Origin of the sequence: Pseudomonas sp. S04 (genome assembly GCF_009834545.1) — a bacterium.
Classification (GTDB): Bacteria; Pseudomonadota; Gammaproteobacteria; order Pseudomonadales; family Pseudomonadaceae; genus Aquipseudomonas.
Genome location: NZ_CP019427.1, coordinates 5,515,001 through 5,745,686 on the forward strand (window position 1 = coordinate 5,515,001; position 230,686 = coordinate 5,745,686).

Here is a 230,686-nt window from a genome sequence, read left to right on the forward strand (position 1 = left end):
ATGTCATTCATCTTTTCCAATTCATCTTTTCCAAAGTCAAATTACCTATGACCACAGAACCGTCTAAAGCGCCGCCGCTTTATCCGAAGACCCACCTGCTCGCTGCGAGCGGCATTGCCGCCTTGCTCAGCCTGGCGCTCCTGGTGTTTCCATCCAGTGACGTCGAAGCCAAAAAGACCACTCTGAGCCTTGAGCTGGAAAGCCCCCTAGAACAACTGACACAAGATCAAGACGCTGCCGACGCCGCTCAAGCCACAATTGAACCCGTAGAACCGCCCTTCGCCCAGATCGAAAACAGCACCGAAGACACCCCGCAAACCGCTGAAGCGGCCCCTGCACCGGTGGTCGAAGAGAAAAAGGCACCAAGCCACCGCGAAGTAATTGTCGCCAAGGGCGACACGCTGTCCACGCTGTTCGAGAAGGTTGGACTGCCCTCCACTTCCGTCAACGAGATCCTGGCCAGCGACAAGCAAGCCAAGCTCTTCACCCAACTCAAGCGCGGCCAGAAACTCGAGTTCGAACTGGGTCCAGACGGCCAGTTGACGACGCTGCACAGCAAGATCAGCGACCTCGATAGCATCAGCCTGACCAGGAATGCCAAAGGCTATGCGTTCAATCGCACTACGGCCAAGCCGACCGTACGTACCGCTTATGTCCACGGCGTGATCAACAGCTCGCTGTCCCAGTCGGCAGCGCGTGCTGGCCTGTCCCACAGCCTGACCATGGACATGGCCAGTGTGTTTGGCTACGACGTCGACTTTGCCCAGGACATTCGCCAGGGTGACGAGTTCGACGTGATCTACGAACAGAAAGTGGTCAACGGCAAGGCTGTCGGCAATGGCCCGATCTTGTCCGCCCGCTTCACCAACCGCGGCAAGACCTACACCGCCGTGCGCTACACCAACAAACAAGGCAACAGCAGCTACTACACCGCCGATGGCAACAGCATGCGCAAGGCGTTCATCCGTACACCGGTGGACTTCGCCCGTATTAGCTCGCGTTTCTCCATGGGCCGCAAGCATCCAATTCTGAACAAAATTCGCGCCCACAAAGGCGTCGACTACGCCGCACCGCGCGGTACGCCGATCAAGGCTGCCGGCGACGGCAAGGTCCTGCTGGCGGGCCGCCGCGGTGGCTACGGCAACACCGTGATCATTCAGCATGGCAATTCCTACCGCACCCTGTACGGCCACATGCAAGGCTTTGCCAAAGGCGTGAAGACCGGCGGCAGCGTCAAGCAGGGCCAGGTGATCGGCTACATCGGCACCACCGGCCTGTCGACCGGGCCGCACCTGCACTATGAGTTCCAGGTCAACGGCGTTCACGTCGACCCTCTGGGCCAGAAGCTGCCGATGGCCGACCCGATCGCCAAGGCCGAACGTGCGCGCTTCCTGCAGCAGAGCCAGCCACTGATGGCGCGCATGGAGCAAGAAAAATCCACCCTGCTCGCTTCGAGCAAACGCTAAGCCATGGCGCTCTACATCGGCCTGATGTCCGGGACCAGCCTGGATGGCCTGGACATTGCGCTGATCGAGTACGAGGGGGCGATCAAGCTGATCGCCACCCACTACATTCCCATGCCTGACTCCCTGCGCACCGAGCTGCTTGGCTTGTGCGCCAGCGGGCCGGACGAGATCGCCCGATCAGCGCTTGCCCAGCACAACTGGGTCACCCTGGCGGCCGAAGGCATCAACGCCCTGCTAGCCACGCAACAGCTCCAAGCCGCCGACATCCGTGCGATCGGCAGCCACGGCCAGACCATTCGCCACGAACCCGCACGCGGGTTCACCGTGCAAATCGGCAACCCGGCCCTGCTAACCGAGCTGACTGGAATCAGCGTCGTCAGCGATTTCCGCAGCCGTGATGTCGCAGCCGGCGGCCAAGGTGCACCGTTGGTACCGGCCTTCCATGAAGCCCTGTTCGGCCAGCATCACGGTAATCGTGCCGTGTTGAACGTGGGCGGCTTCAGCAATCTGAGCCTGATTGAGACAGGCAAGCCGGTCTCGGGATTCGACTGTGGCCCCGGCAACGTCCTGCTGGATGCCTGGATTCATCAGCAACGCGGGGAAACCTTTGACCGCGACGGCGCTTGGGCGGCCAGTGGCCGTGTCGAGCCGGCCTTGCTGAACGCCTTGCTCAGCGACCCCTTCTTCCTGACCAAGGGTCCGAAAAGCACCGGCCGGGAAGTGTTCAACCTGCCCTGGCTGACCCAGCACCTGGCCCGCCTGCCGGGATTCGCCGCCCAAGACGTACAGGCCACGCTGCTTGAGCTGACTGCCCTGACCATTGTTGAATCACTGCAAGCCGCGCAACTCGACACCCAGACCCTGCTGGTGTGCGGTGGCGGTGCCCACAACGCAACACTGATGGCCCGCCTTGCCAGCCTGCTACCCAACGCAGGTGTCGACAGCACCGCAGCGTACGGCGTCGATCCGGACTGGGTCGAAGCCATGGCTTTTGCCTGGCTGGCCCATTGCTGCCTCGAAGGCATCCCGGCCAATCGCCCGAGCGTCACTGGCGCCCGCGGCCTGCGAGTCCTTGGCGCCATCTACCCCGCCTGAACCCCAGACAGCAAAACGCCGCAAAAGCCTTGGGCCCTGCGGCGTTGAGTAAAGCGGATACTACGTATAGCGATCAGATCGAGAACGAGGAGCCACAACCGCAGGTGGTTGTCGCATTCGGGTTCTTGATCACAAACCGTGAACCTTCCAGACCTTCCTGATAATCCACCTCGGCACCGGCCAGGTACTGGTAGCTCATCGGGTCGACCACCAGGCTGACGCCTTCGCGCTCGACGATGGTGTCGTCATCGGCCACTTCTTCATCGAAGGTAAAGCCGTATTGAAACCCCGAACAACCGCCGCCCGTAACAAATACGCGCAGCTTCAAGCGATCATTACCCTCTTCATCGACCAGGCTCTTCACCTTGTGCGCGGCACCGTGGGTGAATTGCAAAGCCGTGGGGGTGAAGGATTCGACGCTCATGCTGACTATCTCCCGGCGTTACGCCGCCATAATGCGTGATGACGGGCATTATCCGCTTCTCCCAGAAAATCGGTCAACTATTGTTATGGTATAGCAATCAACCTAGCCGTTTCCCAGACAGCAAAAAGGCCCGTTTGACGGGCCTTTTTGTTCGACGCTGCGACGCTTAAGGCAGCATGCCCGCGTGGGACAACCCCAGGCGTTCGTCCAGGCCAAACAGGATGTTGAGGTTCTGTACCGCCTGGCCCGAGGCGCCTTTGACCAAGTTGTCGATCACCGACAACACCACCACCAGGTCGCCATCCTGCGGGCGGTGCACCGCGATCCGGCAAACATTGGCACCGCGTACGCTGCGAGTTTCCGGGTGGCTGCCAGCCGGCATGACATCGACGAACGGTTCGTTGGCATAGCGCTTCTCGAACAATGCCTGCAGGTCCACGGAGCGATCGACCACTGTGGCGTACAGCGTGGAGTGAATGCCGCGAATCATCGGGGTCAGGTGCGGCACGAAGGTCAGGCCAACGTCCTGGCCAGCGGCGCGGCGCAGGCCCTGGCGAATTTCTGGCAGGTGCCGGTGGCCTTTGACTGCGTAGGCCTTCATGCTTTCCGACGTTTCCGAGTACAGCGAACCGACAGCGGCGCCGCGACCCGCACCACTGACCCCGGACTTGCAGTCGGCGATCAGGCGCGAAGTGTCGGCCAGACCCGCTTCCAGCAATGGCAGGAAGCCCAGTTGAGTGGCCGTTGGGTAGCAACCCGGCACAGCGATCAGGCGAGCCTGCTTGATCTGCTCGCGATTAACTTCCGGCAGGCCATAAACCGCCTCCTCCAGCAGTTCCGGTGCGCCGTGCGGCTGGTTGTACCACTTGGCCCACTCATCCGCGTCCTGCAGACGGAAGTCGGCAGACAGGTCAATGACCTTGGTCCCGGCCGCGAGCAGCTCGCCAGCCAAGGCGTGGGCTACGCCATGAGGGGTGGCGAAGAACACCACATCGCAGGCACCCAGGGTCTTGATGTCCGGAACGCTGAACGCCAGGCCATCATAGTGGCCACGCAGGTTCGGGTACATGTCTGCCACGGCCAGACCGGCCTCGGATCGGGAAGTGATTACCACCACTTCTGCTTGCGGATGCTGCGCCAACAGACGCAGCAATTCGACACCGGTGTAACCCGTGCCGCCGACGATACCGACCTTGACCATAAACCTGCCCTCAACGAACCCACTGGAAAGCCGTCGATAATAGGGGCCGCGCGCGCCTGCGACAACCGTCAAGGTGACGTGCGGGCGCTCAAGCCTCTACTATTCGGGCTACCGTGAATCTGGGAATAACTAAAAATGCTTTATCTGTGGCTAAAAGCTTTTCATATCATCAGCGTCGTGTGCTGGTTTGCCGGCCTGTTTTACCTGCCGCGCCTGTTCGTCTACCACGCTCAAAGCGAAGACAGCATCAGCAAGGAGCGCTTCAGTCTCATGGAGCGCAAGCTGTACCGGGGAATCATGGGGCCGGCAATGATCGCCACGTTGATCTTTGGCGGCTGGCTGATCAGCCTCAACCCCAGCGCCTACTTCACCCAGGGCGGCTGGATGCACGCGAAGCTGACCCTGGTGGTGCTGCTGATTGGCTACCACCACATGTGCGGCGCCCAGGTGAAGCGTTTTGCGCGTGGCGAAAACACCCGCAGCCATGTCTTTTATCGCTGGTTCAACGAAGTGCCGGTTCTGATATTGCTGGCTATTGTAATTTTGGTCGTCGTACGGCCGTTCTAATCCTACTGAACGCTTTCCATCGGGGTACTTCCAATGTCGCTGCCCGCTTTGCTTGAACAACACCTGCGCCTGCCCGTCGTAGCGGCGCCGATGTTCCTGATCTCCAATCCACAGCTGGTGCTGGCGTGCTGCCGCAATGGCGTGGTCGGCAGCTTTCCGGCCCTGAACCAGCGCGAAAGCAGCGGCTTCAAGGCTTGGCTGGAGGAAATCGAAGCGGGGCTGGCGCTGCTGCAGAACCCCGCGCCCTATGCCGTGAACCTGATTGTGCACAACAGCAATCCACGGCTGCAGGCCGACCTCGCGATCTGCATCGAGCATAAAGTGCCGATCGTGATCACCAGCCTGGGTGCAGTGAAAGAAGTGGTGGATGCGGTGCACAGCTACGGCGGCCTGGTGTTCCACGACGTGACAACCCGTCGGCACGCCGAGAAAGCCGCCGAAGCCGGGGTCGATGGTTTGATCGCGGTTGCCGCCGGTGCCGGTGGTCACGCCGGCACGTGGAGCCCCTTCTCGCTGATTGCCGAGATCCGGCAGTTCTTCGACAAGACCCTGTTACTGGCCGGCTGCCTGAACCACGGCCATGAAATTCTCGCCGCGCAATTGCTCGGCGCGGACCTGGCCTACTTCGGCACACGGTTTATCGGCACCACTGAAAGCCATGCACCTGAGGCTTACAAAGAGATGCTGCTGACTTCCAGAGCAGCCGACATCGTTCATACGCCAGCGGTCTCGGGCGTACCGGCAAGTTTCATGCGCCAAAGCCTGCTCAACGCCGGTTTTGATCTCGACGCGCTGCAAGGCAAAGGCGAAATCAACTTCGGCGCCAAGCTCAAGCCCATCAGCGATGAAGCCAAAGCGTGGAAAACCGTGTGGTCAGCCGGTCAGGGCGTCGGTGAAATCGACGACCTGCCCAGCGTTGACGAACTGGTCGCGCGGCTGGATACCGAGTACCGCAAAGCGCAGGAACTGGCAGTTCAACTGCCCAAACGCTGGCCACGTTAAGCCACCTACCTTGGGTCAGCCGGGTACGGCTGGCCCCGGTAACGCGCACACCCCGATCAATCGCGACAAGGAAGTACTGGCATGAGCGAAAACCGTTTCAAGATTGTCTTCGACGGCGCCCTGCTGCCAGGGGTCGAGATCACCACGGCGAAACTCAATCTCGCCGAACTGTTCAAATGTGACGTCAGCGCCATCGAGCGGCTATTTCGTGGCGAACCCGTCGCCCTCAAGCACAACCTTTCCCAGGCCGATGCGCAGACCTATCTCACAGCCCTGGCAAAGACCGGCGTTGATGCGCGGATCGAGGTCGAGCCTTCGATCGAGCTCAACCTGAGCGAAGTCAAACCCATCACGGCCCCACTGCCGGAGGCCAACACCTCTCCCTACGCTCCGCCCCACGCGCCAGTGGGTGAGGTCAACACCACGTTTTCCGAACTCAAGGTCTTCAGTGTCCAGGGCCGTATCGGTCGCTTGCGGTATCTGGCCTGGTCGCTGGCTGCGCTGCTGATCATGGGCGGGGCCGCCGGCACATTGGGATTGGGCCTGTTGGCGGGCGATAACATGGTATTGGCGGCAATTGTTTGTGTCGTCGGCCTGCTTGCCTACTTCTATGTGAATATCACCATCAGCGTGCAGCGCCTGCATGACCTGGGATGGTCTGGCTGGCTGTGGTTCCTGAACCTGGTGCCCATTGTCGGCGGCCTCTTTCCCATCGCGCTAGCGGTCATCCCGGGCAACCCCGGCGCCAACCGCTACGGCGCACCGCAACCGCCCAACAGCACGGCGGTGAAAGTATTGGCCGGGCTTTGGCTGGTGGTGATTGCCGTGGTGTTTGTCGGCGCATTGGCGGGTGGCCTCAGCGCCGTCACTGAAGAATACGAAAGCACCATGAGCAGCAGCTATGAGATCGACGAGTCGGCTGAAAACGTTGAGGCAGACGATGCGGCGCAACCTGCCCAGCCCCCTGTAGACTATGGACAAGAATAAACGCGCTGGCGACCTGTGAGCTCTCTGTCCACAGGCCTCGAGCCGTTGCGATGGAGAACTGCATGACCCGTTACGCTCTGATCACTGGCGCTTCCAGCGGCATCGGCCTGGCTATGGCCGAAGCCCTGGCGCGCCGCGGCCGCAGCCTGATTCTGGTGGCTCGCCAACGTGATCAGCTGGAAAGCATCGCCATCGAATTGACCCAGCGCTTTGGCGTCGAGGTGCTGTTTCGCGCCTGCGACCTGGGTGAACCACTGCGCTTGTCCGGCTTTCTGCTGGAGCTCGAAGAAGGCGAACGGCAGATCGACCTGCTGGTCAATTGCGCCGGCATCGGCACCTGCGGGCCATTCCTGGCCCAGGACTGGATGACTGAGCAAGACCTGATTGAAGTCAACATCCTCGCCCTCACACGCCTGTGCCATGCCATTGGCAACAGCATGGCCCTGCAGGGTGGCGGACAGATTCTCAACGTGGCGTCCGTGGCGGCCTTCAATCCAGGCCCGTGGATGAGCACCTACTACGCCAGCAAGGCCTACGTGCTGCACTTTTCCGAAGGCCTGCGGGTGGAGCTGAAAAAGTGTGCGGTCAAGGTTTCGGTGCTGTGCCCCGGCCCAACCCGGACCGCCTTCTTTCGCACCGCCCAGTTGGACGACAGCAAACTGAACGCCAGCAAGCTGCTGATGAGCCCCGAGGAAGTGGCGTTGTACACCGTACGGGCACTGGATAAGAACCGCGCAATCATCATCCCGGGACGGCGCAATCGCTGGTTCGCCTTCCTGCCGCGCCTGGGCTCGCGCTGGTTGACCCGGACCATCGTCGGCATGGTCAACAAGGCCTATTGCCCGCGCTGAGCACCCACGCAATAAAAGGTCGGGCGCCGGAGTGGCCCCTTCAGTACACTCAGTGCGGCCCATCAACATGGAGAAACAGCTGTGGATACTCTGTTCACCAAGATCATCAACAGAGAAATACCTGCCAAGATTATTTACGAGGATGACCAGGTCCTGGCCTTCCACGACATCGCCCCGCAGGCCCCCGTGCACTTCCTGGTCATCCCGAAGAAGCCGGTGCGCACCCTCAACGACCTCACCGAGGACGACAAGGCGCTGGCCGGGCATATTCTGTTCACCGCCCAACGCTTGGCGCTGGAACTGGGCTGCGAAGAAGGCTTTCGCGTGGTGATGAACTGCAATGAACTGGGTGGGCAGACCGTCTACCACATTCATATGCACGTCCTGGGTCAACGCCAGATGCACTGGCCACCGGGCTGATCCCACCCTGTTGCTCCGGGTTGTGTCGCCGATCGTCATGACCCAGGGCAAACCTTCCCCCGCCGATTGCGGTAAACTGGCCGCCGAGATTCTTCCCGGAGGTCAGCATGACTACCCAACGTCACTACTCGCCCATTGACCGTCTTCTGTTGCAAGCCGATACCGCGATGCGCACCTTGCTGCCCTTCAGTGGCCAGCCTTATCGCCCGTCGCCGGCCATCCTGCAGCCAGAGAGCAAAATGAGCGACGAGGACACCCGGCACGTCGCCGGCCTGATGCGCATCAACCATACCGGTGAAGTCTGTGCCCAGGCGCTGTATCAAGGCCAGGCCCTGACCGCCAAGCTGCCGCAGGTGCGGGCGGCGATGGAGCATGCGGCCGAGGAAGAGATCGATCACCTGGTCTGGTGCGAGCAACGCATCCGCCAACTGGGCAGCCATACCAGCATCCTCAACCCATTGTTCTACGGCATGTCGTTCGGCATCGGTGCAGTGGCCGGGCTGATCAGCGACAAAGTCAGCCTGGGCTTCGTGGCAGCGACCGAAGATCAGGTCTGCAAGCACCTGAACGAACACCTGGAGCAACTGCCGGCCGAGGACGAAAAGTCGCGAGCCATTCTTGAGCAGATGCGCATCGACGAAGAACAGCACGCCGAAAGTGCGCTGGATGCCGGTGGTTTTCGCTTCCCGGCGCCGGTGAAGTTCGGCATGAGCCTGTTGGCCAAGGTGATGACCAAAAGCACCTACCGCATTTGACGCACCTCGACACCGAGACGAAAAAAGGGCGCTGATATCAGCGCCCTTTTTTGTGCTCGCAGCCACCGCATCAAAAAGGACTGGCCCTCTTCGCGATAACGAACCCGACTCAACCCAGCTCGATGATTTCGTAGTCGTGGGTAATGGCCACGCCTGCGGCCCCCAGCATGATCGATGCCGAGCAGTACTTCTCTGCCGACAACTCGATGGCGCGCTTGACCTGGGCTTCCTTGAGCGCTCGGCCCTTGACTACAAAATGCATGTGAATCTTGGTGAACACCTTGGGATCTTCAGTCGCACGCTCGGCTTCAAGGAAGGCTTCGCAGCTTTCCACCGCCTGGCGCGACTTCTTGAGGATGCTGACTACGTCGAAATTGCTGCAACCGCCCACACCGAGCAGGAGCATTTCCATCGGCCGAACCCCCAGGTTGCGACCACCGGCCTCGGGCGGACCGTCCATGACCACGACGTGACCACTGCCGGATTCACCGAGGAACATGGCTTCGCCAGCCCATTGGATGCGTGCCTTCATCGCCAAGTCTCCACTGTAAAAAAAGGGTCGCCAGCTTAGCACAGGGCTTGGGATAGACAGCGTGCCACTGCAGTGCAAGCCGGCGGCCGCGCGCATTGATAATTTCTCTAATGACACCAGAATGTGTCTGTTAAGCTGGCGCCAATTCACTGGCGCAACACCCGTCCTAGAGCACACGCTCTGCAGCGCCTCATAAAAACAACCACGTCACACCGTGCAGTCTTTTCGGGATTCAACCATGGTTGCTATTGCCCCAACCCCCAAGATCAAGAACCTCGACAAGCTACTGATGCATTGCCAGCGCCGTCGCTACCAGGCCAAGAGCAATATCATTTGTGCAGGTGACCGTTCCGACACACTGTTTTTCATTATCAAGGGTTCAGTCACCATCCTGATCGAGGATGACGACGGCCGGGAAATGATCATCGCCTACCTCAACAACGGGGACTTTTTTGGCGAGCTGGGTTTGTTTGAACAAGCAGGCCAGGAGCAGGAACGCAGTGCCTGGGTACGCGCCAAGGTCGAGTGCGAAGTGGCCGAGATCAGCTACAGCAAATTCCGCGAACTGTCCCAGCACGACCCGGACATCCTCTACGTGCTCAGCGGGCAGATTGCCCAGCGCCTGCGTAACACCACACGCAAGGTCGGCGACCTGGCGTTCTTCGACGTCACCGGTCGGGTTGCGCGCTGCTTACTGGAGCTGTGCAAACAACCCGACGCCATGACCCACCCCGACGGCATGCAGATCAAAGTCACCCGTCAGGAAATCGGCCGGATCGTCGGCTGCTCGCGGGAAATGGTCGGGCGCGTGCTCAAGGACCTGGAAGAGCGCAACCTGGTGAACGTCAAGGGCAAGACTATGGTGGTGTTCGGCACCCGCTAAGGCGCCAGCACCTGGGCCAGCATCTGCCGATACAGCGTGTCCAGGCGCTCAATCGCCTGGGGCGCGGCGAATCGTTCGTGCAGGGCGATATGGCTTGCCGCACGCACCCGCTGCTCAAGGCCGCACACCTGGTTAAAACGGTTGACCGCCTGCACCATCGATTCGCGTTCATCGTCCAGCAGCAATGCGCCATGCACCAGTCCTACTGGCCGCTGCCCACCTTTGCTCTGGCGCCAGCGTTGCGCGGTGCCAACCATCTTGCGACCGTCGAGATTGACGTTGAAGCGTCCATCACAGAACGCGCCCTCCACTTCCCCCAAAGACGCCTCACCCCCCAGCTCTGTCAGCAACATGCAAATCGGATCGCACAGGCGCCGATAGGCGGTTTCGATACGTCCGTGATCACCTTCGCTGCGTGGCGGCGCGTAGACCAGCGCAATGTTGATGGTGGCCGCCGACTGCGGCACCGGCTCGCCCCCGGTTTCGCGCAGTAACACCGGCCAGCCATTCTCCGCCGACGCTACACAGGCAGCGTCGAACCCCGGCAAACGACTCAAGCGCCGGGGCATGACCAGCGCACGATCGCTCGGTTGCCAGAACAACAGAGCGAAATCCTGGTCACCAGCACACACCGTCGCCAGCAAATCCTGCTCAGCTTGCAGGCCCGCTTCGACGGTCAAGGCAATGGGTTGGGTCATGGCAGGCAAATCCTTGGCTGTGGATACAAAAAAGCCGGCATCGCCGGCTTCTTGATTAAATCAGGTTCAGTCGAGTGTAGAACCGCTGACCGGTACACCGCGCTCCGGGAAGAACAGGCGTTGCAGTTCCGCCCCCGGGCTCTCGGCGCGCATGAAGGCTTCGCCCACCAGGAACGAATAGACCTCACTGATTTCCATCAGCTCGACATCCGCACGGTTGAGAATGCCACTTTCAGTGATCACCAGGCGATCGCGAGGGATGCGCGGCAATAGATCGAGGGTGGTTTCCAGATTCACTTCAAACGTATGCAGGTTGCGGTTGTTAACCCCGACCAGCGGCGTGTCGAGGGTTTTTAATGCCCGCTCCAGCTCGTCACCGTCGTGAACTTCCACCAGTACGTCGAGGCCAACGCCTTTGGCAACGGCAGCCAGCTCAGCCATCTTGACGTCGTCCAGCGCGGAGACAATCAGCAACACACAATCGGCGCCCAGTGCACGGGCTTCAACGATCTGGTACGGATCGATCATGAAGTCCTTGCGAATCACCGGCAGGTTGCAGGCCGCACGAGCCTGCTGCAGATAGCTGTCCGCACCCTGGAAGAAGTCGACATCGGTCAGCACCGAAAGACAGGTTGCCCCGCCCTTCTCGTAGCTGACTGCGATTTCGGCGGGGACGAAGTGCTCGCGGATCACCCCTTTGCTCGGCGACGCTTTCTTGATTTCGGCGATGACCGCCGGTTGCTTGAGCTTGGCCTGGGTGATCAACGCCTGGGCGAAGCCACGAGGTGCGTTCGCCACTTTTGCCATGGCTTCCAGTTCGGCCAGTGTCACGCGAGCGCTACGCTCGGCCACCTCCTCAACTTTGCGGGCGAGAATCTTCTCGAGCACCGTCGGTACACTCATGCCTCATTCTCCACTTTGAATACTGCAGTAAATGCACCCAACTCTTCGAGCTTTTCTCGCGCAAGGCCGGTGTGCAGCGCGTCATGAGCCAGGGCAACCCCCTCTTTCAGACTGCTCGCATGATCAGCGGCGTACAGCGCAGCACCAGCGTTGAGCACAATCATTTCGGCCGCTTTCTGGCCGTTCTCGGTTTTACGGCGACCCAGTGCATCGCGAATCAGTTCCAGCGAAGCGGCCGGGCTGTCCACAGCCAGACCGTGCAAGCTCTGGCTCTTCATGCCCAGGTCCTCAGGTTCGACCCAATACTCAGTGACCTGGTCATTCTTCAATTCGGCGACAAACGTCGGCGCCGCCAGACTGAACTCATCCAGGCCATCCTTGGAATGCACCACCAGCACGTGTTTGCTGCCCAGACGTTGCAATACTTCGGCCAAAGGCCGGCACAAAGCCTGACTGAACACCCCCACCACCTGATGCTTCACACCGGCCGGATTCGTAAGCGGGCCAAGCATGTTGAACAGTGTGCGCAAACCCAGGTCACGCCGTGGACCTGCCGCGTATTTCATCGCACGATGGTGGGATTGGGCAAACATAAAACCAATACCAACGTTGTCGATGCAGCGCGCCACTTGCACCGGCGTCAGGTTCAGGTAGATCCCGGCCGCTTCCAGCAAGTCGGCACTGCCGCTCTTGCCCGAGACGGCGCGGTTACCGTGCTTGGCCACGGTGCAGCCAGCAGCTGCCACCACAAAAGAAGAGGCGGTCGAGACGTTGAAGATATTCGCACCGTCGCCGCCAGTGCCCACCACATCCACCACGCCATCGAGGGTTTTCAGCTCGACCCGGTCAGCCAGTTCGCGCATCACCGAGACGGCGCCGACGATTTCGTCGATGCTCTCGCTCTTCATGCGCATGGCCATCATGAACGCACCAATCTGCGAATCCGTGCATTGCCCGGTCATGATTTCGCGCATCACATCGCTCATTTCCTCAGTGCTCAGGTCGAGGTGGCCGACGATACGGCTCAGGGCAGTCTTGATATCCATGGAAAGTCCTTAGCGCGTGCCGCCGGTTTGTTTGAGGAAGTTGGCGAACAGTTCGTGGCCCTGCTCGGTGAGGATCGACTCAGGGTGAAATTGCACACCCTCGATGTTCAGCGTCTTGTGGCGCAGGCCCATGATCTCATCGACCGAACCGTCGTCGAGCTGGGTCCAGGCGGTCAGTTCCAGGCAATCGGGCAGGGTTTCGCGCTGCACAATCAGGGAATGATAACGAGTGACGGTCAGCGGGTGGTTCAGACCTGCAAACACGCCCTTGTCCTCGTGGAATACCGGACTAGTCTTACCGTGCATGACTTGACGGGCACGTACCACATCGCCACCAAACGCCTGGCCGATCGACTGGTGCCCCAGGCAGACGCCGAGGATCGGCAGCTTGCCGGCGAAATACTTGATGGCTTCGATCGACACACCGGCTTCGGTCGGCGTGCATGGGCCGGGAGACACGACAATGCGCTCGGGGTTGAGTGCTTCGATCTGGGCGATGGTCAGCTCATCGTTGCGCACGACCTTGACCTCTGAGCCCAGCTCGCCGAGGTACTGCACAACGTTGTAGGTAAAGGAGTCGTAGTTATCAATCATCAGCAACATGGGTTCAAACCTCTTGAATTCACTGACTTTTAAAACAGCCTTCGAATGATTGACCCGCACAGTGGCGTCGCTCGGTCAGATGCTGGAAGTGGAGCCAGCAAAAGCGGCAGTTCATACGGGTATAGAAGGCAAACGGGTACAGGTCCGGCCGAGCCGGCAGAGAAAGTTCAGGCGCGCCAACGCCAACGGGCGTGTGCCTTGACGACTTGATCCAAGAGTTTGCTGACGATCAACACGGGGAAGGTCTCATTCATACATTCCAGCACAGTAACTTAGCTGGGCAGAGGGTGCAATATGGCGTAACGCTAGCGGGGGATACGGCCTTTAGCCATAGCTAAAGCGCAAAAGTTTTTGGTACTGTCGTTTTGTTCAACACAACAATAAATAAACGGACTTGATCATGATCAGACAGACGCTGTTTGTACCGCTGGCAGGAGGCCTTCTCGCGATGGCTTGCGCCCAAGCGATCGCTGCACCGACGCCCTACTCGAACTTCGTGGTCTTTGGCGACAGCCTCAACGATGCCGGCCAGTTCGCTGACCCGGACGGCCCGGCAGGCGCCACGCAGCGCTACACCAACCGGGTGGGGCCAACCTACCGGGACGGCAGCGGGGAAGTCCGTTCTGCCAACTCGACACAATTGCTGGGGGGCAAACTGGGGTTCTCGGATGATCAGACCGCCGCCTCGACCTCGGCGGTCCGCGCCGAGCAGGGCCTGGTCGATGGCAGCAACTGGGCGGTTGGCGGTTATCGCACCGACCAGATTCTCGACTCCATCACCACCACCTCAGCCACCGGCGAGCGCTCACGCCCAGGCTATCTGCCGAGTAATGGCTTGCGCGCCGATCCCAACGCCCTCTATTACCTCTCCGGGGGCGGCAATGATTTTCTCCAGGGCCGGATTCTCAACCCTGCCCAGGCCGACGCGGCAGCCGGCCGGTTGGTCGACAGCGTGCAAACCCTGCAGCAGGCAGGTGCCAAATACATCATGGTCTGGCTGCTCCCGGATATCGGCCTGACGCCGGCAATCAACGGCAGCCCACTACAAGGTTTCGTTTCCCAACTCAGTACACAGTTCAACACCGAGTTGGTGCGCCAACTACAGACCGTTGACGCCGAAATCATCCCGCTGAACATTCCGGTATTGCTCAACGAAGCCTTCGCCAACCCGGCGCAATTCGGTCTGGCCACCGACCAGAACCTCACCGCCACCTGCTTCAGCGGCAATGGCTGCACGGAAAACGCCCGGTACGGCATCAACAGTGCGACCCCCGACCCAAGCAAGCTGATCTACAACGACTCGGTCCACCCCACCGAAGCCGGCCAGCGCCTGATCGCCGACTACGCCTACTCCTTGCTGGCCGCGCCCTGGGAAGCCTCACTGTTGCCAGAAATGGCCCACGGCACCCTGCGTGCGCACCAGGATGAACTGCGCAACCAATGGCAAGCCGACTGGGAAAATTGGCAGGGCGTCGGCCAATGGCGAGCCATTGTCGCTGGCGGTGGCCAGCACCTGGACTTCGACGGCCAGAACAGTGCCGCCAGCGCAGATGGCACTGGCTACAACTTGAACATCGGTGGCAGCTACCGCCTCAACGATGCCTGGCGTGTCGGCGTCGCAGCCGGGTTCTATCGTCAAAGCCTGGAAGCCGGTCACAACGATTCGGACTACAAACTCAACACTTACATGGGCACCGCCTTTGCGCAGTACCAGGAAAATCGTTGGTGGGCGGACGGTGCGCTGACAGCCGGGCACCTGGACTACGACAGCCTCAAGCGCAAGTTCGACCTGGGCGTCAACGAACGCGGCGAAAAAGGCGATACCAGCGGCACCGTGCTGGCAGCCAGCGGCCGGATCGGCTACGACATCGCGCAACAGGCGAGCAGCCCGTGGCACCTGTCACCGTTCCTCAGCGCGGACTTCGCCAAGGTCAAAGTCGACGGTTACTCCGAGGACGACAACACCGCCACTGCGCTGACCTACGACGACCAGACCCGCAACTCGCGCCGCCTGGGTATCGGTTTGCAGGGCAAGTACCTGTTCACCCCGCAGACCCAGGTGTATGGCGAATACGCCCACGAGCGCGAGTATGAAGACGATACCCAAGACGTGACCATGAACCTCAACACCCTGCCCGGCAACCAGTACACCCTGGCCGGCTACACCCCGCAATCCCACACCAACCGCCTGAACCTGGGCGTCAGCCACAAGCTGACGGCCGACCTGGCGTTGCGGGCCGGCTACAACATCCGCAAGGACGATGACTTCACCCAGCAAGGGTTGAATGTCGGCGTGGTACTGGACTTCTAAAACCCGCAGCCAAAAAAACGCTGCCTCCTCACGGGGGCAGCGTTTTTTTGTGCCGCGCTACACCCTCAATCCCGGGGTGTCTGCTCGGCCAGTGCCACGGCACGGAACATCGCGCGGCGCTTGTTCAGGGTTTCTTCCCATTCCAGCGCCGGCACCGAGTCGGCAACGATGCCGCCGCCGGCCTGTACGTGCAATTCGCCGTTCTTGATCACTGCCGTGCGGATCGCAATCGCCGTGTCCATATTGCCATTCCAGGCGAAGTAACCCACCGCCCCACCGTACACACCGCGCTTGACCGGCTCCAGTTCGTCGATGATTTCCATCGCGCGAATCTTCGGCGCGCCCGACAAGGTGCCCGCAGGCAGAATCGCCCGCAGCGCATCCATTGCAGTCAGGCCGGCTTTCAACTGGCCCGTGACGTTGGAAACGATGTGCATCACGTTGGAATAACGCTCGATGACCATTTTCTCGGTCAGCTTCACCGAACCGATCTCCGAAACCCGTCCGGTGTCGTTGCGGCCCAGGTCAATCAGCATCAGGTGCTCGGCGATTTCCTTGTCATCCGACAGCAGGTCCTCTTCCAGCGCCAGGTCGGCTTCTTCGTTCGCGCCACGAGGACGCGTACCGGCAATCGGGCGTACGGTGATCAGGTTGTCTTCAACCCGCACCAGGACTTCTGGCGAACTGCCAACCACATGGAAGTCGCCGAAGTTGAAGAAGTACATGTACGGCGTCGGGTTGAAGCAACGCAGGGCGCGGTACAAATCAATGGGCGCCGCCTTGAAGTCGATGGACATCCGTTGCGACGGCACCACCTGCATGCAGTCACCGGCCAGGATGTACTCCTTGATGGTGTCGACGGCACGCTCGTAATCGGCTTGGGTGAAACTGGAACGGAATACCGGGTCCGCCGCCTGCTGCTGGCTGAAATCCAGGCCACGGCGCGGGGTAATCGGCTGGCGCAGTTGCTCCAGCAATTGCTCGAGGCGCGCCTGCCCTTGTTCAAACGCGTTTTCCTGCGCCGGATCGGCCAGCACGATGGCGTGCATCTTGCCCGCCAGGTTGTCGAACACCACCACCGCATCGGAGACCATCAGCAAGATGTCCGGCACGCCCAGCGGATCAGGGTTCGGGCACTTGCCCAGACGCTTTTCCACGTAGCGCACGCAGTCATAGCCGAAGTACCCCACCAGGCCGCCATTGAAGCGCGGCAGGCCGGCAATGGTCGGCACGTTGTAGCGCGCCTTGAAGGTCTCGACGAAGGCCAGCGGGTCTTCGACATCGTGGCTTTCGACCTCGACCCCGTCGACGGTCACACTCACATGCAGGTCATGCACCCGCAGTACCGTGCGGCACGGCAAGCCAATGATCGAATAGCGCCCCCACTTCTCCCCGCCCTGCACCGACTCCAACAGGTAGGAGTTGGGTTGATCGGCCAGTTTCAGGTAGATCGACAACGGCGTGTCGAAGTCGGCAAGGGTTTCGCAGGCAAGCGGAATGCGGTTGTAGCCGGCAGCGGCCAAACGCAGGAATTCTTCGCGGATCATGAGGTGCCTCGTGGCATGAGGGTCTAACGGTCAGGTGTGCAAACGCGCCGGCTAGCCGGCCAGGATCACGTCAGGCGCGCCAACGCCAGCGGGCCAGGGCCTTGATGACTTTCATCCAGAGTTTGCGGGTAACCACCACGATGGCATTTCCAGGAGGGGATTGGACAGCGTCGGGCAACGTTATCCCAGCGGCAGAATCCAGGCAACCGGGAATTAGCTTGCGCAGATCGTCGATCACCAGCGCCGGCGACTCTTCGGCAATCGGCCGGCCATGGTTATAGCCGTAGCTCAGGGCCACACACTTGACGCCCGCCGCCTTGGCCGCCAAGACGTCACTGCGCGAGTCGCCAACGAACAACGACTGCGACGCCGGTACGTTGGCCATTTTCATCACGAAAAACAGCGCCGCCGGGTCAGGTTTTTTCTGCGGCAGGGTATCGCCGCCGATGATCCACTTGAAGTAGCGGCCGATCTTCATCTGGTCCAGCAAGGGCGCGACGAAGCGCTCCGGCTTGTTGGTGATCAGCGCCATCTCGACACCCTGCTTGTGCAACCACTTGAGGGTGTCGCGCACGCCAGGGTAAACCACCGTCAATTCATGGCCGTCTGCATAGGCGTCCATGAAAATCTCCAGCGCATGTTCGGCCTCGACGTCGTCGACCCGACTGTGATCGATATCACCGGCCAGGGCCCGGCGGACCAGCACCGGCGCCCCGTTGCCGACCCACTCGCGCACGGCGCCCAGGCCGGCCGGTGCGCGCCCCAGCTTGAGCAGCATGTGATCCACGGCCACAGCCAGGTCCGGTACCGAATCGATCAGGGTGCCATCCAGATCGAACATCACCAGCCGCGGCAATTGCCCTGGGAACAGCTGCTCAAAACCACTCATGGACGAGCCAGCGCCAGTTCGGCACGCATCTTCTCGATCACTTCCTGGTAGTTCGGCGCGTTGAAGATCGCGGAGCCGGCCACGAAGGTGTCAGCGCCGGCCGCGGCGATTTCGCGGATGTTGTTGACGTTCACCCCGCCGTCGATTTCCAGGCGGATATCACGGCCCGAGGCGTCGATCAGCGCGCGCGCTTCACGCAGTTTGTCGAGGGTTGCCGGAATGAACTTCTGGCCACCAAAACCCGGGTTGACGCTCATCAGCAGGATCATGTCGACCTTGTCCATCACGTACTTGAGTACGTCCAGCGGAGTCGCCGGGTTGAACACCAGGCCGGCCTTGCAACCGCCTTCGCGGATCATCTGCAAGGAGCGATCGACGTGAATCGTGGCGTCCGGGTGGAAAGTGATGTAGGTGGCGCCGGCCTCGATGAAGTCACCGATGATGCGGTCGACCGGAGATACCATCAGGTGTGCGTCGATCGGCGCGGTAACGCCGTACTTGCGCAGTGCCGAGCAGACCATCGGGCCGATGGTCAGGTTGGGCACGTAGTGATTGTCCATGACATCGAAGTGGACGATGTCGGCACCCGCGGCCAGAACGTTGTCCACTTCTTCACCCAGGCGGGCGAAGTCGGCGGAGAGAATCGACGGAGCAATAGCGAAGGGCTGCATGACGCACCTTTTTTGAGCAGGATCACGATGGCGCGCATTGTATACCTCATGCTTTGACGCGCGCACCGTGGCTGTAACGATCAGTAAGCCGCTCGATAGATCTTCTCGATATCAAGGGCCGTCAACTGGCGCGGATTATTGCGCATCAAACGCTCGATTCCCGCGGCCTCCAGCGCCATGGCCGGGATCGCCTCCTGGGGCACGCCGAAACTGCGCAAGCCCTGGGGAATTTCCACTGCGGCACACAGTCGCGCCATCGCCGCGACCGCCTGGTCCGCCGCTTCATCGGCACTCAGGTGCGTGATATTGAGGCCAAAGGCCTGGGCAATGTCCTGCATGCGCTCCACGCACGCCATCTTGTTCCAGGCCATCACATGGGGCAGCAACAGCGCGTTGCTCACGCCATGGGCAATGTTGAAGCGCCCGCCCAGCGGATAGGCCAGGGCATGCACCGCGCCGACCCCGGCGTTGCCGAACGCCATGCCGGCCATCAGGCTGGCAGTGGCCATGTCCTCACGGGCCTGCAGGTTCGCGGGATTGGCATAGGCCTTGGGCAGCGCCTTGGCGATCAGCTTGATGGCACCGATGGCCAGGGCATCGGTAATCGGCGAAGCATTCACCGACAGGTAGGCCTCGACCGCATGCACCAGGGCATCCACCCCACTGGCGGCGGTGACACTGCGCGGACAGGTCAGGGTCATTTGCGGGCTGACCAGCGCCACGTCAGGCAACAGGTAGTCGCTGACGATGCCTTTCTTCAGTTGGGCCTGCTTGTCGGAGAGGATCGCCACGTTGGTGACTTCCGAGCCCGTGCCGGCGGTGGTCGGGATCGCGATCAGCGGCGGGCCCTTGCGCGGCACTTGGTCGACGCCGAACAAATCCTCGAGCGCGCCGTGATAACCGGCATAGGCCGCGACGCTTTTGGCGATATCGATGGCACTGCCGCCGCCCAGGCCGATCAGGCCGTCATGCCCGCCCTCGCGGTAGACACGCATGCAGTCCTCGACGATGGCGATTTCCGGGTCGGGCAACACCCGGTCGAAAATCTCGTAGGTGCGCCCACCCAGTTGCGCCAGCGCCAGCTCCACGGTGCCGGACTTGACCAGCGCCGCATCGGTGACAATCAGCGGGTGGTCGACATCCAGGCGGGTCAGTTCAGCGGCCAGTTGCTCGATGGCACCGGTGCCGGTGAGCAGCTTATGAGCGATTTTGAAAGAACAAAGACTCATGTGCGCAGCCTCTTATAGATAGGGGAGCTGGGCACAATAGTAGCTGTCGATTGGGTTTTGTCTGTTATTCAGCCCGTGAATGGCTTCAAGCCCACTGAACACCCCAGTGGGAGCGAGTCTGCTCCCACTGGGGTTGATGTCAGGTTTCAGACCTGTGCAGTACGCAATTTCTCACTGCGCCCACGCAACCACTCCAGGGTCAGCAGCAGGATCACCGAGAAGGCAATCAGCAGCGTTGCGGCGGCGGCGATGGTCGGGCTGAGGTTTTCGCGGATACCGCTGAACATCTGCCGCGGCAAGGTCGCTTGCTCGGGGCCGGCGAGGAACAGGGTCACCACTACTTCATCGAACGAGGTGGCAAACGCAAACAGCGCACCGGAAATCACCCCGGGGGCGATCAACGGCAATGTCACCCGGCGGAACGCCGTCAGGGGCGAGGCTCCGAGGCTGGCCGCGGCGCGCACCAGGTTGTGGTTGAAGCCTTGCAGGGTCGCCGACACCGTGATGATCACGAACGGCACACCCAGTACCGCGTGCACCACAATCAGCGAGAAGAAGCTGTTACCCAGCCCCAGCGGAGCGAAGAACAGGTAACTGGCCACCCCGATGATCACCACGGGCACCACCATCGGCGAAATCACCAGGGCCATCACCAGCGCCTTGCCCGGAAAATCGCCGCGGGTCAGGCCAATGGCCGCCAGCGTCCCGAAGATCATCGCCAGTACGGTCGCGGCCGGGGCCACGATGATGCTGTTCTTCAGGGCGCGCATCCACTCGGCCGAGGCAAAGAAATCCTGGTACCAATGCAGCGAAAATCCTTGCAGCGGGTAGACCAGGAAGCTGCCGGAGTTGAACGACAGCGGGATGATCACCAGCACCGGCAAGATCAGGAACAACAGAATCAAGCCGCAGAGAATCCGCAAGCTGTAGAACCACACCCGTTCAACGGGGGACATATAAGGACTCAGCATTTCGATTCTCCCCTTAGCTCAGGCGCAGGCGGCTGGCGCCCACCAGCCAGCTGTAAATCAGATAAAGCACGATGGTCGCCAACAGCAGCAGCCCGCCGAGCGCCGTCGCCATGCCCCAGTTGATGCTGGTGTTGGTGTAGAAGGCGACGAAGTAGCTGACCATCTGATCGTTCGGGCTACCCAGCAGTGCCGGTGTGATGTAGTAACCAATCGCCAGGATGAACACCAACAGGCACCCGGCGCCGACACCGGCATAGGTCTGCGGGAAGTACACCCGCCAGAAGCTGGCGAACGGATGGCAGCCCAGGGAAATCGCCGCCCGCATGTAGGTCGGCGAGATGCCTTTCATCACGCTGTAGATCGGCAGGATCATGAACGGCAGCAGAATGTGCACCATCGAGATGTACACCCCGGTGCGGTTGAACACCAACTCCAGGGGTTTATCGATAATGCCCATGGCCATCATTGCGCTGTTGATCAGCCCGCCCGACTGCAGCAACACGATCCACGCGGCCACCCGCACCAGGATCGAGGTCCAGAACGGTAGCAACACCAGGATCATCAGCAGGTTGCTTTGCCGGGCCGGCAAGTTGGCCAGCAGGTAGGCCAGGGGATAGGCCAGCGCCAGACAGATGGCCGTGATCACCAGGCCCATCCAGAAGGTGCGGGCAAAGATGTCGAGGTAGATCGCCTGGTCGGGCGTGGCCGGGGCGACTTCGCCGAGGTCGTCGATGCGGTGATCAACCGCCGCCAACAGATAGTAAGGCGTCAGGCTGCTGGTATTGCGGCGCACGGCCTGCCAATAGGCCGGGTCGCCCCAACGCTCATCCAGCGCTTCGAGCGCGTCTTTATAAGACGCCGGCTCGCTCTTGAACGGCAGCGCGCGGGCGGTCTTGGTCAGCAGGCTGCGGTAGCCGGCCAACTCCATGTTCAGGCGCTTGGACAGGTCGCCCAAAGTTTGATTCTTGCGGGCTTCGGCCAGGTCTTCACTGGCGGCCTTGTACACCGGGTCCGCTGGCAGGCCTCGGCCATCCCAGGCAGCGATCGCTGCTACGGTGCGCGGCATGCCGCCGACCACTTCCGGGTTACCGACGCTTTTATAGAGCAGCGCCACAATCGGCACCAGAAACACCAGCAACAGAAACAGCACCAACGGCGCAATCAGGGCTTGGGCCTTCCAGCGGTTGACCCGCTCGGCACGCGCCAGGCGCTGCTTCAAGGTGCGATGGGTGCCCTCGTTCAGGGGAACGGCGATGGCCATGGCGAACTCCGAAAATCTTTGATCGTTACAGAGGCAGACAAACAACCTGTTGGAGGGAGCTTGCTCGCTCCAACAGGGATTACGCTGTCAAACCTCTAACTGACTGGCATTGGGCAAGCCCTCTGCCACAGGGTCGCGCTTACTTCGCTGCCCAGGAGTTGAAGCGCTGCTCCAGTTGCTCGCCGTTGTCCGCCCAGAAGCTGACGTCGATCTGCACCTGGTTGGCGATGTTTTCCGGGGTGGTCGGCATGTCTTTCAGAATTTCCGGGTTCAACAGGGGTACCGCCTGGGTATTGGCCGGGCCGTAGGCAATGTTTTCCGAATAGGTTTTCTGCTGTTGTGGCATGACCGAGAACGCGATGAATTTCTTCGCCGCTTCAGCGCGGGTCTTGTCCAGGCCTTTAGGAATGGCCCAGGCGTCGAAGTCGTAGATACCGCCGTTCCACACCACCTTCAGGTTGCTTTCCTTTTGCACGGCAGCGATCCGGCCGTTGTACGCCGAGCTCATGACCACATCACCGGACGCCAGGTACTGCGGCGGCTGGGCGCCAGCTTCCCACCACTGGATGCTCGGCTTGAGTTCGTCGAGCTTCTTGAAGGCACGGTCCTGGCCATCTTTACCGGCCAGCACTTTGTAGACATCTTTCGGCGCCACGCCGTCGGCCATCAAGGCAAATTCCAGGGTGTACTTGGCGCCTTTACGCAGGCCACGTTTACCCGGGAAGTTCTTGGTGTCCCAGAAGTCGGCCCAACTGGTCGGCGCGGTTTTCAGCTTGTCGGCGTTGTAGGCCAGCACGGTCGACCAGACGAAAAAACCAACGCCGCACGGCTGGATCGCACCCTTGACGTAATTTTCGGTGTTGCCGAACAGTGCAGGGTCGAGTTGCTCGAACATGTCCTCGTCGCAACCGCGGGACAGCTCTGGCGACTCTACTTCCACCAGGTCCCAGGACACGCTCTTGGTGTCGACCATGGCCTTGACCTTGGCCATTTCACCGTTGTATTCACCGGCGACGATCTTGCCGTTGCCCGCTGCTTCCCAAGGCGCATAGAAGGCCTTGACCTGTGCGGCCTTGTTCGCGCCGCCAAACGACACCACGGTCAGGTCCGAGCCCGCGGCCATCGCGTGTGCCGCACCCATCATGCCCAGAGCCAGGGCGGTGAATTTCAGGGATTTCAACATTTATTGTTCTCTCCACGTGCAGGGTTGGTGAAGCAAGGGGGCGATCAATTCGCCTCTAGAAGGGGATCGAGAGCACGGACGTGTTCGACCTGCCAGCCAAGCGGCACCACGTCTCCGACGGCCAGCGCCGGATCCAGCTCGGCGATCGGCTGTTTCACGAAGAAATCGGTCTTGCCGCAGACTTCCAGGCGCACACGGACGTGGTCGCCCAGATAGATGAATTCCGCCACCCGCCCAGAGAAGCGGTTGACACACGCCTCACTGGAGCCGTTGAGGCTGACCCGCTCCGGACGAATGGACAGAGTCACTGGCTCGCCGGTCTTGCCGACATTCACCGCCAGTGCCTCGACCTTTTCCCCGCGCCCAAGCTCGACAATGCAGCGCTCGCCGGTCTGACTGTGGAGACGGCCATTGAGGCGGTTGTTTTCGCCAATGAAGTTGGCCACGAAGGTATTTTTCGGTTCTTCGTACAGGGTGCGAGGTGGGGCGATCTGCTGGATTTCGCCTTGATGGAACACCGCCACCCGGTCGGACATGGTCAGGGCTTCGCCCTGGTCGTGGGTCACATAGACCACGGTCACACCCAGGCGCTGGTGCAGGTGCTTGATCTCCATCTGCATGTGTTCACGCAGCTGTTTATCGAGAGCGCCGAGCGGCTCGTCCATCAGCACCAGTTGCGGCTCGAACACCAGCGCCCGGGCCAGGGCCACCCGCTGCTGCTGTCCACCAGAAAGCTGGGCCGGGTAACGCTGGGCGAAGGCATCGAGCTGAACCATGCTCAGGACACGCTTGACCCGGTCACTGACGTCACTCTTGTTCAGACCACGCACGGTCAGCGGGAACGCCAGGTTCTCGGCCACCGTCATGTGCGGGAACAGGGCGTAGTTCTGGAACACCATGCCGATGTCACGCTTGTGCGGCGGCACGTTGTTGATCGAACGCCCGGCCAGCAGGATCTCGCCGGCGGTCGGGGTTTCGAAACCGGCGAGCATCATCAGGCTGGTGGTCTTGCCGGAGCCGGAAGGCCCGAGCAAGGTGAGAAACTCGCCTTTGCGAATATCCAGGTTGAGGTCTTTGACGATCAGGTTCTCGCCGTCGTAGCTCTTCTGCACGCCACGAAAGCTGACCAGTACATCATTGGTCCCCGCGCTTGAATCGACCTCGCTCATACCCACACCTTTATTGTTGATGACTGCCGTGGATTAAGCCTAGTGGCTACGCACAGCCACGCAAATCGGGGCGCAGGAGAGAATCGCCTCAGCCAGATGGAAGGTTGGGGGTAGGGATTGCCCTACAAGGATGGCGCGTTTGGACAGGTCGACAGCGAGTTTTCCGCTACAAGCCACAAGAACAGGCAAAAGCGGTTTGGCGGGATGTCGTAAATGGATATGCCGACACGGTGCTCTGTAGGAGCGAGGCTTGCCCACGAAGGCGGTGTGTCAGTCACATTGATGTTGAATGTGCTGACATCTTCGCGGGCAAGCCTCGCTCAGGGGATCGCGTATTGTTCAGAGCAGCTTGTGCTCCATGGCGTACTTCACCAACTCCGCCAGTGAGGTGATGTTGAGTTTCTGCATCAGCCGCGCCTTGTGGGTGCTGATGGTCTTACTGCTCAACGCCAGTTGCTGGGCGATGTCATTGACGTTGGCGCCCTGCGCGAGGCGCTCGAACACCGAGAACTCGCGCTCCGAGAGTAGCGAATGCAGGGGCCGTGAATCAGTCAGGCCGACTTCGAAGACCATTCGATCCGCCAGCTCCGGATCGATATAGCGCCCGCCAGCCGCCACCTTGCGAATCGCCGTCAGCAGCAGGGCCGGGTCGCTGTCCTTGGTGGCATAACCGGCGGCCCCGACCTTCAAGGCACGGGCGGCCATCTGCGCCTCGTCGTGCATCGACAGCACCAGAATCGCCGGTGGATTGTTCAGGGCGCGAATCCGCGGGATCGCCTCCAGGCCATTCACCCCGGGCATGGAAATGTCCAGCAACACCACCTCACAGGGCACGTGGCGCAAGGTTTCGAGCAACTGTTCGCCATTGCTCGCTTCCCCCACCACCAACAGATCCTTGGCCAGGCCGATCAATTGCTTGATGCCTTCACGCACGATGGTGTGGTCTTCGGCTACCAGTACACGGATCACAGGCTTCTCCAGAAAAATCAGTTGCACGCTTCATGCAAGGGCACACGGACCTCAAGGCTGGTGCCCTCGCCCGGCACGCTGTCGAGCTGCAGTGTGCCACCCATGATCAACACTCGCTCGCGCATGCCCACTACCCCAAAGGAAGTCGGCCTACCGGCTTGAGCGACAAAACCTACACCATCGTCGCTGACGGTCAGGCACAACTGCTCGTCTTCCAGCACCAGTGTCAATTCGACAGTATGCGCCTGGGCGTGGCGCATGACATTGGTCAGTGCCTCCTGGAGGATCCGGAACAAGCCAATCGCCTTGGCGTCACTCAGCACCGGCAGGTTGTCGGGCACCTGCACCAGGCAGGGAATCTGGGTGCGCGCCTCAAAACGCCGGGCCTGCCACTCGATGGCCGAGGCGATGCCGGCGTCCAGAATCGGCGGACGCAGCGCCGTGGCCACGTCCCGCACCAGTTGGAACAGTTGGGCGATCAGGCGCTTCATGCTGTTGAGCCGATCACTCAGGCCCGGGTCCAGTTCGGCGTAGGCCAATTCGCACATCGAGGTTTCCAGCTTGAGTACCGTCAGCATCTGTCCCAACTCATCGTGGACTTCCCGGGCTATCCGCGCCTTTTCCTCTTCGCGCACACTCTCCAGATGCGCCGACAGCTCACGCAGTTGCTCGCGGGAGCTGGCCAGTTCCAGTTCGATGCGCTTGCTCTCGCTGATGTCCCAGACAATCCCGTCCCAGACAAAGGCGCCATCGTCGAGGCGCCGAGTGATGGCCTTGATCTCGGCCCAGCGTTGCTGCCCCTGGCGGGTGAGGATGCGGCCTTGCCACGACCAGTCACTGTCGGTGTCCAGCGCGTGATCCTGGGTGCGGTGGTAACTGACTCTGTCCTGCGGATGTACCACGCTGCGCAGGCCCATGTCGCGATGGCTCAAGGTGGCGGGCGAGTAGCCCACCAGGCTCTCACTGCCTTCGCTGATGTAGGCAAAGTCGATTTGCCCGGTCACCGGCGCCCGCTCAAGACGAAATACCAGTCCGGGTACGTTGGCGGCAATCCCCTGCAACCGTGCCTCGCTTTCGCGCAAGGCCGCCAAGGCCCGCCGGCGCTCAGTGACGTCATTGAGGTAGACCACCAGGTATTCGCTGTCGCGAAAGCGCAGGAAGCTCAAGGTCACGTCAGCCGGCAAAATGCTGCCATCGGCGCGCAGGCAATTGGTTTCGAAGCTTTGCGGCCCCTCCTCGCTGGCCCGCGCGCGTTTCCACAGGTTCAACCAACGGTCCATGTGCAAGTTGGGTTCGAAGTCGATCAGCGGTCGGTCGATCACCCCGCCCGAGACATACCCGAGCATGTCCTCGGCCGCCCGGTTGGCGTAGCGCACGTGGCTGTCCCAATTGACCCAGAGGATCCCGACGGTGCTTTGATCGATGGAGAACTGTGTCAGGCGCAACGCTTCTTCGCTGGCCGCGCGCAGGGCAATGTCCTCGCGGGCGGCGAGCAAGCGCTGCTCGAGCAGGTGTTGCTGGCGCCGTTGCCAGATCACGATAGCCATGGCGCTCAGCAGCAATACCCCCAGCAACAGGCAGAGGTTCTGCCAGAACCCCGGGGACTCCGACAAACGTGGGTACTTGGGTTGCAACCAGCGTGCGTGCAATTGCTCCAGGTCCTTGGCCGGAATCGCGTGCAAGGCGCTTTCGACGATGCCGGCCAACTCCGGCCAATCGCGACGGGTAGCCACCCGCAGCAACTGCGGCAGGCCGATATCCCCCACTACGGCCAACCCGGCAAACTCGGACTCGGCGGACAGCCGGCTGAGTTGGGCCTCATCGATGACCGCGTAACGCGCTTGCTGGGAGAGCAACAGTTGCAGGGCCTGGCGTTCCTGGGGCACGCCCTGCAAATTGAGGTTGGGGTAGTTGCTGCGCAGGTAATCGGCGATCGCACTGGGCATCCGCACCGCGACCCGTGACTGATCGTCGAGCTTCTCAAGATCCACCGCGCCGGCGCCCTTCTGTTGACCCACCACCAATTGCGGCACGCGCATATAGGGGTCAGTGAATTGCCACAAGCGCAGGGCGGCCGGGGTTTGGGTCAGGCCTGGGGCCAGGTCGACCTCCCCCTCACGCACTGCCTGCTCCAACTGCGCGACATCGGGAAAGTTGCGCCAGGTCAGCTCGACCTTCAGGGCGCTGGCCAGCCACTGCATCAATTCGATATTGGCCCCGGACAGGCGCTGTAGCCGCCGGTCGTACTGCGCGTAAGGCGCCTGCAGCACCACACCGACCCGCAGCTCAGAGTGACGGGTCAGCCATTGCCGTTGCTCGCTGCTCAGTTGCGCCACGCGCGCAGGCGGCGCGGCAGCCGCCCAGGCCATCAAGGGAAGCCAGAAACAGCCGATAAGCAACAGGCAGCAAAGACGTTTCATGCGAACTCTCACACACTGACAAATACTGACCAACCCATTAGGCTGCCGGGAATACTTCTGGCCTGGAATATCCGATGCCCCCTGTCTACCGCCTGGCACTGCCAGTATTGTGCCTGTCGTTGATCTTGCCTGGCGCCTTTTCCGCCCAGGCTGCCGAGCCAACGGAACCTGCTGCCAGCGCACCCTCCGAGCAACGCCAGCCCCTGCCTGAGCGTAGCCAGGAAGAAGCTTTTGCCCTGCAACGCAGCCTGCCCCCTGGCGAACAGCAACAGTTGTCGGCAGGCAGCGAGACCTTCCTGGCCCTGTGGCAGCCGGCCAACACCAGCGAGCCCCAAGGTACGGTGATTATCATCCCGGGTACGGGCGAAACAGCTGACTGGCCTCAAGCCGTCGCGCCGTTGCGGCAAAAATTGCCCGACGCCGACTGGAGCAGCCTGAGTCTTACCCTGCCGGACCTGCAAAGCAATGCCCCCCAACCGCGCATCCTCGAAAGTGCAACGGCACCGGTCAGCACCGAACCCCCGAGTAAAGACGCCAACACCGCGGCCCCTATCGAGCAAGTGGCCGGTGGCGAAGGTGAGGTGCCTGATCAGCCGGTGGCGCAGACCCACGATGAGCAACTCAAGGCCGATACCCAGCGAATCTTCTTGCGCATCGACGCCGCCCTGGCGTTTGCAGAGCAACAGAACGCCCGCAGTATCGTCCTGCTCGGCCACGGCACCGGAGCTTACTGGGCCGCCCGTTACCTGAGCGAAAAACAGCCTGCCCAAGTCGCGAAGCTGGTGATGGTCGCCGCCCAGGTACCCGCCTCCAGCACACCCGGGCTGGCGGAACTGACCAGCGGATTGAAATTGCCAACCCTGGATCTGTACTACAACGACAAACCGCTGCTGCAACGCGCAGCCCAGGAGCGCCTGCAGGCCAGCAAACGGCTGAAGGATTCGAGTTTCCGGCAGATTTCCCTGAACGCCCTGCCCGGCAACAACGCCGCCCAACAGGAACAATTGGTACGCCGGGTGCGAGGCTGGTTGACCCCGCAGGACAACGCCGCGCAGTTGCCCTAGACAGGGCGCTACTGCGCTCGATGCTCCCTAGCGAAAATCGCGGCGCTGACGAATCAACGCATAGGCGCTGTGCAACTCCCGGGTCTTCTCCGTCGCTTCGCGCACCTGGGACGGCGAAGCCCCGCTGCCAGCGATCTTGTCCGGGTGATGCCGACTGAGCAGGCGTCGGTAGGCCCGCTTGATCTGCTCCGGCTCGCTGCTCAGCGTCACCCCCAGCAGGCGCATGGCGTGTTGGTAAGCCTCGCCACTGTTGGCCAAGGGTCGCTTGTGCAGTTCGTAATCCTGGGCCAGGGCCTGCACCTGCTCCGGCGTCCAGTCCAGCCATTTGCCCCATTGGGCCAGCAGCTCGCGCTCGGCACGGCCCGCACGCCCGTCTGCCCAGACCATCCGCCAGCACGCCCGCAACACCCCTTCGGCAGCATGGGGCTGTGCGCGCAAACGGCGCAGGTAGCCACGCAACCGATCGTGCCCGCTCTTGCCACGGTTGAACGCCGCAATCGCGCGTTTCTGGGCAAATTCGTTCATCTCCAGTGCGCGCATTTCCTGACGCGCCTGGTAGATATGGCCGTTGCCCACCCGGCCGTCGCTCTTGGCCAGGCGCCCGAGCAGCACGAACAGCAATTCATCGTTGCGCAACATCGCGCGCCCGCCCAGGCGCTCGCGCAGATGCCCCAGGCTTTGCAGTTGCAAGCGCCGATCCAGCGCCTGCCCCAACAATGCGCCAAGCATGGCCCCCGGAATGCTGGCGATGGCAAAACCCGCCCCGGCTCCGATCAGAGTCCCTGGCCACAACATCTCAGCGGCTCGCTTGCAGCAAGTGTTCGACTTCGGCCAGACGCTCGTGGGTGCCGACATCCACCCAATGACCTGACAACCGCTCGCCACTCACCTGCCCCTGGGCCATGGCGTTGCGCAATAGCGGCGCCAATTTGAACGCACCGTCGCTGCAACCGGTGAACAGCTTGGGGTCGAGCACGGCGATGCCGCTGTAGGTCAGGGTCGGCGCATCGGCCTGGCCGTCGAAGACCTGTCCTTCAACCAGGGCAAAATCCCCTCCTGGGTGGTGGGCCGGGTTATCGGCCAGCACCAGGTGGGCCAAGCCGGCCAGTGGCCGGCGCAAGACACTGAAGTCGTAATCGGTCCAGATGTCGCCATTGACCACCACAAAGGCGCCCTCGCCCAGCATCTCCAGGGCACGGAAGATCCCGCCCCCGGTTTCCAGTGGCTCGCCTTCCGGCGAGTACTGAATGCTCAGGCCATAACGCGAACCGTCTCCCAGGTAGTCTTCGATCTGCTGCCCCAACCAGGCGTGGTTGATCACCACCTCGGTGAAACCCGCCGCCGCCAGGGCCTTGAGGTGGTACTCGATCAGCGGTACGCCGCCGACCTGCACCAGTGGCTTGGGCGTGGTCAGCGTCAAGGGGCGCATGCGCTCGCCCTTGCCGGCCGCCAGAATCATCGCCTTCATACACAAGCTCCGGGCGCCGGGCGCAGACTGGCCAGCAGCTCAGCCAACTCCGCCAGTTCTGGCCGACGGGCCAATACGGCTTCTATATAAGCAAAGAACCGCGGCACGTCCGTCAGGTAGCGCGGCTTGCCGTCGCGATGGCAGATACGGGCGAAGATCCCGATCACCTTCAGATGCCGCTGCACACCCATCAGGTCGCTGGCTCGCAGGAACTCCTGGAAGTCCGCCTGGACTGCAATCCCGAGTTCACCGGCCTGTTGCCAGTAACGCTCCAGCCAGCCGAGCACGCGGGTCTCGGGCCAACTGAGGAAGGCGTCCTTGAACAGGCAGGTCACGTCGTAGGTCACCGGGCCGTACACCGCGTCCTGGAAATCCAGCACGCCTGGATTCGGCTCGCTGATCATCAGGTTGCGCGGCATATAGTCACGATGCACCAGCACTTTCGGCTGGGCCAGGGCGCTGTCGATCAGCAGGTCGCTGGCACGCTGCCAGAGGGCTTGTTGGTGCGAGTCGAACTCGATCCCCAGTTCGCGCTTCACGTACCACTCGGGGAACAGCTCCAGCTCGCGACGCAACAGGGCCACATCATAACTGGGCAACGGCGCCACCATCGGCAACTGCTGGAAAGCCAGCAACGCCTGCAGGGCGTCATCGAACAAGCGATCGGCGTTTTCGTCGTTGATCACGTCCAGATAGGTCTGGTTACCCAGGTCATTGAGCAAAAGAAATCCGCGCTCGAGGTCCTCTGCGTAGATTTTCGGCACGTTAATCCCGGATTTCGCCAGCAAAAAGGCGATATCCACGAACGGTTTGCAGTTTTCCTGGGGCGGTGGTGCATCCATGACGACAAAACTCCTGCCATCACCTTCCCAGCGGAAGTAACGGCGGAAACTCGCGTCGCTGCTGGCCGCAGTCAACGTGGCCTGGGGCACAGCCCCCCAGCCTTGTGCGGCAAACAGGATGGCCAATTGCTCATCGAGCCAAACTTTCAGGTGTAGCAAGCGTACATCTTGATCAGGCATTGCAAGGGTCTCCGACGGCGCTAGCCGTCAAGCGGGTCATGCTTTATTATCCAGCATCTTTTTCAGACCATCGAGAGGCGTGCGGCCCACACCGCGGGCAGATGGCACGCAGGAAGCCCGGACTAATAAGATGGCATTGAAATCCCCCGCGTTTCGTAAAAAATTTCCGTTGTTGGTTACCGGCAGTCTGCTGGCCCTGCAACCTCTAGCCACTTCCTTCGTGGTCGCCGCGGAACAGTATGACTGCTCAGTCTCTGCTTCGGGTGCCTGGGATTGCGCGCCGAAAACCAACGCGGCTCAACTGCCTCCGCGCCCTGTGCATGATGCCAGTGCGGTCAGCTCGGGCAACGAATCGGCAGCAGACACCAGCGTTGCCGGCGAAAGCGCCGACAAACCGGCGTTGGTTACCGAAGCCAAGGGCCGCGGCCTGAAGTCGCGCAGCGCCGACTACAGTCACCTCGACTGGGTCCCGCGTGAACAGCTTACCGCTGCCCAACTGGCCGAAACCGGTCCGTACTGCTCCGGTGCCTATGTCGAACCGACTCGTCCTGGCATGAATGACAAGACGAGCAAAAGCGACGCGCCGACCTTTATCGGTGCCAAGGCTTCCCGCTACCAGCAGGAACAGCAGATTGCCACCCTCGCCGGTGACGTGGTCATGCGCCAGGGCAGCATGCAGGTCGAGGCCGACGAGGCCAGCCTGTACCAGGCCGAGAACCGTGGCGAGCTCAACGGCAACGTCCGGGTGCGCGACAACGGCGCGCTGATCGTCGGCGACCACGCCGACGTGCAACTGGACACTGGCGAAGCCAAGGTCGACAACGCCGAATACGTGTTGCACAAGTCCCGTGTGCGCGGTAACGCGCTGTACGCCAAGCGTGCAGAAAACGCGATCATCCGCCTCAAGGACGGTACCTACACCACCTGTGAGCCGAACAGCAACGCCTGGCAGCTCAAGGGCAACAACATCACGCTGAACCCGGCGACCGGCTTCGGTACCGCGACCAACGTGACGCTGCGGGTCAAGGACATTCCAGTCCTGTACACGCCGTACATCTATTTCCCGATCGATGACCGCCGCCAGTCCGGCTTCCTGCCGCCGACCATCGGCAGCGGCAGCGATACCGGGATGCTGTTGGTCACGCCGTACTACTTCAACCTGGCACCGAACTACGATGCCACGTTGTACCCGCGCTACATGAGCAAGCGCGGCATGATGGTGGAAGGCGAGTTCCGTTACCTGACCGAATCCAGCGAAGGCCAGTTCGGTGGGGCGTACCTGGACGACCAGGAAGACGAGCGCAAGCTGCAGTCCGACTACGAAAAAACCCGCTACATGTACAACTGGCAGCACAAAGGCGGCCTCGATTCGCGGGTCTTCACCGAAGTCGACTACACCAAGATCAGCGATCCCTACTACTTCCAGGATCTGCAGACCGACCAGTTGGGCGTTAAAAGCGTTTCCGATTTCGTCAATCAGCAAGGTGCTGTCAGCTACCGTGGCGACACCTTCACTGCACGTCTGAACGCGCAGGCCTATGAGTTGGCGTCGGTATCGAACATCACACCGTACGACCGCATGCCACAGATCACCTTCAACGGTTTTCTGCCACAACAACCGGGCGGGCTGAACTTTGCCTACCAGACCGAGCTCGTACGCTTTGACCGCGATCTGCAAACAGGGACCTTCTTCGATGAAAACGGCAACCCTGACGACCGCCTCGACACTAACGTCCAGGGTCTGGCGCGAGCTACCGGCAACCGGATGAACCTGGCGCCAAGCGTCAGTCTCCCGCTCGACTGGACCTATGGCTTCGTGAAGCCATCGCTCAAGTACCAATACACTCAGTACGATCTGGACCTGGACGGCACCGGCAAGAGCCAGATTGCTGCACAGGACGCGGAAGGCGATCGCCTCAACGGCACTTATGACCGCAATCAAAACCGCGCCGTGCCGATTGCCAGCATCGACAGCGGCCTGTACTTCGACCGCAATACCCAATGGTTCGGCAAGAACTACCGCCAGACCCTGGAACCGCGCCTGTACTATCTCTATGTTCCCGAGAAAGACCAGTCCGACATTCCAGTGTTCGACACCAGCGAATCCGTGTTCAGCTACTCCTCGCTGTTCCGCGACAACCGTTTCACCGGCTCCGACCGTGTCGGCGACGAAAACAAACTGTCGCTGGGTGTAACCAACCGCTGGATCGAAGAAAACGGCTTCGAGCGTCAACGCATCAGCGTCGGCCAGGCCTTGTACTTCAAGGACCGCGAAGTCCAGTTGCCGGGTATCGATGCCAAGACCCGCGAGGATGCCCACTCCAACGTGTCGCCGTATGCCCTGGAATACGAATACCGCTGGAACCGCGATTGGCGCACCACGGCCGACTACAACTGGGACCCGGACAGCCACAGCCCTCGCTCGGGCAGCGCGATGTTCCACTACCAGCCTGAAGACAACCCGAACAAGGTTATCAACGCCGGTTATCGCTATCGCAACGACCAGGTCCGCTACGACCAGAACACTGGTAAATGGACTGTGGGCGGCGGCGACTACGGCACCCCGGGCCAGCCTGGCTACGTCAAGGATTACTACAAGATCCAACAGCACGACTTCTCGGTCATCTGGCCTGTCGTGCCGCAATGGAATGCCATCAGCCGCTGGCAGTACGACTACAACCGCAACCGTACGCTGGAAGCCTTCGGTGGTTTCGAATACGACAACTGCTGCTGGAAACTGCGCCTGATCAACCGTTACTGGGTGTCCTATGACGAATTCAGTCAGGAAGCCCCGCAAAACGAAAAAGGCGACCACGGCATCTTCCTCCAAATCGTTCTGAAAGGTCTCGGTGGCGTAGTTGGCACCAAAGTAGAGAGCTTCCTCGACAAAGGCATCCAAGGTTATCGTGAACGTGAAGACCAAGCTTTCTGATTGTCTGCGCCCGCTGATGCTGGGCGCGCTGTTCCTGAGTACCGCGGCCAGCGCCGCGGTACAGTCCATCGACAAAGTGGTGGCCATCGTCGACAACGACGTGGTCATGCAGAGCCAACTGGACCAGCGGGTTCACGAAGTCCAGCAAACCATCGCCAAGCGTGGCTCGGCCGTTCCACCGGCCGGCGTGCTGGAGCAACAGGTGCTTGAGCGCCTGATCGTCGAAAACCTGCAACTGCAGATCGGCGAGCGTTCCGGCATCCGCATCACCGATGAAGAGCTGAACCAGGCGATCGGCACCATTGCCCAGCGCAACAACATGACTGTGGATCAATTCCGCGCCGCCCTGTCCCGCGATGGCCTGTCTTATGAAGACGCTCGTGAGCAAGTGCGCCGTGAAATGATCATCAGCCGTGTGCGTCAGCGTCGGGTCGCCGAGCGCATCCAGGTCACCGAGCAGGAAGTGAAGAATTTCCTCGCCTCTGACCTGGGCAAGATGCAGCTGTCGGAAGAACTGCACCTGGCCAACATCCTGATTCCGACCCCGGAAAGCGCCAACTCCGAAGCGATTCAGGCTGCGTACCGCCAGGCGATGGAGGTTTACCAGCAACTCAAGCAGGGCGCCGACTTCACCCAACTGGCGATTGCCAAATCCGGCAGCGACAACGCCCTGGAAGGCGGCGACATGGGCTGGCGCAAGGCCGCTCAACTGCCACCGCCGTTCGACCGTGAACTGAGTGCCATGTCCGTCGGTGACATCACCCAACCAGCACGTACCCCTGGCGGTTTCATCATCCTCAAGCTGCTGGAAAAACGCGGCGGTGGTAATCAGACCCGTGACGAAGTCCACGTTCGTCACATCCTGATCAAGCCGAGCGAAATCCGCAGCGAAGAAGAAACCAAGCGCCTGGCGCAGAAACTCTACGAGCGCATCGAAGCGGGTGAAGACTTCGCCGAACTGGCAAAGACCTACTCCGAAGACCCAGGTTCTGCCCTCAACGGCGGCGACCTGAACTGGATCGATCCGAACGCACTGGTACCGGAATTCCGTACCGTGATGAACAACACCCCGCAAGGTCAGTTGTCCAAACCGTTCAAGAGCCCGTATGGCTGGCACGTCCTGGAAGTCCTTGGCCGTCGCGCCACCGACAGCACCAGCCAGGCGCGCGATCAACAAGCGATGACTGTGTTGCGTAACCGCAAGTACGACGAAGAGCTGCAAACCTGGTTGCGTCAGATCCGTGACGAAGCCTACGTTGAAATCAAGCTCCCTGGCGTCGACCAGGCACCGAAGTGAAACCCAGACGTTTCGCTCTGACACCCGGCGAACCAGCCGGCATAGGTCCCGACCTGTGCCTGCTGCTCGCCTCGCACGCCCAGCCACACCCCCTGATAGCCATCACCAGCCGCGACCTGCTCCTCGAGCGGGCCGCGCAGCTGGGCGTGGTCGTTGATCTGCTGAGCGTCAGCCCCGGGCACTGGCCGGACGTTCCCGCGCCCGCCAACAGCCTGTACGTCTGGGATACACCACTCAACGCCCCGGTCGTTGCAGGTCAACTGGACCCGGCCAATGCCGCCTTTGTCCTGCAAACCCTGACCCGCGCGGGCCAAGGCTGCCTGGATGGCGACTTTGCCGGAATGATCACCGCCCCGGTGCACAAAGGCGTGATCAACGAATCCGGAATTGCCTTTTCCGGGCATACCGAATTCCTGGCCGACCTGACCCATACCAGCCAAGTGGTGATGATGCTTGCCACCCGTGGCTTGCGCGTCGCCCTGGTGACCACTCACCTGCCGTTGCGCGAGATTGCCGACGCAATTACCCCGCAGCGCCTGGAGCGGGTCACGCGGATCCTGCACGCCGACCTGCAACACAAATTCGGCATCGCCCAGCCACGCATCCTCGTCTGTGGACTCAACCCCCACGCTGGCGAAGGCGGCCACCTGGGCCATGAAGAAATCGATATCATCGAACCCACCCTTGAGCGTCTGCGCGGCGAAGGCATGGACCTGCGTGGTCCCCTGCCCGCCGACACTCTGTTTACCCCCAAATATCTGGAGCACTGCGACGCAGTGCTGGCGATGTACCACGACCAGGGCCTGCCGGTGTTGAAGTACAAAGGCTTCGGCGCGGCAGTCAACGTAACCCTGGGCTTGCCGATCATCCGCACTTCAGTCGACCACGGCACCGCCCTGGACTTGGCTGGCAGCGGAAAAATCGACACCGGCAGCCTGCAAGTTGCCCTGGAAACCGCCTACCAGATGGCCGAGACCCGTTTATGACCGAGCATTACCAACACCGGGCGCGCAAGCGCTTCGGCCAGAACTTCCTGCACGACGCCGGCGTAATCGACCGTATCCTGCGCTCCATCCACGCCAAGGCCGACGACCGCCTGCTGGAAATCGGCCCGGGCCAGGGTGCCCTGACCGAAGGCCTGCTCAACAGCGGCGCGCAGCTTGATGTCGTGGAGCTGGACAAGGACCTGATCCCGATCCTCAACCAGCAGTTCGCCGGCAAGAGCAACTTCAACCTGCACCAGGGCGATGCACTGAAGTTCGATTTCAACAGCCTGAATGCCGCGCCCAACAGCCTGCGCGTGGTCGGCAACCTGCCGTACAACATCTCCACGCCGTTGATTTTCCACCTGCTGAACAACGCCGGGATCATTCGCGACATGCACTTCATGCTGCAAAAGGAAGTGGTCGAGCGCCTGGCGGCGGGTCCTGGTGGTGGCGATTGGGGCCGTCTGTCGATCATGGTCCAGTACCACTGCCGGGTCGAACACCTGTTCAATGTCGGCCCTGGCGCGTTCAACCCGCCACCCAAAGTCGACTCGGCTATCGTGCGCCTGGTGCCCCACGCGGTACTGCCGCACCCGGCCAAGGACCACCGCCTGCTGGAGCGGGTCGTTCGCGAAGCCTTCAACCAGCGTCGCAAGACCCTGCGCAACACCCTCAAGGCCTTGCTCAGCAACGCTGAAATCGAAGCCGCCGGCGTCGATGGCAGCCTGCGCCCGGAACAGCTCGACCTGGCAGCCTTCGTGCGCCTGGCCGATCAGCTGGCAATCCAGCCCGCGCCGGCCGCTGAATAACTCAGAACCCCTGTAGGAGCCAGCTTGCTGGCGATGGCGTCGGCAAAGTCGACAGATCCACTCGCTGGCAACCCAGCTCCTACAAGGCAGACCACATCGTTCTCCTGTCCTCGGCCACAGCATCTCTGGCCTACTGCCTGCCAGTTGGCCTAGACTGATCACCTCTCGCGTTAGGTAATCTGCGCTTTTGCTTTTAAGGCCTTCTTGCATGTCCGATCCTCGTTATCAGGTCGACGTCAGCGTCGTCACTCGCTTTCTGGCAGAACAGTCGCAACCCGAGCAGAACCGTTTCGCCTTCGCCTACACCATCACCGTGCACAACAACGGCTCGCTACCCGCCAAGTTGCTCTCGCGGCACTGGGTGATTACCGATGGTGACGGCCATGTCGAAGAGGTTCGTGGTGCGGGCGTGGTTGGCCTGCAACCGTTGATCGCCGCCGGCCAGAGCCACACCTACAGCAGCGGCACCGTAATGACCACCCGCGTCGGCAACATGCAGGGCAGTTACCAGATGCTCGCCGAAGACGGTACACACTTCGACGCCATCATCGCGCCCTTCCGCCTGGCGGTGCCCGGAGCCCTGCACTGATGGCGACGTATGCCGTCGGCGATCTGCAGGGCTGCCTCGAGCCGCTGCAGTGCCTGCTCAAGCAGGTCGCCTTCGATCCGCAGAGCGACCGTCTGTGGCTGGTGGGCGACCTGGTCAACCGTGGCCCGCAGTCGCTGGAAACCTTGCGCTTCCTCTATAGCATCCGCCAGTCGCTGGTCTGTGTGCTGGGTAATCATGACCTGCACCTGCTGGCCGCCGGGAACAAGATCGAGCGCCTGAAGAAAGCCGACACCCTGCGCGAAATTCTCGAAGCGCCCGACGCCAAGGAACTGCTTGAGTGGCTGCGCCAGCAAAAGCTCCTGCACTACGACGAAATCCGCGACATGGTGCTGGTGCATGCCGGCATCCCGCCGCAGTGGTCCTTGCGCAAGGCCCTCAAGTGCGCCGCCGAAGTCGAGGCCGCCCTGCGCGATGACAACCTGTTCGCACCCTACCTGGACGGCATGTATGGCAACGAGCCAGCCAAGTGGGACAGCGACCTCAAAGGCGTGACCCGCCTGCGGGTGATCACCAACTACTTCACCCGCATGCGCTTTTGCACCAGCGAGGGCAAGCTTGACCTCAAGGGCAAGGAAGGCGCCGACACCGCGCCACCCGGCTACGCGCCCTGGTTCAAGCACAAGGATCGCAAGACTCGCGGCCTGAAGATCATTTTTGGCCACTGGGCCGCACTCGAAGGCCGGTGCGACGAGCCCGGCGTCATCGCCCTCGACACTGGCTGTGTCTGGGGCGGCGCCATGACCCTGCTGAACATCGACACCGGCGTACGCCTGAGTTGCCAGTGCGACGAGCACGGCCATGTTGCGTCGCCTGTCGCCCCACCTACCCCCGAACCATTGTCGGCCAGCGTCAAGCGCTAGGCTGCGCTGTCAGTCTGGCCACAGGAGCCCGCCATGAGCGAATTCAAACGTATCCCCCCCGAACAAGCCCAAGCCCTGCGCGAACAAGGCGCCGTGCTGGTCGACATCCGCGACCCCGCGACCTACGCAGCGCTGCACATCAGCGGCTCCACGCATCTGGACAACCACTCCATCTCGGACTTCATCCGCGCCGCCGACCTCGACGCGCCAACGGTAGTGGTCTGCTACCACGGCAACTCCAGCCAGGGCGCTGCCGCCTACCTGGTCAGCCAGGGGTTTTCCGACGTCTACAGCATGGACGGTGGCTTCGAGCTGTGGCGTACGACGTATCCTTCGGAAACCGCGAAAAGTAGCGGCGAATAATTTTTTTCAGCGCTCCAGCCCACGTCCCGCGTGGGCTGACGAACGGTCGTACACAACAAATTGCGCATTGCTCCTTTACCTCGCGGATTACCAACTATCCTTAGCCTCAGGCCATCCAAAACAGGGGAGAGCCGGTACACCGGCGAGCGGGTCATCGGGAGTAGCTTTCAGGGTTGATAGCTTTGAAGGTGTTCTGGGGGGGTAAAAAGCAGCTGAAATTGCGGCTGCTGACCAGCATCGACTGAATGATCCGGCGTCGGCTCCACGTATCGAGCGAGGTGACGTCATGAGTATCTTTAGCCACTTCCAACAACGCTTCGAGTCAACACGCCAGGAAGAACTCTCGCTGCAGGAGTACCTGGAACTCTGCAAACAGGACCGTAGCGCCTACGTTTCCGCCGCCGAGCGTCTGCTGCTGGCAATCGGTGAACCCGAATTGCTGGACACTTCGACCAACTCGAGGCTGTCGCGCATTTTTTCCAACAAGGTGATCCGACGCTATCCGGCCTTCGAGGACTTCCACGGGATGGAAGAATGCATCGACCAGATCGTCTCCTACTTCCGCCACGCCGCACAGGGCCTGGAAGAGAAGAAACAGATCCTCTACCTGCTCGGCCCCGTCGGCGGCGGCAAGTCGTCCCTGGCCGAAAAGCTCAAACAACTGATCGAGAAAGTGCCCTTCTATGCCATCAAGGGCTCTCCAGTATTCGAGTCACCACTGGGGCTGTTCAACGCCACCGAAGACGGCGCGATCCTGGAAGAAGACTTTGGCATTCCCCGGCGCTACCTGAACACCATCATGTCGCCTTGGGCGACCAAACGGCTGGCCGAATTCGGCGGCGACATCAGCCAGTTCCGCGTGGTCAAGCTCTACCCTTCGATCCTCAACCAGATCGCGGTCGCCAAGACCGAGCCGGGCGATGAGAACAACCAGGACATCTCGGCACTGGTGGGCAAGGTCGATATCCGCAAGCTCGAAGAATTCCCGCAAAACGACGCCGACGCCTACAGCTACTCGGGCGCCCTGTGCCGGGCCAACCAAGGCCTGATGGAATTCGTCGAGATGTTCAAGGCGCCGATCAAGGTCTTGCACCCACTGCTGACCGCCACCCAGGAAGGCAACTACAACAGTACCGAAGGCCTGGGCGCGATTCCGTTCACCGGGATCCTGCTGGCGCACTCCAACGAATCGGAGTGGCACACCTTCCGCAACAACAAGAACAACGAAGCCTTCATCGACCGGATCTACATCGTCAAGGTGCCTTACTGCCTGCGGGTCAGCGATGAAGTGAAGATCTACGACAAGTTGCTGTTCAACAGCTCCCTGGCCAAGGCTCACTGCGCCCCCGACACCCTGAAGATGCTTGCCCAGTTCACCGTGCTCTCGCGCCTCAAGGAGCCGGAAAACTCGAACATCTACTCGAAAATGCGGGTCTACGACGGTGAAAACCTCAAGGATACCGATCCGAAGGCCAAATCGATCCAGGAATACCGCGACACCGCCGGTGTCGACGAAGGCATGAACGGTCTTTCGACCCGGTTCGCCTTCAAGATCCTGTCGAAAGTCTTCAACTTCGACCCGCACGAAATCGCCGCCAACCCGGTGCACCTGCTTTACGTGCTGGAACAGCAGATCGAGCAGGAGCAGTTCCAGGCAGAAACCCGTGAACGGTACCTGCGCTTCCTCAAGGAATACCTGGCACCGCGCTACATCGAGTTCATCGGCAAGGAAATCCAGACCGCGTACCTGGAGTCCTACAGCGAGTACGGGCAAAACATCTTCGACCGCTACGTGCTGTACGCGGACTTCTGGATTCAGGATCAGGAATACCGCGACCCGGAAACCGGCGAGATCCTCAACCGCGTAGCCCTGAACGAAGAACTGGAGAAAATCGAAAAACCGGCGGGCATCAGCAATCCGAAGGATTTCCGCAACGAAATCGTCAACTTCGTCCTGCGTGCCCGGGCCAACAACAACGGCAAGAACCCGACCTGGCTCAGCTACGAGAAACTGCGGGTGGTCATCGAGAAAAAAATGTTCTCGAACACCGAGGACCTGCTGCCGGTCATCAGCTTCAACGCCAAGGCCAGCAAAGAGGACCAACAAAAGCACAACGACTTCGTCACACGGATGGTCGAGCGCGGCTATACCGACAAACAGGTACGACTGCTCTCCGAGTGGTACCTGCGGGTCAGAAAATCACAGTAAGGCAGCGGCAAGCGGCAAGCTACAAGCCTCAAGCACACCGAACGGGCGCTTGAGGCTGTTGGTGGCTTGCGTTTGCTTTGAAAGCTTCGAGCTTGAAGCTTGTAACTTGTAGCTGCCCGGAGGGCTCCCTATGAGCTATGTGATCGACCGACGTCTCAATGGCAAGAACAAGAGCACGGTAAACCGTCAGCGGTTTCTGCGGCGTTACCGTGATCACATCAAAAAGGCCGTCGAAGAGGCGGTCAGTCGGCGTTCCATCACCGATATGGAACACGGCGAACAGATCAGCATTCCCGGTCGCGATATCGACGAACCGGTGCTTCATCACGGTCGTGGTGGCAAACAGACCGTGGTGCATCCGGGCAACAAGGAATTCACCAGCGGTGAGCATATTGCCCGTCCGCCCGGAGGAGGTGGCGGTAAAGGCCCGGGCAAGGCCGGCAACTCCGGCGAAGGCATGGATGAGTTCGTCTTCCAGATTACCCAGGAAGAATTCCTCGAATTCATGTTCGAAGACCTGGAACTGCCCAACCTGGTCAAGCGCAACCTGACCGGTACCGACACCTTCAAGACCGTGCGAGCCGGCATCAGCAACGAAGGCAACCCATCGCGGATCAACATCATCCGCACCCTGCGCTCAGCCCATGCCAGGCGTATCGCCCTGTCCGGCAGCAGCCGCGCCAAACTGCGCGACGCCAAGGACGAACTGGCACGACTGAAACTGGAAGAACCAGACAACTTCGGCGATATCCAGGAAATCGAAGCAGAAATCGAGCGTCTTAGCGCACGTATTCACCGCGTACCGTTCCTGGACACCTTCGACCTCAAGTACAACCTGCTGATCAAGCAACCCAACCCCAGCTCCAAGGCGGTGATGTTTTGCCTGATGGACGTTTCCGGCTCCATGACCCAGGCGACCAAGGACATCGCCAAGCGCTTCTTCATCCTGTTGTACCTGTTCCTCAAGCGTAACTACGACAAGATCGACGTAGTCTTCATCCGCCACCACACCAGTGCCCGGGAAGTGGACGAAGAGGAGTTTTTCTACTCCCGCGAAACCGGCGGCACCATCGTCTCCAGCGCCTTGAAACTGATGCAGGAGATCATGGCCGAGCGTTATCCAAGCAACGACTGGAACATCTACGCCGCCCAAGCCTCCGACGGCGACAACTGGAACGATGACTCGCCGATCTGCCGCGACATCCTGATCAACCAGATCATGCCGTTCGTGCAGTACTACACTTATGTGGAGATTACCCCGCGCGAACACCAGGCCCTGTGGTACGAATACGAGCGTATTGCCGAAGCCTTTTCCGACAATTTTGCCCAGCAGCAACTGGTTTCGGCCGGGGATATCTATCCGGTCTTCCGTGAACTCTTCCAGCGCAGGTTAGTGACATGACCGCCAAAGAGCAGAAGCGCCAACCCATCTCCACCGGCTCCGAATGGACATTCGAGCTGATCCAGGCCTACGACCGCGAAATCAGCCGTATTGCGGCCCGTTATGCGCTGGATACCTATCCCAACCAGATCGAGGTGATCACCGCCGAGCAAATGATGGATGCCTACGCCTCCGTGGGCATGCCCCTTGGCTACCACCACTGGTCCTATGGCAAACACTTCCTCAGCACCGAAAAATCCTACAGCCGTGGCCAGATGGGGCTGGCCTACGAAATCGTGATCAACTCGGACCCCTGCATCGCCTACCTGATGGAAGAAAACACCATCTGCATGCAGGCATTGGTGGTGGCCCATGCCTGCTACGGCCACAACAGCTTTTTCAAGGGCAACTACCTGTTCCGCACCTGGACCGATGCCAGCTCGATCATCGATTACCTGGTGTTTGCCAAGCAGTACATCATGCAATGCGAGGAGCGCCATGGCATCGACGCCGTCGAGGACCTGCTGGACTCCTGCCACGCCTTGATGAACTACGGCGTCGACCGCTACAAACGCCCATACCCGATCTCGGCGGAGGAAGAACGGCGCCGCCAGAAAGACCGTGAAGAACACCTGCAAAAGCAGATCAACGACCTGTGGCGCACCATTCCCAAGGGTGCCGACAAGTACAACGAGAAAGACAACGCGCGTTTTCCCGCCGAACCCCAGGAGAACATCCTGTATTTCATCGAGAAACACGCGCCGCTGCTGGAGCCCTGGCAGCGGGAAATCGTGCGCATCGTGCGCAAGATCGCCCAGTACTTCTACCCGCAACGCCAGACCCAGGTGATGAACGAAGGTTGGGCGACGTTCTGGCACTACACCTTGATGAACGACCTGTATGACGAAGGCCTGGTCACCGACGGTTTCATGATGGAGTTCCTCACCTCGCACACCAGCGTGGTCTACCAGCCGGGGTTCGACAGCCCGTACTACAGCGGGATCAACCCCTACACCCTGGGTTTTGCCATGTACCGCGATATCCGGCGCATGTGCGAAGAGCCCACCGAGGAAGATTACCGCTGGTTCCCGGACGTCGCCGGGACCGACTGGCTGTCGAGCATCAAGTTCGCCATGAGCAGCTTCAAGGACGAGAGTTTCATCCTGCAGTACCTGTCGCCCAAGGTGATCCGTGACCTGAAGCTGTTCAGCATCCTCGATGACGACCAGAAGGACGACCTGCTGGTGCCCGCCATCCATGACGAGGACGGTTACCGGACTATCCGGGAAACCCTGGCGGCCCAGTACAACCTGGGCAATCGTGAACCCAACGTGCAGATCTACAGCATCGACCGCCGTGGCGACCGCTCGCTGACCCTGCGCCATCAACAACACGATCGCAAACCCCTGGGAGAGTCGACCGAGGAAGTACTCAAGCACCTGCACCGTTTGTGGGGCTTCGATATTCACCTGGAAACCCTGCAAGGCGACCAGGTCATGAAAACCCATCACGTCCCGCCCAGATCGGAGCACAGCGAGGGCGACTACGGCCGGCTCGACCTGGCCGTCATTCATCTTTGAAACCAACCTGGCCTCCGTTGGCTCGATGCAAGGGTTATCCTGTCGAGCTAACGGAGGTTTTTTATGCAGATTTATAAAGTCGGCGGCGCAGTGCGAGATCGCCTGCTCGGCAAACCTGTTACCGATATCGACTGGGTCGTGGTCGGTGCCAGCACCGAAGAGATGCTCGCCAAGGGCTTTCGCCCGGTCGGTGCTGACTTCCCGGTGTTCCTGCACCCCAGGACGGGGGAGGAATATGCCCTTGCCCGCACCGAACGCAAGAGCGGGCGCGGGTATGGCGGGTTCACCTTTCACGCCAGCCCCGAAGTGACCCTGGAAGAAGACCTGATTCGCCGGGATCTGACGATCAACGCCATGGCCGAAGACGATCACGGCCAATTGACCGACCCCTACCAGGGTCAACGCGACCTCCAGGCCCGCGTACTGCGCCACGTTTCCCCCGCGTTCGCCGAAGATCCCCTACGGGTCCTGCGGGTTGCCCGCTTCGCCGCCCGGTATGCCGCGCTCGGTTTCACCGTAGCCCCAGAGACCCTGGAGCTGATGCGCCAACTCAGTGAATCCGGCGAATTGCAGGCACTGACTGCCGAGCGCAGCTGGAAGGAAATCTCCCGCGCCCTGATGGAAGAGCAGCCCCAGGTGTTCATTCAGGTGCTACGCGACTGTGGCGCACTGAAGGTTTTGTTGCCGGAGATTGAAGCGCTGTTCGGCGTGCCCCAACCCGAAGTCCATCACCCGGAAATCGACAGCGGCGTGCATACCTTGAGCGTCCTGCACCAGGCCGCCCTACACAAACAGCCGCTGACCGTGCGCTGGGCCTGCTTGCTGCACGATCTGGGGAAAGGCCTGACCCCACAAGACGAGTGGCCCCGGCACATTGCCCATGAACACAAGGGCCTGAAGTTGATCAAGGCGGTCAATAACCGCTTCAAGGCTCCGCGCGACTGCCAGGAACTGGCATTGCTGGTGGGCGAGTACCACACCCACGGCCACCGCGCACTGGAGCTAAAGCCCTCGACCTTACTCGAACTGCTGCAAAGCTTTGACGTTTATCGGCGTCCGCAGCGCTTCGAAGAATTCATCGTCGCCTGCGAGATGGACGCTCGTGGGCGCAAGGGCCTGGAGCAAAGAAGTTATCCACAAGCGGATTACTTGCGTGGCGCAGCGACCGCCGCTCGCAACGTGGCGGTTCAGCCGTTGCTGGAACAGGGATTCAAGGGCCCGGAACTGGGCGAAGCGCTCAAACGCGAACGGCTCAAGGCACTGAAAGCCTACAAAGAGGCGGCATCTGCCTGAAAAGCATCGTGGGCAAGCGGAGCAGCGCCCGGCCCGCTCCCACATGGACGGTGTTCATCCTGGATGTGGGAGCTGGGGTCAGAGCAGATTCAAAGGCGTCAGCGGCTCTCCACGCCACTCGAATGCCACCGGCGCCAACACCTGATCAATCTGCGCCTCAGCCCACAGCGTCGCGAAGCTTTTTCCCGCGCCCGGATGCACCCGGTCCGGGGCAATCAGCGACAACGGCCACAACACAAAGGCATTTTTCAGAATTTCGGCACGCGGAAGAGTCAAACCGTCAAAGTTGCCCACCAGATCGCCGTACAACAACACGTCGATATCCAGCGGCAAACCCTTGCGATCCGGCGCGTAACGGCCGTTATCGGCCTCGATGAACTTCAAGCGGCGATCCAGTTCGATCAACGGCAGGTCGGTAAACGCCGACACCACAAAGTTGAAAAACGGCCCGCTCTTGATTCCCACCGGCTGGCTTTCGAATACCGCCGAGCAGCGCATATCCACCAAAAACCCACTCAGCGCTTCCAGCCCCGCCAACAAATGGGTTTCACGCTCGACATTACTGCCCAGCCCAAGAAATACCTGAGTTAGCGACATCCGCGCTCGATCTCCACGCCCACGCCAGTAGCCGCCGGAACTGCCCCTGGCTTGGTCAGTTTGAGACGCATCCAGGTGATCTTGAATTCGCTCATCAACACTTCGGCCAGGCGCTCGGCAAAAGTCTCCACCAACTGGAACTGGGCTTGCTCGGCAAACGCCTGGATACGCGTCGAAACACTGGCGTAATCGAGCGCCAGGGTCAGGTCATCGCCGGCTGCTGCCGGACGATTGTCCCAGGCAAAGCTCAGATCAAGACGCAGGCACTGACGGATGCCGCGCTCCCAGTCGTAGGCACCGATTACCGTGTCGACTTCCAGGCCCTCGATAAACACTCTGTCCAAGCACTTTTCTCCGCAGCACGACAAGGGCGCAATGCGCCGTTAGAATCAGGGCGTCCTCGCCCGGAATAGTTAGCATGTTTTGGTCACTGGCGATTTTCGCCTACCTGCTTGGCTCGCTGTCCTTCGCCATTTTGCTCAGCCGCCTGACCGGTAACCCCGATCCGCGAATGAGTGGCTCGGGTAATGCCGGCGCCACCAACATGTTACGCCTGGCGGGAAAAAAACTCGCGGTCCTGACGTTGCTGGGCGACCTGTGCAAAGGCCTGCTGCCGGTTCTGCTGGCGGCCATCGCCGGGCTGTCGATCCAACAACAGGCCTGGGTCGGTATCTGCGCCGTCATCGGCCACCTGTTCCCGCTGTACTTTCGCTTTCGCGGCGGCAAAGGCGTGGCGACCGCCGCCGGCATGCTGCTGGGGCTCTACCCGCCTGCTGCACTCCTGGCCATTGGCGGCTGGCTGCTGACCTTCTACCTGACCCGCACCAGCTCGCTGGCGGCGTTGATCGCCACACCCCTGACCTTGCCATTGCTGGCCTGGCAGGAGCCGGCAGCGCTACTGCCCATGAGCGTCCTGACGATCCTGATCGTCTGGCGCCATCGCGGCAATCTACGCGACCTGTTTGCCGGGCGCGAACGGCATTTTTAACCCCGCCCCCCGAGCCACCTTCACCAGACCCGGTTTACAGCGCCGACAACTGCTCCATTGGCCAACGTGCCTGCACGCTGATCGCCAGGCTTTCATGCTGCCCAGCCTGCAGACGCTGGCAGCCGGCAAAAGCGATCATCGCGCCGTTATCGGTGCAGAACTCCGGGCGGGCGTAGTAAACGTCGCCCTTCATGTCACCGAGCATTTTCTCCAGGGAAACCCGCAAAGCCTTGTTCGCGCTCACGCCGCCAGCGATCACCAGACGCTTGAGACCCGCCTGTTTCAAGGCGCGCTTGCACTTGACGGTCAAAGTCTCCACCACCGCCTGCTGGAAGGCCAGTGCGATGTCGCTACGAGTCTGCTCGCTGTCGTCTCCAGCGCTGACGCACTGCTGCCAGGTGTTCAGCGCAAAGGTTTTCAGGCCACTGAAGCTGAACGCCAGGCCCGGTCGGTCGCACATCGGCCGCGGGAAGGTGAATCGTCCCAGGACACCGTGCTCTGCCAGACGAGCGATTTCCGGACCGCCGGGGTAATTGAGTCCCATCATCTTCGCCGTCTTGTCGAATGCTTCACCCGCGGCATCGTCGAGGGTCTCGCCCAACAGCTCGTATTGACCGATTGCATCGACCCGCACCAGCTGCGTATGCCCACCGGAGACCAACAAAGCGACGAACGGAAATTCGGGCGGTTGCGGCTCGAGCATCGGCGCCAGCAAATGCCCTTCCATGTGGTGCACGCCGAGGGCCGGAATACCCCAGGCAAACGCCAGCGCCTGGGCGCAGGAAGCCCCCACCAGCAAGGCGCCCACCAGGCCGGGACCCGCGGTGTAGGCGATCGCGTCGATCTCGGTCGGCACGCAGTCCGCCTCAGCCAAGACCTGACGGATCAAGGGCAGCATGCGTTTGACGTGATCCCGTGAAGCCAGCTCTGGCACCACGCCACCATAGGCACGGTGCAGGTCGATCTGACTGAACAGTGCGTCGGCCAGCAGACCTTTTTCACTGTCGTAAAGTGCGACGCCGGTTTCGTCGCAGGAGGTTTCTAATCCCAGTACTAGCATGGGTTTGCGCCTTGTTTAGGCTAAATTCGAAGGCGCGCATAATAGTCCCCATGGGATGCCCCGACCAGCGGTTTTCGATCAGAGGCTTTGCATTCCGAGCGATGAGGGGTTAACATCCGCAACCCTTAAAAACCGACGTCTTCAAGTGCTCTTTTGCCGCGAGGATGTTGACCCCGGTAATGAATGAAGGTAGCTCTGGATGCCAGCCGTCAAAGTAAAAGAGAACGAACCCTTCGACGTAGCTCTGCGTCGTTTCAAGCGCTCCTGCGAAAAAGCCGGTGTACTGGCTGAAGTTCGTAGCCGCGAATTTTACGAGAAGCCAACTTCTGAGCGTAAGCGCAAAGCAGCAGCCGCTGTTAAGCGTCACGCCAAGAAAGTTCAGCGCGAACAGCGCCGCGCCGTTCGTCTGTACTAATACACAGACGATCGTAGCAAGCTTCTGCCAAGCCCGGCCCTCAGCCGGGCTTATGGCATTTGCGGATATCGCTTGATGCTTCACTGTCAAAGCCGCAGACGCGACCGCGACAAACTGCTTTACACGTCAGACCTGGCTCTTTTGCCAGCAGTGCACGTCTCTTCTGACGAGCCTTCCAAGGCTACTGACGAGCACACCCTACTGATTCCTCTCAACGACGATCAGCCCAAGGCGCCTTCTTGCGTGCCTGCTTTTGAGCTATCCGAGGCCTGTCACCGGGCACTGCGGGACTCAGCGCAATACTTTCGAACAGTCGAACCCTGATTGGGACTAACCTCAGTGGATTTTCGGCGGATACACTCCCCTACCGCGAATACGCAGACGATACCTGGTCGAGCCGCACACCTGCCGCGCCTCAAAATCATGACCGGTATCCACTCGCCTCTCGCGTGGGCCAGATACTCACATGCAGTGATGACGAGAACGCCATGGCCGGGCTGATTCCCCAGAGCTTTATTGACGACCTTCTGAACCGCACCGACATCGTCGATGTGGTCAGCTCGCGGCTGCAAATGAAAAAAGCCGGCAAGAACTACACCGCCTGCTGCCCGTTCCACAAAGAAAAGACCCCCTCCTTCAGCGTCAGCCCGGACAAACAGTTCTATTACTGCTTTGGCTGCGGCGCCGGAGGCAATGCCCTCGGCTTCCTCATGGACCACGACAACCTGGACTTCCCCCAGGCCGTCGAGGACTTGGCCAAAGCCGCCGGCATGGAAATTCCCCGCGAAGAAAGTGGCCGCCCGCACAAACCCCGGCAACCCACCGACTCGCCGCTGTACCCGCTCCTGAGCGCCGCTGCCGACTTTTACCGCCAGGCCCTGAAAAGCCATCCGGCGCGCAAAGCCGCAATCGACTACCTGAAGGGCCGCGGCCTGACCGGTGAGATCGCCCGGGATTTCGGCCTGGGTTTTGCGCCTCCTGGCTGGGACAACCTGTTCAAGCACTTGAGCAGCGACACCCTGCAACAGAAAGCCATGATCGATGCCGGCCTGCTGATCGAGAACGCCGAAAGCGGCAAGCGCTACGACCGCTTTCGCGATCGCGTGATGTTCCCGATCCGCGACAGCCGTGGACGCATCATCGCCTTTGGCGGCCGGGTCCTGGGCGACGACAAGCCGAAATACCTGAACTCACCGGAAACCCCGGTCTTTCATAAAGGCCAGGAACTCTACGGCCTGTATGAAGCGCGCAAGAACAACCGCAACCTCGACGAGATCATCGTCGTCGAGGGCTACATGGACGTCATCGCCCTGGCCCAGCAAGGCCTGCGCAATGCCGTCGCCACCCTCGGCACCGCCACCAGCGAAGAACACCTCAAGCGCCTGTTTCGGGTGGTGCCCAGCGTATTGTTCTGCTTCGATGGCGACCAGGCCGGGCGCAATGCCGCCTGGCGCGCCCTGGAGTCGACGCTGTCGAGCCTGCAGGACGGACGACGCGCACGCTTTCTGTTCCTGCCGGAAGGCGAAGACCCGGACACCCTGGTCCGCTCCGAAGGCACCGACGCCTTTCGTGCCCGCATCAACCAGCACGCACAACCCCTGGCCGACTATTTCTTCCAGCAGTTGATCGAAGAGTCCGATCCGCGCTCGCTTGAGGGCAAGGCCCACATGGCCACCCTCGCCGCGCCGCTGATCGACAAGGTGCCCGGGGCAAATCTGCGCACCCTGATGCGCCAGCGCCTGAGCGAAATCACCGGCCTCAACAGCGAAGCGGTCAGCCAACTGGTGCAAAGCGCACCACAAGAAGCGCCGCCAGCCTACGATCCAGGCATCGATTACGACGCCATGCCGGATTATTCCGACTACCATCAACCGCAGGAAGCCTACGCGCCCCAGCAGGAATGGACGCCGAAAAAGTCTGGCGGCGGCAAGAAATGGGAAGACAAACCCTGGGACAAAAAAGGCAAGCGAGGCGGCGATCGCGATCAGCCACGTGCCCCGCGCGTCCCGGCCGCCGTCGAACCACCAACACTGGCCGCTTTACGCACGCTACTGCACCACCCGCAACTGGCGGAAAAAGTCGAGGACGCCGGGCACTTCGCGGCCGAGGACCACTCCAACACGCAATTGCTGGTGGCACTGCTCGAAGCGGTACAGAAGAATCCCAAGCTAAACTCATTTCAGTTGATTGCGCGCTGGCACGGGACCGAACAAGGTCGCCTGCTCAAGGCATTGGCCGAAAAGGAATGGTTGATTGATGGCGACAACCTTGAACAACAGTTTTTCGACACCATAACTAGCTTGTCAGCCCGCCAACGCGAGCGAAACCTGGAACAACTGCTCAGGAAAGCACGTCAAAGTGAGCTGAGTAGCGATGAGAAAAACCAACTGCGCGACCTTCTAAGTCGCAATGTTTCCGCATCAAGCCCGACCTCAACTGGCGCGTGAGGTCATAGCTCAGGTATAATCCTCGGCTTGTTTTTTGCCCGCCAAGACCTTCAGTGGATAGGGTGTTATGTCCGGAAAAGCGCAACAGCAGTCTCGTATCAAAGAGTTGATCACACTCGGTCGTGAGCAGGGCTACCTGACTTACGCGGAGGTCAACGACCACCTGCCGGAGGATATTTCAGATCCGGAACAGGTGGAAGACATCATCCGCATGATCAACGACATGGGGATCAACGTATTCGAGGTTGCGCCAGATAAGGATTCCCTTATGCTGGCCGACGCCGATACCGACGAAGCCGCGGCCGAAGAGGCAGCAGCAGCGTTGGCAGCGGTTGAGACCGACATTGGTCGCACTACCGACCCAGTGCGCATGTACATGCGTGAAATGGGTACCGTAGAGCTCCTCACTCGTGAAGGCGAAATTGAAATCGCCAAGCGTATTGAAGAGGGCATCCGTGAAGTGATGGGCGCGATTGCGCACTTCCCTGGCACGGTTGATCACATTCTCTCCGAATACACTCGCGTCACCACCGAAGGTGGTCGCCTGTCTGACGTCCTGAGCGGTTATATCGACCCGGACGACGGCATTGCGCCGCCTGCTGCAGAAGTGCCGCCGCCTGTCGACCCGAAAGCAGCGCCTGCTGCCGACGATGCCGAAGAAGACGACGCTGAAGCCAGTGACGACGAAGAAGAAGCCGAAAGCGGTCCGGATCCGGTCATCGCAGCCCAGCGTTTTGGCGCTGTCGCCGACCAGATGGAAATTACCCGCAAGGCCCTGAAAAAGCACGGACGTGACCACAAGCAAGCAATTGCCGAAATGGTCGCGTTGGCCGAACTGTTCATGCCGATCAAGCTGGTGCCCAAGCAATTCGAAGGCCTGGTCGAGCGTGTGCGCAGTGCCCTGGATCGTCTGCGTCAGCAAGAGCGCGCGATCATGCAACTCTGTGTACGTGATGCACGTATGCCGCGTGCCGACTTCCTGCGCCAGTTCCCGGGCAACGAAGTAGACGAAAGCTGGACCGAAGCACTGGCCAAAGGCAAAAGCAAATACGCTGAAGCCATCGGTCGCCTGCAACCGGACATCATTCGTTGCCAGCAGAAGCTGACCGCACTGCAAACCGAAACCGGTTTGACGATCGCCGAGATCAAGGACATCAACCGTCGCATGTCGATCGGTGAGGCCAAGGCCCGCCGCGCGAAGAAAGAGATGGTCGAAGCGAACTTGCGTCTGGTGATCTCCATCGCCAAGAAGTACACCAACCGTGGCCTGCAATTCCTTGACTTGATCCAGGAAGGCAACATCGGCTTGATGAAAGCGGTGGACAAGTTCGAATACCGTCGTGGCTACAAATTCTCGACTTATGCCACCTGGTGGATCCGTCAGGCGATCACTCGCTCGATCGCCGACCAGGCCCGCACCATCCGTATTCCGGTGCACATGATCGAGACGATCAACAAGCTCAACCGTATTTCCCGGCAGATGCTGCAGGAAATGGGTCGCGAACCGACCCCGGAAGAGCTGGGCGAACGCATGGAAATGCCTGAGGACAAGATCCGCAAGGTATTGAAGATCGCTAAAGAGCCGATCTCCATGGAAACCCCGATCGGTGATGACGAAGACTCCCACCTGGGTGACTTCATCGAAGACTCGACCATGCAGTCGCCAATCGATGTCGCTACCGTTGAGAGCCTTAAAGAAGCGACTCGCGAAGTACTCTCCGGCCTCACTGCCCGTGAAGCCAAGGTCCTGCGCATGCGTTTCGGCATCGACATGAATACCGACCACACCCTCGAGGAAGTTGGTAAGCAGTTCGACGTTACCCGTGAACGGATTCGTCAGATCGAAGCCAAGGCGCTGCGCAAGCTGCGCCACCCGACGAGAAGCGAGCATCTGCGCTCCTTCCTCGACGAGTGATCACAAAACCCCCGGCCCTGCCGGGGGTTTTGCTTTATGCAGATTAAATCCTCGCGACATCGCTCCCGCCGCCCAGCCCGTCTACACTCGAAACATTCCCCCCCAAGCCATAACGAGACCGTTATGCCCAGACTCCCGGCCGTGCTGCTACTGTCGCTGATGACCTGGACCGCAACGGCTGGCGCGCTGACTCTTAATGACGAAGAACGTGGCTGGCTGGCGGCTCATCCAGAGTTACGCCTGGGCGTCGACGCGTCGTGGCCGCCATTCGAGTTTCGTGACGAGCAAGGCCGCTACCAGGGCCTGGCGGCGGACTACATCAACGTCGTGCGCGATCGTCTGGCCGTCAAGGTTACGCCCGTGGAGCCGGTCAGTTGGACCGAGGTGCTGGACCAGGTCAAAAAGGGCAAGCTCGACCTGCTGCCCGGCATCATGTCCACCCCCGAGCGCCAGAACTACCTGGCCTTCACCCGACCCTACCTGGATTTCCCCATTGTTATCCTGGCCCATGTGGGAGGCGCTCAGCCCCATAACCTTGAGGACCTCTACGGCCTGAAAATCGCCGTGGTGGAAAACTACGCTCCGCACGAACTGCTGCGCACCCAGCACCCCGATCTCAACCTGGTGCCCTTGCCCAATGTCAGCTCGGCGCTGCAGGCCCTGGCTACCGATGAGGTCGACGCCGTTGTCGGCGACCTCGCGTCCAGTGTCTGGAGCCTGCGCCAACTCAAGCTCGATGGGCTCTACGTCAGCGGCGAAACCCCCTATCGCTACCAACTGGCGATGGCTGTGCCACGGGATAACAAACTGCTGGTAAGCATCCTCGACAAAGTGCTGGCCGACATGAGCCCCGGGGAAATCAGCGCCATCCAGGAGCACTGGGTAGGCAACGTCCTCGATCACCGGGGCTTCTGGTCCGACCTGTTGATCTATGGCCTGCCCGGTGTGGGCTTGCTGATCGCGATTCTCGCCGTGGTGATCCGCATCAATCGCCGCCTGAGCTCGGAAATTTCCCGGCGGGTCGCCCTGGAACAGGAACTGCGCAGCAGCGAATACCATTACCGCGGCCTGGTGGAGAGTTTGTCCGCCATCGCCTGGGAAGCACGCATCAGTGACTTCACCTACAGCTACGTGTCGCCCCACGCCGAAGATCTACTCGGTTACCCCCTGTCCCACTGGTTGATTCCCGGCTTCTGGCGCAACATCATTCACCCCGCCGACCTGACACGGGCCCAGAGCTTCTGCGATCACGAAGTGCTGGCCGGGCGCGATCACAGCCTCGACTACCGAGTGATCACGGCCGACGGACGTTGCCTGTGGGTACGCGACATCGTCAGTCTGATCGAACACGGCCACGAGCCGATCATGCGTGGCCTGATGATCGACATCAGCGAAGCCAAGCGCACCGAAGAAGCCCTGCGCCTCTCCGAGCAGAAGTTTGCCTCGGTGTTCCAGCAGTGCCCGGACATCCTGGTGATTGCGCGCCTGTCCGACGGTTGCCTGCTGGAAGTCAACGAGGCCTTCGAGGAGCAGATCGGCCTGAGCGCCGAACAAGTGGTGGGACAAACTGCCACCGATCTGAACATCTGGGGCATTGCCGGCGTCGGCCCGGGACTGTTGCAGCGTTTGCAGGCCGGCAGCATTCGCAACCTGGAGATGCCCTTTCGCCGCAGCAATGGCCAAGTGTTCACCGGCCTGATCTCCGCCGAGCCCTTCGAGCTCGACACCACACCAGCGCTGGTGGTGGTGGTCCGGGACATCAGCCAGCTCAAGGAAACCCAACAGCAACTGCAGACCTCCGAAGAGAAGTTCGCCAAGGCCTTCCATGCCTCACCTGATGGCCTGCTGCTCTCACGGGTCAGCGACGGTCTGCTGATCGAGGTCAACGAAGGGTTCAGCCGCATCACCGGTTTCAATAGCGCCATGTCCCTGGATCGCTCGACCCTCGACCTGGGGATCTGGGTCAACCTCAATGAGCGGCGCAAAATGCTCGACCTGCTCAAACGCGACGGCTTCGTGCGCGACTTCACCTGCCACATCCGGCGCAACGACGGGCAGATCCGTCTCTGCGAAATGTCCAGCCGACCGCTACCGATCGGCGAAGAAGAATGCATGCTGACCATCGCCCGGGACATTACCGAGCGGCACCTGATGCAGGAAAAACTGCAACAGGCTGCCACCGTGTTCGAGAGCACCGCCGAGGGCGTGTTGATCACCGACACCCAGCAGCACATCAGCGCCGTCAACCGTGCCTTCAGCGAGATTACCGGCTACAGCGAGACCGAAGCCCTGGGCCACACACCCCGGCTCCTGGCCTCGGGCCTGCACGACAGCGCCTTCTACGCGGCCATGTGGCATCAGTTGACCGCCGAGGGCCATTGGCAGGGCGAGATCTCCAACCGGCGCAAAAATGGCGAGCTGTACCCCAGCTGGCTGACCATCAGCGCGGTGCGCAACAAGGACCGCTTCATCACCCACTTCGTCGCGGTGTTTGCCGATATTTCGAGCCTCAAGCACGCCCAGGCCAAGCTCGACTATCAGGCCCACCACGACCCGCTGACCGGCCTGCCGAACCGCACGCTGTTCGAAAACCGCCTGCTGACAGCCCTCAACGGCCAACGTGAACAGGGTGGCCTGGGGGCCGTACTGTTTCTCGACCTCGACCGCTTCAAACACATCAACGACAGCCTCGGGCATCCGGTCGGCGACCTCCTGCTCAAGGGCATCGCCGTGCGGCTCAAGGAGCAACTGCGGGACATCGACACCGTGGCCCGCCTGGGCGGCGACGAGTTCATCATCCTGCTGCCGGGCCTGCAGCAAGCCAGCGATGCCGACAACATCGCCAACAAGCTGCTGAACTGCTTTGGCGCGCCGTTCCAGGCCGGTGAACATGAGTTCTTCATCAGCGCCAGCATCGGCACCAGCCTCTACCCCAAGGACGGTAGCGACGTCGCCACCCTGGTCAAGAACGCCGATGCGGCCATGTATCGCTCCAAGGCCAAAGGCCGCAACCGGGTCGAAAGCTATACCCGCGACCTCACCGCCCAGGCCAGCGAGCGCATAGCCCTGGAACATGAACTGCGCCGCGCCATCGAACGCAACGAATTGTCCCTGTACTACCAACCGAAAATCAGCCTCAACCATCCACGCCTGGTCGGCGCCGAAGCGCTGATCCGCTGGCACCACCCGACCTTCGGCGATGTACCGCCCGAGCACTTCATTTCCCTGGCCGAAGAAAACGGCATGATCCTGCAGATCGGCGACTGGGTACTGGAACAGGCCTGCCTGCAGATGCACGAATGGAGCAAGCGCTACGAGGGGTTCGGCTCACTCTCGGTCAATCTCGCCGGCGCCCAACTGCGCCAGCCCAACCTCTTGGGGCGCATCGAACAACTGCTCAGGGACAACCGCCTCAAACCCGGCCTGCTGCAACTGGAGATCACCGAAAACTTCATCATGAGCCAGGCCGAAGAAGCCCTGGAAGTCCTGCACCAACTCAAACGCCTGGGAGTGCAACTGGCCATCGACGACTTCGGCACCGGCTACTCCTCCCTCAGCTACCTCAAGCGCCTGCCGCTGGACTACCTGAAAATCGACCAGTCCTTCGTCCGCGGCCTGCCCGACGACCCCCACGACGTGGCCATCGTCCGCGCAATCATCGCCCTTGGCCGCAGCATGCAATTCACCATCATCGCCGAAGGCGTGGAAACCCAGGCCCAACAGCAATTCCTCGCCGGCGAAGGCTGTGAACAGATCCAGGGCTACATCGTCAGCCTGCCCCTGCCCGCCGACGAATTCGCCGCCACCTTCCTTCGTATCGCAGTTTCGGACTTTTCGGATAGCACAGCCGAGAAACCATCGCTATAATCCGCGGCCTACTGAGGGCCTATAGCTCAGTTGGTTAGAGCAGAGGACTCATAATCCTTTGGTCCACGGTTCAAGTCCGTGTGGGCCCACCAAACAAGAAAGCCGCGCATTGCGCGGCTTTCGCCTTTCCGGTCGGTTGAAACTGCACATTTTTCACAAGCCAGGAAGTCCACAAAACGTCCACATCAGTACAGTTACTGCAGCAACCGGTGGGTGTGCTTACGGGATATCCACCCTTACAGGCCATCCTCCCCGATGACCGAGACGTGCAGCCAGTCGCGGTTTGAGCCATCCAAAAACTTCCAGCAGCGCCCTATCTTAGAGTGTCATCTGCACCTGTGTAGCCTTCATGGATGGGTCAACTCTAAGTTGAACCCCTGTGCCTTTGACCATCCTGTAATTGCGCAGGATTCCTAGTGGAGCATCGCGCTCGCACATGAAGTTCCTGACTGCCTTCCCCACCTGTGAGGCGCTCGTCACCAGAGCCCGCCACTCGGTGCAATGCTGTTCAGTTAAGGAGTGCGATGCTTTTGTAGGAGCGAGCGCCCGCTTGCGGCTTGCTCGCGAAAAACGTCAACGATAACGCGTGTGTTCAGTATAAACGCGGCGTCTTTGAGTTCTTCGCGAGCAAGCTCGCTCCTACAAGTGTGACGCTCCCTTAACTGAACAGCATTGCGCCACTCGGTGGGCTTTTCGCTTACAGATGTGCGGTGCTCGCTAGCTCAACCGCTCAACCGCTTTACGATAAACCTGCTCACGCTCGCGCTTATCAACGGCCACCACAAACACCATGACCTCTTGGTCGATCACTTGATAAACCAGCCGATAGCCGCTGCTACGCAACTTGATCTTGTAGCAGTCGGGCAACGCATGCAGACGGTTGGCTTCAATACGCGGATTGACCAGGATCGTAGCCAGTTTCTTCTTGAGTTGCTGGCGAACGGTATCCCCCAGTTTGTGCCACTCCTTTAACGCCCGCGCATCGAACTCAAGGCTATAGGTCATCTAGTGAAACCTTAACCCGCTGGGGAGCAGCCAGTCGCTCGCGCACCGTAGCGATCAAGGCTTCATCGTCCTCGGTCATCAGGACGGGCTTGAAGGGTAGCTGACCGCGCTCTGCCACGTACTGCAAGGCTTGGCGCATCAACTCAGACGGGGTGACGCCGAGTTTTTCCAGCTCGTGGTAAGCACGCGCCTTGAGGTCGTCGTCGATACGGACATTGATGGATGCCATGGGATGGCCCTCACTGTAATGACATTAGTCTTTACGTTGAGGCAAAAAAGTCTTTTTGGCAAGCCTGCAAGCGACTGTCCTTCACACAATCCACACGTTAACTGTGACGCCTCACAACTTTGCGCACCAAGCCCAACACAGGCTCACAACACCTCTGCGCCAGGAAAAAACACGCCCAAAGAAAAAAGATCGAAGGAACGCACTTTTCCCCCTCCCGCCGGCGGGCTTTGCGTTGAAATTTTGCGAAAAGATTTGGGTGATGAAAACACCCCTCGCGGCCAGACCGGCTACGAGGTTTGGCAGGTTGGGTGCGCTAATTACAACATGGGGTCGACATTGGCCACCTTAGCCAAGCGATTACGCAACTGTTCCAGGACGTAACCTTCCGGCAGGTTCATCTGGAAGATCGGGTGAAGTCCACGGTGGCGGTATTCATCCAGGCGCACAGGCATTAGCAAACTGATCGCCGTCTGCGCCTTGGCATCTTCGTGATAGCGAAACAAATAGTCCCCACCACTGCCCAGGATCTTCCCGCTACTACCTTCAGGTGTCGTAACTCGCAGTACATTGCTCATCAGTCGAACACTCCCTGGATTTCATCAAGCGTCGGCATGGCGGCCGGAACTATAGCGAACTCACCATCCAGAGCCCCCAGGACTCGCGCATAAGCGACCATGCCCACCGACAGATCACCCTTTTCGATGGCGATAACCTTCTGTCGAGTGATGCCCGCCAGGGCCGCGAGGCGGGCTTGGGTCAGCCCGCGATTCAGGCGGCGTTGGCGGAGCTGCTCATACCCTCAATATTCCCCGCCCTTCGTTCCCTGCAACAGCTTTCCCAGCTATTTGCGACCGCCTGCCCATTCGTGCGTTTAGGGGTTGGTCACATCACTCAGCATTTGCTAGATTCGAGCCTTGCCTGCCTGGCGAGCCTGAGAGTTGTGGGCGTCATTCCGTGCTTGAATCAGCCGCGACTGATCCCGTTTCCGGGCGTATAAAAAAACATCAATACAGTCAATGGCATACCTAGCGGACATCGGACATGGAAGTAGTTCAGGCACATCCAGCAGTAGACTCCAGGTTGAGTCATGTGCGTGATTTCGAAGAGTGTCGCCACACCGAGAGCGGCGCTGTGTTTATTATCGCCTCGGGCAGTTCGGCCAAGGACTTCCCGATCGAAGAATTCGCTCACATCCCGATGATCACCATGAATGGTGCGATCTCGCTGTTCAGCAAGACGGCCATCCGGCCGCACTTCTACGTTTGCACCGATATGAGCTTTCCGCTCCAGCAGCCTGAGTTTTTTGCCCATGCGATGAAAATCAGCCAACGGGTTGCCTTGTGGGCAGAGTATGCGCGCCGCACAAACGTGCACCCTGCCGGGAAACTGTTCACGCTCAAACGTGCCCCGAAACAAACCTGGCTCGACTATTTTTTCCGGCGCAACAAGAACCTGGTGCAAAGCCGTGCGCCCATCGGGCAACGGGCCAAGAGTATTGGCTTCAGCAAGAACCTCAGTGATGGTTTTTTTGATGCCCGCACGGTGGCCTATCTGGCATTGCAACTGGCCCACCACCTGGGCTTCAGCAAAGTGTTCCTGGTGGGGGTCGATCTGAATCAGTCCACCGGGCGTTTTTATGAAACCACAGGCTCAGTGCTTTCCCCTTGCGGCCTCGACAAGCATTTCCACACGCGGATTCTTCCCTCGTTGAAGTTGATGTCGAACAAAGTCATGGGGGAAAACTTCGCCGTGTATAACCTGTCCAGCAGCTCGCGGATTCCCGACAGTGTGATTCCGAGAATCGATCTCCCGGCCCTCAGAACCCTTCTCAAATGAGACCTTAAAGGGCGCAGTTGTCCCCCCAGCGCCGCCATGGATGTGCTGTAACATGCACGCCCACTGACCTGTGCTGTTGGAGAAGCCGTTTTGCCTGACACTCGCCCCCTCGCGCTCGATGAAATCGACCGCCAATTGATCGCCGCCTTGCAGCTCAACGCCCGCGAAAGCGTGGCCATGCTCGCCCGGCAACTGGGCATTGCGCGCACCACGGTGACGTCGCGCCTGACGCGCCTGGAAAAGGCCAAGGTGATCACCGGCTACGGCGTGCGCCTCGGCCAGCGAGTGGTCGACGGGGGCTTGCAGGCCTATGTCGGCATCACCGTGCAGCCGCGCTCCGGCAAGGAAGTACTGCGCCGCCTGAGCAGCATGGCCCAGGTCCAGCAACTCTGTGCGGTCAGCGGTGAGTTCGATTACGTCGCCTGGCTGCGCACCGAGTCGCCGGAGCAACTGGACCAGTTGCTCGACCAGATCGGCAGCGTCGATGGCGTCGAGAAAACCACCACCTCGATCATCCTCAGCAGCAAGATCGACCGCGGCCAGCCAGTCTGACCAGAATATTCGTCATATCGAAGCATCACCATGCAAAACGACGACACTTTGCGTCTTATTAACGTGCACTACGCTCCCTAGAATGGCGACAGTCTTTTCCTATACTCAGCACCACGTGCGAGTCGCCAGCAAGGTCAGCCATGAACAACAACAATCGCCATCCTGCAGACGGTAAAAAACCGGTCACCATCTTCGGTCCTGACTTCCCTTTCGCCTTTGATGACTGGATCGAACACCCGGCCGGCCTGGGCAGCATCCCGGCGCACAACCACGGCGCGGAAGTGGCGATTGTCGGTGCCGGCATTGCCGGGCTGGTGGCGGCGTATGAGCTGATGAAGCTGGGCTTGAAACCGGTCGTCTACGAAGCCTCGAAAATGGGTGGGCGCCTGCGCTCCCAAGCCTTCGAAGGTGCCGAGGGGATCATTGCCGAACTGGGCGGCATGCGCTTCCCGGTGTCGTCCACCGCCTTCTATCACTACGTCGACAAGCTGGGGCTTGAGACCAAGCCCTTCCCCAACCCGCTGACGCCGGCCTCCGGCAGCACGGTCATCGACCTGGAAGGCCAGACCCACTACGCGCAAAAACTCGCCGACCTGCCCGCGCTATTCCAGGAAGTCGCCGACGCCTGGGCTGACGCCCTGGAGGACGGCTCGCGCTTTGGCGAGATCCAGCAAGCGATCCGCGACCGCGACGTACCGCGCCTCAAGGAGCTGTGGAACACCCTGGTGCCGCTGTGGGATGACCGCACCTTCTACGATTTCGTCGCCACCTCCAAAGCCTTCGCCAAGCTGTCGTTCCACCACCGCGAAGTGTTTGGCCAGGTCGGTTTCGGCACGGGCGGCTGGGACTCGGATTTCCCCAACTCGATGCTGGAAATCTTCCGCGTGGTGATGACCAACTGCGACGATCACCAGCACCTGGTGGTCGGCGGCGTCGAACAAGTACCGCTGGGTATCTGGCGTCATGTGCCGGAACGTTGTGCGCACTGGCCAGCGGGCACCAGCCTCAGCTCGCTGCACAACGGCGCGCCACGCACCGGGGTCAAGCGCATCGCCCGCGCTGCCGATGGGCGCTTCAGCGTCACCGACAACTGGGGTGATACCCGCGAGTACGCGGCGGTGCTGACCACCTGCCAAAGCTGGTTGCTGACCACCCAGATCGAGTGCGAAGAATCGCTATTCTCGCAAAAGATGTGGATGGCCCTGGACCGCACCCGCTACATGCAGTCGTCGAAGACCTTCGTCATGGTCGACCGGCCGTTCTGGAAAGACAAAGACCCGGAAACCGGCCGCGACCTGATGAGCATGACCCTCACCGATCGCCTGACCCGTGGCACCTACCTCTTCGACAACGGCGATGACAAGCCTGGGGTGATTTGCCTGTCGTACTCCTGGATGAGCGACGCGCTGAAAATGCTCCCGCAGCCGATCGAAAAACGGGTGAAACTGGCCCTCGATGCGCTGAAGAAGATCTACCCAAAAGTCGACATCGCCGCGCGCATCATCGGCGATCCGATTACTGTGTCCTGGGAAGCCGACCCGCACTTCCTCGGCGCGTTCAAAGGCGCCCTGCCCGGCCATTACCGCTACAACCAGCGGATGTACGCGCACTTCATGCAGCAGGAAATGCCGGCCGAGCAGCGCGGGATTTTTATCGCCGGCGATGACGTATCCTGGACCCCGGCCTGGGTCGAAGGCGCGGTGCAGACCTCGCTCAATGCGGTCTGGGGCATCATGAATCACTTCGGCGGCAGCACCCATGCCGAGAACCCGGGCCCGGGTGATGTGTTCAATGAAATCGGGCCAATCGCCCTGCCCGAGTAAGAGGAGTCCGAAATGCGCGTAGCCCTGTACCAATGCCCACCGCTGCCGCTGGACGTTGCCGCCAATCTGCATCGCCTGCAGCAGCTCGCGACAGAAGCCAAGGGCGCCGACCTGCTGGTGGTTCCGGAAATGTTCCTGACCGGCTACAACATCGGCGTCGACGCGGTCAACGTCCTGGCCCAGGTGTACAACGGTGAAGCCGCGCAACAGATCGCCCAGATCGCCAGAACCTCGGGGGTCGCCATCCTGTATGGCTACCCCGAGCGTGCCGAGGACGGGCAGATCTACAACGCCGTGCAGTTGATCGACGCGCAGGGCGAGCGCCTGTGCAACTACCGCAAGACCCACCTGTTCGGCGACCTCGACCACTCGATGTTCAGCGCCGGCGAGGACGACTTTCCCCTGGTCGAGCTCAACGGTTGGAAGCTCGGTTTTTTGATCTGTTACGACCTGGAGTTCCCGGAGAACGCCCGGCGCCTGGCCTTGGCCGGAGCCGAGCTGATCCTGGTGCCGACGGCCAACATGATCCCCTTCGACTTCATCGCGGACGTCACCGTGCGCGCTCGTGCCTACGAGAACCAGTGCTACGTGGCCTACGCCAACTACTGCGGCAGTGAAGAGCAGATCCACTACTGCGGGCAAAGCAGCATCGCCGCACCGGATGGCAGCCGTATCGCCCAGGCTGGCCTCGATGAAGCGCTGATCGTCGGCACCCTGGATCGCCAATTGATGCTCGACTCGCGCGCCGCCAATCGCTATTTCCTCGATCGTCGGCCAGCACTCTACGACGCGCTGAACAAGCGCTGACCCAAGGTTTTCGCTAGCATGAGCACTTACCCAGTAGCGGAAGTGCTCATGCCTGCGCCGATCCACCCCCTTGTCCACCACGAAACCCTGGCCAACGGCCTGCGGCTTGCGCTGCGTCATGCGCCCGGTTTGAAACGTTGTGCCGCCGTGTTACGGGTGGCCGCCGGCAGCCACGACGCGCCCCTGGCCTGGCCTGGCCTGGCGCATTTCCTTGAGCACTTGCTGTTCCTTGGCACCGAACGATTTCCTGCCAGCGATGGGCTGATGGCCTACGTGCAACGTCAGGGCGGCCAGTTGAATGCGCAAACCGGCGAGCGCCGCACAGACTTTTTCTTCGAACTGCCGCCCGAGGCTTTTGCGGCGGGACTCGAGCGCCTGGGCGATATGCTCGCCCACCCGCGACTGCATCCGGACGAGCAACTGCGTGAACGGGAAGTGCTGCAAGCCGAGTACCTCGCCTGGTCCCAGGATGCCGCAGCCCAGCAACACCAGGCCCTGTTCGACGGCCTCGCGGCGGATCACCCCTTGCGCGGTTTCCACGCCGGCAATCGTGACAGCCTGGCGGTGCAGCACCCTGAGTTCCAACAAGCGCTCAAGGACTACTATCAGCGGTTTTACCAGACCGGGCAGATGACCTTGAGCCTGGTGGGCCCGCAGCCTATGGATCAATTGCAGCGCCTGGCGCAGCAACTGGTCAGCCCGTTGCGGGTCGGCGTCCGGCAACCGCAAAGTCCGCCGCACCCTTTGATGTCCGAGGCGGTCAGCAGTTATCAACAGGCCAGCGAACAGCAACTCAACCTGCTGTTCGCCTGCGAAGGGTTGCCCGAGTCATCCGCCGAAGCCCTGGACTATCTCTGCACCTGGCTCAATTGCGCCAAGCCCGGCGGCCTGCTCGCCGAGTTGCGCCAGCGCCAGTGGGTCGACAGCCTCAAGGCAACAGCGCTGTACCACTTTGCCGGGCAAGCGCTGCTGCATGTGCAGTTCCAGCTCAGTGCCACCGCTACCGCGCAGCCTGCCTCAATCCGCAGCCTGTTCAACGACTGGCTGAGCTTCTTCGGCCAGCAGTACACCGCGCCAAAACTCGGCGAAGAATATGCCCTGCTGCAGCAACGCAGGCGCCAGTCGAGCAACGCCTTGAGCCTCGCTCGCCTCGACATCGAGCCCGTGCAACCGCTGCTGCCTGAGTCCGCGGTCGGTGCCCTCGCGACGATCTTGCAACAGCTCGATCCGGCACCTGTGGATAACCCGGCCATCACCTGGCAACTGCCACCGCCCAATCCGTTCCTGCGCAGCGCCGAAGAGCCGCCAGCCGCCGGCCTGATTCGCGGCCAAACCAGTGCGCACCGGGGCTTGCGCACCTTCGCCCAGGACCGCACCCGCGGTCGTCGCGAGCGTTCGGCCTTGCAGTTCAACCTGGCGCTGCCAGACACCAGCGGTGAAGGGGCTGTGTGCCTGCGCTGGCGCCTGGCCTCAACTCCGTCGGCCAACCTGCAGCCGGTGCTGGCCCGCAGCCTGCAAGGCCTGATCGACGACGCCGGCCAAGCAGGCGTCGAATTGTCGTTCAGCGAAACTGGCGACCAATGGCTGCTGAAGTTGCTGGGTCGACATGAGCCGATGCCGGCAATTCTCGAACAGGCGCTGTTGTGCCTGACCCAGCCCGCCGCCGAACACTGGCACGCCACACAAGCGCCGCCAGGGTTGATCGCCATCCGACAATTGCTCAAGGCCCTGCCTGAGGTGTGCCTGGGCCAGACGCCAGGCGCGGTTGCAGACGCTGCCGGCCCTGCGGACCTGCCCGCGATCTGGGCCAGTGCGCATTGGGATGGCCTGGCTGCCGGCCTGCCCGCCAGCGCACACACCACCATTACCCGGGCCCTGAGTCGGGCTCCGGGCATCGCCGACAGTGAGCCGATGCCACCCGTCGCCATCGCCGGTCAACGACTCTGGAGCACAGTGCCCTGCCAGGGTGGCGAGCACGCGCTCTTGTTGTTCTGCCCCACACCATCGCGGGACGTGGCCGACGAAGCCGCATGGCGCCTGCTGGCCCAGCTCAGCCAAACGCCTTACTACCAGCGCCTGCGGGTCGAACTGCAGTTGGGCTATGCAGTGTTCAGCGGGGTGCGGCAGATCCACGGGCAAACCGGCCTGCTGTTCGGCGTACAGTCGCCAGGTACCCCGGCAGCGCAACTGCTCGCTCACATCGAGGCGTTTATCCAGCAACTGCCAACGCAACTCGCCAGCCTGGACGATGCCGCGCTGGCCGAACAATTGCAGACGCTGGCCGGACAACTCGACAGCCATACCCTGCCCTTGCCCCAGGCCTTCGAGCTGCTCTGGCAGGGCAAACTGGCCAACCACCCGTCGGATTACCTGATGCAATTGCAACAAGCTGTACTGAATCTGCAGCGTCCCGCCCTGCTGCACGCCGCCCACTGCCTGGAGCAGGCCGCTGGCGGATGGCAATGTGTGTCCAGCGATGCCGGCCCACAGGGCGCGTGGCAAACGAGTGGGGGATCATTACCGGGGCTGTAATGGGTTTTCTTCGAGAGAAGTCTCCAATAAGCGGAAACGTTTCAGTAAGATAGCCACCTAAGCATCTGAACATCTCCGGCTGGAGATGAACTATATGTATAGGGTTCACTCATTCCATCCATTTGAAGGAGCATCTTTATGACCTGGTCCAAACCTGCCTACACCGACCTGCGTATCGGCTTTGAAGTCACCATGTACTTCGCCAGCCGTTGATTTTGCCTGCGGGCGGAACACGCGGTACAACGCCTCGGCCAGCCCGGGGCGTTTTCATTTTCAGCGTTGATGTGATGGAGCAGCCATGTTTGTCCAGATTCTAGGTTCCGCCGCCGGCGGTGGATTTCCGCAGTGGAACTGTAACTGCGTGAACTGCGCCGGGTTTCGTGACGGCAGTCTGCGGGCCCACGCGCGTACCCAATCGTCGATCGCGATCTCCGATGACGGCGTGAACTGGGTGCTGTGCAACGCATCGCCGGACATCCGCGCGCAACTCCAGGGTTTTGCGCCGATGCAGCCTGGTCGCGCCCTGCGCGATACGGGGGTGCAGGCAATCATCCTGATGGACAGCCAGATCGACCACACCACCGGCCTGTTGAGCCTGCGTGAAGGTTGCCCGCACCAGGTCTGGTGCACCGACATGGTCCACGAAGACCTGAGCAGCGGCTTCCCGCTGTTCACCATGCTCAGCCACTGGAATGGCGGCCTTGACTGGAACCGCATCGAGCTCGACCAGAGTTTCAGCATCCCGGCCTGCCCCAACCTGCGTTTCAGCCCCCTGCCCCTGCGCAGCGCCGCACCGCCCTACTCGCCGCATCGCTTCGACCCGCACCCGGGTGACAACATCGGCCTGATCGTCGAAGACCTGCGCACCGGTGGCAAACTGTTCTACGCCCCGGGGCTGGGCAAGGTCGACGCGCCGTTGCTGGAGATCATGGCCGGTAGCGACTGCCTGCTGGTGGACGGCACGCTGTGGGACGACGACGAAATGCAGCGCCGCGGCGTCGGCACCCGCACCGGTCGGGAAATGGGCCACCTGGCCCAGAACGGCCCGGGGGGTATGCTCGAAGTGCTGGAGCAACTGCCCAAGCAACGCAAGGTGCTGATCCACATCAACAACACCAATCCGATCCTCGATGAAGACTCGGCCGAGCGTGCCGAGCTGGTGCGGCGCAATGTTGAAGTGGCGTATGACGGCATGAGTATTGTGCTGTAGCGGATGGCCTCATCGCGAGCAAGCTCGCTCCCACATGGGATCTGTGGCGCATACAAAACCTGTGGGAGCGAGCTTGCTCGCGATGGCGTCCGAACAAGCACCAAAGCATCCACCGGATGTACACCGGAGAACCGCAATGACCGACACACCGCTGTCCCCCGCCGAGTTCGAAGCCGCGCTGCGGGCCAAGGGCGCCTACTACCACATCCATCACCCGTACCACGTGGCGATGTACGAAGGCCGGGCCAGCCGCGAACAGATCCAGGGCTGGGTCGCCAACCGCTTCTACTATCAGGTGAACATCCCCCTGAAGGACGCGGCGATCCTGGCCAATTGCCCGGACCGCGAGATCCGTCGCGAATGGATTCAGCGCCTGCTCGACCACGACGGTGCGCCCGGTGAAGACGGCGGCATCGAAGCCTGGTTGCGCCTCGGCCAGGCCGTGGGCCTGGACCCCGAGCAACTGCGCTCCCAGGAACTGGTGTTGCCGGGCGTGCGGTTTGCCGTCGACGCCTACGTCAACTTCGCCCGCCGCGCCAGTTGGCAGGAAGCCGCCAGCAGTTCGCTGACCGAACTGTTCGCCCCGCAGATCCACCAGTCGCGCCTGGACAGTTGGCCACAGCACTACCCCTGGATCGACCCGGCCGGTTACCAATACTTCCGCACGCGCCTGGGTCAGGCGCGGCGTGATGTCGAGCACGGGCTGGCGATCACCCTGCAGCACTACACCACCTATGCTGGCCAGCAGCGCATGCTGGAAATTCTCCAGTTCAAACTGGACATACTTTGGAGCATGCTCGATGCCATGAGCATGGCCTATGAACTGAACCGCCCGCCTTACCACAGCGTGACCGAGCAACGGGTCTGGCACCGAGGAATCGCCTTATGAGTTTCGACCGCAGCAGGACCCCCACCTGGCGTCCCGGTTACCGCTTCCAGTACGAGCCGGCGCAAAAAGGCCATGTGCTGCTGTACCCCGAAGGCATGATCAAGCTCAACGAAAGCGCCGCGCTGATTGGCGGCCTGATCGATGGCCAGCGTGACGTCGCCGCGATCATCGCCGAACTGGACAGCCGATTCCCCGGCGTGCCTGAGCTTGGCGAGGATATCGAGCAATTCATGGAGGTCGCCCGTGCACAGCACTGGATCGAACTCGGCTGATCCTGCGGCCCTGCCGGCCAAGCCGGAAGTCGGCCTGCCGCTGTGGCTGCTCGCCGAGCTGACTTACCGTTGCCCGCTGCAGTGCCCCTACTGTTCGAACCCGCTGGACTTCGCCGCACAAGGCCAGGAACTGAGCACCGAACAGTGGCTGAAAGTGTTCCGCGAGGCGCGGGAAATGGGTGCCGCGCAACTGGGCTTCTCGGGTGGCGAACCGCTGGTGCGCCAGGACCTTGCCGAATTGATCGGCGAGGCGCGCAAGCTGGGGTTCTACACCAACCTGATCACCTCGGGCATCGGCCTCACCGAACAGAAAATCAGCGACTTCAAAAAGGCTGGCCTGGACCATATCCAGATCAGCTTCCAGGCCAGCGATGAGCAGGTGAACAACCTGTTGGCCGGCTCGAAAAAAGCCTTCGCGCAGAAACTGGAGATGGCCCGGGCGGTGAAAGCCCATGGCTACCCGATGGTGCTGAACTTCGTCACCCATCGGCACAACATCGACAAGATCGACCGCATCATCGAGCTGTGCATCGCCCTGGAAGCCGACTTCGTCGAGCTCGCCACCTGCCAGTTCTACGGCTGGGCCCAGCTCAATCGGGTCGGCCTGCTGCCGACCCAGGAACAACTGGTGCGCGCCGAACGCATCACCAACGAATATCGCGCCAAACTGCAAGCCCAAGGGCATCCGTGCAAGCTGATCTTCGTCACCCCGGACTACTACGAAGAACGCCCGAAAGCCTGCATGAATGGCTGGGGCAGCATTTTCCTGACCGTCACCCCCGACGGCACCGCGCTGCCCTGTCACGGTGCCCGACAGATGCCGGTACAGTTTCCCAACGTGCGCGAGCACAGCATGCAGCACATCTGGTACGACTCGTTCGGCTTCAACCGCTTTCGCGGTTATGACTGGATGCCCGAGCCGTGCCGCTCGTGTGACGAGAAAGAAAAGGACTTCGGCGGTTGTCGCTGCCAAGCCTTCATGCTCACCGGCGACGCCAGCAACGCTGACCCGGTGTGCAGTAAATCCGAGCATCACGGCATGATCCTCAAGGCGCGCGAAGAAGCCGAGCACGCCACCCAGACCATCGAACAGTTGGCCTTTCGCAATGAACGAAACTCACGCCTCATCGTTAAAGGCTGAAGCCTTGAGCGCCCTCAAAGCCGTGTCCGCGGGGGTCGACTTCGCGGACCTGCAGGTGGGCGCCCAGGGCCTGTTCTGGAATGAATATCGCCCCCAGGATGGCGCCTGCCGGATCTGGCACTGGCGCGAGCAGCACGCCCATTGCCTGACTCCACCCGGTTTCAGCGTGCGCAGCCGAGTCTACGAATACGGCGGCGGTGCATTTTGCCTGGGCGATGACGCGCTGTTCTTCGTCAACGAGGCCGACCAGCAGCTTTACCGCCAAACCCTGACGGGCGCACCACCCCAGGCATTGACCGCGGGCGAGTGCCGATACGGTGATTTGCAGTGGGCCAACGGCCAGGTGTTGGCCGTCGAAGAACTGGCCGACCAGCACCGCCTGGTGGCCATCGCTGCCGACGGTCAACGCCAGCTGCTGGTGGAAGGTGCGGACTTTTACGCCGCGCCGACCTTGAGCCCCGACGCCCGACAACTGGCATGGATCGAGTGGAGCCGCCCCCATCAGCCCTGGACCGCCACGCGCCTGATGCTCGCCCAATTGAATCCCGACGGCAGTCTGGCCCCACCCCGTTGCGTGGCCGGCGCAGACGTCGAAGAATCGCTGCAACAACCGCGCTTCGATGAAAGCGGGCGCTTGTATTGCCTGAGTGACCGAGATGGATTCTGGCAGCCGTGGGTCGACAGCGAATCAGGCTGGCAACCGCTCCCCAGTGCCGTGGCCGACCACGGTCCGGCGCCCTGGCAATTGGGGGGTTGCACCTGGCTGCCACTGGACGAGCAGCGCTACCTGGCCAGTTGGACAGTTGCCGGGTTTGGCCGCCTGGGCCTGTGCTCAGGCCAGCAGGTCGAGGACTACACCGGCGACTACAGCCGCTTTCGCAACCTGGCGCTGGATCAGCAGTTCATCTACTGCATTGCCGCCTCACCGGTCAGTCCCTCTGCCGTCATCGCCATCGACCGCCACAGCCACCAGGTGCAGGTCCTGGCTGGCGGCGTCGCGCTGTTACCCGCCGAGCAGATCAGCCAACCCCAGACCTTGCGCTACCCCAGCGGCAAGGGCGAGGCCCATGGGTTCTTCTACCCAGCCATCGGCAATGTGGAAAAGCCGCCGTTGCTGGTATTCATCCATGGCGGGCCGACCTCGGCCTGCTATCCGATGCTCGATCCACGCATCCAGTATTGGGCCCAGCGCGGCTTCGCCGTGGCCGACCTCAATTACCGCGGCAGCAGCGGCTACGGCCGAGCGTACCGGCAGGCCCTGCATCTGCGCTGGGGCGAGGTGGATGTCGAAGATGCCTGCGCGGTGGTGACGTACCTCGCCGCACAAGGCTTGATCGATGGCGAGCACGCGTTCATTCGCGGCGGCAGTGCCGGCGGCTACACCACCCTGTGTGCCCTGGCGTTTCACCAGGTGTTCCGCGCGGGTGCCAGCCTGTACGGGGTCAGCGACCCTGTCGCCCTGGGCCGTGCTACCCATAAGTTCGAGGGTGATTATCTGGATTGGCTGATCGGCGATCCCATCGCCGACGCCGAGCGCTACGCCGCTCGCACCCCGATGCAACACGCACAGAATATCCAGGTGCCGGTGATCTTTTTTCAAGGCGAACTCGACGCCGTCGTTGTCCCGCAGCAGACCCGCGACATGCTCAAGGCCCTGCAAGACAACGGCATCGCGGCGCAGGCCCATTACTACCCGGACGAACGCCACGGCTTTCGCAAGGCCAGCAATCAGGCCCATGCGCTGGAGCAGGAATGGTTGTTTTATCGCGAGGTGATGAAGCCAGCCCAGGGCTGATCGCAGCGCGGTTCAACGCTGCGATCCACAGGCTTAACGCTTGGCGATGATGTACACCGCGTGAACGATGCCCGGAATATAGCCACACAAGGTCAGCAGGATATTCAGCCAGAACGCGCCGCCGAACCCCACTTGCAGGAATACGCCCAGTGGCGGCAACAGAATGGCGATGATGATGCGAATGAAATCCATAGGGCAGCTCCTGAGTAAGGTGGGCTGTGATCAGCCACACACCTAATCGACCCGCGGCGTTGGCCAGGGTTCCGTAACCTTCCGGCCAGGTGCCACTATTGCGGCCTAGTCAGGCCAGAATCTCCAACCCATGCTTTTGCACGATGCTGAGCAGTTTGAGGGCCATGCCACTGGGTTGTTTGTCGCCGGCTTCCCACTGCTTGACCGTGGAGGCGCTGGTGTTCAAGTAACGGGCAAACACCGGCTGGCTGACGTTGTTGCGCTCACGCAGTTGCTTGATCTCCTGCGCCGCAATCGCCTGGGGTACGTGGGCCAGGCACGTCTCGTCGAATTGGCGCATGGTGGTCTTGCTGATGGCCCCGATCGACAGCAAGGCAGCAGCCGAATCGTGAGCCGACTCAAGGGCTTCACTTTTGAATTTATTGCTCATGGTGCATCTCCACAAATTCCTTCATATCCAGTAACGGCCGCCCTTGGCCAGGATGATCGAACGGTGTCGGTTTTGGTTCCGGCGTTTTTTCCAAACGCCGCCTCCCAGGCTGTCCGCTTGTCCTTTTAACAACTCGGCGAATGCCGACCTCAACTCATCGTCCCCAATCCAGGCTTTGGCAGCCTGGAGGGCAAAACGCTTGGTCTTGAACAGTCTGATACTCATGGACATCCCTTCCCTAAAAAATACCACCTAGTGGTATGGATAGCCAATCCGACCGTCGTCATTTCTGCGCACCGGTATCGGCAATCCTTGCCGACTCCATAAAAAGCCATTGTTGCGGTTACCGCTCAAGCCCTGAATAGGCTCCTGAAAATCGTCGGGACAAAAAAAACGCCCCATGCCAAAAGGATCAGGCATGGGGCGATGCGTTATACCGCGAGACGGTTCGGGAATTCAGGTGTTGCGATCACGTCAGACCGCGATGCCTTTGCGACATTGCAATTGGGCGGTGCGCACCCGGGCAAAGGCGCGCGCCAGGCGCAGGAGCATTTCGTCAATGTTGGCCTGGCTGACGGTCAGCGCCGGGGTGAAGCGCAGGCAGTCGGCTTGTGGGGCGCTGATCAGCAGGCCTTCGTACATCGCGGCCTTGACCACGGCGTCGGCCGAGTCATCGCTGAGCCTGAGCCCCCAGAGCAGGCCGTGACCGCACAACTCGCCGTGCCCGTAGCGATTGGCCAGGCGCGCCAAGCCTTCGTGCAGGTGTTGAGCGCTGTCGCGTACATGTTCGAGAAAACCGTGATCGAGCACGCTATCGAGCACTGCCAGGCCAGCCGATGCCATCAGGGCATTGCCGTGATGGGTGCCGTCCAATTCGCCCGGTTCAAAACAGCAGGCGCTGCCCCGGGCCAGCAAGGCCGCCACCGGCACTCCGCCACCGAGGCCCTTGCCCAACACAACAATGTCGGCCCGCACGCCATACAGCTGTTCAGCCAGCAGTCGACCGCAACGGCCCATGCCGGTTTGCACTTCGTCGAGGATCAGCAGAATCCCCAACTCACGGCACAAGCGCTCGACGCCCTTGAGGTAATGCTCGGTCGCAGGCAGTACACCCGCCGCAGCCTGGATCGGCTCCAGCATGATCGCCACGGTTTGCGCGTCCACCGCCGCGTGCAGCGCCGGCAGGTCGTTGAACGGAACACGGTCGAAGCCCGGGAGCCGGGGCTCGAAGCGATTGTCCTGGCAGTCCGAGGCAGACAACGCAGCAAAGCCATGACCATGGCAACTACCGCTGGCGGTAATGATTCGCGCAGCACCGCCGCGATGCAGTTGGCCCCATTTGCGCGCCAGCTTGATCGCCGCTTCGCACGCCTCACTGCCGGTATTGAGCAGGTACACCTGGTCGCTGCCAGTGCTGTTGCACAGCCGCTCGGCCAGGTTCAACTGGCCGCGATTGAGCAATCCCGAGCCAGGATTGATCAGCGCCTGCGCCTGGGCCGTCAGCACCTTGACCAGTGCCGTGGGGCTATGGCCGAGGCTGTTGGCACCGGCGCCCTGGGTAAAGTCCAGGTAGGCGCGATCGGCGCTGTCCCACAGCCAGGAACCCTGGCCACGGACGAAAATCTGCGGGGCTCGCTCAACACTCGGCATCAGGCACTCACTGGACAGGTTAGCGCTCCTTGCAGGTAACAAACCCTCGGCCGCCAGGTCATCCAGGCTCGGCTGCGGGCGACGCAGGTTGAACAGGTTCATGCGCGCAAGCCCTCCAGCGGCAAGCCCAGCAGACGCGCCGTCCAATCCTCGACCCGCCCGCTGCGCAGGCGCTTGATGGCAATATCGCGCCAGCGCGAAGACAGCGCCGGGCAATCAATCAGCTTTTTCAAACCAGTATGTTCCAGCGGTTCGCGATAAAAACTGCGCAACGCCCAGGCCACGGTCAGGCCGGGGTAACTGCGCTGGATCAGTTCGAACGGTTGCTCGGCGCTGACAAACCCGGGCTTGAGCACGCGGTAGAACCAGCCGCAGCGTCCGGTGTCCTGGGCGAGCTGGGGCAGGATCGGCACACCCCAGCGACGGCTCAGGCGATAGCACGGCGAACGCGGTTGGCTGACCTGCAACAGCGCGCCACCCCAGCGAAACAGATCGCCCAGGCACACTTGCTCTTCACTGAGGCCGTGGGTCGAGAGGTTCTCGCCGAAGGCCGGCGCCTGCCAGTCAATCTGTGGATAACGTTTGCGCCAGTACGCGTAGTGCTCGGCCGGGTAGTGATGCAGGGCCCGCTCGGGACCGGTGTGAAAGCGCGGATCGCCGTGCTCGTCACTGCCCAGGCCCTGCGGCCACAACCAGAGTCGATTGGCAATCCGCTCTTTGTCGGTATCGCTGACCAAGCCCTGCCCCAGGTTTTTTGCCTTGCCTATGTAAACACCATCAACGTAAACGGTATTCATCGCGCTCTCTGGCCCTATAAGCCTTGTGAATGCGGTTAGACTAGGCTTCTGCAGGGCGCTGAGCCATTTCGATTTCCCAGCTTTTTCGATAAGAATTACTTATGGATTTTAAGCAACTGCGTTATTTCGTCGCGGTGTACGAAGAAGGCCATGTCGGCCGGGCCGCCGAACGTCTGTCGATCTCCCAGCCGGCGCTCTCGCAACAGATCCGGCAACTGGAACAGAACCTCGATGTGAGCCTGTTCGAGCGCAGCAGCAAACGGCTGCTGCCCACACTGGCCGCGCATACCCTGTACAACCACGCCCTGCCCTTGCTCGATGGCATGCAACGGGCGCGCGAAGCCTTGGGCAACTTCAAGGGCCAAGCCTCGCGCACCTTGGCCATCGGGGTCCTGCAAACCGTGCACACCAGCCTGGTGCCAAAAATGCTTGAGCGGGTGCGCACGGCCCAGCCCCATTTGGTGGTGCAGATCTACGAGCTCACGGGGCTGGAAATCGAACGCCGCCTGCTTAACGGCTCGCTGGACATCGGCATCAGCTACCTGCCGCCGCGCCAGCCGGGGCTGCATGGCGTGCTGCTGTACGAAGACGAACTGACCCTGGTCATCCCCGTCGACCACCCACTGCGTGAATTCAAGAAAGTCTCCATGAGCCAGGCCGCCGAATTGCCGATGTTGCTGCTGGGCGAGGAGTTTCAGATCCGCCAGATCTGGCAGGGACAACTGGCCAGCCTCGGCCGCCGTCCGCAAGTGCAGGCCGAGCTGAACAACATGGCGGGGATCCTCGACAGTTTGCCCCACACCCGGCTGGCGACTGTTTTGCCCGGACGCTCACAGCGCGAGCATGGCAACAAGGCGTTGTTGTGGAAACCGTTGAGTGAACCGCGGGTGCCGCTGAAGGTGGGGCTGGTCTGTCGGGATGTGCAGCGTCAGCAGGCCACCCTGGAATTGTTGCGCAACCTGCTGGAGGATGTGATGGATGGCCCGGACGGGCGCCTGGCGAGCCCGACTGTTCTGGATGTCCAGGGTTGATGGGCAAAACATAAATCGCAGGCAAAAGAAAACCCCGCCGAAGCGGGGCTTTGCAGACTGTTTCCCTGACATCCATTTCACTCCGCCGTCCTGGCAGAATCCTACGTGTCCGTGTTGTTGCTTTGCGCTTCCTGCGCGACGTCCATATGAGTAGATTAGCTGTGGATCCAATCTGCGAACAGGGGAGAACAGCAGCACGTCATGTAAGCAAATGCTTACATGAGGTTACATTCCTCAGAACTGCGCGGCATCCAACAGGAACAACGACTCGCTGCCGGCTTTGACCGAAGCGCTGAGCGAGTGAATCCGCGGCAGTAAACGGGCGAAGTAGAAGCGTGCAGTGCCCAGCTTGCTGGCGTAGAACTCATCCTGTGTTTCCTTGCCGATGGCAGCCTTGGCCATCAGGGCCCACATGTAGGCGTAGGACACATAGCCAAACACCTGCAAGTATTCGACCGAGGCCGCGCCGATTTCGTTCGGATTACCTTGCACCCGGTCCAGCAGCCAGGCGGTCAGTTCGTCCAGCGTCTCCACTGCACGGTTCAACGGCCGGGTAAATTCACCCAGCTCGGCACCGGCGGTCGCGGTGAAATGACGAATCTCATCAGCGAACAGGTTGTAGAGCGCCCCGCCACTGCCGACGATTTTGCGCCCGACCAGGTCCAGCGCCTGAATGCCGTTAGTGCCCTCGTAGATCTGGGTAATGCGCACGTCGCGTACCAGTTGCTCCTGGCCCCATTCGCGAATGTAGCCATGACCGCCGAACACTTGCTGGCCGTGAATCGTGGTTTCCAGGCCCAGGTCGGTGAGGAACGCCTTGGCGACTGGGGTCAGCAACGCCACCAGGTCTTCGGCACGTTTGCGGGTGGTTGGGTCTTCGCTGAACTTGGCGGTGTCCAGTTGCATGGCCACATAGGTGGAGAAGGCACGGCCACCTTCGTTCGACGCCTTCATGGTCAGCAGCATGCGTCGCACATCAGGGTGAACGATGATCGGGTCGGCAACCTTGTCCTTGTTCTGCGCGCCAGTTGGCGCACGGCTTTGCAGGCGGTCACGGGCGTATTCAACCGCGTTCTGGTAAGAGCGCTCGCCGGTGGCCAGCCCCTGGATACCGACGCCCAGACGCTCGTAGTTCATCATGGTGAACATCGCCGCCAGGCCTTTGTTCGGCTCACCGACCAGGTAACCCACGGCTTCGTCGAAGTTCATCACGCAGGTTGAGGATGCCTGGATACCCATCTTGTGTTCGATCGAACCACAGTTGGCCGGGTTACGTGCGCCCAGGCTGCCGTCGGCGTTGACCATGAATTTCGGCACCAGGAACAGCGAAATGCCTTTCGGACCTGCCGGGGCGTCCGGCAGCTTCGCCAGCACCAGGTGAATGATGTTCTCGGTCAGGTCGTGTTCGCCGCCGGTGATGAAGATCTTGGTCCCACTGACTTTGTAGGAACCATCGGCCTGAGGCTCGGCCTTGGTGCGGATGATCCCCAGGTCAGTCCCGGCATGGGGTTCGGTCAGGCACATGGAACCGGCCCAGACCCCCGCGTACATGTTCGGCAGGTACGTGGCCTTCAGTTCTTCGCTGGCATGAGCGTTGATCGACAGGCAGGCACCGGCGGTGAGCATCGGGTACAGGCCGAACGCCAGGCTGGCGGAGTTGACCATCTCCTCGACCTGGGCCGAAACGGTCTTGGGCATGCCCATGCCGCCGAACGCCGGATCGCCACCGACCCCGACCCAGCCCCCTTCAGCGTAGGTCTGATAGGCCTGTGGGAAACCTGCCGGGGTGGTCACGGCACCGTCACTCCAGTGGCAACCTTCTTCGTCGGCGGCCCGGCTCAGTGGCGCAATGCTTTTGCTGGTGACTTTGCCAGCTTCCTCTAGGATCGCCTCGACGGTCTCGGCATCCACGGTGTCGGCCAAAGCAGGAAGTTCTGCCCAGAGCTTGGCCACCTCGAAAACTTCATTGAGGACGAAGCGCATATCGCGCAGGGGCGCTTTGTAGTCAGCCATGGCAAACCTCGTAATACGTGAAAGGTGATTCGTGGGGATCGGGATACAACAAGTGCCGGGAGTGTACCCGAACAACTTTTGCGACACATAGGGTCGACTCGTGACTTATTTGTAATTTTTAGTCACTAAAAACCATCACGGGCAAGCCTTGCACCGCCTTCCCGGCGCTGCAGGGCTTGCCCGCGATGTGCTTAAACCACCACCATCAAAGCGCAAACAGCCCTGCTGGCAGCTTCATCAGGCAATCACTGCCTGCCTGCACCGCCGCCCGATGGGCCGCCGTGCGCGGCAGCAGACGCTTGAAGTAAAACTCGCAGGTGGCCAATTTGCCCTCACAGTAGTCGGCATCACCACTGCCCGCCTCCAACTGCGCCTGAGCCACCAGCGCCATGCGCAGCCACAGGTAGGCGTGGATGATGTAACCGCTGTACATCAGGTAATCCAGCGCCGCGGCCCCCACTTCATCAGGGTTCTTCAGCGCCGCCATCCCGACCTGGGTGGTCAGTTCACCCCACTGCTGATTGAGCCCGTCGAGCTGCGCGACATACGTCTTGAACTGTGGATGCCCGGCGTTGGCGGCACAGAACTTGTGGACGATTTTGGTAAAACCGCGCAGCAACTGGCCCTGGCTGCCCAGTACCTTGCGCCCCAGCAGGTCCAGCGCCTGGATGCCGTTGGTACCCTCGTAGATCGGCGCAATGCGGCAGTCACGCACCAACTGCTCCATGCCCCACTCGCGGATATAGCCGTGGCCACCAAACACCTGCATCCCGTGGTTGGTCACCTCCAGGCCGGTTTCGGTCATGAACGCCTTGCAGATCGGCGTCAGGAACGCCAACAGGTTCTCGGCGTCCTGGCGTTGCTCGGCGTCGCTGGACAGGTGCGCGGCATCGAGCAATTGGGCGGTGAAGTAGGTCAGCGCCCGGTTGCCTTCGTTGAAGGCTTTCATGGTCAGCAGCATGCGCCGCACATCGGGGTGGACGATGATCGGGTCGGCGGCTTGTTCCGGGGCCTTGGGCCCGGTCAGCGCGCGCATCTGCAGGCGCTCGTTGGCGTACTTGATCGCACCCTGGAAACTCGCCTCGCCCAGGCACAAGCCCTGCATCCCGGTGCCGAGCCGAGCGTGGTTCATCATGGTGAACATGCAGTTCAGGCCTTTGTTCGCCTCGCCGATCAGGTAACCCGTGGCGCCGTCGAAGTTCAGCACGCACGTGGCCGAGGCCTTGATGCCCATCTTGTGCTCGATCGAACCACAGGTAACCCCGTTGCGCTCGCCCGCCTCGCCTTGGCTGTCGGGCAGGAACTTGGGCACGATGAACAGTGAGATACCTTTGGTCCCGGCCGGCGCATCCGGCAGCTTGGCCAGAACGAGGTGAATGATGTTGTCACTCAGGTCGTGCTCACCGGCGGAGATGAAGATCTTGCTGCCGGTGACCGCGTAGCTGCCGTCGGCTTGGGGCACCGCGCGGGTCTTGATGATCCCCAGGTCAGTGCCGCAATGGGCCTCGGTCAGGCACATGGTGCCGGTCCACTGGCCGGCCGTGAGTTTGCCCAGGTAAGCCTGTTTCTGCTGCTCGGTGCCGTGGGCGTGAATGGCCGACATCGCACCGTGGGTCAGGCCCGGGTACATGCCCCAGGAGGTGTTGCTGGAACCGACCATCTCGCTGATCACCAGCCCCAGTGAACTCGGCAACCCTTGTCCACCATACGCTGGGTCCGCCGCCAGCCCATGCCAGCCACCTTCGACATACTGGGCGAACGCCTGCTTGAAGCCCTTGGGGGTGGTGACCACGCCATTGTCGAAATGGCAGCCTTCTTCGTCACCGGAGCGGTTCAGCGGGGCCAGGACGTTTTCGCAGAAGCGGGCGCCCTCTTCGAGGATTGCATTGACCATGTCCGGGCTGGCATCGGTAGCCCCGAGCGCGGCGTAGTTGGCATGGAAGTCAAACACGTGGTCGATCAGAAAGCGCATGTCGCGCAGGGGGGCTTTGTACTCAGGCATGGTCATTGCTCCGTCAGCAGATCCCTGCAACCTACTGCCGCACGCCCCCCCGAACAATCACAGTGCAGGCGCTGAATGCGCCATCATCACTCAATCCGTTGCCCCGTCCATGCGCACCGCGCCACGGCGGTTCTGCCCAAACGCCATCACACAATTTCGCCCGGCCCCCTTGGCGCTGTAGAGTGCCTGGTCGGCGCTTTTCAACACCTCTTCCGGCGTACGCTGCGCCAGGCGCTCGGCAACCCCGATGCTCACCGTGACCGCCACGCTGCAAGCACTGGCCCCGGAGCGGCGCTGCCGACCTTGTTGATCGTCCAGGGGCCGGCTGTCTTGATTGCGCAGCTGAATGTTGTAGCTGGCAATCGCTTCGCGGATCTCCTCCAAGTACGGCAAACACTCTTCAAGGCTCTTGGCCGCGAATACCAGGGCAAACTCTTCGCCGCCATAACGATAGGCACGGCCACCGCCACCGATCTTCGACAACTTACTGGCCACCAGGCGCAGCACCTGGTCGCCGACATCATGACCGTGGGTGTCGTTGAATTTCTTGAAGTGATCGACGTCGCTCATGGCCAGCACGTAATTGCGGCCCAGCCGTTGCAAGCGCTCGTTCAGCGCCCGCCGCCCGGGCAAACCGGTCAGCTCATCGCGAAACGCCATCTGGTAGGCCTCGTGTGCCACCGCAGCGGCGATCATCAACATCACCTGGCTGCACATGATGTTCAGGGTAAACGGCAGGATGAAGGTCTTGGGCAGCATCCAGAACAAACCGAGCAGGCCCACCAGTTGTGCCGCGTGCAAAGGTCGGGGATGGCGCCAATATTGGTAGGCCAATAACCCAAAGGCCGCGAGGAACAGCGGGTACGCCAGCTGGATCAGGCTCATCCAGGCCCCATGCAGCGCCGGCCAACGGATTTCCGCCAGCCAGGCCTGCACGGCCTGGGGATAACTTTGCTCCAGGGCCAGGGCCACACTGCCCACGGCCAGCAGTACCGCGAACCGCGCGACCAGGTCCTGAAACAGATGGGTCCGCTCCTGCCACGCCGCGAATGTCCCGTACAACACGGGCAGCAGCAGGCAGCAGAGATGGAAGATCACCGCGGCGTCTTCGCGTACCCCGCCAAAGTCACGGTAATAGTCGGTTTGGGTGTCGAGCAGAAAGTAGGCGATGTACACCGTGACCATCAGGAACAGTTCACGTTGGCGTCGGTAAACCGCGCAGTACGCGCCGCCGAGCAGCAACACCAGGGTCGGCAGGACGTTGAACAACGAGGTGAAAAACACGTTGAGTTCCCTGACGTAAGCCACTGCGAGGCCTGCGAGCAACAGCAGCAGCGAAGGCAGGAAGTGACTCAAACGTACAGCAGAGGAACGCGACAAGGGTAAAGCTCCGGCCCGGCAAATTGATTGATGGCATTATGCCTTCATGCTGGCACGACAGTGCATGAAATGTACTGTCTACGGTTCTTTAACGGCCGCCATAGCGCACGGTTGGGTGTTTCAGCCGGGAGTTTGTATCGCTTTATTTCGGGAATAAAAAAACCGCTGCACCCGAAGGTGCAGCGGTTTGTTGAAGGACCTGCCTTAGGCTCAGTAGCCCAGTGCGAAGTCTTCTTCTTTCATGTCCATCAGGTTGTTGGCGCCCGACAGCATGGTTACAACGTGAGTGCGGGTACGCGGCAGGATACGCTGGAAGTAGAATCGCGCAGTCTGCAACTTGGCGGTGTAGAACGCCTCTTCGGTCGTGCCGGCAGCCAGTTTTTCGGCTGCCAGGCGCGCCATGTCAGCCCAGAAGTAGGCCAGGCAGACGTAGCCGGAGTACATCAGGTAATCCACGGAAGCCGCGCCCACTTCTTCGCGGTCTTTCATCGCGGCCATGCCGACCTTCATGGTCAATTCGCCCCACTCTTTGTTCAGTGCTGCCAGCGGTGCCACGAATTCCTGGACCGCTTCGTTGCCTTCGTTGGTCTGGCAGAACTTGTGCACGATCTTGGTGAAGCCTTTCAGAGCCTCGCCTTGGGTCATCAGCACTTTACGACCCAGCAGGTCGAGAGCCTGGATGCCGGTAGTGCCTTCGTACAGCATGGAAATACGGCTGTCGCGAACGTTCTGCTCCATGCCCCACTCGGCGATGAAGCCGTGGCCGCCATAGATCTGCACGCCGTGGTTGGCCGATTCAAAACCGACTTCGGTCATGAAGGCTTTGGCGATTGGCGTCATGAAGGCCAGCAGTGCGTCGGCTTTCTTCTTCTCTTCTTCATCTACGCCGTACTTGACGATGTCGACCTGCTTGGCGGTGAAGTAAACCATTGCACGGTTGCCTTCGGCGAATGCCTTCATGGTCAACAGCATGCGACGAACATCCGGGTGCACGATGATCGGGTCAGCGGCTTTTTCCGGGGCTTTCGGCCCGGTCAGGGAGCGCATCTGCAGGCGATCGCGAGCGTATTTCAGGCCACCCTGGAAGCCGATTTCGGCGTGGGCCAGGCCTTGCAGGGCGGTACCCAGGCGTGCGGTGTTCATGAAGGTGAACATGCAGTTCAGGCCTTTGTTCGCCGGGCCGATCAGGAAACCGGTGGCCTCGTCGAAGTTCATCACGCAGGTGGCGTTGCCGTGGATACCCATCTTGTGTTCCAGGGAACCACAGGTCACGGCGTTGCGCGCACCGATGCTGCCATCGGCGTTGGGCATGAACTTTGGAACGATGAACAGGGAAATGCCTTTGGTGCCAGCCGGAGCGTCCGGTAGGCGGGCCAGTACGATGTGGACGATGTTATCGGCCATGTCGTGTTCACCGGCCGAGATGAAAATCTTGGTCCCGGAAACCTTGTACGAACCATCGGCCTGTGGCTCGGCCTTGGTGCGCAGCATGCCCAGGTCGGTGCCGCAGTGCGGTTCGGTCAGGCACATGGTGCCGGTCCATTCGCCGGAAACCAGCTTGGTCAGGTAAGCCTCTTGCTGCTCTGGCGTGCCGTGCTCGGAGATGGTGTTCATCGCGCCGTGCGACAGGCCAGGGTACATGCCCCACGACCAGTTGGACTCGCCAACCATTTCGCTGACTGCCAGGCCCAGGGACTCCGGCAGGCCTTGGCCGCCGTGCTCGATGTCGTGCGCCAGGCTCGGCCAGCCGCCTTCAACGAATTGTTTGTAGGCTTCCTTGAAACCAGTTGGCGTCTTAACGCCCGACTCGCTCCAGGTGCAGCCTTCGGTGTCACCCACGCGGTTCAGCGGAGCCAGCACCTGCTCACAAAACTTGGCGCCTTCCTCGAGAATGGCGTTAACCATGTCCGGGGTAGCGTCCTGGCAAGCCGGAAGGCTCTGATAGTGCGCTTCGTAGCCGAGCAGTTCGTCACGAACGAAGCGAATATCACGCAAGGGGGCCTTGTAGTCAGGCATAGCGATAAACCTCTGCTGATGTAACCGGGAATGAACGACCGCGATGATTTGTTGTGACGGTCAAACAGTTGTTTGAAACATACGTTTACGCTGAAATCTTGTCAAGCGTCGATCCTTCGCCGTTCGTCAACGGCCTCCTGAATTACGCACACAACAAAGCGCACGGCCGATGCACAAAGCATCACCGTGTGTCACAAAGATTAGTTGAAGGAGCAGCAATAGCCCGGCCCGACAGCGTATCCATCACGCTGTCGACCACGGAAGGAGTGGGCGTTAGTCGAGCAGATCCAGTTGCAGGTGTTCGGCCACCGCTTCGGCGGTGACCACCTTGAGTTTCGGCACCCGTCCCAGGCAAGGCGCGGGCAGTCGCTCGGCCAGGGTTGCGAGGTTTTCTTCCAGGCGTGAGGTCTTGGGTTCGATGATATTGGCCACCCACCCGGCCAGTTGCAGTCCGTCGCGGGCAATCGCTTCGGCGGTCAGCAAGGCGTGATTGATGCACCCCAGGCGCACCCCGACCACCAGGATCACCGGCAGACCGAGCGCCATCGCCAGGTCCGACAGGTTGTCTTGGTCGGCCAGCGGCACACGCCAGCCACCGGCGCCCTCGATCAAGGTGAAGTCCGCCTGCTTATCGAGGATATGGCGCATCGGCGCCACCAGCGACTGGACCGTCAGCGCAACACCGGCCTCGCGTGCCGCCAGATGGGGGGCGATGGCCGGCTCGAACGCCTGCGGATTCACCTCGGTGTAGGTCAGCGGCAACGAACACTGTGCCAGCAACGCCAGTGCATCGGCATTGCGCAGGCCCTTGGGCGTCACGTCGCAACCGGAAGCCACTGGCTTGCCGGCCGCGGTGCTCAACCCTGCCAAGCGTGCGGCGTGCAACAGGCCGGCGGCCACCGTGGTCTTGCCGACATCGGTATCGGTGCCCGTGATGAAATACGCTGCGCTCATCGAGGTTTCTCCAATACGGCATAGACCACCTGATACGTGGCTGGCAGCCCTTGCGCCTGACGGAACTGCTCATAGGCGGCGATCAAACCACTGATGCGCGCCCGACCTGTCAGCCCACCTGGCCGACCCGGATTCAGATTATGCGCGCCCAGCGCTTTAAGTTCATGGGTCAAGCTGCGCACGTCCGGATAATGCAGCACATGGGCACACTGCTGCAGGTCCAGCACGTTCAAACCGCTGGCCGCACATAACTGCTGATAGCGGCTGAACTCACGGAACCGATTGACGTGCACCTGGCCGTCGACCTGCCGCCAACTGTCGCGCAGTTCATACAACGTGCCGACGCACAGGCTGGCAAAGGCCAACACTCCTCCCGGCTTGAGCACCCGATAGGCTTCACTGAGCACCGTGGCAAAATCGGCGCACCACTGCACCGCCAGGCTGGAAAACACCAGTTCGCAACTGGCGTCCTGCAGGGGCAGGCGTTCCGCGTCCCCGGCAATGAAATGCTGCGCCCCGCCCAAGGGCCTGGCGTGCTTGAGCATGCCTTCAGCAATGTCCAGTGCCACTCCGGCGCTCGCAGGAAACCGCTCTTGCAACGCTCGGCTGAAATACCCGGTGCCGCAGCCCATGTCTAGCCAAACAGCAGGGACAAAATCTTCCGGTAACCGACGTAACAACTCACTACCCACGTCGCGCTGCAACTCGGCCACGCTGTCGTAACTGGCCGCCGCCCGGGAAAAGGACGCCGCGACCTGGCGCTTGTCGGGCAAACCGCCGGGCAGGTTGGGAAGAGACAAATCAGTCATCACCGCACTCGTGCAAAAAGGCCTGGATCGCCCCCGCCACACCGTGGGGGTCTTCCAGAAGAAACGCATGACTGGCCTGTTCAATCAGACCAATTTCAACATCGGGCAACAGGCTCAACAGCTCGCCCGCAGCCTCGGCCGGCACCAAGCCATCGAGGCCGGCAAACAGATGCAACTGCGGCCCGCGGAAAGCCTGCAAGGCCTTGCGGGTGTCCAGTTGGGCCAGCAGTTCCAGGCCACTCATCAGCACCGCTGGCGCCGTATGGGGGGCTCCGCCCAACAACAGCCGCGACAGGCCGCGCGAGTCTTCGGCGCCCTGGGCGCAGAGCAGGCTGAAGCGTTTGAGGGTGGTGCGCGGGTCGGCGTTGCAACCGGCCAGGAACCCGTCGAACGTCTGCGCCGGCATGGCGCTGGACCACTCGGCATGGGCGACAAACGATGGATTGCTCGCCAGCGTCAGCAAGCCACAGCAGCGCTCGCCACGGCGGGCGGCCAGTTCTGCGGCGAGCATCCCGCCCAGTGACCAACCGCCCAGCCAGGCGTCTTGCGGCACACTGGCGTCGAGTTCTTCGAGCCATTCATCAAGGTCGCTGGAGTCCAGCTCCGGCAAGGGTTCGATCTCCACCCGCAGGTGTTCGTCGAGACCTTGCAACGCGGCCGCCAACGGCTCCAGTGGAGAAATACCCAGGCCCCAGCCCGGCAACAGAATCAGTCGATCACGCATGGTTCGCCGCCGCTCCCAGATGCTGTACACAATCGGCCAGCCCTTCTAACAATAGCTGCACCTGTGCCTCGCTGTGGGCGGCGGTCAGGGTCACGCGCAAACGGGCGCTGCCGGCCGGCACGGTGGGTGGGCGAATCGCCGTGACCATCAACCCGCGCTCACGCAGCATCTGCGAGAACCGCAGCGCTCGCCCGGCATCGCCGATCATGATCGGCTGAATCGGCGTGGCGCTGTCCATCAGTTCCAGGCCAATCTGTTCGGCACCCTGGCGGAACTGACGGATCAGCACCTGCAGATGCTCACGTCGCCAATGCTCGCTGCGCAACAACTCCAGGCTCTTGAGGGTCGCGCAGGCCAGGGCCGGCGGTTGGCTGGTGGTGTAGATGTACGGGCGAGCGAATTGGATCAGGCTTTCGATCAACTCTTCACTGCCAGCCACAAACGCACCGGCCGTACCGAAGGCCTTGCCGAGGGTGCCGACCAATACCGGCACATCCTCCTGGCTCAGGCCGAAATGCTCGACCACTCCACCGCCAGTGGCACCCAGCGGACCAAAACCGTGGGCGTCATCGACCATCAGCCAGGCGCCCCTGGCTTTGGTTTCCCGAGCCAGGGCAGGCAAGTCGGCAATGTCGCCGTCCATGCTGAACACGCCATCGGTGACCACCAGGGTATTGCCGGTGGCCTTCTCCAGGCGCCTGGACAGGCTTACGGAGTCGTTGTGCAGGTAGCGATTGAAACGCGCGCCCGACAACAGCCCCGCATCCAGCAACGACGCGTGATTGAGCCGATCTTCGAGCACTGTATCGCCCTGCCCGACCAGCGCGGTTACCGCTCCGAGGTTGGCCATGTAACCGGTGGTGAACAGCAGCGCCCGCGGGCGACCGGTCAGGTCGGCTAGGGCCTCTTCCAGTTCGTGGTGCGGCGTGCTGTGGCCGATCACCAGGTGTGAAGCGCCACCGCCCACACCCCAGCGTGCCGCGCCCGCGCGCCAGGCTTCAATCACTTGGGGATGATTGGCCAGGCCCAGGTAATCGTTGTTGCAGAACGCCAGCAACGGCTGTCCATCGACCACCACTTGTGGGCCCTGCGGGCTCTGCAGCAGTGGACGTTGACGGTACAGGTGTTCGGCACGACGGGCCGCAAGACGCGCGGCGAGATCGAAAGACATGCAGACCTCGATTAGCGCTCAACCCTGTGGGAGCTGGCTTGCCTGCGATGACGGCGGCACATTCAGCATCAATGTGCCCGACAGACCGCTATCGCAGGCAAGCCAGCTCCCACACTGGACCGCACTTCGACAAGAGATATGACTTAAACAGCCGCGTTGTAGAACTGCTCGCTGCTTTTCTGTTCTACCAGCGCCTGTTCGATGGCGGCCTGGTGGACCTCGTCGGCGTGCTCTTCGCGAGCCTCCGGCAAGATGCCCAGGCGCGCGAACAGCTGCATGTCCTTGTCGGCCTGCGGGTTGGCGGTGGTCAGCAATTTGTCGCCGTAGAAAATCGAGTTGGCACCGGCGAAGAAGGCCAGGGCCTGCATTTGCTCGTTCATGGCCTCACGGCCAGCCGACAGGCGCACATGGGATTGAGGCATCAGGATGCGCGCGACGGCCAGCATGCGAATGAAGTCGAACGGGTCGATGTCTTCGGCGTTCTCCAGCGGTGTGCCCGCCACTTTCACCAGCATGTTGATCGGCACCGACTCCGGGTGCTCCGGCAGGTTGGCCAACTGGATCAGCAGGTTGGCGCGATCGTCCAGCGACTCGCCCATGCCCAGGATCCCGCCCGAGCAGATCTTCATCCCCGAATCACGCACATAGGCCAGGGTCTGCAGACGCTCGCTGTAGGTGCGGGTGGTGATGATGCTGGTGTAGAACTCCGGCGAGGTATCGAGGTTGTGGTTGTAGTAGTCCAGGCCCGCTTGCGCCAGGGCCGCGGTCTGGTCCTGGTCGAGCCGGCCCAGGGTCATGCAGGTTTCCAGGCCCATGGCCTTGACGCCTTTGACCATCTCCAGCACGTAGGGCATGTCTTTGGCCGAGGGGTGTTTCCACGCCGCGCCCATGCAGAAACGGGTCGAACCAATGGCCTTGGCACGAGCGGCCTCTTCCAGGACCTGCTGCACTTGCATCAGCTTTTCTTTTTCCAGGCCGGTGTTGTAGTGACCGGACTGCGGACAATATTTGCAATCTTCCGGGCAAGCGCCGGTCTTGATCGACAGCAGGGTCGAGACCTGGACGCGGTTGGCATCGAAATGCGCACGGTGCACCGTCTGCGCCTGGAACAACAGGTCATTGAAAGGCTGAACGAACAGCGCTTTAACTTCGGCCAAAGACCAATCGTGACGCAATTTGGCGGTGATGCTGGCGCTCATCGGCTCATTTCCTTTCTTATGCTTTGGCACGTACCCCGGGAAAAACCGAATTCCCACAGGCACAACACGGATGTTTCAGCATATTTAAGGAAGACTCATGCGCTGTCAACCACAGTACGAATGGCCGGTTTACATCTGGTTAAAAAACACACAACAATGTTTGCTCTGCAACGATCCAGCCGACACCCCGCAGCCCATTTGCCAACCCTGTGAAACCGAACTGCCCTGGCTGGTCGAACATTGCACGGTCTGCGCATTGCCCCTGGCCGTCAGCGGCCAGGTCTGCAGCCAGTGTCTGAGCGCCCCTCCGGCCTTCGCACAGGTGATCGCGCCCTGGTCCTATAGCTTTCCGGTCGACAGCTTGATCACCCGTTTCAAGCACTCGGCGAACTGGCCCTATGGCCGCCTGTTGGGCGAACTTCTCGGACAATTCGTGCAACATTGCTTCGATGAAGGTTTACCGCGCCCCGCCGCACTGGTGCCGGTACCGCTGGCACGCCAAAGGCTTCGCGCGCGAGGTTTTAATCAGGCGGCGATGCTGGCCAACTGGCTTAGCGCCAACTTGCAGGTACCCAGCGAGGAACACCTGCTCCAACGCATCCACGACACCACCGCGCAGCAGGACCTCAGCGCCAGGGCGCGCCAGCAGAACCTGCGCAACGCCTTCGCGCTGACCCCGCAGGCAGCAATTAAAGGCCGGCACCTGGCCTTGGTCGACGATGTGCTGACCACCGGCGCCACCGCCCAGAGCCTGGCGCGCCTGTTGATCGACGCGGGCGCCAGCCGCGTCGATGTCTATTGCCTGGCGCGCACCGCAAAACCCGGCGCGCCAACTTGACTCCGACGCGCCGAGCCGCCAACGTCCGAGTCCATCACCCGTACTCGCAGCGCAGATCATGTCCTTGCCTACTTTGTTGTCTCAACACATTGTCCGTCGCCCGCAACGCATTGCGCTGCTGCAGCACATTGCCGAACAGGGTTCGATCACCCGCGCCGCGAAAAGCGCCGGGCTCAGCTACAAGGCGGCGTGGGATGCCATCGATGAACTCAACAACCTGGCACAAAAGCCCCTGGTGGAGCGCAGTGTCGGCGGCAAGGGCGGCGGTGGCGCGCGACTGTCCAGCGAGGGCGAGCGCGTGCTGCGCCTCTACCTGCGCCTGCAGGCCTTGCAAGCGCAGGTCCTGGAGGCGGCAGAAGATGCCAGCGACCTCGACCTGCTCGGTCGCCTGATGCTGCGCACCAGCGCCCGCAACCAGTTGCATGGCACGGTCGCCGGTATCGAGGCCCAAGGGCGCAATGACCTGATCGCCCTGACCCTGGCGGGCGGCCTGACCCTGCACGCGCAAATCACCCACGACAGCACCCAGCATCTGGACCTGCAAGCCGGCACCGAAGTGGTCGCGCTGATCAAGGCCGGCTGGCTCGAGTTGCTGGCGAGCGAACACGCGCCTACGCCTGGCTATAACTCCCTGAACGGTACGATCGAGCAGATTCTCGACGCCGAAGACGGCCCCAGTGAGGTGCGAATCGTCCTACCCAACGGTCAGACCTTGTGCGCCCTGGCCGAGCCATTGCACCTGCGGAGCAACTCCCTGCTGATTGGCAAACCGGTGCGGGTGCAATTCTCCCCTGCCAACGTGTTGCTCGGCACACCGCTGTGAACCGCTGAGCTCTGCAATATTTGTGTCATCAACGCCCCTTATGGTGACTGCCAAAACCAGCAGGGAGCCTGATGTGAGCCTATTAGAAGAAAACCAAGCCACCGACCTCGAACAAATCGTCGGCCTCAGCCGTCGCGGTTTTATCAGTGCCGGTGCGCTGTGCGGTGCCGCGATGTTCCTCGGCGGCAACCTGTTGAGCCGCAGCGTGATGGCCGCCAGCGTCAGTGCCGCCAACAGCAAATTGCTGGGTTTTGCCAGTATCGCCGCCGCCACCAGTGACACCATCAGCCTGCCGGCGGGCTACACCTCCTCGGTATTGATCAGTTGGGGCCAACCCCTGCACAAGGACGGCCCGGCCTTTGACCCCAGTGGCAACGGCACCGCCCTGCAGCAGGAAGCCCAGTTCGGCGACAACAACGATGGCATGAGCCTGTTCGCGTTCCCGGACGACGACAACCGCGCATTGATGGCCATCAACAACGAATACACCAACTACCGCTACCTCTACCCCCACGGCGGCATGCCGCAATCGGCCGAAGAAGTGCACAAGGCCCTGGCCTGCGAAGGCGTATCGGTCATTGAAGTGCAGCGCCAGGACGGCCAATGGCACTTCGTCCAGGGCTCGCGCTACAACCGCCGCATCCACGGCAACGCGCCGATTCGTGTCGGTGGCCCGGCCGCCGGCCACGCCTTGTTGCAGACCAGCGCCGATCCCAAAGGCCTGAATGTGCTCGGCACGTTCCAGAACTGCGCCAACGGCAAGACGCCCTGGGGCACCTACCTGACCTGCGAAGAGAACTTCACCGACTGTTTTGGCAGCAGCAATGCCGATCAGAAGTTCGACGCCGCGCAAAAACGCTACGGTGTAGTGGCGACCAGCAAAGAGATCAACTGGCACCCCCACGATCCGCGTTTTGACCTGGCGAAAAACCCCAACGAGCTCAATCGCCACGGCTGGGTGGTGGAAATCGATCCGTTCGACCCGCAGTCAACCCCGGTCAAGCGCACCGCCCTGGGCCGTTTCAAGCACGAAAACGCCGCCCTAGCCGAAACCCATGACGGGCGTGCGGTGGTGTACATGGGCGACGACGAGCGTGGCGAGTTCATCTACAAGTTCATCAGCCGCGACAAGATCGACCACCAGAACCCCAAGGCCAACCACGACCTGCTGGACCATGGCACCTTGTACGTCGCCCGTTTTGATGCCGGCGACAGCAACCCCGATCACCCCAAGGGCCAGGGCCAGTGGGTCGAACTGAGCCACGGCAAGAACGGCATCGACGCCAGCAACGGCTTTGCCGATCAGGCCGAGGTGCTGATTCACGCGCGCCTGGCGGCCAGCGTGGTCGGCGCAACGCGCATGGACCGCCCGGAGTGGATTGTCGTCAGTCCGAGCGACGGCCAGGTCTATTGCACCCTCACCAACAACGTCAAGCGTGGGGAAGAGGGGCAGCCAGCGGGCGGACCGAACCCGCGGGAGAAGAACGTCTACGGGCAGATCCTGCGCTGGCGCACCGAGGGCGACGACCATGCCTCGCCGGCGTTCGCCTGGGACCTGTTCGTGGTTGCCGGCAACCCGACGCTACACGCTGGCACGGCCAAGGCCGGCTCGTCGAACATCACCCCGCAGAACATGTTCAACAGCCCCGATGGCCTGGGCTTCGACCAGGCCGGTCGCCTGTGGATCCTGACCGACGGCGACTCCAGCAATGCCGGGGACTTCGCCGGCATGGGCAACAACCAGATGCTCTGCGCCGACCCTGAAACCGGGGAAATCCGCCGCTTCATGGTCGGCCCGGTAGGTTGTGAGGTCACAGGCATCAGCTTCTCGCCCGACCAGAAAACCCTGTTTGTCGGCATTCAGCACCCCGGTGAGAACGGCGGTTCGACCTTCCCCGAGCACCTGCCCAACGGCAAGCCGCGCTCCTCGGTCATGGCCATCCGCCGGGAAGACGGCGGGATCGTCGGCGCCTGACCCGGCCCTTCGCGAACCGGCTCGCCTGCACAGCCAACTGTGCGAGCCGGCTCGCGATGCCATCTGCACAGCCCCCACCTATCTGCGTCCGTCTGCGCTACCATGCTTGGCCGGACGCGGCAGCCTGCTGCGCGCAGGAGTCAGCATGTCTCACCCGTTTGAAACACTTACCCCCGATCTGGTGCTCGATGCCGTTGAAAGCATCGGCTTTCTCAGCGACGCCCGCGTCCTGGCACTCAACAGCTACGAAAACCGCGTGTATCAGGTCGGCATCGACGACAGCGAACCCCTGATCGCCAAGTTCTATCGCCCGCAGCGCTGGACCAACGAAGCCATTCTCGAAGAACACCGCTTCACCTTCGAGCTGGCCGAGTGTGAAGTGCCGGTGGTGGCGCCGCTGATTCACAATGGCGAAAGCCTGTTCGAACACGCCGGTTTTCGCTTCACCCTGTTCCCGCGCCGTGGCGGCCGTGCCCCGGAGCCGGGCAATCTCGACCAGCTCTACCGCCTGGGCCAGTTGCTCGGGCGTTTGCACGCGGTGGGCTCGACCCGCCCGTTCGAACACCGCGAAGCACTGGGAGTGAAGAATTTCGGCCATGACTCGCTGAACACCCTGCTCGAAGGCAATTTCGTACCGCGCAGCTTGCTGCCCGCCTACGAGTCAGTGGCACGCGATCTGCTCAAGCGCGTGGAAGAGGTGTACGCCAGCACGCCGCACAAGAACATCCGCATGCACGGCGACTGCCACCCCGGCAACATGATGTGCCGCGATGAGATGTTCCATATCGTCGACCTCGACGACTGTCGCATGGGCCCGGCGGTGCAGGACCTGTGGATGATGCTTGCTGGCGATCGCCAGGAATGCCTCAGCCAATTGTCGGAGCTGATGGACGGCTACCGCGAGTTCCACGACTTCGACCCGCGCGAACTGGCGCTGATCGAGCCGCTGCGCGCCCTGCGCCTCATGCACTACAGCGCCTGGCTGGCCCGTCGCTGGGACGACCCGGCATTCCCCCGCAGCTTCCCCTGGTTCGGCACCGAGCGTTACTGGGGCGACCAGGTGCTGGCGTTGCGTGAGCAATTATCGGCGTTGAACGAAGAGCCCCTGAAACTCTTCTGACCCATACAAATCCCCCCTGTAGGAGCGAGCACCCGCTTGCGGCCTGCTCGCGAAGAACGCAAGGGCAACGCGTTTATCCAGACAGCACGCGTTATCGTTAACGTCCATCGCGAGCAGGCCGCAAGCGGGCGCTCGCTCCTACAAAGACCGATGTTCACAAATGACCTACCTATTCAGTCAGGACATTCGCAGACAAATTTCCTTACAATCACTCTTTGTTAGTTGCCTAAGCAAGGATTCTGCATGCAAGCCGCCAACCCGCGTCGCGGTTACATCCTGGGCCTGAGTGCCTACATCATCTGGGGCTTGTTCCCGCTCTACTTCAAGGCCATCGCCAGCGTACCCGCCGTGGAAATCATCATCCACCGGGTGCTGTGGTCGGCGCTGTTCGGCGCGTTGCTGCTGATGATCTGGAAACACCCGGGCTGGTGGCGCGAACTGCGGGAGAACCCGCGCCGCCTGGCGATCCTGGCCCTGAGCGGGACGCTGATCGCGGCCAACTGGCTGACCTACGTCTGGTCGGTAAACAACGGGCGCATGCTCGAAGCCAGCCTCGGCTACTACATCAACCCGTTAGTGAACGTGCTGCTGGGCATGCTGCTGCTCGGTGAGCGCCTGCGTCGCATGCAGTGGCTGGCCGTTGGCCTGGCAGCCGTAGGTGTGGCGCAGCAGGTCTGGCAAGTCGGCAGCCTGCCCTGGGTGTCGCTGGTGCTGGCATTGACCTTCGGTTTCTACGGCCTGATCCGCAAGCAGGCGCCGGTCAAGGCCCTGCCTGGGCTGGTAGTGGAGACCTGGATGCTGGTGCCGATTGCGGTCGCATGGCTGCTCTTCAACCCGACCGCAAGTAGCGCCCAAGCTGAATTCTGGACCACCTCCGAAGCCTGGTGGCTGGTGGCGGCCGGTCCAGTGACGCTGGTGCCGCTGGTCTGCTTCAACGCCGCCGCCCGGCACCTGCCCTACACCACCCTGGGCTTCCTGCAATACCTGGCGCCGACCCTGGTGCTGTTGCAGGCAGTGCTGCTGTTTGGCGAACACCTGTCCTCCAGCACCCTGGTGGCCTTCATGTTTATCTGGGCTGGGTTGGCGGTCTACAGCATCGATGCCTGGATCAGTTTGCGTCGACGCAACTGATCAAAAAACGCACAACAAGCTGCAAGCCACGGTGTACGTGGCCTGCAGCTATCCTTCCCAAGGTTATCCACAACCTGATCCCCGCCGTTTGTGCACAAGCCCTTGAAACTGCTGGTTTTTTGACCAATATCCCGTAGGCCACGGCCCGCCTGCGCTGCAGGCCTGTCTCTACAGGTTATCCACAGGCAGGTGCAGGTTTTTCTTGGATAACCCTACCTGCGCCTACGGATCGCTACGCAACACCAACTCCACCATCAAGTCATCGGCCAGGGTTTCCAGCCGCGACTGCAGCACGTCCAGCGACAGGGTCAAGGGCACCGCAAGAATGGCTTCGGCATGAAACAGCGGTTCACTGCTCATGGGTGCTGGCCGCACCTCGGTCACCAACCGCTCGAGGTTGACCCCTTGCTCACTGAGCAGGCGGGTAATGTCGCGCACAATTCCCGGACGATCGTTACCTACCAACTCCATGGCAATCGGCTTCCAGGTGCAGGACTGTTCGATCCCGCTCTCGGCAATCAATACCCGAATCCCGTGGCTGGCCAACGCCTGCAGCGCATCCACCAGTTCGTCGTAGGCCTCGGCCGGCACCCCCACCCGCAGGATCCCGGCAAATTGCCCGGCCATCCGCGACATGCGGCTTTCCAGCCAGTTGCCGCCATGTTCGGCGATACATTGGGCAATGCGCTCGACCTGACCGGGTTTATCCGGGGCGAATACCGTGAGTACGAGGTGGTCCATGGCGCAGCCCTCTAGTCATGACTTTTGTTCTGGAAAGGCAAGTATAGGCAAGGGGCTGGTGATGCTCGGCCGCGATGCGTCGGTGAGTCGATTGCCGGTGATTGGCGCAACAGCGGAAACCCTGAAAACCACAAATCGTGTACAAGTTTTTATATTTAACTGGAACAATCTCATGGTTTTTTGAGAACATCCCGTGCCCTGACGTGACTGCAATGCGTCATGGGGTCGCAGAACGACGTAATTAGTCTAATTTTCACAACCGCAATTCATCATGTAGTATGCCGCAGCGCGCACTACATAACGTTGGATCGATGTCTGCCGCAGGCCCAATCGCAACCCTGAAAGCCCCGTCAGCAAGGCCTCCAAGCCGTTGATTGGTCCCGCCCAGCCGCCCGTCATGGCATGTACTGGTAGGGCGGTTTGTGGTTTAAATGGCCAGTGGCTTCATTGTCATAATTGAAGAGCTGAAAAGCGAAATAGCTGAGCAGAGTGAGGCAAGCAATGACTGAACACGTTCAAGTCGGTGGCCTGCAGGTCGCCAAAGTCCTGTTCGACTTCGTGAACAACGAAGCCATTCCCGGTACCGGCCTCACCGCCGATAAGTTCTGGGCCGGAGCCGACAAGGTCATTCACGACCTGGCCCCGAAGAACAAAGCCCTACTCGCCAAACGCGATGACTTCCAGGCGCGTATCGACGCCTGGCACCAGTCCCGTACCGGCCAAGCACACGATGCTGTGGCCTACAAAGCCTTCCTGCAAGACATCGGTTATCTGCTGCCAGAAGCGGCCGATTTCCAGGCTACGACGCAAAACGTCGATGAAGAAATCGCCCGTATGGCCGGCCCGCAACTGGTGGTGCCGGTGATGAACGCCCGCTTCGCCCTGAACGCCTCGAACGCTCGCTGGGGTTCGTTGTACGACGCGCTCTATGGCACTGACGCCATCAGCGAAGCCGATGGCGCGCAGAAGGGCAAAGGCTACAACAAGGTCCGTGGCGACAAGGTCATCGCCTTCGCCCGCGCCTTCCTCGACGAGGCCGCACCGCTGGCCGCCGGCTCCCATGTCGACTCCAGCCGCTACGCGATCGTTGCTGGCAAGCTGGTGGTCAGTCTCAAGGGCGGCAGCAACACCGGCCTGCGCAACGACGCGCAACTGATCGGTTTCCACGGCGACGCCGCGGCACCGACCGCGGTGCTGCTCAAGCACAATGGCCTGCACTTCGAAATCCAGATCGACGCCAGCACCCCGGTCGGCCAGACCGACGCAGCCGGTGTCAAAGACGTACTGATGGAAGCGGCGCTGACCACCATCATGGACTGCGAAGACTCGGTCGCTGCCGTCGATGCCGACGACAAAGTGGTGATCTACCGCAACTGGCTCGGCCTGATGAAGGGCGACCTGTCGGAAGAAGTCAGCAAGGGCGGCCAGAGCTTTACCCGCACCATGAACGCCGACCGCACCTACACCGCGCCTGATGGCAGCGAACTGAGCCTGCACGGCCGCTCCCTGCTGTTCGTGCGTAACGTCGGCCACCTGATGACCATCGATGCGATCCTCGACAAGGACGGCAACGAAGTTCCGGAAGGCATCCTCGACGGCCTGGTGACCAACCTGGCGGCGATCCACAGCCTCAACGGCAACACCACCCGCAAAAACAGCCGCACCGGTTCGGTCTACATCGTCAAACCGAAAATGCACGGTCCTGAAGAAGCGGCGTTCACCAACGAGCTGTTCGGGCGCATCGAAGACGTCCTCGAGCTGCCACGCAACACCCTCAAAGTCGGGATCATGGACGAAGAGCGGCGCACCACCATCAACCTCAAGGCGTGCATCAAGGCCGCCAGCGAGCGCGTGGTGTTCATCAACACCGGCTTCCTCGACCGCACCGGCGATGAAATCCACACCTCCATGGAAGCCGGCCCGATGGTTCGCAAGGCCGACATGAAGGCTGAAAAATGGATCGGCGCCTACGAAAACTGGAACGTCGATATCGGTCTGAGCACCGGCCTGCAAGGCCGCGCGCAAATCGGTAAAGGCATGTGGGCCATGCCCGACCTGATGGCCGCCATGCTCGAGCAGAAAGTCGCTCACCCACTGGCCGGTGCCAACACCGCCTGGGTGCCGTCGCCGACTGCTGCCGCCCTGCACGCCCTGCACTACCACAAGGTCGACGTATTCGCTCGCCAGGCCGAACTGGCCAAGCGCACCCGCGCCTCGGTGGACGACATCCTGACCATCCCCCTGGCGGTGAACCCGCAGTGGAGCGCCGAGCAGATCAAGAACGAACTGGACAACAACGCCCAGGGCATTCTCGGTTATGTCGTGCGCTGGATCGACCAGGGTGTCGGTTGCTCGAAGGTCCCGGACATCAATGACGTCGGCCTGATGGAAGACCGTGCGACGCTGCGTATCTCCAGCCAGCACATCGCCAACTGGCTGCGCCATGGCATCGTCACTGAAGATCAGGTGATGGAAAGCCTCAAGCGCATGGCGCCGGTGGTTGACCGCCAGAACGCCAACGACCCGCTGTATCGTCCGCTGGCACCGAACTTCGACAGCAACATCGCCTTCCAGGCGGCGGTCGAACTGGTGATCGAAGGCACCCAGCAGCCGAACGGCTACACCGAGCCGGTCCTGCACCGTCGCCGGCGTGAATTCAAGGCTGCCAATGGCCTCTAAGTAAGCGCTGACGCCGGACAAAAAAAGGCCCTGATCGACAGATCAGGGCCTTTTTTCGTGATGCCGGGTGTGACTGGTTAGAGCGACATGCCCAGCTCATGCCTGACCAACTCCAGCAACTTGCCGGTATCGATCGGCTTGAGCAGGAAGTCCACCACGCTCATGTGCATGGCCGCAATCGCGTCCTGCACGTCGGCCTCGCCGGAGACAATGATGATCGGCAGTGCGGCCCGGACCGATTCACGCACCTGGCGGATCAGATCCAGCCCATCGACATGCCCCATGCGCAGATCGGTGATCACCAGGCCGATCGAGGGGGTAGTCTCCAGCAGCTTCAGCGCGCTTTCGCCACTGGCGGCGGTCATGCACCGAATGCCGGCAAGGGCCAGGAACTGCTTGAGCAATTCGCGGGCATCCTGGTCATCATCGACGATCAATACCCGCTGGGCCGGTAAATCCGGCTCAAGCATGATTGCACTCAGCGCTTCACGCTCGGCATCGCTCAAAATATCGTGGTCGGACATAGGTCACTCAACAGTTTCAGATCGTTCCCCTAGCACAATTATCTGACATCGCTAAGCAGTGCTTAAATGTGCGCTTCGTCGGATACTTTTCCAAGAGGGTCGGGCAAAGGTTTTAGGTACCCATGACGTAGGACCGCTCCGAGTTTTTTAATCGAGGTCCCGCGACCTAGACTTACGTCCAATGGGCACCCCGTGCGCAGGGGCCGACCATGCAGATACCCCAACAACAATAAATCGAAAAAGACTGCGGTCATGGTTATGAGTAAAACGGACGCCTTCACCCAGGCTGGGAAAACCGCGGTGTTGCAGAACATCCAGGGCACCTTGCAGTTCCTGCAGCGGTTCCCGCCGTTCAACCAGATGGAACACGCGCACCTGGCATACCTGGTGGAGCAGTGCCAACTGCGTTTCTACGCGCCTGGCGACAGCATCATCAAGCCGGCCGACGGCCCGGTTGAGCACTTCTACATCGTCAAGCAGGGCCGAGTGGTCGGCGAACGTCCGCATAGCGCCAAGGGCGGCACCGAAACCACCTTCGAAATCACCACCGGCGAGTGTTTTCCCCTCGCCGCGCTGCTCGGTGAGCGGGCGACCCGCACCGAGCACCTGGCGGGCGAAGATACCTTTTGCCTGCAGTTGAACAAGCTGGCATTCATCAAGCTGTTTGCCCTTTCCAGCACCTTTCGCGACTTCGCCCTGCGCGGCGTCAGCAGCCTGCTGGACCAGGTCAACCAGCAAGTCCAGCAGAAGGCCGTGGAAACCCTCGGCACCCAGTACTCACTCAACACCCGCCTCGGCGAACTGGCGATGCGCCACCCCGTGACTTGTAGCCCGACCACGCCCCTGCGCGAAGCCGTGACCCTGATGCACGAGCAACAGGTCGGCAGCATCGTGATCGTCGATGAACACAAGGCCCCCCTGGGGATTTTCACCCTGCGCGATTTGCGCCACGTGGTCGCCGACGGTACTCGCGACTTCGACCAGCCCATAGCCCGGCACATGACTCAGGCGCCGTTTTACCTGAGCCCGGACCACAGCGCATTCGACGCGGCCATTGCCATGACCGAACGGCACATTGCCCACGTCTGCCTGGTCAAGGACCAACGCCTGTGCGGCGTGGTCTCCGAGCGCGATCTGTTTTCCCTGCAGCGGGTCGACCTGGTGCACCTGGCACGGACCATTCGTAACGCGCCACGGGTCGACAACCTGGTGGCGATTCGCGGTGAGATTGGTCAACTGGTCGAGCGCATGCTCGCCCACGGCGCCTCCTCGACCCAGATCACCCAAATCATCACCCTGCTCAACGACCACACCGTGTGCCGGGTGATCGAGCTGACACTGGCGGAAAAAGGCGACCCGGGCATCCCCTTCAGTTGGTTGTGCTTCGGCAGTGAAGGCCGCCGCGAGCAAACCCTGCACACCGACCAGGACAACGGCCTGCTGTTCGAGGCGCGCGATGCTGCCCATGCCGCCGAGATCCGCGGCCGGCTACTGCCCATCGCCCAACAAATCAACCACAGCCTGGCGCTCTGCGGCTTCACCCTGTGCAAGGGCAACATCATGGCCGGCAATCCCGAGCTGTGCCTGTCCCGAGCCGAGTGGGCCAGGCGTTTCGCCGCCTTCATCCGCGAGGCCACCCCGCAGAACCTGCTGGGCTCGAGTATCTACTTTGACCTGCGGGTGGTTTGGGGCGAGGAGCAGGGTTGCGCGCAACTGCGTCGAGCCATCCTCGACCAGGTAGCCGACAATCGCCTGTTCCAGCGCATGCTGGCTGAGAATGCCTTGCGCCAGCGGCCACCGGTGGGGCGTTTGCGCGAGTTCGTCCTGAGCAAAAAGAGCGGCGAAAAAGCCACCCTCGACCTCAAGGTGCAGGGCCTGACGCCCTTCGTCGACGGCGCGCGCCTGTTGGCCCTGGCCAACGGCATTGAAACCAACAACACCCTGGAACGTTTCCGCGAGCTGGTGGCCAAGGAAATCATCGAGCCCCTGGACGGCGCTGCCTACGAAGAGGCCTATCACTTCATCCAGCAAACCCGCATGCAACAGCATCAGCGCCAGAGCCGCGAGAACCTGCCCTACTCCAACCGAGTCGACCCGGACAGCCTCAATCACCTGGACCGGCGCATCCTGCGTGAATCCCTGCGCCAGGCCCAACGCCTGCAAAGCAGCCTCAGCCTGCGGTACCAGCTATGAGCCTGTTTTCCTGGCTGCGTGCGGCCACCCCGACCCTGACCCTCGAACAGCAACAGCGCCTGGCACAACTGCCCAGCGCACCGACCCTGGACGATTGCAGCCTGCGCGAGCAACGCTGGGTGGTGCTCGACCTGGAAACCACCGGCCTGAACCTGAGCAAGGACCTGGTGCTGTCCATTGGCGCCGTGGTCATCGAAGATGGCGCGATCGATTTCAGCCAGCAGTTCGAGCGCACCCTGCAACGCCACGCGCACAAACTCGGTCCCAGCGTGTTGCTGCACGGCCTGGGGCCGAGCGCGATTGCCGCCGGCAGCGATCCGGTGGACGCCCTGCTGGACTTCATGGAGTTTGTCGGCGACAGCCCGCTCCTGGCCTTCCATGCCCCCTTCGATCAACACATGCTTGGCCGCGCCTTGAAGGACAGCCTGGGTTATCGCCTGCAACATAAGTTTCTTGATGTTGCCGACATGGCTCCACTGCTCTGCCCCCAAGCGCACATCCGCGAAGCCGGCCTGGATGATTGGATCAACTGGTTCCAGTTGCAGATCTTCGAGCGCCACAACGCCAGCGCCGACGCCATGGCCACGGCCGAGCTGGCGTTGATCCTGTTCAGCCGGGCGCGGGCGCAACAGATTCACAGCCCGCTGGAGCTGCAACAACGGCTCAGCCAGTGGAAGCGACGCCAGCAAAAACACTCCTTTTAATCCAGCTTTCGGCACAATCGACCCGACCAACGCCAATTGCGCACGGGCATGGGCTCTGAGACAATCGCGAATAATTCTCGTTAGTTTAAACGTGTATTCGGTGAAGCCATTTGTCGTCCGTCCAAAGCCCTCACAGTGAACTGGTTGGTGCGTTGTATCGCGACCATCGCGGTTGGCTATTGGCCTGGCTACGGCGCAACGTGGCCTGTCCCTCCAAAGCCGAAGACCTGAGCCAGGACACCTTCGTCCGCTTGCTCGGGCGCGAAGCGTTCAAGCAGCCCCGCGAACCCCGAGCCTTCCTGGTGGCGATCGCCAAGGGCCTGCTGTTCGACTATTTCCGTCGCGCCGCACTGGAACAGGCCTACCTCACTGAGTTGATGCTGATCCCCGAAGGCGAGCAACCCTCGGTGGAAGAACAGCAACTGATCCTCGAAGACCTCAAGGCCATCGACCGCCTGCTCGGCAAGCTGTCGAGCAAAGCCCGCGCCGCCTTCCTCTATAACCGCCTCGACGGCCTCGGCCATGCCGAAATCGCCGAGCGCCTGGGCGTCTCCGTGCCACGGGTGCGGCAGTACCTGGCCCAGGGCATCCGCCAGTGTTATGTGGCGCTGTACGGCGAGCCCGCTTGAGCCCGCTCAGCTCCAAGCCGGTCTCGGCGCGGGTACTCGACGCCGCCATCGCCTGGCAACTGTCTCTCGATTCCGGCGCCGGCAGTGCGGTGGAACGCGAGGAGTTCGCCAAATGGCACGCCGCCGATGAAGAACATGCTCGCGCCTGGCAGCAACTGGGCATGCTCGATCAACGCTTCAGCGTGGCCAGTGGACCGGGTCGGGTAGCGCTGCTGCAATCGCGTGAAGGTATCCGGCGCCGGGTGCGCAAGCTGGGCAGCGGGATCGCCAGCGTCCTGCTGGTGATCGGCCTGGGATTGTTCGCCAGCGAACGCTACCTGCCCCTCGACTATTGGCTGGCCGACCAGCGCACCGCCACCGGCGAGCAACGCACCCTGCGCCTCGCCGACGGCACGCTGATCAACCTCAACACCCACAGCGCGCTGGACGTGCGTTTTGATGAGAAGCAGCGCCGGATCGTCCTGCAGGAAGGGGAAATCCTCATTGAAACCGCACACAACGATACGCGCCCCTTCATCGTCGAAACCCGCGACGGCCAGATGCGTGCCCTCGGCACCCGGTTCCTGGTCAAGCGCGAAGACCACGGCACGCGCCTGAGCGTGTTGCAGTCCGCGGTGGCCGCACGCCCCGAGACCCTGGCTGACGAACAGATTCTCAAGGAAGGCCAGCAGGTGCTGATGCAGCGCGACGGCCTCGGCCCGCTGCTGGCGCTCAACCCCGGCAGCGACGCCTGGACTCGCGGCATGCTGGTGGTCGACAACGTCCGCCTCGAAGACCTGGTCCACGAACTCGATCGTTATCGCCCGGGCCACCTCGGCGTCGATCCGGCCGTCGCCGACCTGCGGATCACCGGCAGCTTCCCGCTGCACAACACCGACCTGGCCCTCAGTGCCCTGCTGCCGACCCTGCCCGTGCAGATCGAGCAGCACACCTCGTGGTGGGTCACCGTGGTCGCCAAACCCTGAGGGTTGAGGACAGCCCCGGTAACCGGGGCTATTTTTCCTGAATCGAAATTATTTCGATCCGCCCCTATCACTTTTTCAATCTCGTTCGGCACATAGGCAATTGAGAAATATTTCCATTCAGGAGCCGCCGTATGTCACGTTCGCTAGACACCTTGTTGCGCCCCAGTCTGTTGGCCCTGGCCATTGCCTTCGGCACCCCGCTGACCAGCACCCTGCTGGTGGCCGCTGAACAGACGTCCAGCGTTCGCGCCTACAACCTGCCGGCCGCGCCCCTGGCCAGCACCCTGAACCAGATCGCCAGCCAGGCCGGCCTCGCCTTGAGCCTCAACCCGTCCCTGGCTGCCGGCAAGACCTCCGCCCCGGTCAACGGCCAGTACGACGCCGCCAGCGCCCTGAGCCAAGCCCTGCGCGGCACCGGCCTGCAACTGGAACAAAGCAGCGCCGGCACCTACAGCCTGGTAGCGGTTCCCGAGGGCGTGATGGCGCTGCCGGAAACCAGCGTGATCGGTATCGAGGGCAGCGAAAGCGCCTGGGGCCCAGCCGCCGGTTTTGTAGCGACCCGCACCGCCGCCGGGACCAAGACCGACACCGCCATCGTCGAAGTGCCTCGCTCGATGACCGTGATCACCCGCGAGCAACTGGATGAACGCCAGGTGCTCAACCTCAATGACGCCCTGCGCTACACCGCAGGCGTACAGAGCAGCGGCTACGGCTCCGACTCCCGGGCCGACTGGCTGCGCGTACGTGGCTTCGACCCCTCCCAGTTCCTCGACGGCCTGCCACTGCCCAAGGGTTCGTTCTCCAACCCTAAAGTCGAACCCTGGAACCTGGAGCGCATCACTGTACTGCGCGGCCCGGCCTCCTCGGTCTACGGCCAGACGCCACCGGGCGGCATGCTCGATATGGTCAGCCGCCGTCCGCAACTCGAAAGCGCGCACCAGATCGAAGCCCAGGCCGGCAGCAACGAACATAAGCAGATCAACTTCGACAGCACTGGCAAGATCGACGACGAAGGCCAGTTTCTCTACCGCGTCAGTGGCGTGGTGCGCGACAGCAATGCGCCAGTCGACCACATCCCGGACAAGCGCTACAACATCGCCCCAAGCCTGACCTGGAACATCAATGAAGATGCGAGCCTGACCTTCATTTCCCAGTACACCCGCGACGACACCGGCATCACCGGTCAGTTTTTACCGCTGCAGGGCACCAAGCTCGGCTCACCGGCCGGGGATATCTCCCATCACAAGAACCTTGGCGAGCCGGACTGGGACTTCTATGACCGCACCTACTACGCCCTGGGATATGCCTACGAACAGCGCCTGAACGACGTCTGGCAATTCCGTCAGAACCTGCGCTACACCAAGAGCGACCTGGAATTCCAGGCGGTCAACGTAGCCACCTTCAACGAAGTCGACGAGGCTGGCAACGTCAACCGCGAGTCGGGCATCGTCAACGAAGACATCAGCCAGTTCGCGGTCGACAACAACTTCCAGGCCGACTTCGACACGGGTGCCATCCGCCATACCCTGTTGCTGGGCCTCGATCACCAGCGCGCCAATACCAACTACCAATGGCTGTACGGCATGGGCGTGCCACCGATCAACGTCAACAACCCGATCTACGGCGCGGACATGTCTGGCGTCACGTACTTCGCCATGCAGGACTACAACCAGAAAACCCACCAGACCGGCCTTTACGTCCAGGACCAGATGGCCCTGGACAACTGGCGCCTGACCCTCGGCGGTCGTGAAGACTGGGTGCACACCGGCACCACCTTCCATAACAACAACGATGTCACCAACACCCAGCGCGACAAGGCCTTCTCCGGCAACGTCGGCCTCAGCTACGTGTTCGACAACGGCGTGACGCCATACATTTCCTACACTGAGTCGTTCCAGCCGAGCATCGGCGCCAACGTCTCGGCCACCGAGGCGTTCAAGCCGACCGAAGGCCACCAGTACGAAGTCGGCGTGAAGTACCAGCCAGTGGGCAGCAAGAGCCTGTTGACGGCGGCGGTCTACGACCTGCGCCAGGAAAACGTCAGCGTCACCGAAGGCAGTATCACCCGCCAGGTTGGTGAGCTGAAGGTCCGCGGGCTGGAGCTGGAAGCGACCACCGAGGTCACCGACAACCTCAAGGTGATTGGTTCCTACACCTACACCGACACAGAAATCAGCAAAGGCCTGGAGAGCGAAGTCGGCAACCGCATGGCGCTGATTCCGCGCAACCAGGCCACCCTGTGGGCTGATTACACCTGGCACGCCGGCGCGCTCGACGGCTTCGGCGTTGGAGGCGGGGTTCGCTACGTTGGCGACACCTACGGCAACACGGCCAATACCGATATCGCCCATGTCAGCTCCTACACCGTGTATGACGCCGCCGTCCATTACGACCTCGGCCGCCTGGACAAAACCATGAAGGGTGTCACGGTCGCCGTCGAAGCCAAGAACCTGTTCGACAAAGACTACCTGGCCAACTGTGATGGCTACTGGTGCTACTACGGTGATGAGCGCAACGTAGTCGCCAGCGTCAACTACAAGTTCTAAGCCGCACCCCCTGATTGAAGGGCCACCCGTACGGTGGCCCTTGTCCATTTGGATGACCGATGAAAAGCAAAACCATCCGCCGCTGGTCCTTTATCCACACCTGGGCCAGCCTGATTTGCACGGCGTTCCTGCTGATGCTCGCCCTGACCGGCCTGCCGCTGATCTTTCATCACGAGATCGAACACCTGCTGGGCGATGCGCCCGTGCTGCGACAGATGCCGGCCGACACCCCGCATCTGGACCTGCAGCAACTGGTCGAAAAGGCCCAGGCCCATCGTCCCGACGAAGTCATGCAGTACTTCGGCTGGGATGAGGACGAGCCCAACGGCGTGATCGCGATCATGGCCAAGACCGCCGGCACCGAGCCCAACTTGTCCCACACCTACATGCTCGACGCCCGCACCGGCGAACCGGTGGCCATGCCCTCGGCCAACGGCGGGCTGATGATGGTCATCTTGCGCCTGCACGTCGACATGTTCGCCGGGCTGCCGGGCAAGTTGCTGCTGGCGTTCATGGGCATTCTGTTCGTGCTGGCGATCGTTTCCGGCGCGGTGCTGTACCTGCCGTTCATGCGCCGCCTGAAGTTCGGCACCGTGCGTCAGGACAAATCCACGCGCCTGCGCTGGCTCGATCTGCACAACCTGATCGGCGTCGTCACCTTGACCTGGGCGCTGGTGGTGGGTGTCACCGGGGTGGTCAGCGCCTGCGCCGACCTGCTGATTGCGGCCTGGCGCAGCGAAGCCCTGAGCGCGATGATCGAACCCTACCGCGACGCACCGCCCCTGACCCGCCTGGCACCCGCCAGCCAGTTGCTCGAGATTGCCCAGCGGGCCGCACCCGAGATGCAGACCGACTTCATCGCCTTCCCTGGCACCCGTTTCTCCAGCGAACACCACTACGCGGTGTTCATGAAAGGCAATACCCACCTGACCTCCCACCTGCTGACCCCGGTGCTGATCGACGCCAGTACCCTGCAAGTCACCGCGATCGCCGAACGACCGTGGTACATGGACGTCATGGGCATGTCGCAACCACTGCACTTCGGTGACTACGGTGGCATGCCGATGAAAATCCTCTGGGCGGCACTCGATGTACTGACCATCATCGTCCTCGGCAGCGGCCTGTACCTGTGGATAGTCCGGCGCCGGGCGGCAAAACCGCTGGCCGTGGCCCAGGAGAGCACCCCATGAGACCGCGCCAGTCGAACTTCTGGAAAGTCTTCGCCACCCCCACCGTGATTGCCCTGCTCAGTGCCGCAGGGTTGTTCGCGGCGCTATTGGGTGATGGGATCTGGGATGGCTTGAGCTGGATCGGCTTGGGCGTGCCGGCCGTTTTGGGACTTCGGGGGTTGTTGCGTAGGAGTTGAAATCTACTGTGTTTGAACGGGCTGAACACAAAGTAGATAAACAACCGCTAGCCCTGTGGGAGCGGGCGTGACCCCGCGAAGGCGATTTCACAGGCGCCATCAACCCCCTCGCCAGCCACGCCGGAACTGACTAGGCTAAGCCTCTGCTCCCCGATGATCGCCGAGGAATGCCCATGTCCGCCCCCAGCATGACCCTGTTCCACAACCCTGCCTCGCCCTTCGTGCGCAAAGTCATGGTGCTGCTGTACGAAACCGGACAACAAGACCGCGTGGCGTTGCAGGCCAGCGTGCTCACCCCGGTCAACCCGGACCTGAGCCTGATCGACGACAACCCCCTGGGCAAAATCCCGGCTCTGCGCCTGGCCGACGGCAACATCATTCACGACAGCCGGGTCATCCTCGACTACCTCGACCAGCAGCACGTCGGTAACCCGCTGATCCCCCGCGAAGGATCGGCGCGCTGGCGGCGCCTGACCCTCGCTTCGCTGGCCGACGGGATCATGGACGCGGCCGTGCTGGTGCGCTACGAAGTCGCCCTGCGTGCCCCAGAGAAGCACTGGGACGAATGGCTCGACGGCCAGCGCGAGAAAATCCGCCGCGCCCTGGCATTGCTGGAAAAAGACGCCATCGCCGAGCTGACCTGCCACTTCGATGTGGCGGCAATCAGCGTCGCCTGCGCCCTGGGCTACCTGGACCTGCGCCACCCGGATCTGGATTGGCGCACATCGAATCCGCAACTCGCCGCCTGGTATGCCGACGTCAGCCAGCGCCCGTCGATGCTGGCGACTGCGCCGAAGGTGTGAAGCCAGCAAGGCCCAGTACCTAGCAGTTCTGCTAGTAGGCAAAACCAAAAAAACCTCCGATGCTGAAGGTCCCGCTTTTGGGACCTTGCACGGAGCCCAGTCGATGCCCTCCTCATCTCGCCTGACCGAGTTGTGCCGCTACCACTACGACCCACTGGATCGCCAGGCCGCTTGCACCCTCACGCTACTGCAGCCGGCCACCCTCCAGCGCTTTTACTGCACAAGCCGCTTGGCCACTGAAATCCACGGCGCAGTCCGCACCAGCCTGTTCCAGCACGACGACCATTTGTTGGCGCAACAGCGGCACCAGAACGACCAGCTCGATACCACCCTCCTGGCAACCGATCAGCAGCGCACGGTATTGAGCGCGCTCGACACAACCCGCCCCCATCCCCTCGCCTATACCCCCTACGGCCATCGCCCGGCAGAAAACGGCCTGCTCAGCCTGCTCGGCTTCAATGGACAACGGCCGGACCCCGTGACCGGGCATTATCATTTGGGTAATGGCTATCGGCAGTTCAATCCGGTGTTGATGCGGTTTAACAGCCCGGACAGTTGGAGTCCGTTTGGTCAGGGTGGGTTGAATGCCTATGGGTACTGTGATGGGGAGCCGGTGCTTGGGAGTGATCCAATGGGGCACTCGAATATTTTTCGACGCGCCTGGAAGGGGATAAAAAATATGTTTGGTAGAACACCAGGAAAAACCAAAAGCTCGACCTCAGGCCCGATACGAGAAACCCAAGTTCCGGCTACCATCTCCTCGAAAAGCATGATCAATCCTGACCTGCAACACTCAACAAATTCGACCTCCACTGTAATTGCTGATACTCGCGACCCAGAATTGCTTCGCAGGCTTAACAATTTAAAAGGGACCTCCACTCATCCCACTTCATCACGTCCACAAACACCAAACACAGTAGGAGTCTCCTCCAACGATCCACAGGGCTCCCAATTTGAAAACTCAGTTGCACACTCAAACTACACTGAGTTAGCCCAGCTGCAGAATGCTATAAGCAAATGGCCAGCAACCAGCGCCGAGGGAGATTCTATGCTTACCATAATCAAAGGAGAAATGATTCGCCGATTCCCTCAGTTCTATGGCAACCCACCTAAAAGCAACCGGACAATACGCGAGGGCGAGCCTGGATACAGAAAAAAGTGAGGAAAAGAGAAAAAAGCGAGAAAAAAGTGGACTGATCTATTGATATCGGAAGGTGTGAAGCCGGCAAGTACCTAGCAGTTCTGCCAGTAGGCAAGACCTAAAAAACCTCCGATGCTGAAGGTCCTGTTTATGGGACCTTGCACGGAGTTCCGTCGATGCCCTCCTCATCTCGCCTGACCGAGTTGTGCCGCTACCACTACGACCCACTGGATCGCCAGACCGGCTGCACCCTCACGCTAGTGCAGCCGGCCACCCTCCAGCGTTTTTACTGCACAAGCCGCTTGGCCACTGAAATCCACGGCGCAGTCCGCACCAGCCTGTTCCAGCACGACGACCAGTTGTTGGCGCAACAGCGGCACCAGAACGACCAACTCGATACCACCCTCCTGGCGACCGATCAGCAGCGCACGGTATTGAGCGCGCTCGACGCAATCCGCCCCCATCCCCTCGCCTATACCCCCTACGGCCATCGCCCGCCAGAAAACGGCCTGCTCAGCCTGCTCGGCTTCAATGGACAACGGCCGGACCCCGTGACCGGGCATTATCATTTGGGTAATGGCTATCGGCAGTTCAATCCGGTGTTGATGCGGTTTAACAGCCCGGACAGTTGGAGTCCGTTTGGTGAGGGAGGGATAAACGCCTACACATATTGTGGAGGAGAACCAGTGAATAGGACGGACTCAAATGGCCATGACTGGTTAGTTCTTAAAGCATTAAGAAAGCTCAACATCATTAAAAAGAAGACCAGAGTTCCCAAAGAATTGGTGAAATACAATAGTGTCGAACATCCAATTACGAAACTTGAAAAAAAGACTCGAAAACAAATGGTTGACGACTTCAATAAAGGAATACCATCAGAAGAAAAATTATCAAGGCGCGAGGGCCGCTATTGGATTAACGAGAAAAGGAAACATGGCAAAACGCCGAGCGAATTAATTGCCGAAGCAGAAGAAAAATTTAAAAAAAATCTACCACCTGAAACCCTGAACTCCAGTCGCGAGCCTGTAAAAACTCACGTTCGTAATCGCCATGCACCACTCACCGAAAGCACTGGAGAAGCCTCCCCCTCAACTAGTCTACAGGCAAGGATCGCACGTGACCGTTTGAACGCAGGCCGATCCACGCCCCACTCTCTTTTAAGCGACATACGTGACACCTGAATACTCGACTCACACAACACTTTGGGGGAAACAGGCTGGCAATCTGCATCGCCAGCACTGCCCCCAACACCTGATCTTCCCTTAACCCCAACGACCTACTCACCTCCCACCTCCGCCTTGCTCACCTTCCCCCGCCCCATCCCATACCAATCCAATCTGCGCGTCAGCACCATAAACACCCCCAGCAACCCAAACAGCAACAACGAGCCCATCAACAACGCGTAATCCTCGGCACTCAACAATCCGTAAAGCAGCCCATACAACGCCGCCAACCCCGCTGAAAAGCTCAAGCCATGCACCGCACTGCGCAACACGTGGCAGACATAAAAGCCGATCAACAACACGCAGGCACTGGCCGACAGCAGATACGCCAGGGCAAACCCGATGTGCTCGGACAGTGACAACAACAGCAGATAGAAGAACGCCAGTGCCACCCCGACCAAGGCGTATTGCACCGGGTGCACCGTCAGGCTTTTCAGCACTTCGAAGAGGAAGAAACCGGCGAAGGTCAGCACGATGAACAGCAGGGCGTATTTGATTGCCCGCTCGCTCTTGAGGTACTGGTCCACCGGGTCGATGAAGCTCACGCCGAAGCTACGGCCTTTGAATTCGTCACAGCTGCCACGAGCAACACAGTTGCTCAGCGCTTCTTCCAGGTTGGTGGAGAAGAACGAGGTCTGCCAGTTCGCCGTGAAGCCTTCAGCGCTGATCGCTCGTTGGGCCGGCAGGTAGTTGCCGATAAAGCTGGGGTGGGGCCAGTTGGCGGACACCGTCACGTTGCTGGTCCTGCCCACCGGGGTGACCTGCAACTGGCCGGTGCCCTGCAAGCGCAGGTCGAACGCGAAGCTCAGTTCGTTGGCTTTGCGAACATCCAGTGGCGCCAGCGTGACATGCACCCCCTCCCCCAACCATTCCTCTTGAGTGCCCGGTACAAAGTCCAGGCGCTGGCCATCGAGTTCCAGTTGCAGCGCGTTTTCGATGCCGCGGATATCACTGATGCCCACAGCCAGATAGGGCGAATCAAACGTGTAGTCGGCAAAGTCTTCATCGATCCCCAGTTGCTGCGGAATCGAAAAGTGCCCGCTAATTCGGTTATCCGCATGGAACAACCGCGCCTCGTAGATGCCACGGGCACGCAGTTCGGTCTGCACCTTCGCGTCGAGCTCGAAACGCTCCGGCAGGAAATACAGGCGCCCGCGCTCCAGGCTGGTTTCCTGATAACGCGCGTTGGTTTTTTCGTTGTGTTTCCAGGTACGCACCACCTTGCGGTACGGCACCACCATCACCGGTCCGCTCAGTTGCTGGCTGTAACTGGAGCTGCGGGCGATGTCTTCGAGGACGCCGTCGCGCAGTTGCTGACGGTCGTCAATCATGCCGCTGATCATCAGTAACGGAATCAGCAACAACAGAATCAATAGGGCAATCGCCCCGAGTTTCAAGGCCAGGCTGCGGTTCATGGGGTCTCTCCCTGTTCGAATGAGGGAAAGTCTGCAAGGCCCGTGTGTGGGTTTTATGGAGGGAATATGCAGAGTGTGTGGAGAACAGCAGCTACGGTAGACGCAGCTTCACCTCAACGCCGCCCTCGACATTCCCGATCGTCAGCAGACCACCGTGCAACTTCACCACCTCTTCAACAAAATTCAGCCCCAGCCCGGTGCTTTTACGTCCACTGTCGGGCCGTGGCAGCGAGTAGAAACGCTCGCTCAGGCGTCCCAGGGCGTAGTCGGGAATCGGGTCGGCCTGATTGAACAGACTGAACTCGATCTGCTCGCCCAGTCGTTGTGCGCTAAACCGCAGGACACCGTAGGACGGGGTGAAATCCAGGGCGTTCTCCAGCAGGTTGGCCAGCGCCTGGCGCAACAGAAAGGCTTCGCCTGTCAGCGCCAGGTCAGCAGCAAGGTGTTTTTCGATGCGCAGCTGTTTGCGTTCAATGCGCGCCTGTTGGGTATCGAGCAACTCATCGACCAAGGCCGCCAACGGTACCTGTACTCGCTCCTCGAGGGTTTGCCGTTGCTCGACCTGGGCCAGGTTCAACAGTCGCTCGATCAACTGCTGCATACGCGCGCTTTCAGTGTCGATGTTGCTGACGAAACGCTGGCGTTGGGTGTCTGGCATCTGCTCCTGTAACAATTCGGCCGCACCGCGAATCGCCGCCAGCGGGCTCTTCAGTTCGTGGGTCAGGGTGTGCACATAGCGCTCCACATACGCCTTGCCTTCCAGTTGCGTACGCATGTGTTCGACCGCCATGGCCAGTTGCGCAAGCTCACCGCCACGGTAGTGCGGCAGCTCGGCCCGGCGCCCTTCGCTGACCGCCTGGGCATACGCGGTCAAGCGCCGCAGCGCCACGCTCAACCACCACGACAATGCCGCTCCGAACAGCAGGCCTAGGCCAATCAAGCCCGCGCCGTAGCCGAGCAAACGGCGTTCGGTGCGGTCGACGTAGGGCTGCAATGAGCTGTTGGGTTTGGCCACGGTGACCACGCCGATGATCTGCCCGTTGTCGCGAATCGGCGCGCCGACGTGCATCACCGAAGAACTGGCGTCGTCAGGATCACTGCGGGTCGAACGCGCGCCGTACTCACCGCGCAGGGTCAGGTACACATCGTTCCAGCGCGAATAATCCTGGCCTACTGCAAGAGCGCTGGAGTCCAGTACCACCACGCCCTTGGCGTCGGTAACGTAGATGCGATGGTTGACCTGATTTTTCGCCAGGCCCCAGATACTCGCGCCCGGCTGCCGCTCACCATAAGCCTTGAGCAACTGCGGCCAGCGGTTCTGATTGAGGGTCCCGGCCTTGAAGTCGTCGCGCAGGATCTCGGCCATCAGATTGGCGGTGTCTACCAGGGTTTCTTCGGTGGACTGACGCACGCCGGGACGGATTTCTTCCATCACTGTGTTGAGCACAAAATATCCGGTCAGGCCGACGAACAGCACATAGACCAGGAAAATCCGGATCGCCAATGGCATCAACTGGTCCCTGGGCTGTAGCTGTAACCGAGGCCACGGTGGGTCTGGATCGGCTCGGCATTGGCCGCCACCAGGCGCAACTTGGCGCGCACGCTCTTGATGTGGCTGTCGATGCTGCGCTCGTACCCAGCGTCGCTGGCAATGCCCAGGGCATCGAGCAGTTGTTCGCGACTGAAGACCCGCTCGGGTTGTTCCAGCAGACACTGCAACAAGCGGTACTCATGCCGAGTCAGACTCAGCGGCTGGCCGCGATAGGTGATCAGCACGCGCTCGCTGTCCACCAGGAACAACGCACTGGTGGACTCGATCCCCGGACGCGGTGCCATGCGTTTGAGAATTGCCCGCACCCGCGCCGCCACTTCCCGTGGGCTGAATGGCTTGACCACATAATCATCAGCGCCAATCTCCAGGCCCACCACCCGGTCGATCTCACCATCACGGGCGCTGAGGAACATCACCGGCACTTCGCTGAACCGGCGCAACTGCTTGCAGGTTTCAAATCCGCTGATGTCCGGCAGGCCGATGTCGAGAATGATCAGGTCGGCGGGAGTCGCCCGCTGATGCTCAAGGGCGGCCGCCCCCAGGCTCACCCAGGTGGCGGTGAAACCCTCGCCTTGCAAGGCAAACACCAGGGTATCGGCAATCGCCGCTTCGTCTTCGACAATCAGGATATGAGGCATGGCATCCAGGCCCGGCAGTTAAGTGGGCGAACGGTGACTCAAGGGGGAATCGGCGTCAATCGGGCTGAGCTGATTGGCGGTGTGGTCTGTAGTACCTAGCAGTTCTGCTAGTAGGCAAAGGCTGAAAAAGGCCGGATGCTGATCATCCTGACATTCGGAACCTGCACGGAGATCAGCCAATGTCTGTTTCCCGCCGCACCACCGTACTGACTCGGTACAGCTATGACCCGCTGGATCGTCAGACCGACTGCATTCTCCGCACACTGCCCGCCATCCAGCGCTTCTACTGTAAAAGTCGCTTGGCGACCGAGATCCAGGGCTCGCTACAGACCAGCGTTTTCCAGCATGACGATCAGTTGTTGGCACAGCAACGCCAGCAGGACGGTAGCGTCGACACCACGTTGTTGGCGACAGATCAGCAACGATCGGTGTTGGGTACACGCGGGTTAACCGGCTCTCATCCGCTCGCCTACAGCCCCTACGGTCATCGCCCAGCGGAAAACGGATTGCTCAGCCTCCTCGGATTCAACGGCGAACGCCCGGACCCGCTGACCGGGCATTATCATTTGGGCAATGGCTATCGGCAGTTCAATCCAGTGTTGATGCGGTTTAACAGTCCGGACAGTTGGAGTCCGTTTGGCAGGGGTGGATTGAACTCTTATGCTTATAGTGGTGGCGATCCTAGAAACTGGCTAGATTCGACCGGACATGCACGTACAGCCGTATCGCTAGAAATTGCCAGGTTCCAAAAATCCAAACTAGCACTGAGTCGGACATCAAATACGGCCTCAAAATTTTCTGCAGCCGCCAGTCCAGCGACGCAGAGAGGTTTATCATCTAACGCCAATAGAATTTCAAAGCCAAAACCGCTAAGCAACAGTGCTGTCTATCAACGGAACCGCAGAGCCGTAATCAAGGAACTTTCAGACACAATTAAAGCAAATGAACTAAAAACATCAAACCCCAACAAATACAATGTCAGCGACGACATTACCAACATAACCACAAGCACAACTGGATATAACATAGCGAAAAACGACTATGAGTTTACCAAGCTTCCTGACCCCGACAAAAAATATACATGGATAGACCAACATAAACATGAACTGTTAGATGTCGCACACTTCGACATAACAAGGTCTCACTACAGAAATCTTACTCGATATACAAAAACCCAACCCTCACGCTATAGAGATTACACAGCAACTTATTACATAGAAATACTAAGAGCAATATACATAAAGAAACATACCGGCATTGACCTAATGAAAGTCCGACAAGACATTTGACGCTTTCAGTTTCTTAAAGATGTCGAAAACCTACAAAGCCTAAAATCAGGGTAATGTTCTTGTGGCGCTCCTATCCACAGGAGCGCCTGATCGAAACTTCTTGACTGCCACACGTCAACACTCCGGCTTATCCGCCATAAACCGCCGAGCCGGATTCACCGCCGCGCCAAACTCACGCAGCGCCTTGGCACCGATCAGCAGCGGGTAGTTGAAACTACTGCGGTCGGTGAGGTTGACCTCGACGGTGCGCTTTACGTTGCCCAGGCACAGTTCCAGATCGACCACCGGACGCTTGGTCGGCGCGACCACTTCCTGGTCGTCCTCGTCTTCTTCGGCGCGGGCCTTGATTTTGCTGATCCGCGCGACCTTGTGTTCGTAGACCTTGTTGCTGGCATCTTTGGTCGCCAGGCGGAAACGTACCCACTCCTCGCCATCGCGGGTGAAGGTCTCGATGTCCTTGGCCGACAGCGAGGCCGTCAGCGCGCCGGTGTCCATCTTGGCCTTGAGCACTTCACCGCCGATTTCCGGTAGCTGGATGTATTCGTAACGGCCATACAGGGTCGGCTCGGCGGCCATGACCGGCAGAGCCAGGAGGGATAACAGTGCGAGGATAGATTTCACGTGGTGGATTCCCTTGAGGAGTGAGCAGCGGGATTTTAGACAGTCTGTCAGCCATTCGTTCGCTCTTCGGAGCGCCATCGCGGGCAAGCCCGCTCCCACAGGGATCTGTGCCGAACCATTGTGGGAGCGGGCTTGCCCGCGAAAGGGCCAGCGAGAACACCACTAAAACCAGATCATCTGGCGCAGCATACCCGCGCAAAAGTGAAACATTCGTCAGCCCGCCGATTTGGCCTGCGCGCCGAAGCTGCTTATCATGGCCCGCCCAAATGCTTTCAAGAGTTACTTATGCGCCGCCTGCTCACCGGCTGTTTCGTTACCCTGCTGCTTCTGCTCAACACCCTGATCCTGATCGGACCGCTGCTGGTGTTTGCCCTGCTCAAACTGCTCCTGCCCGGCCGTTATCGCGATGCCGCAAGCGCGGCGGTGATGTGGATCGCCGAGACCTGGGCACAAATCGACAAGCTGATTTTCGCCTGCTGCATCCCCACCCGCTGGGACATTCGTGGCGGTGAGGGCCTGCGGGTCGACACCTCTTACCTGGTAGTCAGCAACCATCAGTCCTGGGTCGATATCCCGGCGCTGATCCAGACCCTCAACCGACGCACGCCGTTCTTCAAGTTCTTCCTGAAAAAGGAGCTGATCTGGGTGCCGTTCCTGGGCCTGGCCTGGTGGGCACTGGATTACCCGTTCATGAAGCGCTACAGCAAGGCCTTTCTGGCCAGACACCCGCAGCTGCGGGGCCAGGACCTGGCGATTACCCGGGCCGCATGCGAGCTGTTCAAGCGCCAGCCGGTGACCGTGGTCAACTATCTGGAAGGCACGCGCTTCACCCAGGCCAAACGTGGCGCCCAGCAATCCCCTTTCAAGCACCTGCTAAAACCCAAGGCCGGTGGTGTGGCGTTTGTATTGGCCGCCATGGGCGAACAGCTGGATGCCATCCTCGACGTCACCGTGGTCTATCCACAGGAAAAGATTCCGGGGTTCTGGGATTTGATCAGCGGTGCGGTGCAGCGGGTGATCATCGACATCCAGACCCGTGAGCTGAATCCGGCGTTGTGGCAGGGTGATTACGAAAACGATCCGCTGTTTCGCCAAAGCGTCCAGAGCTGGGTCAACCAGCTCTGGATCGACAAGGATGCACGCATCGACGCCTTGCGCGCCGGGCGCGAGTGAGGCGCGGTTATACGCCCCAGATGCTGCCCAGGCTCTTGAGCAGGGTACCGCCAACGCCTTGCTGGCCCAGGTACTGCAGCAAGATCGGGGCAAACTGGCCGACCATGCCACTGTCCATGCCCAACGCGCTGAACGCGGTGTTCAGGTCGTTGGTGTCCTTGACGTTACCCAGGGCGTTTTCCAGGCCCGCGGCCTTGCCGGACGAACCCAGCATGCCCGCCAGGGCGCCCAGGTTACCGCTGCCACCGGAGAGCTTGTCGATACCCGGCACGCTCTTGGCCAGTTCCGAATAGTCGCTGGCGCTCAGCTTGTTCTTGGCCAGGCCCAACATCGCGCTGGTGCCGCCAATGGCTTGTTCTGGTTTAACGTCCAGGGCGCTCAGGGCGCTCAACAGGCCGGCAGTCTGCGAGGTCGGCGCTGCGGCGGCGGCCTTGTCGCCACCCTGCATGCCCGATACCGCACCCGCCACATCGTTCAGGCTGAAACCGGCGAAGACCGGGCTGGCGACCAATGTCATGAGCGAAGCCAAAGCAAAACCGCGTGAAATCTTCATCGAAAAACTCCTGAACCTTCAAAAATGCCCTCAAGCGGGCGCAAAGCTGGCATTTTGACTGAAAACCACCGGCTATTGTTCCGCGACTGACTTCCCTTTCATCTCATGGACTGCGCAAACGGTTTTTGCCCCATAAAAAAGGACGACCCGAGGTCGCCCTTTTGCCCTGCAACAGCCCTTAGGCCGCACTAAACAACTTATGCGGATCAATCACAAACTTCTTCGGTACACCCGCATCGAATTCGCCATAACCACGTGGCGCATCATCCAGGCTGATCACCTCAACACCCACGATGTCGGCAATATGAATGCGGTCCCACATGATCGCCTGCATCAGTTGGCGGTTGTACTTCATCACCGGGGTCTGGCCGGTGTGGAAGCTGTGGGATTTGGCCCAGCCCAGGCCAAAGCGGATGCTCAGGCTGCCCATTTTCGCGGCGGCGTCCACCGCACCCGGGTCTTCAGTCACGTAGAGGCCCGGGATGCCGATCTTGCCAGCGACACGCACCACGCCCATCAGGGAGTTGAGCACGGTGGCCGGGGCTTCGTGTTTCACGCCAGCATGGCCGTGGCCGCGGGCTTCGAAGCCCACGGCGTCGACGGCGCAATCCACTTCCGGCTCGCCCAGCAGCGCGGCGATCTGTTCGTGCAGTGGGGTATCGAGGGACAGGTCGGCGATTTCGAAACCCTGAGCCTTGGCGTGGGCCAGGCGGATCGGGTTGACGTCACCGATGATCACCACCGCGGCGCCCAGCAGGCGTGCCGACGCGGCGGCCGCCAGACCGACGGGGCCGGCACCGGCCACATACACGGTGCTGCCCGGGCCAACGCCGGCAGTAACGGCGCCGTGATAACCGGTCGGGAGGATGTCGGAGAGGCAGGTCAGGTCGCGGATCTTCTCCATGGCGCGGTCGCGATCCGGCAGTTTCAGCAGGTTGAAGTCGGCGTACGGCACCATGGCGTACTCGGCCTGGCCACCGGTCCAGTCGCCCATGTCGACATAACCGTAGGCGCCGCCCGGGCGAGCCGGGTTCACGCTCAGGCACACGCCGGTGTGCATTTCCTTGCAGGAACGGCAGCGCCCGCAAGCCACGTTGAACGGCACCGAGACCAGGTCGCCGATTTTCAGGTTCTCGACGTCGCTGCCCTTCTCGATCACTTCACCGGTGATCTCGTGTCCCAGCACCAGACCGGTCTGGGCCGTGGTACGACCGCGCACCATGTGCTGGTCGGAACCACAGATGTTGGTGGAGACCACGCGCAGGATCACCCCGTGTTCGATCTTCCGGCCGCGCGGGTCCTGCATTTTCGGATAGTCGATTTTCTGTACTTCGACCTTGCCCGCGCCGAGATACACCACACCACGATTGCCAGACATGCTTTCACCTCGCTGTTGTTTTTATGAAACCGCGCTGCCCAGACAGGCAGCGCGTTAAGTGCTCGGGTACAGATGCTGTTTCTTGTGTTGCTTGTTGGGGCCTCATCGCGGGCAAGCCCGCTCCCACGGTTTTGCGCCTACTGTGGGAGCGGGCTTGCCCGCGATGGCAATCTAAAGAACGACCGTGCGATTGGCGTTCAAGAACACCCGCCGCTCAATGTGATACCCCACCGCCCGGGCCAGGGTCAGGCCTTCGATATCCCGCCCCTTGGCGATCAGGTCTTCGGGGTAATGGCTGTGATCCACCGCCTCCACGCCCTGGGCAATGATCGGGCCTTCGTCCAGGTCGTTGTTGATGTAATGCGCCGTGGCGCCGACCAGCTTCACGCCCTTGTTGTAAGCCTGGTGATAGGGCTTGGCGCCCTTGAAACCGGGCAGCAACGAGTGGTGGATGTTGATCGCCTTGCCGTCGAGCTTGCGGCACAGTTCCGGCGACAGCACTTGCATATAACGCGCAAGAATCACCAGTTCGGCACCGGACTCCTCGATCACCTGCCACACCTGCCGCTCTTGCGAGGGCTTGTCGTTGGGGTCGAGGGGGAAGTGGTAATAGGGAATGCCGTGCCAGTCGGCCAGGGGCTTGAGGTCTGGGTGGTTGGAGACCACCGCCGCGACGTCCATCGACAGCTGGCCGATGCGTTGGCGGTAGAGCAGATCGTTGAGGCAGTGATCGGCCTTGGAGACCATGATCACCACTTTTGGCCGGTGGTGCGGCGGGGTCAGTTCGAAAATCATCCCGAAGGCTTCGCCGCGCTCGGCCAGACCGGCGCGGAACGATTGCTCGTCGAAACCCTCGGGCTGGCGAAACTCCACACGAATGAAAAAACGCCCCGAAAGCCGGTCATCAAAGGAGTGGTGCTCGGTGACGTAGCAGCCCTGCTCGAACAGAAAGCGGGTCACCGCATCCACGGTGCCGAGGACGCTGGGGCAGTCGGCGGTCAGAATCCATGTGTCTGGGGCGCGGCTCATAGTGCGGTGACTCCTGTGAAATCGGTGGATGCCTACTGTAGGAGCGAGCTTGCTCGCGATGGAGGTCAACGATGACGCGTACTTCCTGACTTAACGCGTCGCTCTCAAGTCCATCGCGAGCAAGCTCGCTCCTACAGTGACGCTGGTGAGATCAAGCCTGAACGCTAAGCCCGTACTCGGCTGCCGCATCCTGCAACCACAACCACCAGTAATCCGAGAAGCTGCGACGGATCAGCAATTCCCAGGTGTCTTCTGCGGTGTGGCGGATCACCAGTTGCGACTTGGCGAACACCGTGCCCACCGCCTTGCCCACCGGGAAATTGTTGGGGTGCACGTCGTAGCTGGTGGATTTCATCAGCACCTGGCGCACGTTCGGGCCGCTCAGTTCGAGGATCTGCTGACCACCGCTGACGTTGACGATCTGGATGTGCAACTCGCCCAGGGCTTCACGCAGCTTCTGCTCGGCGACGAACTCTTCACCGCTTGGAACGATCAGCAGCCATTCATCCGGCCCCATCCATTGCAGGCTGGTCTCACCCTTGACGATGACGCTCAGCGCCCCCGGCAACTCGATGCCCAGGGCCTTGTGCACACCGGCGGCGAACGCGGCATCGTGGCCGTCGCCACGCAGGGTCAGGTGACCGAGGAGTTTTTTCTCACGCACGATCACGCCGGCGTTTTTGCGGCCCTTGCCCACCAGGCTGGCGAGGTCGGCATGCTGCAACGACGACTCGGCCTTGGCCCCGGTGGTTGGGCGTTGTTGGTACACATTGGCTACGGTCATAAAGCACCTTTCCTGATTTCGTTTCCCTGTGGGAGCGGGCTTGCCCGCGATGGGAGCAACTCGGTCTGCCTGAGGCACCGCGTTATCGTTCATCGCGGGCAAGCCACGCTCCCACAGGTTCTGTGGTGTTAGATGTTCTGGCGATCACCCTTCGGATCGAAGAACACCGAAGAAACGATTTCCGCCTCGATCACACTGCCGTCGGCCAGCGGTGCGAACACCCGCTCACCGATGCGCTTCAGGCCGCCTTTGACCACGCCCATGGCAAACGAGTAGCCCAGGGAGTTGTGCAAGTAGCTGGAAGTCACGTGACCGACCATGCTCATCGGGATCGCCTGTTTGGTGTTGAACACCAACTGCGCACCTTCCGGCAGCCACTTGGTCGGGTCGATCGGCTTGAGACCGACCAGTTGCTTGCGTTGCTCACGCACGCAGTCTTCGCGGTTCATGCCCCGCCAGCCGATCCACGAGAACGGTTTGGTGCGGCCCACACACCAGCCCATGTTCAGGTCGTCCGGGGTCATCGAGCTGTCGGTATCCTGGCCAACGATGATGAAACCCTTCTCGGCGCGCAGCACGTGCATGGTCTCGGTGCCATATGGCGTCAGGTTGTACTTCTTCCCCGCCTCAACAATCTTCTCCAAAACACCCATGGCGTAGTCGGCCTGCACGTTGACTTCGTACGACAGCTCACCGGTAAAGGAAATCCGGAACACCCGCGCCGGCACGCCGCCCACCAGGCCTTCTTTCCAGGTCATGAACGGGAAGCCGTCCTTGTCCAGGTCGATGTCGGTGACTTCGCTGAGCAGCTTGCGGCTGTTCGGCCCGGACAGGGTCATGGTGGCCCAGTGGTCCGTCACGGAAGTGAAGTACACCTTCAGGTCCGGCCATTCGGTCTGGTGGTAGATCTCCAGCCACTGCAGCACGCGGGCCGCGCCACCGGTGGTGGTGGTCATGACAAAGTGGTTGTCGGCCAGGCACGCCGTCACACCATCGTCGAAGACCATCCCGTCTTCCTTGCACATCAGGCCGTAGCGCGCCTTGCCCACGTCCAGCTTGGTCCAGGCGTTGGTGTAGACCCGGTTGAGAAACTCCCGTGCATCCGGCCCTTGAATATCGATCTTGCCCAGGGTCGAGGCATCCAGCAGGCCGACGCTTTCGCGCACTGCCAGGCATTCGCGCTTGACCGCGGCATGCAGGTCTTCAGCGTTTTTCGGGAAGTACCAGGGACGTTTCCACTGCCCGACGTCTTCGAACTCGGCGCCGTTTTTCAGGTGCCATTGATGCAGCGCGGTATACCGCACCGGCTCGAAGATGTGCCCACAGTGACGACCGGCTACTGCGCCGAATGTTACCGGCGTGTAGTTGGGGCGGAACATGGTGGTGCCCATCTGCGGGATCGTCACGTTCAGCGAACGGGCCGCGATGGCCAGGCCGTTGACGTTACCCAGCTTGCCCTGGTCGGTGCCGAAGCCCAGCGCGGTGTAGCGCTTGACGTGCTCGACCGACTCGAAGCCCTCGCGGGTGGCCAGTTCGATGGCGGCCGCGGTGACATCGTTCTGCAGGTCGACGAATTGCTTCGGCGCCCGTGCGGTGTTCTTTTCGTGCGGCACCTGGAACAGTGCCAGGGTCGCCTCTTCATGGCGGCTCAGGGCTTTGGGCAACACACCCTCGACCGTCTGGAAGCCAGCTTCGGCAGCGGCGCGGGCGCCCCCTTCAAAACCATCGGCCAGGGAATCGCCAAGGCCATAGACGCCGTTGATCCCACCCACGCACACGCGCTTCTGCGGCGCTTCACCCGGGACAAAACCGAGGATGTCTTCACGCCAGGTCGGCTTGCCGCCCAGGTGCGACGCCAGGTGAACCACCGGGCTGTAGCCGCCGGAGCTGGCCACCAGGTCGCACTCCAGCCATTCGCCCGGGCTGGTCACGGTGTGCGCCTTGACGTCGATCGCGGCCACACGGGCAGCGGTCACGTGCTTGCTGCCACGGGCTTCGATCACTGCGCTGCCGGTCAGGATGCGGATGCCCTTGGCCCGGGCTTCTTCCACCAGGGCACCGCGCGGGTTGCTGCGGGCATCGGCGATGGCCACCACTTGCAGGCTGGCGTCGAGCCAGTCCAGGGCCACGCGGTAGGCGTGATCGTTGTTGGTGCTCAGGACCAGCTTCTTGCCCGGTGCAACGCCATAGCGCCGCACGTAGGTGGAGACCGCGCCAGCCAGCATGTTGCCCGGCACGTCGTTGTTGCCGTAGACCAGCGGCCGCTCGCACGCGCCGGTAGCCAGCACCACGCGCTTGGCGCGAACCCGGTGGATGCGCTGGCGCACCTGGCCGATCGGGGCGCGGTCGCCGAGGTGATCGGTAAGGCGCTCGTGAATGGTCAGGAAGTTATGGTCGTGGTAACCGTTGACCGTGGCGCGCGGCAACAGCAGCACGTCCGGGGTATCTTTCAGTTCAGCGATGACGCTGGCGACCCATTCGGCGGCCGGCTTGCCATCGAGGCTCTCACGGGAATCGAGCAGGCTGCCGCCGAACTCTTCCTGTTCATCGGCGAGGATCACCCGCGCCCCGCTGCGCGCAGCCGCCAGTGCCGCGGCCAGGCCAGCAGGGCCGGCGCCGACGATCAGCACGTCGCAGTGCTGGTTCATGTAGTCGTAGGTGTCCGGATCGTTTTCGGTCGGCGAGCGACCCAGGCCAGCGGCCTTGCGGATGTACTTCTCGTACGTCATCCAGAACGATTGCGGGTACATGAAGGTTTTGTAGTAGAAACCCGGCGGCATCAGCTTGCCGCCGACCTTGCCGAGAATCCCCATCATGTCGTTGTTGACGCTCGGCCAGCCGTTGGTGCTGGTGGCAACCAAACCTTGATACAGCGCTTGTTGCGTGGCACGCACGTTGGGGATCTGGGTGGCTTCGGTGGCGCCGATCTGCAGCACCGCGTTCGGTTCTTCGGCACCGGCGGCAAAGATCCCGCGTGGCCGCGAATACTTGAAGCTGCGACCGATGATGTCGACGCCGTTGGCCAGCAGGGCCGCCGCCAGGGAGTCACCTTCAAAGCCCTTGTACACCTGGCCGTTGAACGTGAAGCTCAAGACTTTGTTGCGGTCGATCCGTCCACCGTTGGACAGGCGATTGATCTGGCTCATACCTTCGCTCCCAGAGCCTGCGCGGCCGCTTTCGGACTTTCAGTCTTGTCGGTGAACTGCGGCTTGCTGCCGATCTTGTAGGTTTCGAGAATCTCGTAGGTCACGGTGTCGCGGGTGACGTTGAAATACTGACGGCAACCGGCGACGTGGTCCCACAGTTCGTGGTGCAGGCCACGGGGGTTGTCACGGAAGAACAGGTAGTCGCCCCACTCCTCGTCGGTGCAGGTGTTCGGATCCAGCGGACGTGGGATGTGCGCCTGGCCGGATGCGTGGAATTCCTCTTCGGAGCGCAGTTCGCCACAGTGAGGACAGAAGATATGCAACATAGGAAATTTCTCCTGTTAGTGGGCGACGGCAGCAGCGCCGTGTTCGTCGATCAGCGCGCCGTTATGGAACCGGTCGATGGAGAAAGGCGCCGCCAGCGGATGCATTTCACCCTTGGCCAGGCTCGCCGCAAATACGTTGCCCGAACCCGGCGTGGCCTTGAAGCCACCGGTGCCCCAACCGCAGTTGAAGAACATGTTCGGCACCGGGGTCTTGGAAATGATCGGGCAGGCATCCGGCGTGGTGTCGACGATGCCGCCCCACTGGCGGTTCATGCGCACCCGCGACAGCACCGGGAACATCTCGACGATGGCCTGGATGGTGTGCTCGATCACCGGGTACGAACCGCGCTGGCCGTAGCCGTTGTAGCCGTCGATACCGGCACCGATCACCAGGTCGCCCTTGTCGGACTGGCTGATGTAACCGTGTACCGCGTTGGACATGATCACGCTGTCGATAATCGGCTTGATCGGCTCGGACACCAGCGCTTGCAGCGGGTGTGATTCGATCGGCAGGCGGAAGCCGGCGAGCTTGGCCATGTGCCCGGAGTTACCGGCGGTCACCACACCGACGCGCTTGGCACCGATGAAACCCTTGTTGGTTTCGACGCCGATGCACACGCCGTTTTCCTTGCGAAAACCGATCACTTCGGTCTGCTGGATCAGGTCCACGCCGAGGGCGTCGGCGGCCCGGGCAAAACCCCAGGCCACGGCATCGTGACGGGCCACACCGCCGCGACGCTGGACGGTAGCGCCCATCACCGGGTAGCGGGTGTTCTTCGAGCAGTCCAGGTACGGAATCTCGTCGGCGACCTGCTGGGCGTTGAGCAACTCGCCGTCAACGCCATTGAGGCGGTTGGCGCTGACCCGACGCTCGGAGTCACGGATGTCCTGCAGGGTGTGGCACAGGTTGTAGACGCCACGCTGGGAGAACATCACGTTGTAGTTGAGGTCCTGGGACAGGCCTTCCCAGAGTTTCATCGCGTGCTCGTAGAGGTGCGCTGACTCGTCCCAGAGATAGTTGGAACGCACGATGGTGGTGTTGCGCGCGGTGTTACCACCGCCCAGCCAGCCCTTCTCGACCACGGCCACGTTGGTGATGCCGTGCTCCTTGGCCAGGTAGTAGGCGGTTGCCAGACCATGCCCGCCGCCGCCGACGATGACCACGTCGTAGACCTTTTTCGGGGTTGGCGTGCGCCACATGCGCTGCCAGTTTTCGTGGTGGCTGAGGGAGTGTTTGAAGAGGCCGAAGCCTGAGTAGCGTTGCATAGTCATTTACTCCAAAAACCGCGCTCAGCGATAAACCGGGAAGTCAGCGCACAGGGCCGAAACCTGCTGGGCGACATTGGCCTCGACATCGGCATCGCCGAGGTTGTCGAGGATGTCGCAGATCCAGCCGGCCAGCGTCACGCACTGGCTCACTTTGAAGCCGCGAGTGGTGACTGCCGGGGTGCCGATGCGCAGGCCGGAAGTGACGAACGGCGACTGTGGGTCATTCGGCACGGCGTTCTTGTTCACGGTGATGTGTGCACGACCAAGGGCGGCATCCGCGTCTTTGCCGGTCAGGCCCTGGCGGATCAGGCTGACCAGGAACAGGTGATTGTCGGTGCCGCCGGACACTACATCGTAGCCACGTTTGATAAACACGCTGGCCATGGCCTGGGCGTTGTCGATCACTTGTTGCTGATAAACCTTGAAGCCTGGCTCCAGCGCTTCCTTGAAACACACTGCCTTGCCGGCAATCACATGCATCAGCGGGCCGCCCTGGGCACCGGGGAACACCGCGGAGTTGAGCTTCTTCTCGATTTCTTCGTTGGCCTTGGCCAGGATCAGGCCGCCACGCGGACCGCGCAGGGTCTTGTGGGTGGTGGTGGTGACCACGTCGGCGTACGGCAGCGGGTTGGGATACAGACCGGCAGCGACCAGGCCGGCAACGTGGGCCATGTCGACGAACAGCAGTGCACCGACCTTGTCGGCGATCTGCCGAAAGCGTGGGAAGTCGAGGGTCTTGGAGTAGGCCGAGAAGCCGGCGACGATCATCTTCGGCTGGCACTCGACGGCCAGGCGCTCGACTTCGTCGTAGTCGATCAGTCCGGTCTTGGTATCGATGCCGTACTGCACCGCGTTGTAGAGTTTGCCCGAGGACGACACCTTGGCGCCGTGGGTCAGGTGACCGCCGTGAGCCAGGCTCATGCCCAGGATGGTGTCGCCCGCCTGGATCAGGGCCAGGTACACCGCGCTGTTGGCCGAGGAGCCGGAGTGCGGCTGGACGTTGGCGTAGTCGGCACCGAACAGTTGCTTGGCGCGTTCGATGGCCAGCGCTTCGACTTTATCCACATGCTCGCAGCCACCGTAGTAACGCTTGCCCGGATAACCCTCGGCATATTTGTTGGTCAGGCCACTGCCTTGTGCTTGCATGACACGCTTGCTGGTGTAGTTCTCTGACGCGATCAGCTCGATGTGATCTTCCTGGCGTTGCTCCTCGGCATTCATCGCCGCCAGCAGTGCATCGTCATAACCCTGGATCTGGTCTTGCTTGCTGAACATCGCGTCTCTCCCAGCGGCGGTGGTGCGCCATTTTGTCTTGGTGAGGCACCGGCCTGGCGGCAGTGCCCTTTGATGCGATGGTATGACCGGCGCAGACAGGTCAAATGCCTACGGACGCCACGCAAAGGTGCGTTTACGACATGCTGGAAAATGGCAGGCCGCACTCAATCCTTAAAACGCTGGAGATCCTTGTGGGACCGGGCTTGCCCGGGAAGCGGTGTGTCAGGTCCATAAATGTTGGCTGTGCTGGCCCCATCGCGGGCAAGCCCGCTCCCACACAGTTATGCGGCGATATTGCGGACGAGTAACAGAAGCAGAAAATGTAGCGGATACAAGGCATACGCCCAACGGCGCATCGGCGGTGGCTTGAGATGTTTGGTATGTCGCAACAAGACCAGACCCAGCAATGGCGCAATCAGGCAGACACCAAGAGCGACCACCGCCACCGGGTTACCCAGACGGATGGCGGCAATCAACACCTGCCACTGATTCGCCGCCAGGCAGACCAGCCCCGGCAACACCGCCCAGTACCAGGGCCGACGAATCACCAGCAATGTCGCCAATGGCAGCAGCACCCCAAAAACGCCAAACATCAGTCGCTCACTGAACAGCGTCGCCAGCAGCAGCGCGACCAGCCCCAAGCCACGCGCCTGCAGGTCCTGGTGCAGCCAACCACGGGCCACCAGCAGTCCCAGCGCCAGCGTAGGCAATACGTTCAGGACATCAGGCTCGGGGATGAACAGGCGGTAGGGAATTTCACTGACCAGGCTAAACAGCATCAACCAGCCCAGGTAACGCCACTGACCGCCGGTCGGTGCTGTCGGCGTACGCGCCAGGTTTACCGCCATCGCCAGGCAGAACCAGGGAAACGCCAGGCGCCCCGGCACATAGAGCACATCGAGCGGCCAGCCGACATAGCGCAGGTGATCGAGGACCATACTCAACAGTGCCAACCATTTGAGCAGATCGAGTGCACCGTCACGTTGCGTCACGTGCATAATTGCCCCTCGACTGTGTAGTTTTCTGACAGACACATCGCGTGTGCTCTCCGGACGATCTTCGGTAAAGTGCGCACCATCATTGACCACGAGCCGCTTCACCATAAGCGCCTCGACCACGGAAGCCGGCCATGACCGATAAGAGCCAACAATTCGCCAGCGACAACTATTCCGGCATCTGCCCTGAAGCCTGGGCGGCCATGGAACAGGCCAATCAGGGCCACCAGCGCGCCTATGGCGACGATGAGTGGACCGCCCGCGCCTCGGACTATTTCCGCAAACTGTTCGAAACCGACTGCGAAGTGTTCTTCGCCTTCAACGGCACCGCCGCCAACTCCCTGGCCTTGTCGTCGTTGTGCCAGAGTTACCATAGCGTGATCTGCTCGGAAACCGCCCACGTCGAAACCGACGAATGTGGCGCCCCGGAGTTCTTCTCCAATGGCTCCAAGTTGCTCACGGCGCGCACCGAAAACGGCAAGCTGACGCCGGAGTCGATCCGCGAGATCGCCCTCAAGCGCCAGGACATTCACTACCCCAAGCCACGGGTGGTGACCCTGACCCAGGCCACTGAAGTCGGCAGCGTCTACACCCCGCAAGAAATCCGCGCCATCAGTGCCACCTGCAAAGAGCTGGGCCTGAACCTGCACATGGACGGCGCGCGCTTCTCCAACGCCTGCGCGTTCCTCGATTGCTCGCCGGCCGACCTGACCTGGAAAGCCGGGGTCGACGTGCTGTGTTTTGGCGGCACCAAAAACGGCATGGCGGTGGGCGAGGCGATTCTGTTCTTCAACCAGAAACTGGCCGAAGACTTCGACTACCGCTGCAAACAGGCAGGGCAACTGGCATCGAAAATGCGCTTCCTCTCAGCGCCCTGGGTCGGCCTGCTGGAACACGACGCCTGGCTCAAGCACGCCCGCCACGCCAACTACTGCGCACAGCTGCTGGCAGAATTGGTCAGCGACATTCCCGGCGTCGAACTGATGTTCCCGGTACAGGCCAACGGCGTGTTCCTGCAACTCTCGGAGGCCGCCGTGGCAGCACTGACCGCTCGCGGCTGGCGCTTCTACACCTTCATCGGTAAAGGCGGCGCACGCTTCATGTGCTCCTGGGACACCGAGGAAGAGCGGGTGCGGGAATTGGCTGCGGACATTCGCGAAGTGATGTCCCGCTAAAGCGTTGGTTTACACCGCTCCCCCGTGGGAGCGGGCTTGCTCCGGGCGACGTTCCGACGATCAGGCCAGCACATTCAACGTTGATGTCACTGACAGTCCGCTATCGCGAGCAAGCTCGCTCCCACAAAAGCCAACATCATCCCCTCCTATTGCTTGCTCCTCGTCTACATTGTCTGTCGAGCCCTTACGCTCACATAACAATAAGCAGGAGCACGCGCATGTCACTTCAAGGCAAAACCCTCTTCATCACCGGCGCCAGCCGTGGCATCGGCCGTGAAATTGCGCTGCGTGCCGCCAGGGATGGGGCCAATATCGTCATTGCCGCGAAAAGCGCGGAACCCCACGCCAAGCTGCCCGGGACCATTTTCAGCGTGGCTGAGGAAGTCGAGGCCGCCGGCGGCAAGGCACTGGCGCTGCAGGTGGATGTGCGCGATGAAGTGGCGGTGCATGCGGCACTGGCCCAGGCCAACGAGCATTTCGGTGCCATCGACGCGCTGGTCAACAATGCCGGGGCGATTAAGCTGACAGGCGTGCAGCACCTCGAACTCAAGCGTTTCGACTTGATGCACCAGATCAACACCCGCGCCGTGCTGCTGTGCAGCCAGGCCGCCCTGCCCTACCTGAAAAAGTCCAGCGGGCACATCCTCAACCTCTCACCGCCGCTGAACCTGGCCAGCAAATGGTTCGCCCAGTACAGCCCCTACACCGTGACCAAGTACGGCATGAGCATGCTGACGTTGGGCATGAGTGAGGAATTCAGGAATTACGGGATCAGCGTCAACTCGCTATGGCCACAGACGATGATTGCCACCGCCGCGATCGAGTTTCAGTTGGGGTCGAGGGAGTCGTTCAAGCATGCGCGCACACCAGCGATCATGGCGGATGCGGCGCATGTGATTCTGAGCAGCGCAAACCGCAGCTTGACCGGGCGCTTGCTGATTGATGAGGAAATACTGCGGGAAAGCGGTGTGACGGAGTTCGAGCACTACCGCTTCTCGCCTGACAGCAGCGACAAGCTGATGACGGACCTGTTTATTGACTAAACACCCTCCCCTGTAGGAGCGAGCTTGCTCGCGATGGACGTCAACGATGACGCTGGCAACCTGGCACCCCGCGGCGTTCTCAGGTTCATCGCGAGCAAGCTCGCTCCTACAGGTTGCGCGACTTACTCAGAATTCGATGCGCACGTCCCCCTTCGGCACGCTGCAGCACGACAGGATGAACCCTTCGGCTTCGTCTTCCTCGGTGATCCCGCCGTTGTGATCCATCTCCACCTCGCCCCCCAGCTTCATCACCTTGCAGGTCCCGCAGATGCCCATGCCGCAAGCCTTGGGAATCAGCAGGCCAAGCTTGGCCGCCGCCGCGTGCACGGTTTCTCCCGGGGCCACGCGGATGCTTTTGCCGGACGCGGTGAACTCCACCTGATGCAGGTCGGCGATGTCGATTTCCGGAGCGTCGGCTGCTTGTTCGGCTTGCTCCACGGCATCGGCACGAGCTTCCGGCGGCGTGGCGCCGAAGGATTCCTCGTGATAGCGCGTCATGTCGAAGCCGGCAGCCTCCAGCAGGCGCTTGACCGCATTCATGTACGGCGTCGGACCGCAGCAGAATACTTCACGCTCGAGGAAGTCCGGCGCCATCAATTCGAGCATTTTATGGTTCAGGTAACCGCGATACCCGGCCCAGGGCTCGCCCAGGCCGTGTTTCTCGCAAATCAGGTGCAGGCTGAAGTTATCGATCCGCGACGCCATGTGCTCCAGCTCGCGGTGATAAATGATGTCCTTGGGCGAACGGGCGCTGTGGATAAACACCATGTCGACATTGCCATTGGTGTCATAGAACCAGCGCGCCATCGACATCACTGGGGTAATGCCGACACCACCGCTGAGGTAGAGCACCTTCGGCGCGGTGAAGTCCATGGCGTTGAACAACCCGACCGGCCCGTGCACCGCCAGCTCCTGACCTTCGTGCAGGGTGTCGTGCAGCCAGTTGGAGACCTTGCCGCCCGGCACCCGCTTGATGGTCACCGAGAAGCTGTAGGGCACCGACGGCGAGCTGGAGATGGTGTACGAACGCATGATCGGCTGGCCGTCGATTTCCAGCTCCAGGGTGACAAATTGCCCCGGTTTGAAGAAGAACATGATCGGCTGGTCGGCCATGAAGCAAAAGGTGCGCACGTCCCAGGTTTCCTGGATGACTTTGACGCAACGGACAATGTGTCGACCATTGGCCCAGGTCTGGGTGGTTACCGGGTTCAGGAAGCTGTTGGACATGCTGATCTCCACGGCCGACTGTCGGCCTCATATTGGCGATTCTGCGTATAGCGCCGACCGGCCATTTACCTATCTGCGACATTCACATGCTTATCGCGACCAGCCCCTTGCTACCGGGGGTTGAGCGTCGGGAACAGAGTGGGCCATGTCGCTCGTGGATAAGGTTCTGGGCGGCGGCAGCCCCACACTCGCCTCAACAGATAAACACTGTTTGTGTCTTGCGTAGCAACCGTATCAGCCACTATTCGCCGGCCACACAGAATGGCCATGAGGACTCAATCGATGGACGTCACCGCAAAAATCAGCCTGGGCGATCCTCTGGAACCCGCACGCAAGGCCACCGCCCAGATGCTGCAGGAACGTGAGCGCACGTTCTCGTTGCCGCAGCCGTTCTACTCCGATGAGCGGCTGTTCGATATCGACATGCAGGAAATCTTTCAGAAAGAATGGTTGATCGCTGGCATGACCTGCGAAATCCCGACCAAGGGCAACTACCTGACCCTGCAGATCGGCAAGAACCCGATCATCGTGATTCGCGGTGCCGAGGGGGTGGTGCATGCCTTCCACAACGTCTGCCGCCACCGTGGCTCGCGCCTGTGCACCAGCGATAAAGGCAAGGTCGCCAAGCTGGTCTGCCACTACCACCAGTGGACCTACGAGCTCGACGGGCGCCTGCTGTTTGCCGGCACCGAGATGGGTGACGACTTCGACATGAAGCAGTACGGCCTCAAGCCGGTGAACGTGAAGGCAGCAGGCGGCTACATCTTCATCAGCCTGGCGGAAAATCCGCCGGCCATCGATGACTTCCTGTCGACGCTGAATCACTACATGGAACCGTACGACATGGAAAACACCAAGGTGGCGATCCAGACCACCTTGTTCGAAAAAGCCAACTGGAAGCTGGTGCTGGAGAACAACCGCGAGTGTTACCACTGCAACGCCTCGCACCCTGAACTGCTGAAAACCCTGCTCGAATGGGACGACGTCACCGACCCCCGTGCCGACCAGGCGTTCAAGGACCACGTGGCCGCTTCTGCCGCCGCCTGGGACGCCGAGAAGATTCCGTATGCCCACGCCAGCTTCGGCCTGCGTAACCGCATCGTGCGCATGCCGCTGCTCAAGGGCACCGTGTCGATGACCCTGGACGGCAAGCAAGGCTGCAAAAAACTCATGGGCCGCATCCAGAACCCGGACCTGGGCTCGATGCGCATCCTGCACCTGCCGCACTCCTGGAACCACTGCATGGGCGACCACATCATCGTGTTCACCGTGTGGCCGATCAGCGCCCAGGAAACCATGGTCACCACCAAGTGGCTGGTGCACAAGGACGCCGTCGAAGGCGTCGACTACGACGTCGACCGCATGCGCCAGGTGTGGGACGCCACCAACGACCAGGACCGGCGCCTGGCCGAAGAGAACCAGCGTGGCATCAACTCCACCGCGTACCAGCCTGGGCCGTACTCCAAGACTTACGAGTTCGGCGTGGTGAACTTCGTGGACTGGTACAGCGAGCGCCTACTGAACAATCTTGGGGCCGAGCCTGCGCCGTACCTCAAAGGAGTTCCGGTCCAAGGCTAAAAGCATCGCGGGCAAGCCCGCTCCCACAGGATTTGCGTTTGAACACATTATTTGTGAACAACAGAGATCACTGTGGGAGCGGGCTTGCCCGCGATGAGGCCCTCCCTTTCACTAGTTTCTTCCGCACGCCACCCTCATCCTTAGAACTGTACGAAATATGATCTATTGCGTTCAGAGCTATGCTGCGCGCGCCTCCCAGCCTTCAGTGAACAAGTTATCCACAGCTCCACCCACAGCAAATGGGGACAACTGTGGAAAGGCTGAAAGTTTTCTCTACAGAAACTGAAGAAAATCCGTGACTTATCCAAATGAGTGGTTTTCGTCAGCCATTGGATGTTTTTTGATCGAAAGCCTGTAAGCCACGGTCTGTATGGATCGTAGCGGACCGCGAACACCTTATCCACAGAAGCGCCAACAGAGTTTGGGGGCAACTTGTGCGTCGTGGTCATTCCTTGTGGAAAACCCCGCCCAAGCTGCATATTTCGCGGGTTTGAGTAGCTTTCGAAGGGTAAAGAACGGCATTTGGCTATTTATTGATCAAATCCTTGAAAGCATTGATCTGTATGGCTTACAGCCGACAGCAAACATCTTATCCACAGAAACGCCAACAGAGATTGGGGGCAAGTCTTGAACAAGGGATCGCCTCGCCCAATGAAAAAAGCTCGAAAAAACAACCACTAGCACTGGTTGTTTTTCGTACAAAGGCTTGCAGGGCTTGCTGTGCGGGGGGTGTAGCGATGGGTGAACATGTTATCCACAGAAGCGCTAACAGGGATTGTGGGTAACACATCCACAACGACTGAACCGGCTAGAGTGACTGACGTATAGAGCCGGCATTAGTCACCAGACTGGGCGTTTGCGCAGGGGCGTCAGGGGAGCTCACCACGACCTGCTGTAAAGGAACATCAGGAGCCCTCCCCGGCACCTGACCAGGCGCTTGCCTGCGGAGCAAGTTCCACCCACTGGCCTCCTTGGTCGCCTCCCACAACACACGCCATTTTGACTGCCCATTACTGGAGGCGGTTGCCATCCATGTCCGAGCAATAACGTAATTCTGTTTGACTGCACCTACCCCCGTGAGAACCTGGCTGACAATGATCCCCACGTTAGATGCCAGCGACATCCCAGTGGCAGGCATTTGCGCCGCTATCGCCGCAGGGACGCCTACTGCACGGGCCGGTACACCCGTAGCGCCTCCCCAAAAGCTCATCGCATTGCCAATACGCGTCAGCATGCTTTGGGGTTTGCCCGCTACGATTGCCGCTGCCGACCTGTTGATCGCAGCCCCGGCAAAGATGGTATTCAAAGCAGTTCCTACAGCATTCCCCAGCAGAGAAAACCATGCCCTACCGGATGGATCAACCCGGGTCATGGGTGAGCCCGAGCAATACGCATACGGATTCAATCCCCCCGCACCAAACGGACTCAACCGGTCCGGGCTATGAAACCGCATCAACACCGGGTTATAGACCCGATGACCATTGCCCAGTTGATACCAACCAGTAGGTCGCTCTTTAAGTTGCCCATTGAAACCCAGGCCCGTGCTCGTCGGACGCAGGCTACTGGGCGAGCCATAGGCAGTGTAAGCGCGAAGGTTCGGACCGCTGCGGTCCAGTTCGGCGAGGATCGATTGTTGCAAATCGGTCGCCAGCAACAGGGTACGCGTGGTTGCTGGCGGATGGGCAGGACAGGGGGCGTTTCCGGCGGTGGGCATCAGGTGGCCTCGCATCGATCCAGACGCCCCGCAGTGCTGCTGCGGGGGCTTAATCCATACTTATCAACCTAACAAAAGCGCGTGCAATGCAACACTAGCAGTTCTGCTAGGGCGCCTTCAGGACTAGCGAACAACGCCCTCTTCAATCAGCAGCTTGAGGATCGCCTCGGCGCCTTCCTGGGCAGACACGCCCTTGAGCACCTGGCCACCGCCGCCACTGGCCTTGGCCGTGGCCGCCTTCATCCGGTCGGCACCGCTTTTGGCCTTGATCACTTTCAGGCGTTTAGGCCGTGACTTGGCCGCTTGCAGCGTGGCGACGGCGAGCAGTTCGTCGTCGAGCACTTCAACGTCTTCAGCCTGCAATACCCCGCGTCGCGCCGGGCCGAACGCACTTTGCCGAGGCTTGGGCGCGGCGTTATCCACCGTCGCCAGAAACGGTAAGCGGACTTTCAAGCGCCGCCGCTGACCGCGGGGCAAGGCTTGCAGCACCAGGGCTGAACCACCGTCGATGGACTCGACCTGCGCCAGCCCCACCACCAGCGGCCAGCCGAGGCTTTCGGCCAGCAGGAACGGCAACATGCCCGAGCCTTCACCGGTTTCCGCCTGGCTGCCGGTCAGCACCACCTGGGCACCTGCGCCGCGTAAATAGTCGGTCAAGGCCGGCAACGCATCGGCACCCGCCGGGTGTTCCAGCACATGCAACTGTTCCAGGCCCATGCCCAGATAGGCGCGCAACGCAGGCTCGGCGACGTCGCCGGCATGTAGCACTTGCAGGCCGTCCCCCGCCAGTTGCAGACCGAGTTCGACCGCCCGCGCATCCTGCTCCGCGCGACGTGGCCGACCGGAAGTCGGGTGGGCGCCAATCGACACCAGGCTGATGATTTTCGTGCTCATGACCCTTTCCTTCCCTTAAGCCGCATCGCGCTTGGCACCGTTGCGGTAAGCCTCTACCGCCGCGATCAAGGCGTGAAGAATCTCGGCGCTCTCACCGATCACCGACAGGTCGGCCCGCTTGATCATGTCGCATCCGGGGTCCAGGTTGATCGCCACCACCTTGTCGCAGGCACCGATGCCTTGCAGGTGCTGGATCGCCCCGGAAATCCCCACCGCCACGTAGACCCGCGCGGTGACCCAGGTGCCGGACGCCCCGACTTGACGGTCGCGGGCCATGAAGCCGTCGTCCACCGCCACCCGCGAGGCGCCTTCGGTGGCACCCAGCGCAGCGGCGGTCTGGTGGAACAACGGCCAATCCTTGACCCCGTTGCCGCCCGAGAAAATGAACTCGGCTTCGGCCATTGGAATCGCTGCCGGGTCCACTGCCACCGCCCCCAGATCTTCAATACGCGAAAGACTGCGAGCCACGGTTGTGGATAACTCCACCGGCAAGGCTTCGTGGCGGGTTTCGCTGACCGGTTCTGCACATTCGACGGCGCCCAGAATCAAGCGTGCGAGCGGTCGTGCCAGGTCTTGCAACCCGGCACCGGCGCGGCCGATGCATTGCTGATCCTTGACCTGCCAGACCCGTGTGGCCGGGCGTTCGCCCAGGGCGGCGGCAAAGCGTCGACCCAGTTCACCGCCACCGGTACGACTGTCCGGCAGCAACCAGTGACGTGGGCTGAATTGGTTATCCACAGCCCGCAGGCCCTGGACCCGTTGTTCCGGTGCATAACCGTTGAACTCGTCCCCCTCGAGTACCAGCAGGCGATCGACGCCAGCCGTAGCGAAGGCGCTCTCTTTGTGTTCGCCGAAGACCACGGCCAGGACGGCACCGTCGTTGCCGGCCAATTGATGAGCCAGGCCCAGCAAGTCGCGGTCATGGCTGCTCAAGCGGCCGCCGACCATGTCGGGCACCACGCTGATGTAGAACGCAGGGACCACTACCTGATGCAGCGGCAATTGCACTTCCACGGCGGCAGTACGCTTGGTCGCGCCGCCCTGCTGGGCGCCGCTACGGTCAATGCGCTTGATCCCGTTGGGGCCGATGAAGCCGATGCCATGGGGGTTCTTGCGGATGACGCCGTTAGGCCCCATCCAGCTGTGTTGCGCCGGCTGCATGGCCGCGTGCAGCGGGTGCAGGCGGTTGCGGGCGATCCATTCGGCACGGGGGTCGCGGCGGATTATGTCGCTCATCAGTGCACCTGCGCAGGTTTACGTTGAGCCGGCGTGATCGGCTTGCTCGGCGCTTGGTCTTCAAGCAACGCATCGGCCACCAGTTCGGCAAGGTCCTTGATCAAAGGTCGCGGCTCGACCACCCCTTCCAGCATCGCCGTGCACTGCGGGCAGCCCACGGCCACCAGTTCGGCGCCTGTTTCGCGGATGTCTTCCATGCGCATGTCGGGGATACGCTGCTTGCCCGGAATGTCGGTGATCGGCGCGCCGCCGCCACCGCCACAGCAGCGCGAGCGAAAGCCCGAGCGTTGCATCTCTTTGACTTCGATACCGAGGGCGCGCAGCACTTCACGCGGCGCCTCGTATTCGCCGTTGTAGCGACCGAGGTAGCACGGGTCGTGATAGGTCACGCTGTCGCCCTTGTGCTGGCCGAGATTCAGCGCGCCGGCGCCGATGATTTGCGCCATGTAGGTACTGTGGTGCTGCACCAGGTAGTTGCCATCGAACGCGCCGTATTCGTTTTTCAGCACGTGGAAGCTGTGCGGATCGCACGTGACGATGCGGTTGAAGCTGTACTTGGCCAGGGTCTGGATGTTGCGTTTGGCCAACAACTGGAAGGTCGCTTCATCGCCCAGGCGTCGGGCCACGTCACCACTGTCGCGCTCTTCAAGGCCGAGCACGGCAAAGTCGATTTTCGCCGCTTTCAGCACTTTGACGAACGCGCGCAGGGTGCGTTGGTTGCGCATGTCAAACGCCCCGTCGCCGACCCAGAACAGCACGTCGGTGGCTTTCTTTTCGCTGAGCAGATTGAGGTTCAAGTCCGCCGCCCAGTTCATCCGCCCACCCGGGGCGAAGCCGCCCGGGTTGTCGGTGGCGATCAGGTTCTCCAGGACCTCGGCGCCCTTGTTCGGGGTCGCACCTTTTTCCAGGGTCAGATGGCGGCGCATGTCGACGATCGCATCGACGTGCTCGATCATCATCGGGCACTCCTCGACACAGGCGCGACAGGTGGTGCACGACCATAGGGTCTCGGCGTCAACCAGGCCGTTGACGATCGGCTGATGCGGATTACCCGCGTGCTCGCCGATGGCTTTACCCGGATACGGGCTGCCGGCGAACTTGGCATCGGTGCCTCCGGCCAGGCCGACCACCATGTCCTGAATCAGTTTTTTCGGATTCAACGGCTGGCCGGCGGCAAACGCCGGGCACGCGGCTTCGCACTTGCCGCACTGCACGCAGGCGTCAAATCCCAGCAGTTGGTTCCAGGTGAAATCCTTGGGTTTTTCCACACCCAGCGGCGCAGACAGGTCGTTCAAATCCAGCGGTTTCAAACCGGTGGAACGGCCGCCACCAAAGCGTTCGGCGCGACGGTGCCAGGCCAGGTGCAAGGCACCAGCGAAGGCGTGCTTCATCGGCCCGCCCCAGGTCATGCCGAAGAACAGCTCAGACACGCCCCACAGCACGCCGATACCGAGGATGACCGCCAACAGCCAGCCACCGAAGTGTTCCGGCAGGATACCGGCCACCGGCAGGGTCACCAGGAAGAACGACGCCGAGAACGCCAGCAGGCTTTTCGGCAAACGCATCCACGGGCCTTTGGACAGCCGGGCCGGCGGGTTGCGCCGACGCAGGTAAACGAAGATCGCACCGACGAACATCACTGCCGTCATCAACAGCAGCGCGTATCCCAGGAAGCGGTTATGCAGGCCAAATCCGTGGACCAGGATCGCCAGCACCGCGGACGCCACTGCGCCGCCGGCCGTGGCGACGTGGGTGTTGGCGATGTATTTGTCACGCGCCACCACGTGGTGCAGGTCGACCATGTAGCGCTTGGGCATGGCCAGCAGGCCGCCGATCAGGTCGACTTTCGAAGCTCGGCCGCGACGCCACATGGCCACCCGCCGCAACGCGCCCAGAACCGCCAGGCCCAGGGCAGCGAAGAGCAGGATGGGAAGAATTGTGTTCAACATGGGTGTTGCTCCCAAAGACCTCAGGGTCTTAACGATCTGGATACCTGACCCGACTCCTGTGGGAGCGGGCTTGCCCGCGATAGCGATAGGTCAGTCAACATTGGTGTTGAATGTGCTGCCGTCATCGCGGGCAAGCCCGCTCCCACATTGGTTTGGTGTCGTATCAGAAATCCTTGCACAGCCGCAGGGCGTCATAGATCGCAGCATGCGTGTTGCGCTGGGCCACGCAGTCGCCAATGCGGAACAGCAGGTAGCCGTCGCCCGGTTGGCTCAGCGAAGGCTGGGGCTTGATCGCGAACAGGGCTTCAACGTCCATCTGGCCCTTGTTGCGCGAACCTTCCTTCAGCGCGTAATAGATTTCTTCATCCGGACGCACGCCGTTTTCCACCACCACCTGGTCGACCACCCGCTCCTCCTTGGCGCCGGTGTATTCGTTCTCCAGCACGGCAATCAGCTTGTCGCCTTCGCGGTAGACCTTTTCCAGCATCATGTCGCCGGTCATGATCACTTCCTTGGGGTACATGCTGCGGTAGTAAGTCGGGAACGACGTACCGCCGACGGCCACGCCGGGCTTGATGTCGTCGGTGACGATCTCGACCTGGCAACCCTTGTCGGCCAGGAAGTCGGCCACCGACATCCCGGTGAACTCACAGATGGTGTCGTAGACCAGCACGTTCTTGCCGGGCGCCACCTTGCCGTCGAGTACGTCCCAGCTGCTGACCACCAGGCCTTCTGCAGCGCCCCAGTGTTCGTTCTGCTCCAGGAACGGATGCCCGCCCACTGCCAGCACCACCACGTCCGGACGCAGGTCGAGAATGGTCGCGGCATCGGCAGCCACGCCCAGGCGCAGGTCGACTTTCAGGCGTGCCAGTTCCAGCTGGAACCAGCGGGTGATACCGGCGATCTGGTCCCGTTGCGGGGCTTTGGAGGCAGTGGTGATCTGCCCGCCGATGAATTCCTTCTTCTCGAACAGGGTCACGTCATGGCCACGTTCCGCCGCTACGCGCGCAGCTTCCATCCCGGCTGGGCCGGCACCGACCACGACCACCTTGCGTTTCACGCCGGTGGATTTTTCGATGATGTGCGGCACCCCCATGTACTCGCGGGAAGTCGCGGCGTTCTGGATGCACAACACGTCCAGGCCCTGGTACTGCCGGTCGATACAGTAGTTGGCGCCGACGCACTGCTTGATCTGGTCGATCTGGCCCATCTTGATCTTGGCGATCAGGTGCGGGTCGGCGATATGGGCGCGGGTCATGCCGACCATGTCGACGTAGCCGCCTTCCAGAATCCGCGTGGCCTGGTTCGGGTCCTTGATGTTCTGTGCGTGCAGCACCGGGACCTTGACCACTTCCTTGATCCCGGCTGCCAGGTGCAGGAACGGCTCCGGTGGATAACTCATGTTCGGAATGACGTTGGCCAGGGTGTTGTGGGTATCGCACCCCGAGCCGACCACACCGATGAAATCGAGCATGCCGGTGTCGTCGTAGTACTTGGCGATCTGCTTCATGTCTTCGTGGGACAGACCGTCCGGATGGAACTCGTCGCCGCACAGGCGGATGCCGACACAGAAGTCGTCACCGACCTCGGCACGCACCGCCTTGAGCACTTCCAGGCCAAACTTCATGCGGCCTTCGAAAGTGCCGCCCCACTCGTCCGTGCGCTTGTTGACCCGCGGGCTCCAGAACTGGTCGATCATGTGCTGGTGCACGGCCGACAGCTCGACGCCGTCCAGGCCGCCGGCCTTGGCCCGACGCGCGGCCTGGGCATAGTTGCCGATGACCCGCCAGATTTCTTCCGGCTCGATGGTCTTGCAGGTGGCGCGGTGCACCGGTTCACGGATGCCCGATGGCGACATCAGGGTCGGCCAGTTAAAACCGTCCCAACGCGAGCGGCGGCCCATGTGGGTAATCTGGATCATGATCTTGGCGCCATGCTTGTGCATGGCGTCGGCCAGGTTCTGGAAGTGCGGAATGATGCGGTCGGTGGACAGGTTGACCGAGCTCCACCATTCCTGCGGGCTGTCGATGGCCACCACCGAGGAACCGCCGCAAATCGCCAGGCCGATCCCGCCCTTGGCTTTCTCTTCGTAATACTTGACGTACCGATCGGTGGTCATGCCGCCGTCAGTGGCATACACCTCGGCGTGCGCGGTGCTGAGCACACGGTTGCGGATGGTCAGTTTGCCGATCTGGATCGGCTGGAACATTGCTTCGAAAGCCATGGCAGGATCCTCGACTTACAACGGCTTGACGGTGAACAAGCCGTCGTCGTGGCCTTCTTCCGAGCCACCGTATACCTGTTCGGCGACGGTGCGGATCTTGCTGCCGCGCGCCTGCAGGATCTGGTCCATGGCGCCGGCGAACCAGCCGGTGAACATGTAGTCGACCTTGCGTCCAACCTTGCCGTACACATAGACAAACGCCGAATGTTCGAGCTTGACGCTGGCGGTGCCTTTGTCGAGGTCGATGTCCTGGATCTTGAACAGGCCCCAGCCGCGCTGCGACAGGCGCTTCATGTAGTGCTCGAACACCGCGACGCCTTCCAGGCCGTGGCATTCAGCTTCCTTCTCGCACCAGTGCCAGGCGGACTTGTAGCCGGCCTTGTAGAGGATCTCGGCATAGGCATCGGCGCCCAGCACTTCCTCGATGCCCATATGGTTGTTGACGAAGAAGTGACGCGGTACATACAGCATCGGCAGTGCGTCGGAAGTCCAGACACCGGTCTCGCTGTCGACTTCGATTGGTAATTGCGGGGCGATCTTGGCCATGGAAACTAAACTCCAGAAAAATTTTGGTGTTACCTGCGGCGCGGATGGCCGAAGGGCAGGATTCAGAAGTGCGGCGGGTTATTCGCCCCAGACATCCTTGAGGACGTTCACCCAGTTCTCGCCCATGATCTTGCGCACCACGCGCTCAGGATGGCCGCGCTTGAGCAGGGTTTCGGTAAGGTTCGGGAACTCGCCCACGGTGCGGATACCCAGCGGATTGATGATCTTGCCGAAGCTGGTCAGGCGGCGGGCGTAGCCCTTGTCGTGGGTCAGGTATTCGAAGAAATCCTGGCCATGGCCCTGGGTGAAGTCGGTACCGATACCGATGGCGTCTTCGCCGACGATATTCATGGTGTATTCGATGGCTTCGGCGTAGTCCTCGATGGTCGAATCGATGCCCTTGGCCAGGAACGGCGCGAACATGGTCACGCCGACAAAACCGCCGTGGTCGGCAATGAACTTGAGCTCTTCATCGGACTTGTTGCGCGGGTGCTCCTTGAGGCCCGACGGCAGGCAGTGGGAGTAGCAGACCGGCTTTTTCGATTCGAGGATGACTTCTTCCGAGGTCTTGGAGCCAACGTGGGAGAGGTCGCACATCACGCCGACGCGGTTCATCTCGGCGACGATTTCCCGGCCGAAACCCGACAGGCCGCCGTCACGCTCGTAGCAGCCGGTGCCGACCAGATTCTGGGTGTTGTAGCACATCTGCACGATGCCAACGCCAAGCTGCTTGAACACCTCGACATAGCCGATCTGGTCTTCGAAGGCATGGGCATTCTGGAAGCCGAAGAGGATCCCGGTCTTGCCCAGCTCCTTGGCCTTGCGGATGTCGGCGGTGGTGCGCACCGGCATCACCAGGTCAGCGTTCTCGCGGATCAGTTTCTGGCTGGCGGCGATGTTGTTGATGGTCGCCTGGAACCCTTCCCACACCGACACGGTGCAGTTGGCCGCAGTCAGGCCACCCTTGCGCATGTCTTCAAACAGCTCACGGTTCCACTTGGCAATGATCAGCCCGTCGATAACGATGCTGTCGGCGTGCAGTTCGGCTGGGCTCATCAGGCTGTCCCCTTATTGGTGATTCATGCGCCGAATCGTCTGCCGGCGCTTTGGGTCAGCATATGCCTCGGTGCCTGGGTAGCCGGGTGCAAAAACGACAGGGGGTTTGCCGAAAGCGTCAATCCACGACAAAGGCTTACATAGCCGTCGGTTTGCCCGTCTGTTCTTTACCCCGCGCTTGGGCCAGAATCCGCCGCATCACTGGATGCTTCACGGAATTGGGACGACAGCTCAATGAAATCGATCTTCTTCGCATGGGCACTGATCGCGACCGGGGTACAGGCAGCTGAAGACGCTGACAACAACCCTTGCGATGCGGTCGAAAACGACGTCCAGACCCTGGAATGCTCGGCGTACAACAAGACCACCGCCGAACAACTGCTCAAGGACAACTACCAGGGTTTGCTGGAGCGGTTCAGGGCCGAATACGCGAACAACAAGAGCCAACTGGCAGACATCACCAGCAAACTGCAGGTCGCCGAACAGCTCTGGGTCAAATCCAGGGACGCCGATTGCACAATCGCGCCATTCCCTGCCGCCGTGGGCAGCAAGGCCTACCTCATCGACCAGAACGACTGCCTGGCGAACAAGAGTGACGAGCGCTCGGAGTTCCTCGAATCACTGGCGCAGTGACTAAGCCACACCCCTCAACGACTATTGAAAAAGGCGACCTTCATGAAACTCTGCGGCATCGAAATCAAAGGCAGCGAAGCGATCATCGCCCTCGCCTCCCTCGACGGCCAGGCGCTCAGCCACGTCGCCCTTGCCACCAAGAAAATCGCCCTGGACGATGACGACGACGCCGCCAACGTCAAACTGTTCGCCGCACAAGTGGCTTCGTTCGTCCGCGAGAACTCGATCGACCGCATCGCGATCAAGAAGCGCAGCAAGAAAGGCGAATTCGCCGGCGGCCCGACCACCTTCAAGATCGAAGGCATATTCCAGCTGCTCGACAGCTGCGAAGTGACCCTGCTGTCACCCCAGACCATCAATGCGCAATCCAAGAAACACGACTTCGCCCTGCCGACCACCCTCAACAAGTATCAGCATGAGGCTTATAAGGCGGCATGTTCGGCGTTGTTGAAGAAGTAAAGCCCCGCACTGCCCCCTCGATCATGCCTTGGCGGTACGTCGATCCTCGCGCGGGCACCGCGCAAAGCGTGTCCGATAACTGCGGGTAAAGTACGACGGCGATTCAAAGCCGCAGGCGATGCTCACCTCCAACACGCTCATGTCAGTCTGGCGCAGCAGTTGCCGGGCTTTTTCCAGGCGCAGGCCCAGGTAGAAATTGCTCGGCGTATCGTTGAGATGCAGGCGGAACAGGCGCTCCAGCTGACGGCGGGTGACTTTGATCGATTCCGCCAGCTCCAGGGTGCTCAGGGGCGGCTCGCTGTGCTGCTCCATTTCGCCAATCACCTGCACCAGCTTCTTGTTGCTGATGCCGTAGCGCGTGGCGATCTGCATGCGCTGGTGGTCCTTGCGCGGGCGAATGCGCCCCAGCACGAACTGCTCGCTGACCTCGATCGCCAGCTCTGGACCGTGGGCCTGGGCGATCAAGTCCAGCATCAAATCGATGGACGCGGTGCCGCCGGCCGAGGTGATGCGGCGACGGTCGATTTCGAACAGTTCCTGGGTCACGCTCAACTGTGGATAAGTCTCCTTGAACGCCTCGATGGCTTCCCAGTGCAGGGTCACCCGATGGCCGTCCAGCAGACCCGCTTGGGCCAGGACAACACTGCCGGTATCGATCCCGCCGAGGGTGACGCCCTCGTGATCGAGACGGTGTAGCCAGTGCTCCAGTGCCGGGTCGACGAACTTCAGCGGTTCGAAGCCGGCGACCACCAGTAACGTCGCGCCTCTCTTCAATGGCTCCAGCGCCGCGTCGGCGTTGAGTGACATGCCGTTGCTGGCCAACACCGGCCCACCGTCGACGCTGAGCACGTGCCAGCGATACAACTCGCCGCGAAAGCGATTGGCGACCCGCAGCGGCTCGATCGCCGAGATAAATCCAATCGCCGAGAAACCCGGCATCAACAAGAAGTAGAAATCCTGGGACATGGGGCGCACTCGGTTGACGGGTAGCGTGGGGACGTTGATACGCCACTTGCCACAGGCATTCAAGAGCACAGGTCGCTGCAGTGCAAGAGCTGGTCGCCGTGGTGCGCTTTCATCGGCCTTGAGCTGCGTAACTTGGCATCACCGGCGCACAAAGACGACCGGACCCACAATAACGAACTGCCGAGGAACCTGAGATGAAACGACTGATCAGCAGCTGTGTTCTTGCACTCAGTGGTAGCGCATTGCTGAGCGCCAGCGCCATGGCCGCCGACCCCGCTGCATGCCAGAACGTGCGCATGGGCGTGGTCAACTGGACCGACGTGATCGCTACCAGCGCCATGACCCAGGTCCTGCTCGACGGCCTCGGCTACAAGACCAAACAGACCAGCGCCTCGCAACAGATCATCTTCGCCGGCATCCGCGACCAGCGCCTGGATCTGTTCCTCGGCTACTGGAACCCGCTGATGACCCAGACCATCACCCCGTTCGTCGAGGCCAAGCAGGTCACAGTCCTGGCTGAGCCCAGCCTCAAGGACGCCCGCGCGACCCTGGCGGTGCCGACTTACCTGGCCGACAAGGGTCTGAAAAGCTTCGCCGACATCGCCAGGTTCGAAAAAGAGCTGGGTGGCAAGATTTATGGCATCGAGCCCGGTTCGGGTGCCAACACCCAGATCAAGGCGATGATTGCCAAGAACCAGTTCGGCCTGGGCAAATTCCAACTGGTCGAGTCCAGCGAGGCCGGCATGCTCGCGGCGGTGGATCGTGCCGTACGGCGCAAGGAAGCCGTGGTGTTCTTCGGCTGGGCGCCGCACCCGATGAACGTCAACGTTCAGATGACTTACCTGACCGGCAGCCAGGACGCCCTGGGTCCGAACGAAGGCTCGGCCACCGTCTGGACCGTGACCGCCCCCAATTACGCCAGCCAGTGCCCGAACGTCAGCCGCTTGCTCAGCAACCTGACGTTCACCGCCGCAGATGAGAGCCGAATGATGCAACCGTTACTCGACCACAAGGACGCGTTCGAGTCGGCCAGACAGTGGCTCAAGGATCACCCGCAAGACCAGCAACGCTGGCTGGAAGGCGTGACCACTTTCGACGGCAAGCCGGCGGCCGAGAACCTGCAACTGACCAGCAAGTAAACCCCGACTCAATCACCGTTTCGCAGCCGAGCGTGGCTGCGAACGGGCTCCCTATGCCCCACAAAACCGGCCTGAAGGAAACTGCCCCATGAACCACGACGTCATCATCACCTGCGCACTGACCGGTGCTGGCGACACGACCGCCAAGAGCCCCCACGTGCCGGTCACTCCGAAACAGATTGCCGCCGCCGCGGTGGAAGCCGCCAAGGCTGGGGCCACGGTGGTCCACTGCCATGTGCGCGACCCGCAGACCGGCAAGTTCAGCCGTGACGTGGCGCTGTACCGCGAGTTGATGGAGCGCATTCGCGAAGCGGATGTCGACATCATCGTCAACCTCACCGCCGGCATGGGTGGCGACCTGGAAATCGGCGCCGGCGAGAACCCCATGGAATTCGGCCCCAACACCGACCTGGTCGGTCCGCTGACCCGCCTGGCTCACGTCGAAGCCCTGCTGCCGGAAATCTGCACCCTGGATTGCGGCACCCTCAACTTCGGTGACGGCGACACCATCTACGTCTCCACGCCGGCGCAACTGCGGGCCGGGGCTAAACGGATCCAGGAGCTGGGGGTCAAGGCCGAGCTGGAAATCTTCGACACCGGCCACCTGTGGTTCGCCAAACAGCTGATCAAGGAAGGCTTGCTCGACGATCCGCTGTTCCAGCTGTGCCTGGGCATTCCGTGGGGCGCGCCGGCCGACACCACCACCATGAAAGCCATGGTCGACAACCTGCCGGCCAATGCCGTGTGGGCCGGCTTTGGCATCGGTCGCATGCAGATGCCGATGGCCGCCCAGGCGGTGCTGCTGGGCGGCAACGTGCGGGTCGGGCTGGAAGACAACATCTGGCTGGACAAAGGCGTGCTAGCGACCAACGGCCAACTGGTCGAGCGCGCCGGCGAAATCCTCAGCCGCCTCGGCGCCCGCGTCCTGACCCCGGCCGAAGGGCGCAAGAAAATGGGCCTGGTCCAGCGCGGCTAAGCCCAACCTACTTCTAACACCTGTGGGAGCGGGCTTGCCCGCGAAGAGGTCGGAGCATCCAAAACCTCTTCAGTGGTGATCCACCGCTTTCGCGGGCAAGCCCGCTCCCACAGGGATCGCCGGTAACTTTCAGGAAATCGCCATGAGCTTTATCACCGAAATCAAAACCTTCGCCGCGTTAGGCAGTGGTGTCATCGGCAGCGGCTGGGTGTCCCGCGCCCTCGCCCATGGTCTGGATGTAGTGGCCTGGGACCCAGCTCCCGGGGCCGAGGCGGCGCTGCGCAAGCGTGTCGCCAACGCTTGGGGCGCCCTGGAAAAACAAGGCCTGGCACCCGGTGCCTCACAGGATCGGCTGCGTTTTGTCGACACCATCGAGGCCTGCGTGAAGGACGCCGACTTCATCCAGGAAAGCGCCCCGGAACGCCTTGAACTGAAACTTGAACTGCACAGCAAGATCAGCGCCGCGGCCAAGCCCGATGCACTGATCGGTTCCAGCACCTCGGGCCTGTTGCCCAGCGAGTTCTACGAGGGCTCGACCCACCCGGAACGCTGCGTGGTCGGCCACCCGTTCAACCCGGTGTACCTGTTGCCGCTGGTGGAAGTGGTCGGCGGCAAGCACACCGCGCCCGAGGCGGTACAGGCGGCCATGCACGTCTATGAGTCCCTGGGCATGCGCCCCTTGCACGTGCGCAAGGAAGTGCCGGGATTCATCGCCGACCGCTTGCTCGAGGCCTTGTGGCGCGAGGCGTTGCACCTGGTCAACGATGGCGTGGCCACCACCGGTGAGATCGACGACGCGATCCGCTTTGGCGCAGGCCTGCGCTGGTCGTTCATGGGCACTTTCCTCACCTACACCCTGGCCGGTGGCGATGCCGGGATGCGCCACTTCATGGCGCAGTTCGGTCCGGCCCTGCAACTGCCGTGGACCTACCTGCCCGCACCGCAGTTGACCGAAAAACTGATAGATGATGTGGTGGACGGCACCCGCGAACAGCTGGGCAACCACAGCATTGCGGCGCTGGAGCGCTATCGTGATGACTGCCTGTTGGCCGTATTGGACGCGGTGAAAAATACCAAGCAAAAGCACGGGATGAGCTTCAGCGACTAATGTATCGGCTGTTCTGGCGCTTTCGCGGGCAAGCCCGCTCCCACAGGTTTTCACTGCCCATGTGGGAGCGGGCCGGGCGGCGTTCCGCTTGCCCGCGAAAGCGCCAGTCCCGTCACCACCCCTATCGGAACCTGAAGCATGCCCACCCTCACCACCTACCAAACCACCATCATCCCTGACTGGGTCGACTACAACGGCCATCTGCGCGATGCCTTTTACCTGCTGATCTTCAGCTATGCCACCGACGCGCTGATGGACCAGTTGGGCATGGACAGCAACAACCGCGAGGCCACCGGCAACTCGCTGTTCACCCTCGAACTGCACCTCAATTACCTGCACGAAGTGAAGCTCGGCAGCGACGTCGAAGTGCGCACGCAGATCATCGGCCACGACCGCAAACGCCTGCACCTCTATCACAGCCTGCACCTGGCGGGAGAGGCACAGGAACTGGCGGGCAACGAGCAGATGCTGCTCCACGTCGACCTTGCCGGCCCGCGTTCGGCGCCGTTCAGCGAGCAGGTGACGAACAAGCTGCTGGCCATGACCGCGCTGCAATCAGACCTGCCCACTCCCGCCTATATCGGCCGGGTGATCGCCCTGCCGCCAGAAAAATAATCACAATAAAAAGGAGCGCCCATGAACACCGCCGCCCCCATTGCCGACTTTCGCCGTTACCCAATGATCAGCGCGTTGACCGCCGTGCAAACCCTGGCGGATCGCGTTTCAGTGCAGTGGGCTGATGGCCGGACGAGCCCCTTCCACCATCCCTGGCTACGGGATAATTGCCCCTGCGCCGAATGCGTCTACAGCGTGACCCGCGAGCAGGTCCTGGAGATCGTCGACGTCCCTGAAAACCTGCTCCCCCGCAGCACCCGGGTGGACAGCGATGGCTGCCTGCACATCGACTGGCAGGACGGCCATGTCAGCCGCTTCGACCCCGGCTGGTTGCGCGCCCACGCCTATGACGATGCTTCCCGCGCCGAGCGCCGTGCCGCAAAACCGCAAAGCCAACTGTGGGACAACCAGTTGCAGCTGCCGGTGTTCGAGTACCAGGCGCTGATGGAAGACTCCCAGGCCCTGCTGCAATGGCTGCTGGCACTGCGCGATATCGGCCTGAGCCAGGTGCGTGGCGTGCCCACCGAGCCGGGCTCACTGACATCGATTGCCAAGCGGATTTCATTCATTCGCGAGAGCAATTTTGGCGTGCTGTTCAACGTGCAATCGCGCGCCGACGCCGACAGCAACGCCTACACCGCCTTCAACCTGCCGCTGCATAGCGACCTGCCGACACGGGAGTTGCAACCGGGCCTGCAATTTCTGCACTGCCTGGTCAACGAAGCGCAGGGGGGCGAGAGTATTTTTGTCGATGGTTTTGCCATCGCCCACGCTTTGCGCCAGGAGGACCCCGAGGCTTTTCGTGCGCTGTGTGAAATCCCGGTGGAGTTTCGCAACAAGGACCGCCACAGCGACTACCGCTGCCAGGCACCGATCATTGCCCTCGATGCATTCGGACAAGTGGTGGAGATCCGCATGGCGAATTTCCTGCGCGGTCCGTTCGATGCTTCGGTCGAACAGATGCCCGACCTCTATCGGGCCTATCGGCGTTTTATCGCCATGACCCGCGAGCCCCGCTTCCGTCTGGTCCAGCGTCTGCAGCCCGGCGAACTCTGGTGCTTCGACAACCGCCGTACCCTGCACGCCCGCAACGCCTTCGACCCCACCAGCGGGGCCCGGCACTTCCAGGGTTGTTATGTGGACCGCGATGAATTGTTGTCGCGGATTCTGGTGTTGCAGCGCTAGCATTGATCGCGAGCAAGCTCGTTTTGCAGGCCCTTGTGGGAGCGAGCTTGCTCGCGATGAGGCCAGCCCAAAGACTTCATACCCCCGGATTCACCGGCAAAAAAAGCCCCGATCCAGCCGTGACTGGATCGGAGCCCAAGGTACTGTTGAGGAGCCGATGCGCGAGGGTGACCAAACCTTCGTGTAGCGAGCTGGGATCAGTGTGCCCAGTCCCGGACAGGGTGAGTTAGCCGAAAACGACCTGTTCATAGGTATAGCGGCCATAACGACAATTCGCCCTTGCCCACACCCCAAGCCCCCACCAGAATCGAATCACGACACCGTTCCCTGAAGAAGGATTGCGTCATGATGCACGCCGATTTGATAGACCAGGAAGACCTGCTGGGCCAACTGAAGTCATTGGGGTTTCAAGTACCGAGCGGCTCCACCGCCGAGCAGGCGTGCGAGTGTGCGGTGCGCGGCTTGAACGATGAGCGGGCCAATACCCTGCGGACCATGATCAAGCAGATGTACACCAGCAGCGCAACCATCCTGCCGGCCGTGCGCCAGGCCATCGACAAGCAGCTGTTGCCGGCATTGACGGCGTATCAGCAAAGCCGCAGCGCCTGATAAAACGCCTTCGCGGGCAAGCCCGCTCCCACACTGGATCTGTGTCGTTCACAAATCAATGTGGGAGCGGGCTTGCCCGCGAATAAAGGCGACTCGGTTTAAAGCCTTACGCTAGCGAACGTCGACTCATTACGCGCCTGGCTCAACGCCGACATCGGCCCGGACAACGGCGCCAGCACCAGTGCCTGCGGAATCGGCATCATCGCCACTTGCTGGGAGTTGTTGGAGCCAACACGTTCGTCACGCGGTGGAATGCCGAAGTATTCGCGGTAGCACTTGGAGAAGTGCGGCGTGGAGACAAAACCGCAGACCGAAGCCACCTCGATGATCGACATCGGCGTTTGCTTGAGCAACTGCCGGGCGCGGATCAGGCGCAGCTTGAGGTAATAGCGTGACGGTGAGCAGTGCAGGTATTTCTGGAACAGCCGCTCCAGTTGCCGACGCGACACAGCGACGTAGACCGCCAGTTCATCAAGGTCGATCGGCTCTTCCAGGTTGGCTTCCATCAGCGCGACGATTTCCTGCAGTTTCGGCTGGTTGGTGCCCAACATGTGCTTGAGTGGCACGCGCTGGTGATCCTGTTCGTTACGAATGCGCTCGTAGACAAACATTTCCGAAATCGCCGCCGACAATTCGCGGCCGTGATCGCGGCTGATCAGGTGCAGCATCATGTCCAGCGGCGCGGTGCCGCCAGAGCTGGTGAAGCGGTTGCGGTCGAGGGTGAACAAGCGGGTGCTCATGGCTACGCGCGGGAAGGCTTCCTGCATCGCGGCCAGGCATTCCCAGTGCACGCTGCAATCAAAACCGTCCAGCAACCCTGCGCAAGCCAGCGCCCAGCTGCCGGTGCACACGGCGCCGAGACGGCGCGATTGACGGGCCTGGCTTTGCAGCCATGACACGTGTTCGCGGGTCACCGTACGCTGGATGCCGATACCGCCACAGACGATGATGGTGTCCAGTGGCGGCGCTTTGTGCATGGAGGCGTCGGGGGTGATCTGCAGCCCATCACTGGCCCAGACCTGGCCGCCGTCGACGGTGAGGGTCGTCCAGCGATACAGCTCGCGACCGGACAACTGATTGGCCATGCGCAGGGGTTCGACTGCGGAGGCCAGAGAAATCAGCGTGAAATTGTCCAGCAGCAAAAAGCCGATGGATTGAGGCGCACGGTTCTGGGGTTGAGCCCCGGAGTTGAACGACGTCATCGCGGTATCTCCTCACACAAAGCGGGTGATGGCCTCAGGCGGAGGCTCTTGTTATGGCCATCGTTCTCGCGCGGGAGACGGGCTTTGTAATGACAGAGCAATTGCCATGCCTAAAGTTGAATGGCTATTCAATAACTCCTGAAAACGACGTCGCCGTGTGTCTATATATGTCTATAGAGCCCACTGGGCGAGTAAGGATTATCGGGCTGGCAAGTGCCCTGTCCCGCAGGCTGTGAGCAAATCGGTAGCACTTGTGGGAACAGGGCTACAGGCATCGGTGAAGAGTGTCACCGCAGGCACGGCTGACAGACGGTCCGGGCCGGATTGGATCCCTTGGCGGAAGTCGTGGGCTTATCTGAGAGCGACGCGCCAAAAGGTGGCGCGTCGCGGTGTGGGTGTTCATTTAGTGCGCAGTTTTGACTGGTCTGGCGGTATCGCGAGTTCTCAACACTCCACCGCGCTCACCGCCAAGCCACCGCGCGAAGTCTCTTTGTATTTGTCATGCATGTCGGCTCCGGTGTCACGCATGGTGCGGATCACCCGATCCAGGGAAATGAAGTGCTGGCCATCGCCGCGCAAGGCCATCTGCGCCGCGTTGATCGCCTTCACCGCGGCAATTGCGTTGCGCTCGATACAGGGCACTTGCACCAGGCCGCCGACCGGGTCGCACGTCAGCCCCAGGTTATGTTCCAGGCCGATTTCCGCCGCGTTGCACAATTGCTCCGGCGTGGCCCCGAGAATCTCCGCCAGCCCGGCCGCGGCCATGGCGCAGGCAGAACCGACCTCGCCCTGGCAGCCGACCTCGGCACCGGAAATCGACGCGTTCTTCTTGCACAGGATGCCCACGGCCGCGGCACCGAGAAAGTAATCGACCACATTGGCCTCGGTCACTGCCTCGCTGAATTTCATGAAGTAATGCAGCACCGCCGGGATGATCCCCGCCGCGCCGTTGGTCGGCGCCGTGACCATGCGCCCACCGGCAGCATTTTCTTCGTTGACCGCCAGGGCAAACAGGTTGACCCACTCCATGGCGCTCAAGGTCGAGCCGATCACATTGGGCTTGCCCAGCTCTTGCAGGCTGCGATGCAACTTGGCAGCGCGCCGGCGCACGTTCAGGCCACCCGGCAGGATGCCTTCGTGTTTGAGGCCCTGCTCGACGCAATCCTGCATGGCGCGCCAGAGCTTCATCAGGCCGCTGCGGATTTCTTCTTCCGAACGCCAGACTTTCTCGTTCGCCATCATCAATTCGGCGACCCGCAGGTTGTGTTTCTGACACAGCGCAAGCAACTCCACCGCGCTGGAAAAGTCGTAGGGCAGCACGGTGCGATCCAGGTCCACCACGCCACTCGACGCCTGGGCCTCATCCACCACAAAACCGCCACCGACCGAATAGTAGGTATCGCGGTGCAGCTCGCCCGCCTCACCTTCGGCCACCAGCGACATGGCGTTGGGATGGAATGGCAGGTTTTCGTCGATCAGGCGCATATCCCGCGACCAGACGAAGGGCACCGGCAAGCGCCCATCGAGCAGCAAGGTCTGGGTTTCACGCAGGATCTCGATACGGATGCCGATTAACGACGGATCGATCGCATCCGGCCATTCCCCCATCAAACCCATGATCACCGCATTGTCGCTGCCATGGCCGATACCCGTGGCCGACAACGAACCATACAGTTGCACCTCAATGCGTCGCACCTGCTCCAGCAGGCACTTTTCCCGCAGCGACTCGACGAACAACGCGGCTGCACGCATGGGGCCGACGGTGTGTGAGCTGGAAGGGCCGATGCCGATTTTGAACAGGTCGAAAACACTGATAGCCATGACGTACGGGACTCCTCGATGAGCGGATTCCAGGCGTCAAAGCGCCTGGCGACGGAGCTGCTACGCTCAAGCAGCAATCCGTTGACTGGCCGCATCATCAGGCTTTTGCGAGGTCGTTCGACGTCTCACACCGACGTAACCATGCCCACTAACGCCGCTGGCCGCAGACGACACATTACGGCGTATTTTTTGCGGTGCAGAGCGCTGAAAAGGTCCGAATAAAGCTGTAAACGACCTCGCTGACACTGGATGCGACCCTCCCTGTACTGGATACGACGCACCCTGTAGGCGTCAGATTTTCACTGGTACATGATCGGTTACGACTCGATTGCGAGGCGCCGGGGCAGAGCAGTCGCCAGGCGCCACCAACCGCAACACTTATAAGTGCGGTGTCCGGTCGGAACACCGCCAAAAAAAACACCAAGGAGTCCACCTATGAAAGGTTCCCCGTCGTTGTTGTTGGCCGCCATGCTGAGTCTGCCGGTGCTGGCTCAAGCCGCAGAACCGGCTCAATGCAGCACCGTAAACTTCTCCGATGTTGGCTGGACCGACATCACCGTGACGACCGCCACCACCAGCGTCATCCTCGACGCCCTGGGCTACAAGACCAAGACCACCATGATCTCCGTGCCCGTGACCTACAAGTCGCTGGCCGACGGCAAGAACATGGACATCTTCCTCGGCAACTGGATGCCGACCATGGAAAACGACATCAAGCCGTACCGCGAGGCCGGCACCGTGGAGACCGTGCGCGCCAACCTGGAAAACGCCAAGTACACCCTCGCGGTGCCAGAGGCGCTGTACGAAAAAGGTCTGAAGGATTTCGCCGACATCGCCAAGTTCAAGAAGGAGCTGGACGGCAAGATCTACGGGATCGAGCCGGGTAACGACGGCAATCGCATGATCCAGAGCATGATCGACAAGAACGCCTTCGGTCTCAAGGACGCTGGTTTCAAGGTCGTCGAATCCAGCGAAGCCGGCATGCTGTCCCAGGTTGAGCGCGCCTCGCGCCGCAACACCGACGTGGTGTTCCTGGGCTGGGAACCGCACCCGATGAACACCCGATTCAAGATGAAGTACCTGACCGGCGGGGACGAGTTCTTTGGTCCCAACTATGGCCAGGCCACCATCTACACCAACACTCGCAAGGGCTACAGCCAGGAGTGCAGCAACGTTGGCCAGTTGCTGAAGAACCTGTCGTTCACCCTGAACATGGAAAGTACCCTCATGGGTAACGTTCTGGACGACAAGATCAAACCGGACGCGGCTGCCAAAGCGTGGCTGAAGAACAACCCACAGGTCCTCGATACCTGGCTCGCTGGCGTCACCACCATTGACGGTAAACCAGGGCTGGAAGCCGTGAAAGCCAAACTCGGGCAGTAATCGCGACGCCGGGCGAGCGTGCTCGCCCGGGCTGTTTTTTTCCTTGCATGCGGACGTTCACTACCATGCTGATTGATCAGAAAATCCCTTTAGGCCAGTACATCGCTGCCTTCGTTGAATGGTTGACGCAAAACGGCGCCAATACCTTCGATGCGATTGCCACGACACTGGAAACGATGATCCACGGCGTGACGTTTGCGCTGACCTGGTTCAACCCGCTGGCATTGATCGGCCTGATCGCCTTGCTGGCGCACTTCATTCAACGTAAATGGGGCCTGACCGGCTTCGTCATCCTGTCGTTCCTGCTGATCCTCAACCTGGGTTACTGGCAGGAAACCATGGAAACCCTGGCCCAGGTGTTGTTCGCCACCCTGGTCTGCGTGCTCATAGGCGTGCCGTTGGGCATCGTCGCTGCGCATAAACCGATGTTCTACACCATGATGCGTCCGGTACTCGATCTGATGCAGACCGTACCGACGTTCGTGTACCTCATTCCTACCCTGACCCTGTTCGGTCTGGGCGTTGTCCCGGGGCTGATCTCCACGGTGGTGTTCGCGATTGCCGCGCCCATCCGCCTGACCTACCTGGGCATTCGTGATGTGCCACAAGAACTGATGGACGCCGGCAAGGCCTTCGGCTGCTCGCGCCGGCAGTTGCTCTCGCGAATAGAACTGCCCTATGCGATGCCGAGCATCGCGGCCGGTATCACCCAGTGCATCATGCTGTCGTTGTCGATGGTGGTGATTGCCGCGCTGGTGGGTGCCGATGGCCTGGGCAAACCCGTGGTCAACGCACTGAACACCGCCGATATCGCCCTGGGCTTTGAAGCCGGGCTGGCGATCGTCCTGCTGGCAATCATGCTCGACCGTATCTGCAAACAACCCGATGCCAAAGTAGTAGGGGGTGACGCATGAGCATAATCCGCTTCGATAACGTCGACGTTATCTTCGCCAAGGATCCACGCGAAGCCCTCAAGCTGCTGGACCAGGGCATGACCCGCAATGAAATCCTGAAAAAGACCGGCCAGATCGTTGGCGTGGAAAAGGCCAGCCTGGACGTCGAGAAAGGTGAAATCTGCGTGCTGATGGGCCTCTCCGGCTCCGGCAAATCGAGCTTGCTGCGTTGTATCAACGGCCTGAACACGGTGAGCCGCGGCAAGCTGTTCGTCGAGCACGAAGGCCGGCAGATCGATATCGCCTCGTGCACCCCGGCAGAGCTGAAAATGATGCGCACCAAGCGCATCGCCATGGTGTTCCAGAAGTTCGCCCTGATGCCCTGGCTGACCGTGCGCGAGAACATCAGCTTTGGCCTGGAAATGCAGGGTCGTCCCGAAAAGGAACGGCGCAAGCTGGTAGACGAGAAACTGGAACTGGTGGGCCTGACCCAATGGCGCAACAAGAAACCCGATGAGCTGTCCGGCGGCATGCAGCAACGTGTCGGCCTGGCTCGCGCCCTGGCGATGGACGCCGACATCCTGCTGATGGACGAACCCTTCTCGGCCCTCGACCCGCTGATCCGCCAGGGGCTGCAGGACGAACTGCTGGAACTGCAACGCAAGCTGAGCAAGACCATCGTGTTCGTCAGCCACGACCTCGATGAGGCGCTGAAACTGGGCAGCCGCATCGCAATCATGAAAGACGGCCGGATCATCCAGTACAGCAAGCCCGAAGAGATTGTGCTGAACCCGGCCGACGACTATGTGCGCACCTTCGTCGCCCACACCAACCCGCTCAACGTGCTCTGCGGTCGCAGCCTGATGCGCACCCTGGACAACTGCAAACGCATCAATGGTTCAGTGTGCCTGGACCCGGGCGGCGATTCGTGGCTGGACCTGGCCGAAGGCAACACCATCAAGGGCGCCCGTCAGAACGGTGCAAGCCTGGACCTGCAGAATTGGGTTCCGGGGCAAGCGGTAGAAGGCCTGGGCCGACGGCCGACCCTGGTGGACTCCAGCATCGGCATGCGTGACGCGCTGCAGATTCGTTACCAGACCGGCAACAAGCTGGTGCTGCACGACAATAACCATGTGGTGGGGATTCTCGGCGACAGCGAGCTGTACCACGCGCTGCTTGGCAAGAACCTGGGATAGTCCAGACAGCAGACACAAAAACGCCGCGAGAGGATCGCGGCGTTTTTGTTTATAGGGAAATCTGGGTATGCAGGTTGACGCTAGTGGCGCCATCGCGGGCAAGCCCGCTCCCACAAGGACGGTGTTCATCCTGTGGGAGCGGGCTTGCCCGCGATGAATACGGCGCAGTGCTTAAGATGAAACACCGCGCCTTATCGAAACTCAGCTATAGACACGGCCAAGGAGCTGCCGATGGCTTTCAAACTGATCGAGCACGTCACGGGTGATCTGATCCTGGGTGAAGCCCATCAAGTCGTACTCCTGGCTGCCGTTGTGCAGGTACACCTCGGCGCGGTAGTAACGGGTGCGGGTTTCGTCCGGGCTCGGCGATTCACTTGGCGCCGCCAGGTAACCGTCCAGGCTGACTTCGTAGACAAACGGGTTGCCCTCTTCCATCTCGATCCGCAGGCCCATGCAGCGCTTGGCTTTGCCCAGCAGCGTTTGCACGTCCAGCCCTTGCGTGCGCAACTGCACCGCCGCGTCTTCCAGCGCCGGGCTCACGTGTTTGTCCATGAAACGTTGCACGATCGCCTGGGTCGGTTGCAGTTCCAGTGCCGTCAGCCGCTCACTGAAACCACGACGACCACGCGCCGCCAGCTCGGCCTGTTCCTGTTCGATCTGCACGTCCTGGCGCATGGCCTTGTGCAAGCCGAACATGAAGCACACCAGCACCACCGAGAACGGCAGCCCGGCCAGCACCACCATGGTTTGCATGGCTTCGAAGTTACCGGCGAACAACAGGCCGATGGTCACCAGGGTGATCACGACCGACCAGAAGATCCGCAGCCAGTGCGGCGCATCTTCATCGACGTTGCCGCCCTTGCAGGACAGGTTCGCCATCATCACCGCGCCGGAGTCGGCCGGGGTCAGGAACAGCACGAAGCCGACAAAGATCGACACCCCGATCACCACTTTCGATGCCGGGTAATGCTCGAGCAACTGATAGATCGCCATCGACGGCTGCTCGAGTGCCGTCTTGCCCAGCTCCACCGCCCCCTGGTTCATCACCAGGTCCAGGGCCGAGTTACCGAAGATCGACAGCCACGCCAAGGTGAAGCCCAGCGGAATCAGGAGCACACCGGCGACCAGTTCACGCACGGTCCGGCCACGGGAAATACGCGCGATGAACATGCCGACGAAAGGAGCCCAGGAAATCCACCAGGCCCAGTAGAACAGGGTCCACAGGCCCAGCCAGCGCTCGGACTTGGCGGTGTCGGCTTCGTACACATACAGGTCGAACGTCTTCAGCACCACGCCGTTGAGGTAGTCACCGACGTTCTGCACAAAACCGTTGAGCAGGTGCAGGGTCGGGCCGAACAACAGCACAAAGATCAGCAGGCCACTGAACAGCACGATGTTCAGGTTGGACAGCCGACGAATGCCGTTTTCCACACCCGACACGGCCGCGATGGTCGCCACGGTGCTCATCACGATGATCACGATCAGCAGGTTGGTATTGCTGTGCTCCATGCCGAACAGGTTCTCCAGCCCCGACGACACCTGCAGCGAGCCAATCCCCAGGTTGGTCACCAGGCCCAGCAGGGTCACGAACATGCCGAAGCCGTCCACCGCATGCCCGGCCGCACCCTTGACCCAGCGCTCGCCGACCAGCGGATAGAGCGCAGAACGCAGCGCCAGCGGCTGGTTGTGACGGTAGGCAAAGTACGCCACGGCCAGGCCGACCAGGGCGTAGATCGCCCAGCCGTGCAGGCCCCAGTGCAGGAACGTCAACTGGACTGCCTGGCGCGCGGCCAACTGGCTGCCCGCCACGCCTTCCGGCGGGTTGAAGTAGTGATCCAGAGGCTCGGATGCGCCGAAGTACAACAGCGAGATGCCGATACCGGACGAGAACAGCATCCCGGCCCAGGCGCCATAGCTGAAGTCCGGGGTATCGTCCTTGCTGCCCAGCTTGAGCTTGCCGTAGGAGGAAAACGCCAGGCCGACCACAAACACCAGGTAGGCGGCGATCACCACCATGTAGTACCAGCCAAAGCTGCGCGACAACCAGGCCTGGGCAATCCCCAGCATTCTCCCGGCTTCTTGCGGCGCGGCAATGAGAATGGCGGTCAACAGCAGGATCAACGCGGTAGAGGTGTAGAACACCCAACCGTTGACCGTCACCTTCTCGGGTGGGGTCTTTATCAGAGAGGCAGAACTCATTGCACAGATGCTCCAGGCAGTGCGGGAGAAGGACACAAGGCAAAGCAGCACCCGACTAATCGGTTAGTGGGCAGCCGACCGACGGGTGATATAAAGACACCCCGAAAAAAGCCCGAAGCCCGCAAGCGCCAGAGCGCGTGGGTTTCGAGCATTTTTGGATGCCGTTTTTCCGCCAACCGTACGTAGGAAAAACCTGTAGGTAGCGACGATTTGTCGCAGATCTTATTCTTTGTTGATTGAACGTTCAATCAAAACAAAATAGACTGGCCTTCAATCCGACAGACGTTTTGCGCCTGTCGGAAGGCCTAAGGAGATGTGCAGATGCCCAAGGTCGGTATGCAACCCATCCGCCGCCAGCAATTGATCGAAGCCACCTTGCTGGCCGTAGATCAGGTCGGTATGGGGGACGCCAGCATTGCGCTGATCGCCCGTTTGGCTGGTGTCTCGAATGGCATCATCAGTCACTACTTCAAGGACAAGAACGGCCTGATCGCCGCCACGGCGCAGTACCTGATGAGCGTCCTCAGCGAGAACGTCACTGCGCGCCGTCAGGCGCTGGAGGACAACAGCCCGCGGGCACACCTGCAGGTGATTATCGAAGGCAACTTCGACGCCAGCCAGGTCAATGGCCCGGCAATGAAAACCTGGCTGGCCTTCTGGGCCACCAGCATGCACCACCCGTCTTTGCACAGGTTGCAGCGGATCAACGATCACCGCTTGTATTCCAACCTGTGCTGCCAGTTCCGCCGAGTGTTGCCGCTTGATCAAGCGCGCAGTGCAGCCCGCGGCCTGGCAGCCCTGATTGACGGCCTGTGGTTGCGCGGCGCGCTGTCGGGAGATGCTTTCGACACCACGCAAGCGCACCAGATTGCGTACGAATACATGGATTTCCAACTGGCCAAGCAGGCGTGCTAGAGCACACATAAAACGCTCAGCCCCTGAACTGTCGCGGATCGGTGATGCCACATCAATAAGGCAGCACCGTTGCGACCAACGCCAACCACTTATGCACTTGCGAGGACTTTATGGCCCGTTTCGAACTGCAAAAACTCTACATCGACGGCGGCTACACCGACGCTGGCAGCGACGCCACCTTCGAAGCCATCAACCCGGCTAACGGTGAAGTTCTCGCCAACGTGCAACGTGCCACTTTCGACGACGTTGAACGCGCCGTTGTCAGCGCCGAAAAAGGCCAGAAGATCTGGGCCGCGATGACCGCCATGGAGCGTTCGCGCATCCTGCGCCGCGCCGTCGACATCCTGCGTGAGCGCAACGACGAACTGGCCGCCCTGGAAACCCTGGACACCGGCAAGTCGTACTCCGAAACCCGCTACGTCGACATCGTCACCGGTGCTGACGTGCTGGAATACTACGCCGGCCTGGTACCCGCCATCGAAGGCGAGCAGATCCCGCTGCGCACCACTTCGTTTGTCTACACCCGTCGCGAGCCGCTGGGCGTCGTGGCCGGCATCGGCGCATGGAACTACCCGATCCAGATCGCCCTGTGGAAATCCGCCCCGGCCCTGGCGGCGGGCAACGCGATGATCTTCAAGCCGAGTGAAGTGACGTCCCTGACCACCCTGAAACTGGCCGAGATCTACACCGAAGCCGGCGTTCCAGATGGCGTGTTCAACGTCCTGACCGGCAGCGGCCGTGAAGTCGGCACCTGGCTGACCGAGCACCCGCGCATCGAGAAGATCTCCTTCACTGGCGGCACCGACACCGGCAAGAAAGTCATGGCCAGCGCTTCGAGCTCCTCGCTCAAGGACGTGACCATGGAACTGGGCGGCAAGTCCCCGCTGATCATCTTCGACGACGCCGACCTCGATCGCGCCGCCGACACCGCCATGATGGCCAACTTCTACAGCTCCGGTCAGGTCTGCACCAACGGCACCCGCGTATTCGTGCCGAGCCACCTGAAAGCCGCTTTTGAAGCCAAGATCGCCGAGCGTGTTGCGCGCATCCGTGTGGGCGACCCGCAAGACGAGAACACCAACTTCGGCCCGCTGGTCAGCTTCGCCCACATGGAAAGCGTGCTGGGCTACATCGCCAAGGGCAAGGAAGAAGGCGCCCGCGTACTGTGCGGCGGCAACCGCTTGACCGAAGGCGAATTCGCCAAGGGCGCGTTCGTGGCACCGACCGTGTTCACTGACTGCACCGACGAGATGACCATCGTGCGTGAAGAAATCTTCGGCCCGGTGATGAGCATCCTCACTTACGAAACCGAAGAAGAAGTGATCCGTCGTGCCAACGACACCGACTTCGGCCTGGCCGCCGGTATCGTCACCAAGGACCTGAACCGCGCCCACCGCGTGATTCATCAGCTCGAAGCCGGTATCTGCTGGATCAACGCCTGGGGCGAATCCGACGCCAAGATGCCGGTCGGTGGCTACAAGCAGTCGGGCGTGGGCCGTGAGAACGGCATCAGCTCGCTGAACAACTTCACACGCATCAAATCGGTACAGGTCGAACTGGGCGATTACGCCTCGGTGTTCTAAGGCGTCAATCGCCTCGCCTGCGAGGCCGTCATCGCCAGCAGGCTGGCTCCCACAGGTTTGGTGTCATGCACCAAATCTGTGGCATCCCCAATCCCCTGTGGGAGCCAGCCTGCTGGCGATTGAGTGCAAAGCACTCACCCGGCCTGACCTGACCACTATCAAAGAGGGTGCATCCAATGTCCCAAGAATACGACTACATCATTGTGGGTGCCGGCTCGGCCGGTAACACCCTGGCGACCCGTCTGACCGAAGACGAAGGCGTCACCGTCCTGCTGCTGGAAGCCGGCGGCCCGGACTATCGTTTTGACTTCCGCACACAAATGCCCGCAGCCCTGGCGTTCCCGCTGCAAGGCCGACGCTACAACTGGGCCTACGAAACCGATCCAGAGCCACACATGGACGGTCGCCGGATGGAATGCGGTCGCGGCAAGGGCCTGGGTGGCTCGTCCCTGATCAACGGCATGTGCTACATCCGTGGCAACGCCATGGACTACGACGGCTGGGCCAAGATCCCTGGCCTGGAAGACTGGACCTACCTGGACTGCCTGCCGTATTTCCGCAAGGCGGAAACCCGCGACATCGGCGCGAACGACTACCACGGTGGCGAAGGCCCGGTCAGCGTGACCACGCCTAAAGCCGGCAACAACCCGCTGTTCCACGCGATGGTTGAAGCAGGCGTACAGGCCGGTTACCCCCGCACTGAAGACCTCAACGGCTATCAGCAAGAAGGTTTCGGTCCGATGGACCGTACCGTCACGCCTAAAGGCCGTCGCGCCAGCACCGCTCGCGGCTACCTGGACACCGCCAAGAAGCGTTCGACCCTGAACATCGTCACCCACGCCCTGACCGACAAGATTCTGTTTGAAGGCAAGCGTGCGGTCGGCGTGCGTTACCTGGTCGGCAGCGCCGAAGAGCGAGTTGAAGCCCGTGCCCGCAAGGAAGTGCTGGTGTGCAGCGGCGCGATTGCGTCCCCGCAACTGTTGCAACGTTCCGGCGTCGGCCCGGCCCAGCTCCTGGAAAGCCTGGACATCCCAGTAGTTCACGACCTGCCGGGCGTGGGCGAGAACCTGCAGGATCACCTTGAGCTGTACCTGCAATACGCCTGCACCCAGCCGGTGTCCCTGTACCCCTCGCTGCTCTGGTACAACCAACCGGCCATCGGTGCCGAGTGGCTGTTCAACGGCACCGGGATCGGCGCCAGCAACCAGTTCGAAGCCGGCGGTTTCATCCGCACCCGTCCTGACTTCGAGTGGCCGAACATCCAGTACCACTTCCTGCCGGTGGCGATTAACTACAACGGCAGCAACGGGGTAAAAGAGCACGGTTTCCAGGCACACATGGGCTCCATGCGCTCGCCAAGCCGCGGGCGGATCCAGGTCAAGTCCAAGGACCCACGCCAGCACCCGAGCATCCTGTTCAACTACATGGCCAGCGAGCAGGACTGGCAGGAATTCCGTGACGGCATCCGCCTGACCCGGGAAATCATGCAACAACCGGCCCTGGACGCGTTCCGTGGTCGCGAGCTGAGCCCGGGCATCGAGGTGCAAACCGACGAGCAACTGGACACCTTCATCCGCGAACACGCCGAAACCGCGTTCCACCCGTCCTGCTCGTGCAAGATGGGCACCGACGAGATGGCAGTGGTCGATGGTGAAGGTCGCGTCCACGGGATGCAGGGCCTGCGCGTAGTCGATGCCTCGATCATGCCGCTGATCACCACCGGTAACCTGAACGCACCAACGATCATGATCGCCGAGAAAATCGCCGACAAGATCCGCGGTCGCCAGCCGTTGCCACGCAGCCAGGCCAAGTACTACGTCGCGGGCGACGCCCCGGTACGTGGCAAGCCGCTGCGAGAAGTGAGCCGGACCGCGCAGTAATAGTTAGATCACCGCGCGTCTATCGCGGGCAAGCCGCAAGCGGGCGCCCGCTCCCACAAGGATCCAGGTGTGTCCACACATGTTGTGTCGACCCAAGAACCTGTGGGAGCGGGCGCCCGCTTGCGGCTTGCCCGCGATGGCCTGCTACCCAACGCTACTCATCCCCCGCCTACACCGCCCCACCCTTGCCCCCACCCCCCGCGCCGGCCTACTCTAGGCACCGCGCAAACGTTTCACCCCCCGCCCCACCGACAAGCCGCCACCTGGCTGGCCACGAGGCTTACTCATGTTTGATGTCGTGTCTTCGAGCAAATGGCCCACCGGCTATCTGATCAATCCCAACGTAGAACCCCTCGATCCAAAATGGCTGACCGAGTTCAGCAAGATCCCCGCCGCCGCAGTCAGTGACTGCCTGGGACGCAACGTCGGAGGCCTGGGGCTCAAGGCCTTCCATGGCAATGCACCGATGCTCGGCAGTGCCCTGACTGTGCGCGTACGCCCCGGCGACAACCTGATGATCCTCAAGGCCATGCAGATGGCCCGTCCCGGTGACGTACTGGTGATCGACGGCAGCGCCGACCTGACCCGCGCCGTGTTCGGCGGCATCATGCGCGCCATGGCGCTCAAGGCCGGTATCGTCGGCGTGGTGATCAACGGCGCCCTGCGCGACCTCGACGAATGGCAGACCGGCGAGCTGCCGGCCTATGCCATCGGTGGCGTGCACCGGGGCCCGAGCACCGACGGTGGTGGCGAGATCAACGTACCGATCTCCTGCGCCGGCATGCTGGTAGCACCTGGCGACCTGATGATCGGCGACGGTGACGGCGTCGTCGCCGCTGCCCGCGCCGAATTGCCGGAACTGTTGGTGCGTTGCCACGACCTGCTGGCCCGCGAACAGGCTACGCTTGCCGCTATCGAAGCCGGCACCCTGGACCCGGATCGTTTCGACGCCATCCTGCGCGCCAAGGGTTGCCCGGTCTGACGCCAAAAGCATCGCGAGCAAGCTCGCTCCCACAGGTTCGAGGTTGGATCACAAAACCTGTGATCCAACCCACAAGGAGGTTCGTGCATGTTCGATTTCCACCCCCAGCTCAAGCAGCGCTTCGCTGCCCTGCGCACCGGCGCTGAATTTTTTTCGCTGCGCTACGTGCGCGAGTCTGGCCAGTACCTGTCGGTACGCAAGAACGTCGCCGAGCCACCTCACCTGAGCCGCGACGAAGGCGCGATGCTGACCGCCCGGGTCAATGGCGTCGAGGCCTATGCCGCGACCAACGACCTGTCGCCCGCCGGCCTGCAGGCCGCCCTCGACCGCGCCGAACAACAGGCCCGCGCGCTCGCGGCCCACGCCCTGCTCGATCTGCGCCAGCACACCGTCTCCAGCGAACGTGGCGACTACCTGTCACCGGATCTGCAACAGCCCTTCCCGTCCCTCAGCGAGTGCTACCAACTGCTCGGCGCCGAATCCGCCGCCGTGCCCAAGGACGACCGTCTGGTGAACTGGCAGGTGAGCATCGGCATCAACCATGTCGAGCAGATTTACCTCAACAGTGCCGGCGCCGAACTGCGCCAGGCGCAACGCTTTGTCTACCCGGGCCTGGACGTCACCGCCTACGACGGCAATGACAGCCAGACCCGCAGCCTGGGCCGCGAGAACTTCGGCCAGCAAGGCAGCGCCGACGTCATCAGTCGTTGCGGGCTGATCGGCGCCGGCCCCCTGGTCGCCGACCAGGCCCTGCAACTGCTGCTCGCCCCCAACACCCCGCAAGGCCCGCGCGACCTGCTGCTGATGCCCGACCAGATGATGCTGCAGATTCACGAATCCATCGGCCACCCGCTGGAACTGGACCGCATCCTCGGTGACGAGCGCAATTACGCCGGCACCAGCTTCGTCAAGGCCAGCGACTTCGGCCACCTGCAATATGGTTCCCGGCTGCTCAACGTGACCTTCGACCCGGACATTCCCGAAGAGCTCGCCAGCTACGGCCATGACGACGACGGTACTGCCGCCAGCAAGCAGTTCCTGATCCGCGAGGGCCGGCTGGAGCGTCCGTTGGGCGGTGCGCTGTCGCAGTTTCGCGCCGGTCTCGACGGCGTCGCCAACAGCCGCGCCTGCGGCTGGAATCGGCCGCCGATCGACCGCATGGCCAACCTCAACATCGAACCGGGCGAGCAGTCCCTGGAACAACTGATTGACGGCATCGAACACGGCGTGCTGATGTCGACCAACCGCTCCTGGTCCATCGACGATGCGCGCAACAAGTTCCAGTTCGGCTGCGAGTGGGGCCAACTGATCGAGAACGGCGAACTCAAGGCCGTGGTGAAGAACCCCAACTACCGGGGCATCAGCGCGCAGTTCTGGAACAACCTCAGTGCCGTAGGCGACCGCAGTACGCTCAAGGTGCTGGGCACGCCGAACTGTGGCAAAGGCGAACCGAACCAGGTGATCCGCGTGGGTCATGCCTCGCCAGCCTGCGTATTCAGCAACATTGATGTGTTTGGGGGAGATGCCTGATGAGCAGCGCATTGAGTCAGGTCGAACAGTTCAAGGCCCTGGTGTCGTGGCTGCGCAGCGCCCTGCGCGAGTCGGAGCAATTCACCTTGAGCTATGCCGCCGAATCCTCGGCGTTCGTACGCTTCAACCACGCCAAGGTGCGCCAGGCCGGAGAGGTGCAACAGGCCAGCCTGGGCTTCAAGCTGATCGACGAGGGCCGGCATGCCGACCTCAACATCACCCTGGCCGGCGACCCGCAAGTCGACCAGTTGCGTCTGGCCGAGGGTCTGCAGCAATTGCGCGAGACCCTGCCCTTGCTGCCACCGGACCCGTACCTGCTGCTCAACCACAATGGCTGGCAGAGCAAGCAAGTGCAGGAGCATCCGCTGCCAGACACCGCCCAGGTGGTGGAACAGATCGCCCGCGCGGCCGAAGGCCTGGACCTGGTCGGTTTTTATGCCGCCGGCCCCATTAGCCGGGGTTTCGCCAGCTCGGCTGGGGCTTTCGGTTGGCACCAGGCCAACAGCTTCAACTTCGATTTCAGCCTATTCCACGCCAACGGCCAGGCGGTAAAGGCCAGCTACGCTGGGCACGACTGGAGCGATGCCGGTTTTGCCAAGCGCTTCGAACAGGCGCGCGAGCAACTGGAGTATCTGGGCCGCCCCCTGCATACCCTGGCACCCGGGCAATACCGGGCCTACCTGGCACCGGCCGCGCTCGACGAGATTCTCGGCATGCTCTGCTGGGGTGGGTTCTCGGCGCAGTCGATTGCCAGCAAAAGCAGTCCGTTGCAAAAACTCTACGGCGGCGACCAGCACTTCAGCCCGCTGCTGGATCTTGCGGAGAAAGTCAGCGGTTCCCTGAGCCCGGCATTTTCCGGCGAGGGCTACCCACGCAGCGACCTGGCATTGATTGTCGCCGGCGCGGCAGGTGAACAACTGGTGAGCTCGCGCAGCGCTGCCGAGTATGGCCTGACCGCCAACGGTGCCGGCGGCGGTGAGTCGCCCAGCGCCTTGAACATGGCCGCCGGCACCTTGCCCGAAGCCGAGATTCTCAAGCAACTGGGTACCGGCCTGTACATCAGCAACCTGTGGTACCTGAACTACTCGGACCAGCCGGCCGCGCGCCTGACGGGCATGACCCGTTTCGCCACCTTCTGGGTCGAGAACGGCGAGATCCAGGCACCGGTCAGCACCATGCGTTTCGACGACAGCGCCTACAGCCTGCTGGGCTCGCAACTGGAAGCGCTGACCCAGGAGCGCGAGCTGATTCTGTCGGCCAGCACCTACGACCAGCGCGCCACGGCATCGGCGTTGCTGCCAGGCGCGCTGGTCAGCCGCTTGACCCTGACCCTGTAAACACAATCCGTAGCAGCTGGCGAAGCCTGCGTTCGCCAGCCGCGACAGGGGTTCCATCGCTCTGCGGCTGATGTCATCAAATAATGCCTAGAGGTCCCATGCCCAATCGCCCTGACCTGGACGCCACCACCGCCCGCTGGATTCCCTGGGTGGTGGCGATTGCGTTTTTCATGCAGTCCCTCGACGGGACCATCCTCAACACCGCCCTGCCCGCCATGGCCCGCGACCTGGCCGAAGACCCATTGCGCATGCAGGGTGTGATCATTGCCTACATGCTCACCGTGGCATTGCTGATTCCCGCTTCGGGGTGGATAGCCGACCGCTTCGGCACCAAGAAGATCTTCTTCGGTGCGATCCTGCTGTTCAGCTTTGGCTCTCTGCTCTGCGCGCTATCGGAGACCCTGAGCATGCTGATCGGCGCCCGGGTGATCCAAGGCCTGGGCGGCGCCTTGATGCTGCCGGTCGGGCGCCTGGTGGTGCTGCGCGCCTACCCGCGTTCGGAGCTGGTGCGGATCATGGGGTTCATCACCATTCCCGGTCTGCTCGGCCCACTGATCGGGCCGACCATGGGCGGCTGGATGGTGCAGTACCTGACCTGGCACTGGATCTTCCTGATCAACCTGCCCGTGGGCCTGGTCGGTTGCTACGCCGTCTGGAAGTTCATCCCCGACCTGCGGGGCAGTGAGCGAACGCGTTTCGATGGCCTGGGCTTCGTGCTGTTCGGCGCGGCCATGGTGCTGATTACCATCGCCATGGAAGGCCTGGGCGAACTGCACCTGCCGCACCTGCGGGTGATGTTGCTGCTGTTTGGTGGCATGGCCTGCCTGGCGGCCTACTGGCTGCGGGCCGGACACATCGACAATCCGCTGTTCGCGCCGTCGCTGTTCAAGACCCGGACCTTTGCGGTGGGCATCCTGGGCAACCTGTTCGCCCGCCTGGGCAGCGGTGCATTGCCGTTCCTGGTGCCGTTGCTGCTGCAAGTGGCGTTGGGTTATTCGCCCTCCCAGGCCGGGATGAGCATGTTGCCGCTGGCCGCGGCCGCGATGCTTGCCAAGTCGGTGGCGCGACCGTTGATCGAGCGTTTTGGCTACCGCATCGTGCTCACCGGCAACACCCTGGCGCTGGGGATCATGCTGGCAAGCATGGGTTTGGTCAGCGAGCAGACGCCATATTGGCTGTTGCTGGTGCACCTGGGAGTTCTCGGGGCAATCAACTCCCTGCAGTTCACCGCGATGAACACCGTGACCCTGATCGACCTCGACGACGCCAGCGCCAGCAGCGGCAACAGCCTGCTGTCGGTGGTCGCGCAACTGTCCCTGAGCCTTGGGGTAGCCTGTGCCGGTGCGTTGCTTGGCGGCTTTACCGCAGAGGTCGGCAACGATGGCGTGGAGACCATTCTCGGGGCATTCCAGATGACCTTTGTCACCGTGGGCATCATGGCGATGCTGGCCGCGACGATCTTCTCCCAGCTGTCCAGAGAAGACGGACGGCGCGTCAAACGTCCGGAACAGCACATCGAACCTTAGGGCGAATGGCCACCGGGCTGGTACACTGCGCGACATTTTGTTTTGCAGGCCAGTCCCGTGACCACCATCGCCACCGCTTTTAATACTTTGCCGCTGTCCGCCGCCATGCTGGCTAACCTCGACTCTTTGGGTTATGCCGAGATGACGCCGATCCAGGCGCAAAGCTTGCCGGTGATCCTCAAGGGGATGGATCTGATCGCCCAGGCCAAGACCGGCAGCGGCAAGACCGCCGCCTTTGGTATCGGCCTGCTGAACCCGATCAATCCGCGCTTCTTCGGTTGCCAGGCGCTGGTCATCTGCCCGACCCGCGAACTGGCCGACCAGGTTGCCAAGGAAATCCGTCGCCTGGCCCGTGCCGAAGACAACATCAAGGTCCTGACCCTGTGTGGCGGCGTGTCATTCGGCCCGCAGATCGGCTCCCTGGAGCACGGCGCGCACATCATCGTCGGCACCCCGGGCCGCATCCAGCAACACCTGCGCAAGGGTTCGCTGGTCCTGCACGGCCTGAACACGCTGATCCTCGACGAAGCCGACCGCATGCTCGACATGGGTTTCTACGATTCCATCGAAGAAATCATTGCCCAGAGCCCGGAGCGCCGCCAGACCCTGCTGTTCTCCGCCACTTACCCGGTGGGCATCAAGCAACTGGCCGCCAAGTTCATGCGCAACCCTCAGCAAGTGAAGGCCGAGGCGTTCCACGACGACAGCCAGATCGAACAGCGCTTCTTCGAGATTTCCCCGGAAGAGCGCATGGACGCCGTGGTCAAGGTGCTTGCGCACTACCGTCCGCAGTCCACCGTGGCCTTCTGCTTCACCAAGCAGCAAGTGCAGGAAACCGTCGACCACCTGACCGCCAAGGGCATCTCTGCCGTCGGCCTGCACGGTGACCTGGAGCAACGTGACCGTGACCAGGTCCTGGCGATGTTCGCCAACCGCAGCACCTCGGTGCTGGTCGCCACCGATGTGGCTGCCCGCGGCCTGGACATCGATGCGCTGGACATGGTGATCAACGTCGAGCTGGCCCGGGATTCGGAAATCCACATCCACCGCGTCGGCCGTACCGGTCGTGCCGGTGAAAAAGGTATCGCGATCAGCCTGGTGGCGCCGTCCGAAGCGCACCGTGCCCAGGCCATCGAGCTGCTGCAGAAGTCGCCGCTGAGCTGGGATCAACTGAGCAACCTGCCCTCCCAGGGCGGTGGTCCGCTGCTGCCGGCCATGAGCACCCTGTGCATCGGTGCCGGGCGCAAGGACAAGGTTCGTCCGGGCGACATCCTCGGCGCACTGACCGGCGACGCCGGCGTGCCGGGTGCCCAGGTCGGCAAGATCGCCATCTTCGACTTCCAGGCCTACGTGGCCGTGGACCGCAGCATCGCCAAGCAGGCTGTGCAGCGCTTGAGCGAAGGCAAGATCAAGGGCCGCTCGTTGCGCGTTCGGATTTTGTAAGCGATCTTCATCCCAACGAAGATCCCTGTGGGAGCGGGCTTGCCCGCGATAGCGGACTGACAGACAACATCAATGTTGGATGTGCCAGCCCCATCGCGGGCAAGCCCGCTCCCACATTGGTTTGTCGGTGAATTAAAAATTTGTGTGAGGACACCGTTTTGCGCTCTACCGAAGTCGTGATCATTGGCGCTGGCGCCGCAGGGTTGATGTGTGCACTGACCGCCGCTGGGCGCGGGCGCAAGGTGTTGTTGCTGGACCACGCCAACAAGGCCGGCAAGAAAATCCTCATGTCGGGCGGTGGGCGCTGCAACTTCACCAACATGTACACCGAACCGAGCAATTTTCTCTCGCAGAATGCGCATTTCTGCAAATCCGCCCTGGCCCGCTACACCCAGTGGGATTTCATTGGCATGGTGGCCAAGCATGGCGTGCCGTACCACGAGAAGAAGCTCGGCCAACTGTTCTGCGATAACAAGTCCAGTGACATCCTCGAGATGCTGCTCAGCGAGTGCGACCAGGCCGGCGTCAGCCTGCACCTGGACACCTCGATCCAGACCATCGAGAAACTCGCCAGCGGCTACCTGCTGGACACCACCCTCGGCCAATTGACTTGCGAGTCCCTGGTGATCGCCACCGGCGGCCTGTCGATCCCGACCCTGGGTGCCACGGGCTTCGGTTATCAGGTCGCCCGCCAGTTCGGTCACGAACTGCTGCCGACCCGCGCCGGCCTGGTGCCGTTCACCATTACCGACCAGCTCAAGGAGCTATGCGGCGAGTTGTCCGGCACCTCGGTGGACTGCCTGGTGAGCTGCAACGAGCAGAGTTTCCGCGAGAACATCCTGTTCACCCACCGCGGCCTCAGCGGTCCGGCGATCCTGCAGATTTCTTCGTTCTGGCAGTCCGGCGACACGCTTGAAATCAACCTGATGCCTGACCACGACGTACCGGCCTGGCTGCAACAACAGCAAGCCGAACGGCCGAACAGCGAGCTGAAAACCTTGCTTGGCGAGATCTTCACCAAGAAGATGGCCAACCTGCTGGCTGACAACTGGTTCGTCTCCAAGCCGATGAAGCAGTACACCCACGCTGAAATTGCCGAGATCGCCGACAAGCTGGCGAGCTGGCAGCTGGTACCGGCCGGTACCGAAGGCTACCGCACTGCCGAGGTCACCCTGGGCGGTGTCGACACCCATGAAGTGTCCTCCAAGACCATGGAATCGCTGAAAAGCCCGGGGCTATATTTCATCGGCGAAGTGCTGGATGTCACCGGCCACCTGGGCGGCTTCAACTTCCAGTGGGCCTGGGCTTCGGGCTACGCAGCGGCGCAGTACGTCTGACACCCCACGGCCCTGTAGGAGCGGGTGCCCGCTTGCGGCTTGCTCGCGATAGCGGATTAACATTCAACAGTGATGTTGGCCGTTAGACCGCTATCGCGAGCAAGCTCGGCTCCTACAGGGGGGCGTGTTTACCAGGGAAGGAACAGATTTTGCTGTCAGATGTGATCGGCGCCATTGCGTCGGCGTCATTACTGGCTCAATTTAGCGTCATTGCCCCGGAAGGCCTTCGCACTTCATGCCATCGACTTCGTTTCGTCAGTCTCTGCGTCGCCTTTGGGCACTGGATAAATTCAGCTACAGCGTGCGGGTGTTCATCGCCCTGACCGGCAGCATGGCGCTGTGCTGGTACCAGGATGAGATGGGCCTGCTGATCCCGCTATTCCTGGGAATTATCGCCAGCGCCCTGGCCGAGACCGACGACAGCTGGCAAGGCCGGCTCAATGCGCTGGCGGTCACGCTGGTGTGTTTCAGTGTCGCGGCGTTCTCGGTCGAACTGTTATTCCCCTACCCCTATATCTTCGTGTGCGCGCTGGCGCTGGCCAGTTTCGGCCTGACCATGCTCGGCGCCCTGGGCGAGCGGTATGGGGCGATTGCCTCGGCAACCTTGATTCTCTCGGTCTACACCATGATTGGCGTTGACCAGCGCGGCGGCGCGGTCACCGATCTGTGGCACGAGCCGTTGCTGCTAGTGGCCGGGGCAGCCTGGTACGGCCTGCTCTCGGTGCTGTGGCAGGCACTGTTTTCCAACCAGCCAGTGCAACAGAGTCTGGCGCGGCTGTTCCGCGAGCTGGGGTTTTACCTCAAGCTCAAGTCAGCGCTGTTCGAACCGGTCCGGCAGATGGACGTCGAAGCCCGGCGCCTCGAACTGGCGCAGCAGAACGGCCGAGTGGTGGCCGCCCTGAACGCCGCCAAGGAAATCATCCTGCACCGGGTCGGCAATGGCCGGCCGGGGTCGAAGGTCAGCCGTTACCTGAAGCTGTACTTCCTCGCCCAGGACATCCACGAACGCGCCAGTTCCTCGCACTACCCCTACAACGCCCTGGCCGACGCCTTCTTCCACAGCGACGTGCTGTTTCGCTGCCAGCGCCTGCTGCGCCAGCAAGGCAAGGCCTGCCGAGCGCTGGCCGAGTCGATCCAGATGCGCCAGCCGTTCGTCTACGATGCCAGCTTCGCCCAGGCCCTCAGCGACCTCGATGCGTCCCTGGAGCACCTGCGCATCCAGAGCAATCCAGCCTGGCGCGGCCTGCTGCGCTCCTTGCGCGCCTTGGCCGCCAACCTTGGCACTCTCGACCGCCTGCTCAGCGATGCCAGCAACCCCGACAGCCTGGCCGATGCTACCGACAGCAGCCTGCTCGACCGCTCGCCGCGCAACCTCAAGGATGTCTGGGTCCGCCTGCGCACCCAGCTGACGCCCACCTCCCTGCTATTCCGGCATGCCCTGCGCCTGCCCCTGGCGTTGACCATCGGCTACGCCATGGTGCATTTGATCCACCCCTCGCAGGGCTACTGGATCATCCTCACCACGCTGTTTGTCTGCCAACCGAACTACGGCGCGACCCGACGCAAACTCGGGCAACGGATCATCGGCACCGCCATCGGCCTGACCGTGGCCTGGGCGCTGTTCGACCTGTTCCCCAATCCACTGGTGCAATCGTGTTTCGCGATTGCCGCCGGGGTGGTGTTCTTTATCAACCGCACCACCCGCTACACCCTGGCCACGGCGGCAATCACGGTGATGGTGCTGTTCTGCTTCAACCAGGTCGGTGACGGCTACGGGCTGTTCCTGCCGCGCCTGTTCGATACCTTGCTCGGCAGCCTGATCGCCGGCCTGGCGGTGTTCCTGTTCCTGCCGGACTGGCAAGGCCGTCGGCTGAACAAGGTGTTGGCCAACACCCTGACCTGCAACAGCATCTACTTGCGCCAAATCATGCAGCAGTATGCCGCCGGCAAACGCGACGACCTGGCCTACCGCCTGGCTCGCCGCAATGCGCACAACGCCGATGCCGCCCTGTCCACCACCCTGGCCAACATGCTCATGGAGCCTGGGCATTTTCGTAAGGAAGCGGACGTCGGCTTCCGCTTCCTGGTGCTGTCCCACACCTTGCTCAGCTACCTCTCGGGCCTGGGCGCGCACCGCGAGACCCAGCTCCCGGATGAAGTCCGCGAGCACCTGATCGAAGGTGCCGGCGTCAGCCTGGCGGCGAGCATCGACGAAATCGCCCAGGGCCTGGCAAGCAAACTGCCGATCGCCATTCACAGTGACACCGAAGAAGCCCTGGCCGCGGAGCTTGAGCAAATGCCGGACGAAATCGATGAAGGCCAGCGCCTGGTGCAGAGCCAACTGGCATTGATCTGCCGTCAACTCGGGCCGTTAAGGACGCTGGCGGCGCATTTGATCAAGGATACTCGCCAGGATTGATCGTCGGGGTGCCTGTGGAGGCCCCATCGCGGGCAAGCCCGCTCCCACAGTGGTTCTGGGGTGCTCGCGAATTTTGCACGCGCCACACTCGCTTGCGGCCTGCCAGCGATAACTGTGGGGGGCGGCCCCATCGCTAGCAGGCTAGCCCCCGCAGGGTTTCACATCCCATGCTGGCGGAGCAGCCGGTCGTAGCTGCCATCGGCCTTCATCTCGGCGATTTCCCGGTCGAACCCGGCGACTATCTTCGCGTGGTCCGGGTTCTTCAGGCTGACCAGAATGTGCAGGCTGTTTTCGCTCAAGGGCCTGGGCAAAAATTCCACCGAATTGCGTACCTTGGGTGATTCGCGCGCCAGGAAATAGCGGGCGACGTACTCGTCCTCCAGCGTCAGTTGCACCCGGTCAGCCGCCAGCATGCGCACGGCCATGGCGAAGTTGTGCACCGGGACCTTCTGCAGGGCCGCGTCGCCGTCGAACTCCGGGGAATAGGCATAACCGCGTACAACCGCAATCGGGTAGGTGTGCAACTGCTGCAGGTTGTTGTATTCGATGGGTGCATCCCTGCGCTTGAGAAAGCGGATGCGATTGAGCAGGTATTCGGCCGAATACTGCCCAAGCTCGGTGCGCTCCGCGTTGTACCAGGCATTCACCAGCACGTCGTAGCGCCCTTCGCCCAAACCCAGCAACGCCCTGGCCCAGGGCACCTGCTGAAAATCACTGGCATAACCGGCCCGCGCCAGCGCGGTGCTGACGATATCGGTGGCCAATCCGCCATTGACCAACGTCGCGTCAGTGAAGGGCGGCCAGGCATCGGCAACTAGCCGCAGCTTGTCCGCTGCAGCGCTCTGGCTCAGCAACAGCAGACCAATCAAGGCGAAGGCTCGAAGCAATCGCGGCATGCCCAGGGATCCTTAGAGGGCGCGAAGCCCAGCGTATTTGTAGCCGAACTCGATATCTCGTACACCGACTGACGGCGACCGCCCAGGCTATAACAATCGCCGAGCATGGCCTCGGCGATTCGCCTCAAAACAGATTACACAAAGATGACGAAGCCGCGCGAAATGAATGATGGCATTTTGGTCTTTGTCACAGAATTTCCTGCAGGCAAGACATCCAGAAGCCAGACGCTTAGTATCAGGACCAGACTTTCAAAGGACGCGAAGATGACAGTTGAATGGGTTTGCAAACACCACAGTGACCTGGGCAAAGAGCAGCTTTATGCCATTTTGCAGTTGCGTACACAGGTGTTCGTGGTCGAACAGAAGTGCGCCTACCAGGAAGTCGATGGCCAGGACCTGGACAGCGACACCTGCCACTTGATGGCCTGGGACGGTGATCAACTGGTGGCCTATCTACGCCTGCTCGACCCCACCTCGCAAGGCGGTGACGTGGTGCTCGGCCGGGTGGTGATTGCACCGCAGGCCCGGGGCCAGGGGCTGGGTCATGAGCTAATGGCGCAGGCGCTCAAGCAGGCCGAAAAATACTGGCCGCAGACTCCGATCTACCTGTCGGCCCAGGCCCATCTGCAGGGGTACTACGGGCGTTATGGGTTTGCCGTGGCCGGTGAGCAATACCTGGAAGACGGCATCGCGCATATCGGCATGCGGCGGCCCTGAAGGCCTTTGCGCAGGGTAGGTGCTGGTTGGCCAGCGAAGGCGCCAGCACTGCCAGTGCAAACACTCAGGGATAACCCAACACCGCCTTGATCTGGCGCAGATGCTGTTCGATCCAGCGCGGATCGATCGCCCCCCACTCGCGAATGCAGTAACGTCCGGCGTGGTTGCGCGCGCCCTCCTCCTGCTCGAACTCACAGACCACATCCAGGTCCGCCAGGGCGGCAATGGTGTCCTGGGCCGTGCGCCGGGGCATGCCGGTGACTTCGGTCAGTGCCGGGACACTGCTGGCCAGCCCGCTGTCGATCAGGTACGCCACGTACAGGCGGCGGTAGAAGCTGCTCTTGGTCTTGCTCACGTCCATCCAGACACTCCTGCTGGTGATGATTACTGCATGTCCCGCCACGTCAGATAAACCCGCAAATCGAATTCCAACTGGTGGTAACCGGGCAGCATGTGTTCGCACAACTTGTAGAACGCCTTGTTGTGGTCGGACTCTTTGAAATGCGCAAGCTCATGCACCACGATCATCTTGAGGAACTGCGGCGCGGCATCCTTGAACAAAGAGGCAATGCGGATTTCTTTCTTGGCCTTGAGCTTGCCGCCCTGCACCCGTGAGATTGCGGTATGCAGGCCAAGTGCACGATGGGTCAGGTCCAGGCGGTTGTCGAACAGCACTTTGTCGATCGCCGGTGCGTTGCGCAGGTATTCCTGCTTGAGCTCCAGCGCATAGGTGTACAGCGCCTTGTCACTCTGCACGGCGTGCTTGTCCGGGTAGCGTTGGCTCAGGTAGGCGCCCAGCCGATCCTGCTCGATCAGTTGATGCACCTGCTGTTGCAAGGCGGCGGGATACGCCTGGAGGTATTTGAGCGCGGTCATGGGACAACAACAAAAGTCACGAAAGACCGCCAGTGTAGCGAATTCAGGCGCTCGCCGCGCTCCAGTCGAACGGCTGCACAAAGTCCCTGACCTCGTCCGCCATCAATGGCCGCGCCACCAGGCAACCCTGGGCAAAGGGACAACCATTGGCCAGCAGCCACTGATACTGGGCAATCGATTCGACCCCTTCGGCGATCACCAGCACGCCGAATTGCCTGGCCAGCTCGATGATGTTTCGCACCAGCGCCGCATCCCGCGGCGAGTCCAGGACCCGGGCGATCAGATGCCGGTCCAGCTTCAAGGTATCGAGTTCGACATCACGCAGATGGGTCAGCGAACAAGGCCCCGAGCCAAAGTCGTCGAGCGCCACCCGCACCCCGAGGTTGCGCAGCAGGCGCAGTTGCTTGCGCGCTTCATCGGGGTTATGCAGCAAGGCCTCTTCGGTGATTTCCACCTCCAATTGACGGGGTAGCAACTGATGGCGCTCCAGCACCAGCCGCAACTCAGTGGCCAGGTTAGGCATGCAGAACTGGGTGTTGCTCAGGCTGACCGCCAGCACCATGTCTTGGCTGAACAGCTTGTCCCAGGCCTTTCGCTGCTGGGCACTGCTCTGGTAGATCCAACTGCCGAGGCGGCTGATCAGCTGCGCTTCTTCCAGCAGCGGCAAGAACAGCCCCGGCGAAACGTCGCCGACACTGGGATGCTGCCAGCGCAGCAAGGCCTCGAATCCGCGTATGCGTCCATCGGCCAACGAAACCTGAGGCTGGTAGACCAGGTTGAAATCCTTCTGTTCGATGGCCGAACGCACGCTCTCCTCGAGCATCAAGCGGGTCCGCGCGCGGCCATTCATGTCGTGGTCGTAGAAGCGGTACTGCTGGCGACCTGCGCGCTTGGCCTCATACATGGCGATATCGGCGGTACGCAGCAAGTCGTCGAGGCTGGCGCCGCAATCCGGATACGTGGCGATGCCGATGCTCGCGCCCAGCGCTACGTCCAGCCCGTCAATCTGCTGACAGATCGACACCCGCTCTATGAGTTTCTCCGCCATTTTCGCCGCTTGCTCGGCGAACTCGAGGTCAAGTAGCGCGGTGAACTCATCGCCGCCCATGCGCCCCAGGATATCGAAGGGGCGCAGGCAGGCCTTCAACTGTTCCGCGACCCAGCGCAGCACCCGATCGCCGGCGTCGTGCCCCAACGAATCATTGACCCGCTTGAAGCCATCCAGATCCAGGTACAGCAACACCCAGACACTGCCCGCGCGCTCACCGCGCAGCAGCAGGTTTTCCGTAGCCTGGTAGAACCCCCGGCGGTTGAGCAGGCCGGTCAGCGGATCGGTGACCGCCTGGAACTCCAGTTGCTGATGCAGGTGGCAGACCACCGACATGTCGAGCACGGTGACCACCATCGCCCGCTGCTCAGGCGGCAGCGGCGCACACGACAGCGCCACTGGCACTTGCTGCCCGGACGCGGTACGCAGCATCGCATCATGGGCGCGCCAGGTCTCGCCGCGACGGTAGTGGGCATGGATGTCCGAACCGGCCCACAGGGTGATCGGCGGCTTTTGCAGAAAGTCGATGAAACCTGTCCCCTGTAGCTCGTCGACCCTGGCACTGAGCAAGCGGCACATCGCCGGGTTGGCAAAGCGCACTCGCCCGTCCTCGCCCACCACCAGGATGCCTTCAGCGGCATTCTCCAGCACCGAGGCGTTAAAGGCCCGCGCCGCCTCCAGGTCCTGGCTCAACTGCTGCAGTGCCCGGCGGCTGCGCTGATGCTCAAGCAGGGCCTGGACCTTGGGCTTGAGTATCTGTGGGTCGAACGGTTTGAACAGGTAGTCCACCGCGCCATGGGCATAGCCCTTGATCACGGCGTCCGGGGATTGCTCGTTAGCAGTCAGGAAAATGATCGGGGTCAACTGGGTGCGTTGGCTGCCGCGCATCAGGCGGGCTACTTCGAAACCATCCATGCCCGGCATCTGCACATCCAGCAGTACCAGGTCGACCTCATGTTCGAGTAACAGGTTCAGGGCTTCCAGGCCCGAGGCAGCAGTCATCACCTGCCAATCCTGGCGCTGCAGCAACGCACGCATGCTGACCAGGTTTTCCGGGTAATCATCAACGATCAAAAGAACCGAGCGGCCGTCACCTGGCTTGGGTTGCGCGCATTCCATGCTGCTTCTCTTTCTGGGGAGGGGTGAAACGGCTTACCGAAAAAACCGGACAAACGTTGTGTGTTTCACTTTAGACCGGGATTTGCCCAATCAGTAGGTATCAACACGCCATCACCGCATCAAAGCAGGCGGCTCCCGACTAACGGACTGTCTTTGCAGGCCCCGCAGACCGCTACGTGTGGCACGTCGCCATTTAGCTGGCGCCAATTAACCGCCAGGCGGGCCTTAACAAAGCACCCTCCCGGGCTTATAAAGGCCGCCCCCAAGATGGGCGGGCCAGAGCTTCCCCCGCGCCATTTCAGCCAGTACTCGTGGAATTCTTTGACGATGATCGATCTCGCAACCTGGAACCTCAGCGTTCCCGTTGGCACTCCCCCGGCTACCATCGACACCCCGAAACTGGTCAGTGGTTTCAAGAACCAGTATTTCCATTCCAACACCGGCACCCTGTTTTTCTGGGCTCCGGTCACCGGAACCCGCACTGAAAACGCGATCTATCCACGCACCGAGCTGCGCGAAACCTTCAGTAACGGCACCCTGCGCAATTGGCTCTACCCGGACGCCGACAACTCGTTGCGGGCCACCCTGGCGGTTAACCAGGTGCCGAGCTCGGGCAAGCTGGTCATCGGCCAGATCCACGCGTACGACAGCCAGAAGCCGCTGGTAAAACTCGAGTACCAGTACAAAACCACAACCGCCACCGGCAACATCGTCGCCAAGGTACGGATGCGCCCGGATGATGCCGAAGGCCGGGTGATCACCATCGCCAGCGGGGTCAAGCTCGACCGCGACTTCTCCTACCTGATTCATTTGAGCCCGGGCGGCGCACTGGGGATCAGCGCCGCCGGCTCCCAGTGGGACAGCCAGATCAGCACCACCTGGCGCAACAAACCGCTGTATTTCAAGGCCGGGGTCTATGTGCAGGACAACAGTGGCAACAGCCAGGAAGGCGGCAAGGTGACCTTCAGCAAGCTGGACATCGATCACGACAAATAAACGCGTGTGGTACGGGCGAATCAGCAAGGTGACGGGAGACAGATGCAGCACCACGACGCTTTCAGACAGATCCGCGTCGAGGGGGTCGACATTTCTGTAGGACAATCTGAGTATTGCCCCGCGTAAATACCACACCCCCTACAAGAACGTCATGGAGACACACCCGATGCCCTTTACTCGCTCCCTTCTCGCACTCTCTCTGGGCATGGTTTTGTTGCACAACCCGGTCTTCGCCGCGCCACCTTTGTCGATGGTCGATGGGGTGGCCCAGGTCCACGCCCAGGACAGCAACGCCTGGGTCGAAATCAACAAGAGCGCGTTCGAAAACAACATTCGCGCCCTGCAGGCCACCCTCGCCGACAAATCAAAAATCTGCGCCGTACTCAAGGCGGACGCCTACGGCCACGGCATTGGTCTGCTCATGCCCTCGGTGATCGCCATGGGCGTGCCGTGCGTGGGCGTTGCCAGCAACGAAGAAATCCGTGTGGTGCGTGAAAGCGGCTTCAAGGGCCAGCTTATCCGCGTGCGCACGGCCGCCCTGAGCGAGCTGGAAGCGGCCCTGCCCTACAACGTCGAAGAGTTGGTGGGTAACCTCGACTTCGCCGTCAAAGCCAGCCTGATTGCCGAACAGCATGGCCGCCCGCTAGTGGTGCACATTGGCCTGAACTCCAGCGGCATGAGCCGCAATGGCGTGGAAATGACCACCGCCCAGGGTCGCCGTGACGCAGTCGCCATTACCAAGGTGCCGAACCTCGACGTGCGGGCGATCATGACCCACTTCGCGGTCGAAGACGCCGCCGACGTGCGTGCTGGCCTCAAAGCGTTCAACCAGCAAGCCAAATGGCTGATGAGCGTGGCCCAACTGGACCGCAGCAAGATCACCCTGCATGCGGCCAACTCCTTCGCCACCCTGGAAGTGCCCGAGTCACACCTGGACATGGTCCGTCCCGGCGGCGCGTTGTTCGGCGACACCGTGCCGTCCCATACCGAATACACCCGGGTGATGCAGTTCAAATCCCACGTCGCCTCGGTCAACAGCTACCCCAAGGGCAACACGGTCGGCTACGACCGCACCTTCACCCTGGCCCGTGACTCGAAGCTGGCCAACATCACCGTGGGCTACTCCGACGGCTACCGCCGTGCCTTCACCAACAAAGGCATCGTGCTGATCAACGGTCATCGTGTGCCGGTCGTCGGCAAAGTCTCGATGAATACCTTGATGGTCGACGTTACCGACGTACCGAGCGTCAAAGGCGGCGATGAGGTGGTGCTGTTCGGCAAGCAGGGCAACGCCGAGATTGCCCAGGCAGAAGTCGAAGACATCAACGGCGCGCTGCTGGCCGACCTGTATACGGTGTGGGGCAACTCCAACCCGAAACTGCTGGTCGACAAATAAGCCAACGCCGAGCACAAAAAAACCCGCCTTGCGGCGGGTTTTTTCAATGCAGGTGGTACAACGCTTAAGGCTTAGTTGACCTTGGCGTTCAGCTCACCTTTGAGGTAACGCTGGTACATCGCTTCCAGGGAGATCGGCTTGATCTTCGAAGCGTTGCCGGCAGTACCGAAGGCTTCGTAACGCGCGATGCACACGTCACGCATGGCGGTCACGGTGGCGCCGAAGAATTTACGCGGGTCGAACTCGCTCGGGTTGGTGGCCATCAGGCGACGCATCGCACCGGTGGATGCCAGGCGCAGGTCGGTGTCGATGTTGACCTTGCGCACGCCGTGCTTGATGCCTTCGACGATTTCTTCAACCGGTACGCCGTAGGTTTCTTTGATGTCGCCGCCGTACTGGTTGATGATCGCCAGCCACTCTTGCGGCACCGAGGAAGAACCATGCATCACCAGGTGGGTGTTAGGGATGCGCTTGTGGATTTCCTTGATGCGGTCGATCGCCAGCACGTCACCGGTAGGTGGCTTGGTGAACTTGTAGGCGCCGTGGCTGGTGCCGATGGCGATGGCCAGGGCATCGACCTGAGTGCGCTTGACGAAGTCAGCTGCTTCTTCCGGGTCGGTCAGCATCTGGCTGTGGTCCAGCACGCCTTCGGCGCCGATGCCGTCTTCTTCACCGGCCATGCCGGTTTCCAGCGAACCCAGGCAGCCCAGCTCGCCTTCTACCGATACGCCGCAGGCGTGGGCCAGGGCTACGGTCTGCTGGGTGACACGGACGTTGTAGTCGTAGTCGGTCGGGGTCTTGCCGTCTTCACCCAGGGAGCCGTCCATCATGACCGAGCTGAAGCCCAGTTGGATCGAGCGCTGGCAAACGTCAGGGCTGGTGCCGTGGTCCTGGTGCATGCACACCGGGATATGCGGGAACTCTTCGATCGCCGCCAGGATCAGGTGCCGCAGGAATGGCGCGCCAGCGTATTTACGGGCGCCGGCCGAAGCCTGGACGATCACCGGGGAGTCAGTCTTGTCAGCGGCTTCCATGATGGCGCGCATCTGCTCAAGGTTGTTGACGTTGAAAGCTGGAACGCCGTAGCCGAATTCGGCGGCGTGGTCCAGCATCTGGCGCATGCTGATAAGTGCCATTGTGTGTGTCTCTCCCGGTTTAGGGTCGTTAATCGTGCAAGCCTGCCGTAGCGGCGGCTGCTATTCAAGTTATTGCTGATCGGGGGTAAGGCCGACCTGCGTGTATTCGTTGTGTGTTACTTGGCCTTGCAGCCACGGCCGATCAAATCGTTGGTGGCAACCCAGTACACCAGGCCTTCCTCACCTTTGAGGTGAAAGGCCAGTTGGTCGTCGCTGTACAACGTGCCACTGCCGGCCGGCTCAAGCTTCAAGCGATGCACCTGATCATCCCCCAGCCGCACCTCCACGGTGTCCTGCGTGGCATCGGTGAAGCGCCAGTGCACCTGGGCCTGGCTGTCACAGACCCAGTCGGTCCACGTGCCGGACGCTGCCGGCGCTGATGCAAACGGGTTCAAACTGGCGCAACCGGCAAGTACTGCCAGGGACACCACGGCGATCAAGCCTTTCATCCATCTTCCTCGGCGGTCGGCACACGCCAACCGCACTGGGCGTTAGTGAATCAGACCGGTCAGGGACAACCCTGTTCCTTGGCCGGAGTGTGCGTCTCGTACTTATCCAGGCCCTCGGGCCCGGAACGCTTGTTGAGCACCGGGTTGGTTTCCGCCTGCCAGTCGGCCTGGTAACAGCCTTTGTCGGGCGCGCCGGTGTCCGGGTCCTTGGCGGCCTTGGGATTACTCCCACAGCCGGCCAGCACTGCCGCGGCGATCAACGTCGCTAACGTCTTGACCATGTGAACACTCCTTTGCCTGGTCAACGGGCGGCCTCAGGCCTTGGCCCGGCTTTCCAGGACTTCTACGGCCGGCAGCACCTTGCCTTCGACGAATTCGAGGAAAGCGCCGCCACCGGTAGAAATGTAGGAGATTTGCTCGGCAACGCCATATTTATCGATGGCCGCCAGGGTATCGCCGCCGCCCGCGATGGAGAACGCCGAGCTGTCTGCGATGGCCTGGGCCAGCACTTTGGTACCGTTGCCGAACTGATCGAATTCAAACACGCCCACTGGACCGTTCCACAGAATAGTCTTCGACGACTTCAGCAGCTCAGCGAAATGCGCTGCAGTCTGTGGGCCGATGTCCAGGATCATGTCGTCTTCGGCCACATCAGCGATCAGCTTGACGGTGGCCGTGGCGCTCTCGGCGAATTCCTTGGCAACCACCACGTCGACCGGCAATGGCACGCTGACTTTGCCGGCGATAGCGCGCGCGGTGTCCAGCAGGTCAGGCTCGTACAGGGACTTGCCGACCGGGTGCCCCGCCGCTGCGAGGAAGGTGTTGGCGATGCCGCCGCCGACGATCAACTGGTTGCAGATCTGGCTCAGGCTGTTGAGCACGTCCAGCTTGGTCGAGACCTTGGAGCCGGCCACGATGGCGGCCATTGGCTGGGCCGGGGCACCCAGGGCCTTGCCCAGTGCATCCAGCTCGGCAGCCAGCAGGGGACCCGCTGCGGCCACCTTGGCGAACTTGGCCACGCCGTGGGTCGAACCCTCGGCACGGTGCGCGGTGCCGAAGGCGTCCATCACGAACACGTCGCACAGGGCGGCGTACTGCTGGGCCAGTTCGTCGGCGTTCTTTTTCTCGCCCTTGTTGAAGCGCACGTTTTCAAACAGCACGATGTCGCCGGCCTTGACGTCGACGCCGCCCAGGTAGTCGGCCACCAGCGGCACGTCACGACCCAGCGCCTTGCTCAGGTACGCCGCAACCGGTGCCAGGCTGTTCTCGGCCGAGAATTCACCTTCGGTCGGACGACCCAGGTGCGAGCAGACCATCACGGCCGCGCCTTTTTCCAGGGCCAGCTTGATGGTCGGCAGCGAAGCCAGGATACGCGCATCGCTGGTGACTACACCGTCCTTGACTGGGACGTTGAGGTCTTCGCGGATCAATACGCGCTTACCTTGCAGATCGAGGTCGGACATCTTCAACACGGTCATGGGTCGCACTTCCTGTTAGCTCAGGTTAGAGAGCAGGTTTCTTGATAGCTGTTTGCAGATAGTGTTCTGCAACATCCAGCATTCGGTTGGCAAAACCCCATTCGTTGTCGAACCAGGCCAGGACGTTCACCAGCCGAGGGCCGGAGACGCGGGTCTGACTGGCATCGACAATCGCCGAATGTGGGTCATGGTTAAAATCACAACTGGCGTGAGGCAGTTCGGTGTACGCCAGCAACCCTTTGAGCGGGCCGCTGGTGGCGGCCTCGCGCAGGAGCCGGTTGACCTCGGTGGCGTCGGTGTCGGTCACTGTCTGCATGGTGATATCCAGGCAAGACACATTCACCGTCGGCACCCGTACCGCTTTGGCCTGAATTCGCCCGGCAAGTTCCGGCAACAGGCGTTCGATGCCACGCGCCAGACCAGTGGACACCGGGATCACCGACTGGAACGCCGAGCGGGTGCGGCGCAGGTCCTCGTGGTGATAGGCATCGATCACCGGCTGGTCGTTCATCGCCGAGTGGATGGTGGTGATCGACACGTAGTCCAGGCCAAATGCCTGGTCCAGCAGGCGCAGCAACGGCACACCACAGTTGGTGGTGCAGGACGCGTTGGACACCAGCAGCTCAGCGCCGGTCAGGCAGTCCTGGTTGACACCAAATACGATGGTGGCGTCGACATCGGCCTCGCTGGCCATCGGCTGGGAGAACAACACCCGTGGTGCGCCGGCGTCGAGGAACCGCTGGCCGTCGGCGCGGGTGTTGTAGGTACCGGAACATTCGAGCACCAGATCGACGCCCAGGGACGCCCAATCGATGCCTTCGGGAGTGGCACTGCGCAGGACCTTCACGCAGTCGCCATTAATATGCAGACAATCGCCATCGACCTTCACTTCGCCGGGAAACCGGCCGTGGGTGGAGTCGAAGCGTGTCAGGTATTCAATACTGGCCATGTCAGCCAGATCGTTGATCGCGACAATTTCAAACCCAGCCGCCGAGCCTCGCTCGAACAACGCCCGCAAGACGCAACGACCAATGCGGCCGTAGCCGTTGAGTGCAACTTTGTAAGGACGCGGTTGAGGCATGGGGTTCTCGATTACCGTGGTGAATCCGTTAATGCAGCGTCGCCTGACCGACCGCTATCGCGGGCAAGCCCGCTCCCACATGGACGGTGTATATCCCTGTGGGAGCGGGCTTGCCCGCGATGGCGTCGGCTCAGGCAACACCTTTTCTGGATCAGTCTTCCAGCAGCTCTTCAGCCTGGCCCAGGATGTTCTCCAGGGTAAAGCCGAACTCTTCGAACAAGGCTGGCGCAGGTGCCGACTCGCCGTAGGTGGTCATGCCGATGACGCGGCCTTCCAGGCCCACGTACTTGTACCAGTAGTCGGCGTGAGCCGCCTCGATGGCGATACGGGCGCTGACCTGCAACGGCAGGACCGATTGCTTGTAGCCGGCGTCCTGGGCTTCGAAGACGCTGGTGCACGGCATGGAAACCACACGCACTTTGCGACCCTGCTCGGTCAGTTTGTCGTACGCCTGAACGGTCAGGCCCACTTCGGAACCGGTGGAGATCAGGATCAGTTCCGGCTCGCCGACACAGTCCTTGAGCACATAGCCGCCACGGCTGATGTCGGCGATCTGCGCGTCGGTACGAACCTGGTGTTGCAGGTTCTGACGCGAGAAGACCAACGCCGAAGGACCGTCCTTGCGCTCAATTGCATGCTTCCAGGCCACGGCCGATTCGACCGCGTCGGATGGGCGCCAGGTGTCCAGGTTTGGCGTGGTCCGCAGGCTGGTCAGTTGCTCGACCGGCTGGTGGGTCGGACCGTCTTCGCCCAGGCCAATGGAGTCGTGGGTGTAGACATGGATCACACGCTTTTTCATCAGCGCCGCCATGCGTACCGCATTGCGGGCGTATTCCATGAACATCAGGAAGGTCGCGCCGTAAGGCACCAGGCCGCCGTGCAGGGCAACACCGTTCATGATGGCGCTCATGCCGAACTCGCGCACGCCGTAGTACATGTAGTTGCCGCTGGCGTCTTCAGCGCTGACGCCCTTGCAACCTTTCCACAGGGTTAGGTTGGAACCGGCCAGGTCAGCCGAACCGCCGAGCACTTCCGGCAACAGCGGGCCGAACGCGTTCAGGGCGTTCTGGCTGGCTTTACGGCTGGCGATGGTTTCGCCCTTGGCAGCGACTTCGGCGATGTAGGCCGAGGCTTTTTCCGAGAAGTCAGCCGGCAGCTCACCGCTCAGGCGACGGATCAGTTCGTTGGCTTCGCTCGGGAACGCGGCAGAATAGGCAGCAAACCGCTGATCCCACTCGGATTCGACGGCGCGGCCGCTTTCCTTGGCATCCCATTCGGCGTAGATGTCGGCCGGGATTTCGAACGGACCGTGGTTCCATTTCAGCGCCGCACGGGTCAGGGCGATTTCCGCGTCACCCAGTGGGGCGCCGTGGCAGTCTTCCTTGCCTTGCTTGTTCGGCGAACCGAAGCCGATGGTGGTCTTGCAGCAGATCAGGGTCGGCTGCTCGCTTTTGCGGGCAGTCTCGATCGCGGTCTTGATCTCTTCCGGGTCGTGACCGTCAACGTTGCGGATCACCTGCCAGTTGTAGGCTTCGAAACGCTTGGGCGTGTCGTCGGTGAACCAGCCTTCGACTTCGCCGTCGATGGAGATGCCGTTGTCATCGTAGAAGGCGATCAGCTTGCCCAGGCCCAGGGTACCGGCCAGGGAAGCGACTTCGTGGGAAATGCCTTCCATCATGCAGCCATCACCCAGGAACACATAGGTGTGGTGGTCGACAATGTTGTGCCCAGGACGGTTGAACTGCGCCGCCAGGACTTTTTCCGCCAGGGCGAAGCCCACAGCGTTGGCCAGGCCCTGACCCAGCGGGCCAGTGGTGGTTTCAACGCCCGGGGTGTAACCGAACTCCGGGTGGCCCGGGGTACGGCTGTGCAGTTGACGGAAGTTTTTCAGGTCATCGATCGACAGGTCGTAGCCAGTCAGATGCAGCAGCGAGTAGATCAACATCGAGCCATGACCGTTGGACAGCACGAAGCGGTCACGGTCGGCGAACGATGGATTGCTCGGGTTGTGCTTGAGGTAGTCACGCCAAAGTACTTCGGCGATATCCGCCATACCCATAGGGGCACCGGGATGGCCGCTGTTGGCTTTTTGCACGGCATCCATGCTGAGGGCACGAATGGCGTTGGCACGCTCACGACGGCTGGGCATCGCTGTTCTCCTGAGGTTTTTGAATCGAGAGTGAATAAAACGGCACGGAAAAAAGGCGAGCATTTTCCCTCAGCGGATAGCCCGGGGGCAATGACAGATAGTCGATCAGGCACATTATTCCTGTGGATAAATGCTCATTGCCTGGATGAAACCTTTCCGCATCTGGTTTGTAGAGTAAGGTTCGGCGGAAGAAGTGCCATCCATCGAGCAATATCAAAACTTTTTGATATTGAACTTGCGATGATTTCGAGGCGTGACTAGACTGCCGGCCTTATGAACCTACGCGCGCCTTCCATTCGCCCTGACGATTGTGATGAGCTGGCGGCCCTGTGCAAGGCCGGCGGCGATCCCTTGCGCCTGAATGTATTGCGCGCCCTGGCCAATGACTCGTTTGGCGTGCTGGAACTGGCGCAGATCTTTGCCACCGGCCAATCGGGCATGAGCCACCACCTCAAAGTGCTGGCCCAGGCCGACCTGGTGGCGACTCGCCGTGAAGGCAATGCGATTTTTTATCGACGCGCCCTGCCCCACACCGAATTGCCAGGCGGCAAGCTGCATGCGGCCCTGCTTGAAGAAGTCGACAACCTGACCCTGCCCAGTGACGTGCAATCACGCATCACACAGGTTCACGGGCAAAGGGCTGCCGCAAGCCAGGATTTTTTCTCACGGGTTGCGGAGAAGTTTCGCGCCCAACAAGACTTGATTGCCGGCCTGCCGCAGTACCGCGAAAGTGTGCTGGCGCTGCTCGACAAACTCAGCTTCAGTGACATGGCCACGGCGATTGAAGTCGGCCCCGGGGATGGCAGTTTTCTCCCGGAACTGGCCCGGCGCTTCAGTCAGGTCACGGCGCTCGACAACAGCCCGGCGATGCTCGAACTGGCGCGCCAGGTGTGTGAACGGGAAAGGTTGACTAACGTCAGCCTGCAACTGGCCGATGCCTTGAATGGCGTGAGCCTGGCAGCCGACTGTGTGGTACTGAACATGGTCCTGCACCATTTCGCCGCCCCGGCTGATGCGCTCAAGCACATGGCTGGCTTGCTACAACCAGGCGGCAGCCTGCTCGTGACAGATTTATGCAGTCACAACCAAAGTTGGGCCAGGGAGGCCTGCGGTGATCTTTGGTTGGGGTTTGAACAGGACGATCTGGCCCGTTGGGCCACCGCTGCGGGACTCGTTCCCGGGGAAAGTCTCTATGTAGGCTTACGTAATGGTTTCCAGATCCAGGTCCGCCATTTTCAGCGACCGGCTGGCGACACTCACCATCGGTAAATTTCAGGAAAACATCGAGATGAGCGAATACTCCCTTTTCACCTCCGAGTCCGTGTCTGAAGGGCATCCGGACAAAATCGCCGACCAGATTTCTGATGCGGTGCTGGACGCAATCATTGCTGAAGACAAGTTCGCCCGTGTGGCGTGCGAGACTCTGGTGAAAACGGGCGTGGCGATCATCGCCGGCGAAGTCACTACCTCGGCCTGGGTTGACCTGGAGCAGATCGTTCGTGACGTCATCACCGACATCGGCTACACCAGCTCCGACGTCGGTTTCGACGGCGCAACCTGCGGCGTGATGAACATCATCGGCAAGCAGTCCCCCGACATCAACCAGGGTGTCGACCGCGCCAAGCCAGAAGACCAGGGCGCCGGCGACCAGGGCCTGATGTTCGGCTACGCCAGCAACGAAACCGAAGTGCTGATGCCAGCGCCGATCACCTTCTCGCACCAGCTTGTACAAAGGCAAGCCGAAGCCCGTAAATCCGGGCTGTTGCCGTGGCTGCGCCCGGATGCCAAGTCCCAGGTTACCTGCCGCTACGAAGGCGGCAAGGTCGTCGGCATCGACGCCGTCGTCCTGTCGACCCAGCACAACCCGGACGTGTCGTACAAAGACCTGCGCGAAGGCGTGATGGAGCTGATCGTCAAGCATGTACTGCCGGCCGAACTGCTGAGCAAGGACACCCAGTTCCACATCAACCCGACTGGCCAGTTCATCATTGGTGGCCCGGTTGGCGACTGCGGCCTGACCGGTCGCAAGATCATCGTCGACAGCTACGGCGGCATGGCCCGTCACGGCGGCGGCGCGTTCTCCGGCAAGGATCCATCGAAGGTTGACCGTTCGGCTGCCTACGCCGGTCGCTACGTGGCCAAGAACATCGTGGCCGCCGGTCTGGCCGAGCGTTGCGAGATCCAGGTGTCCTACGCCATCGGCGTCGCTCAGCCTACCTCGATCTCGCTGAACACCTTCGGCACCGGCAAGATCAGCGACGACAAGATCGTCAAGCTGGTGCGCGAAGTGTTCGACCTGCGTCCATACGCCATCACCAAAATGCTCGACCTGCTGCACCCGATGTACCAGGAAACCGCAGCCTACGGCCACTTCGGCCGCACGCCGCAAACCAAGACCGTGGGCGAAGACACCTTCACCACGTTCACCTGGGAAAAAACCGACCGCGCCGACGCCTTGCGCGCTGCTGCCGGCCTGTAAGCCCTACGGGCTACAACACAAGCCCCGCCCGGTTCGCCGCGCGGGGCTTGTGCTTTTTCGGGGCGGCGACACACCCTGCAAAGCACTTGGCAACGCCCGCTTCGGTCCTGATCTAGCCTTGAGTTTCTCCCCCTCGAGCAAGGACGCTCACGATGCCGGTTCGCTCCCCCCTGTTGCTCGGCCTATGCCTGGGCAGCGTCTGCCTGCTGGCCAATGCCAGCCCCTGCCCCGATTGGCCGGCCGAGCGTGCCGGGGCTGAAATCGAGGCCTTGCAGCAACAGCTCCAGCGCTGGGACGAGCGCTATCACCGCCAGGGCCAGTCACCGGTGGCGGATGAACTCTATGACCAGTCCCGCGCCCGGCTCAGCGCCTGGCGTAGCTGCTTCAATACCCACGCGGCAACCGACAATCCGTTACTGACCGCTCGCGGCACCCTGGCCCACCCCACGCCCCATACCGGCCTGGACAAACTCAGCGACGGCCAGGCCGTCAAAGACTGGCTAGCCTCACGCCAGCAGGTCTGGGTGCAACCCAAGGTCGACGGGGTGGCCGTGACCCTGGTTTACCAGCAGGGCCGACTGACCCAGGCGATCAGTCGGGGCGACGGCATCCTGGGGCAGGACTGGACCGCCCAGGCCCGCAAGCTCAGCGCCGTCCCCCAGCAATTGCCGAAAGCCATCGACCTGCTGGTGCAGGGCGAGCTCTATTGGCGCCTGACCGATCACGTGCAGGCCACGGCAGGCAGCCGCAATGCCCGCAGCAGCGTGGCCGGGCTGATGGCCCGCAAGACCCTGCAGCCCCAGGAGGCCGACGGGATCGGTCTGTTTGTCTGGGACTGGCCCCAGGGCCCCGTCGAGCTACCGGTCCGTGCCGCAGCCCTGACTGCCCTGGGATTCAACGACACGCAGCCCTTCAGCCAACCGATCCAGACCTTTGCCGATGCCGAGCGCTGGCGTGAGCATTGGTATCGCACGCCGCTGCCGTTCGCCACGGACGGCATCGTCCTGCGCCAGCAACAACGACCGTCCGCCGAACGCTGGCAAGCCAGGTCGCCCTATTGGGCCATCGCCTGGAAATACCCCTTCGCCCAGGCCCTGGCCGAGGTCCGCAAGGTGCACTTCAAGACCGGGCGCACCGGACGCATCACCCCGGTGCTGGAGCTTGTGCCCTTTACGCTCGATGACCGGCAGATCAAACGAGTGAGCGTCAGTTCACTGCAACGTTGGCAACGCCTGGATATCCGCCCTGGCGATCATGTCGCGATCAGTCTGGCGGGCCTGACCATCCCGCGACTCGACAGCGTGGTACTGCGCAGCACCGAACGCGCCCAGGTCCCGGTGCCGCGCGCTGAAGACTTTCATCCACTGAGTTGCTGGCAACCGACGCCCGGTTGTGAAAACCAGTTCCTGGCGCGCCTGACCTGGCTCAGTGGCAAGCAGGGCCTGGCCTTGGCGCAGGTAGGCCCCGGCACTTGGGAGAAGCTGGTCAAGGCTGGCCGTATCAAAGGGTTACTGGATTGGTTGACCCTCGATGCCCAAGAGCTTGCTACCATTGACGGTTTCGGCGAGCGCAACAGCGCACGCCTGCTGGAGAGCCTGCAACGTGCCCGTCAGCAACCATTCACCCGCTGGCTCAAGGCCTTGGGGGTTCCGCCCACGGGCGCGGCCAATCTGGCAGGTCCATGGCAGTTGCTGGCACAGCGAGACACCGCTCAATGGTTAGCCGAAGGTGCAATCGGCCCGGGCCGCGCGGCGCAGTTAAGCGCCTTTTTTCGCGACCCGCATGTGCAGGCCTTGAGCGAACAATTACGGGCTGCCGGTATCGACGGGTTTGAGTGACCGGGATACCTGCAGCATTGAACCCAACGAGTATCGATGCGCTCAAACAGGCCATCTGCTCGTCGACTTGCTTACCTGTTAAACGGAGCTTTCATGAAACGTCTTTCACCGCTCGCCCTGTTGACCCTGTGCAGCGTCCTGGCTGCCCCCCTGATGGCGGCCGAACAAGCCCCGGAACTCACCGGCTGCGCCGCCAAGCGCCAGTCCATCAGCACCCAGATCGAGCAGGCCAAGGCCCACGGTAATGCCGAGCAACAGGCTGGCCTGGAAAAGGCCCTGAGCGAAGTCACCGCCCACTGCACCGATGCCTCCCTGAAAAAAGAACGCGAAAGCAAGGTGCTCGATGCCAAGCACGAGGTCAGCAAGCGTCAGGCCGACCTCGACAAGGCGATGAAAAAGGGCGATCCGGAGAAGATCAACAAACGCAAAGACAAACTCGCCGAGTCCCGCAAGGAATTGCAGGAAGCGCTGGACGAGCTGGATAAGTAAGCACAACGCCTAATCCTGGTTGTGCAGGAGCTGGCGGCACCTGCTTGCGGCACCTGCTTGCGGCTTGCCAGCTCCTGCACAAGTCAGCGCACTCAGTGGTCGCGAAACTCTTTATGACAGGCACTGCACGCGTCTTCGACTTTCTGCACCGCAGGGCCGAGGTTGCTTGCCTTGTAGGGCTGGACCTGGCTGGCGACCACCAATTGAGCGGTAGCCGCTTCCAGCGTGCGGGCCATTTCCTGGAAGCGCGCCTGTTTCTGCCAGACCTCATCCTTGGCGCTGCTGTGATCCTCCTCGCGAACCTGGGGGAAATGCTTCCACGGTTCCCGGGACAAGGTATCCAGCTTGACGGCACCTTCGGCAAAACGCGGACCGTCGAACGGTATGCGTCCGCGCAACATGCCGCCCAGGTCTTCACCGGTCTTGAGCATTTGCTTGAAGATCGCCTTGCGCTGACCCAGCGGCGAGTTCGGATCGACACCGCCACAGGCAGACAGCGTCAGGCAGGCCAGCAATACAACAGAAATTCTTTTAAGAGTCATGGTGGCTCAAGGTCACGGAAATCGGCGGCCAGTATCCTCGCCTGATCCGCAAAGACCAATAGCCCTATTAACAATAAGGGTTGCCTGAGTACCTGAAGGACTCCGGCAGCCGGTCATAGGAAGTACCGCATGAACAGTCGTTTCAAGGCCTGGCGCAAGCACCTGGGCTGGACCTTTCCGATGATCGCCCTCCTCGCCGGTTGCAACGGTGGCGATAACACCCAGCCGCAAACCCATGCGCTGGCCACCTACTCCAGCGCGACCTGGGACGCCTTGCCGCAAGTGTCCGATAGCGACCTGCTGGCCGGGTTCGGTTCATGGCGCAGCGCTTGCACCCGCCTCAAGGCCGATCCGGTCTGGGGCGCGCCCTGCGCCACCGCGACCAACGTGCCACAAGACGCCACGGCAATCCGCGCCTTCCTCAAGGAACAACTTCAGGTCTACGGCCTGCGCTCCTCCAGCGGGAACGCCAATGGCTTGATCACCGGCTACTACGAACCGGTGTACCCCGGCAGCCTGACGCAGACCCCGGCAGCCAACGTGCCGATCTACGGCGTGCCGGAAGACATGATCATCGTCTCCCTCGAGAGTATTTACCCCGAGCTCAAGGGCAAGCGCCTGCGCGGTCGTCTCGAAGGGCGAGTGCTCAAACCTTACGATGACGCCGCCACCATCGGAACCCAAGGGGTCAAGGCGCCGGTTGTGGCCTGGCTGACCGACCCGATGGACCTGCAATTCCTGCAGATCCAGGGCTCGGGCCGGGTTCAACTGGCCGATGGCCGGCAACTGCGTATCGCCTATGCCGACCAGAACGGCCACCCATATCGACCCATTGGTCGCTGGTTGGTGGAACAGGGTGAACTGAAGAAAGAAGACGTGACCATGGGCGCCATCAGCACCTGGGCCAAGGCCAACCCGACACGCATTCCCGAGCTGCTGGCCAGCAACCCGAGCTATGTGTTCTTCACCCGCAACCCCGACAGCAACGAAGGCCCACGCGGTTCACTGAACGTGCCGCTGACTTCGGGTTACAGCGTGGCGGTAGATCGCAAGGTGATTCCGCTGGGCAGCCTGCTGTGGCTATCGACCACGCGTCCCGATGGCACCCCGTTGGTCCGCCCGGTTGCCGCGCAGGACACCGGCGGCGCGATCACTGGCGAAGTGCGCGCCGACCTGTTCTGGGGAACCGGCGATGCCGCCGGGCACTTGGCCGGCGACATGAAGCAGCAGGGACAGATCTGGATGTTATGGCCAAAAGGTGCGCCGCTGCCCCAACTGCCACAGGTGCCTGACAGCAAGTAACCGGCCGGTTCAGATCGAGACGAAAAAGAAGCTGACGATCAGCCCGACCCCGACAAACCACACCAGCGAACGCAGGATGGCCCAGTCGGCCAGGTAGCAGATGATGTACAGCAGGCGGCTGGTGATGAACAACACCGACAATACGTTGATCGTCACCAGCTCCGCGTTGCCGGCCAAATGCGCGACGATGACCGCCGCGGCGAATGCCGGGGTGATCTCGAAACTGTTGAGCTGGGCGGCATACGCGCGCTTGGCGAAGCCGTCCAGGGTCAACGCAAACGAGCGCGGGTCATGGTTGTCCCGCAGCCGGTAGCCGCCGCCGACCTTGGCGACGGCTGTGCACAGGTACGGCAGGAAAATCGCGATCAAGATGCACCACAGAGCCACAGTCATTACCGATTCCTTCTTGTTGGGGTTTTATGAGCCAGGGCTCAGAACTTCATCACGAGCATGCCAATCAGCACCAGCCCACAGGCTAAGAGTCGTGGTCTGCCGAAAGGTTCTTTGAGGTAACGCATACCGAAGAGCACCACCAGGATCACGCTGATCTCGCGCAACGCAGCCGCTTCGGCAATCGACCCCAGCTGCATGGCCCAGAGCACCAGAGCGTAGCTGAACAACACGCAGAATCCGACCGCCAGTCCCAGCCGCCACTGCTCTCGCCAGAACTGCATGAACGCTGGCCGCTTGCTCACCATGGCCAGCAACGGGAACGGCCAGGCACTGAGCAGCGTGACCCAGACCAGGTAATCCAGGGGATGCGACCAGCGACGAATAGCCTGGCCATCAATGAAGGTGTAGCAGCCGATGCACAGGCCGATCAACGCCACCACCGGCAGCATCGTCCACGGCAAGCGCTCGCCACCACCGCCCTGCCACAGCAGGCAAAGCATGCCGAACGGGATCAGTAGGATGCCGAGGATCTGCTGGGTGCTCAGCACTTCGCCGGCGAAAATCAGGGTCAACGCCAACACCACCAACGGCGACAACCCGCGCATCAACGGATAGACCAGGCCCAGGTCACCCACCCGATAGGCCTGGATCAGCAGGTAGCGATAAAGCAATTCAAAGGCCGCCGAAGCAAGGATCCACGGCCAGATGTCCAGCGGCGGCAAACTCACGAACGGCAGCGCCACCGCCACGAACAACAGCGCCACGCTGTCCATGCAGGCCACCACCAGCAGACGTTCAGCGCTGAACTTGATCAGGGTATTCCAGGCCGCGTGCAACAGCGCCGCCACTAAAACCAGAACTGTCGCGAGCACGTAGCCTCCTTGCCCAAGAGAATTGATTCGCCATATGTCAGTAGCTGTTTATACTGCAAGCGACCACGCCGCACTCACTTGCGCACATACTTATTCCAATAAATTTCTGCTACTGCCTGACTCTTCAACGATTCGGGAGCCGGCAGGCGTTCGCCTGATCAAAGCGTCAAGACTACCCATAGAGACCTTGCGCATGCCACTGGCCTTGCTTGGTTTGGCCGTTGCCGCTTTTGGCATCGGCACCACCGAATTTGTCATCATGGGCCTGCTGCCCGATGTTGCCCGCGACCTCGCGGTGAGCATCCCCGACGCCGGCCTGCTGATTACCGGCTACGCCCTGGGCGTGGTGTTCGGCGCCCCGATCCTCGCGATCGGTACTGCCAACATGCCCCGCAAGGCCACATTGCTGGGCATGACGCTGATGTTCATCCTCGGCAACATCCTCTGCGCCCTGGCGCCAAACTACGCCACGTTGATGGCGGCCCGGGTGATCACCGCACTGTGCCATGGGGCCTTCTTTGGCATCGGCTCGGTGGTCGCCGCCGGCCTGGTGGCACCGAACAAGCGGGCCCAGGCGATTGCGTTGATGTTCACCGGCCTGACCCTGGCCAATGTGCTGGGCGTCCCTCTGGGCACGGCCTTGGGCCAATACGCCGGCTGGCGCTCGACATTCTGGGCAGTGTCGGTAATCGGAGTGATTGCGGCCCTCGCCCAATGGCTGTGGCTGCCCAAGGACATCGCCATGGACAAGGCCAATCTGGCCAGTGAGTTCAAGGTGCTGGGCAAGCCCAGTGTCCTGCTGGCACTGGGCATGAGTGTGCTGGCGTCCACCAGCCTGTTCAGCGTATTTACCTACATCGCACCGATCCTGCAGGACATCACCGGCGTCAGCCCCCACGGCGTGACCCTCATGCTGCTGTTGTTCGGTGTCGGCCTGACGGCAGGCAGCATGCTTGGCGGAAAGCTGGCCGACAGCCGCTTGCTGCCATCACTGGTGGGCATGGCACTGGCCGTCATGGTGGTGTTGGCAGCGTTCAGCCAGACCAGCCATTCGGTGATCCCGGCGGCCATTACCCTGGTGCTCTGGGGCATATTCGCCTTTGCCCTGTGCCCGATCCTGCAACTGCTGATCATCGACCAGGCCCATGAAGCACCCAACCTCGGCTCGACCCTGAACCAGAGCGCTTTCAATCTGGGCAACGCTGCCGGCGCCTGGATCGGCGGACTGGTTGTTGCCAGCGGCGCGGACCTGGCGGACCTGCCCTGGACCGGCGCGCTGGTCAGCGGCTTGACCGTGCTGACCGCGCTTTTGTTTATTTACCTGCAACGTCGCGGTGGAGCTGCGGTCAATGTGACCAGTTGAACGCTGCACCGCCTTTACCTTGCATTCACGAGCAGACTCGCCCACACCTGCCTGTTACATCGTTGCCCTGTTCCGCTGGCCCGATGATAGGCGGGTCGGCGACGAGCAGCGAACCGGGTATTAGCCAGCATCTCTGAGCACCATATCGATCCCCTGCGCAGCCTGTAAAAGAACGCTATCGTTTCTGAAACCTCCGATCACTTGAAGTCCTGCTGGTAACGTCCCGGCATTACGAACAAGAGGGAGGTTAATCTGAGGCAAACCAAACGCCATCCAGAACTTGCTGAAGTCCGAAGGTCCGGTAGCGCCAAGGCCCAGCGGGGCGACGATGCCACAGCTCGCACCCAGGACGGCGTCAAAAGGCTTGAATATCGGCTCCAAAACAGTGGCTAACTTTGCTAAACGCTTCTTTGCCGCTGACTCCTGCTCCCAAGTCGTCAGACTGGCGCGTTCGATCATGGCTAACAACTCTTCACTTAGTTTGTCAGGATGCATTTGCCGCTCTTTGGACAATGACCGGGCTCCCTCGCAATCGTTGATCAGCAGATGGTCATCAAATACCGCCGCAAACTCCTCAGGCAGCAACACCTCGCTCACTTGATGTCCGGCCAATCGCAGGTTTTCAACAGCGGCTTCCAGTGATTTGGCCACGTCCTCGTCTACCTGATCCCAACGAGCCGTACGGCAGAAGCCGAACGACCCGCGATTGCGTCCGTGAGCACGCTTGGGAAAACCTGGGATCAAGACTTGAGCCATCAACTCCAGATCACGAACGGAGCGGCCGTACCAACCCACCGTGTCGAAGCTCGGCGCCAAGGGCTTGACCCCCTCTAGAGAAACCAAGCCATACGAAGGTTTGAAAGCATACAGTCCGCAATAGGATGCCGGCTTAATCAATGATCCGGCTGTCTGAGTCCCCAAAGCGATCGGAAAAAAACCAGCCGCCATCCCGGCTGCCGACCCGGCACTGGAGCTTCCAGGGGTTCTATCAAGATCATGTGGATTGCAGGTTGGACCGGTATGCATGTAAGCGAATTCGGTGGTATGGGTCTTACCCATAATGACTGCTCCGGCCTGGCGCAGAAGCGAGACTACATGGGCGTCCCGCGAAGGACAGTTGTCTTCGTAGATCGGAGAATAAAAACGGGTGGGATGATCCACGGTGTCATAGATGTCTTTGATCCCCACGGGAACTCCTGCCAGCAAGCCTTTCACATTACTCTTTTGTATTTGGCAAGCTTGACTGCGCACCCCGTTCGGGTCGAATGAAACAAACGCGTTTATGCTTCGCTCTTGCGATTCGACACGTTCAAGAAAGTGCTCGGCGATTGTCTCTGCACTCACGATCTGTGAACGAACCATTTCCGAAATCACTGTGGCGTCAGATTTATTAAAATTGTTCATATCGCTCCTTTGGGCCACTGAAAAACTGAATAGCATCCAGCGTCGGACCTGCCACAGCTGTACCGACAGTGCAAAAAATAGAAGTAGCGGTTAGTGTGCTCGAAAAGCATTAACTACAAGTGCACTTCAAGGAAACTTCAAGTTGCATAAACTGACTGCAAATCAGCGAAACCTTTTATCTCGATAGGATTTCCGGCGGGATCCAGAAAGAACATAGTTGCTTGCTCACCCGCCTCGCCTAGAAAACGAATGCTTGGTGGAAGAACAAATTTCACTTCGCCGTCAATCAAGCGGTCTTTTACAACCCTCCAGTCCGACATTTTCAGTATCACTCCAACATGGGGCATTGGCACCTTGTGCTCACCTACTTTCCCCGTATTACTCACCGGAAAGGGTTCACCCAAATGCAACGACAACTGATGCCCGAAAAAATTGAAATCGACCCAGGTATCGGTACTGCGGCCTTCCTCACAAGCCAGCAAACCACCATAAAACTGACGGGAAAGTTCCAAATCGCGGACGTGAATAGCAAGATGAAAAATTGACTGCATAGGGTGGCTCCTGAAAATCGGCGAAAGATAGAAACAACTGGACTGGTTGAAGATTGTCCGGCTTTCTCAAAAAGAGATAGCATGTAATTCTTACTGTCATCGAAAGTATTTTTTATGGATACCCGCTATCTAAAAAGTCTCATCACAGTTGTGGAGTGTGGCTCCATAGCACATGCCGCGCGTGCGGAAGGATTGACGGCTGCAGCGATCAGCCAGCGAATTCTCGCGCTCGAACGGCAATTGGGCTTTGAACTGCTCTCGCGTGTGGGCCACGCCGCCAAGCCGAGTCAAGCCTGTCTTGGGTTATTGCCCAGAGCTAAGCGCATCGTTCGCGAGATTGCATTGCTGGCGGGAGATGCTGATGAAGGCGGGCTTACCGGTCAGCTGCGAATAGGCGCTATTTCAACCGTTCTGACCGGTCTTCTACCGGGAGCATTGCGGGCACTTACCGAATTGGCGCCGAGACTCACGCCAGTCATCGTGCCAGGAACATCACGGTCGTTGTATCAAGCGCTTATCTCGGGGGAAGTAGACGCTGCCATATTGGTAGTTCCGCCTTTTGAATTGCCAAAAGCCTTGCAGGTGGTATCACTTCGCAAGGAACCCCTGGTTTTTCTGTCGAAGGAAAAGTCCCCGAACAGCATCCCGACTCAACTGCTCACCCAACCGTACATTCGATACGATCCAGACGCGTGGGGCGGACGGCATGCCGAGCATTATTTGGCGGACAATGGATTGATACCGACGCCACTGGTAGATCTTGATGCATTAGAGACAATTGCCATGCTCGTGACTGAAGGCCTTGGCGTGAGCCTTGTGCCTTATTGGTCTGGCTTTGAACATTGGGGCCATAAATGCACTGTGAACCGGGTTGGCAATGATCGGTATGACAGAGAGATTGCACTGATCAGCCATGTTCAGACTGACCGGCCCAAAATGATGAGTGCTTTGTGCAAAGTACTTTCAGCAGCGGAGTCTGACCGAACTCAATCCTACCTGGATTTGGTATGAACCTCTTCAGGGCCGCCGGATTTCGGCGGCCCGCTTTCGCTGCGAATCTGCGCATGGCTGATCAGCGCGAAAATAAAACTACCACCGATTATGTTCCCCGCCAGCGTCGGTCCGGCGAACACCAGCCAGAAGTCCTTCCATGGCAACTCGCCGGCAAACACCAGATACGAGACCTCCAGCGAGCCGACCACGATGTGAGTGAAATCCCCCAGCGCCATGAGGTAGGTGATGAGGATGATGATCCACATCTTGGCGCTCTCCATGGACGGAATCATCCAGACCATGGTGGCGATCATCCATCCGGAGACGATGCCCTTGGCGAACATCTGGCCAGTTTGGTTTTCCATGACCTTGCGGCCGATATCGAGGAAGGCGATGTCGGTCTTGCTGTCGAAAATCGGCAGTTCCAGCATCACGTACGCCACTAGTAAGGTGCCGCAGAGGTTACCGATCAGCACCACTGTCCACAGCCGAAGCAGACGGCCGAAATTGGCCAGGGTTGGCTTGGTCATCACCGGCAGGACAGCCGTCAGGGTGTTTTCCGTGAACAGCTGCTGGCGGGCGAGGATCACGGCGAGAAAACCGGCGCAGTAACCGAAGCTGGCGATGACCTTGAATCCTTCGCCGTCCGGCAGCCGCGAATTGAGCAGCCCCATGGCCATCAGCGACAGGCCCATGGTCAAACCGGCAGCCAAGGCAGACCACCAGAGCGCAGCGACACTGCGCTCCAGCTCCTGGTCACCCTGGGTACGAATGATCTCGTGCAATACTGCCGCGCGCGGTGGCTGGTTCTTGTCGACGTCGTGCTGTTCCTGCGCCGAAAGGTTCGGGGTCTTGCCGTCGTGTGCCGAGCTCATGGGATACGCAACCGGTGGCGGGATATCTAGCTATGACCTGCACAGCGCAGATTCCGTTCTACAGGCCTTGCATCACTCGACGCCGGCGCCATCCTGGAACTGGTCCTTGACGTACTTGATCTCGGTCCGCCCGTGCGCGGCCGGCAGACCGTCCTCGCCGAGGTTCACAAAGACCATCTTCTCCACCGTGAGGATGCTCTTGCGGGTGATCTTGTTGCGCACCTCGCACGTCAGGGTGATCGAGGTACGACCGAACTCGGTGGCGGTGATGCCCAGTTCGATGATGTCGCCCTGGCGCGAGGCGCTGACAAAGTTGATTTCGGAAATGTACTTGGTGACCACGCGCTGGTTGCCCAGCTGGACGATGGCATAGATCGCCGCTTCTTCGTCGATCCAGCGCAACAGGCTACCGCCGAACAGCGTGCCGTTGGGGTTGAGGTCTTCGGGTTTTACCCATTTGCGGGTGTGGAAATTCATGCTCACTCCTGACCGTCTTGCCGATTGATGCCGCCCATCATGGCAGAGCCCGACGCAGAGCTCTACGCAGCATCGACTATGGTCTCGATCAAGATTATCAACCAGCCGACAGAAACCCTTTGGAAGATCCGCCCAGCCCGCTATAATCGCCCCCGTTTCAAAACGGTCATCTTCAATTGCTACCGTTTTCCCGCCACCTGTCCGAGGGGCGCTGCAGCAGGCTAGACCTGTCAGGCTCGGATGGGGCGTTGCCTGGCCTTGAATGGCCGGACACTAAACGCACAACGGCGCCCATTCGCATACATTACGAATGGAGGCTCTTCATGAGCGCTGTCAACACGCCTGCAGATTTCACCGACTACAAAGTCGCCGACATGTCCCTGGCTGCCTGGGGCCGTCGCGAAACCATCATCGCCGAATCGGAAATGCCGGCCCTGATGGGTCTGCGTCGCAAGTACGCCGAAGAGCAACCGCTCAAGGGTGCGAAGATCCTCGGCTGCATCCACATGACCATCCAGACTGCCGTGCTGATCGAAACCCTGGTTGCCCTGGGTGCCGAAGTGCGTTGGTCGTCCTGCAACATTTTCTCGACTCAGGACCAGGCTGCCGCGTCCATCGCTGCTGCCGGCATCCCGGTATACGCCTGGAAAGGTGAAACCGAAGCTGAGTACGAGTGGTGCCTGGAGCAAACCATCCTCAAAGATGGCGCGCCATGGGATGCCAACATGATCCTCGACGACGGCGGCGACCTGACCGAGCTGCTGCACAACAAATACCCGGCGGTACTGGATCGCGTTCACGGCGTGACCGAAGAAACCACCACTGGCGTGCACCGCCTGCTGGACATGCTGGCCAAAGGCGAGCTGAAAATCCCGGCCATCAACGTCAACGACTCGGTGACCAAGAGCAAGAACGACAACAAGTACGGCTGCCGTCACAGCCTCAACGACGCGATCAAGCGTGGTACCGACCACCTGCTGTCCGGCAAGCAAGCGCTGGTCATCGGCTACGGTGACGTGGGCAAGGGTTCGGCCCAGTCCCTGCGTCAGGAAGGCATGATCGTCAAGGTTTCCGAAGTTGACCCGATCTGCGCCATGCAAGCCTGCATGGACGGTTTTGAACTGGTATCGCCGTTCATCGACGGTATCAACACCGGCACCGAAGCAAGCATCGACAAGGCGCTGCTGGGCAAGATCGACCTGATCGTGACCACCACCGGTAACGTCAACGTTTGCGACTCGAACATGCTCAAGGCCCTGAAGAAGCGCGCTGTTGTCTGCAACATCGGCCACTTCGACAACGAAATCGACACCGCTTTCATGCGCAAGAACTGGGCATGGGAAGAAGTGAAGCCACAGGTGCACAAGATCCACCGCACCGGCCCTGGCGACTTCGACGCACAGAACGACGACTACCTGATCCTGCTGGCCGAAGGTCGCCTGGTGAACCTGGGTAACGCTACCGGTCACCCAAGCCGCATCATGGACGGTTCGTTCGCCAACCAGGTCCTGGCCCAGATCTTCCTGTTCGGCCAGAAGTACGCCGACCTGTCGCCAGCCCAGAAAGCCGAGCGCCTGACCGTTGAAGTACTGCCAAAGAAACTCGACGAAGAAGTGGCCCTGGAAATGGTCCGCGGTTTCGGCGGCGTCGTGACTCAACTGACCAAGACCCAGGCCGACTACATCGGTGTGACCGTCGAAGGTCCGTTCAAGCCGCACGCTTACCGTTACTGATCGGTTCTGCTGCCTGCTCTCCCTGTGGGAGCGGGCTTTTGTGGGAGCCGGGCTTGCCCGCGATACAGCCACCGCGGTGTTTCATTTACACCGCGGCGATGGCATCGCAGGCAAGCCAGCTCCCACAAGAGCCGCTCCGACGTGGGATGTGCAAGCCTCACAGGCTTACGCGTTTTCAAGGGTATTCTCATGTCACAAGATCGTCGCTACAGCTTCGAGTTCTTCCCGACCAAGACCGATGCTGGGCATGAAAAGCTGCTCGCCACTGCTCGTCAGCTGGCCACCTACAACCCCGATTTCTTCTCCTGCACCTATGGCGCTGGCGGTTCGACCCGTGATCGCACGATCAACACCGTGTTGCAGCTGGAAAGCGAAGTCAAAGTCCCTGCCGCCCCGCACCTGTCCTGCGTCGGCGACAGCAAGGCTGACCTGCGCGGCCTGCTGACTCAGTACAAGGCGGCGGGTATCACCCGCATCGTTGCCTTGCGCGGTGACCTGCCTTCGGGCATGGGCATGGCCAGCGGCGAACTGCGCCACGCCAATGACCTGGTGCAATTCATTCGTGAAGAAACCGGCGATCATTTCCACATCGAAGTTGCCGCCTACCCGGAAATGCACCCGCAAGCGCGCAATTTCGAAGACGATCTCGCCAACTTCGTGCGCAAGGCCAACGCTGGCGCCGACAGCGCGATCACCCAGTACTTCTTCAACGCCGACAGCTACTTCTACTTCGTCGAGCGTGTACGGGCGATGGGCGTGAACATCCCGATCGTGCCGGGCATCATGCCGATCACCAACTACAGCAAGCTGGCGCGCTTCTCCGATGCCTGCGGTGCGGAAATCCCACGCTGGATCCGCAAGCAGTTGGAAGCCTACGGCGACGATACCCAGAGCATTCAGGGTTTCGGCGAGCAGGTGATCACGCAGATGTGTGAACGTTTGTTGCAGGGCGGCGCACCAGGGCTGCATTTCTATACCCTGAACCAGGCTGATCCTAGCCTCGCTGTCTGGAACAATCTGAAACTGCCGCGCTGATCACGGCAGTGCATTCAGAAAAATGGCCCTGGCGAACCCCAGGGCCTTTTTTTTATCTGTCACTCAACCGGGAAAACCGTAGTAGATGTCGATTCCTAGCCCAACTCCGACCCCACAACTGATCTACCTGGTCTACGGTGCCTGCACTTACCATCAGGAAGCACTCTTCAGTATTGCCAGCGCTTTGGCGGGCCTGCGCAAGACGCCGGGGGAAGCGCTCGACATCCAGGTCTTCACCGACGACCCGGCGCCCTACCGCGACCTGCCAGTACGGATTCGCCAGTTCGACGAAGCCACCCGTCAGGGCTGGATCGCCCCCCACGGCTACCACTTCCGCGCCAAACACGCGGTCATGCAACAGGTGATGGCCGAGTCGGAGCTGGCTCTGTTGATCGACACCGACACCTTCTTCCACTGCTCGCCCCTGGAATTGTTCCGGCGCATCCAGCCCGGCACCCTGCTGTGCAACACCCTCGGCATGTCCTACGGCAGCAACAAGCAGACCCGTCTCTACCAGACCCTGGCCGAGGTGCTGCAACAGCGGCAACTGGCGGACGACCAGATGCCCCTGCTGAACTCCGGGGTCATCGGCCTGTACCGCGAAGATGCCGACATCCTCGCCCACTCCCTGGCGCTGATGGACGAGTTGTATCCCCTGGCCCAGGGCGCCTACACCCTTGAGGAGTTCTGCCTGTCGGTGGCCACCTACCGCCAGCGTCAGGTGCGTGAATGCCCGGACCTGATCCATCACTACTGGAGCCGCAAGGAGCTGTTTCGCGCCAAGACCAATGCCTGGCTGGAAAAACACCGCGCCAATCCCACCAGCACCCTGGCCCTGGACGAAACGTCCCTGGTGACGGCGACTCTGCCGCGGCCACCGGCCCTGCAGCGCCTGGCCTATAAAATCGTCACCCTGGCCCTGCCCCGCCAGCAGCGCCAGTTCATGCGTGAAATCCTCTACGGCTGCTACCGCCATGCCAATCCGTTTGATCAGGCCTGTACGCCGGTCTGGTGGGAAAAGGCTCATGCCAATGTGGAAAAACGCCTGAAACGACCACTGGAAAACGATCAATTGGAACGCTGGTTCAACCACCCGATCAACCGCCTGGTGCTGGGCCGGCGACGTGAAGCCATCTACCTACACCTGATGCAGGCAAAAGGCGACTAAGCCTCGGGCTAGACCGCCTCTAGCTATTTCCCCGCCTCTCGTCGTAATCTCCAGCGATGCCCGTCATTGCCCAATTGCTGACAGCCGCGCTTCTCGTTTGCCTGAGCTTTGCTGCCCGGGCGGAAAAGTTGCGCATCGTCACCGAGCCCTGGGCACCTTACGTGTACGAGGAAAATGGCCAGCCCCGGGGGCTGGACTACGAAACCACGGCCATTGTCTTCCAGCGCCTGGGAATCGAAGTGCAATGGCAGTTCCTGCCCTGGAAACGCTGCCTGGCCATGCTCGATCAAGGGCTGGCCGACGGCGCACTGGACATCTTCCATAGCAACGAACGCGACGCCACCCTGCTCTACCCCAGCGAACCGCTGTCGCAAGTCGAGTTCGTGATGTTCTATGCCAACGCCCGCCCGCACCCGTTCAACACCCTGGAAGACCTGCGCGGCCTGACCATCGGCACCTCCCCCGGCTACCTGTACAGCCAGGACTTTCGTGAATCCACGCTGTTTACCCGAGAGCCGGCGCCGACCCATGAAGCCAACTTCGGCAAGCTGGCACGCGGGCGCATCGACCTGTTGATTACCGACCGCCGGGTTGGGCAAACCCTGCTCGACAGCCTGGACCTGCGAGACCAGATCAGCGAAAACCCGACCGTCATCAGCCGCGAGAGCCAATTCCTGGCGGTGCGCCGCAATGCCGGCATGGACCTGCTGGTACAGCGTTTCGGCGCCGAACTCAAGCGCTTCAAGCGCGAACCGGCGTACGCCCAACTCAGCGCACGTTATGGCGCCGCACCGGCCAAGGACCTGACGCTTGTGACCCCGCAAGCCCATGAAGAAAAAACCGTTGAGCAGCAGGAAAGCAGCGCACAGTGATTGCTCTGTTATACTCCGGCCTTCCCGCCAGGCTTACGCCCGGACGCTCGGCACTGTTTCAGGCCTCTCGACATCGCTACAGCGCAGCTTTTCAGCCCGCGCGAGCACTCGCAGATGAGCCATCAGGGCCCAGCAGGACCGGACGCGATTGCGCTTCTCTCAAACGCCACTCGCGCCAGGCAAGACTATCCCATTGGGCCAAGCCCTAACTAAAACAGGATTACTCATGTCCTTTGCTTCCCTCGGTCTCTCCGAGGCTTTAGTCGGCGCCATCGAAGCCGCCGGCTACACCCAGCCTACTCCGGTGCAACAGCGGGCCATTCCCGCCGTGTTGCAAGGTCGCGACTTGATGGTTGCGGCACAGACAGGCACTGGCAAAACCGGCGGCTTTGCCCTGCCGATTCTGGAACGCCTGTTCCCCAACGGTCACCCGGACAAGTCCCAGCGTCACGGCCCGCGCCAACCGCGCGTATTGGTCCTGACCCCGACCCGCGAACTGGCCGCCCAGGTGCACGAGAGCTTCAAGCTCTATGCCCGCGACCTCAAGTTCGTCAGTGCCTGCATCTTCGGCGGTGTTGGCATGAACCCTCAGGTTCAGGCCATGGCCCGCGGTGTTGACGTGCTGGTAGCTTGCCCGGGTCGCTTGCTCGACCTGGCCGGTCAAGGCAGCGTCGACCTGTCCCACGTGGAAATCCTCGTGCTCGACGAAGCCGACCGCATGCTCGACATGGGTTTTGTCCATGACGTGAAGAAGGTCCTGGCCCGTCTGCCGGCCAAACGCCAGAACCTGCTGTTCTCGGCGACGTTCTCCAAGGACATCACCGACCTCGCCGGCAAGTTGCTGCACAACCCCGAGCGCATCGAAGTCACGCCACCGAACACCACGGTCGAGCGGATCGAGCAACGTGTGTTCCGCCTGCCGGCAAGCCACAAGCGTTCGCTGCTGGCGCACCTGATCACCGCTGGCGCCTGGGAACAGGTACTGGTCTTCACCCGTACCAAGCACGGCGCCAACCGCCTGGCCGAGTACCTGGACAAACACGGCCTGAGCGCCGTGGCCATCCACGGTAACAAGAGCCAGAACGCCCGCACCAAAGCCCTGGCCGACTTCAAGGCCGGTGAAGTGCGGATCCTGGTTGCCACCGACATCGCGGCACGCGGTCTGGACATCGACCAACTGCCACACGTGGTCAACTTCGAACTGCCGAACGTCGACGAAGACTACGTGCACCGCATTGGCCGTACTGGCCGTGCCGGTCGTTCGGGCGAGGCGATCTCGCTGGTCGCCCCGGACGAAGAAAAACTGCTGAAAAGCATCGAGCGCATGACCAAGCAGAAGATCGCCGATGGCGACCTGATGGGGTTTGATGCCAGCAGCGTCGAGGCCGAGAAGCCAGAAGTGCGCGAGCGTCCGGATGTGCGTAACCCGCGCAACCCACGTGGCCCGCGCGGCGACGGTCCGAACGGCGGCGGCGGTGGTGGCGGTCGCAAGGACAAAGGCAAGGACAAGGGCGGCAAGGAAAAGCCGGCAACCAGCCGTGGCGAACGCCCGGCGCAAAAGCCGCGTGAAGGCACGCCTGCCCGCGAACAGCAGCGCCCTGCACCACGTGCGACCGCTGATCGGGCACCGGACGAGTTCCTCGACGACGATGTGGATAACTTCGGTAACCGCGTCGACTACGTGCCACAACAGAAACCGGCCCAGGGCCGTGGTCGCCGTCCAGGTGCCCCGGCACCAGGCGCAGGCGCCGGTGCTCCACGCACTGGCCAGCCACAGGGCCGGCAGAACGGTCCACGCAACAGCAGCGGCGCCAGCACTGGCACCCCGCCTGCCAAGCGCAGCGGCCCACGCAGTGGCGCCCCCCGTGACGGCCAGGCCCGTCGCGAGGAGTCCCGCAACCGTCGCCCAGCCCGTGATGATCAGCCACGCCAGGAACCTGCGGTACAAAACCCGCGCGGTGGTCCGGCACCGAAGATCATTCACAAGGAGTCGAAGACCGACCGGTTCCCGACACCTGAGCAGCTCGATCAACTGCCAAGCCGTCCACGTGGCGAAAAACCAGCGCTGCTGACCCGCAACCGCTGATTTTTCCTGCGTTAAAAAAAACGCCCCGGCTCTTGTGAGCCGGGGCGTTTTTTTTGCTGGCGAAAATTACTTCGCCTTCACACCTTCAAACGTAACGTACAGCTCGACTGCGTCGGAAGCAGGGCCCAGGTCCTTCTGCTTGCCGAAATCGCTACGCTTGATCTGGGTAGTGCCTTCGAAGCCGGCACGGTAGCCGCCCCATGGATCCTTGCCTTCACCCAGGAAAGTGGCCTTGACCACGACTGGCTTGGTCACGCCCAGGATGGTCAGGTCGCCTGCGACATCAGCGGTTTCCTTGCCATCGGCATTCTTGCCAGTGGATTTGACGCTGGTGGAAACAAACGTCGCCTTGGCGAATTTGCTCGCATTCAGGAAGTCAGCGCTGGCGATGTGCTTGTCGCGCTCGGCGTGGTTGGTGAATACGCTGGAGGTATTGACGTTGAATTCGATCTTGCTGGCTTCAGGCTTGGCAGCGTCAAAGCTGAACTTGCCGTCGATATCCTTGAAAGTACCGGTGATGAAGCTGTAGCCCAGGTGGCTGATCTTGAAGTCAACGAAGGCGTGCTGGCCTTCCTTGTCGACAACGTAATCGGCTGCCATCACGTTAGCCGACAGCAGAGCAGTACCGATTGCCAGAGCGGCGAGAGACTTTTTCAACATGCTTTCTATTCCTTGGAGTCGAGGTTGAACATCAGGCTTTGCGACCCAGCATGCGTGCCAGGGTCACATCACGATCGATAAAGTGGTGTTTCAATGCTGCCAACGCATGGAGGCCGGAGACAATCACCAGCGCCCATGCCAGGTAGAAATGAATCACACCGGCCAGGTCTGCCTGGTCCGGTAGTCCGGAAATCAGGGCAGGGACTTCAAACAAGCCAAACACCGGTATCCCGACACCGTCAGCGGTGGAAATCAGGTAACCGGCAATCATTACCGCAAACAGGCTGAGATACAGAAACCCATGACCGAGCTTGGCGCCGACGCGAGTCAGGCGATCGTAGCTGGCCAGGGTCGGTGGTGGCGGGCTGATCAAACGCCAGAGCACCCGCAGCAGCATGACCGCGAAGAGCACCAGACCGATGCTTTTATGCAGGTCCGGGGCGTCCTTGCGCCAGGTGCTGTAGTAATCCAGCCCGACCATCCACAAGCCCAGGGCGAACAGACCCACCACTACCAGGGCTACACCCCAGTGCATGAAAATACTGACCCAGCCGTAGCGGGAGGAAGAGTTACGTAGCTGCATTGCCCAAATCCTGTAAGAACTGCGCTCAAGACTATCGAGTTATCTATCGAATTAAAGCGGAAAAATTCGCTTTGAAATATCGAGAAATACGATCTGGAGTCTGGTGTCGGATGGTTAAGGAAAGATTAACCACGTCCGACACTTGTCCTCCTAGCACCACAAGCGCGCCATCCAAAGCGGGTTTCTCGTCAGCCCAGGTAACTGAAAAAACCACAATAGGTTGTCCGCATGCCCAGCATTGCATAGGCTTGCGCGATTGTTTGCCCGCGAAACCAGCGCGCCGTCTCGAGGAGAATTTACATGGGCTTGAATAATCAGTGGATGCAGCGCGATCTCGCGGTGTTGTGGCATCCCTGCACCCAGATGAAAGATCACGAACAACTGCCGTTGATCCCGATCAAACGCGGTGAAGGGGTGTGGCTGGAGGACTTCGAAGGCAAGCGCTACCTCGACGCCGTCAGCTCCTGGTGGGTCAACGTGTTCGGCCACGCCAATCCGCGGATCAACCAGCGGATCAAGGATCAGGTCGATCAACTCGAGCACGTGATCCTCGCCGGCTTCAGCCACCAGCCAGTGATCGAGCTCTCGGAGCGCCTGGTGAAAATGACGCCCGAAGGGCTGACCCGGTGTTTCTACGCCGATAACGGCTCATCGTGCATCGAAGTCGCGTTGAAAATGAGCTTTCACTACTGGCTCAACCGCGGCCAGCCGAACAAGAAACGCTTCGTCACCCTGACCAACAGCTACCACGGCGAGACCATGGCCGCCATGTCGGTCGGCGACGTGCCCCTGTTCACCGAGACTTACAAGGCCCTGCTGCTGGACACCATCAAGGTGCCGAGCCCCGATTGCTACCTGCGCCCCGACGGCATGAGCTGGGAGGAACACTCGCGGAACATGTTCGCGGCGATGGAGCACACCCTGGCCGAGCATCACGACAGCGTTGCAGCAGTGATAGTCGAGCCGTTGATCCAGGGCGCGGGCGGCATGCGCATGTACCACCCGGTGTACCTGAAACTGCTGCGCGAAGCCTGTGACCGCTACGGCGTGCACCTGATCCACGACGAAATCGCCGTCGGTTTCGGCCGCACCGGGACCATGTTTGCCTGTGAGCAGGCCGGCATCCGCCCGGACTTCCTGTGCCTGTCCAAGGCCCTGACCGGCGGCTACCTGCCGCTGGCGGCCTGCGTCACCACCGACGAGGTCTACAGCGCCTTCTACGACGACTACCCGACCCTGCGCGCGTTCCTCCATTCCCACAGCTACACCGGCAACCCGCTGGCCTGTGCCGCCGCGTTGGCGACCCTGGATATCTTCGAGCAGGACAACGTCATCGAGAACAACAAGGCCCTGGCCCAGCGCATGGCGACCTCGACCGCACACCTGGCCGATCACCCGAACGTGTCGGAGGTGCGTCAGACCGGCATGGTGCTGGCCATCGAGATGGTCAAGGACAAGGCCAGCAAAGAGGCCTATCCCTGGCAAGAACGTCGGGGCCTGAAAGTATTCCAGCACGCCCTGGAGCGCGGCGCGCTGTTGCGCCCGCTGGGCAGCGTGGTGTACTTCCTGCCGCCCTACGTGATCACCCCCGAGCAGATCGACTTCCTCGCCGAAGTGGCCAGCGAAGGCATCGACATCGCCACCCGCGACTCGGTCAGTGTCGCCGTGCCGAAGGACTTCCACCCAGGGTTCCGTGATCCGGGCTAGCAGCCACAAGCTCCTACAAGGGCTGTGCCTAAGCAGGCAAATCCAACTCAGATGAACGACCCCTTTTACAGAGACCCCGCATGAGACTGTCGCGCTTTTTTATCGATGCCCCCTTGAGCCTTGGCGAGCATGAGCTGCCGGAGGCCCAGGCCCATTACATCAGCCGCGTGCTGCGCATGGCCGAGGGCGATGCGCTGCAGGTGTTCGATGGCTCAGGCCAGGAATACCTCGGCACACTGGTGGAAGTCGGCAAGAAACGCGTGCGCGTGGCGTTGAGCGAAAGTTTCGCCGGGCAACTCGAGTCGCCGCTGCAGATTCACCTGGGCCAGGGCCTGTCCCGGGGTGAGCGCATGGATTGGGCGATTCAGAAAGCCACGGAGTTGGGGGTGAGTGAAATCACGCCGATCTTCAGTGACCGCTGCGAAGTGCGACTCAAGGACGAGCGCGCCGACAAACGCCTGCAGCACTGGCGCCAGGTCGCGATCAGCGCCTGCGAGCAATGTGGGCGCTCGCGGGTGCCTGTGATCCATCCGCCGATGCTGCTGGCAGACTGGATCAAGCAGGTCCCGGCCGAGCTGAAACTGGTGCTGCACCCGGTGGCAGAGCCATGGGCCAGCCACGCCAAGCCCGCGACCCTGGCATTTCTGATCGGCCCCGAAGGTGGCTTGTCGGACACTGAAGTAGAGCAGGCCAAGGCGGGCGGCTTTCACGCCGCACGCCTCGGCCCTCGCGTGTTGCGCACCGAAACCGCGCCGGTAGTGGCGCTGGCGGTAGCACAACAGCTATGGGGCGATTTCTAAGCCCTTAGCCTGCGAGCTCTTGAGCTGAAAATCACTGCACCGGATCACTGGTCGGCTTGGCAATGATCGCCTTGAGTTCGCTGGTCATCGGGAACTCGAGGTTCAAGCCTTTTGGCGGGATCGGCTGTTCAAACCAGCGCTGGTAGATCCCGTTGATTTCCCCTGAGCTGTACAGCTCGCCCAACGTCGAGTTCACCAGCGCCAGGAACTGCGGATCGTCCTTGCGCACCATGCAGCTGTAGATCTCCCGCGACTGCTCTTCCCCGACCACCACCCACTTGTGCGGGTCGCGAGCCTTGGCGCGCTCGCCGTAGAGCAATGCATCGTCCATGTAGAACGCCGCTGCCCGACCGGACTGCAACATCTGGAAGGCTTCGCCGTGGTCCTTGGCGCTGATCACGAACATGTCGATCTTGTTATCGACGTTGTAGCTCTTCAGATAGCGCTCGTTGGTGGTGCCGGCGGTGGTCACCACGTTCTTGCCGCGCAGGTCGGCGAAGCTCTTGACCCCACTGTCGTTGGCGGTCAGCAACTGGCCTTTGACATAGATAAAGCCGTAGGAAAACGCCACCTGCTTTTGCCGCTCAGCGGTTACGCCGGTCGAACCACATTCCAGGTCGACCGTGCCGTTCTGCACCAGCGGAATACGGGTTTGCGAGGTCACCAGGTTGTATTTGACCTTGAGCTGGGGCGCTGCGAGCTTCTGCTGCACACGCTCGACTATCTTGCTCGCCAGGTCCACCGAGTAACCCATCGGTTGACCCGAGTGATCACCCACGTAGGAGAAGGGCACCGACGCATCGCGATAACCCAGGGTAATGCTGTTAGTGCTGGCAATCTTGCTCAGGGTCGGGCCCAGCGGGGCTTCTTCAGCCTGCACTTGAGTGCCGAGCAACACGCCCAGGGTGCAGCCGAGCAACGTGATTTTTTGCATTGTTATTCTCCGTTGTGGGTGATGGATTACTTAGCGGCGGGCCGCGATAACGCTGATTTCGACTCGCACCTGCGGGCGGGCCAACTCGGCCTGCAAGGTCGTGCGACTCGGTGCCTGGCCAGGCGACAACCAGGCGGACCAGACGTCATTCATCGCCGCGAAATCCTCACCAATATCCTTCAGGTAAATGGTCGCGCTGAGCAGATGATCCTTGTCGCTGCCCGCCTCGGCCAGCAACGCGTCGATTTTTTCCAGCACCTGGCGAGTCTGGCCAGTGGCGTCGGTGGCATCACCCGGTACTTGGCCGGAGAGAAACACCAGGTCGCCAAAGGTCACGGCAGCGGACAAACGTGGATTGGTCTGGATACGGCTGATGGTCATCGGATAGTCCTTCTTTTGGGTAATGGTTTCAGGCCGCACGGGGCGTAAAGCCCTGCAGGTCAATGGAGGGGCGGCGCTGGCCGATCAGCTCACTGAGCAACTGCGCGCTGCCGCAGGCCAGGGTGAAACCCAGGGCGCCATGGCCGAGGTTAAGCCACAGGTTGCAATACGCCGTTGCGCCCAGCAGCGGCACGCCGCTAGGGGTCGCCGGGCGCATGCCGGCCCACTCGATGGCCTGCTCGTAGTCGCCGGCATTGGCAAAAGTGTCACGCGCCTGGCGCTTGATCAGGGCCAGCCGCTTGGGGTCCAGCGCCGGGTCAAAGCCGACGATGTCGACCATGGCCGCCACCCGCAGTTGCTCGCCAATGCGGGCGTAAACGATCTTGCGGTCATAGTCGGTGATGCTCAGGTCCGGGGCCCGGTGCTGGGCGCCGATCGGCACAGTCAGGCTATAACCCTTGAGCGGGTACAGTGGCAGGTGCACCCCAGGCAACGCCAGCAGTGGGCTGCGATGACCGGCGGCAATCACCAGATGTTCCACTGGCAGCACTTCATCCCCCAGTTCAATTGCGCTCACCACACCATTGGCCTGGCGAATGCCGGTCACGGCCTGGCCCAGGCGGAACTCGCAACGACCTGAGGCCCGCAAACGCGCCGCCAGTTGCTGGCAAAAGCCGTGGCAGTCACCGACTTCCTCATCCGGGGTGTAGATCGCACCCACAAAGGGTGCATCGGCCAGTGCCGGGTCCAGGCGGGCGCACTCGGCGGGCGACAGCACCTGTTGTTGCTGGGGGTCGGCCAGTTTTTGGCGGGCATGCTCGAAGCTGGCGGTGCTGCGAAAGGTCACCAGCTTGCCGTTGCGCCGCCAGTGGAAACCCTCCAGGGCATCGGCTTCGCGCCAGGTCTGCAGGGTGGACTGGCTGAACAGCGCCAGGCGCAACAGATGGGCGGCGTTGGCGCGGTTCACCGAAGAACGGCAGGCCCCCAGGAAGGACGCCATCCAGCGCCACTGCGCCGGGTCGAAGCGTGGACGCAGCTTCAGCGGTGAGTCACCACGCAACATCCAGCCAATGGCCTGCAACGGCACGCCTGCATCGGCCAGGGGCGCCACGTAGCGATAGGACAACTGGCCGCCATTGGCAAAGCTGGTTTCGCTGCCCAGCGAATCCCGCGCCTCGACCAGGGTCACCTCAACGCCATCGCGCACCAGTGCGTAGGCCGTTGCCAGGCCGATGACGCCGCCGCCGATGATGCATACACGCTGAGCCATGTCAGTCCTTAATCGTGGTTGAGACGAGCCCGAGGTTAGAGCCAGGTGACAGGCGCCGAACAATGAATAAAGATGGTCATCCCATAAACAAAGGTTATGGACTCACCATGCGCCTTCGCCACATCGAGATTTTCCAGGCCATCCGCCAAACCGGCTCGGTCAGCGCTGCCGCGCAATTGCTGCACGTCTCCCAACCCGCCGTGACCAAAGTGCTGCAACACGCCGAGCAGCACCTGGGCTTCCCGCTGTTTCTGCGGGTGCGCGGCAAACTCCAGGCCACCCCGGAGGCGCTGGAACTGGAGCGTGAGGTCGACAAGGTCACCGAAAGCCTGCAAGGGGTGCGACGCCTGGCCCAGAGCCTGCGCCGCGAGCCGGGCCATAGCCTGCGGATCGGCGCGACCCCGGCCCTGGCCCTGTCGTTGTTGCCCCCGGCCATCCATGAGTGGACGCAACGCTATCCGGAGATCGCCTGCGAGCTGTCCAGCGCCCACAGTCGCGAGCTGGTGCAGAACCTGCTGATGCGTGAAATCGATGTCGCCCTGACCCTGCAATTGCCCGATCACCCGGGACTCAAGGCCCAGGCGCTGGCCAGCGGGGTGTTGGTGGCGCTGGCGCCGGCCGGTTACTGGCCCCTGGAAGAAGAAGGCCAACCGCTGCCGCTGCAGGCCCTGGCCGATGCGCCGTTGATCGGGCTATCCAGTGCCGATCCACTGTCGGCCCGGCTCGACAGTTACCTCAAGGCGGTCGAGCCGCCGCCCCGGGTCAGCATCGCGGTGCAGACGTACTCACTGGCCAGGGCGATGGTCGAATCCGGGGCCGGCCTGACCGTGATCGACCCCTTCACCGCCCTGGGCGCCTCACCCGGGACCACCGCCATCCGTCCCCTGGCGCCGGCGCTGCCGATCACCCTATACGCGGTGACCCGCGCGACCGAGCCGCCACCGCACACCCTGAACGAGCTACTGAGCATCTTCAGCAGCCGCGCGCAGGAGCAACTGGACAGGTTGGTCGGGCGGGCGTAGTTACGCCGCCAAAGCGCAGCCCCCGGCGATCAGATCACATAAAGCGCAATCGCCACGAAATGCAGCAGGCTGCCGGTGATCACAAACAGGTGCCAGATCCCGTGGGCATGGCGCAGCCGGCTGTCGAGGGCGAAAAATATGATACCGACGGTGTAAAACACTCCGCCGGCCGCCAGCCAGGCGAACCCCGTGGTGCCCAGCGCGGCAATCAGCGGCTTGACCGCCACCAGCACAATCCAGCCCATCACCGCGTAGATCACCAGCGACAGGATCCGCGCCTCGGAGCGCGGCTTGATCTCTTGCAGCATGCCGATCACCGCCAGCGCCCAGACAATCGCAAACAGCGACCAGCCCCAGGGCCCGCGCAGGGTCACCAGGCAAAAAGGCGTGTAGCTGCCGGCAATCAGCAGATAGATCGACAAATGATCGACCTTCTGCATGATCACCTTCGCCCGTCCGCGCACGCTGTGATAGACCGTCGACACGCTGTACAGCACCAGCAGTGTGACCCCGTAGATCGCCACGCTGACGATCTTCCATGGACTGCCATCGAGACTGGCCACCACCAACAACCAGACCGCCCCGACAAACGCCGCAACCGCCCCGAACAAATGGCTCCAGGCGTTGAATCTTTCTCCGTGGTACATGGGCCTCTCACTTCAAAATCACAAAAACAGCGTGCAAGGCCAAGGCCGACACCGCAGTTCAGTCAAGTGAACGCGGAGCTTTTTTGTAGGAGCGAGCTTGCTCGCGATGGACGTTAACGATGACGCGTACTGCCTGAATAACGCGTTGTTTTTGAGTTCAACGCGAGCAAGCTCGCTCCTACAAAGCTCCGCGTTCACTTACCTGAACAGCATTGCCCCAATCGGCTGTAGCGCCAAAGGGTTTTCACCCAACAAGTTGATCTTTTCCTGTTGCGCGACCTGCAGCACGAAGCTGTTGCCCGCAGCCAACTTTCCGGCCCAGTCCTCAGGGGTGTAGAGCGTCGGATTAAGCGGACGACCCAGTTGCTCTTCCATGGGTATCAATCGTTCCATGACTTCACTGTAGTGCAGACCTTCGCCAATCAGCATCAGGTCTATGTCACTGGATGCGTTGGCCTGATCCTTGGCGATAGAGCCATAGACAAAGGCCCAGATAAGTTGCTCCGCAAAGGGCGCTAGGGCACGACGCAAGGGGTCGGCAATGCCAAAGGTCTTGCGCACAATGCCTGCCAATTCACGATAGATCGGGCACTGTTCATTGGCCTGGTAGTGGGTCTGATTACCCCGGCGCGTCATCTTCAGTACGCCCGCCGAATTCAAACGCTCCAGTTCACGCATAAGGCTGCCCTTGCCCACTTGAGCCCAGCGAGCGATCTCATTGGCATAAAAGCTCTGATCGGGTTTGCCGTAGAGTAACCCCAGCACTTTTTGCTGGGTCACCGTGAATAGGGCGTTGCTGAGTGAAAGGGTTTGCACAGCCAGCACCAATAAGTCTCAAAAAGGGAACGATAGGTCCCTTTTTGAGACTTATCAAGAAATCCCATGTTCTATGACCAACCCCGCCCCCACCAACAACGCCTCCAACGCCAGCAAATCGGGGATTTTTGCCACTTGATCGACGACTTGTACCGCTGCCTGTTCCAGTGCACACAGCGGCACGTCGACGTAGCTCAACTGGCTGTCGAGCTTGCAGGAGCGTGGGATGCCCTGGACCAGCAAGGCAATGAACCTGAGGTTGGCTCGCCCGCCCAGGGTGTTGAGGATGACGATGCGGGCGCGTTCGCCGATCACGGTTTTGCTGCCGCAGGCCGATTCGAAACTCAGCAGCGGGATCTGGCGGTCGCGCCAGTTGACCTGGCCCAGGTACCAGGGCGGTGAATCGAGGTCGAAGGTTCCGGGCTGGTAGTCGATCAGCTCGGCAACGGCGACGTTGGGCAGGATCAGGGTGCGGTCGGCCAGGGGCAGCAGCAGCCCGGTGAGGTGGCTGGTACGGTGCTCAAGCATGGGCCTTGCTCCACAGGGCGATACTGTCGAGCAACACCGATTCCTGGTACGGCTTGCCGAGGTAGTCGTTGACGCCGATGGCCATTGCCCGATCACGGTGTTTTTGCCCGGTGCGCGAGGTAATCATGATGATCGGCAGGTGCTGCAGGCGGGGATCGTTGCGCACCTGGGTGGCCACTTCGAAGCCGTCCATGCGCGGCATTTCGATGTCCAGCAGCATCAGGTCGGGCATGTGCTCTTCCAGCAACTGCATCGCGTCCACCCCGTCCTTGGCCGTGAGCACGCTCATGCCGTGGCGCTCCAGCAGCCGGCTGGTGACTTTGCGCACGGTGACCGAATCGTCCACCACCAGCACCAGCATCGAGCGCTGCGGCTCGCCTTCCGGGCTGGTCGCGGCCGGCGCCGGCAAACGTACCTGCATCGCCCGCAACGGCGCCAGCAGGTCGAGAATCAGCACCACCCGGCCATCACCGAGAATCGTCGCGCCGGACAGGCCCTGGACCGCGGCAAACTGCGGGCCGAGGCTCTTGACCACGATTTCCCGGGTGCCGGCCATGGCGTCGACCTGCACCGCGATATGCCGCTCGTTGCACTGCACCAGCAGCACCGGCAGCGGCAGGTTCTGCCCCAGCAAGCGCGGGCGAATACTGGTCTTGAGCAACTCACCCAGGTAGCACAGCTCGTAACATTGCCCGGCGTACTCGTACCGGGGCGGATCCAGTTGATAGCGGGCCTCCAGTTCGCTGGGCAGGACTCGCACCATGCCCTCGATGGTATTGAGCGGGATCGCGTACAGATCCTCGCCACACTGCACCATCAACGCGCGGTTGACCGACACCGTGAACGGCAGGCGAATGCGAAAATGCACGCCCTTGCCCGGGACCGAGTCGATGCTCATCAGGCCGCCGAGCTGGCGCACTTCTTCATGCACCACGTCCATGCCCACCCCTCGCCCGGAGATCTGGGTGATTTTCTCGGCAGTAGAGAAGCCGGGCTGCAGGATGAACTGCAGCACATCGCGGTCACTCAGGCTGCTTTCGGGGGCCAGCAGCCCGCGCTTGATCGCCTTGCGCCGTACGGCATCGAGGGGCACGCCGGCACCGTCGTCACGGATGTCGAAAATGATATCGCCGCCCTCGCGGGACAGGTCCAGGCTGATCCGCCCCTGCTCGGGCTTGCCGGCAGCGCGGCGTACTTGCGCAGACTCCAGGCCATGGTCGATGGCGTTGCGCAACATGTGCTCCAGCGGGGCGGCCATGCGCTCAAGGACATTACGGTCCATCTCGCCCTCGGCGTTGCCGACGATAAACTCAACGTCTTTGCCCAGCTCGCTGGAGACCTGGCGGACGATGCGTTTGAGGCGCGGCAGCATCCGTTCGAACGGCACCATGCGCGTGCGCATCAGGCCTTCTTGCAGCTCACTGTTAATCCGCCCCTGTTGCTGCAACAGGTTCTCGGCGTCGAGATTGCGCCGATCGAGGGTTTCCTTGAGGTCGAGCAGATCGGAAGCAGACTCGAACATCGCCCGCGACAACTGCTGCAGTTGCGAATGGCGATCCATTTCCAGCGGGTCGAATTCTTCGTAGCCCAGGCGCTCGGCGTCGACGTGCTGGCGACTGAGGATGCGTCCCTGGGTTTCGGTGTCGAGGCGGCGCAGTTGATCGCGCATGCGCTCGATGGTGGTTTCCATCTCGCTCAAGGTCACCCGGGCATCGTTGACCTGTTGCTCGACACGCCCACGAAAAATCGAAGTCTCGGCGGCCAGGTTGACCAGGTCGTCGAGCAGTTCGGCGGACACCTTGACCATATCGGCGCCCGCTTCAGCGGGCGGCGCGGACGGCTCCGGCTTGTTCTGCGCCAGGCTGTCGAGCGCCACCGATGGCGCAGCACGCTCGACCGCCGAGGGGTGACTGAAGGCCTGGATGGCCTCGAGCAGGCGCTCGGCCGGCGCTACCGGTTGACCGGCACGGGTAGCGTCGAGCATCTGCGCCAGCCGGTCATGACTGCGCTGCAACAGCCCGAACAGCGCCGGTGTGGCCTGCAGCAAGCCGGTCGACAGGCCTTCGTAGAGAAACTCCAGTTCATGGGCCAGGTCGCCAATCGGCGCAATCTCGACCATTCGCGCGCCACCTTTGAGGGTGTGCAGATCGCGCAGCAGGGTTTCCATTTCCTGGCGGCTTTGCGGGTCGGCCTGCCAGCGCAGCAAGGCCGCGCCCGAACTGTCGATGATGTCGAAGCCTTCCTCGAGGAAGATCTCCAGCAACTCCGGGTCATTGCCCGGCGCATCCTCGGCGGACGCCTGTGCAGCGGCGTCGGCAGGGCTGGCGCTGCCTTGGCGCCACTGCGCGATGGCCTCGATCAATGCCGTGCAATCGCCCAGCGGCTGTTGGCGCTGCAATTGCTCCAGCAGTTGCGCGAGGCGGTCGTGGCTCTGCTGCAACAACTGGCCAAGCTCGGTGCTATAGCTCAAGCGCCGGTCCACCAACCCCTCGTAAAGGCTTTCCAGCTCGTGGGCCAGGTCACCCACCGGTCCGATCTCGGCCATCCGCGCCCCACCCTTGAGGGTGTGCAAGTCGCGCTGCAGCGACAACAACGGCGCAGGGTTCTGCGGTTCCGTGAGCCAACGCTGCAAGGCCTGCCCGGCGCTCTCCAGAATGTCCACGGCCTCTTCGAGAAAAATCGCCTCCATTTCATCGTCCGCCGCCAATGGCGTCGGCGAGGACTGCCCGAGTTCGGCGGTGACGCTGCCAAGTTCGGTAATGCTCAGGGTGCGACTGCCGTCGCTGCGGATCAGGCCCATCGCGGACGGATCCAGGCCCTCATCAAGCAGATCGCGCAGGGCGTGCACACGAGCCGATTGGTGACTGACTTCCTGGCCTGCCGCCAGTTCGTCGAGCATGTTGATCAAGGCTTCATGGGCACTTTGGGCCTCGTGAAAGAACCGCTCGCTGACCGCCAGGCTGCTTTCCTCCACGGCGCCATACAGGTCGAGCAAGGCCTCGCACAACTCATCCATCGGGTGCAGGTCGGCCAGGTGTGCGCCCTCACCCAGGGTCGTCAGCTCATCCAGCAAGGCCGTCAGTTCCTGGCGCTCGCCGGGGTGTTGCTGCCAGCGTTGCAACAGGCTTTCGGCGTCCAGCAGGATGTCCATGCCCTGGGCCAGGAAGTTGTTGATCAGCTGCGGGTCACGCTTGATCCGCACACCGCTGTCGGGCGAGCTGTGCAAGGCTTCCAGGCGCTCGGCGAGCAGGGCCTGGGTGCGCAGGATCAGATCAGGCGCGCCGCGGATTTCCACCAGCGGGTTGCCCTGCAATTGCGCCAAGCCGCGGCGCAGCAAGCCTTCGGCCTCCAGCAGCAGTTCGACTTCATCCAGGTCCAGGGCCAACAGGTGCGCCTTGTATTCGCGGGCCAGTTGGTCGAAGGGTGCCGCCAGCTCGGCGATCGGCACCACACCGGCCACCGACGCGCTGCCCTTGAGGGTGTGCAGCGCACGCTGCAACTCGTCAGTGGCCTGCAACGGCAGATGTTCGGCGGCCTGCTCGAGAAAGCGCTGGAGGCTGTTGAGGTGGCTGTCGGCTTCGTTGCGGAAGATCTCCAGCAACTGCGGATCGGCGGCGCCAGCGTGCGCTCCGCTCGCTTGCTCGGGCAGGGCCGCGCCCCGGGCCAACGCGTGGGCACGGGCTGCCAGGTGGTCCACGTCATCGCGTTGGCGCTGGTGGCTGGCGGCGAATTCCGCCACCAGCTCTGGCAGCAGGTGCAGCGTGTCGCGCAACAGCTCATCGACCTGCGGCCCAGGCTCGACACTGTGTTCGAGTATTCGGTTGAGCAGGTTTTCCACGGCCCAGGCGAGTTCGCCGAGCACCAGCGCGCGGACCATCCGTCCACTGCCCTTCAAGGTATGAAAGGCCCGCCGCAGTTCGCCCAGGAGCGCAGCACTGCCTGGGTTGGCCGACCAGCGCGGCAGGTACTCGCGCAGGATATCCAGGACTTCGGCGGTCTCCTCGAGGAACACCTCGCGCAACTCGTCATCCACCGGTTCTTCATCGGCCGGCGGTGGTTGCAGGCTGTCGGGGGTACTCACGGCCGGCGGGTTGACGGCCGACACCGGGCTGGCCAGGGCATCTGCCAGCGACTGCTGGGCGGCCGGGTCAGCTTCGGCGAACCGACCGCCATCGGCACTCGGCGACGGATTGAACGGTGGCAAATGAACCGCGCTGGGCTGATAGCCGAGTGTCGCCAGACTCTGTTCGGCCACATCCAGCACCTGCTCGCCGAGGGTTTGCGGGTCCTCGCTCAAGCGCTCCAGGTAATACTCGATGCTGGTGATGGCATCGGCCAGGTTGTCCAGGTGCTGCCAATCCGGCGGTGTGCGGTCCGCCAGCAGGTGTTCACGAATGTAACTGTTGCAGGCTTCCAGCAGGCTCGCCGCACGGTGCAGGGGAATCATCGCCAGCGCACCGCGAACCTGGGTCAGCAAGTCCGGCAGCAACTGCAACGGCTGGCGATCCCAGTGGGCATCGATGTATTCGACGATCATGTCCTTGGCCTGTTGCAGGCACAGGCGGGCTTCCTTGATGACGATCTGGTGGATCTGCGTCAGGTCGGTGGTCGGCAGCCGGCTTTCTTCACGGTTTTCCTCGACGATACCGACCATGCCCGCCAGGGTCGCCTCGACGTAGAGCAAGGCACCGGCGACGTCCATCAGGATCGCATCGTTGGGCTCGCGCTGCCCCTGGGCCAGGCTCAGCACCACGCCTAACTGGTCGATGATGACCTTGCGCGGCTGGCCAAAACCGAGCACCGCCAGGGTGTCGGCAATCTGCCGCAACGGCGCCAGCAGGCTGTCGAGGTCCGAGGCATGCTGGCGGTCGCTGCGCACGAACAGGTCCAGGCGCTCCTTGACCCGCACCAGTTCCTCGCACAAGGCGGCCAGCACCGAGCGCATGGCGTCGCGGTCAGGCCCAGCCAGGCGCGCGCGCTCTGCATCGAGCAAGGCGTTGTCAGGCAAGGCGTCATCCAGCCCGTAGCGATCTTTCATGATTAACATCCGGGCACTGGGAGATTGCGCCTTGGCGATATAAAACAGCAGGCTTTTCAGCAATTCGGGCGGCGCTGCCTGGTTGATGGCCGGCATGCCGTGTTCCAGCAGGCGCTTGAGTTCCTTGTCGGTGTCCTTGAACAAGCTGCGCAGTGCCGGACTGTTATCGATACGGCCACTGAGCATGCCTTCGACCAGCGCTGAAGCCACCTGCCACAGCGGGCTCAATGGCGCATCGGCACACAGCGCCTCAAGGCGTGCAAAGACCTTGGCCAGGTACCCCAGGTTTGTGCTGTCGTCCTGTTCGCGCAGCAGTCCGACCAGGCCCATCTGCAGCATCTGCCGCAGTTTGCGCAACACATTGGGCAAGTCTGCCGGCGCCAGCAGCGCCAGTTGCGCCTCCGTCAGGGCCGGCAGTTCTTGCAGTTGTGGACTGAACAGGCTGGTTTCCGCGAGCAGGCCTTCGCCACGGGCGCTGCGCAAGTCGTTGATCAGCGGCAGCACCACCAGGGGCAAGTCGCGCCGGGCGCTGAGCACGCGGTCGAGGTAAATCGGCAATTGGCCGAGGGCCTGTTGCAGCAGGCGGATGGCTTCGTCGCGATGGGCCACCATGCCACGCTGCAAGGCTGCCGCCAGTTGCTCCATCTCTTCGGCAAGCAGGGCCGCACCGTAGAACTCGACCATCTGCAGACTGCCATGGACCTGATGGATACCTGCCAGGCATTGCTCGAGCGCGTGCAGCGCCTGCGGGTCCTCGACCAGTTGATCGAGGGCAAGGTAGGCCTGCTTCAGCGTTTCGGCAATTTCGCCCTTGACCCACTCAAGGGCCACATAGTCGTGCCGATCACCCATAACCACTCCAGTCAAAATTCGTTCCCAGCGTGCAGGGTTCAGGTCTTGTCGGTACCGCGCTCCGGTACCGCCGGCAAGGTGAAGCCGGACACCGAGCGCCGCAACTGACTGGCCATTTTCGCCAGGTTGCCAATGCTCTCTGCGGTGGCCGTGGAGCCCGACGAGGTTTGCGTGGTGATCTGCTGGATCACGTTCATGGTCAAGGAAATCTGTCCCGCCGACGACGTCTGTTGCTGCGCCGCATTGGAAATACTCTGGATCAGCGCCGCAAGGGTTTTCGAAACGCCTTCGATTTCTTCCAGGGCTACTCCGGCATCCTGCGCCAGCCGCGCGCCGCGCACCACCTCGGTGGTGGTCTGCTCCATGGAAATCACCGCCTCATTGGTGTCGGTCTGGATCGCCCGCACCAGGGTTTCAATCTGCCGGGTGGCGGCGGAAGAACGTTCAGCCAGGCGCTGCACCTCGTCGGCCACCACGGCAAACCCGCGCCCGGCGTCGCCGGCCATGGACGCCTGGATCGCCGCGTTGAGGGCCAGGATATTGGTCTGGTCGGCGATGTCGTCGATCAGGCTGACGATATCGCCGATTTCCTGGGACGACTCGCCCAGGCGTTTGATGCGCTTGGCGGTGTCCTGGATCTGCTCACGAATGTTGTCCATGCCGTGAATGGTGTTGTGCACCACCTCGTTGCCCTTGTTGGCGATCTCCACCGAACGCTCGGCCACAGCCGATGATTCGGCGGCGTTCGCCGACACCTGGTCGATGGACTGGGCCATGTCGTTGATCGAAGCCGACGCTTCGCTGATCTGCTGGGCCTGATGCTCCGAGGCCTGGGCCAGGTGCATCGCCGTGGCCTGGGTTTCCTGCACGGCGGCGGCGACCTGGCCGGCCGTGAGGTTGATGGTAGCCACCAGGTCGCGCAGTTGATCGACCGAGTAGTTGATGGAGTCGGCAATGGTCCCGGTGAAGTCTTCAGTCACCGACGCCGTGACCGTCAGGTCGCCATCTGCCAGGTCCTCGATTTCGTCGAGCAGGCGCATGATCGCGTTCTGGTTGCGCTCGTTCTTCTCGGCGGTCTCGCGCAACTGGCGGTTGGTTTCACGCACCATCACCAGGCCGATCAGGATGATCGAGGTAAGCGCCAGCAGGCCCAGCACGTAACCGCCGATGGTGTCGGTGGAGCGTCCGCCCACCAGGTTCTCGAAGCCGTTGGCCAGGTGCGAGGCTTCCTCCAGCAGGGTCTGCGAGAGGTTGAAGATGTTGCCCGCCGACTCACGGACCTTGAACAGCTGGGGCGAGGTCTCGAGGATTTCATCCACCGAACCAGAGACAAACTGGAACAGCTCGGCGATTTCGCTCAGACGAGCACGGGCATCGCGGTCCTCGACCTGGCTGACCTTGAGCGCCGGATTGCCCTGCAGCATGCCGTTGAGCACCTGGCCGAAGCGCGCCGCGTCCCGGCCAAACACATCGGCGGCCTGCTGGGCGTTTTCATCGCCGGCCAGCACCGTGTTGACGGCGCCAAGGATGCGCTCGGCAAGCAGCGACTGGCGCTGGGCCATGGCCACCTGGGTAGCTGGCGCGCCGCGCTGCAACAGGATCTCGACGACTTTTTCGTACTCGACCTGCAACTGCGGCACGGTCTCGGCCAACGTCGCGGCCACTTGGTGCAGCGACAGCACGGTCTGCTCGCTGGAGAGGATCGCGTCGGTGTTTTTCAGCAAGCGCTCCCAATCCAGCTGCACGGCGCGCATTTGCGGACGCACCACCGCCGGTGCTGGCGGCAGGCCCGTGGCCGGGTCGCCTTTCTTCAGGTAGCCCCAACGCTGTGCAAAGTCATTGCGCGCGTCGCTGAGCAGCTTGAACGCCGCGGCTTTGCCGGCAGCCGCTTCGGTGGCGTTCTTGGCAATACGCTGGGACAGCACGCGCAACTCACCGGCATGGCCGATGTACTGCTTGTCGTAGGAGGCTTGAGTATTGAGGTAGGCAAAGTTGGCGAACAACAGCACGATGAACACGATCAGCGCGATGAACAGCGCAATGATCTGCGAACGACTGCGCGATCCATCGCTTGAGGTGCCCGTGTTGACTTTAATCATCGATCTTCGCCTGTTGACCCACATTGTGAAACCCGTCCGGCGTCCTTGCGCGTGCTGCGCACTCGAACGCAGCCTTCGGCAGCTGCTACAGGTACCCGCCTACACCGCCACATCCATGAAGCGTGGCGACTGCGCCACGGCAAACGGACTGAACACCTGCCAGCGTTGCTCACGCTCGAACCGACCCTTGATGAAAGCCGCCGCTGGGTCGTCCTGGCTGCCCGCCGCTCCCGGCTCGAACCGGGCCTGATCGAAGTGCTGCATGCCCAGCACCTCATCGACCATCAGCCCGACGAACGTTTCCTTGTACTCGACCACCAGGACCCGGCGCTGCTTGCGCTGAGCCGACAACTCGGCGCCCAGGAAGCCGCACAGGTCCATCACCGGCAGCAAGCGGCCACGCAGGTTGGCCACCCCCCGAACCCACGGCTTGACCCCGGGCAACTGGGTCAGGCGCGGCTCATGCAGGACTTCGCTGACCTCGCCCATGGGCGCCACGTACCAGTGTTCGCCCAGGCGAAAGCCAATGCCGCTCCAGCCGTGATTGCGGGTTGGCTGGGACGGCAAGTCAGCCGCCAGCAAGCGGCAACGCTGGTCGATCTGCAGCAACAGTTCAAAGGCGCTCAGCGACTCGGCCATGGCGCGGCCGTCAGCCTGCCAGCACAGCGTTCAGGGTCTTGATCAGGGTGTCTTCGTCCACCGGCTTGGTCAGGTAGTCCTTGGCGCCCTGGCGAGTGCCCCAGACCTTGTCGGTATCCTGGTCCTTGGTGGTGATGATGATTACCGGAATATGACCGGTCTCCGGGTCCTTGGTCAGTTGACGGGTCGCCTGGAAGCCGTTGAGGCCGGGCATGACGATGTCCATCAAGACCGCGTCGGGCTTTTCCTGACGCGCCAGCGCCACGCCATCGGCACCGTTTTGTGCCTTCAACACTTCATGGCCGTGCTTTTCCAGCATGCCGGTGAGTTTGTACATTTCGGTCGGCGAGTCATCGACGATCAGAATACGTGCCATGGTCTTCCCCATTCTTGTAGACGCCAGGCCGGTTGGCCGGGCATCACTGTGCGTGTCTTACAGCGGCGCATCGGCAGCGAAGCCCGGTACATGAGCGCGAATCGCGTTCAACAGTTCTTCCTTGCTGAATGGCTTGGTCAAAAACTGATCGGAACCGACAATCCGCCCCTTGGCCTTGTCGAACAAGCCGTCCTTGGACGACAGCATGATCACTGGCGTGGCCTTGAACGCACTGTTGTTCTTGATTAAAGCGCAGGTCTGATAACCATCCAGACGCGGCATCATGATGTCGACAAAAATGATCCCCGGATGGTTGTCGGTGATCTTGGCCAGCGCATCAAAACCATCGATGGCGGTGATCACCTCGCAGCCCGCATTGCGTAACAAGGTTTCAGCGGTACGGCGAATGGTCTTCGAATCGTCGATCACCATGACCTTCAAGGCGTTGGAATGCTGTTCCATATCTGCTCTACCATCGCCTGGGCGAATCAGTTTGTCCGTTTGCGGCTGCCCGTTGGCTCGAAACCCTTGATGATCAAGGGCCAGCGCGACATGCCAGCCTTTTTAGCACAGTCTCCATGTCCAATCTATCGGCCGACCCGCGAGGCGGTTTTTCCTTGACCGGGAACCCACCGGGCGCCACTCTGACGCCACTTTTTCTGGCCTTCGGCTGGTTTTTTTGCAGGAGCGAGCTCGCTCCTGCACAAGACACACCCAGCCCTTCAAACTCGAGGAAACACCCATGAGCGTTCGCGTCGGGATTGTCATGGACCCTATCGCCAGCATTTCCTATAAAAAGGATAGCTCGCTGGCCATGCTGCTGGCCGCCCAGGCACGCGGTTGGGAACTGTTCTATATGGAACAGAGCGACCTGTACCAGGGCGAAGGCGAGGCGCGGGCCCGCATGCGACCGTTGAAAGTCTTCGCCGACCCGCAGAAATGGTTCGAGCTCGAAGCCGAGACCGACGCGCTGCTGAGCGACCTGGATGTGATCCTGATGCGCAAGGATCCGCCCTTCGACATGGAGTTCGTCTACTCCACCTACCTGCTCGAGCAAGCCGAGCGCGCCGGTGTCCTGGTGGTCAACAAGCCGCAAAGCCTGCGCGACTGCAATGAAAAACTGTTCGCCACCCTGTTCCCCCAGTGCACCCCGCCGACCGTGGTCAGCCGCCGCGCCGACGTGCTGCGTGAGTTCGCCGCCAAACACGGCGATGTGATCCTCAAGCCGCTGGACGGCATGGGTGGCACCTCGATCTTCCGTCACCGCGCGGGCGATCCGAACCTGTCGGTGATTCTTGAAACCCTGACCGCCCTGGGCACCCAGCAGATCATGGGCCAGGCTTACCTGCCGGCAATCAAGGACGGTGACAAGCGCATCCTGATGATCGACGGCGAGCCGGTGGACTACTGCCTGGCGCGCATCCCGGCCCAGGGCGAAACCCGTGGCAACCTGGCCGCCGGCGGCCGTGGCGAAGCCCGTCCATTGACCGACAAGGACCGCTGGATCGCTGCCCAGGTCGGCCCGACCCTGCGGGAAAAAGGCCTGCTGTTTGTCGGCCTCGACGTGATTGGTGAGCACCTGACCGAAATCAACGTCACCAGCCCGACCTGCATTCGCGAGATCGACAATGCATTTGGCACGAACATCGGCGAAATGCTGATGGCAGCCATCGATCAGAAGCTCAAGGCTCGTTGATATAGAACCCCCAAGGGCAGACCAACATTGCGTTATCATGCGCGGCCTGTGCAAAACGCGATGTTGGTTTCCTTGTCATGACCCTGCCGTCCGATCTGCCCCCTGAACTCGCCCACCGCGGCGTGCGCCCGGCCGATCGCCTCGGATTTACCCTGTTCCTGGCGGCGCTGATCCACCTGGCACTGATCCTCGGCCTGGGGTTTACCTTTGCCGAACCCAAGCAGATCAGTAAAACCCTGGAAATCACCCTCGCCACCTTCAAAAGCGAAACCAAGCCGAAAAAAGCCGACTTCCTGGCCCAGGAAAATCAGCAAGGCAGCGGCACCCTGGATAAAAAGGCGATCCCCAAGACCACCGAGATCGCGCCGTTCCAGGACAACAAGGTGCAAAAGGTCACGCCACCGCCCGCGGTCAAACCCCAAGTACCGGTCGCCGCTCCCAAGGCCGCCGTGACCACAGTGGCGCCAGCCCCGAAAAAAGCCGCGACCAAGAAGGAAGAAGTGAAGTCGGCACCGACGCCCAAGCCGGTGACGCCGACCTTCGACAGCGCCCAGCTGTCCAGCGACATCGCCAGCCTCGAGGCGGAACTGGCCAACGAACAACAGCTGTATGCCAAGCGCCCGCGCATCCACCGCCTGAGTGCGGCCTCGACCATGCGCGACAAGGGTGCCTGGTACAAGGATGAATGGCGCAAGAAGGTCGAGCGCATCGGCAACCTGAACTATCCCGACGAAGCGCGGCGCAAACAGATCTACGGCAATTTGCGCCTGATGGTCTCGATCAACCGCGACGGCTCGCTGTACGAAGTGCTGGTCCTGGAGTCTTCCGGCCAGCCACTGCTGGACCAGGCGGCCCAGCGTATCGTGCGTCTGGCAGCACCCTTTGCGCCGTTTACCGGCGACCTGTCGGACATTGACCGATTGGAGATCATCCGCACCTGGAGATTTGCCCGCGGGGACAGGCTTTCCAGCAATTGAACAGCAGGAAACCCTGTGGGAGCGGGCTTGCCCGCGATAGCGGTGGGTCTGACACGGCAATTATCAATGTGCCGCCGTCATCGCGGGCAAGCCCGCTCCCACAGGGGCCTGAGTTATTCGCGGATATTCTGGGCATTTCCTGCACATCCCCAGCTTGTCAGTTTGCCCCTCCAACGCCACACTAGCGCACATGAAAAACGTCATTCCCAGCTACCTCAAGCATCACTTCCTGATCGCCATGCCCCACATGGCCGACCCGAACTTTGCGCACACCTTGACCTACATCGTCGAGCACACGGCCAATGGTGCCATGGGGCTGGTGATCAACCGCCCGCAGGACCTGAGCCTGGCGGATATCCTTGAGCAGTTGCGCCCTGACGTCGAACCACCGGTGTTGTGCCAGCATGTACCGATTTTCATCGGTGGTCCGGTGCAGACCGACCGTGGTTTTGTGCTGCACCCCTCGGGCATGACGTTCCAGGCGACCGTTGATCTGGAGGGCGAGCTGTCCTTGTCCACCTCCCAGGACGTGCTGTTTGCGATTGCCGACGGCGTCGGTCCGGCCAAGAGCCTGATCGCCCTCGGCTATGCCGGCTGGGAAGCCGGGCAACTGGAGGCCGAACTGGCCGACAACGCCTGGCTGACCTGCCCGTTCGACACCGACATCCTGTTCAACACCAGCAGCGAACTGCGCCTGGACGCGGCGGCCAAGCACCTGGGCGTCAACCTCAGCCTGCTCACCAGCCAGGCGGGGCACGCCTGATGGCCCTGCGTCTGATCCTCGGTTTTGACTACGGCACCAAACAGATCGGCGTGGCCGTTGGCCAGGTAATTACCGGCCAGGCCCGCGAGCTGTGCACCCTCAAGGCGCAAAACGGCATTCCCGACTGGAACCAGGTCGAAGCCCTGATCAAGGAGTGGAAGCCTGACGCGGTGGTGGTCGGCTTGCCGCTGAACATGGACGGCACGCCAAGCGACATGTGCCTGCGCGCGGAAAAATTCGCCCGGCGCCTCAATGGCCGCTACAACCTGCCCTTTTATACCCACGATGAACGCCTGACCACTTTCGAGGCCAAAGGCGAACGCCTGGTCCGTGGCGGGCAGAAAGGCAGCTACCGCGACAACCCGGTCGACGCCATCGCCGCCGCCCTGCTGCTGCAAGGCTGGCTCGACGAAAACAGCGCACTGTTCGAATCCTGAAGAGCCGCAGCAAGCGACTCTCTTAGCTACAACCCGAGCCTCTCCCTGCAAGTCCCGGCTCGGGCCCAAGAAGGAGCAACCATGAGCCTGCCCAATCCCGTCGAACTGATCAGCCAGATGGCGACCCAGCTTGACGCCTACCTGGCCAAACGCGGCATCAGCGAGCCGCGCTACATCGGCATTCGCACCGGCGGCGTGTGGGTCGCTCAGGCCCTGCTCGAAGCACTGGGCAGCGACGCGCCACTGGGTACCCTGGACGTTTCCTTCTACCGCGACGACTTCAGCCAGAATGGCCTGCACCCGCAAGTGCGCCCATCGGCCCTGCCCTTCGAGATCGAAGGCCAGCACCTGGTGCTGATCGACGACGTGCTGATGAGCGGGCGGACCATCCGCGCCGCCATGAACGAACTCTTCGACTATGGCCGTCCAGCCAGCGTGACCCTGGTCTGCCTGCTGGACCTGGACGCCGGCGAGCTGCCGATCCGCCCGAACGTAGTCGGTGCGACCCTGTCCCTGGCCGCCCACGAACGGGTCAAGCTGTCCGGTCCGGAACTTGCGCTCGAACTGCAAGACCTCGCCCTTTAATCCGCCCTATTGAGAGTCCCCCTCGCGATGACGCCTCTAGATACCAAGCGCCCGCTACAGCTCAATGATCAGGGCCAGCTGCGCCACTTCCTCTCCCTCGACGGCCTGCGCCGCGAGCTGTTGACGGAAATCCTCGACACCGCCGACTCGTTCCTCGAAGTCGGCGCCCGGGCGGTGAAAAAAGTCCCGTTGCTGCGCGGCAAGACCGTGTGCAACGTGTTCTTCGAGAACTCCACCCGCACCCGCACCACCTTCGAACTGGCCGCCCAGCGGTTGTCGGCGGACGTGATCACCCTCAACGTGTCGACGTCGTCGGCGAGCAAGGGCGAAACCCTGCTCGACACCCTGCGCAACCTCGAGGCCATGGCGGCCGACATGTTCGTGGTGCGCCACGGCGACTCCGGCGCCGCGCACTTCATTGCCGAACACGTCTGCCCACAAGTGGCGATCATCAATGGCGGTGACGGCCGGCACGCCCACCCGACCCAGGGCATGCTCGACATGCTCACCATTCGTCGACACAAGGGCAGCTTCGAAAACCTCTCGGTGGCCATCGTCGGCGACATCCTGCACTCGCGGGTCGCACGCTCGAACATGCTGGCGCTGAAAACCCTCGGCTGCCCGGATATCCGCGTGATCGCCCCCAAGACCCTGCTGCCGATCGGCATCGAGCAATACGGGGTGAAGGTCTACACCGACATGACCGAAGGCCTTAAGGACGTCGACGTGGTGATCATGCTGCGCCTGCAGCGTGAACGCATGACCGGCGGCCTGCTGCCGAGCGAAGGCGAGTTCTACCGCCTGTTCGGCCTGACCACCGCACGCCTGGCCGGCGCCAAGCCGGACTGCATCGTCATGCACCCGGGGCCGATCAACCGTGGGGTGGAGATCGAGTCGGCGGTGGCCGACGGTCCGCACTCGGTGATCCTCAATCAGGTGACCTACGGGATCGCCATTCGTATGGCCGTGTTGTCCATGGCCATGAGCGGGCAGACTGCCCAGCGCCAATTCGAGCAGGAGAACGCCCAGTGAAGCTCAGCATTCTCGGCGCCCGCGTCATCGATCCGAGCAGTGGCCTGGATCAAGTCACCGATATCCACATCGAAGCCTGCAAGATCGTCGCCCTGGGCGCCGCACCCGCCGGCTTCGTCGCCGTGCAAACCATCGAGGCCCAGGGCCTGGTGGTCGCGCCCGGGCTGGTCGACCTCAACGTCGCGCTGCGCGAACCGGGTTACAGCCGCAAAGGCACGATCGCCAGCGAAACCCGCGCCGCCGCGGCCGGTGGTGTCACCAGCCTGTGCTGCCCGCCCCGCACCAAGCCGGTGCTGGACACCTCGGCCGTCGCCGAACTGATCCTCGACCGCGCCCGTGAAGCCGGCAATGCCAAGGTGTTCCCGATCGGTGCCCTGAGCAAGGGTCTGGAAGGCGAGCAACTGGCCGAACTGATTGCCCTGCGCGACACCGGTTGCGTGGCCTTCGGCAACGGCCTGGACAGCTTTCGCAACACCCGCACCCTGTGCCGGGCCCTGGAATACGCGGCGACCTTCGACCTGACGGTGATCTTTC

Annotated in this window: 202 protein-coding genes, 1 tRNA gene, 3 pseudogenes and 1 riboswitch (1 of these 207 only partly in view); of the genes and pseudogenes, 108 read left to right on the forward strand and 98 right to left on the reverse strand. The window is 61.4% G+C overall.

Going from position 1 to position 230,686, the window contains the following annotated elements; all coding sequences use genetic code 11:
• Positions 1-47: 47 nt before the first annotated feature.
• Both PspS04_RS24745 and PspS04_RS24750 read left to right on the forward strand, forming a co-directional pair.
• Positions 48-1,466, forward strand: coding sequence for a peptidoglycan DD-metalloendopeptidase family protein (locus PspS04_RS24745; protein ID WP_159998195.1), 1,419 nt, complete (start codon positions 48-50; stop codon positions 1,464-1,466).
• A gap of 3 nt (positions 1,467-1,469) precedes the next feature.
• Positions 1,470-2,561: an anhydro-N-acetylmuramic acid kinase gene (locus tag PspS04_RS24750; protein ID WP_095170517.1), complete on the forward strand. Its 1,092-nt coding sequence runs from the start codon at positions 1,470-1,472 to the stop codon at positions 2,559-2,561.
• A 73-nt stretch (positions 2,562-2,634) separates the two neighbouring features.
• Here the strand turns inward: PspS04_RS24750 and erpA are convergent, their stop codons facing one another.
• Both erpA and argC read right to left on the reverse strand, forming a co-directional pair.
• Entirely contained in the window at positions 2,635-2,985 is a 351-nt protein-coding gene (gene erpA, locus PspS04_RS24755; protein ID WP_027617200.1) for an iron-sulfur cluster insertion protein ErpA, read from the reverse strand.
• 166 nt (positions 2,986-3,151) lie between these two features.
• The gene (gene argC / locus PspS04_RS24760) at positions 3,152-4,186 is read right to left on the reverse strand and encodes an N-acetyl-gamma-glutamyl-phosphate reductase (protein ID WP_095170518.1); all 1,035 of its coding nucleotides are present in this window, start codon (positions 4,184-4,186) and stop codon (positions 3,152-3,154) included.
• Positions 4,187-4,321: 135 nt separating this feature from the next.
• Here argC and hemJ point away from each other — a divergent pair, with 135 nt between their 5' ends.
• The 6 genes from hemJ (at position 4,322) to coq7 (ending at position 8,768) form a co-directional block, all read left to right on the forward strand.
• Complete coding sequence (gene hemJ / locus PspS04_RS24765; RefSeq protein ID WP_095170520.1) at positions 4,322-4,753, forward strand: protoporphyrinogen oxidase HemJ; 432 nt, start codon at positions 4,322-4,324, stop codon at positions 4,751-4,753.
• 33 nt (positions 4,754-4,786) lie between these two features.
• Complete coding sequence (locus tag PspS04_RS24770; protein ID WP_159998197.1) at positions 4,787-5,755, forward strand: NAD(P)H-dependent flavin oxidoreductase; 969 nt, start codon at positions 4,787-4,789, stop codon at positions 5,753-5,755.
• An 81-nt stretch (positions 5,756-5,836) separates the two neighbouring features.
• A complete protein-coding gene (locus PspS04_RS24775; RefSeq protein WP_159998199.1) occupies positions 5,837-6,742 on the forward strand; it encodes a DUF805 domain-containing protein in 906 nt (301 codons plus the stop codon).
• Positions 6,743-6,804: 62 nt separating this feature from the next.
• The gene (locus PspS04_RS24780) at positions 6,805-7,593 is read left to right on the forward strand and encodes an SDR family NAD(P)-dependent oxidoreductase (protein ID WP_159998201.1); all 789 of its coding nucleotides are present in this window, start codon (positions 6,805-6,807) and stop codon (positions 7,591-7,593) included.
• Positions 7,594-7,674: 81 nt separating this feature from the next.
• On the forward strand, positions 7,675-8,013 hold the full coding sequence (locus PspS04_RS24785; protein WP_095170527.1) for a histidine triad nucleotide-binding protein: 339 nt from the start codon (positions 7,675-7,677) through the stop codon (positions 8,011-8,013).
• 107 nt (positions 8,014-8,120) lie between these two features.
• Positions 8,121-8,768: a 2-polyprenyl-3-methyl-6-methoxy-1,4-benzoquinone monooxygenase gene (gene coq7 / locus PspS04_RS24790; protein WP_095170529.1), complete on the forward strand. Its 648-nt coding sequence runs from the start codon at positions 8,121-8,123 to the stop codon at positions 8,766-8,768.
• Positions 8,769-8,877: 109 nt separating this feature from the next.
• Here coq7 and PspS04_RS24795 read toward each other — a convergent pair whose 3' ends face one another.
• Positions 8,878-9,300 (reverse strand): OsmC family protein, encoded by a 423-nt coding sequence (locus PspS04_RS24795; protein ID WP_005792019.1) that lies wholly within the window; start codon positions 9,298-9,300, stop codon positions 8,878-8,880.
• Between the two features lie 238 nt (positions 9,301-9,538).
• Between PspS04_RS24795 and crp the strand changes: the two genes are divergently transcribed.
• Entirely contained in the window at positions 9,539-10,183 is a 645-nt protein-coding gene (crp, locus tag PspS04_RS24800; RefSeq protein ID WP_095170531.1) for a cAMP-activated global transcriptional regulator CRP, read from the forward strand.
• Here the strand turns inward: crp and PspS04_RS24805 are convergent.
• From PspS04_RS24805 to PspS04_RS24820, 4 genes are all read right to left on the reverse strand, one after another.
• Entirely contained in the window at positions 10,180-10,881 is a 702-nt protein-coding gene (locus PspS04_RS24805; RefSeq protein ID WP_095170533.1) for a lipoate--protein ligase family protein, read from the reverse strand. The two genes, crp and PspS04_RS24805, sit on opposite strands and share 4 nt — an antisense overlap.
• A 66-nt stretch (positions 10,882-10,947) precedes the next feature.
• Positions 10,948-11,784 carry an indole-3-glycerol phosphate synthase TrpC gene (gene trpC, locus PspS04_RS24810; protein WP_095170535.1) on the reverse strand — a complete coding sequence of 279 codons (837 nt, stop codon included), beginning with the start codon at positions 11,782-11,784 and terminating at the stop codon, positions 10,948-10,950.
• Complete coding sequence (gene trpD, locus PspS04_RS24815; RefSeq protein WP_095170537.1) at positions 11,781-12,830, reverse strand: anthranilate phosphoribosyltransferase; 1,050 nt, start codon at positions 12,828-12,830, stop codon at positions 11,781-11,783. Before trpD ends, trpC begins: the two co-directional genes overlap by 4 nt.
• A 9-nt stretch (positions 12,831-12,839) precedes the next feature.
• Positions 12,840-13,433 carry an aminodeoxychorismate/anthranilate synthase component II gene (locus tag PspS04_RS24820; RefSeq protein ID WP_159998203.1) on the reverse strand — a complete coding sequence of 198 codons (594 nt, stop codon included), beginning with the start codon at positions 13,431-13,433 and terminating at the stop codon, positions 12,840-12,842.
• A gap of 400 nt (positions 13,434-13,833) precedes the next feature.
• Between PspS04_RS24820 and estP the strand changes: the two genes are divergently transcribed.
• Entirely contained in the window at positions 13,834-15,744 is a 1,911-nt protein-coding gene (estP, locus tag PspS04_RS24825) for an esterase EstP (protein ID WP_095170541.1), read from the forward strand.
• A gap of 65 nt (positions 15,745-15,809) precedes the next feature.
• On the opposite strand, the gene trpE is transcribed toward estP, so the two are convergent.
• From trpE to PspS04_RS24875, 10 genes are all read right to left on the reverse strand, one after another.
• A complete protein-coding gene (trpE, locus tag PspS04_RS24830) occupies positions 15,810-17,291 on the reverse strand; it encodes an anthranilate synthase component I (RefSeq protein ID WP_095170542.1) in 1,482 nt (493 codons plus the stop codon).
• Between the two features lie 70 nt (positions 17,292-17,361).
• The gene (locus PspS04_RS24835; protein ID WP_095170544.1) at positions 17,362-18,180 is read right to left on the reverse strand and encodes a phosphoglycolate phosphatase; all 819 of its coding nucleotides are present in this window, start codon (positions 18,178-18,180) and stop codon (positions 17,362-17,364) included.
• On the reverse strand, positions 18,177-18,851 hold the full coding sequence (rpe, locus tag PspS04_RS24840; protein WP_095170546.1) for a ribulose-phosphate 3-epimerase: 675 nt from the start codon (positions 18,849-18,851) through the stop codon (positions 18,177-18,179). Before rpe ends, PspS04_RS24835 begins: the two co-directional genes overlap by 4 nt.
• A gap of 80 nt (positions 18,852-18,931) precedes the next feature.
• Positions 18,932-20,080, reverse strand: a complete 1,149-nt coding sequence (locus tag PspS04_RS24845) for an iron-containing alcohol dehydrogenase (RefSeq protein WP_159998205.1) — start codon at positions 20,078-20,080, stop codon at positions 18,932-18,934.
• Between the two features lie 146 nt (positions 20,081-20,226).
• Positions 20,227-21,051, reverse strand: coding sequence for an ABC transporter permease (locus tag PspS04_RS24850; protein ID WP_095170550.1), 825 nt, complete (start codon positions 21,049-21,051; stop codon positions 20,227-20,229).
• 13 nt (positions 21,052-21,064) lie between these two features.
• Positions 21,065-22,312 carry an ABC transporter permease gene (locus tag PspS04_RS24855; RefSeq protein ID WP_095170552.1) on the reverse strand — a complete coding sequence of 416 codons (1,248 nt, stop codon included), beginning with the start codon at positions 22,310-22,312 and terminating at the stop codon, positions 21,065-21,067.
• A 139-nt stretch (positions 22,313-22,451) separates the two neighbouring features.
• Positions 22,452-23,495, reverse strand: a complete 1,044-nt coding sequence (locus tag PspS04_RS24860; RefSeq protein WP_095170554.1) for an ABC transporter substrate-binding protein — start codon at positions 23,493-23,495, stop codon at positions 22,452-22,454.
• Positions 23,496-23,539: 44 nt separating this feature from the next.
• Positions 23,540-24,664 (reverse strand): ABC transporter ATP-binding protein, encoded by a 1,125-nt coding sequence (locus PspS04_RS24865; protein ID WP_095170555.1) that lies wholly within the window; start codon positions 24,662-24,664, stop codon positions 23,540-23,542.
• Positions 24,665-25,003: 339 nt separating this feature from the next.
• Positions 25,004-25,633 (reverse strand): response regulator, encoded by a 630-nt coding sequence (locus PspS04_RS24870; RefSeq protein WP_084318557.1) that lies wholly within the window; start codon positions 25,631-25,633, stop codon positions 25,004-25,006.
• A gap of 17 nt (positions 25,634-25,650) precedes the next feature.
• Entirely contained in the window at positions 25,651-28,053 is a 2,403-nt protein-coding gene (locus PspS04_RS24875) for a PAS domain-containing sensor histidine kinase (protein WP_159998207.1), read from the reverse strand.
• A gap of 74 nt (positions 28,054-28,127) precedes the next feature.
• Between PspS04_RS24875 and PspS04_RS24880 the strand changes: the two genes are divergently transcribed.
• Complete coding sequence (locus tag PspS04_RS24880) at positions 28,128-29,117, forward strand: alpha/beta hydrolase family protein (protein WP_159998209.1); 990 nt, start codon at positions 28,128-28,130, stop codon at positions 29,115-29,117.
• A gap of 27 nt (positions 29,118-29,144) precedes the next feature.
• Here PspS04_RS24880 and PspS04_RS24885 read toward each other — a convergent pair whose 3' ends face one another.
• Genes PspS04_RS24885 through PspS04_RS24895 form a run of 3 tightly spaced genes read right to left on the reverse strand, consistent with a single transcriptional unit; the run spans position 29,145 to position 31,607 of the window.
• Positions 29,145-29,912, reverse strand: coding sequence for a TerB family tellurite resistance protein (locus tag PspS04_RS24885; RefSeq protein WP_159998211.1), 768 nt, complete (start codon positions 29,910-29,912; stop codon positions 29,145-29,147).
• A gap of 1 nt (position 29,913) precedes the next feature.
• Positions 29,914-30,585, reverse strand: coding sequence for an N-acetylmuramate alpha-1-phosphate uridylyltransferase MurU (gene murU / locus PspS04_RS24890; RefSeq protein WP_159998213.1), 672 nt, complete (start codon positions 30,583-30,585; stop codon positions 29,914-29,916).
• A complete protein-coding gene (locus PspS04_RS24895) occupies positions 30,582-31,607 on the reverse strand; it encodes an aminoglycoside phosphotransferase family protein (RefSeq protein WP_159998215.1) in 1,026 nt (341 codons plus the stop codon). The genes murU and PspS04_RS24895 overlap by 4 nt, the downstream gene beginning before the upstream one ends.
• A gap of 130 nt (positions 31,608-31,737) precedes the next feature.
• On the opposite strand from PspS04_RS24895, the gene PspS04_RS24900 reads away from it, so the two are divergent.
• From PspS04_RS24900 to PspS04_RS24950, 11 genes are all read left to right on the forward strand, one after another.
• Complete coding sequence (locus PspS04_RS24900) at positions 31,738-34,539, forward strand: LPS-assembly protein LptD (RefSeq protein ID WP_159998217.1); 2,802 nt, start codon at positions 31,738-31,740, stop codon at positions 34,537-34,539.
• Entirely contained in the window at positions 34,520-35,836 is a 1,317-nt protein-coding gene (gene surA, locus PspS04_RS24905; protein ID WP_143501275.1) for a peptidylprolyl isomerase SurA, read from the forward strand. The genes PspS04_RS24900 and surA overlap by 20 nt, the downstream gene beginning before the upstream one ends.
• Positions 35,833-36,822 (forward strand): 4-hydroxythreonine-4-phosphate dehydrogenase PdxA, encoded by a 990-nt coding sequence (gene pdxA, locus PspS04_RS24910; protein ID WP_159998219.1) that lies wholly within the window; start codon positions 35,833-35,835, stop codon positions 36,820-36,822. The genes surA and pdxA overlap by 4 nt, the downstream gene beginning before the upstream one ends.
• Complete coding sequence (rsmA, locus tag PspS04_RS24915; protein WP_095170572.1) at positions 36,819-37,631, forward strand: 16S rRNA (adenine(1518)-N(6)/adenine(1519)-N(6))-dimethyltransferase RsmA; 813 nt, start codon at positions 36,819-36,821, stop codon at positions 37,629-37,631. The genes pdxA and rsmA overlap by 4 nt, the downstream gene beginning before the upstream one ends.
• A 208-nt stretch (positions 37,632-37,839) precedes the next feature.
• Positions 37,840-38,220 (forward strand): Co2+/Mg2+ efflux protein ApaG, encoded by a 381-nt coding sequence (gene apaG / locus PspS04_RS24920; RefSeq protein WP_095170574.1) that lies wholly within the window; start codon positions 37,840-37,842, stop codon positions 38,218-38,220.
• Positions 38,220-39,101 carry a symmetrical bis(5'-nucleosyl)-tetraphosphatase gene (locus tag PspS04_RS24925; protein ID WP_159998221.1) on the forward strand — a complete coding sequence of 294 codons (882 nt, stop codon included), beginning with the start codon at positions 38,220-38,222 and terminating at the stop codon, positions 39,099-39,101. Before apaG ends, PspS04_RS24925 begins: the two co-directional genes overlap by 1 nt.
• Positions 39,102-39,134: 33 nt before the next feature.
• On the forward strand, positions 39,135-39,464 hold the full coding sequence (gene glpE, locus PspS04_RS24930; protein WP_159998223.1) for a thiosulfate sulfurtransferase GlpE: 330 nt from the start codon (positions 39,135-39,137) through the stop codon (positions 39,462-39,464).
• 286 nt (positions 39,465-39,750) lie between these two features.
• A complete protein-coding gene (locus tag PspS04_RS24935) occupies positions 39,751-41,673 on the forward strand; it encodes a PrkA family serine protein kinase (RefSeq protein WP_095170580.1) in 1,923 nt (640 codons plus the stop codon).
• 130 nt (positions 41,674-41,803) lie between these two features.
• The gene (locus tag PspS04_RS24940; RefSeq protein WP_095170582.1) at positions 41,804-43,075 is read left to right on the forward strand and encodes a YeaH/YhbH family protein; all 1,272 of its coding nucleotides are present in this window, start codon (positions 41,804-41,806) and stop codon (positions 43,073-43,075) included.
• On the forward strand, positions 43,072-44,634 hold the full coding sequence (locus tag PspS04_RS24945) for a SpoVR family protein (protein ID WP_095170584.1): 1,563 nt from the start codon (positions 43,072-43,074) through the stop codon (positions 44,632-44,634). Before PspS04_RS24940 ends, PspS04_RS24945 begins: the two co-directional genes overlap by 4 nt.
• Positions 44,635-44,697: 63 nt before the next feature.
• Entirely contained in the window at positions 44,698-45,927 is a 1,230-nt protein-coding gene (locus PspS04_RS24950; RefSeq protein ID WP_159998225.1) for a multifunctional CCA addition/repair protein, read from the forward strand.
• 78 nt (positions 45,928-46,005) lie between these two features.
• On the opposite strand, the gene folK is transcribed toward PspS04_RS24950, so the two are convergent.
• Complete coding sequence (gene folK / locus PspS04_RS24955; protein ID WP_159998227.1) at positions 46,006-46,524, reverse strand: 2-amino-4-hydroxy-6-hydroxymethyldihydropteridine diphosphokinase; 519 nt, start codon at positions 46,522-46,524, stop codon at positions 46,006-46,008.
• Positions 46,515-46,868, reverse strand: coding sequence for a dihydroneopterin aldolase (gene folB / locus PspS04_RS24960; protein WP_095170590.1), 354 nt, complete (start codon positions 46,866-46,868; stop codon positions 46,515-46,517). Before folB ends, folK begins: the two co-directional genes overlap by 10 nt.
• A gap of 74 nt (positions 46,869-46,942) precedes the next feature.
• On the opposite strand from folB, the gene plsY reads away from it, so the two are divergent.
• Positions 46,943-47,512, forward strand: a complete 570-nt coding sequence (gene plsY, locus PspS04_RS24965; RefSeq protein ID WP_095170592.1) for a glycerol-3-phosphate 1-O-acyltransferase PlsY — start codon at positions 46,943-46,945, stop codon at positions 47,510-47,512.
• Between the two features lie 34 nt (positions 47,513-47,546).
• Here plsY and tsaD read toward each other — a convergent pair whose 3' ends face one another.
• Positions 47,547-48,572, reverse strand: coding sequence for a tRNA (adenosine(37)-N6)-threonylcarbamoyltransferase complex transferase subunit TsaD (gene tsaD, locus PspS04_RS24970; protein WP_159998229.1), 1,026 nt, complete (start codon positions 48,570-48,572; stop codon positions 47,547-47,549).
• Positions 48,573-48,771: 199 nt separating this feature from the next.
• Between tsaD and rpsU the strand changes: the two genes are divergently transcribed.
• From rpsU to PspS04_RS24995, 5 genes are all read left to right on the forward strand, one after another.
• Positions 48,772-48,987, forward strand: a complete 216-nt coding sequence (gene rpsU, locus PspS04_RS24975; RefSeq protein ID WP_002551877.1) for a 30S ribosomal protein S21 — start codon at positions 48,772-48,774, stop codon at positions 48,985-48,987.
• 488 nt (positions 48,988-49,475) lie between these two features.
• Positions 49,476-51,434 carry a DNA primase gene (gene dnaG, locus PspS04_RS24980; RefSeq protein ID WP_159998231.1) on the forward strand — a complete coding sequence of 653 codons (1,959 nt, stop codon included), beginning with the start codon at positions 49,476-49,478 and terminating at the stop codon, positions 51,432-51,434.
• Between the two features lie 67 nt (positions 51,435-51,501).
• On the forward strand, positions 51,502-53,349 hold the full coding sequence (rpoD, locus tag PspS04_RS24985) for an RNA polymerase sigma factor RpoD (protein WP_095170598.1): 1,848 nt from the start codon (positions 51,502-51,504) through the stop codon (positions 53,347-53,349).
• Between the two features lie 123 nt (positions 53,350-53,472).
• On the forward strand, positions 53,473-57,216 hold the full coding sequence (locus tag PspS04_RS24990) for a bifunctional diguanylate cyclase/phosphodiesterase (protein ID WP_159998233.1): 3,744 nt from the start codon (positions 53,473-53,475) through the stop codon (positions 57,214-57,216).
• 15 nt (positions 57,217-57,231) lie between these two features.
• Positions 57,232-57,308 (forward strand) — tRNA-Ile (locus PspS04_RS24995).
• Between the two features lie 625 nt (positions 57,309-57,933).
• Here the strand turns inward: PspS04_RS24995 and PspS04_RS25000 are convergent.
• The 4 genes and pseudogenes from PspS04_RS25000 to PspS04_RS25015 all read right to left on the reverse strand — a co-directional run.
• A complete protein-coding gene (locus PspS04_RS25000; protein WP_159998235.1) occupies positions 57,934-58,221 on the reverse strand; it encodes a type II toxin-antitoxin system RelE family toxin in 288 nt (95 codons plus the stop codon).
• Positions 58,211-58,450, reverse strand: a complete 240-nt coding sequence (locus tag PspS04_RS25005) for a type II toxin-antitoxin system RelB/DinJ family antitoxin (RefSeq protein ID WP_159998237.1) — start codon at positions 58,448-58,450, stop codon at positions 58,211-58,213. Before PspS04_RS25005 ends, PspS04_RS25000 begins: the two co-directional genes overlap by 11 nt.
• A 320-nt stretch (positions 58,451-58,770) precedes the next feature.
• Positions 58,771-59,025 (reverse strand): annotated as a pseudogene (locus tag PspS04_RS25010) (HipA N-terminal domain-containing protein); the annotation flags it as partial.
• Positions 59,025-59,243 (reverse strand): annotated as a pseudogene (locus tag PspS04_RS25015) (helix-turn-helix transcriptional regulator); the annotation flags it as partial. The pseudogenes PspS04_RS25015 and PspS04_RS25010, both read right to left, overlap by 1 nt.
• A 248-nt stretch (positions 59,244-59,491) precedes the next feature.
• Here PspS04_RS25015 and PspS04_RS25020 point away from each other — a divergent pair.
• From PspS04_RS25020 to PspS04_RS25070, 11 genes are all read left to right on the forward strand, one after another.
• The gene (locus PspS04_RS25020) at positions 59,492-60,286 is read left to right on the forward strand and encodes a lipopolysaccharide biosynthesis protein (protein WP_095170607.1); all 795 of its coding nucleotides are present in this window, start codon (positions 59,492-59,494) and stop codon (positions 60,284-60,286) included.
• A 90-nt stretch (positions 60,287-60,376) separates the two neighbouring features.
• Positions 60,377-60,838, forward strand: coding sequence for an Lrp/AsnC family transcriptional regulator (locus tag PspS04_RS25025; protein WP_095170609.1), 462 nt, complete (start codon positions 60,377-60,379; stop codon positions 60,836-60,838).
• Positions 60,839-60,978: 140 nt separating this feature from the next.
• Entirely contained in the window at positions 60,979-62,661 is a 1,683-nt protein-coding gene (locus tag PspS04_RS25030) for a flavin monoamine oxidase family protein (RefSeq protein ID WP_095170611.1), read from the forward strand.
• A gap of 12 nt (positions 62,662-62,673) precedes the next feature.
• The gene (locus tag PspS04_RS25035; RefSeq protein WP_159998239.1) at positions 62,674-63,468 is read left to right on the forward strand and encodes a carbon-nitrogen hydrolase family protein; all 795 of its coding nucleotides are present in this window, start codon (positions 62,674-62,676) and stop codon (positions 63,466-63,468) included.
• A 48-nt stretch (positions 63,469-63,516) separates the two neighbouring features.
• Positions 63,517-66,000, forward strand: a complete 2,484-nt coding sequence (gene pqqF, locus PspS04_RS25040) for a pyrroloquinoline quinone biosynthesis protein PqqF (RefSeq protein WP_159998928.1) — start codon at positions 63,517-63,519, stop codon at positions 65,998-66,000.
• A gap of 138 nt (positions 66,001-66,138) precedes the next feature.
• Positions 66,139-66,213, forward strand: coding sequence for a pyrroloquinoline quinone precursor peptide PqqA (gene pqqA, locus PspS04_RS25045; protein WP_003194766.1), 75 nt, complete (start codon positions 66,139-66,141; stop codon positions 66,211-66,213).
• Positions 66,214-66,298: 85 nt separating this feature from the next.
• Positions 66,299-67,210, forward strand: a complete 912-nt coding sequence (gene pqqB, locus PspS04_RS25050; protein WP_095170617.1) for a pyrroloquinoline quinone biosynthesis protein PqqB — start codon at positions 66,299-66,301, stop codon at positions 67,208-67,210.
• Between the two features lie 136 nt (positions 67,211-67,346).
• Positions 67,347-68,099 (forward strand): pyrroloquinoline-quinone synthase PqqC, encoded by a 753-nt coding sequence (pqqC, locus tag PspS04_RS25055; protein WP_095164263.1) that lies wholly within the window; start codon positions 67,347-67,349, stop codon positions 68,097-68,099.
• A complete protein-coding gene (pqqD, locus tag PspS04_RS25060; RefSeq protein WP_095164265.1) occupies positions 68,096-68,371 on the forward strand; it encodes a pyrroloquinoline quinone biosynthesis peptide chaperone PqqD in 276 nt (91 codons plus the stop codon). Before pqqC ends, pqqD begins: the two co-directional genes overlap by 4 nt.
• Entirely contained in the window at positions 68,343-69,512 is a 1,170-nt protein-coding gene (gene pqqE, locus PspS04_RS25065; protein ID WP_159998241.1) for a pyrroloquinoline quinone biosynthesis protein PqqE, read from the forward strand. The genes pqqD and pqqE overlap by 29 nt, the downstream gene beginning before the upstream one ends.
• Positions 69,478-71,307: a S9 family peptidase gene (locus tag PspS04_RS25070; protein ID WP_159998243.1), complete on the forward strand. Its 1,830-nt coding sequence runs from the start codon at positions 69,478-69,480 to the stop codon at positions 71,305-71,307. The genes pqqE and PspS04_RS25070 overlap by 35 nt, the downstream gene beginning before the upstream one ends.
• Before the next feature lie 33 nt (positions 71,308-71,340).
• Here the strand turns inward: PspS04_RS25070 and PspS04_RS25075 are convergent, their stop codons facing one another.
• The 5 genes and pseudogenes from PspS04_RS25075 to PspS04_RS25095 all read right to left on the reverse strand — a co-directional run bounded on the left by PspS04_RS25075 (position 71,341) and on the right by PspS04_RS25095 (position 74,376).
• On the reverse strand, positions 71,341-71,499 hold the full coding sequence (locus tag PspS04_RS25075) for a YqaE/Pmp3 family membrane protein (RefSeq protein WP_003228885.1): 159 nt from the start codon (positions 71,497-71,499) through the stop codon (positions 71,341-71,343).
• Between the two features lie 109 nt (positions 71,500-71,608).
• Entirely contained in the window at positions 71,609-71,929 is a 321-nt protein-coding gene (locus PspS04_RS25080; RefSeq protein ID WP_159998245.1) for a helix-turn-helix domain-containing protein, read from the reverse strand.
• Positions 71,930-71,953: 24 nt separating this feature from the next.
• Positions 71,954-72,154, reverse strand: a pseudogene (locus tag PspS04_RS25085) (type II toxin-antitoxin system RelE/ParE family toxin); the annotation flags it as partial.
• A gap of 249 nt (positions 72,155-72,403) precedes the next feature.
• Positions 72,404-73,681: an aspartate aminotransferase family protein gene (locus PspS04_RS25090; protein ID WP_159998249.1), complete on the reverse strand. Its 1,278-nt coding sequence runs from the start codon at positions 73,679-73,681 to the stop codon at positions 72,404-72,406.
• Positions 73,678-74,376 (reverse strand): MOSC domain-containing protein, encoded by a 699-nt coding sequence (locus PspS04_RS25095; RefSeq protein WP_159998251.1) that lies wholly within the window; start codon positions 74,374-74,376, stop codon positions 73,678-73,680. The genes PspS04_RS25090 and PspS04_RS25095 overlap by 4 nt, the downstream gene beginning before the upstream one ends.
• 101 nt (positions 74,377-74,477) lie before the next feature.
• On the opposite strand from PspS04_RS25095, the gene PspS04_RS25100 reads away from it, so the two are divergent.
• On the forward strand, positions 74,478-75,407 hold the full coding sequence (locus tag PspS04_RS25100; protein WP_159998253.1) for a LysR family transcriptional regulator: 930 nt from the start codon (positions 74,478-74,480) through the stop codon (positions 75,405-75,407).
• Positions 75,408-75,641: 234 nt separating this feature from the next.
• Here the strand turns inward: PspS04_RS25100 and PspS04_RS25105 are convergent, their stop codons facing one another.
• The 9 genes from PspS04_RS25105 to bioB all read right to left on the reverse strand — a co-directional run bounded on the left by PspS04_RS25105 (position 75,642) and on the right by bioB (position 87,675).
• Positions 75,642-77,420, reverse strand: a complete 1,779-nt coding sequence (locus tag PspS04_RS25105) for an acyl-CoA dehydrogenase C-terminal domain-containing protein (RefSeq protein WP_159998255.1) — start codon at positions 77,418-77,420, stop codon at positions 75,642-75,644.
• 205 nt (positions 77,421-77,625) lie between these two features.
• Positions 77,626-79,422: an acyl-CoA dehydrogenase C-terminal domain-containing protein gene (locus tag PspS04_RS25110; RefSeq protein WP_159998257.1), complete on the reverse strand. Its 1,797-nt coding sequence runs from the start codon at positions 79,420-79,422 to the stop codon at positions 77,626-77,628.
• A gap of 90 nt (positions 79,423-79,512) precedes the next feature.
• Entirely contained in the window at positions 79,513-80,802 is a 1,290-nt protein-coding gene (locus PspS04_RS25115) for a GGDEF domain-containing protein (RefSeq protein ID WP_159998259.1), read from the reverse strand.
• 210 nt (positions 80,803-81,012) lie between these two features.
• Positions 81,013-82,818 carry a phenylacyl-CoA dehydrogenase gene (locus tag PspS04_RS25120; RefSeq protein ID WP_095164286.1) on the reverse strand — a complete coding sequence of 602 codons (1,806 nt, stop codon included), beginning with the start codon at positions 82,816-82,818 and terminating at the stop codon, positions 81,013-81,015.
• Positions 82,819-83,091: 273 nt separating this feature from the next.
• A complete protein-coding gene (gene bioD, locus PspS04_RS25125) occupies positions 83,092-83,772 on the reverse strand; it encodes a dethiobiotin synthase (protein ID WP_159998261.1) in 681 nt (226 codons plus the stop codon).
• Complete coding sequence (gene bioC / locus PspS04_RS25130) at positions 83,769-84,581, reverse strand: malonyl-ACP O-methyltransferase BioC (protein ID WP_159998263.1); 813 nt, start codon at positions 84,579-84,581, stop codon at positions 83,769-83,771. The genes bioD and bioC overlap by 4 nt, the downstream gene beginning before the upstream one ends.
• Positions 84,574-85,305 carry an alpha/beta fold hydrolase gene (locus PspS04_RS25135; RefSeq protein WP_095164293.1) on the reverse strand — a complete coding sequence of 244 codons (732 nt, stop codon included), beginning with the start codon at positions 85,303-85,305 and terminating at the stop codon, positions 84,574-84,576. Before PspS04_RS25135 ends, bioC begins: the two co-directional genes overlap by 8 nt.
• Entirely contained in the window at positions 85,298-86,476 is a 1,179-nt protein-coding gene (bioF, locus tag PspS04_RS25140; protein ID WP_159998265.1) for an 8-amino-7-oxononanoate synthase, read from the reverse strand. The genes PspS04_RS25135 and bioF overlap by 8 nt, the downstream gene beginning before the upstream one ends.
• Before the next feature lie 143 nt (positions 86,477-86,619).
• On the reverse strand, positions 86,620-87,675 hold the full coding sequence (gene bioB, locus PspS04_RS25145) for a biotin synthase BioB (protein ID WP_095164297.1): 1,056 nt from the start codon (positions 87,673-87,675) through the stop codon (positions 86,620-86,622).
• Positions 87,676-87,772: 97 nt separating this feature from the next.
• Here bioB and PspS04_RS25150 point away from each other — a divergent pair, with 97 nt between their 5' ends.
• The 5 genes from PspS04_RS25150 (at position 87,773) to rarD (ending at position 93,562) form a co-directional block, all read left to right on the forward strand.
• A complete protein-coding gene (locus PspS04_RS25150) occupies positions 87,773-88,513 on the forward strand; it encodes a ComF family protein (protein WP_159998267.1) in 741 nt (246 codons plus the stop codon).
• A 58-nt stretch (positions 88,514-88,571) separates the two neighbouring features.
• Positions 88,572-89,336: a TOBE domain-containing protein gene (locus PspS04_RS25155; RefSeq protein WP_159998269.1), complete on the forward strand. Its 765-nt coding sequence runs from the start codon at positions 88,572-88,574 to the stop codon at positions 89,334-89,336.
• Positions 89,337-89,409: 73 nt separating this feature from the next.
• Positions 89,410-91,311 (forward strand): PhoX family protein, encoded by a 1,902-nt coding sequence (locus PspS04_RS25160; RefSeq protein WP_159998271.1) that lies wholly within the window; start codon positions 89,410-89,412, stop codon positions 91,309-91,311.
• 145 nt (positions 91,312-91,456) lie between these two features.
• Positions 91,457-92,431 (forward strand): serine/threonine protein kinase, encoded by a 975-nt coding sequence (locus tag PspS04_RS25165; protein ID WP_159998273.1) that lies wholly within the window; start codon positions 91,457-91,459, stop codon positions 92,429-92,431.
• Between the two features lie 243 nt (positions 92,432-92,674).
• Positions 92,675-93,562, forward strand: a complete 888-nt coding sequence (gene rarD, locus PspS04_RS25170) for an EamA family transporter RarD (RefSeq protein WP_159998275.1) — start codon at positions 92,675-92,677, stop codon at positions 93,560-93,562.
• A gap of 222 nt (positions 93,563-93,784) precedes the next feature.
• On the opposite strand, the gene PspS04_RS25175 is transcribed toward rarD, so the two are convergent.
• Positions 93,785-94,303 carry a glycine cleavage system protein R gene (locus PspS04_RS25175; protein ID WP_095164307.1) on the reverse strand — a complete coding sequence of 173 codons (519 nt, stop codon included), beginning with the start codon at positions 94,301-94,303 and terminating at the stop codon, positions 93,785-93,787.
• Between PspS04_RS25175 and PspS04_RS25180 the strand changes: the two genes are divergently transcribed.
• Both PspS04_RS25180 and PspS04_RS25185 read left to right on the forward strand, forming a co-directional pair.
• Positions 94,302-94,487 carry a hypothetical protein gene (locus PspS04_RS25180; protein WP_143501081.1) on the forward strand — a complete coding sequence of 62 codons (186 nt, stop codon included), beginning with the start codon at positions 94,302-94,304 and terminating at the stop codon, positions 94,485-94,487. The genes PspS04_RS25175 and PspS04_RS25180 overlap by 2 nt on opposite strands.
• Before the next feature lie 317 nt (positions 94,488-94,804).
• Positions 94,805-96,982, forward strand: a complete 2,178-nt coding sequence (locus PspS04_RS25185; RefSeq protein WP_095164309.1) for a malate synthase G — start codon at positions 94,805-94,807, stop codon at positions 96,980-96,982.
• Between the two features lie 77 nt (positions 96,983-97,059).
• Here PspS04_RS25185 and PspS04_RS25190 read toward each other — a convergent pair whose 3' ends face one another.
• Complete coding sequence (locus PspS04_RS25190; protein WP_095164311.1) at positions 97,060-97,506, reverse strand: response regulator; 447 nt, start codon at positions 97,504-97,506, stop codon at positions 97,060-97,062.
• A gap of 252 nt (positions 97,507-97,758) precedes the next feature.
• Here PspS04_RS25190 and PspS04_RS25195 point away from each other — a divergent pair, with 252 nt between their 5' ends.
• The 10 genes from PspS04_RS25195 to PspS04_RS25240 all read left to right on the forward strand — a co-directional run bounded on the left by PspS04_RS25195 (position 97,759) and on the right by PspS04_RS25240 (position 109,034).
• Positions 97,759-99,699, forward strand: a complete 1,941-nt coding sequence (locus PspS04_RS25195; protein ID WP_159998277.1) for a putative nucleotidyltransferase substrate binding domain-containing protein — start codon at positions 97,759-97,761, stop codon at positions 99,697-99,699.
• Entirely contained in the window at positions 99,696-100,403 is a 708-nt protein-coding gene (locus PspS04_RS25200) for a 3'-5' exonuclease (RefSeq protein ID WP_159998279.1), read from the forward strand. Before PspS04_RS25195 ends, PspS04_RS25200 begins: the two co-directional genes overlap by 4 nt.
• 110 nt (positions 100,404-100,513) lie before the next feature.
• Positions 100,514-101,032 carry an RNA polymerase sigma factor gene (locus PspS04_RS25205; protein ID WP_095164315.1) on the forward strand — a complete coding sequence of 173 codons (519 nt, stop codon included), beginning with the start codon at positions 100,514-100,516 and terminating at the stop codon, positions 101,030-101,032.
• A complete protein-coding gene (locus tag PspS04_RS25210) occupies positions 101,029-101,997 on the forward strand; it encodes a FecR domain-containing protein (protein WP_159998281.1) in 969 nt (322 codons plus the stop codon). The genes PspS04_RS25205 and PspS04_RS25210 overlap by 4 nt, the downstream gene beginning before the upstream one ends.
• A gap of 131 nt (positions 101,998-102,128) precedes the next feature.
• Positions 102,129-104,543, forward strand: coding sequence for a TonB-dependent siderophore receptor (locus PspS04_RS25215; protein ID WP_095164317.1), 2,415 nt, complete (start codon positions 102,129-102,131; stop codon positions 104,541-104,543).
• Between the two features lie 59 nt (positions 104,544-104,602).
• Positions 104,603-105,733 carry a PepSY-associated TM helix domain-containing protein gene (locus tag PspS04_RS25220; RefSeq protein WP_159998283.1) on the forward strand — a complete coding sequence of 377 codons (1,131 nt, stop codon included), beginning with the start codon at positions 104,603-104,605 and terminating at the stop codon, positions 105,731-105,733.
• Positions 105,730-105,909 (forward strand): hypothetical protein, encoded by a 180-nt coding sequence (locus tag PspS04_RS25225; protein WP_095164319.1) that lies wholly within the window; start codon positions 105,730-105,732, stop codon positions 105,907-105,909. The genes PspS04_RS25220 and PspS04_RS25225 overlap by 4 nt, the downstream gene beginning before the upstream one ends.
• A gap of 173 nt (positions 105,910-106,082) precedes the next feature.
• Positions 106,083-106,712, forward strand: a complete 630-nt coding sequence (locus PspS04_RS25230) for a glutathione S-transferase (protein ID WP_159998285.1) — start codon at positions 106,083-106,085, stop codon at positions 106,710-106,712.
• Positions 106,713-106,815: 103 nt separating this feature from the next.
• Positions 106,816-107,874 (forward strand): RHS repeat-associated core domain-containing protein, encoded by a 1,059-nt coding sequence (locus PspS04_RS25235; protein WP_159998286.1) that lies wholly within the window; start codon positions 106,816-106,818, stop codon positions 107,872-107,874.
• Positions 107,875-108,029: 155 nt separating this feature from the next.
• Entirely contained in the window at positions 108,030-109,034 is a 1,005-nt protein-coding gene (locus PspS04_RS25240; RefSeq protein WP_159998288.1) for an RHS repeat-associated core domain-containing protein, read from the forward strand.
• Positions 109,035-109,129: 95 nt separating this feature from the next.
• Here the strand turns inward: PspS04_RS25240 and creD are convergent, their stop codons facing one another.
• From creD to creB, 3 genes are all read right to left on the reverse strand, one after another.
• Positions 109,130-110,491 (reverse strand): cell envelope integrity protein CreD, encoded by a 1,362-nt coding sequence (gene creD, locus PspS04_RS25245; RefSeq protein ID WP_159998290.1) that lies wholly within the window; start codon positions 110,489-110,491, stop codon positions 109,130-109,132.
• A 91-nt stretch (positions 110,492-110,582) separates the two neighbouring features.
• Positions 110,583-112,001 (reverse strand): two-component system sensor histidine kinase CreC, encoded by a 1,419-nt coding sequence (gene creC, locus PspS04_RS25250; RefSeq protein WP_159998292.1) that lies wholly within the window; start codon positions 111,999-112,001, stop codon positions 110,583-110,585.
• Positions 112,001-112,681, reverse strand: coding sequence for a two-component system response regulator CreB (gene creB / locus PspS04_RS25255; protein WP_159998294.1), 681 nt, complete (start codon positions 112,679-112,681; stop codon positions 112,001-112,003). Before creB ends, creC begins: the two co-directional genes overlap by 1 nt.
• 179 nt (positions 112,682-112,860) lie before the next feature.
• On the opposite strand from creB, the gene PspS04_RS25260 reads away from it, so the two are divergent.
• Positions 112,861-113,970 (forward strand): RHS repeat-associated core domain-containing protein, encoded by a 1,110-nt coding sequence (locus PspS04_RS25260; RefSeq protein WP_159998296.1) that lies wholly within the window; start codon positions 112,861-112,863, stop codon positions 113,968-113,970.
• Positions 113,971-114,084: 114 nt separating this feature from the next.
• On the opposite strand, the gene rloA2 is transcribed toward PspS04_RS25260, so the two are convergent.
• Positions 114,085-114,591, reverse strand: coding sequence for a retropepsin-like aspartic peptidase RloA2 (gene rloA2, locus PspS04_RS25265; RefSeq protein ID WP_159998298.1), 507 nt, complete (start codon positions 114,589-114,591; stop codon positions 114,085-114,087).
• A gap of 285 nt (positions 114,592-114,876) precedes the next feature.
• Between rloA2 and PspS04_RS25270 the strand changes: the two genes are divergently transcribed.
• Positions 114,877-115,764, forward strand: a complete 888-nt coding sequence (locus PspS04_RS25270; RefSeq protein WP_159998299.1) for an acyltransferase — start codon at positions 114,877-114,879, stop codon at positions 115,762-115,764.
• A 7-nt stretch (positions 115,765-115,771) separates the two neighbouring features.
• Here PspS04_RS25270 and PspS04_RS25275 read toward each other — a convergent pair whose 3' ends face one another.
• The 9 genes from PspS04_RS25275 to PspS04_RS25315 all read right to left on the reverse strand — a co-directional run bounded on the left by PspS04_RS25275 (position 115,772) and on the right by PspS04_RS25315 (position 126,522).
• A complete protein-coding gene (locus tag PspS04_RS25275) occupies positions 115,772-116,317 on the reverse strand; it encodes a DUF2780 domain-containing protein (protein ID WP_095164329.1) in 546 nt (181 codons plus the stop codon).
• 178 nt (positions 116,318-116,495) lie between these two features.
• The gene (fdhA, locus tag PspS04_RS25280) at positions 116,496-117,695 is read right to left on the reverse strand and encodes a formaldehyde dehydrogenase, glutathione-independent (RefSeq protein WP_095164333.1); all 1,200 of its coding nucleotides are present in this window, start codon (positions 117,693-117,695) and stop codon (positions 116,496-116,498) included.
• A 171-nt stretch (positions 117,696-117,866) separates the two neighbouring features.
• On the reverse strand, positions 117,867-118,724 hold the full coding sequence (purU, locus tag PspS04_RS25285) for a formyltetrahydrofolate deformylase (RefSeq protein WP_095164335.1): 858 nt from the start codon (positions 118,722-118,724) through the stop codon (positions 117,867-117,869).
• Between the two features lie 151 nt (positions 118,725-118,875).
• Positions 118,876-119,508, reverse strand: a complete 633-nt coding sequence (locus PspS04_RS25290) for a sarcosine oxidase subunit gamma (protein WP_095164337.1) — start codon at positions 119,506-119,508, stop codon at positions 118,876-118,878.
• Between the two features lie 128 nt (positions 119,509-119,636).
• Positions 119,637-122,654, reverse strand: coding sequence for a sarcosine oxidase subunit alpha (locus tag PspS04_RS25295; RefSeq protein ID WP_095164338.1), 3,018 nt, complete (start codon positions 122,652-122,654; stop codon positions 119,637-119,639).
• Positions 122,651-122,980 carry a sarcosine oxidase subunit delta gene (locus PspS04_RS25300; protein ID WP_095081389.1) on the reverse strand — a complete coding sequence of 110 codons (330 nt, stop codon included), beginning with the start codon at positions 122,978-122,980 and terminating at the stop codon, positions 122,651-122,653. The genes PspS04_RS25295 and PspS04_RS25300 overlap by 4 nt, the downstream gene beginning before the upstream one ends.
• Positions 122,981-122,995: 15 nt before the next feature.
• Positions 122,996-124,246: a sarcosine oxidase subunit beta gene (locus PspS04_RS25305; RefSeq protein ID WP_027617102.1), complete on the reverse strand. Its 1,251-nt coding sequence runs from the start codon at positions 124,244-124,246 to the stop codon at positions 122,996-122,998.
• Between the two features lie 24 nt (positions 124,247-124,270).
• Positions 124,271-125,524 carry a serine hydroxymethyltransferase gene (gene glyA, locus PspS04_RS25310; protein WP_095164340.1) on the reverse strand — a complete coding sequence of 418 codons (1,254 nt, stop codon included), beginning with the start codon at positions 125,522-125,524 and terminating at the stop codon, positions 124,271-124,273.
• Positions 125,525-125,805: 281 nt separating this feature from the next.
• Positions 125,806-126,522, reverse strand: a complete 717-nt coding sequence (locus PspS04_RS25315; RefSeq protein WP_159998301.1) for a TraX family protein — start codon at positions 126,520-126,522, stop codon at positions 125,806-125,808.
• Between the two features lie 131 nt (positions 126,523-126,653).
• On the opposite strand from PspS04_RS25315, the gene PspS04_RS25320 reads away from it, so the two are divergent.
• Both PspS04_RS25320 and PspS04_RS25325 read left to right on the forward strand, forming a co-directional pair.
• Positions 126,654-127,694: a threonine aldolase family protein gene (locus tag PspS04_RS25320; protein ID WP_095164344.1), complete on the forward strand. Its 1,041-nt coding sequence runs from the start codon at positions 126,654-126,656 to the stop codon at positions 127,692-127,694.
• 218 nt (positions 127,695-127,912) lie between these two features.
• A complete protein-coding gene (locus tag PspS04_RS25325; RefSeq protein WP_159998303.1) occupies positions 127,913-128,737 on the forward strand; it encodes an SDR family oxidoreductase in 825 nt (274 codons plus the stop codon).
• 126 nt (positions 128,738-128,863) lie between these two features.
• Here PspS04_RS25325 and gbcB read toward each other — a convergent pair whose 3' ends face one another.
• A complete protein-coding gene (gene gbcB, locus PspS04_RS25330) occupies positions 128,864-129,964 on the reverse strand; it encodes a glycine-betaine demethylase subunit GbcB (RefSeq protein WP_095164347.1) in 1,101 nt (366 codons plus the stop codon).
• Between the two features lie 282 nt (positions 129,965-130,246).
• Between gbcB and gbcA the strand changes: the two genes are divergently transcribed.
• Positions 130,247-131,542, forward strand: a complete 1,296-nt coding sequence (gene gbcA, locus PspS04_RS25335) for a glycine-betaine demethylase subunit GbcA (RefSeq protein ID WP_159998305.1) — start codon at positions 130,247-130,249, stop codon at positions 131,540-131,542.
• Between the two features lie 808 nt (positions 131,543-132,350).
• On the opposite strand, the gene PspS04_RS25340 is transcribed toward gbcA, so the two are convergent.
• The 7 genes from PspS04_RS25340 to PspS04_RS25370 form a co-directional block, all read right to left on the reverse strand.
• Positions 132,351-133,271 carry an RHS repeat-associated core domain-containing protein gene (locus PspS04_RS25340; protein ID WP_159998307.1) on the reverse strand — a complete coding sequence of 307 codons (921 nt, stop codon included), beginning with the start codon at positions 133,269-133,271 and terminating at the stop codon, positions 132,351-132,353.
• Between the two features lie 108 nt (positions 133,272-133,379).
• Positions 133,380-134,150, reverse strand: coding sequence for an electron transfer flavoprotein subunit beta (etfB, locus tag PspS04_RS25345; protein ID WP_159998309.1), 771 nt, complete (start codon positions 134,148-134,150; stop codon positions 133,380-133,382).
• 15 nt (positions 134,151-134,165) lie between these two features.
• Positions 134,166-135,386 carry an electron transfer flavoprotein subunit alpha gene (gene etfA / locus PspS04_RS25350; RefSeq protein ID WP_159998311.1) on the reverse strand — a complete coding sequence of 407 codons (1,221 nt, stop codon included), beginning with the start codon at positions 135,384-135,386 and terminating at the stop codon, positions 134,166-134,168.
• Entirely contained in the window at positions 135,386-137,335 is a 1,950-nt protein-coding gene (gene dgcB, locus PspS04_RS25355; protein ID WP_159998313.1) for a dimethylglycine demethylation protein DgcB, read from the reverse strand. The genes etfA and dgcB overlap by 1 nt, the downstream gene beginning before the upstream one ends.
• A 163-nt stretch (positions 137,336-137,498) precedes the next feature.
• On the reverse strand, positions 137,499-139,559 hold the full coding sequence (gene dgcA / locus PspS04_RS25360; RefSeq protein ID WP_095164363.1) for a dimethylglycine demethylation protein DgcA: 2,061 nt from the start codon (positions 139,557-139,559) through the stop codon (positions 137,499-137,501).
• Between the two features lie 15 nt (positions 139,560-139,574).
• On the reverse strand, positions 139,575-140,105 hold the full coding sequence (locus PspS04_RS25365) for a DUF5943 domain-containing protein (protein ID WP_008033249.1): 531 nt from the start codon (positions 140,103-140,105) through the stop codon (positions 139,575-139,577).
• A gap of 78 nt (positions 140,106-140,183) precedes the next feature.
• The gene (locus tag PspS04_RS25370) at positions 140,184-141,161 is read right to left on the reverse strand and encodes a dipeptidase (RefSeq protein WP_159998315.1); all 978 of its coding nucleotides are present in this window, start codon (positions 141,159-141,161) and stop codon (positions 140,184-140,186) included.
• A 234-nt stretch (positions 141,162-141,395) separates the two neighbouring features.
• Here PspS04_RS25370 and PspS04_RS25375 point away from each other — a divergent pair, with 234 nt between their 5' ends.
• A complete protein-coding gene (locus PspS04_RS25375; protein WP_159998317.1) occupies positions 141,396-141,794 on the forward strand; it encodes a lysozyme inhibitor LprI family protein in 399 nt (132 codons plus the stop codon).
• A 42-nt stretch (positions 141,795-141,836) separates the two neighbouring features.
• A complete protein-coding gene (locus PspS04_RS25380; protein ID WP_159998319.1) occupies positions 141,837-142,253 on the forward strand; it encodes a DUF3010 family protein in 417 nt (138 codons plus the stop codon).
• Positions 142,254-142,274: 21 nt separating this feature from the next.
• On the opposite strand, the gene PspS04_RS25385 is transcribed toward PspS04_RS25380, so the two are convergent.
• Complete coding sequence (locus PspS04_RS25385) at positions 142,275-143,219, reverse strand: GlxA family transcriptional regulator (protein WP_095164371.1); 945 nt, start codon at positions 143,217-143,219, stop codon at positions 142,275-142,277.
• 194 nt (positions 143,220-143,413) lie between these two features.
• Between PspS04_RS25385 and choX the strand changes: the two genes are divergently transcribed.
• From choX to PspS04_RS25415, 6 genes are all read left to right on the forward strand, one after another.
• Positions 143,414-144,358: a choline ABC transporter substrate-binding protein gene (gene choX / locus PspS04_RS25390; protein ID WP_095164372.1), complete on the forward strand. Its 945-nt coding sequence runs from the start codon at positions 143,414-143,416 to the stop codon at positions 144,356-144,358.
• Positions 144,359-144,446: 88 nt separating this feature from the next.
• A complete protein-coding gene (locus tag PspS04_RS25395) occupies positions 144,447-145,334 on the forward strand; it encodes a 3-keto-5-aminohexanoate cleavage protein (RefSeq protein ID WP_159998321.1) in 888 nt (295 codons plus the stop codon).
• A gap of 142 nt (positions 145,335-145,476) precedes the next feature.
• On the forward strand, positions 145,477-146,442 hold the full coding sequence (locus PspS04_RS25400; RefSeq protein WP_159998323.1) for an L-carnitine dehydrogenase: 966 nt from the start codon (positions 145,477-145,479) through the stop codon (positions 146,440-146,442).
• 138 nt (positions 146,443-146,580) lie between these two features.
• Positions 146,581-147,057, forward strand: coding sequence for a thioesterase family protein (locus tag PspS04_RS25405; protein ID WP_095164378.1), 477 nt, complete (start codon positions 146,581-146,583; stop codon positions 147,055-147,057).
• Between the two features lie 21 nt (positions 147,058-147,078).
• The gene (locus PspS04_RS25410) at positions 147,079-148,242 is read left to right on the forward strand and encodes a gamma-butyrobetaine dioxygenase (protein ID WP_159998325.1); all 1,164 of its coding nucleotides are present in this window, start codon (positions 147,079-147,081) and stop codon (positions 148,240-148,242) included.
• A 345-nt stretch (positions 148,243-148,587) separates the two neighbouring features.
• On the forward strand, positions 148,588-148,851 hold the full coding sequence (locus tag PspS04_RS25415) for a hypothetical protein (protein ID WP_159998327.1): 264 nt from the start codon (positions 148,588-148,590) through the stop codon (positions 148,849-148,851).
• 98 nt (positions 148,852-148,949) lie between these two features.
• Here PspS04_RS25415 and PspS04_RS25420 read toward each other — a convergent pair whose 3' ends face one another.
• Positions 148,950-150,053 (reverse strand): GlxA family transcriptional regulator, encoded by a 1,104-nt coding sequence (locus PspS04_RS25420; protein ID WP_095164384.1) that lies wholly within the window; start codon positions 150,051-150,053, stop codon positions 148,950-148,952.
• 444 nt (positions 150,054-150,497) lie between these two features.
• Entirely contained in the window at positions 150,498-151,874 is a 1,377-nt protein-coding gene (locus PspS04_RS25425; RefSeq protein ID WP_159998329.1) for an L-serine ammonia-lyase, read from the reverse strand.
• A 435-nt stretch (positions 151,875-152,309) separates the two neighbouring features.
• On the opposite strand from PspS04_RS25425, the gene PspS04_RS25430 reads away from it, so the two are divergent.
• From PspS04_RS25430 to choV, 3 genes are all read left to right on the forward strand, one after another.
• Positions 152,310-153,257, forward strand: coding sequence for a choline ABC transporter substrate-binding protein (locus tag PspS04_RS25430; RefSeq protein WP_095164388.1), 948 nt, complete (start codon positions 152,310-152,312; stop codon positions 153,255-153,257).
• 65 nt (positions 153,258-153,322) lie between these two features.
• Positions 153,323-154,171, forward strand: coding sequence for a choline ABC transporter permease subunit (choW, locus tag PspS04_RS25435; RefSeq protein WP_095164390.1), 849 nt, complete (start codon positions 153,323-153,325; stop codon positions 154,169-154,171).
• The gene (gene choV, locus PspS04_RS25440) at positions 154,168-155,346 is read left to right on the forward strand and encodes a choline ABC transporter ATP-binding protein (protein ID WP_095164392.1); all 1,179 of its coding nucleotides are present in this window, start codon (positions 154,168-154,170) and stop codon (positions 155,344-155,346) included. The genes choW and choV overlap by 4 nt, the downstream gene beginning before the upstream one ends.
• A gap of 201 nt (positions 155,347-155,547) precedes the next feature.
• On the opposite strand, the gene PspS04_RS25445 is transcribed toward choV, so the two are convergent.
• Complete coding sequence (locus tag PspS04_RS25445; protein ID WP_237235030.1) at positions 155,548-157,488, reverse strand: BCCT family transporter; 1,941 nt, start codon at positions 157,486-157,488, stop codon at positions 155,548-155,550.
• A gap of 378 nt (positions 157,489-157,866) precedes the next feature.
• On the opposite strand from PspS04_RS25445, the gene betI reads away from it, so the two are divergent.
• The 10 genes from betI (at position 157,867) to yccS (ending at position 172,497) form a co-directional block, all read left to right on the forward strand.
• Positions 157,867-158,460, forward strand: a complete 594-nt coding sequence (betI, locus tag PspS04_RS25450; RefSeq protein ID WP_159998331.1) for a transcriptional regulator BetI — start codon at positions 157,867-157,869, stop codon at positions 158,458-158,460.
• 110 nt (positions 158,461-158,570) lie between these two features.
• Complete coding sequence (gene betB, locus PspS04_RS25455; protein ID WP_095164398.1) at positions 158,571-160,043, forward strand: betaine-aldehyde dehydrogenase; 1,473 nt, start codon at positions 158,571-158,573, stop codon at positions 160,041-160,043.
• A gap of 176 nt (positions 160,044-160,219) precedes the next feature.
• Positions 160,220-161,923 carry a choline dehydrogenase gene (gene betA, locus PspS04_RS25460; protein ID WP_159998333.1) on the forward strand — a complete coding sequence of 568 codons (1,704 nt, stop codon included), beginning with the start codon at positions 160,220-160,222 and terminating at the stop codon, positions 161,921-161,923.
• Between the two features lie 286 nt (positions 161,924-162,209).
• A complete protein-coding gene (locus PspS04_RS25465; protein WP_095147478.1) occupies positions 162,210-162,905 on the forward strand; it encodes an RraA family protein in 696 nt (231 codons plus the stop codon).
• Positions 162,906-162,992: 87 nt separating this feature from the next.
• On the forward strand, positions 162,993-164,435 hold the full coding sequence (locus PspS04_RS25470; protein WP_159998335.1) for a TldD/PmbA family protein: 1,443 nt from the start codon (positions 162,993-162,995) through the stop codon (positions 164,433-164,435).
• Positions 164,435-165,772 (forward strand): TldD/PmbA family protein, encoded by a 1,338-nt coding sequence (locus PspS04_RS25475; protein WP_159998337.1) that lies wholly within the window; start codon positions 164,435-164,437, stop codon positions 165,770-165,772. Before PspS04_RS25470 ends, PspS04_RS25475 begins: the two co-directional genes overlap by 1 nt.
• A gap of 98 nt (positions 165,773-165,870) precedes the next feature.
• Positions 165,871-167,298: a multidrug transporter subunit MdtD gene (gene mdtD / locus PspS04_RS25480; protein WP_095164406.1), complete on the forward strand. Its 1,428-nt coding sequence runs from the start codon at positions 165,871-165,873 to the stop codon at positions 167,296-167,298.
• Between the two features lie 105 nt (positions 167,299-167,403).
• Positions 167,404-168,741, forward strand: coding sequence for an ATP-dependent RNA helicase DbpA (gene dbpA / locus PspS04_RS25485; RefSeq protein ID WP_237235031.1), 1,338 nt, complete (start codon positions 167,404-167,406; stop codon positions 168,739-168,741).
• 158 nt (positions 168,742-168,899) lie between these two features.
• Entirely contained in the window at positions 168,900-170,078 is a 1,179-nt protein-coding gene (locus PspS04_RS25490) for an NAD(P)/FAD-dependent oxidoreductase (protein WP_095164409.1), read from the forward strand.
• A 235-nt stretch (positions 170,079-170,313) separates the two neighbouring features.
• A complete protein-coding gene (yccS, locus tag PspS04_RS25495; protein WP_095164411.1) occupies positions 170,314-172,497 on the forward strand; it encodes a YccS family putative transporter in 2,184 nt (727 codons plus the stop codon).
• A 158-nt stretch (positions 172,498-172,655) separates the two neighbouring features.
• Here yccS and PspS04_RS25500 read toward each other — a convergent pair whose 3' ends face one another.
• Positions 172,656-173,393 carry a substrate-binding periplasmic protein gene (locus PspS04_RS25500; protein ID WP_159998339.1) on the reverse strand — a complete coding sequence of 246 codons (738 nt, stop codon included), beginning with the start codon at positions 173,391-173,393 and terminating at the stop codon, positions 172,656-172,658.
• Between the two features lie 264 nt (positions 173,394-173,657).
• Here PspS04_RS25500 and PspS04_RS25505 point away from each other — a divergent pair, with 264 nt between their 5' ends.
• Positions 173,658-174,110: a GNAT family N-acetyltransferase gene (locus PspS04_RS25505; RefSeq protein WP_159998341.1), complete on the forward strand. Its 453-nt coding sequence runs from the start codon at positions 173,658-173,660 to the stop codon at positions 174,108-174,110.
• 64 nt (positions 174,111-174,174) lie between these two features.
• Here the strand turns inward: PspS04_RS25505 and PspS04_RS25510 are convergent, their stop codons facing one another.
• Genes PspS04_RS25510 through PspS04_RS25520 form a run of 3 tightly spaced genes read right to left on the reverse strand, consistent with a single transcriptional unit; the run spans position 174,175 to position 177,153 of the window.
• The gene (locus PspS04_RS25510; protein ID WP_095164416.1) at positions 174,175-174,471 is read right to left on the reverse strand and encodes a winged helix-turn-helix domain-containing protein; all 297 of its coding nucleotides are present in this window, start codon (positions 174,469-174,471) and stop codon (positions 174,175-174,177) included.
• A 23-nt stretch (positions 174,472-174,494) separates the two neighbouring features.
• Positions 174,495-174,986 carry a M48 metallopeptidase family protein gene (locus PspS04_RS25515; RefSeq protein WP_095164418.1) on the reverse strand — a complete coding sequence of 164 codons (492 nt, stop codon included), beginning with the start codon at positions 174,984-174,986 and terminating at the stop codon, positions 174,495-174,497.
• Between the two features lie 43 nt (positions 174,987-175,029).
• Positions 175,030-177,153 (reverse strand): putative bifunctional diguanylate cyclase/phosphodiesterase, encoded by a 2,124-nt coding sequence (locus PspS04_RS25520; protein ID WP_159998343.1) that lies wholly within the window; start codon positions 177,151-177,153, stop codon positions 175,030-175,032.
• Between the two features lie 327 nt (positions 177,154-177,480).
• Here PspS04_RS25520 and PspS04_RS25525 point away from each other — a divergent pair, with 327 nt between their 5' ends.
• Positions 177,481-178,149 carry a polysaccharide lyase family 7 protein gene (locus tag PspS04_RS25525; protein ID WP_159998345.1) on the forward strand — a complete coding sequence of 223 codons (669 nt, stop codon included), beginning with the start codon at positions 177,481-177,483 and terminating at the stop codon, positions 178,147-178,149.
• A gap of 166 nt (positions 178,150-178,315) precedes the next feature.
• The gene (alr, locus tag PspS04_RS25530; protein ID WP_159998347.1) at positions 178,316-179,545 is read left to right on the forward strand and encodes an alanine racemase; all 1,230 of its coding nucleotides are present in this window, start codon (positions 178,316-178,318) and stop codon (positions 179,543-179,545) included.
• 71 nt (positions 179,546-179,616) lie between these two features.
• Here alr and fba read toward each other — a convergent pair whose 3' ends face one another.
• The 6 genes from fba to tkt all read right to left on the reverse strand — a co-directional run bounded on the left by fba (position 179,617) and on the right by tkt (position 185,838).
• Positions 179,617-180,681 (reverse strand): class II fructose-bisphosphate aldolase, encoded by a 1,065-nt coding sequence (fba, locus tag PspS04_RS25535; protein ID WP_027617054.1) that lies wholly within the window; start codon positions 180,679-180,681, stop codon positions 179,617-179,619.
• Between the two features lie 116 nt (positions 180,682-180,797).
• Positions 180,798-181,130, reverse strand: coding sequence for an MliC family protein (locus tag PspS04_RS25540; RefSeq protein WP_095164426.1), 333 nt, complete (start codon positions 181,128-181,130; stop codon positions 180,798-180,800).
• Between the two features lie 59 nt (positions 181,131-181,189).
• Positions 181,190-181,411 carry a hypothetical protein gene (locus PspS04_RS25545; protein ID WP_095164428.1) on the reverse strand — a complete coding sequence of 74 codons (222 nt, stop codon included), beginning with the start codon at positions 181,409-181,411 and terminating at the stop codon, positions 181,190-181,192.
• Positions 181,412-181,444: 33 nt separating this feature from the next.
• A complete protein-coding gene (locus PspS04_RS25550) occupies positions 181,445-182,608 on the reverse strand; it encodes a phosphoglycerate kinase (protein WP_095164430.1) in 1,164 nt (387 codons plus the stop codon).
• A gap of 25 nt (positions 182,609-182,633) precedes the next feature.
• A complete protein-coding gene (gene epd, locus PspS04_RS25555; protein WP_159998349.1) occupies positions 182,634-183,689 on the reverse strand; it encodes an erythrose-4-phosphate dehydrogenase in 1,056 nt (351 codons plus the stop codon).
• Between the two features lie 151 nt (positions 183,690-183,840).
• Positions 183,841-185,838, reverse strand: coding sequence for a transketolase (gene tkt / locus PspS04_RS25560; protein ID WP_159998351.1), 1,998 nt, complete (start codon positions 185,836-185,838; stop codon positions 183,841-183,843).
• A gap of 273 nt (positions 185,839-186,111) precedes the next feature.
• On the opposite strand from tkt, the gene PspS04_RS25565 reads away from it, so the two are divergent.
• The 4 genes from PspS04_RS25565 (at position 186,112) to PspS04_RS25580 (ending at position 190,644) form a co-directional block, all read left to right on the forward strand.
• Positions 186,112-187,107, forward strand: coding sequence for an ArsR/SmtB family transcription factor (locus PspS04_RS25565; protein ID WP_159998353.1), 996 nt, complete (start codon positions 186,112-186,114; stop codon positions 187,105-187,107).
• A 19-nt stretch (positions 187,108-187,126) separates the two neighbouring features.
• Positions 187,127-188,317 carry a methionine adenosyltransferase gene (metK, locus tag PspS04_RS25570; RefSeq protein ID WP_095164448.1) on the forward strand — a complete coding sequence of 397 codons (1,191 nt, stop codon included), beginning with the start codon at positions 187,127-187,129 and terminating at the stop codon, positions 188,315-188,317.
• A 152-nt stretch (positions 188,318-188,469) separates the two neighbouring features.
• Positions 188,470-190,155, forward strand: coding sequence for an NAD-dependent DNA ligase LigB (gene ligB, locus PspS04_RS25575; protein ID WP_159998355.1), 1,686 nt, complete (start codon positions 188,470-188,472; stop codon positions 190,153-190,155).
• Positions 190,156-190,248: 93 nt separating this feature from the next.
• The gene (locus PspS04_RS25580; protein ID WP_095164451.1) at positions 190,249-190,644 is read left to right on the forward strand and encodes a DUF1090 domain-containing protein; all 396 of its coding nucleotides are present in this window, start codon (positions 190,249-190,251) and stop codon (positions 190,642-190,644) included.
• A gap of 92 nt (positions 190,645-190,736) precedes the next feature.
• On the opposite strand, the gene PspS04_RS25585 is transcribed toward PspS04_RS25580, so the two are convergent.
• The gene (locus tag PspS04_RS25585) at positions 190,737-191,186 is read right to left on the reverse strand and encodes a c-type cytochrome (protein WP_095164453.1); all 450 of its coding nucleotides are present in this window, start codon (positions 191,184-191,186) and stop codon (positions 190,737-190,739) included.
• A 129-nt stretch (positions 191,187-191,315) separates the two neighbouring features.
• Between PspS04_RS25585 and mltA the strand changes: the two genes are divergently transcribed.
• Entirely contained in the window at positions 191,316-192,488 is a 1,173-nt protein-coding gene (gene mltA, locus PspS04_RS25590; RefSeq protein ID WP_159998357.1) for a murein transglycosylase A, read from the forward strand.
• Positions 192,489-192,497: 9 nt separating this feature from the next.
• On the opposite strand, the gene PspS04_RS25595 is transcribed toward mltA, so the two are convergent.
• Entirely contained in the window at positions 192,498-192,881 is a 384-nt protein-coding gene (locus PspS04_RS25595; RefSeq protein ID WP_095164457.1) for an MAPEG family protein, read from the reverse strand.
• Positions 192,882-192,919: 38 nt separating this feature from the next.
• Positions 192,920-193,753, reverse strand: a complete 834-nt coding sequence (locus PspS04_RS25600; RefSeq protein ID WP_095164459.1) for an EamA family transporter — start codon at positions 193,751-193,753, stop codon at positions 192,920-192,922.
• Between the two features lie 193 nt (positions 193,754-193,946).
• Here PspS04_RS25600 and PspS04_RS25605 point away from each other — a divergent pair, with 193 nt between their 5' ends.
• Positions 193,947-195,116, forward strand: coding sequence for an MFS transporter (locus PspS04_RS25605; RefSeq protein WP_159998360.1), 1,170 nt, complete (start codon positions 193,947-193,949; stop codon positions 195,114-195,116).
• Positions 195,117-195,236: 120 nt separating this feature from the next.
• Here the strand turns inward: PspS04_RS25605 and PspS04_RS25610 are convergent, their stop codons facing one another.
• Both PspS04_RS25610 and PspS04_RS25615 read right to left on the reverse strand, forming a co-directional pair.
• Entirely contained in the window at positions 195,237-196,520 is a 1,284-nt protein-coding gene (locus PspS04_RS25610) for an amidase (RefSeq protein WP_159998362.1), read from the reverse strand.
• A gap of 137 nt (positions 196,521-196,657) precedes the next feature.
• Positions 196,658-197,071 (reverse strand): VOC family protein, encoded by a 414-nt coding sequence (locus PspS04_RS25615; protein WP_159998364.1) that lies wholly within the window; start codon positions 197,069-197,071, stop codon positions 196,658-196,660.
• Positions 197,072-197,185: 114 nt separating this feature from the next.
• On the opposite strand from PspS04_RS25615, the gene PspS04_RS25620 reads away from it, so the two are divergent.
• A complete protein-coding gene (locus PspS04_RS25620) occupies positions 197,186-198,082 on the forward strand; it encodes a LysR family transcriptional regulator (RefSeq protein ID WP_159998366.1) in 897 nt (298 codons plus the stop codon).
• Here the strand turns inward: PspS04_RS25620 and PspS04_RS25625 are convergent.
• Complete coding sequence (locus PspS04_RS25625) at positions 198,064-198,939, reverse strand: formate/nitrite transporter family protein (protein WP_159998368.1); 876 nt, start codon at positions 198,937-198,939, stop codon at positions 198,064-198,066. The two genes, PspS04_RS25620 and PspS04_RS25625, sit on opposite strands and share 19 nt — an antisense overlap.
• A gap of 72 nt (positions 198,940-199,011) precedes the next feature.
• Positions 199,012-199,416 carry an acyl-CoA thioesterase gene (locus PspS04_RS25630; RefSeq protein ID WP_027617039.1) on the reverse strand — a complete coding sequence of 135 codons (405 nt, stop codon included), beginning with the start codon at positions 199,414-199,416 and terminating at the stop codon, positions 199,012-199,014.
• A gap of 197 nt (positions 199,417-199,613) precedes the next feature.
• Positions 199,614-199,716: riboswitch (S-adenosyl-L-homocysteine riboswitch) on the forward strand.
• A gap of 23 nt (positions 199,717-199,739) precedes the next feature.
• On the opposite strand from PspS04_RS25630, the gene ahcY reads away from it, so the two are divergent.
• From ahcY to PspS04_RS25655, 5 genes are all read left to right on the forward strand, one after another.
• Positions 199,740-201,149, forward strand: coding sequence for an adenosylhomocysteinase (ahcY, locus tag PspS04_RS25635; RefSeq protein ID WP_159998370.1), 1,410 nt, complete (start codon positions 199,740-199,742; stop codon positions 201,147-201,149).
• A 189-nt stretch (positions 201,150-201,338) separates the two neighbouring features.
• The gene (gene metF, locus PspS04_RS25640; protein ID WP_159998372.1) at positions 201,339-202,184 is read left to right on the forward strand and encodes a methylenetetrahydrofolate reductase [NAD(P)H]; all 846 of its coding nucleotides are present in this window, start codon (positions 201,339-201,341) and stop codon (positions 202,182-202,184) included.
• An 85-nt stretch (positions 202,185-202,269) separates the two neighbouring features.
• A complete protein-coding gene (locus PspS04_RS25645; protein ID WP_159998374.1) occupies positions 202,270-203,352 on the forward strand; it encodes a hypothetical protein in 1,083 nt (360 codons plus the stop codon).
• Between the two features lie 56 nt (positions 203,353-203,408).
• Complete coding sequence (locus PspS04_RS25650; protein WP_159998376.1) at positions 203,409-204,224, forward strand: substrate-binding periplasmic protein; 816 nt, start codon at positions 203,409-203,411, stop codon at positions 204,222-204,224.
• A 226-nt stretch (positions 204,225-204,450) separates the two neighbouring features.
• Positions 204,451-206,310: a DEAD/DEAH box helicase gene (locus PspS04_RS25655; RefSeq protein ID WP_159998378.1), complete on the forward strand. Its 1,860-nt coding sequence runs from the start codon at positions 204,451-204,453 to the stop codon at positions 206,308-206,310.
• 66 nt (positions 206,311-206,376) lie between these two features.
• On the opposite strand, the gene PspS04_RS25660 is transcribed toward PspS04_RS25655, so the two are convergent.
• Together PspS04_RS25660 and PspS04_RS25665 are read right to left on the reverse strand one after the other, a co-directional pair.
• Positions 206,377-206,970 carry a YceI family protein gene (locus tag PspS04_RS25660; protein ID WP_095164477.1) on the reverse strand — a complete coding sequence of 198 codons (594 nt, stop codon included), beginning with the start codon at positions 206,968-206,970 and terminating at the stop codon, positions 206,377-206,379.
• A gap of 31 nt (positions 206,971-207,001) precedes the next feature.
• Positions 207,002-207,553 carry a cytochrome b gene (locus PspS04_RS25665; protein WP_095164479.1) on the reverse strand — a complete coding sequence of 184 codons (552 nt, stop codon included), beginning with the start codon at positions 207,551-207,553 and terminating at the stop codon, positions 207,002-207,004.
• Between the two features lie 300 nt (positions 207,554-207,853).
• Between PspS04_RS25665 and PspS04_RS25670 the strand changes: the two genes are divergently transcribed.
• Both PspS04_RS25670 and PspS04_RS25675 read left to right on the forward strand, forming a co-directional pair.
• Entirely contained in the window at positions 207,854-209,260 is a 1,407-nt protein-coding gene (locus tag PspS04_RS25670) for an adenosylmethionine--8-amino-7-oxononanoate transaminase (RefSeq protein ID WP_095164481.1), read from the forward strand.
• A gap of 80 nt (positions 209,261-209,340) precedes the next feature.
• The gene (locus PspS04_RS25675) at positions 209,341-210,060 is read left to right on the forward strand and encodes a 16S rRNA (uracil(1498)-N(3))-methyltransferase (protein ID WP_159998380.1); all 720 of its coding nucleotides are present in this window, start codon (positions 209,341-209,343) and stop codon (positions 210,058-210,060) included.
• Positions 210,061-210,091: 31 nt separating this feature from the next.
• Here the strand turns inward: PspS04_RS25675 and PspS04_RS25680 are convergent, their stop codons facing one another.
• The 3 genes from PspS04_RS25680 to PspS04_RS25690 are packed head-to-tail and all read right to left on the reverse strand — an operon-like array spanning position 210,092 to position 212,645.
• Entirely contained in the window at positions 210,092-210,994 is a 903-nt protein-coding gene (locus PspS04_RS25680; protein WP_095164485.1) for a transporter substrate-binding domain-containing protein, read from the reverse strand.
• A gap of 30 nt (positions 210,995-211,024) precedes the next feature.
• The gene (locus tag PspS04_RS25685; protein ID WP_095164487.1) at positions 211,025-211,375 is read right to left on the reverse strand and encodes a RidA family protein; all 351 of its coding nucleotides are present in this window, start codon (positions 211,373-211,375) and stop codon (positions 211,025-211,027) included.
• Positions 211,376-211,403: 28 nt separating this feature from the next.
• Positions 211,404-212,645 carry a D-amino acid dehydrogenase gene (locus tag PspS04_RS25690; protein ID WP_159998382.1) on the reverse strand — a complete coding sequence of 414 codons (1,242 nt, stop codon included), beginning with the start codon at positions 212,643-212,645 and terminating at the stop codon, positions 211,404-211,406.
• A 107-nt stretch (positions 212,646-212,752) separates the two neighbouring features.
• On the opposite strand from PspS04_RS25690, the gene PspS04_RS25695 reads away from it, so the two are divergent.
• The gene (locus PspS04_RS25695) at positions 212,753-213,667 is read left to right on the forward strand and encodes a LysR family transcriptional regulator (RefSeq protein WP_095164490.1); all 915 of its coding nucleotides are present in this window, start codon (positions 212,753-212,755) and stop codon (positions 213,665-213,667) included.
• Positions 213,668-213,696: 29 nt separating this feature from the next.
• Here the strand turns inward: PspS04_RS25695 and trhA are convergent, their stop codons facing one another.
• The 8 genes from trhA to pilG all read right to left on the reverse strand — a co-directional run bounded on the left by trhA (position 213,697) and on the right by pilG (position 225,124).
• Positions 213,697-214,314 carry a PAQR family membrane homeostasis protein TrhA gene (trhA, locus tag PspS04_RS25700; RefSeq protein WP_159998384.1) on the reverse strand — a complete coding sequence of 206 codons (618 nt, stop codon included), beginning with the start codon at positions 214,312-214,314 and terminating at the stop codon, positions 213,697-213,699.
• Between the two features lie 198 nt (positions 214,315-214,512).
• On the reverse strand, positions 214,513-215,130 hold the full coding sequence (locus PspS04_RS25705; protein ID WP_159998386.1) for a nucleotidyltransferase domain-containing protein: 618 nt from the start codon (positions 215,128-215,130) through the stop codon (positions 214,513-214,515).
• A gap of 54 nt (positions 215,131-215,184) precedes the next feature.
• Positions 215,185-215,658, reverse strand: a complete 474-nt coding sequence (locus tag PspS04_RS25710) for a chemotaxis protein CheW (RefSeq protein WP_159998388.1) — start codon at positions 215,656-215,658, stop codon at positions 215,185-215,187.
• A complete protein-coding gene (locus PspS04_RS25715; RefSeq protein WP_159998390.1) occupies positions 215,651-221,548 on the reverse strand; it encodes an Hpt domain-containing protein in 5,898 nt (1,965 codons plus the stop codon). The genes PspS04_RS25710 and PspS04_RS25715 overlap by 8 nt, the downstream gene beginning before the upstream one ends.
• A gap of 38 nt (positions 221,549-221,586) precedes the next feature.
• Positions 221,587-223,647, reverse strand: coding sequence for a methyl-accepting chemotaxis protein (locus PspS04_RS25720; RefSeq protein WP_159998392.1), 2,061 nt, complete (start codon positions 223,645-223,647; stop codon positions 221,587-221,589).
• 99 nt (positions 223,648-223,746) lie between these two features.
• Positions 223,747-224,286, reverse strand: a complete 540-nt coding sequence (locus tag PspS04_RS25725; RefSeq protein ID WP_095164500.1) for a chemotaxis protein CheW — start codon at positions 224,284-224,286, stop codon at positions 223,747-223,749.
• A 10-nt stretch (positions 224,287-224,296) separates the two neighbouring features.
• Positions 224,297-224,662, reverse strand: coding sequence for a twitching motility response regulator PilH (gene pilH, locus PspS04_RS25730; protein ID WP_095165186.1), 366 nt, complete (start codon positions 224,660-224,662; stop codon positions 224,297-224,299).
• Positions 224,663-224,719: 57 nt separating this feature from the next.
• On the reverse strand, positions 224,720-225,124 hold the full coding sequence (pilG, locus tag PspS04_RS25735; RefSeq protein ID WP_095164502.1) for a twitching motility response regulator PilG: 405 nt from the start codon (positions 225,122-225,124) through the stop codon (positions 224,720-224,722).
• A gap of 280 nt (positions 225,125-225,404) precedes the next feature.
• Here pilG and gshB point away from each other — a divergent pair, with 280 nt between their 5' ends.
• From gshB to PspS04_RS25770, 7 genes are all read left to right on the forward strand, one after another.
• A complete protein-coding gene (gshB, locus tag PspS04_RS25740) occupies positions 225,405-226,358 on the forward strand; it encodes a glutathione synthase (protein ID WP_095164504.1) in 954 nt (317 codons plus the stop codon).
• A 77-nt stretch (positions 226,359-226,435) separates the two neighbouring features.
• Complete coding sequence (locus PspS04_RS25745; RefSeq protein ID WP_095164506.1) at positions 226,436-227,335, forward strand: energy transducer TonB; 900 nt, start codon at positions 226,436-226,438, stop codon at positions 227,333-227,335.
• A 190-nt stretch (positions 227,336-227,525) separates the two neighbouring features.
• On the forward strand, positions 227,526-228,098 hold the full coding sequence (locus PspS04_RS25750) for a YqgE/AlgH family protein (RefSeq protein WP_095164508.1): 573 nt from the start codon (positions 227,526-227,528) through the stop codon (positions 228,096-228,098).
• Positions 228,098-228,535, forward strand: coding sequence for a Holliday junction resolvase RuvX (ruvX, locus tag PspS04_RS25755; RefSeq protein ID WP_008007435.1), 438 nt, complete (start codon positions 228,098-228,100; stop codon positions 228,533-228,535). The genes PspS04_RS25750 and ruvX overlap by 1 nt, the downstream gene beginning before the upstream one ends.
• Positions 228,536-228,616: 81 nt before the next feature.
• A complete protein-coding gene (gene pyrR, locus PspS04_RS25760; protein ID WP_095164510.1) occupies positions 228,617-229,120 on the forward strand; it encodes a bifunctional pyr operon transcriptional regulator/uracil phosphoribosyltransferase PyrR in 504 nt (167 codons plus the stop codon).
• 27 nt (positions 229,121-229,147) lie between these two features.
• Positions 229,148-230,152, forward strand: a complete 1,005-nt coding sequence (locus PspS04_RS25765; protein ID WP_095164512.1) for an aspartate carbamoyltransferase catalytic subunit — start codon at positions 229,148-229,150, stop codon at positions 230,150-230,152.
• Positions 230,149-230,686, forward strand: the beginning of a protein-coding gene (locus PspS04_RS25770) for a dihydroorotase (protein ID WP_095164514.1). 734 nt of this gene lie beyond the right edge of the window; the window shows 538 of its 1,272 coding nt (coding positions 1-538); it begins with the start codon at positions 230,149-230,151; its stop codon lies beyond the right edge, outside the window. Before PspS04_RS25765 ends, PspS04_RS25770 begins: the two co-directional genes overlap by 4 nt.

Excerpts from the sequence above, each read along its gene's own strand:
- PspS04_RS25095 (WP_159998251.1), bottom strand. The coding sequence starts at position 74,376 with ATGAATACCGTTTACGTTGATGGTGTTTACATAGGCAAGGCAAAAAAC.
- PspS04_RS25425 (WP_159998329.1), bottom strand. The coding sequence starts at position 151,874 with ATGGCTATCAGTGTTTTCGACCTGTTCAAAATCGGCATCGGCCCTTCC.
- PspS04_RS25105 (WP_159998255.1), bottom strand. The coding sequence starts at position 77,420 with ATGGCTGACTACAAAGCGCCCCTGCGCGATATGCGCTTCGTCCTCAAT.
- PspS04_RS25420 (WP_095164384.1), bottom strand. The coding sequence starts at position 150,053 with ATGACGTCGTTCAACTCCGGGGCTCAACCCCAGAACCGTGCGCCTCAA.
- PspS04_RS25745 (WP_095164506.1), top strand. The coding sequence starts at position 226,436 with ATGACCCTGCCGTCCGATCTGCCCCCTGAACTCGCCCACCGCGGCGTG.
- dbpA (WP_237235031.1), top strand. The coding sequence starts at position 167,404 with ATGCTGGCTAACCTCGACTCTTTGGGTTATGCCGAGATGACGCCGATC.
- PspS04_RS25415 (WP_159998327.1), top strand. The coding sequence starts at position 148,588 with ATGATGCACGCCGATTTGATAGACCAGGAAGACCTGCTGGGCCAACTG.
- PspS04_RS25375 (WP_159998317.1), top strand. The coding sequence starts at position 141,396 with ATGAAATCGATCTTCTTCGCATGGGCACTGATCGCGACCGGGGTACAG.
- betA (WP_159998333.1), top strand. The coding sequence starts at position 160,220 with ATGTCCCAAGAATACGACTACATCATTGTGGGTGCCGGCTCGGCCGGT.
- PspS04_RS24745 (WP_159998195.1), top strand. The coding sequence starts at position 48 with ATGACCACAGAACCGTCTAAAGCGCCGCCGCTTTATCCGAAGACCCAC.
- PspS04_RS25290 (WP_095164337.1), bottom strand. The coding sequence starts at position 119,508 with ATGACCGTAGCCAATGTGTACCAACAACGCCCAACCACCGGGGCCAAG.
- PspS04_RS25550 (WP_095164430.1), bottom strand. The coding sequence starts at position 182,608 with ATGACCGTGTTGAAGATGTCCGACCTCGATCTGCAAGGTAAGCGCGTA.
- gbcA (WP_159998305.1), top strand. The coding sequence starts at position 130,247 with ATGGACGTCACCGCAAAAATCAGCCTGGGCGATCCTCTGGAACCCGCA.
- PspS04_RS24855 (WP_095170552.1), bottom strand. The coding sequence starts at position 22,312 with ATGGCCATCGCCGTTCCCCTGAACGAGGGCACCCATCGCACCTTGAAG.
- PspS04_RS25545 (WP_095164428.1), bottom strand. The coding sequence starts at position 181,411 with ATGGTCAAGACGTTAGCGACGTTGATCGCCGCGGCAGTGCTGGCCGGC.
- PspS04_RS25660 (WP_095164477.1), bottom strand. The coding sequence starts at position 206,970 with ATGTTGAAAAAGTCTCTCGCCGCTCTGGCAATCGGTACTGCTCTGCTG.
- PspS04_RS25230 (WP_159998285.1), top strand. The coding sequence starts at position 106,083 with ATGTCCGCCCCCAGCATGACCCTGTTCCACAACCCTGCCTCGCCCTTC.
- PspS04_RS24820 (WP_159998203.1), bottom strand. The coding sequence starts at position 13,433 with ATGTTGCTGATGATTGATAACTACGACTCCTTTACCTACAACGTTGTG.
- fba (WP_027617054.1), bottom strand. The coding sequence starts at position 180,681 with ATGGCACTTATCAGCATGCGCCAGATGCTGGACCACGCCGCCGAATTC.
- PspS04_RS25180 (WP_143501081.1), top strand. The coding sequence starts at position 94,302 with ATGGCGCAGCCCTCTAGTCATGACTTTTGTTCTGGAAAGGCAAGTATA.
- PspS04_RS24895 (WP_159998215.1), bottom strand. The coding sequence starts at position 31,607 with ATGCCTGATCAAGATGTACGCTTGCTACACCTGAAAGTTTGGCTCGAT.
- erpA (WP_027617200.1), bottom strand. The coding sequence starts at position 2,985 with ATGAGCGTCGAATCCTTCACCCCCACGGCTTTGCAATTCACCCACGGT.
- pilH (WP_095165186.1), bottom strand. The coding sequence starts at position 224,662 with ATGGCACGTATTCTGATCGTCGATGACTCGCCGACCGAAATGTACAAA.
- PspS04_RS25235 (WP_159998286.1), top strand. The coding sequence starts at position 106,816 with ATGCCCTCCTCATCTCGCCTGACCGAGTTGTGCCGCTACCACTACGAC.
- PspS04_RS24925 (WP_159998221.1), top strand. The coding sequence starts at position 38,220 with ATGGCGACGTATGCCGTCGGCGATCTGCAGGGCTGCCTCGAGCCGCTG.
- PspS04_RS25190 (WP_095164311.1), bottom strand. The coding sequence starts at position 97,506 with ATGTCCGACCACGATATTTTGAGCGATGCCGAGCGTGAAGCGCTGAGT.
- PspS04_RS25300 (WP_095081389.1), bottom strand. The coding sequence starts at position 122,980 with ATGTTGCATATCTTCTGTCCTCACTGTGGCGAACTGCGCTCCGAAGAG.
- creD (WP_159998290.1), bottom strand. The coding sequence starts at position 110,491 with ATGAACCGCAGCCTGGCCTTGAAACTCGGGGCGATTGCCCTATTGATT.
- PspS04_RS25620 (WP_159998366.1), top strand. The coding sequence starts at position 197,186 with ATGGATACCCGCTATCTAAAAAGTCTCATCACAGTTGTGGAGTGTGGC.
- ahcY (WP_159998370.1), top strand. The coding sequence starts at position 199,740 with ATGAGCGCTGTCAACACGCCTGCAGATTTCACCGACTACAAAGTCGCC.
- PspS04_RS25410 (WP_159998325.1), top strand. The coding sequence starts at position 147,079 with ATGAACACCGCCGCCCCCATTGCCGACTTTCGCCGTTACCCAATGATC.
- PspS04_RS25405 (WP_095164378.1), top strand. The coding sequence starts at position 146,581 with ATGCCCACCCTCACCACCTACCAAACCACCATCATCCCTGACTGGGTC.
- mltA (WP_159998357.1), top strand. The coding sequence starts at position 191,316 with ATGAACAGTCGTTTCAAGGCCTGGCGCAAGCACCTGGGCTGGACCTTT.
- PspS04_RS25475 (WP_159998337.1), top strand. The coding sequence starts at position 164,435 with ATGAGCAGCGCATTGAGTCAGGTCGAACAGTTCAAGGCCCTGGTGTCG.
- PspS04_RS25275 (WP_095164329.1), bottom strand. The coding sequence starts at position 116,317 with ATGAAGATTTCACGCGGTTTTGCTTTGGCTTCGCTCATGACATTGGTC.
- PspS04_RS24845 (WP_159998205.1), bottom strand. The coding sequence starts at position 20,080 with ATGAGTCTTTGTTCTTTCAAAATCGCTCATAAGCTGCTCACCGGCACC.
- PspS04_RS25005 (WP_159998237.1), bottom strand. The coding sequence starts at position 58,450 with ATGGCATCCATCAATGTCCGTATCGACGACGACCTCAAGGCGCGTGCT.
- PspS04_RS25710 (WP_159998388.1), bottom strand. The coding sequence starts at position 215,658 with ATGCTTGAGCACCGTACCAGCCACCTCACCGGGCTGCTGCTGCCCCTG.
- fdhA (WP_095164333.1), bottom strand. The coding sequence starts at position 117,695 with ATGTCTGGCAATCGTGGTGTGGTGTATCTCGGCGCGGGCAAGGTCGAA.
- PspS04_RS25260 (WP_159998296.1), top strand. The coding sequence starts at position 112,861 with ATGTCTGTTTCCCGCCGCACCACCGTACTGACTCGGTACAGCTATGAC.
- creC (WP_159998292.1), bottom strand. The coding sequence starts at position 112,001 with ATGCCATTGGCGATCCGGATTTTCCTGGTCTATGTGCTGTTCGTCGGC.
- PspS04_RS24990 (WP_159998233.1), top strand. The coding sequence starts at position 53,473 with ATGCCCAGACTCCCGGCCGTGCTGCTACTGTCGCTGATGACCTGGACC.
- purU (WP_095164335.1), bottom strand. The coding sequence starts at position 118,724 with ATGAGCCGCGCCCCAGACACATGGATTCTGACCGCCGACTGCCCCAGC.
- PspS04_RS24935 (WP_095170580.1), top strand. The coding sequence starts at position 39,751 with ATGAGTATCTTTAGCCACTTCCAACAACGCTTCGAGTCAACACGCCAG.
- PspS04_RS24945 (WP_095170584.1), top strand. The coding sequence starts at position 43,072 with ATGACCGCCAAAGAGCAGAAGCGCCAACCCATCTCCACCGGCTCCGAA.
- metK (WP_095164448.1), top strand. The coding sequence starts at position 187,127 with ATGAGCGAATACTCCCTTTTCACCTCCGAGTCCGTGTCTGAAGGGCAT.
- PspS04_RS25610 (WP_159998362.1), bottom strand. The coding sequence starts at position 196,520 with ATGAACAATTTTAATAAATCTGACGCCACAGTGATTTCGGAAATGGTT.
- PspS04_RS24875 (WP_159998207.1), bottom strand. The coding sequence starts at position 28,053 with ATGAAACGTCTTTGCTGCCTGTTGCTTATCGGCTGTTTCTGGCTTCCC.
- PspS04_RS25750 (WP_095164508.1), top strand. The coding sequence starts at position 227,526 with ATGAAAAACGTCATTCCCAGCTACCTCAAGCATCACTTCCTGATCGCC.
- estP (WP_095170541.1), top strand. The coding sequence starts at position 13,834 with ATGATCAGACAGACGCTGTTTGTACCGCTGGCAGGAGGCCTTCTCGCG.
- PspS04_RS25110 (WP_159998257.1), bottom strand. The coding sequence starts at position 79,422 with ATGCCTGAGTACAAAGCCCCCCTGCGCGACATGCGCTTTCTGATCGAC.
- PspS04_RS25580 (WP_095164451.1), top strand. The coding sequence starts at position 190,249 with ATGAAACGTCTTTCACCGCTCGCCCTGTTGACCCTGTGCAGCGTCCTG.
- PspS04_RS25155 (WP_159998269.1), top strand. The coding sequence starts at position 88,572 with ATGTCCTTGCCTACTTTGTTGTCTCAACACATTGTCCGTCGCCCGCAA.
- PspS04_RS25515 (WP_095164418.1), bottom strand. The coding sequence starts at position 174,986 with ATGACCGCGCTCAAATACCTCCAGGCGTATCCCGCCGCCTTGCAACAG.
- PspS04_RS24860 (WP_095170554.1), bottom strand. The coding sequence starts at position 23,495 with ATGTTGAAATCCCTGAAATTCACCGCCCTGGCTCTGGGCATGATGGGT.
- PspS04_RS25565 (WP_159998353.1), top strand. The coding sequence starts at position 186,112 with ATGAACCTACGCGCGCCTTCCATTCGCCCTGACGATTGTGATGAGCTG.
- PspS04_RS25395 (WP_159998321.1), top strand. The coding sequence starts at position 144,447 with ATGAACCACGACGTCATCATCACCTGCGCACTGACCGGTGCTGGCGAC.
- choW (WP_095164390.1), top strand. The coding sequence starts at position 153,323 with ATGCTGATTGATCAGAAAATCCCTTTAGGCCAGTACATCGCTGCCTTC.
- PspS04_RS25225 (WP_095164319.1), top strand. The coding sequence starts at position 105,730 with ATGAGACCGCGCCAGTCGAACTTCTGGAAAGTCTTCGCCACCCCCACC.
- PspS04_RS25320 (WP_095164344.1), top strand. The coding sequence starts at position 126,654 with ATGACCGATAAGAGCCAACAATTCGCCAGCGACAACTATTCCGGCATC.
- PspS04_RS25605 (WP_159998360.1), top strand. The coding sequence starts at position 193,947 with ATGCCACTGGCCTTGCTTGGTTTGGCCGTTGCCGCTTTTGGCATCGGC.
- plsY (WP_095170592.1), top strand. The coding sequence starts at position 46,943 with ATGTTTTGGTCACTGGCGATTTTCGCCTACCTGCTTGGCTCGCTGTCC.
- PspS04_RS25195 (WP_159998277.1), top strand. The coding sequence starts at position 97,759 with ATGGTTATGAGTAAAACGGACGCCTTCACCCAGGCTGGGAAAACCGCG.
- PspS04_RS25715 (WP_159998390.1), bottom strand. The coding sequence starts at position 221,548 with ATGGGTGATCGGCACGACTATGTGGCCCTTGAGTGGGTCAAGGGCGAA.
- PspS04_RS24850 (WP_095170550.1), bottom strand. The coding sequence starts at position 21,051 with ATGCTGAGTCCTTATATGTCCCCCGTTGAACGGGTGTGGTTCTACAGC.
- murU (WP_159998213.1), bottom strand. The coding sequence starts at position 30,585 with ATGAAGGCGATGATTCTGGCGGCCGGCAAGGGCGAGCGCATGCGCCCC.
- PspS04_RS25185 (WP_095164309.1), top strand. The coding sequence starts at position 94,805 with ATGACTGAACACGTTCAAGTCGGTGGCCTGCAGGTCGCCAAAGTCCTG.
- PspS04_RS24865 (WP_095170555.1), bottom strand. The coding sequence starts at position 24,664 with ATGAGCGAGGTCGATTCAAGCGCGGGGACCAATGATGTACTGGTCAGC.
- PspS04_RS25625 (WP_159998368.1), bottom strand. The coding sequence starts at position 198,939 with ATGAGCTCGGCACACGACGGCAAGACCCCGAACCTTTCGGCGCAGGAA.
- PspS04_RS25305 (WP_027617102.1), bottom strand. The coding sequence starts at position 124,246 with ATGCAACGCTACTCAGGCTTCGGCCTCTTCAAACACTCCCTCAGCCAC.
- etfB (WP_159998309.1), bottom strand. The coding sequence starts at position 134,150 with ATGAGCACGAAAATCATCAGCCTGGTGTCGATTGGCGCCCACCCGACT.
- crp (WP_095170531.1), top strand. The coding sequence starts at position 9,539 with ATGGTTGCTATTGCCCCAACCCCCAAGATCAAGAACCTCGACAAGCTA.
- PspS04_RS24950 (WP_159998225.1), top strand. The coding sequence starts at position 44,698 with ATGCAGATTTATAAAGTCGGCGGCGCAGTGCGAGATCGCCTGCTCGGC.
- PspS04_RS24770 (WP_159998197.1), top strand. The coding sequence starts at position 4,787 with ATGTCGCTGCCCGCTTTGCTTGAACAACACCTGCGCCTGCCCGTCGTA.
- PspS04_RS25695 (WP_095164490.1), top strand. The coding sequence starts at position 212,753 with ATGCGCCTTCGCCACATCGAGATTTTCCAGGCCATCCGCCAAACCGGC.
- PspS04_RS25510 (WP_095164416.1), bottom strand. The coding sequence starts at position 174,471 with ATGGACGTGAGCAAGACCAAGAGCAGCTTCTACCGCCGCCTGTACGTG.
- rpe (WP_095170546.1), bottom strand. The coding sequence starts at position 18,851 with ATGCAGCCCTTCGCTATTGCTCCGTCGATTCTCTCCGCCGACTTCGCC.
- PspS04_RS25365 (WP_008033249.1), bottom strand. The coding sequence starts at position 140,105 with ATGGCCAAGATCGCCCCGCAATTACCAATCGAAGTCGACAGCGAGACC.
- PspS04_RS25240 (WP_159998288.1), top strand. The coding sequence starts at position 108,030 with ATGCCCTCCTCATCTCGCCTGACCGAGTTGTGCCGCTACCACTACGAC.
- PspS04_RS25670 (WP_095164481.1), top strand. The coding sequence starts at position 207,854 with ATGGGCTTGAATAATCAGTGGATGCAGCGCGATCTCGCGGTGTTGTGG.
- tsaD (WP_159998229.1), bottom strand. The coding sequence starts at position 48,572 with ATGCTAGTACTGGGATTAGAAACCTCCTGCGACGAAACCGGCGTCGCA.
- rpoD (WP_095170598.1), top strand. The coding sequence starts at position 51,502 with ATGTCCGGAAAAGCGCAACAGCAGTCTCGTATCAAAGAGTTGATCACA.
- etfA (WP_159998311.1), bottom strand. The coding sequence starts at position 135,386 with ATGAGCGACATAATCCGCCGCGACCCCCGTGCCGAATGGATCGCCCGC.
- PspS04_RS25655 (WP_159998378.1), top strand. The coding sequence starts at position 204,451 with ATGTCCTTTGCTTCCCTCGGTCTCTCCGAGGCTTTAGTCGGCGCCATC.
- PspS04_RS25000 (WP_159998235.1), bottom strand. The coding sequence starts at position 58,221 with ATGACCTATAGCCTTGAGTTCGATGCGCGGGCGTTAAAGGAGTGGCAC.
- PspS04_RS25500 (WP_159998339.1), bottom strand. The coding sequence starts at position 173,393 with ATGCCGCGATTGCTTCGAGCCTTCGCCTTGATTGGTCTGCTGTTGCTG.
- PspS04_RS25725 (WP_095164500.1), bottom strand. The coding sequence starts at position 224,286 with ATGGCCGAGTCGCTGAGCGCCTTTGAACTGTTGCTGCAGATCGACCAG.
- bioD (WP_159998261.1), bottom strand. The coding sequence starts at position 83,772 with ATGAGCGCAGCGTATTTCATCACGGGCACCGATACCGATGTCGGCAAG.
- choV (WP_095164392.1), top strand. The coding sequence starts at position 154,168 with ATGAGCATAATCCGCTTCGATAACGTCGACGTTATCTTCGCCAAGGAT.
- PspS04_RS25630 (WP_027617039.1), bottom strand. The coding sequence starts at position 199,416 with ATGAATTTCCACACCCGCAAATGGGTAAAACCCGAAGACCTCAACCCC.
- PspS04_RS25175 (WP_095164307.1), bottom strand. The coding sequence starts at position 94,303 with ATGGACCACCTCGTACTCACGGTATTCGCCCCGGATAAACCCGGTCAG.
- PspS04_RS25075 (WP_003228885.1), bottom strand. The coding sequence starts at position 71,499 with ATGGATTTCATTCGCATCATCATCGCCATTCTGTTGCCGCCACTGGGC.
- PspS04_RS25150 (WP_159998267.1), top strand. The coding sequence starts at position 87,773 with ATGCGCTGTCAACCACAGTACGAATGGCCGGTTTACATCTGGTTAAAA.
- coq7 (WP_095170529.1), top strand. The coding sequence starts at position 8,121 with ATGACTACCCAACGTCACTACTCGCCCATTGACCGTCTTCTGTTGCAA.
- PspS04_RS25165 (WP_159998273.1), top strand. The coding sequence starts at position 91,457 with ATGTCTCACCCGTTTGAAACACTTACCCCCGATCTGGTGCTCGATGCC.
- PspS04_RS25665 (WP_095164479.1), bottom strand. The coding sequence starts at position 207,553 with ATGCAGCTACGTAACTCTTCCTCCCGCTACGGCTGGGTCAGTATTTTC.
- PspS04_RS24805 (WP_095170533.1), bottom strand. The coding sequence starts at position 10,881 with ATGACCCAACCCATTGCCTTGACCGTCGAAGCGGGCCTGCAAGCTGAG.
- epd (WP_159998349.1), bottom strand. The coding sequence starts at position 183,689 with ATGCCTCAACCGCGTCCTTACAAAGTTGCACTCAACGGCTACGGCCGC.
- PspS04_RS25295 (WP_095164338.1), bottom strand. The coding sequence starts at position 122,654 with ATGAGCCAGATCAATCGCCTGTCCAACGGTGGACGGATCGACCGCAAC.
- apaG (WP_095170574.1), top strand. The coding sequence starts at position 37,840 with ATGTCCGATCCTCGTTATCAGGTCGACGTCAGCGTCGTCACTCGCTTT.
- pqqB (WP_095170617.1), top strand. The coding sequence starts at position 66,299 with ATGTTTGTCCAGATTCTAGGTTCCGCCGCCGGCGGTGGATTTCCGCAG.
- PspS04_RS24750 (WP_095170517.1), top strand. The coding sequence starts at position 1,470 with ATGGCGCTCTACATCGGCCTGATGTCCGGGACCAGCCTGGATGGCCTG.
- PspS04_RS25505 (WP_159998341.1), top strand. The coding sequence starts at position 173,658 with ATGACAGTTGAATGGGTTTGCAAACACCACAGTGACCTGGGCAAAGAG.
- PspS04_RS25135 (WP_095164293.1), bottom strand. The coding sequence starts at position 85,305 with ATGCGTGATCGACTGATTCTGTTGCCGGGCTGGGGCCTGGGTATTTCT.
- PspS04_RS24885 (WP_159998211.1), bottom strand. The coding sequence starts at position 29,912 with ATGTTGTGGCCAGGGACTCTGATCGGAGCCGGGGCGGGTTTTGCCATC.
- folK (WP_159998227.1), bottom strand. The coding sequence starts at position 46,524 with ATGTCGCTAACTCAGGTATTTCTTGGGCTGGGCAGTAATGTCGAGCGT.
- PspS04_RS25720 (WP_159998392.1), bottom strand. The coding sequence starts at position 223,647 with ATGATTAAAGTCAACACGGGCACCTCAAGCGATGGATCGCGCAGTCGT.
- betI (WP_159998331.1), top strand. The coding sequence starts at position 157,867 with ATGCCCAAGGTCGGTATGCAACCCATCCGCCGCCAGCAATTGATCGAA.
- PspS04_RS25035 (WP_159998239.1), top strand. The coding sequence starts at position 62,674 with ATGCGCGTAGCCCTGTACCAATGCCCACCGCTGCCGCTGGACGTTGCC.
- dgcB (WP_159998313.1), bottom strand. The coding sequence starts at position 137,335 with ATGTTGAACACAATTCTTCCCATCCTGCTCTTCGCTGCCCTGGGCCTG.
- rarD (WP_159998275.1), top strand. The coding sequence starts at position 92,675 with ATGCAAGCCGCCAACCCGCGTCGCGGTTACATCCTGGGCCTGAGTGCC.
- PspS04_RS24775 (WP_159998199.1), top strand. The coding sequence starts at position 5,837 with ATGAGCGAAAACCGTTTCAAGATTGTCTTCGACGGCGCCCTGCTGCCA.
- trpE (WP_095170542.1), bottom strand. The coding sequence starts at position 17,291 with ATGATCCGCGAAGAATTCCTGCGTTTGGCCGCTGCCGGCTACAACCGC.
- tkt (WP_159998351.1), bottom strand. The coding sequence starts at position 185,838 with ATGCCCAGCCGTCGTGAGCGTGCCAACGCCATTCGTGCCCTCAGCATG.
- PspS04_RS25070 (WP_159998243.1), top strand. The coding sequence starts at position 69,478 with ATGAACGAAACTCACGCCTCATCGTTAAAGGCTGAAGCCTTGAGCGCC.
- PspS04_RS25585 (WP_095164453.1), bottom strand. The coding sequence starts at position 191,186 with ATGACTCTTAAAAGAATTTCTGTTGTATTGCTGGCCTGCCTGACGCTG.
- mdtD (WP_095164406.1), top strand. The coding sequence starts at position 165,871 with ATGCCCAATCGCCCTGACCTGGACGCCACCACCGCCCGCTGGATTCCC.
- PspS04_RS25470 (WP_159998335.1), top strand. The coding sequence starts at position 162,993 with ATGTTCGATTTCCACCCCCAGCTCAAGCAGCGCTTCGCTGCCCTGCGC.
- gshB (WP_095164504.1), top strand. The coding sequence starts at position 225,405 with ATGAGCGTTCGCGTCGGGATTGTCATGGACCCTATCGCCAGCATTTCC.
- rsmA (WP_095170572.1), top strand. The coding sequence starts at position 36,819 with ATGACCGAGCATTACCAACACCGGGCGCGCAAGCGCTTCGGCCAGAAC.
- pilG (WP_095164502.1), bottom strand. The coding sequence starts at position 225,124 with ATGGAACAGCATTCCAACGCCTTGAAGGTCATGGTGATCGACGATTCG.
- PspS04_RS25270 (WP_159998299.1), top strand. The coding sequence starts at position 114,877 with ATGCGCCGCCTGCTCACCGGCTGTTTCGTTACCCTGCTGCTTCTGCTC.
- pqqF (WP_159998928.1), top strand. The coding sequence starts at position 63,517 with ATGCCTGCGCCGATCCACCCCCTTGTCCACCACGAAACCCTGGCCAAC.
- PspS04_RS25080 (WP_159998245.1), bottom strand. The coding sequence starts at position 71,929 with ATGAGCAATAAATTCAAAAGTGAAGCCCTTGAGTCGGCTCACGATTCG.
- gbcB (WP_095164347.1), bottom strand. The coding sequence starts at position 129,964 with ATGTCCAACAGCTTCCTGAACCCGGTAACCACCCAGACCTGGGCCAAT.
- bioC (WP_159998263.1), bottom strand. The coding sequence starts at position 84,581 with ATGACTGATTTGTCTCTTCCCAACCTGCCCGGCGGTTTGCCCGACAAG.
- PspS04_RS25325 (WP_159998303.1), top strand. The coding sequence starts at position 127,913 with ATGTCACTTCAAGGCAAAACCCTCTTCATCACCGGCGCCAGCCGTGGC.
- PspS04_RS24835 (WP_095170544.1), bottom strand. The coding sequence starts at position 18,180 with ATGAGTGGTTTTGAGCAGCTGTTCCCAGGGCAATTGCCGCGGCTGGTG.
- PspS04_RS25690 (WP_159998382.1), bottom strand. The coding sequence starts at position 212,645 with ATGGCTCAGCGTGTATGCATCATCGGCGGCGGCGTCATCGGCCTGGCA.
- argC (WP_095170518.1), bottom strand. The coding sequence starts at position 4,186 with ATGGTCAAGGTCGGTATCGTCGGCGGCACGGGTTACACCGGTGTCGAA.
- dgcA (WP_095164363.1), bottom strand. The coding sequence starts at position 139,559 with ATGGCTTTCGAAGCAATGTTCCAGCCGATCCAGATCGGCAAACTGACC.
- PspS04_RS25030 (WP_095170611.1), top strand. The coding sequence starts at position 60,979 with ATGAACAACAACAATCGCCATCCTGCAGACGGTAAAAAACCGGTCACC.
- pqqD (WP_095164265.1), top strand. The coding sequence starts at position 68,096 with ATGAGTTTCGACCGCAGCAGGACCCCCACCTGGCGTCCCGGTTACCGC.
- creB (WP_159998294.1), bottom strand. The coding sequence starts at position 112,681 with ATGCCTCATATCCTGATTGTCGAAGACGAAGCGGCGATTGCCGATACC.
- PspS04_RS25525 (WP_159998345.1), top strand. The coding sequence starts at position 177,481 with ATGATCGATCTCGCAACCTGGAACCTCAGCGTTCCCGTTGGCACTCCC.
- bioB (WP_095164297.1), bottom strand. The coding sequence starts at position 87,675 with ATGAGCGCCAGCATCACCGCCAAATTGCGTCACGATTGGTCTTTGGCC.
- betB (WP_095164398.1), top strand. The coding sequence starts at position 158,571 with ATGGCCCGTTTCGAACTGCAAAAACTCTACATCGACGGCGGCTACACC.
- PspS04_RS25340 (WP_159998307.1), bottom strand. The coding sequence starts at position 133,271 with ATGCGAGGCCACCTGATGCCCACCGCCGGAAACGCCCCCTGTCCTGCC.
- PspS04_RS25595 (WP_095164457.1), bottom strand. The coding sequence starts at position 192,881 with ATGACTGTGGCTCTGTGGTGCATCTTGATCGCGATTTTCCTGCCGTAC.
- ligB (WP_159998355.1), top strand. The coding sequence starts at position 188,470 with ATGCCGGTTCGCTCCCCCCTGTTGCTCGGCCTATGCCTGGGCAGCGTC.
- PspS04_RS25400 (WP_159998323.1), top strand. The coding sequence starts at position 145,477 with ATGAGCTTTATCACCGAAATCAAAACCTTCGCCGCGTTAGGCAGTGGT.
- PspS04_RS25680 (WP_095164485.1), bottom strand. The coding sequence starts at position 210,994 with ATGCAAAAAATCACGTTGCTCGGCTGCACCCTGGGCGTGTTGCTCGGC.
- hemJ (WP_095170520.1), top strand. The coding sequence starts at position 4,322 with ATGCTTTATCTGTGGCTAAAAGCTTTTCATATCATCAGCGTCGTGTGC.
- PspS04_RS25650 (WP_159998376.1), top strand. The coding sequence starts at position 203,409 with ATGCCCGTCATTGCCCAATTGCTGACAGCCGCGCTTCTCGTTTGCCTG.
- trpC (WP_095170535.1), bottom strand. The coding sequence starts at position 11,784 with ATGAGTGTACCGACGGTGCTCGAGAAGATTCTCGCCCGCAAAGTTGAG.
- PspS04_RS25090 (WP_159998249.1), bottom strand. The coding sequence starts at position 73,681 with ATGAACCTGTTCAACCTGCGTCGCCCGCAGCCGAGCCTGGATGACCTG.
- PspS04_RS25385 (WP_095164371.1), bottom strand. The coding sequence starts at position 143,219 with ATGTCCCAGGATTTCTACTTCTTGTTGATGCCGGGTTTCTCGGCGATT.
- metF (WP_159998372.1), top strand. The coding sequence starts at position 201,339 with ATGTCACAAGATCGTCGCTACAGCTTCGAGTTCTTCCCGACCAAGACC.
- PspS04_RS25020 (WP_095170607.1), top strand. The coding sequence starts at position 59,492 with ATGGAAGTAGTTCAGGCACATCCAGCAGTAGACTCCAGGTTGAGTCAT.
- trpD (WP_095170537.1), bottom strand. The coding sequence starts at position 12,830 with ATGGATATCAAGACTGCCCTGAGCCGTATCGTCGGCCACCTCGACCTG.
- PspS04_RS25430 (WP_095164388.1), top strand. The coding sequence starts at position 152,310 with ATGAAAGGTTCCCCGTCGTTGTTGTTGGCCGCCATGCTGAGTCTGCCG.
- PspS04_RS25200 (WP_159998279.1), top strand. The coding sequence starts at position 99,696 with ATGAGCCTGTTTTCCTGGCTGCGTGCGGCCACCCCGACCCTGACCCTC.
- PspS04_RS25685 (WP_095164487.1), bottom strand. The coding sequence starts at position 211,375 with ATGACCATCAGCCGTATCCAGACCAATCCACGTTTGTCCGCTGCCGTG.
- PspS04_RS25465 (WP_095147478.1), top strand. The coding sequence starts at position 162,210 with ATGTTTGATGTCGTGTCTTCGAGCAAATGGCCCACCGGCTATCTGATC.
- PspS04_RS25215 (WP_095164317.1), top strand. The coding sequence starts at position 102,129 with ATGTCACGTTCGCTAGACACCTTGTTGCGCCCCAGTCTGTTGGCCCTG.
- trhA (WP_159998384.1), bottom strand. The coding sequence starts at position 214,314 with ATGTACCACGGAGAAAGATTCAACGCCTGGAGCCATTTGTTCGGGGCG.
- rpsU (WP_002551877.1), top strand. The coding sequence starts at position 48,772 with ATGCCAGCCGTCAAAGTAAAAGAGAACGAACCCTTCGACGTAGCTCTG.
- PspS04_RS25645 (WP_159998374.1), top strand. The coding sequence starts at position 202,270 with ATGTCGATTCCTAGCCCAACTCCGACCCCACAACTGATCTACCTGGTC.
- PspS04_RS25675 (WP_159998380.1), top strand. The coding sequence starts at position 209,341 with ATGAGACTGTCGCGCTTTTTTATCGATGCCCCCTTGAGCCTTGGCGAG.
- PspS04_RS24940 (WP_095170582.1), top strand. The coding sequence starts at position 41,804 with ATGAGCTATGTGATCGACCGACGTCTCAATGGCAAGAACAAGAGCACG.
- yccS (WP_095164411.1), top strand. The coding sequence starts at position 170,314 with ATGCCATCGACTTCGTTTCGTCAGTCTCTGCGTCGCCTTTGGGCACTG.
- PspS04_RS25220 (WP_159998283.1), top strand. The coding sequence starts at position 104,603 with ATGAAAAGCAAAACCATCCGCCGCTGGTCCTTTATCCACACCTGGGCC.
- PspS04_RS24780 (WP_159998201.1), top strand. The coding sequence starts at position 6,805 with ATGACCCGTTACGCTCTGATCACTGGCGCTTCCAGCGGCATCGGCCTG.
- PspS04_RS25315 (WP_159998301.1), bottom strand. The coding sequence starts at position 126,522 with ATGCACGTGACGCAACGTGACGGTGCACTCGATCTGCTCAAATGGTTG.
- PspS04_RS25540 (WP_095164426.1), bottom strand. The coding sequence starts at position 181,130 with ATGAAAGGCTTGATCGCCGTGGTGTCCCTGGCAGTACTTGCCGGTTGC.
- pyrR (WP_095164510.1), top strand. The coding sequence starts at position 228,617 with ATGAGCCTGCCCAATCCCGTCGAACTGATCAGCCAGATGGCGACCCAG.
- PspS04_RS25120 (WP_095164286.1), bottom strand. The coding sequence starts at position 82,818 with ATGCCTGACTACAAGGCCCCCTTGCGTGATATTCGCTTCGTTCGTGAC.
- PspS04_RS25370 (WP_159998315.1), bottom strand. The coding sequence starts at position 141,161 with ATGAGCCCAGCCGAACTGCACGCCGACAGCATCGTTATCGACGGGCTG.
- choX (WP_095164372.1), top strand. The coding sequence starts at position 143,414 with ATGAAACGACTGATCAGCAGCTGTGTTCTTGCACTCAGTGGTAGCGCA.
- dnaG (WP_159998231.1), top strand. The coding sequence starts at position 49,476 with ATGGCCGGGCTGATTCCCCAGAGCTTTATTGACGACCTTCTGAACCGC.
- bioF (WP_159998265.1), bottom strand. The coding sequence starts at position 86,476 with ATGTCTTTCGATCTCGCCGCGCGTCTTGCGGCCCGTCGTGCCGAACAC.
- glyA (WP_095164340.1), bottom strand. The coding sequence starts at position 125,524 with ATGTTCAGCAAGCAAGACCAGATCCAGGGTTATGACGATGCACTGCTG.
- PspS04_RS24795 (WP_005792019.1), bottom strand. The coding sequence starts at position 9,300 with ATGAAGGCACGCATCCAATGGGCTGGCGAAGCCATGTTCCTCGGTGAA.
- alr (WP_159998347.1), top strand. The coding sequence starts at position 178,316 with ATGCCCTTTACTCGCTCCCTTCTCGCACTCTCTCTGGGCATGGTTTTG.
- PspS04_RS25520 (WP_159998343.1), bottom strand. The coding sequence starts at position 177,153 with ATGGAATGCGCGCAACCCAAGCCAGGTGACGGCCGCTCGGTTCTTTTG.
- ruvX (WP_008007435.1), top strand. The coding sequence starts at position 228,098 with ATGGCCCTGCGTCTGATCCTCGGTTTTGACTACGGCACCAAACAGATC.
- PspS04_RS25765 (WP_095164512.1), top strand. The coding sequence starts at position 229,148 with ATGACGCCTCTAGATACCAAGCGCCCGCTACAGCTCAATGATCAGGGC.
- glpE (WP_159998223.1), top strand. The coding sequence starts at position 39,135 with ATGAGCGAATTCAAACGTATCCCCCCCGAACAAGCCCAAGCCCTGCGC.
- PspS04_RS24900 (WP_159998217.1), top strand. The coding sequence starts at position 31,738 with ATGGCATTGAAATCCCCCGCGTTTCGTAAAAAATTTCCGTTGTTGGTT.
- PspS04_RS25380 (WP_159998319.1), top strand. The coding sequence starts at position 141,837 with ATGAAACTCTGCGGCATCGAAATCAAAGGCAGCGAAGCGATCATCGCC.
- pqqC (WP_095164263.1), top strand. The coding sequence starts at position 67,347 with ATGACCGACACACCGCTGTCCCCCGCCGAGTTCGAAGCCGCGCTGCGG.
- PspS04_RS25615 (WP_159998364.1), bottom strand. The coding sequence starts at position 197,071 with ATGCAGTCAATTTTTCATCTTGCTATTCACGTCCGCGATTTGGAACTT.
- PspS04_RS25100 (WP_159998253.1), top strand. The coding sequence starts at position 74,478 with ATGGATTTTAAGCAACTGCGTTATTTCGTCGCGGTGTACGAAGAAGGC.
- PspS04_RS24880 (WP_159998209.1), top strand. The coding sequence starts at position 28,128 with ATGCCCCCTGTCTACCGCCTGGCACTGCCAGTATTGTGCCTGTCGTTG.